This window comes from Streptomyces sp. UC4497, assembly GCF_054871485.1.
The window spans coordinates 55,493-286,178 of the sequence record NZ_JBTYHB010000009.1 but is presented as its reverse complement, the minus strand read 5'-3'; the positions used below and the strand labels follow the sequence as shown (position 1 = coordinate 286,178).

Genomic DNA, 230,686 nt, shown 5'->3' with positions numbered 1-230,686 from the left:
CGGGTCGGGGGTGATCAGAACGATCTCCACGGCACCGCTCTTGAGCTCCGGTTTGAGCTTCTTCTGGAGCCGCAGGGCCGTGTACATCCCGACGTAACCGCCGCCGACTACAACAATGCGCGTACACGTCGGGGGCACGGGGGTCGACCCCCGGAAGATTGCAGTCCTCACCCTCCCATGACGCATCGGGCCCATGCGTTTGTCCACAGTCCCGACCATTTGTATGACGACCAGAAGTACCCCTTGCGGCCCGGCAGTCGACCCGTGTGCGCGGGAGGTTCCCAGGTCAGCGTCCGGAGTGGGGCCCTGGGCCGGGGTGGAGGGCGACGGGGCCGTCATGGCCAAATCCCGTACATGCTCCTTTCGAGGGGCGCCCGGTGCGGAACCTGCCTCTTCTGAATTGCTCCCGGCTCAACTATGTTCGTCTCTTGTCGGGGTGTCTGGGGGGATACGCGGACGGGATCGGGAAGAGGTCCCGGAAATCGCTGTCTGTTCCTCTGGCTCCGACAGACAATGGCGGGGAGTGTCTCCGGGGGGAGACGTCATTACCGGGGGAACACATATGCACATTCAGGACTCTCATTGGACCTCAGCCTCTGCCGTGGCGCCCTCGGGCGCGACCTTGGGGGCCAACGGCCGGGGGGCGGGCGACAGTTCGCGCTCCACGCCGCTGCGGGTGGACGCACAGCGCAATCTTGAGCATGTGCTGCGTGCGGCCAGGGAGGTCTTCGGCGAGCTGGGGTACGGGGCACCCATGGAGGACGTGGCGCGGCGCGCCCGCGTCGGGGTGGGCACGGTGTACCGGCGCTTCCCCAGCAAGGACGTACTGGTGCGGCGGATAGCCGAGGAGGAGACCGCGCGGCTGACCGACCAGGCGCGCACGGCGCTCGGTCAGGAGAACGAGCCGTGGTCGGCGCTCTCGCGCTTCCTGCGGACCTCGGTCGCCTCGGGCGCGGGCCGGCTGCTGCCCCCGCAGGTACTGCGAGTCGGGGTCGCCGACTCCGAGGAGGGCGTGCGCGACGAGCCGCGCGTGCCCGAGCAGCGTGCCGCGACGCCTGAGCTGCGGCTCGTCGAGCAGCACGAGCAGCAGCCGATGGCCGGCGGCGACGGCCTGTCCGCGGACGACACGGGGGCCGCGGCGCTCCTCGAGGTCGTGGGCCGGCTCGTGGACCGCGCCCGGGAGGCCGGTGAGCTGCGCGCCGACGTCACCGTGTCGGACGTGCTGCTGGTCATCGCGACGGCGGCCCCGTCGCTTCCGGACGCGGCGCAGCAGGAGGCGGCCTCCGCCCGGCTGCTCGACATCCTGCTCGAAGGGCTGCGGTCCCGGCCTGCGTGACCGGTCGGATCCTCACCGAACCGAGGGGGTGACCGCGGGTCGACCACATGGTCACTCGCGGTCAACTCTCGTTTACGGGAAGGTGGTTGAGGCTTCCCCGAACGGGTGATCCTTAGGGGTTGCGCACGCCAAATCTCCACGGATGAGTGGTTGCCGTGCAGCAACCACTTCGGGTGCCCTTGCGTGTGGCACTCTTTCCCGGTGATCGGGTCAGAGTGGGCGGTCGGGGGCATTCCGCAATGAGCGTTGACGGGCGGGACGAGCAGCGGCCCGAGGGCGGTGGGACGAGCGCCGGGAGTCCGCCCTCGCGGCAGGTACCGAGCCAGGGCGGTCCGGGGCGCACGCCCACCGAGCAGCCGGACCCGCAGACACCGGACCTACAGGCATCAGTGCCGCCTCAGCGCGAGAGTGGATCGTCCGGCGGCGGCGACGGCGAGGTGCCGCCCTCCGACGCCGATCTGATCGGCCGCATGCGCGCGGGCGACGACAGTGCCTACGAAGAGCTGTACCGCCGCCACTCCGCCGCCGTGCGCCGCTACGCGCGCACCTGCTGCCGCGACGGGCACACCGCCGACGACCTCACGGCCGAGGTGTTCGCCCGCACCCTTCAGGCGGTGCGCAGCGGCAGCGGTCCCGAGCACGCGGTGCGTGCCTATCTGCTGACCACGGTGCGCCGCGTGGCCGCGGGCTGGACGAAGTCGGCGAAGCGCGAGCATCTCGTCGACGACTTCGCCGTGTTCGCCACGCAGGACGCGCGCTCGCGGGAGGCCAGCGACGACGACACGCTCGACCTGGGCGCCGACGTCCTCGCGATGCACGAGGCCGAGCAGTCGATGGCCATGCAGGCCTTCCGCTCGCTGCCCGAGCGCTGGCAGGCCGTGCTGTGGCACACGGAGGTCGAGGAGGAGTCGCCCAGCGAGGTCGCGACGCTCTTCGGGCTCGACGCCAACGGCACGCGCGTGCTCGCCAAGCGCGCCCGCGAGGGCCTGAAGGAGGCCTACCTCCAGGCCCATGTCTCGACCACGCTCACGCAGTCCGAGGAGTGCGCCCGCTACGCGGACCGGCTCGGCGCCTACGCGCGCGGCAGCCTGCGCACGCGGGCGGAGCGCGGCCTGCGCAAGCACATGGAGGAGTGCGCCAAGTGCCGGCTCGCGGCCGGCCAGATCAAGGAAGTCGCCAGCGGCATCCCCGGTGTCGTACCGATCGCGGTCATCGGCTGGTTCGGCGCCGCCGGGTACGCGAAGGCCGCCGCGTTCATCGGCGGTGGCGCCGCGAGTGCGGCGGGCGCGGCCGGGGCCGGTGCGGCCGCGGCGAGCGGCGGCTCCACGAGCGGCGGCGCCGCGGGTGGCGCGGCCTCCGAGGGGCTCGGTGCTCCCGCGAAGGCGGGGATCGCGGCCGGTGTGGTGGCCGCCGGAACCGCGGTCGCGCTGGCGATGGCGCTCACCGGCGGCGACCCGAAGCCGAAGCCGGAGGCCCGCGAGAAGGCGCCGCCGCCCGCCTCGCAGCCGATCGAGCCGAAGAAGCCGAAGCCCGAACCCAAGCCGCCGGCGCCGAAGCCGGAGCCACCGGCTCCCAAGCCGACGCCGAAGCCGAAGCCGCCCAAGGCCTCCCCCAAGCCGGCCCCGAAGCCCACGCCCAAGCCGACGCCACCGAAGCCGAAGCCGAAGCCGCCGGCTCCCAGGCCGACGCCGCCCAAGCCGACCCCGAAGCCGACGCCGCCGCCCGCCCCGGCCGTCTACCAGGTGAACAAGCTGCCGTACGACACCCTCGGGGACGACTCGCAGCCGGAGATCCGGCTCGGCGAGAGCAGCTGGGTGTGGCAGCGCTACGGCATGTCGATCGCCGGCAAGCAGTACGCGAACGGGGTGTCGGTGCACTCCCGGTCCTCCGTCACCATCGACCTCAACCGGAGCTGCACGACGTACGACGCCTATGCCGGTGTCGACGACATGACGCTCGGTCTCGGCGCCGTCCGGTTCTCCGTCTACGTCGACGGGGCGCGGGCCTGGAGCTCGTCCGTGGTCAAGGGGCGTGATCCCGCCGTGCCGGTGCATGTGAACGTGGCCGGGGCGAAGTCGATCCGGCTCGTGACCGAACCGAGGAGCCCGGCCGACTCGGTGGCGGTCGCCGACTGGGCGGAGTCCCGCTTCACCTGCAGCTGATCGGTCGGCGTCAGCCGTCCGTATCGGTGTCGGCGCCGGTATCAGTATCGGTGTCGGCCCCGGTATCGATGTCGGCCCCGGCCTCCAGCTCCGTCAGGAGCCGCTCGTGCGTGAGCGCGGCGCCCGCCGCGCGCTCGGCCTCGTACCGTGCGTCGCCGAGCTCGGCCCGCGCTCGGGACGCCGCGGCCTCGTACTCCTCGCGCTCCGGCATCGACCTCGGCAGACCGGCGCGCATCACGTCGGCCGCCGCGAAGATGCGCACGGCGCGTGCCGTGTCGCCCACGCGCGCGTGCAGTGCGGCTCCGACGTCGACGAGGCCCGCGGTCACCAACTCCGCCGTCTGGCCCAGGACCTCGTCGCGCAGCAGGCGGACCACCTTCCCGAGGCCGGCCCGGGGGCCCGACTCCGCCGCCGTGACGCGCGCGTCGACCACGCCGAGGGCCGCGACGAACTGCGGTGGCGGGGTGCCGCCCTCCGCCACCGAGCGCGAGACCTCCAGGTGCTCGCGCGCAGTGGCCACGTCCCCCTCCGACAGGGCGAGGTAGGCCCGCAGCAGCCGGGCGAAGGCCGCGGTGTCCACCACCCCGTAGCGCTCCGCCTCGGCGGTCGCCATGTCGAGCGTCTTCTGCGCGGCGTCCCGGTCACCCGCGCGGAAGGAGATCTCCGCGAGGCGCGCCATGAGGAACGGCGACTCGGCGTACGCCCCCACTTCGTAGGCGAGCAGCAGCGCCTCCTCGTACTCGCCCTTGGCCTCCTCGTACAGGCCGCGCCCCATGGCGGCCTCGCCCGCCGCGCTGCACACCTGGGCCCGCATCCAGCGGTCGCCCACCCGGCGGCTCAGGACCCGCAGTTCGGCGAGGTCGTCGTCGACGCCGCTCATGTTGCCCGGCATGTCCACCGCCATGTGCGCGCGGAACATCAGGGTGACGGCGAGCTCCCAACCTCCGCCGAAACGGCGGCAGTTGGCGACGGCGGCGTCCAGGTCGGCGCGCACGTCGCGGCCTTCGAGCAGGAACAGCGTGAACGGCCAGATGATGCCGGGGAAGCGGGCCCCCTGCGGGTTGGGCGGTGCGAAGACGGCCTGCACGCGCAGCGCGTACGCGCGCTGTTCCTCGTCGGCGACGGCCCTCTGCGGGTAGATCTCCGAGAGGAGGAACAGGGAGAGCAGCCGCAGGTTCATCTGCGGCCAGTACATCGGGTCCTCGGTGTCCTCTGGGAGCACGCCGTCCGGCAGCAGCCTCATGATGCGCTCGACCCAGTTCGAGCCCTCGTGGCGGTAGTTGCGCAGCCACCAGAACCAGCCCATGTGCAACGCCAGGGCGATCGCCGACTCCAGGTCGACGGGGCCCGGCCCGGAGGTGACGCGGGTCAGCGCCGCGCGGATGTTGTCAAGCTCCGCCTCCAGGCGCTGGATCCAAGGGAGTTGCTCGGCTGAGCGCAACTTGGGGTCGGCCGCCTCGACCAGCGCGCGCAGGTGGGCGATGTGCCGCCGCTCGGCCGCTGCCAGGAGCTCGGGGGCCTGCGCGGCACGCTCCGTGGCGTACTCGTGGATGGTCTCCAGCATCCGGTAGCGCATGCCCGCGCCGTGCTGCTCCTGGTGGGGCGCGGCGACGAGCAGCGACTTGTCCAGGAGGGAGCCGATGACGTCGGCGACCTCGCCGCTGGAGCACACGGCCTCCGCCGCCTCCAGGTCCCAGCCGCCGGCGAAGACCGAGAGCTCGCACAGGGTGCTGCGCTCCCGCTCGTCGAGCAGGTCCCAGGACCAGTCGACGACCGCGCGGAGGGTCTGCTGGCGGGGCAGCACGGTGCGGCTGCCGCCGGTCAGCAGGCGGAAGCGGTCGTCGAGCCGGTCCGCGATCTGGCGGGGCGTGAGCAGTCTGAGGCGGGCCGCGGCCAGCTCGATGGCCAGCGGCAGCCCGTCGAGGCGGCGGCAGATCTCGGCGATGGCCGCACGGTCCTGGCTGGGGTCGAACCCGGGGCGGACCGCGGCGGCCCGTTCGGCGAACAGGCGGTGGGCGGGGTCCGGAGGCAGCGGCTCGACGGGGCGCACGGACTCCCCCGGGACGCCGAGGGGTTCGCGGCTGGTGGCGAGGATCGTGAGGCCGGGGCAGCGCGTGAGGAGGGTCTCGGCGAGCTGGGCCGCTGCGCCGATGACATGTTCGCAGTTGTCAAGGATCAGGAGCAGGCTGCGGTGGGCGCAGTGCTCTACGAGGAGGCTGGTCGGATCGGTCTGCGGTCCCGACAACTCGTTCGTCAACAGGACCGTCTCGCGCAGGTCCAGTGCGCTGACCACCGCGCCCGGCACCGCCAGCGGATCGTCGAGCGGCGCCAGCTCGACCAGCCAGGCGTGCGGGAGCGGCGCTGCGGCTTCCTCCGCGAGGCGGGTCTTGCCGGAGCCGCCCGGGCCCGTGAGGGTGACCAGACGTGCTCCTCGCAAGTGGGAACGGATGGCGGCGAGTTCGGGTTCCCGCCCGACGAACGAATTGAGCCGGGGCCGGAGATTGCCGTTCCGGGGCCGCGGGGCGCGCAGATCCAGCCCCTGCGGCACATCGAGCCCCGCTGTTGGACGAGAGCCGGCGGGGTCCGGGGCAGAGCACCGAGACGCCACCCACGGGTGGGCGGTCGAGTCGGGAGGCGTCAGCAACTCCGCGTACAGGGACGCCAGTTCGGGGCCCGGGTCCGTCCCCAGACCCTCGGCCAACGTACGACGGGCCTCCTCGTAAGCGGCCAGCGCATCCGCTCCGCGGCCCGAATCGCGCAACGCGCGGATCAGCAGGGCGCGCAGCGGCTCGTCGTACGGATACGCGGTGGTCAGCTCCCGCAGCTCCGGTACGAGGTCCAGGGCGCGGCCGAGGCGCAGGTCCGCCTCGACGCGGGCGCGGGTGGCGTCCTGGCGGCGGGCCTCGTGGCGGGTGGCGGCTGCGTGGTCGGGGAGGTCGGCGAGGACCGGTCCGCGCCACAGGGCGAGCGCGTCCCGCAGCGTGCGGGCGGCGGTCTCCGGGGCGTCCGCCGCGAGGGCGTCGGCACCCTCGCGGGCCAGGCGCTCGAAGACGTACAGGTCGATGTCCCCGCGGCTCGCGGCGAGGCGGTAGCCGCCGGCCTCGGAGGTGACGGCCTCCTTGCCGAGTGCGCGGCGGAGCCGTCCGACCAGCGCTTGCAGGGCGGCCGGGGCGTCGGCGGGCGGGTCGTCGGCCCAGACGTCGTCGATCAGCGCGTCGGTGGGGGCGGTGTGCGGGGTGTGCAGGGCCAGGGACGTGAGCAGGGCGCGCAGTCGCGGGCCGCCCACGGGCACGGGTGTGCCCTCGTCGTCGTATGCCTGTGTGGTGCCCAGGATCTTGTACTGCACTGAGGCATTGTCGCCGCTGCGTGGCGCGAGGTCCCAGTCTTTTCCCCGGCGCGGCTGCCGACACGGCTCGCGTCCCCGGCGCGGCTGCCCGCGCTGCCCGTTGCCGTCGGCCGGTTACCTCGGCCCCGCCCCCAGGGCACGCTCCGGGACGACGCTCCCGGTCGGCACCGCACGCGCGCGTGCCGGGGTGCCGGTCCAGCAGGTGCCGCGGCGGGAGAGGAGGCGGCGCAGCCACAGTTCGAGGGCGACCAGGTCCGCGAGGCCGTCGAGCGGCAGCGGTTCGCCGTCGGCCGCGGCGCGCAAGGCCTTGCGGACCACGCGGGCCTCGATCAGGCCCGTCTGTGCGAGCAGGGGCGTGTCGAAGAGCCCGATCAGCTGGTCCGCGGCGAGGCGGAGCCCGGCGCGGGTCGCGGCGGACGACGAGGCGTGGGAGGGGGCGCCCCAGCCGGGCGGCAGTTCGCTGACGCCCGCGCCTTCGAGGACCCGGCGCAGGATGTCGGCGCGGGCCCCCGGCTGGACGCGCAGTGCCTCGGGCAGGGCGCGGCAGGCGCGGACGACCTGGTTGTCGAGGAAGGGGGCGTGCAGGCGCTGGAAGCGGACCTCTGCGGCCTGTTCGAGGATGCGCAGGTCAGCGGCGTGCCGGGCGAGGCTCGCGCGGGCGCGGAACTCTCCGGGGCGCTGGCCGGGTCCCGGCCCCGGACGGGTCTTGCCGTCGTGGAGGCGAACCGATACTTCTGCGAGCGCCTCCCCGGTCAGCCAGCGCGCGGCGGGCCCCGGTCTGGCCCACGCGAGAGCGGCGAGCGAGGCCCCGACGGCGCCGCCCGGCTCCTCGAAGCTGCGCTGAAGAAGTCGGCTGGAGAGACCTTCGAGGCCCGCCTTGTAGGACGTACGGGCGAGCTTTCTGGCCGCTCCGTAGACGCGCGCAGGCACCGCGAGCGAGCCGTCCGCCTTCGTGAGCGCCGCGACGGGGCGCACCATGTGACGCCGGCGCCGGTCCATCAGCAGGTCGGCGAGGCGCGCCGGGTGGGCGTCCAGGACCTGGCGCGCCCCGTAGCCGGTGAAGTGGTCGGCGCTGCCGGAGACGAGGCGGGCGCGGTGGCGGGCGGCCGTGACGAGGGACGAGCTCGGCTCGTCGGTGAGCGGCCCGTCCAACTCGGCGTAAGGAAGCGCCTCTTCGCCTGCCGCCACCACTACGTGGTGGAGGCGTGGGTTCGCGGCGAGCGCGCCGGCTCTCTCCAGCTCCGACTCGTGCTGGTCCGCCCGCGACGAGCGGTCGTTGAAGGTGACCGCCAGGAGGCGCTCGCCCGCGCCCGTGCCGTGCCCGAGGACCGTGCCCGGCATGCCGGGCAGGCCCGCCGCGAGGAGGGCGAGGGTGCCGGATGCCGGTCCGCCGGAGACGTCGGCGCCGATGCCGGGCACGGGCATGCCGCGGGCGGCCCTGCGCTCGGCGGGGCCCATGCCGGGCACGGGTCCGGGGTCCAGGTCGGTGCCGGGCACGTGCCGGGGCGCCGCGAGGCGGGTCCGTACCGCCTCCACGAGGGCGTCCCTGACGTCGTCCACGGCGCTCTCGGGGTCGACGGCGCCCGCGCCCACGGCGAGCGACGCCACGGGCTCGTAGCCGGCGATCTCGCGGGACCCGGCGCGCAGGATCAGCGCGTGGCCCGGTGGGATGCGGTGCACGCCTTGGTAGGGCGTCGAGTCGTGCAGCGCCTCCGGGACGTCGGGCGCCGCGAGGAGCGCGGCCAAGTGCCCCACGTCCAGGTGGGCTTCGATGAGGTCGGCGAGCGGGAGCGCCGCCGTCGCGTACGCGGTGCCGCCCGCCCAGGGGGTGTGGAACACGGGGCGCGCGCCCGCGAGGTCGCCCACCACCGTGACGCGGCGGCCCGCCTGGACGACGGCCGTGTAGCTGCCGGGCCAGGCCGTGAGGTGGCGCAGGGCGCCGCCGCGCGCCGCGAACAGGCCCACCCTCAGCTGCTCGTCGGAGGCACCGCACACGCCGAGGACCGCGATCCGTGTGTGGTCGTCGGCCTTCACGATGCGTACTTCGTCAGGGCGCCAGTCACCGACGGCCCACAGCGGATCCGGGTCGCCCCAAAGGAGTTGGGATCCCACCGGGTGTACCGTTTCGCCCTCTGTTCCCGTGGCACCCGCGGAACCGAGGGCAACGGGCCCGGAGGCGGCACTGCTCCACCCCACCAACCAGCGCATCGCCGCCTCCACAGGCTGTGGACAACCAAGGGTTCCCCATGCTGCCACGAAGGCGGCCCCGAGGAGGGGACACGGCGAAGGGAAGGGGCGAGCGAAAATTGACGTACGCTCCCCCTAATGCGCCCCTTTTGAGCCGTGGTTGAACCGTGGTACGACCCGGTTCAGTTCGGATGTCGGGGGCGAGATTCGGCCAAATCGGCCGTTGATGGCCGGAGCTGAACACCCCGCTTCGGCCACAGCGCGCAACGCACAGTCCGGGAGGCGCAGTTCGCCTCCCGGACCGGTCCGCCGCCCGCGGGGATGTAGGCGGCGGTGTCCCCCAGCCCGCTGGATCCAGTACAGCGGGCCGACCCACGCAGGTCCCATGCAACCGCCGCCCCGTAGCCCGGGTAAGAGCGCACGCACGGGCGCACGGCACCACGCCCGGAGCACACGGTCACACGGCGTGGCCTGCGCCGTACTTCAGTACGGACAACAATCCCGCCATCCGGAATGACGACCCTTAACGCTTGGGATGCGGCGAACTACGCTGGGTGTACGAATGCCGCGCGGTTATGCCAGGCCGAAACAGACGGTGTGGTGCCCGGCGCGGCAGCCGTCTGTGTCGAGGGGTGGCTCATGTCCAGGGAGCAACGCGGGCCGAACGAAAAGCTCGGCGCCGTTCTCGCCCTCGCGGGAATCAGCAACGCAGGGCTCGCCCGCCGCGTCAACGACCTTGGTTCACAACGTGGGTTGACGCTCCGCTACGACAAGACGTCGGTGGCGCGCTGGGTGTCGAAGGGCATGGTGCCGCAGGGCGCCGCCCCGCACCTCATCGCCGCCGCGATAGGCCAGAAACTCGGCCGGCCCGTGCCGCTGCACGAGATCGGCCTGGCCGACGCGGATCCCGCGCCCGAGGTGGGCCTGGCCTTCCCGCGCGACGTGCACGCGGCGGTGAAGTCGGCGACGGAGCTGTACCGGCTCGACCTCGCCGGGCGGCGGGCGGGCAGCGGCGGGATCTGGCAGTCGCTGGCCGGGTCGTTCGCGGTGAGCGCGTACGCGACGCCCGCGTCCCGGTGGCTGATAACCCCGGCCGACACCTCGGTGGCGCGGGAGGCCCACCACGTGGAGGACGGGGCGCCTCAGAAGGTCGGCCACAGCGACGTACAGAAGTTGCGCGAGGCCGCCGAGGACGCGCGGCGCTGGGACTCCAAGTACGGGGGCGGCGACTGGCGTTCGTCGATGGTGCCCGAGTGCCTGCGGGTGGAGGCGGCGCCGCTGCTGCTCGGCTCGTACTCGGACGAGGTGGGGCGCTCCCTGTTCGGCGCCGCGGCCGAACTGACGCGCCTGGCCGGGTGGATGGCGTTCGACACCGGGCAGCAGGAGGCGGCGCAGCGGTACTACATCCAGGCGCTCAGGCTCGCGCGCGCGGCGGCGGACGTGCCGCTCGGCGGCTATGTCCTCGCCTCCATGTCGTTGCAGGCCACCTACCGCGGGTTCGGTGACGAGGGCGTCGACCTCGCGCAGGCCGCCATCGAGCGCAACCGGGGTCTTGCGACGGCCCGGACCATGAGCTTCTTCCGGCTCATCGAGGCACGCGCGCACGCGCGCACCGGTGACGGGCCCGCGGCCGGGGGCGCGCTGCGGGCCGCCGAGGGTTGGCTCGAGCGGGCCAGGGACGGCGACACCGACCCTTCGTGGCTCGGCTTCTACTCGTACGACCGGTTCGCGGCGGACGCGGCCGAGTGCTACCGCGACCTGAAGGCGCCCCGTCAGGTGCGGCGCTTCACGGAGCAGGCGCTGTCGAAGCCCACGGAGGAGTTCGTGCGCTCGCACGGGCTGCGTCTCGTGGTGTCTGCGGTTGCCGAGCTGGAGTCGGGGAACCTGGACGCCGCGTGCGAGCAGGGGACGCGGGCGCTCGAGGTGGCCGGGCGGATCTCGTCCGCGCGGACCACGGAGTACGTGAAGGATCTGCTGCACCGGCTCGAGCCGTACGGGGACGAGCCGCGGGTGGTGGAGCTGCGGGAGCTGGCCCGGCCGTTGCTGATGGCGCCGGCGTAGGCCGGGGCCGGGGGGCTGTGGAACCGTTGCGTCGCACAGGGGGCTGCTTCTCGCTGCCCTCCATCCGCATGAATTGTCAGTGGGGTCGGGCAAGATGCTGGGTGTGTCGGGAGTGGAGGTGAGGCCCGTGGGGGCGGCTGCGTATGACGGGGACGTGCTGGTGGTCGGCGGGGGGATCGTCGGGCTCTCCACCGCGTATGCCGTGTCGCGGGCGGCGCCGGGGACCCGGGTCGTCGTCCTTGAAAAGGAAGAAGGCCCGGCCCGGCACCAGACGGGGCGGAACAGCGGGGTCATCCACAGCGGGATCTACTACCGGCCGGGCTCGCTCAAGGCGCGGTTCGCGGTGCGCGGCGCCGCCGAGATGGTCAAGTTCTGCGCGGAGTACGGGATTCCGCACGAGGTCACCGGGAAGCTGATCGTCGCCACGGAGCGCGAGGAGCTGCCCCGCCTGCACGCGCTCGTGCAGCGCGGCCGGGAGAACGGGATTCCGGTGCGCGAGCTCGGCCCCGCGCAGATCCAGGAGTACGAGCCGGAGGTGCGCGGGCTCGCGGCGATCCACGTGGGGACGACGGGGATCGTCGACTACAGCGCGGTCGCCGAGCGGTTCGCCGAGGCGTCCGGCGCCGAGATCCGGTACGGGGCGGACGTCGTGCAGGTCGACCGGCGCCCGGACCGGGGTGTCGCCGTGCGGACGAGAGCGGGCGACGTGGTGCGCGGGCGGGTGCTCGTCAACTGCGCGGGGCTGCGGTGCGACGAGGTGGCGCGGTTGACCGGGGACGACCCGGAGATGCGGATCGTGCCGTTCCGCGGCGAGTACTTCGAGCTCGGGCGGCCTGACCTGGTGCGTGGGCTCGTCTACCCCGTGCCGGATCCGGCGTTCCCGTTCCTCGGGGTGCATCTGACGCGCGGGATCGACGGCGGCGTGCACGTGGGGCCCAACGCGGTGCCGGCGCTCGCGCGTGAGGGGTACGGGTGGGGGGTCGTGCGGCCTCGCGAGGTGGGCGGGACGTTGGCCTGGCCGGGGGCGTGGCGGATGGCGGGGCGGCACTGGCGTTACGGGGCGGGTGAGATCCACCGGTCGTTGTCGAAGGCGGCGTTCACGAAGGCTGTGCGGAGGCTGGTGCCCGGGGTCGGCGCGGAGGACATGGTGCCGGTGGCGGCGGGGGTGCGGGCGCAGGCGGTGCTGCGGGACGGGACGTTGGTCGACGACTTCCTCATACGGGAGGGGGCGCGGGCGGTTCACGTGTTGAACGCGCCTTCGCCGGCGGCGACGGCGTCTCTGCCGATTGGGCGGGAGATTGCGCGGCGAGTGCTGGCACTGGTGTGACCTCGGCCGGTGCCGGGGTTCTCGGCCGGTGCCGGGGTTGACGTCTCGGGGCTCCGCCTCGGGCCCCGCGCCTCAAACGCCGGCGGGGCTGAAAAGATCGGGGCGCTGCCCCGGACCCCGCTGCTCAATCGCCGCAGGGGCTCTATTTGCCGAGCCGTGCTCGCAGTGCCCGTAAAATTGAGCCCACTGTGTCTGAGTCGTCTGAAACCCCCGCGTCCACCGCCCGCCCCAACGAGCCGCGGTTCCCCGATGGGCCCCGGCCCGACCCCGCGCAGTCGCACTACGAGCACCGCATCCGCAGCTTTCAGCCCCGTCGCGGACGGGTCACCGACGCGCAGGGTGACGCCCTGCACCGGCTGTGGCCCAAGTGGGGCCTGGACATCGACGGGCAGCGCAGGCTCGACCTCGCGGAGCTGTTCCCCGGCGTCGAGCGCGTCGTCCTGGAGATCGGCTTCGGCATGGGCGAGGCCACGGCGCAGATGGCACAGGACGACCCGACGACCGGCATCCTCGCGGTCGACGTGCACACGCCCGGCCAGGGCAATCTGCTGAACCTGGCGGACCGCGCGGGGGTCGACAACGTACGGGTGGCGAACGGCGACGCGATCGTGCTGCTGCGCGACATGCTCCCGGACGACTGCCTCGACGGGCTGCGCGTGTACTTCCCCGACCCCTGGCCCAAGAAGCGCCACAACAAGCGGCGGCTGATCCAGGCCGAATTCCTGTCTCTGGTGGCGGGACCGCTCAAGTCGGGCGCGGTCGTGCACTGCGCGACCGACTGGGAGGACTACGCCGAGCAGATGCTCGAGGTCCTCACCGCCCACCCCGAGTACGAGAACACCATCGAGGGCGGCGGTTACGCGCCCCGCCCCGACTTCCGCCCGCTCACCCGCTTCGAGGGCAAGGGCCTGAACAAGAGCCACGTGGTCCACGACCTGCTGTTCCGACGTCGATAGAACCAGGGGCTGTCCCGGGCCGGATCTCCTCGGCCCCGTCGCGGTCGGCCGCATCCCTCGTTAGGGTCAATTGGTGGCCTCGTATCCCGTCTATCCGCACCGGCAGGACGACGTCCTCGGCGCACACCCGAGCGGCGCGGTCCCGCACGGTGCGGTTCCGCATCCGCGCTGGTGGGAGCGGAAGGGCGTGCGGGCCACCGCGCTCGCGGCGCTGCTCGCGGTCTCCGGGGTCGTGATCCTCGCCATGGTCCGCGAGCAGACCGGCACGGAGGGGTTCCTGGTCGGGCTCGGGCTCGCCGTGCTGCCCGTGCCCCTCCTGATATCCGCGTTCCGCTGGCTGGACCGCGTACAGCCGGGCCCCTGGCGGAACTTGATCTTCTCCTTCGCGTGGGGCGCGTGCGCTGCGGCGCTGATAGCGATCGTCGCCAACAGCTTCGCGACCCGCTGGATAGAGACTGCGACCGCCGACCCGTCCAGTGCCGACACCCTCGGCGCCACCGTCATAGCCCCGATCGTCGAGGAGTCCGCGAAGGCGGCGGCCGTGCTGCTCGTCTTCCTGTTCCGCAGACGGGACTTCACCGGAATCGTCGACGGCGTCGTCATCGCCGGGGTCACCGCCACCGGCTTCGCGTTCACCGAGAACATCCTCTATCTCGGCAACGCCTTCGGCACCGACCAGCTCTCCGGCACCGGAGCCGGCCTGACCTCGGTCACCGCCGCCACCTTCTTCGTGCGCATCGTGATGTCCCCGTTCGCGCACCCGCTGTTCACGGTGCTCACCGGCATCGGCTTCGGCATCGCCGCCGCCATGGCGCCGGGCCGCAGCCGACTGCGCCGGATGCTGCTCCCGCTCGCCGGACTGCTCGCCGCGATGGGCATGCACGCGTTCTGGAACGGCTCGTCCTCGTTCGGCGAGTACGGCTTCTTCGCGGTGTACGCCGCGTTCATGGTGCCGGTGTTCGGCGTGCTCACCTGGCTCGCGGTGTACGTACGCCAGCGCGAGCTGCGCACCATCCGCCAGGAGCTGCCCGCCTACGTCGCCGCGGGCTGGCTCGCCCCGCCCGAGCCGTTCGCGCTCGGTTCGCTCAAGGCGCGGCGCCTGGCCCGCGACTTCGCGACGCACTACGGCGGCCGGCCCGCCGCGACGGCGGTCGCCGAGTACGAGGACTTCGCGACATCCCTCGCGCTCCTTCGCCACCGCGGCCGCAGGGGCAAGGCCGGCGCGGACTACGTCGAACGGGAGCAGGAGCTGCTGGAGGCACTGTGGGCGCGGCGCGACTACGCGCGCCCGGCGCTCGCGTACGGCTCCCAGATCGCGGCGCCGATGTGGCTGCCCCCGGTGTACGCGGGCCCACTCGCGCAGGGCCCCGCGTACACACAGGGCCCCACGTACACGCAGGGCCCCGCGTACATCTACGACAACCCGTACCGCTACTGAGAGGCCGCGGTCAGCCGGTCGAGTTCCGCCTGCGTCAGCTCCACGTCCGCCACCGCGAGCAGCGCCGGGAGCTGCTCGACGATGCGCGCGGACGCGATCGGCGCCGCGACCGTGGGCTGCGCGGCGAGCCAGGCGAGGGCGACCGTGGCGATCTCGGCGTCGTGCGCCTGCGCGATCTCGTCGAGGGCGGTCAGGACCTTCTGGCCGCGCTCCGTCTCCAGGTACGCGCCGGCCTTCGCGGCGCGGGCGCTGTCCACCTGCTGCCCCGGCCGGTACTTGCCGGTCAGGAAGCCGGACGCGAGCGCGTAGTACGGCACGGCCCCGAGGCCCGCGCGGGCGGCGACGTCCTGCAGCTCACCCTCGTACGTGTCGCGCGAGACGAGGTTGTAGTGCGGCTGGAGCGCGACGTACCGGGCGAGGTTCTCGCGGTCGGAGAAGTCGAGGGAGGCCTGAAGGCGCTCGGCGGAGATGTTCGACGCGGCGATGTGCCGCACCTTGCCCGCCTTCACCAGCTCGTCGAGGGCGCCGATGATCTCCTCGACCGGCACCTCGGGCTTGTCGTAGTGCGTGTAGTACAGGTCGATGTGGTCGGTGCCCAGGCGCTTCAGGGAGGCGTCGGCCGCGGCCTTGATGTTGGCGGCGGACAGGCCCTGGAACTCGGGGTGCTGGCTGCCCTTGGTGGCGATGACGACGTCGTCGCGGCGGCCGCGCGAGGCCAGCCACTTGCCGATGACGGTCTCCGACTCACCGCCCCGGTTGCCGTCCACCCACGCCGAGTACACATCGGCGGTGTCGATGAAGTTGCCGCCCGCGGCGACGTACGCGTCGAGCACCTCGAAGGACGTGGCTTCGTCGGCGGTCCAGCCGAACACGTTGCCCCCGAGGGACAGCGGGAAGACCTCGAGGTCGGAGGTGCCGAGCTTGCGCAGAGAGCGAGAGGAAGTCATGCCCCTACTCAACACCCGTACGGAATACGGCATTCCTCGATCACACCGGAAATCGCCCCAAGAGCCCCAAGAATGGGCAAACCGGCAGCCCTGACGTCGGGGGGTGTGCGCCAGGACCGCCGGAGTTCAGTTGCTCAGGGGGTGAGGCCCTTGCCGCGCAGCCAGGACGCCGGGTCGACCCCGGTGGACTGCCCGTCGGGGTGGACCTCCAGGTGGAGGTGCGGCCCGGTGACATTGCCCGTGGCGCCCACACGGCCGATGACGTCACCCGTCGAGACCTTCTGGCCCGCGCTGACATTGAGCGAGGACTGGTGGCAGAACCACAGCTCGGTGCCGTCGTCGAGGGTGAGCACCGTGCGGTAGCCGTACGCGCCCGCCCAGCCGGCCTCGGTGACCGTGCCGGAGTGGATGGCGCGGATCGGGGTACCGGTGGAGGCGGCGAAGTCCAGGCCCGTGTGATAGCCGGAGGACCACATGGAGCCGGGCTGACCGAAGGTGCCGGAGAGCGTGTACGAGGCGACCGGGAGCTTGAAGCTCTTGGCGAGCTTGGCGAGGCGCTCTTCCTCGGCCTTGCGGCGGGCCTCCGCCTCGGCCTCCTTCTTCTCGGCGAGGGCCTTGGCCTTGGCCGCGTCCTGCTTGGCGGCGGCCTCGGCTGCCGCCTGCTTCGCGGCGGCCTCCTCGGCGGCCTGCTTCGCGGTGGCGTCGGCCGCGTCCTGCTGCGTCTCGGCCTGCTGCATGATGCGGGCCCGCAGCGCCTCGCCGGCGCCGGTCTGCCCGTCGGCGGCCTCGGCCTGGGTGACACCGGCGCCGCTCAGCGGGGAGGCCGTGGCGCCGGAGTCGGAATCGGAGTCCGAGCCGTCGGATATCAGCGAGCCCACGCCCGGCAGCGACTTGGCCTCGGGCAGCGAGTCCTTGACCGCCGACAGGTCGGGCATGGAGATGTGGACCGGCGGCTTGCCGCCCTGTGCGGTGGCGATGCCGCCCGCACCGACGGCGGCGACCACGCCGACGCCGAGAACAGTGGAGCTGCGAGCGAATCCACCACGGCGGCGGGCTACGCGATGCCTACCGCGGACGGGAGCGATGGACTCCTCGGTGGGGTTCCACTCCTCCCAGGTCTCCTGCTCGACGCCGAAGTCGTCTTCGGGGCCGTAGAAGAAGTCGGGGGCAGGCCGGTTCGACGCCACGGGGGCGCTCTCCTTTCCTTCCTTCTCGCCTACCGGGTTAGCTGACGGGTTCGGAGCAGGAAGGTCTCCTACGAACGCCTCCTTGGACAGGAAGAGCGTCCGATTCACCCCAAGTTGGTGGTTCCCCGGTTCCCTTGCGGGATTGAGCGTGTGCGCACGGAGCCATCTCTTGTGACGGCTGGGACGACCGCGCTGCGTTATCGAACGTTAATAGACAGCAGACAGTAATTCCAAGCGCTTCCCACTGATCGTTCACGACTCTGGCCAGGACTTATCGGGACATGAGCGGGTGGAATAGGGCGAGTTGATCGCACCTCTCAAACGTCCGCACAGCTGATGGTGCGTCAATTGTTATGCGGAGCGACGCCGTTCGACTACCTCTGGTAACAACGATCAAGGAACTCAGCCGCGCCGCACGGCGAGCAGCGCCATGTCGTCCTTCGTCCCGTCGCCGGTGTGCGCGCGCACCTCCACGGCGAGGGCCGCGAGGAGTTCCTCCGGCCCCGGGAAGACGCGTCCGGAGAGCCGGGCCGCCGGATCGTAGAAGCGGCCGCTCGGGTCGCGCGCCTCGGAGAGCCCGTCGGTGTAGAGCAACAGCGTGGCCGCGGACGGGAACGCCGCCTCGACGGCCCGGTCGGGCCAGCTGCCGAGTTCGCTCATGCCGAGCGGCAGCGCCGCCTGGCACGGATCGAGCGCGCGCACGGCGCCGTCGCCGAGCAGCAACAGCGGGCTGGGGTGGCCGCGGTTGAGGACGCGGACGAGCTCGACGCCGTGCGGGATCTCGACGAGCACCGCGGTGGTGAAGCCCTCGAAGTCGTCGATGCCGCTGCGCCGGGTGCCCTCGCGCGCCAGGGCCCGCTCGAGGCGCTGGGCGACCGCCTCCAGGGAACCCTCCTGCTCGGCCGCCTCCCGGAACGCGCCGATGACGACGGCGACCGCGGCGACCGCGCCCATGCCCTTGCCGCGCACGTCGCCGACGATGATCCGGATGCCGTGCGGGGTGTCCTGGACCGCGTACAGATCACCGCCGATGAACGCGTCGGCCTGCGCCGCCTCGTAGCGCGCCGCGATGACGAAGCCGCCGAGCCGCCCGGGGGGCCTGGGCAGTACGGCCAACTGCGCGGCCTGGGCGATCTCGCGGGCGGAGGCCAGCTCCTCGTAGCTGCGGCGCACGATCCGGTTGAGCAGACAGGCCAGCAGGCAGACGGTGGCCACGGTGACGATCTCGGTGACGAACACCGAGTCGAGGTGCTCCGTGAAGCGCAGGTGCACGGCGGTGATCGCGCCGATCGACACGACGCCGACCAGCATCGTCGCGCCGAGCGAGAAGAACGGGGCGGCCACCAGCGGTGCCGCACTGAATAAGGGGGCGCCCGGGAAGCCGCTGGGAGTGACGTACTCGTAGACCGCGCCGCCGATGACGAGCAGCAGGGGCAGCAGCCGCAGGAAGAGCCGGACCCTCACGTTCTCGGAGCCGTGCCGCTTCCGTCTCGCGCCGGTACCTCCTGTTCGCTTCCCCACCACTCGTCTCCTGCCGTTCCCTGCCAGCTTCCGGCGTCTCACCAAGAGTTCCTGCACGGGGACGCCGGGGCGAGCAGGAGTGGGCCGTACGGGTGGGGAAAGTGACGTGCGCAACACCGGCGGTACAGGGGCCACACGGGGCGCCACAGCGGCATCGCGGCACAAAGAAACCGAGGCCGGAATCTCGATGAGATTCCGGCCTCGGTCTTCAGTAGCGGGGACAGGATTTGAACCTGCGACCTCTGGGTTATGAGCCCAGCGAGCTACCGAGCTGCTCCACCCCGCGCCGTTGTGTTCACAACTCTACGCCATCAGGGGGAGTGAACGCGAATCGCTTCCCACGAGGCCCACGCGGCGGCTCACGCCACGGCTCACGCGGCGGCGTGCGTGAGCGTCTCCCAGGCCACGAACAGGTCGTCCGTCCCCTCAGGCCGCTGCTGGCGGGTGAGCTTCTCGGTCTGCGGGAGGTCCATCTTCAGCCGTCCGTTCAGGTGCTGAAGGCCCACCTCCGTGTCGGGCCCCATGTCCCGCTGCACCTTCCCGCCGCACAGCCAGGTCGGGGCCTTGGCGCCCAGCTGGTACTTGGAGTGCAGTTCGAGCGCGGCGGCGAGCCGGTCCTTCACCTCCCCGTACAGGTCGACGCCCTGGTGCCAGGCGGTCTCCGCCATGTGGGAGGTGGCGGCGAGGGAGTAGCTGGCGTGCTTGAAGTTGCGGCAGGTCTCCTGGGCGAGCCCGTCCTTGAAGGTCTTCTGCCCGAACCAGTACGTCCGCAGTTCCTGCGGGGTGTCGATGCCGCTGCCCTTCGGCTTCACCGGCAGCGGCCCGTCGGAGGACAGATAGAAGTACGCGGGGACCCGGTTGCGGAAGTGCCCGACGGCCTGGTCGAAGGCCTTCCGGTCGTTGAGGTGGACGGCCATGCTCATCGTCGCGTCGGCCATCACCAGGTCCCAGTTGCCGTTGAAGTCGGCGGAGCCGCCCCGCACTTCGGGCAGATAGGCCTCGCGCAGCATCCGCTGGAACTTCAGCTCCTGCCCGTCCGGCCAGTCCTCGTACGTGTACTGCATCAGCTCGCCGGCCTTCGCCCAGGAGGTGCCGGCCCAGGCGGCCTGCAGCCCCGCGTTGTCCGCGGTGTGCCCGGTGATCCTGTCCGCCCAGGCGTTCATGATCTCGACGGCCTTGGCGGCGTGGGCCCTGTCGCGGGTGACGTTCCACAGCAGGGCCTGCGTATAGGCGGCGATGGCGTCCTCGCGCTCCTCGACGCAGCCCTGCCCTGCCTCGGCGTCGAAGGGGCACTCCACGGTCGCGTACGGCTTGGCCTTGTAGTCGAGGTCGGCGTACTTGCTGTCGCTCATCTCCTTGTACGCGGAGATCCACGGCTCCTGCTTACGGGCCACGTGGTCGCGGACCGCGTCCAGTTGGCCCTGGTCGACCAGGACGCCGGGGTGGGCGAAGAGGCCGCCGGAGGGCCGGTGCTCGGGGTGCGCGCCCACGTCGGAGTCGGTCCGTGTGGACCCGCCGCAGGCCGTCGCGGCCACCACCAGCAAGGGGACGAGGCTCCCCAGAAGAACGCGTCGCGTCCGTGCGCCCGCTGCCATGCAACACCTCCGGTCGGATCATTGGCAGCCTGACGCGTGCGGGCGGTGACCGCAGGATCTGTTGCGCCGGTCGGGGGCGGCCACGCGCGGCCTTCCTCACGGGCCACATGTCGCCTTCCTCGCTCCTCTTGCGCACTTCTTGCACCCTTATTGCGGCCTTCGAACTTCTTCTGACTCTTTCGGACTCTTCCGGACTCTTTCGGACTACGGGGGCCGGTGCCGGGCAGCGCCGATTACGGTGCTTCTCTCCCTGCCGACCTGTTCACCGGGAAGAGGCGATCGCAGTGAAAGCTGAGCGGCGCCCAGGTGATCTTCCGATCGAGGTGACGAGCTTCGTCGGCCGGTCCAAGGAGATCGGCGCGGCCACCCAACTCCTCGGCAGGGTCCGCCTGGTGACCCTTCTCGGGCCCGGCGGCGTCGGCAAGACCAGGACCGCGCTGCGCGTCGCCGCCCAGCTGGCCGGAGGACTCGACGACGGCGTCTGCATGGTGCAGCTGTCCTCCCTGAAGGACCCCGATCTGCTGGCGCACTCGGTGTCGGCCGCCCTCGGCCTGCCGGAACAGCCGAACCGCTCGCAGCTCGACGTCCTCGTGGACCACCTGGAGGACCGGGAACTGCTGCTGGTGCTAGACACCTGCGAGCACATCGTGGACGCCTGCGGGATGCTCGCCGACGTCCTGCTGCGCAGCGCGCCCTCGGTGCGGATCCTCGCGACCAGCCGCGAACCCCTCGACGTACCCGGTGAGCACACCTTCCCCCTCATGCCGCTGGCCGTGCCCTCCGCGCAGGACGGGCAGCCCACCACCACCGACGCCATGCAGCTCTTCGCCGACCGCGCCTCGGCCGTGGTGCCCGGGTTCACGCTGAACGACGACAACCGCGGGGCCGTCGCCGCCCTGTGCCGTCGGCTCGACGGGATCCCGCTGGCCATCGAGCTGGCGGCGGTGCGGCTGCGCGCCCTGTCCCTCGAACAGATCGTGGACCGCCTCAGCAGCCGGTTCCGCGTGCTCACCGGCGGCAGCAAGGTGGCCCTGCCGCGGCACAAGACCCTGCGGACGGCCATCGACTGGAGCCACGACCTGTGCTCTCCGCAGGAACGGCTGCTGTGGGCCCGGCTCTCGGTGTTCGCGGGCGACTTCGACCTGCCGTCCGTGGAGGTCGTCTGCGCCGACGACGCGCTGCCCGCCGACGAGGTCGTCGAGCAGCTGATCGGGCTCGTCGACAAGTCGGTGGTGCTGCGGGCCGACGACGCCGGCGAGGTCCGCTACCGGCTGCTCGACACCCTGCGCGAGTACGGGGCGGAGCAGTTGATCGAGTACGCCGACGGGCACGCCGTGCAGGTGCGTCACCGCGACCACTACCTGGAGCTGGCCCGGTGGTTCGAGGCCGAATGGTCCGGCGACGAACAGATGCCGCGCTTCCACCGGCTGCTGCGCGAGCGCGCGAACCTGCGGGTGGCGCTGGAGTTCTCCTACTCCTCACCGGGTCAGGCCCACACCGGCCTGACGCTCGCCACGACGCTGTGGGCGTACTGGTTCTGCGCCTCACGCCTGTCGGAGGGCCGGTACTGGCTGCACAAGGGGCTCGAACTCGTACCCGAACCAGTCGCCGAGCGCTCCATGGCCCTGCGGTACGCGGGCTGGTACGCCGCCATCCAGGGCGACCACTCCCCCGAGCTGCCGCGGATGCTGGAGGAGGCCTGCGACATCGCCGTACAGCTCGGGGACGAGCGGCTGCACGCGCACGCGCGGGCCATCCTGGGCTGCGTCCACATGGCGATGGGCCGACCCGAGGCGGCGGTGGAGCTGTACGAGGCCGCGCACGTCACGCTGCGCGCACTCGACGACCAGGTCGGCATCCTCATGTACGGGTACCACCTGGGCTTCCTGCACATGCTGCTGGGCGACCTGGAGGCCGCCTGCGACAACTACGACGTCACGCTGTCCATGGCCGGTCCGGAGGAGCGCTGGAACCGGGGCTGGGCCGCCTGCCACAAGGCGGTCGCCCTGTGGCTGATGGGCGACCACGAGGAGTCCGCGCGGCTCGCCCGCGTCGGTGCCCGCTGCAAGTACGACCTGGAGGACTACCTCTGCATCGCGCACTGCCTGGAACCCCTGGCCTGGATCGCCGCCGAGGAGCCCGAGCACTGCGTGCGGGCGGCCTGGCTGCTGGGCGCCGTCGCCGGCCTCTACCGCAGGTGCGGTGCCGTGCCGATGTTCGGCGTGAGCATGCTCCAGGAGTTCCAGTACGCGGCCGAGCGGAAGGCCAAGCAGGTGCTCGGCGAGACCGCGTACGAGGCGGCGTTCCGCGGCGGCGCCACCGCGCCGCTGGACCAGGTGATCGCCCGGGCCACCGGCGACGAGCCGCCCGTCACCACCCCCGAACCCGACGAGCAGGTCACACCGCTGGGTGTGCTGACCCGCCGGGAGCGCGAGGTCGCCACGCTGGTCGCCGAGGGCCTGTCGAACCGGCAGATCGCGCAGCGCCTCGTCATCTCCAAGCGCACCGCCGACGCGCACGTCGAGCACATCCTGACCAAACTCGGCTTCTCCTCCCGGGCCCAGATCGCCAGCCTGGTGGGCGAGACCGCCCGCGAGGCCACCAACCCCTGAGCGTTGCCCAACACGCTTTGGCAGGGCCCGAGTTGAGCGTCGAACCGGCTACCGCAGGGGCCCGCGCGTCCACACCTCCCGGCCCGATTCCTCCGCGCCCGCCCCCGAGGCCGGCAGCGCCTTCCAGCCCCACGCCCGGAGCAGCTGCCCGACCCCGGCCGCACGCCTGTCCGCGTCCACACCGGCCACCACGAGGTCCTGGGTGTGGCGGGAGAACAGCAGGTCCCCGAGGCGGGTCGCGACGCCGCGGCGGCGGTGCGCGGGCAGCACCATCAGTTGGGTGAGCACGAACACCCGCCCGGACGCGGTGAGTTCCTCCGTCTGCCGTGTCACCTCGACGGGGAAGTCGGCCCACCACGCCCCGTCGCGCTCCAGGCGGTACCCGTAGGCGCAGCCGACGACGCCGGGCGAGTCGGCGACGATCATGTCGAACCCGTCGTGCCGCACATGCTGTTCGAAGCGGCGCTGGAAGCTCGTCCGGTCCCGGTACTCGGACCCGGCCGCGGCGCGGTACGCCGCGACGTACACGTCGGCAACCTCCTCCCGCTGCTGTTCGGCCTGCCATCGGCTGAGCCTGCGCAGATACACCTCGTCCATCCGGACTCCCCTCCCGGTACCTTCGACGCGGCCCCGCTCAGTGGGCCTGCTTCTGCGTGATGCGGTCGTGGCGGCGGCGCGCCCGGACGGCGATCCTTCCCGCCTGCTGTGCGTTGAGCCGGTGGATCAGGTAGGCGCCGATGGTGATCAGCACCAGAATCGCGGCTGCCGTGAGTGCGGAGTCCATGGCCCTCACCGCCCCACGGCCGTGGGGACGGCGTGGGTGGACGTCGCGCCGCCCTCGTACTCCCACGACTCCTGGGCGCTCTGCGTCCGGTCGAGGACCGCGGCGCCCTGCCGGTGCACGGTCTCGGCGGCCATGAGATCGGTGGCGGTCAGCGGCGGACCGCCCGGGGCGCAGGCTGCGGCCATGAGCCGCTCGGCGCTCGCGTCGTCCGTCTCGGGCGGGATCACCAGCAGGTCGAAGCGGCCGGTCCCGTAGGACAGCAACAGCAGCTTGTGCGGGTCGAGTTCGGGGGTGAACCAGCCGACCTTCAGGACGCGCTCGTGGAGGGTCACCTTCCGCGGGACGACGGGCCACAGCATCGGGTTGACGGCGACGCGCGTGATCCGGCCCCACAACGGATCGAGTACGTCCACCAGGCCGGGGAGTTCGGCGGCCAGGTCGCGTGAACGGGGCCACCAGGCACCATCGAGCAGACCGTGACCGGTGGGGGACTTGAGCGCCACACGTGCGGGGGAGAGCGGAGGCGGTAGGGCGGTGCGGAGGGACGTGGTGCTCGCGGTCATGATGCGAACCCGTCTTCGGAGCGGCACGGCGGCCGTCCCCGATGCCAATGGCTCACCGAGGACGAGACCTGCGTGGATGCCGGAGTGCGAAATGCCCTGGGTACCTTCAACGGTACTCCTACGGCCGGGGCCGCAGACGATTCCGGGCCGCCCGTCATCGACGTCGTCGAAGGTTCCTCAAGCGGAGGAGCAGCCCTCGCTCGCCATCAGCGCGGTCCCGGTGAGGCGGAGGGCGGGGTCGGCGGCCGCGATCATCAGCCGTGCGGCCTCGTCGGGCGTACTGCGCGGTGGGACGACGAGCAGGTCCCAGCGGCCCACACCGTGCGAGAAGAGCCGGATCGTGTGCGGGTCGAGGCCGGACACGCACCACGTGGCCGTGACCGTGTGCCCCGTCACGGGCAGGATGCGCGGCTCCTTCGGCCAGCTTCCCCGGCTGGACGCGATCCGGGTCACCAGCCCGCGCGACACGTCGAACACATCGGTGAGCGCGGCCAGTTCGGCGGACAGATCGTCGCTGCGGGGCCACCAGGCTCCGCACACAGGACCCGGCGGGAAAGTCGGCGGGCGCAGGGCGAGACGGGCGGGCGGGTACGCGTCGAGTCCACCGTGGGTGGCCGAACTGCGGTGAGCGGTGGGTGCGTTCATGACGCACACCCTTCTGCGGGCCGGCATGACGGCAAAGCCCGGTGTCGTGGTGCACCGGAAGCGACGCCGAACGGAGTCGGCATACGAGGAGCACCCGGTGGCCCCAGCGTACGTCCGGCCCGTTTCCCGTAGGGCAGGAGTACGGTGAAGGAGACGAGGACATCCGTACGCCGGTGCCCGATCACCCCGGAACACCCGCTCCCTTCCTCGCCGTTCACTCTGGGGCAGCCCCCGACGCCGCGTGTCCGGCGGGGAGGCGACATGCACCGGCGGGCCCCGGCCCACCCATGACCCACGCACCGCACAGGTCGCCCGCACCTCGCCCGCAACTCCTCGATCCAGAAGGAAAGCAGCCGCATGTCGAGCCTGATGACGGGTAGGTTCCTCTTCTACGTACCCCGCGACCCCGGGTGCGGTCATGAAAACGGCCGGACCCGCGAAGTCGACACCCGCGGCTCCGGCGCCACGTCCCTCCGGACAGCCATCACCGGGGCACTCCCGCGTTCAGGAGTCGCAGGGGACGAGGCAGGCGAGCAGACGCCGAAGGGGGAGGGCGTTCTCTCGCCGGATCGGCCCCTGGCGATGTTCTTCGGATTCCCGCCGGGGGCCGTTCCGCGACCGGTGCGGTACGGAAGGTGCGGGTCCGTCTCATGAGCGGGCGTACGGTGCGGCCCGCCGACGACCGGGCGCCCTCGCGCCACAAGGAGCAGGGCCCCTCGCCCTTGGAGGCCGAGCGGATTCTTCCGCTGGCCCGGGGCCAGGTCGACGACCGGCTCCAGGAACTCGGCGCGCTGTACGCGGCCAATTGCGGTGCGGAAGCCGGGCAGTGGGACCGGGTGACCCACGCCTTCCTGCGCCGCCTGATGAGCGACATCCGGCGCCCCGGCTTCGGCCTGCTGATCGCGGAGAACTCCACGATGACGGCGTACGCCTACGGATTCCCGCTGCACCGCGGGCTCTTCGAGATACGCGAGATCGTGGTGCCGCGTCGGGCGCGGGTGCAGTCACCGCACCAGGACTGGAACCTGGCCCGGCGTCTGCAACGCCGACTCCTCGCCGACCACGGTCACTCCACGGGCATCACCCTGGTCGACAGGTCCGACGTATGGACCCATGCGGCACTGCGGTCCTGGGGCTGGCGGGACGCCCCGGACAGCTCGTACGGGATCCCGGTGCGGCCCCACCGCACGGTCCTGCTCCTCGATCTCTGAGCGACGACCCGGCCCTCACGGGGTGGCGTTGGTGGTGTCCGGGGCCGGGATCACCGCGGTGTCGAACGTGCCGTCGACGACACGCCTGGCCAGCTCCGTGAGCCGCAGATGGTGGGAGCGGGCGTAGGACCGGAACGCGGCGAACGCCTCGTCGACGGAGGTGTCCCAGCGCTCGGCGAGCACGCCCTTGACCTGCTCCACCAGGATGCGGCTGGTCAGCGCGGTGTTCAGCTGCGTGTTCTCGACGTGGGACTGCTCCAGCGTGCGCTGCTGAAGAATCGTGATCGTGGCGACGTCCGCCAGCGCCTGGGCGAGGGCGATCTCGTCCCCTCCCAAGCGGCGCTCGGTCCGCTGGAAGAGGTTCAGGGCACCAACCACCCGGTCGCGCAGCCGCAGCGGAATCGCATGCGTCGCCCGAAAGCCGATCTCGTGGGCGGCCGGTGTGAAGTGCGGCCAGTCCGCGGCCGACTCCGGACGCCTCAGGTCGATGTTCGTCCGGGCCGCGCCGCTGCGGAAGCACTCCACGCACGGCCCCTGGTCGTACTGCCGGGCGAACAGCTCGAGGAGCCGCGTGTGCTCGTCCGACGCGGCGATGACCTGGAGTTCACCCTGTGGGTCGGCGAGCAGAATGCCCGCGGCCGATACGTCGAGGAGTTCCACGCAGCGCGCGGACAGCCGCTGCAAGAGGTCGAGTACGTCGAAGTCGTCGATGAGCGAATCCGCGATCTCGACGAACACTTCGGCGAGCCGCTGTTCCCGGGCCATGCTGATCATCCCTCTCCACTTTCGGGCAAATGAGGCCCGTTGCCATCGTCTTGGGTTCCGTCGTCGAAGCGCAGCCGTCGGGCCACGATGTCCTCCGCGACGTCACCGAGGGAACGCTCGCTGCCGTACGCCGCGGCGCGCAGCCGCACCAGGGCGTCGCCCATCGAGGTGCCCAGCTGGACGCTGAGCATGCCCGTGGCCTGGTGCACCACGGCCCGCTGAAGCCCTTCCGGCGGCCACAGCCGGTCGTCGTCCACGGCGCTCCCGTTGCTCCCGATCCGCTGTCCGGCGGGCCCCCGGTCGCCGAGCAGCGCCGCGATCAGGGCGGCGGTCAGCGTGTTCGTGTCCCTGAGTTGTCTGTCGCTGAGAGCGCCCCCGTCGCACAACAAGGTCAACAGGCCGAGCCGCGCGCCCCCCAGAGCCAGCGGGAAGCAGCACACGCCGTACACCCCGAGCTGTCGCGCGGCGGGCAGCAGCACGGGCCAGCGTTCGGGCCGCACCCGCTGAAGGTCCGGTTCGAGGACCGGGACCCCGGCGCGCGCGGCATCGGGCCCGGGCCCCTCGCCGAGGGTGAACTGCAACTCCTCGAACCGCAGGCTCAGTTCGGGAAAACACCACAACGGCTCGGGCGCCCGCGCGCTGTCCGCCTCCGCCGGGGACCGAGCGAACACGGACACGGCAACGCCCTCGACTCCCAGGGCCTGCGCGCCGGCAGCCGCGGGGTCCTTGTCGCTCCCCGGGCGCAGGCACCGCAGCACCTCGGCCATGCCGTTGCCGGTCACCGCTCGCCGTCGTGCCGAGCCTGGTGCCCTCCCGCCCCGTGCCGGGCGTCCTGAACGCTCGCGTAGCCCGGGAACCGGTCGGCGAGGCCACCGGCCCGGAAGACCAGGGAGGTCGCCGACCGGGTGTAGACGACCCGGGTCCAGCCGTGCCGCTCCCGGCTCTCGGCCCACGCCTCGCACAGCGGTTCAAGGATGCTGCCGTCCGCGAAGGTCACCGCGCTCAGGTCCACGATGAGACGGAGCCGGCCTTGCCCGGTACGGACCTGGCGCAGGGCCCGCTCCAGGCGGGGCACGGTGGTCACGTCCAGCTCACCGTGCGCGCGCACCACACGGCAGTCGTCGAACTGGACGGGGAACGCCGACCGGGCGGTCGATTCGGACAGATCGGAACGAGGGCTCATGCGCCCCATCTCCTCTGGCAAGGATGGTGCTTCACATGCGCAGAGCCTCTGTTGCGCGGAACAAACTGCACGGAGAGGGCCGGGTCCGGGGCGGCCGTCCTTCGAGCGTACTCGTGCACGCGGGGGTCGTTCGGGCCCACATGCCCGATGTTCAGATACCTGAACTCCCGGCTCCGGATGCCCGCCCCGCAAACACAACGGCGCCCGAGCCGACCGAAGCCGACCCGGGCGCCGCCCGGCAGGTCGGAGGGGCTGGCCCCTCCCCCACACTCGTAGACCCTGTGGGACTCGAACCCACAACCAATGGATTAAAAGTCCACTGCTCTGCCAATTGAGCTAAGGGTCCACACGCCGACCTGAGCCGACGCACCCCCGAGCATAGCCCGACGAGGCCGGGAGGCCGATCGGGTATCGGCTTACCGGTCCTCGCGCGCCGGACGGAGCGTCAGCGCAGGAACCAGTGCCGGGCCGACACCGCCCACCAGGTGCCCGCGAAACCGAGGACCACGAGGACCGCGATCGGGGCGTAGTTGAAGGTCTCCCAGGTGACCGGGGAGACCTGCGGCAGCATGAAGAGGATCGTGATGACGACGACCCAGGCCACCGCCACCACACCGATCGGCTTCGACCAGCGGCCCAGGTGCCACGGCCCCCGCTCGAACTCGTCGCCCTTGCGCAGCCGCAGCAGCGTCGGGATCACGTACGCGATGTAGAGGCCGATGACGGCGATCGAGGTCACGGCCGCGTACGCCGTGACGTTGATCAGGTAGGGCAGGCCGAGGACCAGGGCGCCCGCCGCCGCGAGCCAGACCGCCGCGACGGGGGTGCGGGTGCGCGGGCTGACCGTGTGCCACACGCGGGAGAACGGCAGGGCGCCGTCGCGCGAGAAGGCGTAGATCATGCGGCTGTTGGCGGTCACGGACGCCATCCCGCAGAACAGCTGGGCGCCGATCACGACCAGGAGCAGCAGCTTTCCGGCCATCGCGCCGAGGGCGTCCAGGAGGATCTGGGCGGGCGGCGCGCCCGTGGGCGAGTTCAGCGCGCCCTCGTACGACTGGATCGCGAAGGTGAAGCCGAGCAGGAGGACGAAGCCGGCGATCCACGACGTCCAGATCGAGCGGACGATCCCCTTGGGGCCCGCCGTGGACGCGTCGTGCGTCTCCTCCGTCATGTGCGCCGACGCGTCGTAGCCCGTGAAGGTGTACTGCGCCATCAGCAGCCCGATGAGGACGACGTACGCGCTGCTGCCCCAGCCCGTGTTGTTCACGAACTCGCCGAAGACGAAGGACGCCGACTGGTGACTGTCCGGCGCGAAGGCCAGCGCGCCCACGATCAGCGCGACGCCCAGCACGTGCCACCACACGCTGACGCTGTTGAGGAAGGCGACGATGCGTACGCCGAAGGTGTTGAGGAGTCCGTGCAGCAGCAGGATCCCGGCGAAGAGAAGGATCGTGCGGCCCGCTGTCACCTCGAAGCCGAACTGGAGATTCAGGTACGCGCCCAGGAAGGACGCCGCACCGAAGTCGATGCCGGCGGTCACCGCCACCTGACCGAGCACGTTGAACCAACCGGTGAACCAGGCCCACGCCGCCGCGCTGCGCTCCGGAGCGAGCCGGTGCGCCCAGAAGTACAACCCCGCCGACGTCGGATACGCCGAGCAGATCTCGGCCATCGCCAGGCCCACGAAGAGGGTCATCAGGCCGACGGCGACCCAGCCCCAGGTGATGAGCACGGGGCCGCCCGTGTTCATGCCGAACAGATACAGCGTCAGACAGCCCGAGAGGACCGAGATGATCGTGAAGGAGACGGCGTAGTTCGAGAAGCCCGACATGCGGCGGGCGAGGACCTGCGTGTAACCGAGCTGGGCGAGGCGCTCCTCGTCGGAGCCCGCGGCCACGGCCGACTGCTGTCCGTCAGTGGCTCTGCTGGCATCACTTGTCATGCCCCCAGCGATTCCCTCGCCGGGGGCGCCGCATGCGGCCGATCAAGGCCCAACTCCCGTACGCGCGCCGGTGACGCGGTGACCCGGTGACGCGGAAAGGCCGCGGCCCCACCCCCGTGAGGGAGTGGGGCCGCGGCCTTGTCACGTCAGGAACGGTCAGCCGTTGCGCTTCCAGCGCGGCTTGTCGTCGCGGCGGCCGAAGGACGAGCCGGAGCCCGAGCCGGAGCCGGCGCCACGGTGGTCGTCACGACGGCCGTAGGGGCGGTGGCCGCCGGAGGGGCGGTCGCCCTGACGGTCGCGGTTGAACGGACGGTCGCTGCCCCGGTGGCCCGACGGACGGTCGTCGCGGCGGAAGCCACCACGGTCGTTGTCACGGCGCTCGAAGGGGCGGCCGCCACGGTCGTCGCGGTTGAAGCCGCCGCGGTCGTTGTCCCGGCGGAAGCCGCCACGGTCTCCACCACGGTCGCCGCCGCGGTCGTCACGGCGCTCGAAGGAACGGCCGCCACGGTCGTTGTCCCGGCGGTCGTCGCGGCGGAAGCCGCCCTTGTCGCCGCCACGGTCGTCGCGACGGAAGCCGCCACGGTCGCCGCCGCGGTCGTCACGACGCTCGAAAGAACGGCCACCACGGTCGCCGCCACGGTCGTTGCGGTTGAAGCCGCCACGGTCGTTGTCCCGGCGGAAGCCACCCTTGTCGCCACCACGGTCGTCGCGGCGGAAGCCACCACGGTCACCGCCACGGTCGTTGTCGCGACGGAAGCCACCCTTGTCGCCGCCACGGTTGTCACGGCGCTCGAAGTTGCCCCGCTCGTCGCGGCGCTGACGCGGCTGGTCCGAGAACGAACGCTCCTCGCGCTGCGACGCCTCGGCGGCAGCGGCGGCGGCCTGGGCGACCTGCTCGGCCGCGGCCTCCTGCGCGGCGGCGACGGCCGCGGCCACGCCCTCCTCGTCCTCGCCGCGGTCACGGGCGGCGCGGGCGGTGAGGCGGTCGGCCTGCTCGCGCAGCTCGGCGGCGCGACGGGTGGCGCGCTCCAGCTGCTTGGTGAGGTCGGTGACCTCGCGCTCGGCCTGCTGCGCGGCGTTGCCCGCGGACTCGGCCTCGACCTCGGTCATGGAGCGGGCGCCGGTGATCTCGGCGACCTCCGGGTCGAAGGCGGCGCCGCCCTGGATGATGTGGCGGCCGGCGTCGACGCCCGCGTCCTCCATGAGGCGGAAGATCTGGCGGCGCTGGTGCGGCAGCGACAGGGAGACGACCGTGCCGGTACGGCCGGCACGCGCCGTGCGGCCCGCGCGGTGCAGGTAGTCCTTGTGGTCACCGGCCGGGTCCACGTTCAGGACCAGGTCGATGTCGTCGACGTGGATGCCTCGGGCGGCGACGTCGGTGGCGACGAGCGCGTTGACGTAGCCCTTCTTGAAGTCCTCCAGGACGCGGGTACGCGCGCCCTGCGTCATGCCGCCGTGCAGCGCGTCGGCCTCGACACCGGCGTCGCGGAGCTGCTCGGCGATGCGGTCGGCGCCCAGCTGGGTGCGGACGAAGATGATCGTGCGGCCCTTGCGGGAGGCGATGGCCGCGGTGACCGGGGCCTTGTCCTTGGGCTTCACGACGAGGATGTGGTGCGACATCGTCGTGACGTTGCCCTGGGCGCTGTCGACCTCGTGGGAGACCGGGTCCTTCAGGTAGCGGCTGACGAGCGTCTTGATCTCGTTCTCCATGGTGGCGGAGAAGAGCATGCGCTGGCCGCCGGCCGGAACCTGGTCGAGCAGCTCGGTGACCTCGGGCAGGAAGCCCAGGTCGGACATCTGGTCGGCCTCGTCGAGGACGGCGACCTCGACGTTGCTCAGGTCGCAGGCGCCACGGTTGATGATGTCGCGCAGGCGGCCCGGGGTGGCGACGAGGATGTCGACGCCGCGCTCCAGGGCGTAGATCTGGTTGCCCATCGACGTACCGCCGCAGACGACCTTCATCTTGAGGCCGACCTGGTCGCCGTACGGCTGCAGGGCGTCCGCGACCTGCATGGCGAGCTCGCGGGTCGGGGTGAGGATGACGGCGCGCGGCTTGTGCTTCTCGCTGCGGGCGCCGGCCAGGCGGGCCATCGTCGGCAGACCGAACGAGAGGGTCTTGCCGGAGCCGGTGCGGCCACGGCCGAGGATGTCCTTGCCGGCCAGGGCGTCCGGGATGGTCGCGGCCTGGATCGGGAACGGGGTGGTCACACCGTTCTGCGCGAGCTTGCGGACGACGGCCTCGGGGAGACCGAGGTCGGCGAACGTCATGGTGGGCTCGTCGTTCTCGATGATGTCGACGGTGTCGGTGTCGATCGTGTCGGTGTCGATGTCGTTCTCGACGGCCTGGTCGACGGTGTTCTCAGTGGAAATGGACATGCGAAATGCGAAACCTTCCGGAGTCTCGGCACGCGCCCGCAACTCCGTGTATTCGCAATTCAGCAAATCGACCGCCTCAATGCGGTCCAGCCACGGCAAGGGAGAGTACGCGCCACGCGGCGCTCTCTTGACGGCGCCGGGCAAATGGGATCAAACGATCTACCACCATACGCACCCCCCACCCCCCGAGGCAAACCGGATCGTTGAGACCCGGCTCACACACCCTTTTCGGTCAGGCCGGCTCCCCGGCCTGCGGCCGCGGTTCACTGGCCCGCTCCGACGCGGTCTCCTCGTGCGCCGACGACGAGGGCTCGGCGGTCGGCGGTGACGACGAGGGCGCGGGGGACGTCTTCGTGGGCGAAGGAGTGCTGGTCGCGCTGGGGGAGCTCGGCCGCTGCGAGGGCCGCTCCGGGACGCTGCGGGACGGCGAGGTGGGCGCCGAGGGCGGGGTGGACGCCTTCGTGGACTTGGGGGAGACCGACGAGGGCGTGACCGGATCCTTCGGCGAGGCGGGCCGCCCCGAGGGCATCGGCGAGGCGTCCCCGACCCGCGCGCCCACGTCCGCTCCGCCGTCCGGTACCTCGGCGCCGCCGTCGGGCGCGGCGCCCGAGCCGCGCTGCGGCGGGGAGTGGGTGGACGCCCCGCCGCCGTCGGCGCCCACGCTCATGCAGCCGGCGGCCGCGGCGACGGCGACGGTGGTCGCGGCCAACCGGCCCAGACGGAGCGCGGTGAGCGACAGGGCGCGTTGCGATACGGACAGCTGGCGCACGGGCGGGCACCTCCGGTGCACGAGACGGGGTCACCAACGGGATCACCGTGGGGGGTACCGTTCCCAACTCCTGTCGCCGGTACGAGGACACGCGCCGCGCGAGCACCGCACAAAGCCCCCACAATCAGCGCGGGGGTCTCACCCGTGTCTCCCCGCGCACCTCACCCGTATCCGAGCGCGTGCAGCCGCGCGTCGTCGATCCCGAAGTGGTGCGCGATCTCGTGCACCACGGTCACCTCGGTCTCCGTGACCACGTCCTCCGTCGACTCGCACATCCGCAGCGTCGGCCCCCGGTAGATGGTGATCCGGTCCGGCAGCACCCCCGCGTACCACTCGCCCCGCTCGGTCAGCGGGGTCCCTTCGTAGAGCCCGAGCAGCTCGGGGTCCTCTGCGGGCGGCTCGTCCTCCACGAACACGGCCACGTTGTCCATGAGTCGGGTCAGCTCGGGCGGGATCCGGTCCAGCGCTTCGGCGACCAGTTCCTCGAACGTCTCGCGCGTCATCTCCAGCACACGGCCATTGTCCGGTACAACCCGCATATCCACCCGTGCACTTGGGCATACGGGAGCAATGGCCCGCTCGCCAGTCGCCGCCATACGTGGAGTCCGCCGCCGTGTACGAGGCGTTCGAGGGGCGCCCTCGGCGCTCCTGCGCCACTACCGCGACCGCCATCCCCACCCGGTCCTCCAACTGGTCCACCCGCCGCACCCCTACGTACGCGCGCTCGGCCTGGTCGCCGTCGTGCTGCTCGGCGCCTGGCTCGGCCTGCTGATCGTCGGCAGCGTGCGGACGCCGGTGGGGCCCATGGACACGAAGATGACGCTGCGCCCCTCCGTCTCGGGCGGTACGAAGATCAACGTGTCGCCGCTCGGTGCCCTGGAGCTGCACTCGCACACGGCGCCGATCCGCCTCGACGTCGACGTGGACCGCCTCGATCCGGCCCGCGCCCAGGCCCTCGTCGACCACCCCGAGCGCTTCTCCGGGCTCCAGGACGAGGTCGCGCGCGACGTTCAGCACGGCACGGTCGACCTGGCGCTGCGCTCCTGCGTGGCGGTGCTCGCGGGCGCCACGACGCTCGGCCTCGTGGTCTACCGCCGCCCGCGCCGCGCCCTGGCCGCCGGCGGTCTGGCGCTCACCCTGCTCGCGGCCTCGGGCGGTACGGCGTACGCGACGTGGAACCCGGAGTCCGTCCTGGAGCCGAAGTTCTCCGGGCTGCTCTCCTCGGCGCCCTCGGTGGTCGGCAGCGCCCGCTCGATCGTGACCGAATTCGACGCGTACCAGAAGGAGTTGGCGCTCCTGGTCACGAACGTGACCAAGCTGTACGACGCGACGTCCACGCTCCCCACGTACCAGCCGGACCCCTCGACGATCCGCGTCCTGCACGTGTCGGACATCCACCTCAACCCGGCGTCGTGGAAGATCATCGCCTCGCTCGTGGAGCAGTACAGGATCTCCGCGATCGTCGACACCGGCGACACGATGGACCACGGCTCGAAGGCCGAGAACGCGTTCCTGGACCCGATCAAGAACCTCGGCGTGCCCTACGTCTGGATCCGCGGCAACCACGACTCGAAGAACGCGACGCAGAAGTACCTCGCCGACCGGAAGCGCTTCAAGAACGTCCGCGTCCTCGACGACGGGAAGGCCACCACGGTCGCGGGTCTGCGCTTCGCCGGCATGGGCGACCCGCAGTACACCCCGGACCGCGCGGTGAAGGCGCAGGGCGATCCGGCCGAGCGCCTGTCGGGCATCCGGCTCGCCTCGGCGCTGCGCGATCAGCGGGCGGCGGGCACCCCGGTCGACATCGCGCTCGCCCATGAGCCGGCCGCGGCCCGCGAGGTGGACGGCGAGGTGCCGCTGGTCCTTGCGGGGCACATCCACCACCAGGAGATGGAGGTGCTCCCGCTCGGCACCCGGCTGCGCGTCGAGGGCTCGACCGGCGGCAGCGGCCTGCGCGCGGTGGACGACGGCAAGCCGGACCCGGTCGAGGCCTCGGTCCTCTATCTGGACCGCACGAGCAAGCGTCTGCAGGCCTGGGACGAGATCCGGCTGGGTGGTCTGGGCCTGACGAAGGCGGAGGTCAGCCGCCATCTGCCGCAGGAGAACCAGCCCGGCGCGACCCCGTCGCCGAGCCCTGGGGAGAGCTCCCCCTGACCCTTGGGCAGAGCTCCCCGTAAACCGTTTTGGCGATAGCTCCCTGCATCCCATATGCTTCTCACGTCCCCGACGCGCTGCAAAGCGCGCAGGCGGGCCGATAGCCCTCATCGTCTAGCGGCCTAGGACGCCGCCCTTTCAAGGCGGTAGCACGGGTTCGAATCCCGTTGGGGGCACGCACAACCGTGTGAGAGACTTGCTCTTGCTTGTCTCGCACAACAGCTTGGTCCTGTGGAGCAGTTTGGAGTGCTCGCCACCCTGTCAAGGTGGAGGCCGCGGGTTCAAATCCCGTCAGGACCGCTGAAGTTCCTCGTGAACTTCGTGGCTGGGTAGCTCAGTTGGTACGAGCGATCGCCTGAAAAGCGATAGGTCGCCGGTTCGATCCCGGCCCCAGCCACAGGAACTAGGCCCCGTCTCCGGACGGGGCCTATTGCGTTTCCCGGCTTGGGTTTTCCCTGTTCAGACCGGTGCCGCGTGCAGCGGTCCCGTCCCCCGGCCGCCCGGGTGGCGGTGGCGCCAGAACCAGAAGAGGGCGCAGGAGACCAGGGACCAGCCGGCAAGCACCAGGATCGGGAAGGCGTGCTGGTTGCCCTGGAAGTAGACCGCCGTGTGCTGGGCGTTGTACGAGGCGCCCGGTGGCAGCCACTGGCCGAGGCGGCCGATCACCGTGGGCAGCAGCGGGGGTGCGACCGCGCCGCCGGACGCCGGGTTGCCGAGCAGGACCAGCAGGCCCCAGGTCGGGATCATCGCCCAGCGGTGGAAGAACGTGTTGAACATCGTGAAGACCATGCCGCAGGTGAACATCGTCAGCGCGAGGATCAGCCAGGACTCGACGAACGGCAGGTCCACCGCCCCCAGGCCCCAGTCCGCGACCGCCGCCACCGCGAACCCGCCGAGCAGTGAGTAGGCGATCGTGAAGGCGATCCGCTCGGCCGGGTTGAGGCCGCGCGCGTGCACGCTGAGCTGGATCGCGCCGACGAAGCCGATGATCACCGCGGCGAGCGTGATGTAGAAGATCGTGAGGCCGCGCGGGTCCCCGCCCTGCAACGGGTTCACGTCCTTCACCGACACCGGGATGCCGGTCGCCTTGCTGACCGGGGGCGCCGCCTCGGCAAAGACCTGGGCGACGGTGACGCCGGAGGCGCCGGAGACGTCGAGGTGGACGCGCGAGCCGCCGCCGCGTACGTCGAGGACCGCGTAGATCTTCTGGGCGTCGAGGGCGTCGCGGGCATCTGCCCGGGAGGCGTAGGGCTTGAGGTCCAGCTGCGCGTCGAGCGCCTTCTCCATCGCGCCGAGGAACCGCTGGCCCTGGGCCTCCTTGTACGCGCCGGTGACGCCGGTCGGGATGTTGTGCGGCGTCGGGTTCGCCATGGAGTACGTGTACGAGCCGGCGAACAGGGCGGCCGCCGCGGCCAGGATGAGGACGAGCACGCACGCCGGGAAGAACGGTGAGTTCTTGAAGCCGGACCAGCGCTCGGCCCCGCTCAGCGGGCGCCCGTGCTGGCCGTGCGGCGGGTGCTCCTTCTCCGGGGACGGCGGGGGCGCGTCGTCCGGTGCGGGCCCATCGGGCAAGTGCGACATATCCGCACGTTAAGGCAAGCGTCGGCGCTCTACATCCGGACGCGGACCACGGCCGCCCCGTCGCACCGCCCGCAAAACCGGTCGCCACACATTTCCCCGAGGTGAGATCCTTGAGGACGTATGTCTACGCAGCCTGCCCCCGCCGCCGATCAGTTCGCCGCCGTAGCGCGGCGGATCTCCGAGCTGTCCCTGCGCGATGCGCACCGCCTCGGGCGCAGGCTCGAAGGCGCCCGCAAGATCCGTAAGCCGGAGGCGCGCGCCGCCGTCGTCGCGGAGATCGACGCGGAGGCCGAGAAGGCCGCCGTCCGCACGGACACCCGTCGCGAGCGCCGCGAGGCCCTCGACGTCACGTATCCCGAGCAGCTCCCGGTCAGCCAGAAGAAGGACGAGATCGCCGAGGCGATCCGCGACCACCAGGTCGTGATCGTCGCCGGTGAGACCGGTTCCGGAAAGACGACGCAGATCCCGAAGATCTGTCTCGAACTCGGCCGTGGTGTGCGCGGCATGATCGGCCACACCCAGCCCCGCCGTATCGCGGCCCGCACGGTCGCGGAGCGCGTCGCCGACGAGCTGCACACGCCGCTGGGCGAGGCGGTCGGCTGGAAGGTCCGGTTCACCGACCAGGTGGACCAGGACGGCACGTTCGTGAAGCTGATGACGGACGGCATCCTGCTCGCCGAGATCCAGACGGACCGCGAGCTGCGCGCGTACGACACGATCATCATCGACGAGGCCCACGAGCGGTCCCTCAACATCGACTTCCTGCTCGGCTACCTGGCGCAGCTGCTGCCGAGGCGCCCGGACCTCAAGGTCGTCATCACCTCCGCGACCATCGACCCCGAGCGCTTCTCGCGGCACTTCGGGGACGCCCCGATCGTCGAGGTCAGCGGCCGTACGTATCCGGTGGAGGTGCGCTATCGCCCGCTCCTCGAGGAGGACGGCGACGACTCCGACCGCGACCAGATCACCGCGATCACGGACGCGTGCGAGGAGCTGATGCGCGAGGGCGACGGCGACATCCTCGTCTTCCTCTCCGGAGAGCGCGAGATCCGCGACACCGCGGACGCGCTGGAGAAGAAGAGATACAAGTTCACGGAAGTCCTGCCGCTGTACGCGCGGCTCTCGCACGCCGAGCAGCACCGCGTCTTCCAGCGCCACACGGGCCGCCGCATCGTGCTCGCCACGAACGTCGCGGAGACCTCCCTGACGGTCCCCGGCATCAAGTACGTGATCGACCCGGGCACGGCCCGCATCTCCCGCTATTCGCACCGCACGAAGGTGCAGCGGCTGCCCATCGAGCCGGTCAGCCAGGCCAGCGCCAACCAGCGCAAGGGCCGCTGCGGCCGTACGTCCGACGGCATCTGCATCCGCCTGTACTCCGAGGACGACTTCCTGGCCCGCCCGGAGTTCACGGACGCGGAGATCCTCCGTACGAACCTGGCCTCCGTCATCCTCCAGATGACCTCGGCGGGGCTCGGCGACATCGAGAAGTTCCCGTTCATCGACCCGCCGGACCACCGCAACATCCGCGACGGTGTCCAACTCCTCCAGGAACTGGGCGCGTTGGACCCCGCCCAGAAGGACGTACGGAAACGGCTCACGGAGCAGGGCCGCAAGCTCGCCCAGCTGCCCGTGGACCCGCGCCTGGCCCGCATGGTCCTGGAGGCCGACAAGAACGGCTGCGTGCGCGAGGTCATGGTGATCGCCGCGGCGCTCTCCATCCAGGACCCGCGCGAGCGCCCCTCCGACAAGCAGGCGCAGGCCGACCAGCAGCACGCCCGCTTCAAGGACGAGACGAGCGACTTCCTCGCCTTCCTGAACCTGTGGCGTTACGTGCGCGAACAGCAGAAGGAGCTCGGCTCCTCCGCCTTCCGCCGCATGTGCAAGCGCGAGTACCTGAACTTCCTGCGCATCCGCGAGTGGCAGGACATCTACTCGCAGCTGCGGACGGTCGCGAAGCAGATGGGCATCCATCTCAATGACGCCGACACTCCCGCGGCCGACGACTCCGTCCACCTCTCCCTCCTCTCCGGTTTGCTTTCGCACATCGGAATGAAGGACGTGAAGGAGTCCAAGGAGTCCACGCAGAAGGACCCGAAGCAGGCGGGTCGCGACCGCGGGCGCAATGAGTACATCGGCGCCCGCAACGCCAAGTTCGCGATCTTCCCCGGCTCGGCCCTCTTCAAGAAGCCCCCGCGGTTCGTGATGTCGGCGGAGCTGGTGGAGACCAGCCGGCTCTGGGCCCGCGTCAACGCGAAGATCGAGCCCGAGTGGGTCGAGCCGCTCGCCGAGCACCTCCTCAAGCGCACGTACAGCGAGCCGCATTGGGAGAAGGACCAGGCGGCCGTGATGGCGTACGAGAAGGTCACGCTGTACGGCGTCCCGCTCGTCGCGCAGCGCAAGGTGAACTACGGGCGGATCGACGCCGAGGTCAGCCGCGAGCTGTTCATCCGGAACGCGTTGGTCGAGGGCGACTGGCGCACGCACCACAAGTTCTTCGCCGACAACCGCAAACTCCTCACCGAGGTCGAGGAGTTGGAGCACCGGGCGCGCCGCCGCGACATCGTCGTCGACGACGAGACTCTCTTCGACTTCTACGACCAGCGGGTCCCCGAACACGTCGTGTCCGGCGCCCACTTCGACTCCTGGTGGAAGCAGAAGAAGCGCGAGGAGCCCGAACTCCTCGACTTCGAGCGCTCGATGCTGATCCGCGAGTCGGCGGAGGCGGTCACGAAGGCCGACTACCCGGACTCCTGGCGCCAGGGCGGGCTCAAGTTCCGGGTGACGTACCAGTTCGAGCCGGGGGCGGACGCGGACGGCGTGACCGTCCATATCCCGCTCCAGGTGCTCAACCAGGTCACCGACGAGGGCTTCGACTGGCAGATCCCCGGCCTGCGCGAGGACGTCGTGATCGAGCTGATCCGGTCCCTCCCGAAGCCGATCCGCCGCAACTACGTGCCGGCGCCGAACTACGCGAAGGCGTTCCTGGACCGTGCGGTGCCGCTTCAGGAGCCGCTGCCGGTCACTCTCGCGCGCGAGTTGCAGCAGATGGTCGGCGTCCCGGTGAGCCCGGACGACTTCGATCTGGGCCGCGTACCGGACCACTTGAAGATCACCTTCCGGATCGTCGACGAGCGGCGCCGCAAGCTCGCCGAGGACAAGGACCTTGAGTCCCTCAAGCTCCGGCTGAAGCCGAAGGCCCGGCAGGCGATCTCCCAGGCGGCCAAGGCCACCGCAGAGCGCTCCGGCGGCCCGTCCCTGGAGCGCAAGGGCCTCACCGACTGGAGCGTCGGCACGCTGTCGAAGGTCTTCGAGACGCGGCGGGCGGGCCAGCCGGTGAAGGCCTACCCGGCCCTGGTCGACGACGGCGACACCGTCTCCGTACGCCTCTTCGACAGCGAGGCCGAGCAGGCGCAGGCGATGTGGAAGGGCACGCGCCGGCTGATCCTGCGCAACATCCCCGTGAATCCGGGGAAGTTCGCCTCCGACAAGCTGACCAACCCGCAGAAGCTCGCCCTGTCGGCGAACCCGCACGGTTCCGTCCAGGCGCTCTTCGACGACTGCGCGATGGCGGCCGCGGACAAGCTCATCGGCGACTTCGGCGGGCCCGCCTGGGACGAGGAGTCGTACCGGAAGCTCTACGACAAGGTGCGCGCGGAGATCGTCGACACCACGGTGAAGGCGGTCGGCCAGGTGCAGCAGGTCCTCGCGGCCTGGCAGGCCTGCGAGCGGCGCCTGAAGTCCACGAAGAGCGTGGTGCTGCTGCCCAACCTCCAGGACGTGCGCGCCCAGTTGGACGAGCTGGTGAAGCCGGGCTTCGTCACGGCCACCGGTCTGCGGCGGCTGCCCGACCTGATGCGCTATCTCGTCGCGGCCGACCGCCGGCTCCAGCAGATGCCGACCAACGTCCAGCGGGACACCACCCGCATGGAAAAGGTCCACGAGATGCGGGACGAGTACCTGTGGCTGCTCGAGCAGATGCCGCAGGGGCGGCCCGTGCCGCAGGAGGTGCTCGACATCCGCTGGATGATCGAGGAGCTGCGGGTCAGCTATTTCGCCCACGCGCTGGGCACGGCGTACCCCGTCTCGGACAAGCGGATCGTGAAGGCGATCGACGCGCAGGTTCCGTAACCGGTCGACCGCACAGGGTGAGTTCGACCGCACGGCCTGCGCTGCTGTAGAGTCCTGTCTCGCAGCGCAACGCAGAACAAGCGCCGCGAAACCTGGTCCTGTGGAGCAGTTTGGAGTGCTCGCCACCCTGTCAAGGTGGAGGCCGCGGGTTCAAATCCCGTCAGGACCGCAGTAAAGAAGAACCCCCGCACCGTACGGTGCGGGGGTTCTTTCGTTTCCACGGGCAGCACGGGCAGCACGGGCTGACAGGCTCACAGGTTCAAGGGCTCAAGGGCGTACAGACGCGCAGGCTGACTACCCGTCATCCCCGACGGCGCTCCAGGGGCCGCCAGGAAGGCCCCTGGAGCGCCACTGGAGCGCCCGCGAGCCAGGTGGGGACGAAAGACCCTCGAAGGGGTGACCAAAGGCGACCCTGCGCGCCCTCAACTGGTGGCAGCCTAGGGAGAGTCGGCGACGCGAGCGGGAGCGGGCACCGACGCCGGCGCCCAATAGCGCAAGGGCGTCACCTGCAACAAGCGACGAGGCGTGTGACGGGTGTCACCGAAGTTGTTTTGGAAACACCGTTTCTTACCCCCGCCCTACAACGGCTCAATTTAATATGTGCAATTGCACTGCCCCGGGCAGGAGCCCACAGGGATCGATCAAGGTCCGACAAGGGCGCGCACAGACCCCCGCCCGGAACCGGCCCCCGCGCACAAAAAAGATCGCGCTGGACCCGGCGGAGTCCAGCGCGATCGGATGACGCTTGCGCGAGGCAGTTGAGATGACGCCTCGGCGGCCTTCATAAGAAGGAGTCCTGTTGGGGCAGGACCCGCGTCGAGTGGAGCTATGGGTGGGTGTGTGACGGGTTGGGGGACCCGAAAACGCCCGTGTTGCTGCGTTGTGCGGTGCCTCAGGCCTCGCTGCGCTGCTGCGGGATACCCGCAAGCAGAGCGCGGACCTCGGCCTCGCGGTAGCGGCGGTGTCCGCCGAGCGTACGAATCGACGTGAGCTTGCCAGCCTTCGCCCAGCGCGTGACCGTCTTGGGGTCGACGCGGAACATCGTGGCGACCTCAGCCGGGGTCAGCAGCGGCTCGGCATCAGGGGTGCGAGCGGTCATGAGCGGCCTCCTCGGAGAACCGAACCTTCTCGGTTCATTCCTCTAAATTCTGCACCTTGACCCGCGTTGCCCGAAATGGCGGACGCGAGTCGAGTCGGTTATAGGACGAACGGCTTGTCCTCGGCACTACAACTACACCATCCGTCCAGCCACGTCGGCCAAACCGATGGAATTGCCCTCCCAGGTGTTCATCAGCGACGGAAGCCGATGGACCGTGCCATAGCGGACAGTCACGCCACAGTGACGATCAGTCACAGAGCGATCAGGAGCCATCAGACCCCCCAGCGGCAGTGCAATGCTGAGTAATCCGTCCATGGTTGGACTTAGATGGACGGAAGGAGCCCTCCCCGGACTCCTTGTCCTATTTTGGCACGAGGAGGGGTGATGGGCGCAAGGTCCCGGTAAGTGCTGTCCATCACGCTTGAGGCAAACGCCCGGATCAGGACGTAGGTCCCGAAGGTCGGTGTGAGCGCGCTCACTTGGGGATTCAGTTCGCGAACTGCCTGTCCCGCGCCGACCGCCAGCGTTCCACAAGCCTCGCGTACGCCTCTCCCGCACCGTCCTCGTCACCGACGCGCAGCGCCTCGATGCCCTCGGCGACATCCGCCGCCGAGTGGTCCTCCTCGAGGAAGTCCTGAGGAAGGGCGTGCACGAGCCCGCCGTAGTCGAGCTCGACGTACGAACGGGGGTGGAACTCCTCGAGCCAACGCCCCACATCTACCAGGCCGTCGATCAGGGGGCCTTCCTCGATCGTGTCCTTCAGCGCCTTCAGACCCCGCGCGACCCGGCGCCTCGCCTGCACCATCGGCGTCCGGTAGCGCAGCCGCGGGACGCCGACGCCCTCCGCGCCGTCCTCGTCGCTCTTCGCCTCGTACTCGCGCTCGTCGTCCGACACCAGCACGAACCAGTTGATCGGCACCTGCCACGTGGACGTACGGATCCAGGGCCTGGCGTCGGGGTTCCGCTCCAGCCAGCGCTCGTAGTCGGCGGACGACTGTCGGCGCACCACCGGGGGGATCGCCGCGTCCAGGACCGGGGCCGGCAGCTCGCCCGGCAGCTCGTCCAGGGCCTGCCAGCCGCGCAGCCGGGTGCGCCACGGGCAGACGCAGACCACCCCGTCGATCACGATCACGAACGCGTCGTCGCTCTCGTGCACCGGCACGGGCACCGGTGGGGTGGGCAGGAGATCGGCCAAAGAACGGCGCAATTCATCCTGGTAGGAGGGGAGGCTGTCGCGCTTCGCGTAGCGCTCCCAATGGCCGCGTTCGGGCTGCGGGAAGGCTGCGAGGGGTTCGTACACGCGCAGATATGACGCGTACGGGACGGTCACCGAGGACACCTTGGGCACGGCTGCTCCCTCCCCCGCCCACCGGCTGGAAAACACTCCAAATCGTCCCACGTGGCGACGCGACGGGTTTCGGCCGTAATTCCGGCCCCCACGCGCGCGCGAGGGTGATCCTTGGCGCCTCGGCCGTGGCGGGCCCTCGCACGCTCTAATCTCTTGCCCACAAGCACCGACGGAAGGCCCGCCACCCGCACGGGATTCCGCCCAACCGCCGCTATGTACTTGGGAGTCACCACAGTGACCGATGTGACCGGCGACGCTGTCACCACCTCTGACACCTCCGGCGCCTCTGGCGTTCTGCACACGCTCTTCCACTCGGAACAGGGCGGCCACGAGCAGGTCGTCCTCTGCCAGGACCGCGCCAGCGGCCTCAAGGCCGTCATCGCCCTCCACAACACCGCCCTGGGCCCGGCCCTCGGCGGCACGCGCTTCTATCCGTACGCCTCCGAGGAGGAAGCGGTCGCCGACGCGCTGAACCTCGCGCGCGGCATGTCCTACAAGAACGCCATGGCAGGGCTCGACCACGGCGGCGGCAAGGCCGTGATCATCGGCGATCCGCACACCGTGAAGAGCGAGCAGCTGCTCCTCGCTTATGGCCGGTTCGTGGCCTCGCTCGGCGGCCGGTACGTCACCGCGTGCGACGTCGGTACGTATGTCGCCGACATGGACGTCGTGGCGCGCGAGTGCCGCTGGACCACCGGACGCTCCCCCGAGAACGGCGGCGCGGGCGACTCCTCCGTACTCACCGCCTTCGGTGTCTTCCAGGGCATGCGGGCCAGCGCCCAGCACCTGTGGGGCGATCCCACGCTGCGCGGCCGCAAGGTCGGCATCGCCGGTGTGGGCAAGGTGGGGCACCACCTCGTGGAGCACCTCCTGGCGGACGGCGCCGAGGTCGTCGTGACCGATGTCCGCGAGGAGTCCGTGCGGCAGATCACCGACCGGCACCCCGAGGTCACGGTCGCCGCCGACACCGAGGCCCTGATCCGGGTGCCGGGACTCGACATCTACGCCCCCTGCGCCCTGGGCGGCGCGCTGAACGACGACTCCGTGCCGGTACTGACCGCGAAGGTGGTGTGCGGCGCGGCCAACAACCAGCTCGCGCACCCGGGCGTCGAGAAGGACCTCGCGGACCGCGGGATCCTCTACGCGCCGGACTACGTGGTGAACGCGGGCGGCGTCATCCAGGTCGCCGACGAGCTGCACGGCTTCGACTTCGACCGGTGCAGGGCGAAGGCCTCGAAGATCTTCGACACGACGCTTTCCATCTTTGCTCGTGCGAAGGCTGATGGAATTCCGCCGGCCGCGGCGGCCGACCGGATCGCCGAGCAGCGGATGGCCGAGGCCCGCGGACGGCTCTGATGGGGCCCGGCGCGTAACGAGCATCACGCCCCTCGGCGGGTCGCTCGTCCGGAAGAGGTTAAAATCGCACCTGACCAGCGAGGAAAGGGCTCCTGGCTGGTCCTGCGCCCAGGCGCGTCCTGCGGGCGACGTACCGTATGGGCGTGGGCTCAGGTACCGTGGAAGCCCTACGGACCGGTCTCCCTGCGGGGAGTCCGTTCTAGATCATGTACGCGTGTCAAGACTCTGGGGCCATGAAGCCCCATCACCGAGGGGGTCGAGCCATGGGGCGCGGCCGGGCCAAGGCCAAGCAGACGAAGGTCGCCCGCCAGCTGAAGTACAACAGCGGCGGGACCGACCTGTCGCGTCTGGCCAACGAGCTAGGCGCATCCACGTCGGATCCAATCTCGAATCAGCCGCCGAACGGCGAGCCTTTCGAGGATGACGACGAGGAAGACGACCCGTACGCCCGCTACGCGGATACGTACGACGAGGACGAGGACGAGGACGGCCAGTCCGGTCCTTCGTCACAGCGCCGCGGCGCTTGACCTCGTAACACGTCAGCGGCGTCACCGTCGCTGCACTTCACCCGGTCCGGGGTGGTCACCACGCCGGACCGGGTTTTGTGCTGTCCGTGCACGGGGCGCCGGGGGCGCCCCCACGGGGACTACTTGGCGTAGTCCCCGGTGAGCTCGGCGCCCGTGGTGTGCTCGCCGCGGTCGACGATCTCGCCGGCCACCCAGGAGTCCACTCCGCGGTCGGCCAGGGTCGCCAGGGCGACCTCCACCGACTCCTGCGGCACGATCGCCATCATGCCGACGCCCATGTTCAGCGTCTTCTCCAGCTCCAGGCGCTCTACCTGACCCTTCCGGCCGACCAGGTCGAAGATCGGGTCCGGGGTCCACGTGGAGCGGTCGACCGTGGCGTGCAGGCCGTCCGGGATCACGCGGGCCAGGTTCGCCGCGAGGCCGCCGCCCGTGATGTGGCTGAAGGCGTGGACCTCGGTGGTGCTGATGAGCGAGAGGCAGTCCAGGGAGTAGATCTTCGTCGGCTCCAGGAGCTCCTCGCCGAGCGTGCGGCCGAGCTCCTCGACGTAGCTGCCCAGCTCCATCCCCGCGCGCTCCAGGAGGACGTGGCGGACCAGCGAGTACCCGTTCGAGTGAAGACCGGAGGACGCCATGGCGATCACCGCGTCACCCTTGCGGATGCGATCCGGACCCAGCAGGTTGTCGTGCTCGACGACACCCGTACCGGCACCCGCGACGTCGAAGTCGTCCGGGCCCAGCAGGCCCGGGTGCTCGGCCGTCTCGCCGCCGACGAGGGAGCAGCCCGCGAGGACGCAGCCCTCGGCGATGCCCTTCACGATGCCGGCGACCCGCTCCGGGTGGACCTTGCCCACGCAGATGTAGTCGGTCATGAAGAGCGGCTCGGCGCCGCACACCACGATGTCGTCCATGACCATCGCGACGAGGTCATGGCCGATCGTGTCGTACACGCCCAGCTGGCGGGCGATGTCGACCTTCGTGCCGACGCCGTCGGTGGCCGAGGCGAGCAGCGGACGCTCGTACTTCTTCAGGGCGGAGGCGTCGAAGAGGCCGGCGAAGCCGCCGAGGCCGCCGAGGACCTCGGGGCGCTGCGTCTTCTTCACCCACTCCTTCATGAGCTCCACGGCGCGGTCGCCGGCTTCGATGTCGACGCCTGCGGACGCGTAGGAGGCACCGGAGGGCTGGGTCTCAGACATTGCCTGGGATCTTTCGGGTTGGCGAAATCGGGGTCTACGGGCGACGGATCGCGTCGGACGCAGCCGTGGACGCAGGACCTGCGGCCAGTTCCGTCTCCAGGAGCTGCTTGCCGAGGAGCTCCGGGTCGGGGAGGTCCATCGGGTACTCGCCGTCGAAGCAGGCACGGCAGAGGTTCGGCTTGGCGATGGTGGTCGCCTCGATCATGCCGTCGATGGAGATGTACGAGAGCGAGTCGACCCCGAGCGAGGTACCGATCTCCTCGACCGTCATGCCGTTGGCGATCAGCTCCGCGCGGGTCGCGAAGTCGATGCCGAAGAAGCAGGGCCACTTGATGGGCGGGGAGGAGATCCGCACGTGGATCTCGGCCGCGCCGGCCTCGCGGAGCATGCGGACGAGGGCGCGCTGCGTGTTGCCGCGCACGATCGAGTCGTCGACGACGACCAGACGCTTGCCCTTGATGACTTCCTTGAGCGGGTTCAGCTTCAGACGGATGCCGAGCTGGCGGATCGTCTGGGAGGGCTGGATGAAGGTTCGGCCCACATAGGCGTTCTTCACCAGGCCGTTGCCGAACGGGATGCCGGAGGCCTCGGCGTAACCGACCGCGGCCGGAGTTCCGGATTCCGGGGTGGCTATGACGAGGTCCGCGTCGACCGGAGCTTCCTTGGCGAGCTTGCGGCCCATCTCCACACGGGAGAGATACACGTTCCGACCCGCGATGTCCGTGTCCGGGCGGGCCAGGTACACGTACTCGAAGACGCAGCCCTTGGGCTTTGCTTCGGCGAAGCGGGACGTTCGCAGGCCGTTCTCGTCGATGGCGACGAACTCGCCCGGCTCGATCTCGCGGACGAAGCTGGCGCCGCAGATGTCGAGCGCGGCGGACTCCGAGGCGACGACCCAGCCGCGCTCCAGGCGACCGAGGACCAGCGGGCGGATGCCCTGCGGGTCACGGCCTGCGTACAGGGTGTTCTCGTCCATGAAGACGAGCGAGAAGGCGCCCTTGACCTGAGGCAGCACCTTGGCGGCCGCCTCTTCCACGGTCAGCGGCTTGCCGTCCTCGTCGACCTGGCCCGCGAGCAGCGCGGTGATCAGGTCGGTGTCGTTGGTGGCCGCGACCTGGGTCGCGCGGCCACTCTCCTTGGGGAGCTCGGCGACCAGCTCGGCGAGGTGCGCCGTGTTGACCAGGTTGCCGTTGTGCCCGAGGGCGATCGAACCGTGCGCGGTGGCGCGGAACGTCGGCTGGGCGTTCTCCCATACGGAGGCCCCGGTGGTCGAGTAGCGGGCGTGACCGACCGCGATATGACCTTGGAGGGACCCTAGGGATGTCTCGTCGAAGACCTGGGAAACGAGCCCCATGTCCTTGAAGACGAGGATCTGGGAGCCATTGCTGACCGCGATTCCCGCGGATTCCTGACCCCGATGTTGGAGGGCGTAGAGCCCGAAGTAAGTGAGCTTTGCGACCTCTTCACCCGGAGCCCAGACACCGAAGACGCCGCAAGCGTCCTGGGGGCCCTTCTCGCCGGGAAGCAGGTCGTGATTGAGTCGACCGTCACCACGTGGCACGCCACCGAGTGTAGACGTGATCCCTCAGTGGTCCGAATTGGGGACAGTGGCTACGCGGGTTGACCGGGGCGGATGTGACCGAACTCATCGGTTGTCCGGAGTACGGGTGCGTGGGTTGTCCGGAGTACGGGTGCGTGGGTTGTCCGGAGTACGGGTGCGTGGTTGACAGGTGTACGTCAGTGTCGGCAGAGTCCCGGTCCATGCAGCCACTCCGTGATCGTGAGGTCACCCTTGTGGAGCGCCGCCACGTCGACCTGGTCCGTGTCGCGAGCGCGATCTGTCTCTGTGCGTGATTCCTCCCTGCCGCTGACGTCCGTCTGACGTCGCCCGTCGGCTCCTGCCCGTGCGCCGGAGCCGCCCATCACTGCTGCGCCGCGCCCCTGTGGGGCGCGCGCTTCGTGTGCCGCGCCGCGGCCCCATCACCCCGGAGACCCCATGCCCTCGCATGCCTCTCACCTGTCCCGTCGTGCCCTCGGCGGGGCCGCCGTCGCCACCGTCGCCGCTGCCGGAGTGGGCGCCTCCGCCCGCTCCGCCCAGGCGGCCGCGCCCCGTGAGACGCCCTTCCGGGCCGCCACCGGGCGCAGGTCACAGCGGCCCAACATCCTGTTCATCCTGGGCGACGACCTGGGCTGGGCCGACCTGTCCTCGTACGGCGCCCCGCACATCAAGACCCCCCACCTGGACCGGCTCGCCCGCCAGGGCGTCCGCTTCACCGACGCCTACAGCGGCTCCGCGACCTGCTCCCCGACCCGCTTCAGCCTGTACACCGGCCGCTATCCGGGCCGTACGAAGGGCGGCCTCGCGGAGCCGATCGCCGACCGGTCCGTCGGGCTCGACCCGAACCACCCCACGCTCGCCTCGCTGCTGCGCGGCGCCGGCTACGCGACGGCCCTGATCGGCAAGTGGCACTGCGGCTACCTGCCGGACTACTCGCCCACCAAGTCGGGCTGGGACGAGTTCTTCGGGAACTTCGGCGGGGCCCTGGAGTACTACTCGAAGCTCGGCCTCGGCGGCGAGTACGACCTCTACGAGGGCGAGGTCAAGGAGGGCGACGCCGAGTACAAGGACCTGCGGTACTACACGCGGATCCTGACCGAGCGGGCGAGCGAGTACGTGAAGCGGGACCACGGCGACAAGCCGTGGCTGCTCAACCTCAACTTCACGACCCCGCACTGGCCATGGATCGCCGACGGCGACGAGGAGGCGAGCGCCGAGGTCGTACGGCGGATCAAGGCGGGCGACAAGCGGGCCCTCTTCCACGACGACGGCGGGTCGGTCGAGAAGTACACGGAGATGGTGCAGGACCTGGACCGGTCGGTCGGGCAGGTGCTGAAGGCGCTGAAGGAGTCGGGGCAGGAGCAGGACACCCTCGTCTTCTTCGCCTCGGACAACGGCGGTGAGCGCTTCTCCTACAACTGGCCGCTGTCCGGCAACAAGTCGTCCCTCCAGGAGGGCGGCATCCGCGTCCCGACGATCGTGCGCTGGCCCGCCCGGATCGACGGCGGGCAGGTCAGCCACGAGCCGGTGTTCACCCCCGACTGGACGGCGACGCTGCTGGAGATCGGCGGGGCCCGCGCCGACAAGGCGTACCCGCTGGACGGCACCAGCCTCGCGGGCTATCTGCTGCGCGGCGAGGAGTTGACGGAGCGCGAGCTGTTCTGGCGGGTGCGCGGGGAGCGCGCCGTGCGGCGCGGCGACTGGAAGTACTACCGGGGCAAGGGCGGCACGGACCAGCTGTTCGACCTCGCGGCCGACCGGCGCGAGCAGGCGGACCGGGCGGCCGACGAGCCGAAGCTGCTGGCCGAGTTGAAGGCGGCGTGGGAGCGGACGGACGCGGAGCTGCTCCCGTATCCGTCGTCCTGAGGACGCGTCACTCGGCGGCGGTGAGGCCGATTCCGCTGCCGCCGCCGGGTGCCTTCAGAGTGAGGGAGTCACCCTGAATGTCGTACGACACCTTGCCCTTAAGGACATCGAGCATCGTCCGCTCCAGCTTCGCGGCGTCTCCGATACAGCCCATACGCGTGCTGCTCAGCGGGCCGAAGGTGACGTCGTCGCCCTTGACGGTGGCCTTGGCGCGGCCGCTGTTGCAGCCCAGGCGGGCGCTGACGTGGCCGTCCTTGTCGAAGACGAGTCCTGCCCTGCCCTGGGCGGCCTTCGGCACGGAGCGGGTGGTGTCGTCGGCGCTCAGGCTCGTGACGTTCCACTTGGTGCCGACGAGCTTGGCGTCGCGCTGCTTGGCGAGGGTGACGGTGTCGCCGTTCTCGCCGGTGAGGGTCAGGTCGTCGCCCTTGGCCTCGACCGTGTTCTTCTCGGAGAGGGTGCGGGCCAGGGTCTTCTCGAAGGCGGCCACGTCCTTGCCCTCGCAGAGCATCATGGTCCGCTTCGCCTTGCCCAGGTCGACGCTGTCCTCGGTCACCTGTGCCTCGGCGTCGAAGTGGTTGCAGCCGTAGTTGCCGCGCACCCGCTCGTCCGAGACGAACTCGAGGTACGCGCTGCCCGGGGCCTTCGTCGTCTTCCCGTCCACGGTCGCGCTCTGCACGCTCCAGTGGACGCCGGTGATGGGGGCTCCCCCGGCCGCCTTCGAGCCGGGGGCCTTCTGGTCGCCGCAGGCGGTCACGGTGGCCAGCGCGGCGAGCGGCAGGACGGCGGTGCTGATCAGGGCACGTGTACGGGATGTACGTAGCGTCGTGAGCATGGCAATGGGACGTGGCGGGCGGCGTTCCGGTTCCGGCCCGCGGCACGTCCCGTGCGCATCACGCCATGATCGGCAGCAGGTCCGCGAGGTTCGCCCGCTCGCCGCTGGCGCTGACCAGCGCGCCCTCGACCGCCGCCGACCAGGTGGTACGCCCCGTGGCCAGGCGGATCCAGGTGAGCGGGTCGGTCTCCACGACGTTCGGCGGCGTGCCGCGGGTGTGCCGGGGGCCTTCGACGCACTGGACAACGGCAAACGGTGGGATCCGCACCTCGGTGGAGGCGCCCGGGGCCTTGGTCGCGAGGGCGTCGGCGAGGATGCGGGTGCAGGCGGCCAGGGCCTGGCGGTCGTACGGGATGTCGAGGCCCGGCACGGCGTCGTTCAGGTCGTCGGTGTGGACGATCAACTCGACGGTGCGGGTGGGCAGGTAGTCGGCGAGCGTCATGACGCCGGTTCGGTTGGCGACGAGTTGGTCGCCGGGGTGGTCCGCGAGGGCCTGTTCGAGGCTGCTCGTGGCGTCGGCGTACAGCGTGGCGAGGTCGTTGTCCGCGGCGAGGCCCCTCACGTACGCGGCGATGTCCTGCGCGTACGGGGCGGAGGTCATCGGCCAGTCCTGCGGCGCGAGTTCGGCCTTGGCCGCGTCGACCGCGGCGAGCCCGCGGGCCAGGGCACTCACCCCCATCGTGATGTGCGCGGCGAGCTCCCGCACGGTCCAGTCCCCGAGCCGCGTCGGACCGTCGAGCTGTTCGGGGGTGAGGCCCTCGACGGCCTTCCGTACGTTGCCGAACTGAGCCAGTACGGCGGCGCGGGTCTTGTCGAGGTTGTAGACGCGGGACTTCCTCTTGGCCGGTGGCATACGCCGAGCGTACGACTGCGTGGGGCGTGGCCGGGCCGGGGGCGACGTCTTCCGTGGGTGCGGCCTGCGTTGGGGGGGCCGGGGGTGGCGCCTTCCGTGGGTGCGGGCTGCACCGGGGGCCGGGGGTGGCCCCTTCCGTAGGTGCAGCCTGCACCGGGGCGCCGGGGGTGGCCCCTTCCGTAGGCGCGGCCCGCACCGGGGGGCCGGGGTCGGCGCCTTCCGTAGGCGCAGCCTGCACCGGGGGCCGCCTTGCCCACCCTGCCGCCCCAGGCGGCAGATTGCCCAAGTCGGGCACGGTCGACCGCAGGGGGGCGGGAGCCGTGGTTGGCGGAGGTTGCCCGAGGCGGGGTGGCGTCGACCACGACGGTGAGAAGCCGGGGCTGCGAGGGTGCCCGAGGCGGGGCGGTCGACCGTCACGGGTGGGGAGGCGTGGCTGCCGGCGGGTTGCCCAGGGTGTGGTGCGGTGCCCCGTCGGGCCGACGCCCCCGGAGGGGGCGGGTGGGTGGGAGATGGGCGGGGGAACGGGGCGATTGCCTGTGGGCGGGACGACAATACGAGCCCTGCGGCGGGTGGGCATTTCAAGCCCCGCTCTGGGACGAGACTCGCGGGGGCCGGGGCAGAGCCCCGAGTCCGCAACGCCGGTTCGGCACCATCAGCCCCGTCGGTGCTTGAGACGCGAGGTCCGGAGCGGCCCGGCGTCGGCTCCGGCACGTCAAGCCCCGCTCTGGGACGAGACTCGCGGGGTCCGGGGCGGAGCCCCGATCTTTTCAGCCCCGTCGGCGCTTGAGACGCGGGGTCCGGGGCGGAGCCCCGAGGCCGGAACGCCGGTTCGGCGAAGTCAGCCCCGCCGGCGATTGAGGCGCGGGGGCCGGGGCGGAGCCCCGTGGCCGGAGGACGGTGCCGGGCGGCAGGTGCCGCGTGGCGTGGGGGTCGCCCGCCCGTACAGGCAGGCGACCCACACGCCAACCGCGTTACGCCAGCAGCGCCGGAATCGTGCCCTCGTGCGCCTCGCGCAGCTCATCCAGGGTGAGCGCGAACTCGCCCTGGACGTCCACCACGTCACCGTCCACGACACCGATGCGGGTGACGGGCAACCCGCGCGCCCCGCACATGTCGTTGAAGCGAAGCTCCTCGCTGCGCGGAATCGACACGACCGCACGGCCCGCCGACTCCGAGAAGAGGAACGTGAACGCGTCCAGGCCCTCCGGCACGATCAGCCGCGCGCCCTTGCCGCCGAGCAGCGCCGACTCGACCACGGCCTGGATCAGACCACCGTCGGACAGGTCGTGCGCGGCATCGATCATGCCGTCGCGGGAGGCCGAGATGAGGATCTCGCCGAGCAGCCGCTCGCGCTCCAGGTCCACGGCCGGCGGCAGCCCACCGAGGTGCTCGTGGACGACCTGCGACCAGGCCGAACCGCCGAACTCCTCGCGGGTGTCACCCAGCAGGTAGAGGAGCTGGCCCTCTTCCTGGAAGGCGACCGGCGTGCGCCGCGCGACGTCGTCGATGACGCCCAGAACCGCGACGACCGGCGTCGGGTGGATCGCCGCCTCGCCCGTCTGGTTGTAGAGCGAGACGTTGCCCCCGGTCACCGGCGTGCCGAGCTGCTGGCAGCCGTCGGCGAGGCCACGGATGGCCTCGGCGAACTGCCACATGACGGCCGGGTCCTCGGGCGAACCGAAGTTCAGGCAGTCGGAGACGGCGAGCGGCTTGGCACCGGTCGTCGCGACGTTCCGGTACGCCTCCGCGAGCGCGAGCTGCGCACCCGTGTACGGGTCGAGCTTCGCGAAGCGGCCGTTGCCGTCCGTCGCGATGGCGACGCCGAGCCCGGTCTCCTCGTCGATGCGGATCATGCCCGAGTCCTCGGGCTGCGCCAGAACCGTGTTGCCCTGCACGAAGTGGTCGTACTGCTGGGTGATCCACTTCTTCGACGCCTGGTTCGGCGAGGAGACGACCTTGAGGACCTGGTCCTTCAGCTCGTCACCCGAGGACGGCCGCGGCAGCTTGCCCGCGTCGTCGGCCTGCAGCGCGTCCTGCCAGTCGGGGCGGGCGAGCGGGCGCTCGTAGACCGGACCGTCGTGGGCGACCGTGCGCGGGTCGACGTCGACGATCTTCTCGCCGTGCCAGAAGATCTCCAGCCGGTCGCCGTCGGTCACCTCACCGATGACGGTGGCGATGACGTCCCACTTCTCGCAGATCTCCAGGAAGCGGTCGACCTTCGAAGGCTCGACGACCGCGCACATGCGCTCCTGCGACTCGCTCATGAGGATCTCCTCAGGCGAGAGCGTGGAGTCGCGCAGCGGTACGTCGTCCAGCTCGACGCGCATACCGCCCGAGCCGTTGGACGCCAGCTCGGAGGTGGCGCAGGAGATACCGGCAGCGCCGAGGTCCTGGATGCCGACGACGAGCTTCTCGGCGAAGGCCTCCAGGGTGCACTCGATGAGGAGCTTCTCCTGGAACGGGTCGCCGACCTGCACGGCCGGACGCTTCGACGGCTTCGCGTCGTCGAAGGTCTCGGAGGCGAGGATCGAGGCGCCACCGATGCCGTCGCCGCCCGTGCGGGCGCCGTACATGATGACCTTGTTGCCCGCGCCGGACGCCTTCGCGAGGTGGATGTCCTCGTGCCGCATGACGCCGATGGCACCGGCGTTGACCAGCGGGTTGCCCTGGTAGCAGGCGTCGAAGACGAGCTCGCCGCCGATGTTCGGCAGACCCAGGCAGTTGCCGTAGCCGCCGATGCCGGCGACGACGCCGGGCAGCACACGCTTCGTGTCGGGGTGGTCGGCGGCGCCCATGCGCAGCGGGTCCACCACGGCGACCGGGCGGGCACCCATCGCGATGATGTCGCGGACGATGCCGCCGACGCCGGTGGCCGCGCCCTGGTAGGGCTCGACGTACGACGGGTGGTTGTGCGACTCGACCTTGAAGGTGACGGCGTAGCCGTTGCCCACGTCGACGACGCCGGCGTTCTCGCCGATGCCGACGAGCAGCGCGTCGGACTCCGGGGCCTTCTCGCCGAACTGGCGCAGGTGCACCTTGGAGGACTTGTACGAGCAGTGCTCGGACCACATGACCGAGTACATGGCGAGCTCGGCGCCGGTGGGACGGCGGCCGAGGATCTCCACGACCCGCTCGTACTCGTCCTTCTTCAGGCCGAGTTCGGCCCAGGGCAGCTCGACGTCGGGAGTCTTCGCGGCGTTCTCTGTGGTGTCGAGGCTCATGAGGCGGCGACCAGCTTCTTGAGGATCGAGGTGAAGAACGGGAGGCCGTCGGTGCGGCCGGACCCGATGAGGGGCTCGACGGCGTGCTCCGGGTGCGGCATCAGACCGACGACGTTGCCCGCCTCGTTCGTGATGCCGGCGATGTCACGGAGACTGCCGTTGGGGTTGTAGTCCACGTACCGGAAGGCGACGCGACCCTCCGCCTCCAACATGTCGAGCGTGCGCTCGTCGGCCACGTAGCGGCCGTCCATGTTCTTCAGCGGAATGTGGATCTCCTGGCCCGCCTCGTAGTCGGACGTCCAGGCCGTACCGGCGTTCTCCACGCGCAGCTTCTGATCGCGGCAGATGAAGTGCAGGTGGTCGTTGCCGAGCATGGCGCCGGGGAGCAGGTGGGCCTCGGTGAGGACCTGGAATCCGTTGCAGATCCCGAGGACGGGAAGGCCCGCCTTCGCCTGCTCGATCAGCGTCTCCATGACGGGCGAGAAACGCGAAATGGCGCCCGCGCGCAGGTAATCGCCGTAGGAGAAACCACCGGGCAGGACGACCGCGTCGACCTGCTTCAGGTCCTTGTCCTTGTGCCAGAGCGCGACCGGCTCCGCACCGGCAAGCCGGATCGCGCGCTGAGTGTCGCGATCATCGAGGGAACCGGGAAAGGTGACGACGCCAATACGAGCGGTCACTTTTCGGCTCCCACCGCAGGCTCTTCCACCTTGACGGTGAAGTTTTCGATCACGGTGTTGGCGAGGAAGGTTTCCGCCAGCTCATGGATACGGGCAAGAGCGGCGTCATCCACCGGCCCGTCCACTTCGAGCTCGAAACGCTTTCCCTGACGTACGTCGGAGATGCCGTCGAAACCGAGGCGCGGCAGCGCGCGCTGCACCGCCTGGCCCTGGGGGTCGAGGATCTCCGGCTTGAGCATGACGTCGACTACGACGCGTGCCACTGGCACTCCCGGTGTGTGGTTGAGCTGGTCCGTTCAGCGTACCTGCCCAAATTTTCTACTCGCGTAGACAGTAGGAAGCTACGAGATGCGGATCACGTTATGGCAACGACATGAGATCCCCACGGAAAATTAAGGGAAAGACTCCGGATAACCACCACGCGAGACACACCGAGACTTTTAACTGGTCTTCCCACTGCATTGCCGGACAGGGTAAAAAGGAATTGGCAGATACAGGCACTCGGCCTGAACTCGGGGCACCACATTGCCCGGGATTTGCCTGACAACAGCTGGACAGTCTGCATCACCGCACGTCAAAGCGGGGTGCTGGACGAAGGGACCGATATTCGTGGCGCAGCGTGTCGTGGTCACCCTCTTTGACGACATCGACGGCGGGGAAGCGGCGGAAACGGTCGCGTTCGGTCTCGACGGCTCGTCGTACGAGATCGACCTCAATCGAGCCAATGCGCATCAGCTCCGCGAGGCGCTGGCCCCCTACCTGGAGGCGGGCCGCAAGCGTTCGGGGAAGACCGGCAAGGCGTACAAGCGCACCGACCTGAGCCCGGACCCGGCAGCCGTGCGCGCCTGGGCCCGCTCGAACCACTTCGACGTGCCGCCGCGCGGCCGCATCCCGAAGCGGGTCTACGAAGCGTTCTCCGAGGCCAACTGAGCCGCGGGACCCGCCCCATGAGGCCCCTCGGTGACCGGACTTGCGCTGCACCCCGGGCAGTCGGCTAAAGTCTGGAGCACGCCGAGGGGCAAGGCCGCAGGGCCGGACCTCACGGAGTACATGCGGGTGTAGTTCAGTAGTAGAACATCCCCCTTCCAGGGGGAAGGCGCAGTGTGCAATTCCTGTCACCCGCTCTGCATCGCGTACAGACCACCTCGGTGGGTACGGTAGGCTGATGCAAGCAGTGCGAACGTAGCTCAGTTGGTAGAGCGCAACCTTGCCAAGGTTGAGGTCGCGAGTTCGAACCTCGTCGTTCGCTCAGAGAACGAAGGCCCCGGTCCTCTTGGACCGGGGCCTTCGTCGTTCCCGGACGCGTTCTGACATTTGTCATGCGAGGCGATGACAGCGCGCACTGCCGCCCTCCCGCCCCGGGCGGAAGGCTGGACCCATGACCACCAACGAGCGCGTGATCGACGTCACTGATCTGCGCCGCGTGTACGGGGACACGACCAAGGGTTCCTTCGAGGCGGTGCGCGGAGTCGGCTTCTCCGTGGGCCGCGGTGAGCTCTTCGCCCTCCTCGGCACGAACGGCGCCGGAAAGACCTCCACGGTCGAACTCATCGAAGGACTCGCGGCGCCTGCCGGCGGCCGGGTGCGGGTGCTCGGGCACGACCCGTACACCGAGCGGGACCGGGTACGGCCGCGGATCGGCGTGATGCTGCAGGACGGCGGATTTCCCAGCGAGCTGACCGTCACCGAGACCGTACGGATGTGGGCCGGCTGCACGAGTGGGGCCCGGCCGATCGGCGAGGCGCTGGAGGCCGTGGGGCTCGCCAAGCGGGGGAAGGTGCGGGTCAAGCAACTGTCCGGCGGCGAGAAGCGGCGGCTCGACCTGGCGCTCGCGCTGCTCGGGCGGCCCGAGGTGCTCTTCCTCGACGAGCCGACCACCGGGCTCGACGCCGAAGGGCGCCGCGACACCTGGGAGTTGGTGCGCCGGCTGCGCGCCGAGGGCACCACCGTGCTGCTGACCACGCACTACCTCGAAGAGGCCGAGGAGCTCGCCGACCGGCTCGCGATCCTGCACGAGGGCCGGATCGCCGCCGAGGGCCGCGTCGACGAGGTCGTCGCGTCGCAGCCCTCGCACATCTCCTTCGAACTGCCCGACGGGTTCTTCGTGGGCGATCTGCCTCCGCTCGGCTCGCTCGGCGTCGAGGCGCACGAGGTCGAGGGCCGGCTGATCCGGCTGCGTACCGAGGATCTGCAGCGGGCCGCGACCGGGGTGCTCGTGTGGGCCAGGGACGCGGGCGTCGAACTGCGGCGGCTCGACGTACGCGGGGCCTCGCTGGAGGAGGCGTTCCTGCGGATCGCGCAGGACGCCAAGGGCTCCGCGGGGGAGCCGGACCGGAAGAAGGAGATGGCGGTATGAGTACGGGTACGGCTACGGGTACGGCAGTCCTGACGACCTCCGCGGGGCGGCTCGGGGCGCTCGCGCGGGCCGAGTTCACGCTGCTCGGGCGGAGCAAGGGCGTGCTGTTCACGGCGGTGTTCGTGCCGCTCGTGCTGCCCTTCAGCGTCTCCCAGTCGGTGGACAAGAGCGATCTGCGGGGCGTCGGTCTGAACATCGGCACCGTCATGGTCTCCTCGGCGATCGCGTTCTCGCTGCTGTTCGCCGTGTACAGCTCGCTGGTGAGCGTGTACGCGTCGCGGCGCGAGGAGCTCGTCCTCAAGCGGCTGCGCACCGGGGAGCTGCGCGATCTGGAGATCCTCAGCGGGGCGGCGGTGCCGTCCGTCGTGATCGGGCTCGTGCAGTGCACGGCGGTGGCCGTCGTGTGCGCGTTCGCGCTGGACGCGGGGGCGCCGGACGCGCCTCAACTGGTCCTTCTCGGCGTGCTGTTGGGCATCCCGCTGTGTGTCGCGCTGGCCGCCCTCACCACGGTCTTCAGCCGCAGCGTGGAGAGCGCGCAGGTCGCCGCGATGCCGATGCTGCTCGTGTCGATGATCGGCTCGGGCGGCGTCGTGCCGCTGGAGATCTTTCCGGACAGGATGGCGGCCGTGTGCGAGCTGCTGCCGCTGACGTCGGCGCTCACGCTGGTGCGGGGCGGCTGGAGCGGGAGCCTGTCCGGCGGGGAGTCCGTGAAGGCGATCGTCATCGCGGTGGCCTGGATTCTGGTCGCGGTGTTTGCTGTGCAGAAGCGGTTCCGGTGGGAGCCGCGGCGTTGAGACGAGGGGTGTAGCGGTGCGGGCAAGGCAGTGGTGGGCGCGCCACCGGCGGATTCCCGGCTGGCACAACCGGAGCAACATCGCGCAGATCGAGCTGTACACCCGCGTCACTCTGTACGTGGTCGTCTGGACGATGCTGCTCTCGCAGATCGCCCTGTCGGTGACCGGGCCCGTCCGCGCCGCGGCCCCCGGGGCGCTGATCGTCGTGACCGTCGTCCTGGGGGTGGCCCAGGGGGCCTGGAACACCCGGCTGGCGGCGCGCGGCCTCGACGTCTATCTGGGGCGCGCCCCCCTCGACCGGAACGCGTTCGTGGTCGGCGCCGTCCTGATGCTGGGCGCGACGGGCACGCTGCTCGCCCTGGCCACGTTCGTCGCTCCCGACGACTTCCCGCTGTTCGTGCTCGCCCTCGGCGCGGCGCTGCTGCCGTACTTCGGGGCGCTGAGCCTGGTCACCGCGTGGCGGTGGACCGCCCTGCTCGCGGCCCTCGCTCTGACCTGCGCCACGGGCGTGGGGCTCGGGCTGGCCGGCCACTCGGGACTGATCTTCGTCTCGACGGTCGGCGTGCTGTTCGGCGGGCTGTGGGGCGTGTGCACGATGCGCCCTTCGGGGTGGACGCTGCGCGGCATGTGGGACCTGCACGAGGCCCGCGAGACCAAGGCCCGGCTCGCCGTCGCCGAGGAGCGGCTGCGGTTCGGGCGTGACCTGCACGACGTCATGGGCCGCAATCTGTCCGTCGTCGCGCTCAAGAGCGAGCTCGCGGTGCAGCTCGCGCGGCGCGGGCGGACCGAGGACGCCGTGGCGCAGATGACCGAGGTGCAGCGCATCGCGCAGGACTCGCAGAAGGAGGTCCGCGAGGTCGTACGGGGGTACCGCGAGGTCGATCTCGGCGTCGAACTCGCGGGCGCGCAGGGTGTGTTGAGCGCCGCCGGGATCGCCTGCACGGTCACCGGGTCCGCGGCGGGCCTGCCGGGCGAGGCGCAGTCGGCCCTCGGCTGGGTGGTGCGGGAGGCCACGACGAACGTGCTGCGGCACGGCGATGCGAAGGCCTGCCGGGTGGAGCTGGTGACCGGGGCGGAGGAGTTCGTGCTGACGGTGGAGAACGACGGGGCGGGGGCAAGTGCCGGGGGCGGGCAGGGGTCGGGGCTCGCGGGGTTGCGGGAGCGGTTGGCCGCGGTGGACGGGGAGTTGGAGGCGGGAGAAGTGCGGGCGGGAGTGTTCCGGGTGGTGGCGAAGGTACCGGTGACGGGCGCACCAGGGCCGACCGACGTACGAGAGGCGTCCACGGAGGGCGTCCGATGACCGTGCACGTACTGCTGGCCGACGACGAGCACCTCATCCGGGGCGCGCTCGCCGCGCTGCTCGCGCTCGAGGACGATCTCGTCGTCGTCGCCGAGGCCGCCACTGGGCCCGAGGCGCTCGCCATGGCGCGGGCGCACCGGCCGGACGTCGCCGTACTCGATCTGCAGATGCCGGGCGCCGACGGTGTGAGTGTGGCCACATCGATCCGGGACGAACTGCCCGGGTGCCGCACCATGATCGTGACCAGTCACGGGCGTCCGGGGCATCTGAAGCGGGCCCTCGCCGCGGGCGTGCGCGGCTTCGTACCGAAGACGGTGAGCGCGCAGCGGCTCGCCGAGATCATCCGTACCGTGCACGCCGGAAACCGCTATGTGGACCCGGAGTTGGCGGCCGACGCGATCTCGGCTGGGGACACGCCGCTGACCGCGCGCGAGGCCGAGGTCCTGGAACTCGCGGCCGACGGCGCACCCGTGTCGGAGATCGCGGAGCGGGCCGCGCTGTCCCAGGGGACGGTCCGGAACTATCTCTCGTCGGCCGTCTCGAAGCTCGGCGTCGAGAACCGTCACGCGGCGGTGCGTCTCGCGCGCCAGCGAGGTTGGGTATAGTTGGCGTCGCGCCACGGCGCAGCAGCACCGCGAAAGCGGCGCTTGCGAACGTAGCTCAGTTGGTAGAGCGCAACCTTGCCAAGGTTGAGGTCGCGAGTTCGAACCTCGTCGTTCGCTCCACAGAGATAAGGCCCCCGGTCCTCGGACCGGGGGCCTTTCTCTTTGTCATGTCTCTTTGTCCTGCGGTTACGCGTCCCAGGGCGTGCCCGTCAGCAGCTCGTACGCCTCGATGTACTTGGCGCGGGTCGCCGTGACGACCTCGTCCGGGAGCGCCGGCGGCGGCTGCTCGCTCTTGCGGTCCCAGCCGGAGGCCGGCGAGGTCAGCCAGTCCCGCACGAACTGCTTGTCGTAGCTCGGCTGGGCGCGGCCCGGCTGCCACTGGTCGGCGGGCCAGAAGCGGGAGGAGTCCGGGGTCAGCACCTCGTCACCGAGGATCAGGGTGCCGTCCTTGTCGAAGCCGAACTCGAACTTCGTGTCCGCCAGGATGATGCCGCGCTCGCGCGCGATGTCCCGGGCGCGGCTGTAGACGGCGAGCGTGGACTGCCGCAGCTGGGCGGCCGTTTCGGCGCCGATCCGGCGGGCCACCTCCTCGTAGCTCACGTTCTCGTCGTGCTCGCCGACCTCGGCCTTGGTGGCGGGCGTGAAGATCGGGGCGGGCAGCTCGGAGCCGTCCTCCAGGCCCTCGGGGAGGGCGAGGCCGCAGACCGTGCGCGACTCGTTGTACTCGACGAGGCCCGAGCCGGTGAGGTAGCCGCGGGCCACCGCCTCGACCGGGACCATGTCCAGGCTCTTGCAGATGAGCGTGCGGCCCGCCCAGTCGGCCGGGGCGCCCTCGGGGAGCTCCTGCGAGATGACGTGGTTCGGGATCAGGTCCTGGAGCTGGTCGAACCACCACAGGGACAGCTGCGTGAGGACCTTGCCCTTGTCCGGGATCGGCGAGGGCAGCACCCAGTCGTAGGCCGAGATGCGGTCGGTGGCGACCATGACGAGGTCGCCCGCCTCGTTCCGGTACAGGTCCCGCACCTTGCCGGTGTGGAGATGCACCAGGCCCGGCACCTGTACTGGCTCGGGCTTTTCGACGAATCCGGACATGGTTCCTCCCCGTGGGTCTGTACGAGTACCCCGATTCTCCCGTACGTGGGGGCGGGTTTTGGCCATGGGGTGAGGTGGCGCGCTGTGGGCTCGGTCTCGTCAGTCGCGTTTGCAGATGCGGTCGAGGAGATTCGCCGTCGCCCGCTGGATCCGGGGGTCGACGTGGCCGGGGCGGTCCAGGGCCGGGGACCAGGCGAACGTCCCGGACGCGAAGACCAGCGCTCCGGACGGCGAGCGGTACAGGGACGTCTCCTGGTGCCTGCGGGCCTTGTCGCTGTCGCGGTACGGGGAGTGCGCGAGCAGGATGCGGTCCTGGTGCTCCGGCAACGATGTCCGAGGGAAGTAGCGGTCGGCCTCACCGGCGACGAGGTCCGCTATCTCGTCCCCCTCGTGCGCGCCGGTCGCCTCCCACAGCCAGTGATCCGCGTTCCGCACGATCAGCGGGTGCGGGTCGGGGACCCGGCCCGCGTACTGGATGCCCATCAGCTGCTGCTCCGGCTTGTCGATCTCCCGCCACAGCGTCGGCTTTCCGGGGCCCCTGCGCTTGCGGCAGGTGAGCAGCCGGTCCGGGACCCCGGACGCCGACGGGCCCAACTCCACCTGCCAGTACATGGTGTTGGCGGAGAGGAAGACGAGCGATGTCCCGGTGTCCCGGGCCAGCTCGGTCGTGCGGCGCATGTTCGCCGACCAGTACTCGTCGTGCCCGGGGAAGACCAGGCCGCGGTAGCGGGTCGGGTCGATGCGGCCCGCGTGCAGATCGCGGGCGTCCGCGTAGGCCAGGTCGTAGCCGTAGCGCTCCGCCCAGCGGATGAAGTCGTAGGCGTGCCCCACGTGCAGGGGGAGGCCCGCGCCCGCGTACGGGCGGTCGAAGGAGACCGTGATCGCGGCCTCGCTCTCGCCGAGCAGCCGGCCGTCCTCGTCCCACGCGTGGTACAGGCTCGCGCCCGTCCGCCCGTCCTCCGGGTAGAGGTTGTACGCCTGCCAGGTGATGTCCGGGAGCAGGAGCAGCAGATCGGCGGGCTCGTCGTCGCGGACCGTGAAGGGGATGTGCGAGCGGTACCCGTCCAGCGTCGTGAGGACGGCGACGTACGCGCCGACGTTCCAGTACGACGGGATGTGCAGGCGCCACGAGAGCCACCAGTGGTGGCAGGACACCGTGCGGTCCGCGGTCAGCGGGGGCGGCTGGACGATGCCGGACAGGCGCGGGCTCGTGGTGATCTTTCGGGCGCCGTCGCCGCCGTAGTGGCCGATGCGGTAGACGTCCACGGTGAACTGCTGGGGCGGGTCCACCGTGATGTGGAAGTCGATCGCCTCGCCGGGGGCCGCCGCGCCGGTCGAGGTGAAGCCCTTGATCTGGCGGTGCACGTCGTCGGCGGTGCGGGGGCCGCTGGTGCGGGGGGCCGGGATGTCGCGGCTGCCGGGCTGCGACACATGGTCGACGTACCAGGGAACGACATGTCCGGTGTCGTCGAAGTAATGCTCACTTCCGCGCAGCCAGGGGAGCGGTCCCTGTCCGAACGGGTCCGTGACCGCGTGCGCCAGCGCGCCCGATTCCCAGCGGGTCGTATGCGGGCGGGGCGGGGGCATGTCGTTGCTCGCCAGGTCCTTCGGGTGCCCCTCCCTGTCCGGCCCCATGCCCGCTCCCCTCCCTCGCTCCCCCGAGCCCTCACCCGCGGCGTCATGTCCGCGACCGGTCCCAGCACATCACATTACGCACGCACTCCGTCACCGTTCGTCGCGAATTGACGAGAGTGGAACGATTCCCTCCGGATTTCCGGGAGTTGGGGCGGCGCCGGGACTGTGGCTCACACGAGGCGCACCGGCTTCTCCGCGCGGATGCCCCGGCGGGTCAGCCAGTCCTTGAGCGGCTCCACGTCGCCGTCCTCCACGAGGCTCAGCACGCGGGGCGTCAGATCGGCCGTCCGCTCCCCGTCGACCAGCAGCGACGGGCCGTCCAGCCAGTCCAGGCCCGGCGCCGCGCCCGCCGTGTCCACGGCGGCGCAGCAGACCATCGCGGTGACGTGGTCGGCCAGCAACTCCCGCCCACTGCGCGGCGGTTGCAGCGGAAACAGCGGCAACGCCCCTTCGTCCCACAGCGCCCCGTCCGGACTCCCCTGCCCCGCCGGAGGCCCGGCCGCCGCGGGCCGCGCACTCTCCTCACGGGCCACCTCGGCGGCGAGCCCAGCAGAAAGCACCCCAAGCGGACTCTCATCCACGTCACCCTCATCGGCCGCTTCAAGCCGGTCGGCCAAATCAAGCCCCTGCGGCGATTGAGCAGGCTTTTCAAGCCCCGCCGGCGATTGAGGCGCGGGGCCCGGGGCAGAGCCCCGAGACGTGGGCGCGGAGGGCCCGTCCGCTACGGGGTCCCGAGGCGCAGGCGCAGCAAGGTGATCCAGCACCCGCGCCAACGTCGGCCCCTCCGAACCCCCGGAGGGAACCCGTACGCCCAAACTGTCCAGCACCCGATGCAGCCGAGCCGCATCCATCCGCCACTTCCGGTCCACGACCTCGTCCGGATACTCCTGCCAGTCCACCGGCGCCCAGTCCGGGCCACGCTCGGCAGGCCCGCCGTGGAAGAGACGGGCGGCGAGCAGCGACGCCGCCTCGTCGACGGTCCCGGGCTCTTCGAGCAGATCGCACGCCGGACGCTCGCCGAGCCGCGACGCAAAGCTCCCGTCCTGCGCCGCGAGGCGATCGCGCCGGGACAGCTCGGTCAGCGCCGCGACCACGCCCGCGTCCAGCCGCGCGGGCCAGCGGCCCATCCGCCAGGCCGGCAGCGCGACCCGCGTGAGCAGCCGGTCCCAGCCCGCGTACGCGAGGCCGACCTGCTCCTGGGCGACGATCCGCAGTCCGTAGTCCACCGCCTGGGCGCGCTCGGCCGCGGCCGCGGCGACGCCGCGCTCCATCTCGGCGGCGTGCACCCGGCAACCGGTCAGCAGCAGCCGGGCGACCCGGCCGACACCGCCGAGCACGGCGCGGGCCACCGGCCCGCGGCCGTCGCCGGAGGAGACCGCCACCGCCGCGTCGAGGCCGCGGATGAAGCGCCGGGCCGCCGCTATGTCGGGGTGCGCCGAAGGGCCCGTACCGGCGACGACCGGGGCCAGGACCGCGCGCAGCTCGCCCACCCGCATCCACCACAGGAAGGGGGAGCCGATGACGAGGACGGGCGCGGCGGGAGCCTTGGGATCACCGGCCCCGTCCGCACCGCTCCGCCCGGGGGCGGGGCTCTGCCCGCGGCGCGTGGGCGGGCCATGGGCCGGATGCGTACGGTCCTCGAGCCAGCTGTCGCAGTCCGGGGTGAGCGCTATCGCCGAGGGCGCCGGAACGTCGAGCCGGTCGGCCAGGTCGCGCACCAGCCGGTACAGATCGGGGGCGGTGTTCTCGGCGATCGGGACCGTCGGACTGACGGCCGGGCGGGCGCGCGCCACGACGAGGGCTACGGCAGCGGCCGCGATCAGGACGACGAGGGCGATGGCGCTCACGACGCCGCGCGCGACGTCCCACCCCCCGCCCGTCAGATGGCCGGTGGTGCCTCCCGCGAGCAGCACCACGGAGGCGGCTGCGGGAAGCACCGCGACGGCCGTCGCCCTGCTGCGGATGCGCAGCACGGCGAGGGCTCGGGAGCGCGCACTCTGCGCACCCATCTCCACACCCGTACCGGACACGACCGATGTCACCCCCTGCTGCCCTTGCCTGTTGCCCAACCAGGGGCCGAGGCCCGCGGCAGAGCTCTGGTGGCGTTGCTCACTCCCCCACAATGGCACCCGCCACTGACATCGCAATGCCGGTGGTCCGTCTGGTTCTGCGCGGCTCGCACGGGTGCCGTAACTCCGTGCGCCGCACCCTAGTTGGGGGTTCCGGCCTCGTCAGCCGGTTGGGCCAGCGGTCACTCGATGGAATGGCTTTGGGCAGAGGTGGGTGACATCGGGCGCCGGGCAGGCGAGGGTGTGGCCTGCCCGGCGGCGGGTCCGTGCCAGTGGCCGGTATCGGCCTTCGGAGCCGATGTCACCGACCCGAAGCGGCCACCGGGCCCGGTGTCACTGGCCGGTGGCGGCCTTCGCGGCGATGTCCGTGCGGTGCTGCGAGCCGTCGAGGCCGATGCGGTCCACGGCGGCGTACGCGCGCTCGCGGGCCTGCGTCAGATCGCCGCCGACCGCGGTGACGGACAGCACGCGGCCGCCCGCGCTGACGACCGCGCCGCTCTCGCCGTCGCGCTTGGTGCCGGCATGCAGCACGTACGCGTTCGGGGCGTCCTGCGCGGCCACCTCGTCGAGCCCGGTGATCGGGTCGCCGGTGCGCGGGGTGCCGGGGTAGTTGTGCGAGGCGACGACGACGGTGACGGCCGCGTCCTCGCTCCAGCGCAGCGGCTCGAGGTCGGCCAGCGTGCCGTTCGCCGACGCCAGCAGGACACCGGCGAGCGGGGTCCTGAGGCGGGCCAGGACGACCTGGGTCTCCGGGTCGCCGAAGCGGGCGTTGAACTCGATGACGCGGACGCCGCGGCTGGTGATCGCGAGACCGGCGTAGAGCAGGCCCGAGAACGGGGTGCCGCGCCGCGCCATCTCGTCGACCGTCGGCTGCAGCACCGTGTCGAGGACTTCCCTGACCAGCTTCGGGTCGGCCCACGGGAGCGGCGAATAGGCGCCCATGCCACCGGTGTTGGGGCCCTCGTCGTTGTCGAGCGCGCGCTTGAAGTCCTGCGCGGGCTGCAGCGGGACGACGGTGGTGCCGTCGGTGATCGCGAAGAGGGAGACCTCGGGGCCGTCGAGGAACTCCTCGATGACGACGCGCTCACAGGCCTTCGCGTGGGCGCGGGCCTCCTCGATGTCCTCGGTCACGACGACGCCCTTGCCGGCGGCGAGACCGTCGTCCTTCACGACGTACGGGGCGCCGAACGCGTCGAGCGCCTCGTCGATCTCCGCCGCGTTGGTACACACGTACGAGCGGGCGGTGGGCACGCCTGCGCCGGCCATGACGTCCTTGGCGAACGCCTTGGAGCCCTCCAGCTGGGCGGCCTCGCCGGACGGGCCGAAGACGGGGATGCCGGCGGCGCGGACCGCGTCGGCGACACCGGCGACCAGGGGTGCCTCGGGGCCGACGACAACGAGGTCGGCCTCCAGCTCCTGGGCGAGGGCGGTGACCGCCGCGCCGTCGAGGGCGTCGACCGCGTGCAGCTCGGCGACCTCGGCGATGCCTGCGTTGCCGGGAGCACAGTGCAGGGCGGTGACGTCGGGGTCGAGGGACATTGAGCGGCACAGGGCGTGTTCGCGGGCGCCGCTGCCGATGACGAGGACCTTCACGCCGGTCAGCCTATCCGCACGACCGGGGTGGTCTTGTACGGGCTACCCAAGGCGGGAGGAGCGGAGGTTTGTGGATTCCTCCAGCCGTTCCATGAGGCAGGGCCACTCCATGGGGGGCGGGGTGCCGCTGGTCGGTCGTGCTGCCCCGATCCAGCCCGGTGGTGAAGCGGATCCCGTGGCTGCGGTGCGGAGCGTCACGATGTCGTTTCGGTGGTGCCGGGCAGCGCGGTGCCTGGCGAGGGTGATGGGAAGAACGGGTGTTCCCGGTTACGGAGGGTATGGTCCGTTCGTACGATCTTCGCATGCAGCTTCGGTACGCCTTCAGGTTGTACCCGGAGCCTGGTCAACGCGCCGCGTTGGCGCGGGCGTTCGGGTGTGCCCGTGTCGTGTTCAACGACGTGGTGCGTGCCCGTGAGGACGCCCGCAAGGCGGGGCGGCCTTCCCCTACGGCCGGGGAGCTGTCCCGCTCTCTGATCACCGAGGCCAAACGGACGAGCGAGCGGTCCTGGCTGGGGGAAGTGTCCGCAGTCGTGCTCCAGCAGTCCCTGCGGGACGCCGAAGCCGCCTACCGCAACTTCCTCGCCTCCCTCAAAGGCGTCCGCAAAGGCCCGCGACTTGGCCCGCCCCGCTTCAAGTCTCGCAAGGACGCCCGGCAGTCGGTCCGGTTCACCGCCAACGCCCGCTGGAACATCACCGACAGCGGCCGCCTGAACCTGCCGAAGATCGGCGCGGTGAAGGTGAAGTGGTCCCGCGCCCTGCCCACCACCCCCACCTCGGTCACCGTCATCAAGGACGCGGCAGGCCGGTACTTCGCCTCCTTCGTCATCGACACCGACCCTGCCGCCGACCAGGCGCGGATGCCGGCAACCGACCGCACCATCGGTATCGATCTCGGACTCACCCACTTCGCGGTCCTCTCCGACGGCACGAAGATCAACTCGCCCCGCTTCCTGCGGCGCGCGGAGAAGAAGCTGAAGAAGGCCCAGCGGGAGCTGTCCCGCAAACAGAAGGGATCCAAGAACCGGGCCAAGGCCCGCCTCAAGGTTGCCCGCGCCCACGCCAAGGTCGCCGACGCGCGCCGCGAGTTCCACCACCAGCTCTCCACGAAGCTGATCTCCGAGAACCAAGGGATCGCCGTGGAGGACCTGTCGGTGGCGGGACTGGCGCGCACCAAGCTGGCCAAGTCCGTGCACGACGCCGGATGGTCCACCTTCGTCGGCATGCTGGCGTACAAAGCGGCTCGGTACGGCCGCACCCTGGTCAGGATCGGCCGCTTCGAGCCGACCTCCCAGACCTGCTCCACCTGCGGCGTCAAGGACGGACCCAAACCCTTGGGCGTCCGGAAATGGACGTGTACCGCCTGCGGGACCGTCCATGACCGGGACGTCAACGCCGCGATCAACATCAAGACGGCCGCCGGACTGGCGGCATCAGCCTGCGGAGCGCCGGTAAGACCGGGAGCAGTCCCGGCACAGCGCACAGAAACAGGAAGCCACGGGATCCCCACCGAATGCTGTGCCGCGTACGCGGCACAGCAACACGTCGGGAAAAGACCAGAATCCTCGGGCTGGAGCCCGAGGAGCAAGTCAATCGTTCGTGAACTCCTCGACCACCGTCGCGCCCAGTTCGCGGACGATCAGGTCGTGGCCCGAGAGGGATTTCTCGTCGAGGTCCGGGTCGTCGTCCTCCGGGATGTCGTCCTCCACCGACACCGAGCGTCTGGGTGGCTCGGAGGGCGCGGGGGCCGGGGCCGGGGCGGGTGCGGCCGGGGCCGCGCCGGACGCCGAGGACTGAGGGGTGGGCGACGAGGACTGCGCCGGGGGTGCGGGCGCCGGAGCCGGGGCGGGCGCGGGGGCGTACCCGCCGCCGTAGCCACCGCCGCCGTATCCGCCGCCGGGGCCGGGCGGCGGGGGCGAGCCGCCTCCGCCCGAGGTGTCGACGACGGCGTCGATCTTCCAGTTCGCCCCGAACTGCTCGGACAGCGCCGCCTTCAGCACGTCCTCGCTGCCGCTGCTCACGAAGTTGTCACGGGCGCCCGCGTTCACGAAGCCGAGCTGGAGTGTGGTGCCGTCGAAGCCCGTGACCTGCGCGTTCTGACTGAGCAGGATCCAGGTGAAGCGGCGCTTGTTCTTCACCGCCTCCAGGATGTTCGGCCAGAGCGTCCGGGGGTCCGGGCCGCCGGCCGGGGCCGCCGCCATCGGCGCGGGGGCCGGCTGCTGCGGGGTGGGGCTCGGCGCGGGGGCTGCCGCCTGTGGTGCGGCCGGGGCGGGCGGCTGGCCGGAACCCGCGGCCGCGGCCGTGGGCCACCCGCCGGGCCTGCGACCGGCACCGCCGCCTGCCGGGGCGGCGGTGGGCCAGGAGCCGGGGGTGGCGGCCGGAGCGGGCTGGGCCTCCGCGGGCGGGGCGGGAGCCGGGGCCGGGGCGGGTGCCTGGGTCGGAGCCGGAGCAGCGGGGGCCTGGGCCTGCGGAGCCACCGGCGCCGCGGGAGCCGGGGCCTGAGCCGCGCCGGGACCGCCGCCCGGCGCCCCTCCTCGCACCGCGGCCCGAGCCGCCGCGGGCCCGCCACCGGGCTCGACGACGGGCGCGGGCGCCTGAGCGGGGGGAGCGGCATGGGCATCGGGCCCGGGAACGTACGCCATGGAGGGCGCGGGCCCCTGCCCGCCCGGCGTGAAGACTCCGCCGCGCTCGATGCGGTCGAGGCGGGCCATGACCGAACGTTCGTCGTTGTACGCGGCGGGCAGCAGCACGCGCGCGCAGATCAGCTCGAGCTGGAGCCGCGGGGCGTTGGCGCCGCGCAGCTCGGTCAGTCCCTCGTTGACGAGGTCGGCGGCGCGGCTGAGCTCGGCGGCGCCGAACGTGCTCGCCTGCGCCTGCATCCGCTCCACCACATCGGCCGGGGCGTCGATGAGCCCCTTCTCCGCGGCGTCGGGAACGGCGGCCAGGATCACGAGGTCCCGCAGCCGCTCGAGCAGGTCGGCCACGAAGCGCCGCGGGTCGTTGCCGCCCTCGATGACCCGGTCCACGACCTCGAAGGCCGCGGCACCGTCACCGGTGGCGAACGCCTCGACGACGGAGTCGAGCAGCGAACCGTCCGTGTACCCGAGCAGACCGGTCGCCATGGCATACGTCACACCGTCGTCGCCCGCGCCGGCGAGCAGCTGGTCCATGACGGACATGGAGTCACGCACGGAGCCCGCGCCGGCCCGGACGACGAGCGGCAGCACGCCCTCCTCGACCGCCATGGCCTCCTTGCCGCACACCTCGCCCAGGTAGTCGCGCAGCGTCCCCGGCGGCACGAGCCGGAAGGGGTAGTGGTGCGTCCTGGACCGGATCGTCCCGATGACCTTCTCGGGCTCGGTGGTCGCGAAGATGAACTTGAGGTGCTCCGGGGGCTCCTCGACCACCTTCAGCAGCGCGTTGAACCCCGCCGACGTGACCATGTGGGCCTCGTCGATGATGTAGATCTTGTAGCGGCTGGAGGCGGGCCCGAAGAAGGCCTTCTCGCGCAGATCACGGGCGTCGTCCACACCACCGTGCGAAGCGGCGTCGATCTCGATGACGTCGATCGAACCCGGCCCGTTGCGCGCGAGGTCCTGGCAGGACTGGCACTCCCCGCACGGATTCGGGGTGGGACCCTGCTCACAGTTGAGACAGCGGGCCAGGATGCGCGCACTGGTCGTCTTGCCGCAGCCGCGCGGGCCCGAAAACAGGTACGCGTGATTGACCCGGTTGTTCCGCAGCGCCTGCTGCAGCGGGTCGGTTACATGTTCCTGCCCGATGACCTCGGCGAACGACTCCGGGCGGTAACGGCGGTAGAGCGCGAGAGACGACACGCATACGAGGCTATAGGTGCCCACTGACAACCGGACCCGCCCACGGGTATCGGGAGCGCCCCGGAAACGTAAACGCCCCCCACGCACCCGCCAGAGCCGACTTACCCTTGCTGCCTTCCGGCCCTGGGGGAGTTCAGTCAGATAGCGCCACGTGAGGGGCTGACGCCAACAGTACCCGATCCCCCACCGTGGAAAGAACCCGGAGGTCCGACCCCCGGTTCGGTCGACCGATCCGTCGACGACCTTGATCATCAACGTGGTCGCGAGCACCCTTCAGCGTCTTGTATTGTTTGCGGCGGAGGATTCGCCTAGTGGCCTAGGGCGCACGCTTGGAAAGCGTGTTGGGGGCAACCCCTCACGAGTTCGAATCTCGTATCCTCCGCCGGCGGAAGGCCCGGACCGAGCAATCGGTCCGGGCCTTCGTCGTTCCCGTTCGAGTCTTCGTCGTGCCCATGAATCGCTGCCGGGGCGGGCCGACCTGGGGAAAACCCCACCCCCAAGACACCCCGCAGCCCCATGTCCCCCGCGCCGTCGAATCGCGAGGCTGGTGGCATGACCTCGACCACGCTGCCGTACGCGAGCACCACTTCGACCACACCCCGGGCCCCGGGCCGCCCGTACGCGCGCCCCGGGTTCTGGCGCGCTCCGTTCGCCGGTGCCACCTACCGCGAGATCGGCCACACGCTCACGTCGCTGCCCGTCGCGATCGCCGGGTTCGTCTTCGCCGTGACGATGTTCGCCCTGGGCGTGAGCACGCTCGTCGTGTGGATCGGTGTTCCGGTCCTCGCGGCAGCGCTGGGCGGGGCGCGCGGTCTCGGCGCGGCCGAGCGGGGCCGGGCCCGCTCCCTCCTCGGTCTGGACGTGGCGGCGCCCGCGGCTCCCGCATCCGGGCTGCGCGGGCGGCTCGCCGACGCCGCGGGGTGGAAGGCGCTGCTCTTCCACGCGGTGATGTTCCCGTGGCGCGTGCTGTCCTTCGTCCTGTCCGTGACGTTCCTGGTCACCGGGTGGGTCGTCGCGCTCTTCCCCACCTACTCCTGGGTCTTCCACCGCTACCTGGACTGGCCCGGCTACCGGCTCTACGACTTCACGACCGACGCGGGCGTGCACCACGCGTACTACGTGGAGTCGCCCGCGCAGATCGCCGCGGTCTCGGCCATCGGGTTCGTGCTTGTGTTCCTGACGCCGCAGCTGGTGCGCGGCCTGACGAACCTGGACCGCGTCGCGATCCGCTCACTGCTGGGCGCCACCCGCTGACCCCCGCGTGAGGACCGGCCGCAGCGCGTCCAGGACCGATACGTCATCGACCGTCGACGGCACTGGTTCGTCCAGGCCGTCGGCGATTCCGCGCATCGTCCTGCGCAGGATCTTCCCCGAGCGGGTCTTGGGCAGGGCCGCCACCACGGCGACCTCCTTCAGGGACGCGACGGCGCCGATCCGGTCCCGTACGAGCTGGACGAGTTCCGCCTCGACCACCGCGGGGTCCGACGCGACGCCCGCCTTCAACACGACCAGTCCGCGTGGCACTTGGCCCTTGAGCGAGTCCGCGACGCCGATCACGGCGCACTCGGCGACATCCGGGTGGGAGGCGAGCACCTCCTCCATCCCGCCCGTGGACAGGCGGTGCCCCGCGACGTTGATGACGTCGTCCGTCCGCCCCATCACGAACACATAGCCGTCCTCGTCCACGTGCCCGCCGTCGCCGGTCAGGTAGTAGCCGTCGAACGCGGAGAGGTACGAGGAGACGAAGCGCTCGTCGTCGTTCCAGAGGGTCGGCAGGGAGCCGGGCGGCATCGGGAGGCGTACGACGATGGCGCCGTCCTCGCCGGGGGCCATCGGCTTGCCGTCCCCGTCCACGACCCGCACGTCCCAGCCCGGCAGCGGGAACGTCGGGGAGCCCGCCTTGACCGGCGCGGCCTCGATGCCCACCGGGTTCGCGACGATCGGCCAGCCCGTCTCGGTCTGCCACCAGTGGTCGATCACCGGGATGCCGAGCAGCTCGCTCGCCCAGTGGTACGTCTCCGGGTCGAGCCGCTCCCCGGCGAGGAACAGGTACGTCAGCGAACTCAGGTCGTACGCGCGCGTGAACTCGCCTTCCGGGTCGACCTTCTTGATCGCCCGGAACGCCGTCGGCGCCGTGAACAGCGTCTTCACCCCGTACTCCGCCGCCACCCGCCAGAACTGGCCGGCGTCCGGGGTGCCGACCGGTTTCCCCTCGTAGAGGACGGTCGTGGCGCCGGCCAGCAGCGGGGCGTACACGATGTACGAGTGGCCGACGACCCAGCCCACGTCGGACGCGGTGAACATCACCTCGCCGGGCCCCACGTCGTACACGGCCTCCATGGACCAGCGCAGCGCGACCGCGTAGCCGCCGCAGTCGCGGACGACTCCCTTGGGTTTTCCGGTCGTTCCGGACGTGTAGAGGATGTACAGGGGGTTCGTCGCCGCCATCGGGACGCAGGCCGCGGGGTGTGCGTCGCGCATCGCCTCCATCCAGTCCACGTCCCGGTCGGGCGTCAATTCGGCCGGGCCCTCGGGGCGTTGGAGGATCACGCAGGCGTCCGGCTTGTGCTGCGACAGGTCCACGGCCTGGTCGAGGAGCGGCTTGTACGGGACGACGCGCGCCCCCTCGATGCCGCAGGACGCCGAGACGACGACCTTCGGTGCCGCGTCGTCGATCCGTACCGCCAGTTCGTTCGCCGCGAATCCGCCGAAGACGACCGAGTGCACGGCGCCGATCCGCGCGCAGGCGAGCATCGCGACGACGGCCTCCGGGACCATCGGCATATAGAGGACGACCCGGTCGCCGCGGGTCACTCCGAGGCCGGTCAGCACTCCCGCGAAGCCGGCGACCTGGTCGGTCAACTCCTCGTAGGTGTACGTGCGTTTGGTGTCCGTCACCGGGGAGTCGTACACGAGTGCGGGCTGGGCGCCGCGGCCCGCCGCCACATGGCGGTCGAGGGCGTTGTGGCAGACGTTCAGTTCGCCGTCGGGGAACCAGCGGTGGAAGGGCGCCCGCGAGGAGTCCAGCGCCCTGGTCGGGGGCGTGTCCCAGTCGATCGCACCGGCCGCCGTGAGCCAGAAGGCCTCCGGGTCCTCGGTGCTCGCTCGGAAGACTTCCTCGTACGACGGCATGCCCGCACTCCTTTGCGCAGAGCCCGACCTGCGGGCCCGATGGATCCCGTGGCGACGGGAACACGATCAGGTCAGGCGGTGACCGCCGTCAACAGCACGGCAGCGTCCGTCAGCGCGATGAGTCCGTGCTTCTCCTGCGGGATCGGGTGCAGCTGGCCCTGGGTGAGGGTGACGTCGCCGGAGACCGCGGTGAGGCGGACGCGGCCGCGCAGCACCTGGAGGGTGGCCGCGGGCGGGGCGTTGTGCTCCTCCAGGTTGCTGCCCTCGGTCAAGGCGATGACGCTCTGCCGCAGCAGCGGGTCCTCCTTGATCAGGAGTTCCGCGCTGCGGCCGTGTTCGGCCTTGCGGGCCGCGGTCAGATGGTCGTCGGCGAGGGCCGCGAGATCGTACGGGGCGGGGGTCGTGGAAGCCATGACGTCAGGGTTACCTCGGACGGCGGCCCTATGCGACGCGATGGCGCCCGATCGTGGTGGCACCGGGGCACACCCCGGCGTGGCGACCCGGACGGCGCGGCGCGATCATCGACGTATGAGCCGTATGGACGTCACCCTCCACCTCGCCCAGGAGCCCGCCGCCGACGAACTCCTCGGCCGCAGTCCGCTCGCCGCGCTCGTCGGGATGCTGCTCGACCAGCAGGTGCCCATGGAGTGGGCGTTCGCGGGCCCGCGCACCATCGCCACGCGCCTGAACACCGACGACCTCGACGCGTACGAGATCGCCGCCCAGGATCCCGAGGCCTTCGCCGCGCTGCTCTCCGAGAAGCCGGCCGTGCACCGCTATCCCGGCTCCATGGCCAAGCGGGTGCAGCAGCTGTGCCAGTACCTCGTGGACCACTACGACGGGGACGCGGCCGCCGTGTGGGAGGGCGTCGACACCGGCAAGGAGGTGCTGCGGCGCCTCAACGACCTGCCCGGCTTCGGCAAGCAGAAGGCCCAGATCTTCCTGGCCCTGCTCGGCAAGCAGCTCGGCGTGCGGCCCACGGGCTGGCGCGAGGCGGCGGGTGCGTACGGGGAGCCGAAGGCGTACCGCTCGGTCGCCGACATCACCGGACCGGAGTCCCTCACGAAGGTGCGGGCGCACAAGCAGGAGATGAAGGCCGCGGCGAAGGCGGAGAAGGCGGCGAAGGCCGCCAAGTAGCGGAGCCGTGGTGGACGACTCGGGGCTCTGCCCCGGACCCCGCGCCTCAATCTCCCCCAGCTAACGCTGGGAGGTGCCCCCTGCGGGGCTTAATCTCCGTCAGCCGGATGCAGGTCCCCGTAACCCATGAGGGCGGATCTGCCGCTCCGTGGATCACCTCGTGGTCGGTGGTGGGCAGATGACCGGGCATGAGCGTCGTCGCGTCCGCCGCAGGCCCGGGCCACCGTGTCCCGGGCCTGGTGCGCGCGCTCGTGGTGCTGCTCGCCCTGCTGCTCGCGCCGGTCGCCGCCGCGCCCGCGGAGGCCTCCGCGCCGCCGCCCGCCGCCGCCTCCTCCTGCGAGCCGGGCGAGGGGACCAGGGACGCCTCCGAAGAGGCCCTCCGGCTGCCGACGGGCCATCCCGTCCGGCTCCTCACGACCCCGCCCCCGTGCGCCCCGCCGCGCCTCCTCGTCGCCGCGCGCCCCGACACCACGGCGCAGCCCGCACCGCCGTCCCGCCGCGCCCTGCGCACCGTCGTCCTGCGCTGCTGACGGGCCCCGCCCCCGGACCCGTCAGCACACACGCACGACTTCCAGAAGGACGGCAGCACCCATGCCCAAGGACCCCTACGCGCTCCTGCGCGCCCTGATGCGCGCGGAGGCCGCACGCGGCGAACGCGCCACTACGGAGAAGACGGCCCCGCCCACCTCGCGCGACCGGCGGAAGCCGGGCAGGAAGAACGACCGCTGAAGCCGGTTCCCCGCGCCCCCGCGCGGGACGCGGGGAACCACCCGTCAACGAAGCGCGCGCCACTACCCCGGAAGGGCCACGAACACGCCTGCTCTCCACCAACTCACCGACGGCGCCACTCATTTCAGGCCCCTGTGCGTCGCTCGACTGGACCCGGTTGGAACCGGTTAAGGCCGGTATTTACCGGCTGTGTACCGCGTCCCCATGGCTGCGCCCGGAGAGCCCGGCCCGGTAGGCTTTCCGTGTGATCTTCAAGCGCATCGGAAACGGCCGGCCGTACCCCGACCACGGCCGGGAAAGCACCCGGCAGTGGGCGGACGTCGCGCCGCGCCCGGTCCGCCTCGATCAGCTGGTGACGACCAAGGGCCAGCTCGATCTGGAGACCCTGCTCGCCGAGGACTCGACGTTCTACGGCGACCTCTTCGCGCACGTCGTGAAGTGGCAGGGCGATCTCTACCTGGAGGACGGCCTGCACCGCGCCGTGCGCGCCGCGCTCCAGCAGCGCCAGGTGCTGCACGCGCGCGTGCTCGAGCTCGGCTGACCCGGCTCGCACACCCGTCCCACTGACAGCGTCTCAAGTCCGCATTGGCCCTTTTGGGTTGGACTGAGCGACTGACCGTGATCATTTAATAGGCATCGTCGCCGCACAGGATTACGCTGCGCTCATGAGCATGCTCACTCCACCCGGCATGGGCGGCAAGTACCGCATCACAGGGGACAAGTACCCCCGCATGCGGCGCGGGCGTCCGCACAGCAGGATCGTGCTCGCGGTCGTCGCGTCCGTCGCCGCGATCGGACTGATCGGCTGGGGATCGTTCCAACTGGTCGATGTCTTCACGGGCGGCGACAAGGCCAGCGCCGCGGGTGCGAAGTCCGGCGCCTGCGAGCGGAAGCCGAGTGCGTCGGCCTCCCCGGGCAAGGCGGCCCAGAAGCTGCCGAAGCCCTCCCAGATCACGGTGAACGTTCTGAACGCCACGGCCCGCGGCGGCCTGGCCAAGGACACCGCGGACGAGCTGAAGAAGCGCGGCTTCAAGATCGGCGACGTGGGCAACGCGACGAAGGCGTACGACAAGAAGGTCAAGGGCCCCGGCATACTGCTCGGCGCCTCCGCGGCCACCGAAGCGGCGCTCCCGGTCCTCGGCACGCAGCTGACCGGCGCCGAGCTGAAGTCGGACAAGCGCGCGAAGCCGACCGAGGTCGACCTGATCATCGGCTCCGGCTTCAAGAAGCTCACGAAGAAGCCGGCCGCGGACAAGGCGCTGACGGCGCTGAGCCACCCGAAGCCGAAGCCCTCTGCCTCCGGCTCGGGCTGCTGACGGGACCCGTACAGCGAAAAGCCGCGGACGGTTCGTCCGCGGCTTTTCCGTTCCCGTTCCCGTACGGCGTCGGTTACTCGGCGACCCCGTACATGCGGTCCCCGGCGTCGCCGAGGCCCGGGACGATGTACCCGTGCTCGTTGAGCCGCTCGTCGACGGAGGCCGTCACGACGGTGACCGGCGTGCCGGCCAGCTCGCGCTCCATGATCTCGACGCCCTCGGGGGCGGCGAGCAGCACCACGGCCGTGACGTCGTCGGCGCCGCGCTTGATCAGTTCCTGGATCGCCGCGACGAGCGTGCCGCCCGTGGCCAGCATCGGGTCCAGGACGTACACCTGGCGCCCGGAGAGGTCGTCCGGCATCCGCGTCGCGTACGTCGCGGGCTGCAGCGTCTCCTCGTTGCGCACCATGCCGAGGAAGCCCACCTCGGCGGTCGGCAGGAGGCGCACCATGCCGTCGAGCATGCCGAGGCCCGCGCGCAGGATCGGCACCACCAGCGGGCGCGGGTGCGACAGCTTGACGCCGGTCGTCCGCGAGACGGGGGTGTCGATGTCGACCTGCTCGGTGCGCACGTCCCGGGTCGCCTCATAGGCGAGCAGGGTGACCAGCTCGTCGGCCAGGCGCCGGAAGGTCGGGGAGTCGGTGCGCTGGTCGCGCAGCGTGGTGAGCTTGTGCGCCACCAAAGGGTGGTCGACGACGTGGATCCGCATGTCCTCAACAGTAACCGGGCCACAGGGCCGCGGCTCCCCCGCGCGGTGGCATCAACGGCCGGTACGGAGGGAAGGTGGAAGGGACTCGCCGACTGGCTCCGACTGGCGCCGACTGGGCGGACTGGGGTGGTGTGGCCGATGGCGGACGAGAAGCGTCGGGAGCGGCCCGAGCGGGAGTCGGGCGGGACCGGGGCCGGGACCGAGCGGGATCCGGAGACGGAGAACGAGACGGACGCCGAGCGCAGGCGCAGGCGGGCCCTGTTCCTGCGGGAACTGACCGAGGCGCGGGAGCTGCGGGCCAGGGTCCAGCCACGCCGCGCCCGGGCGGCACGGATGCGACAGCAGATGCGTATGCGCACGTTTCGCTGGTGACGGGCCCGGCCGATCCGCCCCGGATTGCCGTCTCGCGGGCCCGCGCGGAGGACGCGCCACGAAGACAGCGCGCGGAAGACCTCTCTTGGAGCCGGACTTTCTGCCACGATTCCGAGTGGGCGGGGCTTGAACTGCACTCCCCGCCTCCCAGGCCCCGCCGGGGGGATTTCCGACCGGCACCCTTAAGACCAGTGGGAGAGTCACGGTGTACTTCGCCGCACTGCTCGCGCGCACCGAAGACGGGTGGGAAGCGAGCGACACAGAGCTCGACGACGTGGAGACCCTGTCGGACCTGTCCGACCTGGCCCGCGAGGCGGCGGCCGAGGCCGGCGCCGAGGACGACACGATCCTCGTCTACATCGAACAAGAGGACGCCTGGTTCGGCGTCGTCCGCATCGACGGCGAGGAGGATCCTCGCATCTATGTCTCCGACGCTGCCGCGGCCGCCCGCAGCAGCTACGGCGAGATCCTGCTCACCGACGAACTGCTCGGCAAGGCTCCGGACGGTTCGGGCGTCGTCGACGATCTGGACGCCCTGGACCTGGACGGTACGGAGGACGGCGAACCGGACGGCGAGAGCGCGTCCGACGACGAGGACGCCGGAGCCGAGGTGGTGCCGCCCGGCCCGCTCGGCGACAGCGGAGTCCTGGTCGACCTCGGCGTCACCGAGAAGGATCTGCTGACCCTCGACGGGACGGACGCGCTGAGCGAGATCGCCGACGCCCTGGGGGCATCGGAGGTCCTCGAGGCGGTGCGCTGACCGCCGCGGCGATAGATTCCTCGCCGTGACACCCTCCGACACCGTTCCCGATCCCGTACGAGACCCCTGGAAGCCGCCGATGCGGCAGGCCCTGGCCGAGGCCGGGCTCGCCGCGGCGGGCGGTGATGTGCCCGTCGGCGCCGTCGTACTGGCGCCGGACGGGACCACCGTGCTCGCGCGGGCGCACAACGAGCGTGAGCTGACCGGGGACCCGACCGCGCACGCCGAGGTGCTGGCGCTGCGCAGGGCGGCGCAAGAAGGAGGAGAGTGGCGGCTCACGGGGTGCACGCTCGTCGTCACCCTGGAGCCGTGCACCATGTGCGCGGGCGCGCTCGTACAGTCCCGTATCGACCGGGTCGTCTATGGCGCCCGCGACGAGAAGGCGGGGGCGGCCGGTTCGCTGTGGGACGTGATCCGCGACCGGCGGCTCAACCACAGGCCCGAAGTGATCTCCGGCGTACTCGCCGAGGAGTGTGCGACACAGCTCACCCGTTTCTTCAGAGATACGGATTTCGGACCACGGCCCACCATGGGCTAGAGTTCCTCTCGGTAGCGTGTCCGAGCGGCCGAAGGAGCTCGCCTCGAAAGCGAGTGAGGGGAAACTCTCCGAGGGTTCAAATCCCTCCGCTACCGCCGTTCGAAGGGGCGGATCCGACAAGGATCCGCCCCTTCGCTTTTGCCCGGCCGCGCTCAGCCGGCCTGCGGACCCGCCGCGGGCGGCCAGGACGGCCGGCCCTGCGGGGGCTGATCGACACCGAAGCGGACCTCGGACAGCGCCTTCTTCACGGGGACCTTGGCCAGATAGCCGGCGCCGAAGCAGATGTTCTGCACCACGTACCAGAACTTCTCGGCGCTGGTCATCTCGCAGAGGCCGTACTCACTGAGGGCCTTCTTCGTGGGGACCTTCGCGAAATAGGCGGCCCCGAACGAGATGCACCCGAGGATGTACCAGAAGCTCTCCGCGCCCGTGGTGCTTCCCCTTCCGAGGTTCTGGGTCTGGTTGGCCATGGGAAGTCCCTCCTTGTACGCGTCCTGTAGGCGAACCCATGGTGTTCCCGGGACACGTTGCGTGAAGCCATGGACACGGAAAAGCCCCGACACCTGCCCAGAGGTGTCGGGGCCTTCACGTTTCGGGTCGGGGGGAGTGGCATCGGGGGGACAAGCCACTCCCCCCGATGAGGACGGACTCCCGTAGCCCGCGCCGCTTCGGGGGGAAGCGCGGCGCGGACCCCGCAGTCGGGGTCACGTCCCTGCCCATCGGATTCCTGCCAGACCCTCCGGGCTCATCACCAATACTGCCCCTTTGTGACGATGCGGGATGTCGGCAAAGGACCCATAACCGGAGGCCGTTGGTCCTTAAAGGTCGCGTCGGTGATCGTCCGCGTTAGACTCGCCGCCGTTCGACAGGGGTCGGACGGGGCCAGGACACGGGTACGGGGAGGCAACGTGGTTCAGTCGAAGAAAATCGGAATCTTCGTCGGAGTGGTCTTCGTGCTCTACGTGATCATCACTGACCCCGCCAAGGCCGCCGATTACGTCCAGATAGGGTTCGAAGGCGTATCGTCCGCCGCCCAGTCCATAGGCGACTTCATGACCTGGGTCGTCAACGGCGGGAAGTAGCCGCAAGCCGGCCGTCAGCACCGCAGGGAGCGCCCCGTGATCCGCCATCTGGTCCTTTTCAAGCTCAACGACGGCGTGAGCCGTGACGAACCGCGCGTGGTCGAGGGCGTCGAGGCCTTCCGCGCGCTGGGCGGGAAGATCCCCGAGCTGACGTTCTGGGAGTGCGACTGGAACATCACCGACCGGCCGATCGCCTACGACTTCGCGATCAACTCGGCCGTCGAGGACACCGACGCACTGAAGCGGTACATCGAGCACCCCGCGCACCAGGAGGGCGTCGCGATGTGGCGCGAGTTCGCCACGTGGGTGATCGCGGACTACGAGTTCTGAGCCCACCCTCCGGACCGTCACACGTTCGAGAAGCCTCTCACCGGAACGGTGAGGGGCTTTCGCGCGTCCTGAACCCCTCCGCGTGGCCCAACTCGGCCTTCAACACGGAGTTATGCGGTGCTTGCACACAGTGCACATGTCTTGTGATGCTATGACCGCTTTTGACCGATGAGTTGACGGGAACAGAGGTGGAGTTGACCGTGCCGGCCAGTACTGCGCCTCAAGAAGCACCGCCCGAGGCACCACCCGAGGTGCCACCGGCGCCCGCGAAGAGCCGCGGCGCCGACGCCCGCGCGCTGACCCAGGTCCTCTTCGCCCAGATCAAGGAGCTCCCGCCGGGCAGCCCCGAGCACTCCCGGGTGCGCGGCGCCCTGATCGAGGCGAACCTGCCGCTGGTGCGCTACGCCGCGGCCCGCTTCCGCAGCCGCAACGAGCCGATGGAGGACGTCGTCCAGGTCGGCACCATCGGCCTGATCAACGCCATCGACCGCTTCGACCCGGACCGCGGCGTCCAGTTCCCGACCTTCGCGATGCCCACGGTCGTCGGCGAGATCAAGCGGTACTTCCGGGACAACGTCCGCACCGTGCACGTGCCGCGCCGCCTCCACGAGCTGTGGGTGCAGGTCAACAGCGCCACCGAGGACCTGACGACGGCCTTCGGGCGCTCCCCGACCACCGCCGAGATCGCCGAGCGGCTGCGGATCGGCGAGGACGAGGTGCTCGCCTGCATCGAGGCGGGACGCTCGTACCACGCGACGTCCCTGGAGGCGGCGCAGGAGGGCGACGGGATGCCGGGCCTGCTCGACCGGCTCGGCTACGAGGACCCGGAGCTGGACGGCGTCGAGCACCGCGATCTCGTACGGCACCTTCTCGTACAGCTGCCCGAGCGGGAGCAGCGGATCCTTTTGCTTCGCTACTACAGCAATCTGACGCAATCTCAGATCAGCGCGGAACTGGGTGTCTCACAGATGCACGTGTCAAGACTCCTCGCCCGCAGCTTCGCTCGACTTCGGTCCGCAAACAGGATCGAAGCCTAGCTCGATCGGGTAGACAAAGCGCGCGGCGCTTTTCCCGCCGGAATCCGCGCCAACTCCCGCCACACCCCTCGCTTCCTGCACCGTTCCATCCCATACATGTCGACATGTCACTACAGCGTGTTGCCGACATGTGACATTCTGCTGGAACGGCGTTTGGCGCAGTCCCCCGTCCGGTATTCAGGTGGAGGCTGCGCTCTTACCTGACGGGAGCGTCCGCCGCGACCGTCCGCGACCTCAAGGGGGTGGCATGTCCGCAGACCAGGGCAGCTCGAAGGTGCTCACGCTCACGCCCGGCGCGCCCGCCGCGACCGATGACATGAGCGAGCAGACGCCTGCCGCGCTGATCGACGCTCCTGTTCCCGCTTCGGTTCCGGCCCAGGCCGCCGAGAGCCCCGAGGTGTCCGTGACGCCTCCGGCGAGCGGGTCCATCGACACCCGTACCCTGTCCCGTTCCCTGTTCCTGCGTCTTGCCACGCTCGACGAGCACAGCCCGGAGCGGGCGTACGTCCGCGACACCCTGATCGAGCTGAACCTGCCGCTGGTGCGCTACGCGGCCGCCCGGTTCCGCAGTCGCAACGAGCCGATGGAGGACATCGTCCAGGTCGGCACGATCGGTCTGATCAAGGCGATCGACCGTTTCGACTGCGAACGGGGCGTGGAGTTCCCGACGTTCGCGATGCCCACGGTCGTCGGTGAGATCAAGCGCTTCTTCCGCGACACCTCGTGGTCGGTGCGCGTGCCGCGCCGCCTCCAGGAGCTGCGCCTCGCGCTGACCAAGGCCAGCGACGAGCTCGCGCAGAAGCTGGACCGCTCGCCGACCGTCCCTGAGCTCGCCGTGGTGCTCGGCGTCTCCGAGGAGGACGTGGTCGACGGTCTTGCCGTGGGCAACGCGTACACCGCGTCCTCCCTGGACTCGCCCGCGCCCGAGGACGACGGCGGCGAGGGCTCCCTCGCGGACCGGCTCGGCTACGAGGACACGGCCCTGGAGGGCGTCGAGTACCGCGAGTCGCTCAAGCCCCTGCTCGCCAAGCTGCCGCCGCGCGAGCGCCAGATCATCATGCTCCGGTTCTTCGCGAACATGACGCAGTCGCAGATCGGCGAGGAGGTCGGCATCTCGCAGATGCACGTGTCCCGACTGCTCACGCGGACGCTGTCGCAGCTGCGCGAGGGTCTCATCGCCGACTGACCCGGTCGCCGTTCGGCCGGGAGTGAAGTGCCCCCTGTTCCTCAAGAGCCAGGGGGGCTTCCGAATTGACGGAGCGTCAGACACACTGGCGCGATGCTGCGGACTTGGTTGCTCGGTCACAGGAAGGCCGCCGTGGGGGCCGCTTCGGTCGCCGTGGTGTGCGTGAGCGCGGGCGCCGTCGTCGCACTCGACGGTGGCGACGGGCGCGATGGATACGTGGCCGTGGGTGCGGCAGGAGCGGCGCCCACGAGCCCGGGCGACCGGGTCGCCCCCACCGGCAAGGTGGAACTCGTCCCGCTGGACTCACCGGCTGCGAAGACCCCGGGAGCCCCGGACCCGTCGGAGAAGGGCGCGGCGGGCAGGGCCGGTGGAGACAGAGCCGGTGCAGACGGCGCCGGTGGGGACAACACCGGCGGAGCCAAGGCCGGCGGGCAGGAAACCGAGGCGGACGCCCCCGACGCGGGCGGCGCCCCACCGGCCGGCGAGACCCCCGGCGAGAGCGGCGCACCGTCCGCCGCCGACAAGCCCTCCGGGAACACCGCCCCCGACAGCGACGCGGCCCCCTCCTCCTCGGGCCCCGCCGTGCTCAAGGTCGCGGGCGACCCGGAGCTCAAGAAGGCGGACAAGCGCTGGTGTCAGGACGTGACGCTGACGCTGCACAACTCCGGTGGCAGCGCGGTGCGTTCGGGCACGGCGACCTTCGAGACGCACGTCATCGGCGCGCTGGGCATCGACTGGGCGACCGTCGATGTCAAGAAGAAGCTCCCCGTGCCCATCGGGGCCGGGGAGAAGAAGCGGAAGACGTGGACCGTGTGCGTCGACGAATGGCGCGTCCCGCTCGGGATGCGCCTGGAGACGAAGGACGTCGACGTCGACTGGAAGTGAGCTCCAGCGGACGCCGACCCGAAGTGACCTCCGGCGGATACAGCCTCAGCTGAGCGCCAGCCAAGCCACGCCCGCCACCACGATGACCGCCAGCACGATGCCGATGATCAGGCCGGCACTCGGGCCGGACTTCGCGGCGGCCGCCTGCCGGCCTGCGGGAGGCTGTTCGTCGACGAAGGCACGGAACATCTGGGTGTTGCCCGCGGGGTCGGGATTGCCCTGGGGGCCGGGGCCTTGGGGGTTGTTAGCCATGGGGCAGGACCCTAGCGAATTGCCGCGAAGGGCGCCACAGTCTGCACGCACACCATCTGATCTGCGACTTTACTGATTTGCACTTGATCTTTGCCGCGATTTTATCCGCGAGCCCCCTGTTTCGTTTGCCTGTGGCAACCAACTGCTTCTATGGTTGCCCTAAGCAACAAATAAAGATCTTTTGGTCAGGAGGTGCCGTGGCCGCACAACGTCACTACGACGAGCTGGCGCGACAGATGAGCGCCTTCGGAGCCGTCAAGAGGGACATGGCGCGGATCCTTCCGCACGACTGCCCGACCGGTTCGGCCGCGGTTCTCACGCTGCTCAAGCGCTACGGCGACATGCGGATGAGCCGCATGGCCGAGCTGCTCGCCGTGGACGTGTCCGTGGCCAGCCGGCACGTGGCACACGTCGCGGACCGCGGTTGGATCGAGCGCCATCCCGACCCCGCTGACAAACGTTCGCGCATTCTCAGCCTCACCGAAAAAGGCTCGAAGCAGATGGACGTGCTCAATGAACGGAGCACCCAACTGCTCGCCGACCGGCTGAGCGACTGGTCCGACGACGAGGTCGATCAGTTGATCGCTCTGATGACGCGACTGCGCGACAGCTTCGGCGACTGCCGAACCACGGGGTCGCGAACGACGGTTCCGCAGGCCGCCACTGAGCCGATCGCCGAGTCGACCGCTCAGACCACCACCCGTACACCCGCGTAACACGTAAGAAAAGGAATCCCATGGCAACAACCACACCGTCCGGTGTGCGGGGCAGCCATCCCAAGCATTCAGGGGCCGCCCCCGAAGCGGGTGCCCCCATGTCGCACCGGCAGGTCATGGAGGCGCTGTCCGGACTGCTGCTCGGCATGTTCGCGGCCATCGTCTCGTCGACGATCGTCACCAACGCCCTGCCGAAGATCATCGGCGATCTGGGCGGTGGCCAGTCCGCATACACCTGGGTCGTCACGGCCTCGCTGCTCGCCATGACCGCCACCACGCCCCTGTGGGGCAAGATGGCGGACCTGTTCAGCAAGAAGGCCCTGGTCCAGATAGCCCTGGTCGTCTACGTGGTGGGCTCGGTCGTCGCCGGCCTCGCGCAGAACCCGGGGATGCTGATCACCGCCCGTGCCATCCAGGGCATCGGCGCCGGTGGTCTCTCCGCCCTGGCACAGATCATCATGGCGGCGATGATCTCGCCGCGTGAGCGTGGTCGTTACTCCGGCTACCTCGGCGCGACGTTCGCCGTCGCCACCGTCGGCGGTCCGCTGCTCGGCGGCGTCATCACCGACACCGACTGGCTCGGCTGGCGCTACTGCCTCTTCGTCGGTGTGCCCTTCGCGCTGATCGCCCTGATCGTGCTGCAGAAGACGCTGCACCTGCCGGTGCTGAAGCGGAAGGTGAAGGTCGACTGGGCCGGCGCCTTCTTCATCACCGCCGCGGTCTGCCTGCTTCTCGTCTGGGTCACCTTCGCCGACGACAAGTACGACTGGCTGTCGTGGCAGACGTACACGATGGTCGGCGGCGCGATCGTGCTGGCGCTGATCTTCGTGCTCGTCGAGTCCAAGGCGAGCGAGCCGATCATCCCGCTGCGCCTCTTCAAGAACCGCACCATCACGCTGGCCTCGATCGCCTCGCTGTTCGTCGGTGTCGCGATGTTCGCGGGCACCGTGTACTTCTCGCAGTACTTCCAGCTGGCGCGCGGCAAGACGCCCACGATGTCGGGTGTCATGACGATCCCGATGATCGGTGGACTCTTCATCTCCTCCACCGTCTCCGGCCAGATCATCACCCGGACCGGCAAGTGGAAGGCCTGGCTCGTCGCCGGCGGTCTGTTCCTGACCGCGGGTCTCGGACTCCTCGGCACCATCGAGTACGACACCCCGTACTGGCGCGTCGCCATCTGGATGGCGCTGCTGGGTCTCGGCGTCGGCATGATGATGCAGAACCTCGTGCTGAGCACGCAGAACCAGGTCGCCCCCCAGGACCTCGGTTCCGCCTCCTCGATGGTGACCTTCTTCCGGTCCCTCGGCGGCACGATCGGCGTCTCGGCGCTCGGCTCCGTGATGACCACCCGCATCAGCCACCACGCCACCGACACCATCGGTTCGCTCAGCCCGCAGGAGCAGCAGGCGGCAGGCAAGGCGATGGCCGGCGGTTCGCTGCCGGACATGTCCGCGCTGCCCGGCCCGATCCGCAACTGGCTGGAGGCCGCGTACGGAAGCGGCATCGCCGACATCTTCCTGTACGCCGCGCCGGTCGCGTTCCTGGCATTCATCTTCACGATCTTCATCAAGGAGGTTCCCCTGCGTACGACCGGAGCCCTCGAACAGGCCGCGTCGGGTGACTCGACCCCCGCCGCCGCCCCGGCCCAGGCCGCTGCTCCCGCCCCCGCGCCGGAGCAGGTGCCGAGCCTCGTCGGTGCGGGTCAGCCCGCGGCCGACACCCAGACCCAGCGTCTGGCGGCCGTCGCCGCCACCGCCGGTGACGCGCCCGTCGGCGGCGGCACCCCGGTCCGCGGCTTCGTCCGCGGCGCCGAGTCCGCCCCGGTGCCCCGCGCCGCGGTCACGCTGATCTCCCTCGGCGGCCGTCAGCTGGGCCGCGCCGTGGCCCAGGGCGACGGCTCGTACGCGGTCGACGCCCCCGGCGCCGGCTCCTACGTCCTGATCGCCTCGGCCGACGGCTACCAGCCGCAGGCCTCCACCGTGCTGGTGGGCGAGGAGTCGGTCACGTACGACATCCTGCTCAGCGGCACCAGCGGCCTCACCGGTGTGGTGCGGGCCAGCGAGACCAAGGCGCCGGTCGCCGGGGCGATGGTCATCGTCACCGACGTCCGCGGCGATGTGCTCGCCACCGGTCAGTCCGGCCAGGGCGGCGAGTTCACCTTCGCCGAGCTGGTTCCGGGCCCGGTCACCGTGGCCGTGAACGCGCCGGGCCACCGCCCGACCGCGCTGCCGGTCGAGGTGGGCGGCACGGGTGTCACCCGCGTCGAGATCGACCTGCACTCCGGCTCCCAGGTCCAGGGCACCATCCGGGCCGCGGGCCGCGCGCTGAACGACGCGCGGGTCACGCTGGTGGACGCCGCGGGCAACGTGGTCGCCACCGCCACCACCGGTGAGGACGGCGCGTACGCCTTCACCGACCTGGACGGCGGCGAGTACACCGTGATCGCGACCGGCTACCCGCCGGTGGCCACGGGCCTCAGCGTGAACGGCAGTGGCATCGACGGCCACGACATCGAACTCGCGCACCCCGGCGAGTAGTTGGACCCCGGGCCACCTGAAGGTGTGGTTCGCGCTTTGAGCGGACGCGGACCGCACAGGCCCGGTTGTGAGAATGGGCCCCGGACCCGGTGGCGTCGCCAACGGCAGGGGACGGCCGTGACGCACGCCGACCGGGGCCCGTCCACGCAGGGGGAGCACGACCACCCCCCTGCGTACGTAAGAACTTGAGCTAGGAGAGCAAAAGCATGGGACTGAGCGCGCGGATCCGCACGCGGGACGGGTGGGCCCTGCCGCACGCCGTCGTCACGGTGACCGACATGACCGGATCGCAGGTGCTGCGGGCCGAGGCCGATGACGAGGGCGCCGTGCACGACCCGGCCGCGCTGTCGCCCGGTCCCTACACGGTGATCGTGACCGCCGTCGGCTACGCCCCCGCCGCCTCCACCGCGATGGTGACGGCGAGCGGCCGGGCCGACGTGGGCAGCATCGTGCTGCACCGGCAGGGCGGGGCCGAGCTGCCGCCGCCCGGGCCGTGGATGGTCGACCCGGCGCACTCCTCGGTCGCCGCGACGGCGCAGCACCTCGGGATCACGTCCGTGCACGGGCGGTTCACCGACTTCACGGCGCGCATCGACATAGCGCAGGACGTCGAGAAGTCGCGGGTCGAGGCCGTCATCAAGTCGGCGTCCATCGACACCGGCAACGGGATGCGCGACGGCCACCTGAAGTCCCCGGACTTCCTGGACGTCGAGACGTACCCGGAGATCACCTACCGGTCGACCGGCATCGACCCCGCGGGCACCGACCGCTGGACCGTGCACGGCCAGCTGAGCCTGCACGGCGTGGCGCGCGAGGTCGACCTCGACCTCAGCTACCTCGGCACCGGCGCCGACCCGTGGGGCGGCACCCGTGCCGCGTTCAAGGCGACGGCCGAGCTGAAGCGCGAGGACTTCGCGATGAACTACAACCAGGTCGTGCAGGCCGGCATCGCCGCGATCGGCGCGACGCTGAAGGTCGAGCTCGACATCCAGGCCGTACAGGGCGACGCGCTGCCGCAGATGTGACACCTGCGGCTGTCGGTGGCCGGGGTTAGGCTGCGAAGCATGGCTCCGAACATCGCGACCAACACCCGTGTCTCACTGGACGAGTTGCTCGACTTCGTACGACCCCGGCACCGCGCCCTCCTCATCACCGCCCGCGCCGACGGCTCCCCGCAGGCCTCACCTCTGACCTGCGGGGTCGACGGCGACGGGCGGATTGTTGTTTCCACGTACCCGGAGCGGGCCAAGACGCGGAACGCGAAGCGGGATCCGCGGGTCAGCCTCGTCGTGCTCAGCGACGAGTGGAACGGGCCGTGGGTGCAGATCGACGGGTCGGCGGAGGTCATCGACTCGCCCGACTCCGTCGAGGCGCTCGTCGAGTACTTCCGGTGCATTTCGGGTGAGCATCCGGACTGGGACGAGTACCGCGAGGCGATGGTCAAGCAGGGCAAGTCCATCATCCGCGTCACCCCGGAGAAGTGGGGTCCCGTGGCCACGGGTGGGTTCCCGGCGAGGTTGGCATAGCCAGATCAAGCCCCGCCGGCGATTGAGGCGCGGGGTCCGGGGCAGAGCCCCGCGGCGTCAACCACGGTTGGCCACCAGCGTCTCAGTCGCCGGCGGGGCTTGAAGTAGCCACCAGCGTCTCAATGCCCGCGATCTGGAGATCCAGCGCCACCTGGAAGTCCATGTCGCGCATCGCATCCACCGTGCCCCCCTCCTCCACCGCCTCCATCATCCGCTCCGCGTGCGAGAAGTCCTCCGCCATCTCCTCCGGCACGGAGAACGCGGCCATCGCCTTGTGGAAGTACTCGTCCTGCGTCAGCCCGACCTCGGCACACCGCTGGCGGAAGTGGCCCTCGATCGTGCCGTAGCCGTACACGAACTGGAAGACGGACTGGACGGCGCCGCGCTGGCGGGCCAGCGAAAGGCCGGTGCGGGCGATGACCTGCTGCACCGCGCGCGAGAACAGCAGCGAGTTCGGGCCGACGTTGAGGTAGTTGCCGACCAGCGGCGAGATCCACGGGTGACGGACGAGCAACTCCCGGTACATGGCGGCCAGTTCACGCAACTGCGTCTGCCAGTCCGTGCCGTCGGCGGCGTCCGTGTCCGGGATCTCCAGCGCTCCGTAGACGTGGTCCAGGGCGAGTTCGAGGAGGTCGTCCTTGGTGTCGACGTACCAGTAGACGGACATCGCGGTGACGCCGAGCTCGCCCGCGAGGCGCCGCATGGAGAACTTCGCGAGCCCCTCCGCGTCCAGCAGCCGCACCGTCGCCTCGGTGATCCGCTCCCGGTCGAGTCCGCTGGGCTGCTCGGCGCGACGGCCGCGTGACGCTCTGACCTTGGGCTCCGCGGCGCCATCCGTGTCGTCGAGCCAGACGCTCATCCGCGCTGCCTTCGCCATGGCGTTCCTTCCCAGGGGTTCCTCGTACGCGGGCGGGTCGGGCCTGCGCACAGGACCGCTCCCCGCCCGCTCCGATGCTAAGCGGAAGTCACCGCTGCGGATTCTGTCCGTTCGGCCCTGCGCAGCAACACCGCCGCGAGCAGGCCGCCCGCGAGGACGGCGACCGCGCCCACCAGTTGACTGGTCTCGAGACCGGAGGAGAAGGCTTCACTGATACGGGCCTTCTCCCCGGCCGAGTCCGCCGCCGCGAGCGCCGCCGGGAACGAGGCCGCGGAGACCGACACGAGGGCGGCGAAGCGGGCGTTGAGGACCGCGCCGAGGACGGCGACACCCAGACCGTTGCCGAACTCCGCGAGGGTGCCGTTGACCCCGGCGCCCACGCCCGCCTTCTCCGGCGGGATGGCGCTCATGATGGCGTTGGCCATGGCAGGCATGGCGAGGGCGATGCCCGCGCCCATGACGATCAGGCCGATCAGCATGCCGCCGTACGCATCCCCGCCGAGCAGCGCGATCGCCGCGAGCCCCGCCGCCATGCACGTCATGCCGAACGCGATGGTCAGCGGCGTGCCCATCCTGGGCAGCAGCCTGGCGCCGACGCCGGTGAGGTTGAGCGCGACCACGGTCAGGGCCATCGGCGCGGTACGCAGTCCCGCCTCCAACGGACCGTAACCGAGCAGGAATTGGAGGTGCTGGGTGAGCAGGAACAGCGAGCCGCCCATGCCGAAGGCGACGAGGATCGCGCCCGCCACCGCGCCCGTGAACTTCTGGTTGCGGAAGAAGTGCATGTCGAGCATCGGGTACGGGATGCGCAGCTCCCACGTCACGAAGGCGGCCATGACGAGGACGCCGATCGCGGCCGAGGTGAGCGTCGTCGTGGACGTCCAGCCGTCGTCGGGGCCCGAGATGATCGCGTAGACGATGCCGGTCATACCGATCGTGGAGAGCAGCGCGCCGAGCAGGTCGGGGCGGTCGCCCTGCGGGTTCTTCGACTCGGGGACCAGGGCGAGCACCGCGACGAGGCCGACGAGCGCGACGGGGATGTTGACCAGGAAGATCGAGCCCCACCAGAAGTGGTCGAGCAGCACACCACCGACCAGCGGGCCGACGGCGAAGCCGAGCGTGCTGACCGTGGACCACAGGGCGATCGCCTTGACGCGCTCGGCCTCGCTGAAGATCTGCACGACCACCGCGAGCGTCGAGGTCATCATGAGCGCGCCGCCGACGCCCATGCCGGCGCGGGCGGCGATCAACTGCCCGGTCGAGCCCGCGAACGCGGCGGTCAGCGAGCCGAGGCCGAAGATCGCGAGCCCCGACGCGAGCATCTTCTTGCGGCCGTAGCGATCCGATGCGCTGCCCGCGGTGAGCAGCAGACCGGACTGGACGAGCGAGTAGGCGCTGATCATCCACTGGATGTCGGACGTCGAGGCGTCCAGCTCGCGGGTGAGGGAGGGGATCGCGACGTTCAGGACGGTGTTGTCGAGCAGCACGGTCAGCTGAGCGAGGCAGATGACGCCGAGGATCAGCCAGCGCTGGGGGTGACCTGCGGTGACCGGGGGTGCCTGGGTGGCCGGGTCGGCCGTGGGGGCCATGGACACTCCTCTACGGTGTACGGGGCTGATGCTTCACGTACACCGTAGAGGATGTGTTGTACGCCGTACAAGCGGCTTTTTTCGCTTGAAGTGGGCGGTTCTACTTGGACTGCGTCAGGTCGTAGAACGTGCTGCTGCCGACCGTCACCTTCTTGAAGTTGGCCTCCACCCACTTCGTGATCTTCGAAGCCGAGCCGGAGCTGGAGCCGCCCATGCCGCCGCCCGAACCGCTGCCGATGAAGTAGTGGATCTTGCCGTCCTCGACGTACCGCTTGAACTGGGCGAGCGTCGGGGACGGGTCCGTGCCGTTGAAGCCGCCGATCGCCATCACCGGGTCGCCGGTGGCCAGCTGGTAGCTCGACTGGTTCTGCGAGCCGATCGTGGCCGCGGCCCAGGTGTAGTCATCGGCGTTCTTCTGGAGCAGCTTCTTGGCCTTGGTGCTGACCTGGGCGCCGTTGAGGAGGCCACCCATGCCGCCGCCTCCGCCGCCCTTGGCGCCAGTCTTGGCGCCGGGCTTGCCACCGGCCTTGCCACCGCCGGGCATACCGCCGCCGGTCGGGGGCTGGCCCATCCGGCCGTTCTGGCCGCCGGTCTTGCCGTTCTGGCCCGGCATGCCGCCGCCCGGGAAGCCGCCCTTGCCGCCACCAGGGCCCCCGCCCTTGCCGCCGCCACCGGGCCCGCCCATCATGCTCGCCCCGGAGGGACCCGCCGTCACGATCGACCCGGTGTGCCCGGTGTTCAGCGTCGAGACGGTGTACGCGGTCGGCGCCGCCAGCGAGGCCACGAGACCCAACCCGGCCGCACCGAGCGCCAGTTGCCGGTTGAACCGGCCCGCGAACGCGAGGCCGAGGCCCGCCACGAGTCCGCCGACGAGCACGACCCACCGCAGCCACGGCAGGTAGTCCGAGGTCCGGCCGAGCAGCACGTACCCCCACACCGCCGTCGCCACGACCGAGGCGCCCAGCGTCACCGACCACGCGAGCCGCGTCCGCCGCTCCCACAGCGTCGTGGCGCCCATGCCGATGACGGCCGCGAGGTACGGGGCCAGGGCCACCGTGTAGTACTGGTGGAAGATGCCCGCCATGAAGCTGAAGACCAGGCCGGTCATCAGCAGGGAGCCGCCCCACGCGAGGAACGCGGCGCGCGCCGTGTCGGTGCGCCTGGCCTTCCAGGTCAGGACCACGCCCGCGATGAAGAGGATCAGCGCCGCCGGGATCAGCCACGAGATCTGGCTGCCGATCTCGGAGTTGAACATCCGGGTGAGGCCGGTCTCGCCCCACTGCCCGGAGCCGCCGGCTCCCCCGCCGCCGCCGACCGAACCGGCCTCCTCGCCGTTGATACGACCGAGCCCGTTGTAGCCGAAGGTCAGTTCAAGGAACGAGTTGTTCTGGGAGCCGCCGATGTACGGGCGCGAGGACGCGGGCCACAGTTCCACGATGGCCACCCACCAGCCGCCCGCCACGATCATCGCGACGGCGGACAGGGCGAGTTGACCGAACCGCTTGCGCACCCGTACCGGCGCGAACACCGCGTAGAGGACCGCGAGCGGCGGCAGGATCAGGAAGGCCTGCAGCGTCTTGGTGAGGAAGGCGAGGCCGACGGCGACGCCCGCCCAGATCAGCCACTTGGTCCGGCCGTGCTCCATGGCGCGCAGCACGCAGTAGACCGTGACGGTCATCAGGAGCGCGAGCAGCGCGTCCGGGTTGTTGAAGCGGAACATCAGCGCGGCGACCGGGGTCGTCGCGAGGACCACCATGGCGATCAGGCCCGCGGCGGCGCTGAACCGGCGGCGTACTGCCCCGTACAGCACACCCGCCGTGGCCAGGGCCATCAGGACCTGCGGGGCGAGGATGGCCCACGAGTTGAGACCGAAGATCCGCACCGACAGGCCCATCGGCCACAGCGCGGCCGGCGGCTTGTCGACGGTGATGGCGTTCGCCGCGTCGGACGAGCCGAAGAAGAACGCCTTCCAGCTCTCGCTGCCCGCCTGGGCGGCCGCCGAGTAGAAGGAGTTGGCGTAGCCGGAGGCGGACAGGTTCCAGAAGTAGGCGGCCGCGATCACGAGCAGCAGGCCGAGGAAGGCCGGGCGGGCCCAGCGCGGGTCCTCGGGCCTGCCGCGCCACACGCGGGTGAGGAAGGAGGCGCGCGGAGGGGACTCGGCGGGCGCCGCGGGAGGCGCGTCGTACGAGGGTCGGATGTCTGTGGTCATCGCTGGGTCCTTGCCTGCGGAACCTCGGAGTTCCTTACGGGAACGGGGGCGGGGGTGGGGGTGGGCTCGGGGGCGCTCCGGTCGGTCCGGTCGCTCCCGTCGCTGCGGTCACTCCCGTCGCTGCGGTCGCTTCGGTCGTTGAACACCCACGCCCTGAAGAGCAGGAAGCGCAGGATCGTCGCCGCGAGGTTGGCCGCGATCAGGACGATCAGCTCGGTGGAGTGCGCCGGGTTGCCGGAGGCCGTGTTGAGGGCGGCGAGCGAGCCGCTGGTCAGGGCCCACCCGATGCCGAAGACGACGATGCCCTGGGCCTGGTGGCGCACGGCGTTGTCCCTGCCGCGCACCCCGAAGGTGAGGCGCCGGTTGACGGCCGTGTTGACGAGCGCGGAGAGGAACAGGGCGACCGCGTTGGCGACCTGCGCCCCCGAGAACGTACGGAAGCCCGTGTACAGCAGGAGGAAGAGCAGCGTCGACATGGCGCCGACGACGCAGAAGCCGAGCAGCTGGCGGGCCAGGCCCTTGGGTACGTCGGTCAGTTGACGGTCGCGCGGGTCGTCGCCGAAGGGGCGCGCGAGCCGGTCGAGGGACAGCGAGCCGGTCGCGAGCGCCTTGCCCACGCGCCAGACGCCCTTGAGGTCCTCGGTCGCCGTCTTGACGATGTGGACGGTCGAGTTCGGATCGTCGACCCAGTCGACGGGCACCTCGTGGATCCGCAGCCCGGCCCGCTCCGCGAGCACCAGCATCTCCGTGTCGAAGAACCAGCCGGTGTCCTCGACCAGCGGGAGCAGCACCTGCGCGACATCGCGCCGGATCGCCTTGAACCCGCACTGGGCGTCGGAGAAGCGGGCCTGGAGGGAGCCGCGCAGGATGAGGTTGTACGTACGCGAGATGAACTCGCGCTTCGAGCCGCGCACCACCCGCGAGCTGCGGGCGAGCCGCGAGCCGATCGCGAGGTCGGAGTGCCCGGAGATCAGGGGCGCCACCAGCGGAAGAAGCGCGTTCAGGTCGGTGGACAGGTCCACGTCCATGTACGCGAGGACCGGTGCGTCGGATGCCGACCACACGGCGTTCAGGGCGCGCCCGCGCCCCTTCTGCTCGAGCCGGAAGTGCTCGACCTCGCGAAACTCGTTCGTCAGGTCGTACGCCACCTGGGGCGTGCTGTCGGTTGAGGCGTTGTCCGCCACGGTGATGCGGAAGCGGTAGGGGAAGGTGCGGACCAGGTGGGCGTGCAGATTGCGCACGCACTCACCGAGGTCCTTCTCCTCGTTGTAGACGGGGATGACAACGTCCAGGACCGGCACATCGCCGCTGCCGACCGGGAGGTGCTCCCGCGCCGGCAGCGCCCCGAACCTCGCGGAGACGGAGGTGGAGTCGATGCCCGGAGAAGAGTCGGTTCGCATGCCACCGACATTCGCCAACTGCCCTGTTAGGGCTGTGTGGTGAAGCTTTGCTCCGGCTGTGAGTGCGGGGCGGCCACATCAAGCCCCGCCGGCGATTGAGGTGCGGGGACCGGGGCAGAGCCCCGCGACGTCGGCACGGGTGGCGCCTCGGCCGCGTAAGCCGGCAGATGCACGGTAAAAACGGTGCGGCCGGCCACGCTCTCGACCGTCACAGCCCCACCGTGCGCCGCCGCGACGGCCTGCACGATGGCGAGGCCGAGGCCGGTCGAGCCCGCCTTCCTGGACCGCGAGGAGTCGCCGCGCGCGAACCGCTCGAAGACGTGCGGCAGCAGCTCGGCGGGGATGCCGGGGCCGTCGTCCTGGATGTCGAGGCAGACCCAGGGGCCGTGCCGGTGCACGCGGGCGGTGACGGTGGTGCCGGGCGGTGTATGCGTACGGGCGTTGGCGAGCAGGTTGACGAGGACCTGGTGCAGGCGCGCGGAGTCGGCGAGCACGGTGGCCGGTTCGTCGGGGAGTTCCAGGCGCCACGCGTGGTCCTGGTCGGCGGCGCGTGCATCGCTGAGCGCGTCGACGACCAGCGGGGACAGGTCCGTCGGCTCGTACGAGAGCGGGCGGCCCGCGTCGAGCCGGGCGAGCAGCAGCAGGTCCTCGACGAGCCCGGTCATCCGGTCCGCCTCGGACTCGATGCGACCGAGCGCGTGCCGGGTGTCGGGCCCCGTCTCCTCGCGGCCGCGCCTGGTCAGCTCGGCGTAGCCGCGGATGGAGGCCAGCGGCGTACGCAGCTCATGGCTGGCGTCCGCGACGAACTGGCGCACCCGCGTCTCGCTCTGCTGGCGCGACTCGAGGGCGCCGTGCACATGGTCGAGCATCCGGTTGAGCGCGGCGCCGACCTGTCCGACCTCGGTCCTGGGGTCGGCCTCGGACTCGGGGACGCGCTCGTGGAGCATCACCTCGCCGCTGTGCAGCGGGAGTTCGGAGACACGGGACGCGGTCGCGGCGACGCGGCGCAGCGGCCGCAGATTCACGCCGACCATGATCGCCCCGGCCGCGCCCGCGGCGACGAGGGCCGCGGCGGCGACGAGCAGCTCGGTGACGATGAGCTTGTTGACGGTGGAGTCGACCTGGTCGGTGGGGCGGGCCACGTAGAAATCGCCGTTGGTTCCGGAGACGTACTGGACGCGGTAGCTGCCGAGGCCCGGCAGGTCGACGGTGTGCGCGGAGTTGTCGTCGGCCCGGGGGACGCTCTCCAAGGCGTCGAGCACGGACTGGGACAGCCCGTCGGTGCGCAGTTGCCTGCCGCCCTCGTCGTTCGTCGCCTCGACGCTGACCTTGCCGTCGGTGGCCTGTCCGTCGTCGACCTCGGCGCCGAGGGTGCCCTCGGGGGATCCCAGGGTCACGAACGCCAGGTCGCCGATGCCCTTTTGTCCCATGGGGCCGGCCCCGGGGAAGTCCCCCTTCGGCCCACCGGCCCGCATCGCTATGCCGTGCACCTGCTTGTCGAGCTCGTCGTACAGGTACGAGTGCAGCGAGACGGCCGACACGACCCCGATCACGGACGCCACCACGGCCATCAGCGCGACGGCCGTGACGACGAGCCGGGTCCGCAGCGTCTGGGGCCGCCCCCTGCGCTTCACGACGAGGTGGAGGCGGCCATGGCGGGCTTGATCAGGTAACCGGCACCGCGCCGCGTGTGGATCATCGGCTCACGCCCGGCGTCGATCTTCCGCCGCAGGTACGAGATGTAGAGCTCGACGACGTTGGCCTGCCCGCCGAAGTCGTACGACCACACGCGGTCCAGGATCTGCGCCTTGCTGAGCACGCGCCGCGGATTGCGCATGAGGAAGCGCAGCAGCTCGAACTCGGTGGCGGTGAGATGGATGTTGTCCCCACCCCTGGACACCTCGTGGCTGTCCTCGTCGAGCATCAGATCGCCGACGACGAGCACGGACTCGCTGCGCCGGTCCGCTGCGCCGGTCCGCCGGATCAGCCCACGCAGCCGCGCGACGACCTCTTCGAGGCTGAACGGCTTGGTCACATAGTCGTCGCCGCCCGCCGTCAGGCCGGCGATCCGGTCCTCGACGGCGTCCTTGGCGGTCAGGAAGAGCACGGGCACTTCCGGCAGCTCGCGGCGCATCCGCCCGAGCACGCTGAGCCCGTCCATGTCCGGCAGCATCATGTCGAGCACGACGGCGTCGGGCCGGAACTCACGCGCGGTCTGCACGGCTCCCGCACCGTCGCTGGCGGTGCGGATCTGCCAGCCCTCGTAGCGCAGGGCCATGGACAACAGCTCGGTGATGGACTGCTCGTCGTCCACGACAAGCACGCGGACGGGACTCCCGTCCGGCCTCAGCAGTTCGGTACGCCCCTGGGGCGAGGTCGCGGTCATGGTGCAACCATGCGACGCGCCTCTGAGAGCCCCCTTTCCCGAACCTGTGAAAACTCTGAGAAATCCACAGGGGCCACTCAGGAAACAGGCGTGCCAGGTAGTTGCTCAGCCGAGCCCGAACAGCGCGACCGCGTTCTCCCGGCAGACGGCCCGCACCCAGTCGTCCCCGAGCCCCAGCCGCTCGATGGCCTCCAGCTGATGCACGTACGGATACGGGATGTTCGGAAAGTCACTGCCGAGCAGCACCCGGTCCCCGAGATCGGCGAGCCGCCCCAACTCGTCCCGGGGGAACGGCGTGTGCCGCTCGACGAAGTCGGTGAACGCCATGGTCGTATCGAGCCGCACCTGCGCATACCGCTCGGCGAGCGCGAGGAAGTCGGTGTACTCGGGCATCCCCATGTGCGCGACCACCAGCGGCAGCCGCGGATGCCGGGCGAGCAGCCGCGCGATCGGCTCGGGCCCGGTGTGCTTTCCGGGCGCGGGGCCGGACCCGCAGTGCGTCACGATCGGCACGCCTGCCTCGGCGAGCAGCCCCCACACGGGGTCGAGCAGCGGATCGTTCGGCTCGTAGGCCCCCACCTGCACATGCGCCTTGAACACCCGCGCCCCCGCCTCCAGGGCCTGGCGCACATACGCCTCGACGCCCGGCTCGGGGAAGAAGGTGGCGGTGTGCAGACAGTCGGGCGTCCGGGCGGCGAAATCAGCGGCCCATTCGTTCAGCCACGGCGCCATCCCGGCCTTGTGCGGATACAGCATCGAGGTGAAGGCCTCGACCTTGAACTCCCGCAGCCTGGCGAGCCGTTGCCCCTCCTCCTCGCGGTACGTGATCGGCCACTCGGTCCCGACGAGCGGCCCGGCGGAGTCGAAGTACGCCCACACCTTGCGCAGCACACGCTCGGGCATGAAGTGCGTGTGCACGTCGACGAGGCCGGGCAGCCGGTACCGGTCGAGGAACGCGGCGACCTGCTGGGCCTCGGGCACGGTGTCGGGCTCAGTCACGCTGGAACTCCTGACTGCGCTCGACCTTGGCGACGTGCACGGTGTATCGCTCGTACCACTCGGCGCGGCCCTGCTTCTGCACGGCGCGGTGCTCGCCGAAGGACCGCCACTGCTCGATGGCGGCGGAGTCGCGGAAGTACGAGACGGTGATCCCGAGCCCACCGGGATTGCGCGCGGACTCGTGCCCCAGGTACCCCGGTATCTCCTTGACCAGCTCGTCCATCCGGTCCGATGCCTCCCCGTAGCCACGGTCCCCCGGGGTCCGTACGGAGCTGAACACCACGACGTAGTAAGGCGTTTCAAAGGCGGGCAAGGGCCGCAGCGCAGACCCGTCAGCCGCATCGACGTGATCACTCATGTCCATACGATCCCCCGTTCCCGGGCGCCGGGGAACGGGAAATGGCCGATTGACCGGAACCCGCTAGAAGAGCCCACCCTGCACCCCCGGCACCTCCCGCACCACGAGCCTCGACCCACTCGCCCCCTCCGGCACCCGCTCCAACGGCCACCCGGCGAGCACCCTCGTATCCACAACAAGCCGCCGCTCACCGCCGGCCTCCACGAGATGCAAATCGGGCCCGGCAGCAGCAACCACCCGCCCCGCGACGACATCCCCCACACCGAGCCCACTCACCACACCGTCAACCCGGTCGATCCCCGCCAGCCCAAAAACCTCCCCGTGATCCACCACCTGGCACGGCAGCCGCTCCAGCGACTCGGGCCACCCGTCGAGCCCCGCCGCGACGTCATGCGCCCGCACCAACTCGGCGCCCCGCTCACCGACCCCCGCCAGCCCGCCCCGCACGGCCCGCTTCCTCTCGTACGGAATCCGGTCCGGCACCCCGAGCGCCACCCGCAGCAGCTCCTCGGCCCGCCGCGCCGCCATCAAGGGCCCCCGCCCCAGCCACGTGAAGGCAACGGCCCCCTGCTCCAACAGCCGCGCGCCGCCTCTCGCCACACCCGTGATCCCCACCTTCACGAGCCCATCCCCGAACCACGCCAAATACACGTGGTACGGCCTCGGGTCATCGGCGATGGTGTCCGCGGCCACGGACCGCGCCCGGTCGATCGCGGCACACTCCGCGCACTGCGCCCGCGTCCCCCGCACCGGCACGGCATCCCGCCCCGAACAGACGGTCCACCGACCTCCCCGCCACACCCCGAGACACCGCCGCTCCCCACCGACCCGGAACGCGACCCCCTCCCCGAATCGCACCCCACTCTCACGCTCGCCCCCGCCGTCCCCCACCCACCCGAAGACCGGCCCGCCCCCACGCCACCGCATCCCGGTGCACCACCACGTCATACGAGCCAGGATGACGCACACCACTGACAACACCCGCACAACGCAAGAGGCCCCGGATTGCTCCGGGGCCTCTTGTCTGTGTGCACTCGGCAGGATTCGAACCTGCAACCTTCTGATCCGTAGTCAGATGCTCTATCCGTTAAGCTACGAGTGCTTGTCTTTTCTTTTTTTGTTGTCTCCGTTCCCGGCCTTTCGGCCCGTCCCGGCGACAAGAAGAACATTACATGACTGCCGCCGCCATGTGAAATCCGATTGCCCCACCCCGCCTGACCTGCGGAAACGCACTACGGGCAGTCGACGGCCGCACCCGGGAAGCACCGAAGCCCCGGTCCTGATGGACCGGGGCTTCGGATCTTGCTGCGGAGGCGGAGGGATTTGAACCCTCGATGGGGGGTAAACCCCAAACCGCATTAGCAGTGCGGCGCCATAGACCGGACTAGGCGACGCCTCCAGCGCAGCTCCCTCTCGCGGATGCGCGAGTGGGTGCGTGCAGATGATGACACAGTTGAACGCCGCGTCACCAATCGCCCCCCACGGTACTAGGAGGGCAGGCCACAGGGCAAAGCCAGGGGTGTCGGGCCGCAACGTCGGGGTGGGTACGGGCGTTGAACACGGCATGTTCATGCGCGTTTCTTCTCGACTCCTCGGCTCCGTCGCGACCGTCGTCGGTCCGCTCGCCCTCCTCGCGGCCACCCCCGTCGCCGCACACGCGGGCGCCGGGCCCGACCACCTGACCATCACCGTCACCGACTCGGACAACGGCAGCGACGGGACGTACGAGCTGGAGTGTTCGCCCGCGGGCGGGACGCACTCGGACCCCGGCGCGGCCTGCGGGCGGCTCGACGAGCTGGAGGCGCAGGGCGTCGACCCGTTCGCTCCCGTCGCAGGCGACGCGCGCTGCACCATGCAGTACGGGGGCCCGGCCACCGCCCGCGTCACCGGGAATTGGCACGGCCGCGCCGTCGACTCCTCCTACGCGTTGAGCAACGGATGCGAGATCTCTCGGTGGCAGCAGATCGAGCCCGTGCTGCCTGCGACCGGGCCGTGACCCTCGGTCCCATGGTCACAGGGTCGTGACTCGGCCCGCTCGGGATCCCCACATCCTCTACGTGGGCTCCGTCGCATCCGGCGCCTCCAGTCCAACCTCTGCCCGTAGACTCCCTCCCGTGATACGCCGCGGACCACGAGGCAGGATGGTCCGCGCGGTCGGCAAGTCGCAGTAATCAGGGAGGAACCGTCGTCGTGAGCAGCAGGCCATCCCGAGGCGCTGCTCGCCTCGCAGCCATACTTGACGCGCTTCCGGACGGGCTGTTGCTCGTCAACACCAACGGAACCGTGGTCAACGCCAACTCCATCGCCCTGGAGTCCTTCGAGGCTCCGGGCACGGCACTTGTGGGGCGCGGCCTGCTCGACCTGCTGCCCGAGTTCGACTCACGGCTGATCCCCGGCTCCATGCGCCGGCCCGACACCGTGACCGACGAACGCGGGCGGACCAAGCCGACGCGGATGACCGCGCGGCGCACCGACGCCAGCGAGTTCCCCGTCGAGGTGACCTCCGCGAACCTCTCCGACGGCGCGCGGGACGCGGTGGATCCGTACGGCTCCAGTGGCGGCCAGAGCTACAGCGGCTCCGAGCTGCTCATGCTCGTCGTGCGGGACCTGTCGGGGGCCGTCGACACCGAGGCCGAACTGGCCCGTTCGCAGCGGCAGACCGAGATGATTCTGCGTGCCGCGTCCGAGGGTGTCGTGGGCACCGACACCGATGGGCGGATTGTTCTCGTCAACCCTGCCGCCGCGCAGATCCTCGGCTTCCGGGCCAGCGACCTCGGCGGTCAGGAGCTGCACCCGCTCATCCTGCACTCGCGTCCGGACGGCGAACCGTTCCCGTACGCGGAGTCCCCCCTCGCCGACACGCTGCGCTCCGGGCGCAAGCACCGGGTGCGCGGCCAGGTGCTGTGGGCGAAGGACGGCTCCAAGGTGCCGGTCGACATGACGACGGCGCCGGTGCGCGACGGGGATCAACTGGTCGGCGCCGTCATGACGTTCGCCGACCGCAGCTCCGTCGAGAAGCTGTCCGTCGAGCACGCCGAGGAGATCGCCCGGCGCGACGAGGCCGCCGAGCGGGAGCGCGAGGAGCACGCCGCAGAGCTGCGACGGATCACCGAGGAGAGCGCTGCCGAGCTGGCGCGGGTGACCGAAGAGGGCGCCGCCGAGCTGGCGCGGGTGCGCGAGGAGCTGACCTCGGAGCTCACCTCCGTACGCGAGGAGCTGACCGGCGAACTCGCCGCCGTCCGCGAGCAGCACGCCGAGGAGCTGTCCGCCGAGAAGGAGCGGGGCGCCGCGCTCGCGGAGCGCGAGAAGGACCGTTACGAGGCCCTGGCAGCACGGCACTCGCAGCTGCTCGCCGTGCTCGGGCAGTCGCTGCGCGGGCCGTTGGACGAGCTGCGGCACGAGCTGAGCCAGCTCGCCGCCGACGACGCGGGCCAGTTGTGGCCCGAGGCCAACCAGGTGCTCCACCACCTGGCCGCCGGCTACTCACGGATGACGACGCTCGTCGACAACGTGCTGGCCTATCAGACCTTGGACGAGGGCGGTTCGCTGCTCTCCCGTACGAACGTCATGTTCGACGCCGTCGTGGCCGCCGGTGTCGACGGGGCCGTCGAGCTGATCGGGCCCGGCCGGGTGCAGTTCGCCGTGCACGCGCCGCCGATCGAGGCCGAGGTGGACGCGGGACGGCTCGCGACCGCGCTCGCGCACCTGATCGCCGACGTCGCCGGAATCGACGCGACCGGCAACGCCAGGACACCCGCCACGCCCGGATACGTCGACTCGACCGTCGTCGTGGCCGCCGCGCAGCGCGGTGCGAACGTACGCATCGAGGTGCGCGGTCCCTACTCGGGCGGTGACCCGGTGCACGAGCCGATCGTGCACGGCATCGTGCGGGCGCACGGCGGCGTGCTGCAGACGCACGAGATGCCGGGGATGAGCGGCAGCGCGTACGTCCTCGAAGTGCCGATCGGCACGGGAGCCGGGGTTGTTCCGGCGGGCGGGGCCGTTCCCGAGGCCGGAGTCGTCCCCGACGTTCCCGGTGCCGACGGTGTTCCCGACCAGGAGGCGGGGCCCGCCGCGGCTCCCGACGGCGTGCCCGCCAGCGTCTCCGTGGAGGGCTCCGAGGCCACCGGGTCCCAGGAGGCCTCCGCCGAGGCGAGCGCGAACCTTCCCGCGCAGGCCACCGGTGGAGGCAGCAGGCGCCGCAGGGCGCGGCGGGCCGCCGGTCCCTCGACGGACGCGTTCCTGGAGAGCAGCGTGTCGGGCGCCGGACAGCCGGCGGCGACGCCCTCCTCCGGTACGGGCCGCAGGCGCGGACGCCCCGCACCGGAGGAGGCTGCCGCCCAGGGCTCCGTGGTGACCTCGACCGAACACGAGACGGCTTCCCCGGCGTTGGGCGAGACGGTGCCGCCGCAGGGCGTGCCCGCGCCGACCGGGCGCAGGGCCCGCCGCGCCGGAGGCCAGGAGCAGGCCGCCCTGCCCGCGCTGCCGTCCGGGTCCACCCCCGACGGTGAGCAGGGTGGCGAACCGGCTCAGGGCGAGCTGGAGTTGGCCGGAGCCGGTGCCGGGCAGCCGTCCGGGCGTCGGGCGCGGCGTGCGCTCGGCAGCGCGCAGCCGGCTCAGGGCGCGCAGGACGCGCAGGCTCCGCAGAACGGGCAGAACGCACAGGCTGCTCCCGCGCGTGGGCAGCAGCAGGCGAGGTCCCAGCAGGCGGGTCCGCGCGAGGTGTTCGCGCTGCCGCCCGCCGAGGCGGACCGCACGCCGGAGGCCCCTGCCGAGGCCGTGGCCGACGTGCGGGCCGAGACGCAGCCCGAGATGCAGGCTGGTGCGCAGGCCGATGTGCAGGCCGCCCCCGGTGACGTACCGCAGGGCGTGCAGGACGCGAAGGACGCCCCGCAGGAAAGCGGTGTGCAACCGCAGCCGCAGCCCCTCCCGTTGCCGGACGAGGCGCACCAGCACGACACCGCCAAGGCGCACCCGACCCAGGACCACACGCCGCCGCAGCCGCACCCGGCGCAGCCCACGCCCGCCCTGGGCACGCCCACGGCAGGTGGCGCGGGCACCGCGCTGCCGCCGGAGAACCAGCCGGGCAGCAACCCGGGCAGCACGCCAGTCAACAAGCCGGAGGTACTGGCGGCGGACCAGGAGCAGGGTCAGGGACGGGGCCAGGCACAGGACCAGGTCCAAGCCCAGGCGCAGGTGCAGGCCCAGGCGGCCTCGAATCCGGCACAGCCCCAGCCGGCGACGCAGCCGGCCCCCCAGCCGGAGCCCGAGTCGGCGACTCAGCCGGCGACTCAGCCGGTGGCCCAGCCAGAACCGCAGCCCCAGCCGCAGCCGGCACCGGAGCCGAAGAGCACCCCGGCCGACGAGCCGGAAAGCGCCCCGACGGCCCCCGCCGAGAGCGCCCCGGCCCCCGCCGCGGCCCAGCCGCTGCCCGCCGAGGCCCCGAAGCCCCAGGCTCAGGACCAGGCCCCCTCCGGTGACACGAACTCGACGCAGGGGCGCGCCTTCAGCGTGCGCACGCTCGGGCAGGGCGTGCCGTTCGGACGCCAGGTCTCGCAGCAGCGTCGTCCGCAGCCGCCGACTCCCCAGCCGCTTCCGCCGCAGGCCCCGCCGCGACCGAACACCGCGCCGCAGCAGAGCCCCGCGCAGGGACAGGCACCGGGCCAGACGCAGGGCGGTTCGGGAACGTCCGGCGGCACGCTCGGCGGCTCCGGGCGGCGGCGCAAGCTGTCCAACCGCCAGGAGAACCGTCAGGACGGCGGCAAGGACGGCCGCAAGGAGCAGCCGGACGCCGACAGCACCACGCAGCCCCCGGCGCAGAGCACCCCGCAGCCGCACACCCCGCCGCAGGGCACCGCTCCCGGCACGCCCCCGCAGGGCACGCAGGCCCGGCCGCACCCGCAGCCCCCGCTCCTCTCGCCGAACGCCTCCGAGGGCGGTGGCCGCGCGTACGCGATCGGCGCGCCCGACCAGGACGGCGTCGAGGGCCCGGAGCCGCTGGACGGCCCCGGTGGTGCCGTGGAGGTCGCGAACCGGCCGCAGCCGATGCCGATGGACGACGAGTTGCCGCCCGAGCCGCTCGACAACCCGCGCCGGCTCCTCGTCTGGCCCGCGCCGGACGTGTCGACGCAGCAGGCGCTGAGCGACCGCGGCTACCGCCCGGTGACCGTGCACTCCCGCGAGGAGGTCGACGCGCAGATCGCGGCGTTCCCCGCCGCGCTGTTCGTGGACCCGCTGACCGGTCCGATCACGCGGACCGCGCTGCAGTCGCTGCGCCAGGCGGCCGTCGCGGCCGAGGTGCCGGTCCTGGTGACCGCGGGCCTCGGTCAGGCGACGCGCGAGGCCGCGTACGGCGCCGACCCCGCCGTGCTGCTCAAGGCGCTCGCCCCTCGGGACAGCGAGCAGCACCCGCCGCGGGTGCTGCTGATCGAGGAGCACGAGGAGATCGCGCTCGCCCTGACCGCGACGCTGGAGCGGCGCGGGATGCAGGTCGAGCGGGCCGCGAACGACGCGGACGCGGTGGCCATCGCGTCCGAACTGCGGCCGAACCTCGTGGTCATGGATCTGCTGCAGGTACGTCGCCGCCAGGCCGGCATCATCGACTGGCTGCGCGCGAACGGGCAGTTGAACCGCACTCCGCTGGTCGTCTACACGGCCGCCGTGGAACCCGCCGACCTGCCGCGGCTCGCGGCGGGGGAGACGGTGCTGTTCCTGGCGGAGCGTTCGACGAGCACCGAGGTGCAGGGCCGGATCGTGGACGTACTGGCGAAGATCGGCACGAACTGAGCCTCAACACACGTACGGGGGCGGCCCTTTCGGGCCGCCCCCGTTTCACGTGAAACAGGACCTCACAGCCTGGTGACGTCCAGGTCCCCCTCCGCGTACTGCTTGCGCAGCACCTTCTTGTCGAACTTGCCGACGCTGGTCTTCGGGACCGCGGGGATGATCGTCCAGCGCTCCGGCAGCTGCCACTTGGCCACCTTCTCGGCGAGGAAGGCACGCAGCGACTCGAAGTCGGCGCTCGATCCCTCCTTCAACACCACTGTGGCGAGCGGCCGTTCGCCCCACTTGTCGTCCGGCACGGCGACGACCGCGGCCTCGGCGACGTCCGGGTGGGACATCAGCGCGTTCTCCAGGTCGACGCTGGAGATCCACTCACCGCCGGACTTGATGACGTCCTTGGCGCGGTCGGTGAGCGTGAGGAAGCCGTCGGGGCTGATGGTGCCGACGTCGCCGGTCTTCAGCCAGCCGTCCTCGCTGAACTTGTCCTCGGGGCGCAGCACTTCATTGCCGTAGCCGCCGTAGTAGGCGCCCGCGATCCAGGGGCCGCGCACCTCCAGCTCGCCCGCGGACTCGCCGTCCCAGGGCAGCTGCTCGCCGCCGGGGCCGGTGAGCCGCCCCTCGACGCCGGCCGGGAAGCGGCCCTGCGTGAGCCGGTACGCGAACTCCTCCTCGCTGCCCGGCTCGGCGCTGGCCGGGGGACGGGCGACGGTGCCGAGCGGGGAGGTCTCCGTCATGCCCCAGGCGTGACAGACGCGCATGCCCAGGTCGTCGAAGGCCTTCATCAGCGAGGGCGGACAGGCCGCTCCGCCGATGGTGACCTGCGTGAGCGTGGAGACGTCGCGCGGCTTGGCGGTGAGTTCGGCGAGCAGGCCCTGCCAGATGGTGGGGACGGCCGCGGCGTGCGTGGGGCGCTCGGACTCGATCATCTCGGCGAGCGGCGCGGGCTGCAGGAAGCGGTCCGGCATCAGCATGTTCACGCCGGTCATGAACGTGGCGTGCGGCAGTCCCCAGGCGTTGACGTGGAACTGGGGGACGACGACGAGCGAGGTGTCGGCGTCCGTGAGGCCCATCGACTGCGTCATGTTGACCTGCATGGAGTGCAGGTAGATGGAGCGGTGCGAGTAGACGACGCCCTTCGGGTCGCCCGTGGTGCCGGAGGTGTAGCACATGGCGGCGGCCCGGCGTTCGTCCAGCTCGGGCCAGTCGTACGTGGTCGGCCGGTCCGCGATCAGCTCCTCGTACTCGTGCACCTGCGCGGAGGCACCGTCGAGTACGGAGCGGTCGCCGGGCCCGGACACCACGATGTGCTCGACCGTCGGCAGCTTCGAGAGCAGCGGGGCGATCATCGGGAGCAGCGAGCCGTTGACGAGGACGACCTTGTCGGCGGCGTGGTTCACGATCCACGCCAACTGCTCGGCGGGCAGCCGAAGGTTGAGCGTGTGCAGGATCGCGCCCATGCACGGCACGGCGAAGTACGCCTCGACGTGCTCCGCGTTGTTCCACATCAGCGTGGCGACCCGGTCGTCCTCGCGCACGCCGAGCTCGTCGCGCAGCGCGTTCGCGAGTCGGTGCGCGCGCTCGGCGGCCTCGCGGAAGCTGCGGCGGTGCGGCTCCGCCTCGCCGGTCCACGTGGTGATCTGGGACGATCCGTGCACCCGCGCGCCGTGTTGCAGAATGCGGGTCACGGTCAGCGGTACGTCCTGCATCGTGCTCAGCACGGCGTCCTCCCGGTGGGCGCTACGGAGCAGTAAGGTTCCGCCGATTCTCACTGCATACCACGCGGTATGTCACTACTTCCGGGAATGATCGATCACCGAATCACTCGGGAAGCGCCGCTGGTCACGCCGTGTGCCGGAGTTCCGGATCCTCGCGGAGCTTGCCGAGCGCCCGCGACACCGCGCTCTTCACGGTGCCGATGGAGACGCCGAGCACCTGGGCCGTCTGGGCCTCGCTCAGGTCCTCGTAGTAGCGCAGGACGACCATCGCCCGCTGCCGCGCGGGCAGTTTGGTGATGGCGCGCCACATCGCGTCGTGCAGCGCCTGCTGCTCGGCGGGGTCCCCGGTCGGCGTCTCCCGGTGCTCCGGCAGCTCGTCGCAGACGAACTCGTCGACCTTGCGCTTGCGCCACTGCGAGGTCCGGGTGTTCAGCAGGGCCCTGCGCACATAGCCGTCGAGCGCCCGGTGGTCCTCGATCCGGTCCCATGCGACGTATGTCTTCGCGAGCGCGGTCTGCAGCAGGTCCTCGGCGTCGCACGGGTTCGACGTCAGCGACCGGGCGGTGCGCAGCAGCACCGGCTGACGTGCCCGGACGTACGACGCGAACGACGGGTACGTCGTAGGTGCCGAGCGCGTCACGGACGCGGGTGCCGGACGCGTCACTGAGTGGGTGCGCGGCGCGGCCTCGGCTGCGCTGGTGCGGACAGGCGCCAGAGTTGCGGTCATGGCTCCACGCTATGAGCGCCCCCTACTTCCGGGGATCGGCCGGAGGTCCCGAAGCGGCGTCCGCCTCAGGTTGTACGAGGGGTGCTGGCCCCACCTCCTGAAGGTGGAGTCGGGGGTGACGTCCCCTGGGGGACGGCCCTGACTCCCCTTCGCGCGAGCGAGCCCCGGCTCCTCGCGGGCGGAAGCGGGTGCACGCACCCCGTTCAGCCGTCCGCCCCGAGGACAAGACCCGACGTGGGAACCCCGGTGCCCGCCGTGACCAGCGCCGTAGCCGCGCCGGGTATCTGGTTCACGGCCGTGCCGCGCACCTGTCGCACGCCCTCCGCTATCCCGTTCATACCGTGCAGATACGCCTCGCCCAACTGCCCGCCATGGGTATTGAGCGGCAGCCTCTCCTCCGCCACGAACCCGGCCGCCTCGCCCGGAGCGCAGAAGCCGAACTCCTCCAGCTGCATGAGCACGAACGGCGTGAAATGGTCGTAGAGGATACCCACGTCGATCCCGTCGGGGCCGAGCCCGGCCGTGCGCCACAACTGCCGCGCCACGACGCTCATCTCGGGCAGGCCCGTCAGCTCGTCCCGGTAGAAGCTCGTCATCTGCTCCTGCGCGCGGCCCGCGCCCTGCGCCGCCGCCCGGATCACCGCGGGCGGGTTCGGCAGATCGCGGGCCCGCTCCACACTGGTGACGACGATCGCCTGCCCGCCGTCCGTCTCCTGGCAGCAGTCGAGCAGCCGCAGCGGGTCGACGATCCAGCGGGACTCCGCGTGGTCGGCGAGCGTGATCGGCTTCTCGTAGAAGTACGCCGCCGGGTTCGTCGCCGCGTACTTGCGGTCGGTGACCGCGACATGACCGAAGGCCTCGGGCGTCAGCCCGTACGTGTGCAGGTAGCGCTGCGCCGTCATCGCCACCCAGGACGCCGGGGTGAGCAGCCCGAACGGCAGGTTCCAGCCGAGTGCCGCGCCCTCCGCCGACGGCTCCCTGTGCTGCACGCCGGAGCCGAAGCGTCTGCCCGAGCGCTCGTTGAAGGCCCGGTAGCAGACCACCACGTCGGCCACGCCGCTCGCCACCGCGAGGGCCGCCTGCTGCACGGTGCCGCAGGCCGCGCCGCCTCCGTAGTGCACCCGCGAGAAGAAGGAGAGCTCCCCCATGCCCGCGGCCTGCGCCACGGTGATCTCCGGGTTGGTGTCCATGGTGAACGTGACGAGACCGTCGACATCGGACGGGGTCAGGCCCGCGTCGTCGAGCGCCGCGTGCACCGCCTCCACCGCGAGCTTCAGCTCGCTGCGTCCCGAGTCCTTGGAGAACTCCGTGGCGCCGATGCCGACGATCGCGGCCTGCCCGCCGAGCCGGTCCTTGCCGCGCACGCTCATGCCGCGCTCCCCTCGGGGACGGTGACCGTGACCGTGCCGGTGACGTGGTTGCCGATGCCGTTCCTGCCGACGACCTTCACCTGTGCCGTGTCGCCTTTCACCTCGGCGATCGTGCCGCTCAACACCATGTTGTCGCCCGGATAGTTGGGCGCCCCGAGCCGTATCGCGACCTTACGAAGGACGGCGTCGGGCCCGAAGTGGTCGGTGATGTAGCGCCCCACCAGGCCGTTCGTCGTGAGGATGTTCATGAAGATGTCGGGGGAGCCCTTCTGCTGCGCCAACTCCGCGTCGTGGTGCACATCTTGGTAGTCGCGGGACGCGATCGCCCCGGAGACGATCAGCGTCCGGGTGATCGGGATCGTCAAGGGCTCCAGCTCGTCCCCCGCCTTCATCTCCACCCGTGCTCCAGCCTTCATCTCGACCCGTGCTCCGGCCTTCGTCCCGAACCGTGCTCCGGCCTTCATGCGGCCTCCCCTCCATCGGCCGCGCCCGCTCCCGACGCGATCACTTCGCCCAGCTCCTCCAGGAGTTCGGCGCCGCACCCCAGATATCCGTCCAGCTGCCGGCCCCACAGGAAGTGCCGGTGCACCGGGTGGTCCAGGTCGGCGCCCATGCCGCCGTGCAGATGCTGGCCCGTGTGCACGACGCGCTTGCCCGCCTCCGAGGCCCACCAGGCCGCGGTCAGCGCATGGCTCTCGTGGTCGAGCCCGGCGTCGCGCCGCCAGGCCGCCTCGTACGCGGTGACCCGGATCGCCTCGATGTCCATGTACGCCTCCGCCGCGCGGAGTTGGACGCCCTGCTTGGCGGCGAGCGGCCTGCCGAACTGCTCCCGTTCGTTCGTGTACTCCACGGCCCGGTCGAGCGATCCCGCGCAGACCCCGGCCTGCAGCCCCGCGAAGGCGGTCCGCGCGGCCGCGAGCACGTCCCCGTACGCCTCGGGTCCGCCGATCCGCTCGGCCTCCACCCCGTCGAGCACGAGCCGCCCAGCGGACCAGGGCGCCGTCAGCTCGACCGGCTCGCCCCCGGCGTCCTGCGCCCGCACTATCCACAGGCTGTGGACATCTTTTTCGGTTTCACCCCGCACTGCCACCAGCACGTGCGTCGCGTCCCGCAGCCACGGCACCCACGGCACGGCCCCGCTCAGCCGCGCCCGCCCGCCCGGCAGGGCGTCCACCACGATCCCACCGCGCGCGGGAAACGCCCCCGCCGCCACGGCCGAACCGTCCCGAAGCCCCGGCAGCAGCCGCTCCCGCTGCTCGTCCGTACCGTGCGCCGCCACCGCAAGGAGGCCGTACACACAGCTCGCGGCGAACGGCACCTGCGCCGTCGTCCTGCCCTGCTCCTCCAGCATCAGGACGAGCCCGAGCAGCCCGGTCTCCTCCACCGCGCCCGCGAGGCCCGCCGCGCCCAGCTCCTTCCAGAGCTCGCCGTCCGTGCCGCCGCCGAGGCCCGCGAGCCGCTCCGGCGTGGACAGATCCCCGAAGATCCGCGCGGCGAGCTCCCGCGCCGCCTCCTGCTCGGGGGTAGGGGTGAAGTCCATGTCAGACCTCACCGCCCTCGGCCTCGTCGACCACCCGGAAGACGGGCAGCTCCAACTCGTCGTCCACAGCGAGGTATTCGAGCCGTACGGGCATCCCGATCCGCACCTTGTCGCTCGGCACGCCCACGACGTTGCTCACCATGCGCACGCCCTCGGCCAGCTCGATGAGCCCCACCGCGTAGGGACCCGGTGCGTCAGCACCATGATCAGACACAGTGAAGGCGGGGAAGGGCGGGTGGTGCATGACCACGTAGCTGTAGACGGTGCCCTCGCCGCTCGCCTCGACGGTGTCCCACTCCTGCCCGCCGCACGTGTTGCACCCCGGCAGCCAGGGGAAGCGCAGCGTCTCGCACGCGCGGCAGCGCTGGATGAGCAGCCGGTGGTCCGCGACGCCCTCCCAGAAGCCGGCGTTGTCCCTGTTGATCACAGGGCGCGGCCGCCGGAGCTTGTCCTTCTTCGTGGCCGCGTCTTTCGAATTCGAACTCCGCTTGGCCGGCGTGTACTTCAGGATCCGGAACAGATGCGTCCCGGCGATCTCCCCACCCACCCGTACGTTCATCCGCGTCGTGATGAAGTGCCCCGTGCCCAGCTTCGTCGTCTTCAGCGGCGAGACCGACTCGATCACCGAGTCGTACGTGATCACGTCACCGGGTCGCAGCGGCCGCAGATACTCCTGCTCGCAGTCGGTGGCGACGACCGAGGTGTACCCGGCCCCCTCCAGGAGCGCGAACAGCTCGTCGTGGGCCGGCGAGCGCCCCTCGTAGCTGCTCAGACCCGCCATCGTCCAGGCCTGCAGCATGGTCGGCGGCGCGATCGCGTCCGGCCCCTGGTAGGCGGGGTTCGTATCGCCCATGACCTCGCACCAGTGCCGGATCATCGGCGCGTTCACCGGGTCGAGGCCCTCGGCCTCGGTGGCCGCGACCCGCCCCTCGAAGGTCCTCAACTTCTCGTACGCCAAGGGCTCGTGCCCCATGAACTCCTGACCCGCAACTCCCGCGCTCACCGCTTCCCCCTCCGCATCCCGAGCCGCATCGTCGCCACGATCTCGCGCTGCACCTCGCTCACCCCGCCACCGAAGGTGTTGATCTGCGCCGCGCGGTTCATCCGCTCCAACTCGCCCTCACCCACACCCGCCGCACCGCCCCCCGTATCGCCGAACGCACCGGGCGAACCGGCCCTCACCCACCCGGCTTCGCCCGCGATCTGCTGACATATTCGATACGTCTCGACCGCGGATTCCGTTCCCGCGAACTTCACGCCGCTGGCGTCTCCGGGGGCCAGCCGGCCCGCCCCGACATCCCCCACCAAACGCCAGTTGAGCAGGCGCGTTGCCGCCAGCCGGGCATGCGCTTCGGCCAGTTGGGACCGGACCCAGGACGAGTCAACGCGGCGCTCGCCGGTCACCGGATCGGGGGTACGGGCGGCCTCGACCACCCGCTCGTAGAAGTCCTCGGCCTGCATCCCGATCGCGGCGAGGGCGACCCGCTCGTGATTGAGCTGGTTGGTGATCAGACCCCACCCCTCGTTCTCCTCGCCGACGAGGCTCGAGCCGGGGACGCGGATCCCGTCGTAGTACGTGGCCGTCGTGGTCAGGCCGCCGACGGTGCCGATCGGGGTCCACGAGAAACCGGGCGCGTCGGTCGGCACGAGGATGATCGAGATGCCCTTGTGCTTGGGCGCCTCGGGGTCGGTCCGGCAGGCGAGCCAGATCCAGTCGGCGTTCTGCGCGTTCGACGTGAACACCTTCTGCCCGTCGATCACCCAGTCGCCGCTCGTTTCGTCGCGCATCGCGCGCGTGCGCAGGGACGCGAGGTCCGTGCCCGCCGACGGTTCGCTGTAGCCGATCGCGAAGACCAGGTCGCCCTTGAGGATCCGGGGCAGGAAGTAGGCCTTCTGCTCCTCGGTCCCGTACTTCATGAGCGTCGGGCCGACCGTGTTGAGCGTGACCATGGAGACCGGCGCTCCGGCGCGGTACGCCTCGTCGAAGAACACGAACTGCTCGTCCGCGCCCCGCCCCTGCCCGCCGTACTCGACGGGCCAGCCGAGGCCAAGGAGGCCCTCGTCACCGATGCGGCGCAGCAGCCGGCGCTGGCCGCTCGGATCGTCGGCCGCCGGTGGCCCGCTGGGCATCAACGTACGGAATCTCTCTCGCAGTTGGGCGCGCAGCTCGCGCTGGCGCTCGGTGGGGGCGAGGTGCACGGCGGCTGCCCTCCAGGACTGGCCTCGTACCGACAAGGGTTTCTGACTGTCCGTCAGATACCGGTGGGTGTCAAGAGATCGACCGCACCACCCCCACGTCCACGTAGTCGCGAAAAACGCCTGCGCGGCGGCGCCGAAGCACCGCCGCGCAGACTGTCACGCACCCCACGAATGACCCCCGCCGCGCAGGAGCCGGCGGGTTACCAGAGCTCGGTGAAGTTGACGTTCACGTTCGACTGGTCGATCGCCGTGAAGCCCGAGCCGTTCACCTGGGCCTGGTTGTTCTGGTTCGAGGCGCCGTTGCCGACGGCCTGCTGCTGCGTCGTGGACGAGTTGCCGAAGTTGTCGTCACCGACACCGCTGCCGCTGACCGTCGCCACCCCCGCGTTCGATCCGCTGTCCGCGAAGGAGCCGTTGTCGGCCATGGCCACTCCGGAGAAGAGTGCTGCCGCGAGGGGCAGAGCGGCGACGGCGGCGATGGCGCGGGCGGTACGGATGGAAGCCATGTCTATTCCTCCAGGAACAGGAAGTACGCTCCGGGCGCTCGGACGGGGTCCGGCCACCCGTTAAGTACGGGATGTACCAAGGCAGTTGGCCGACCGCCTCGGCGATGTTCACGACGTCGCGAGATCAGAATTGCCCACCGAATCCCCGGCGAACCACCCCGGAAGCCGCTATTCGCTCGCAAGCGTGAGGACATGTCGATAAACCCTCTTCACGCCCGGAAAACCCCAGCTCAGGCCGGAGTGTGCCGCCTCGGGAGCAGTCCGACCCAAGCGGCACAAACGACGAAGCGTTTCAGCACATTCTTGGTAAATGCTTCCCTCGGATGACCGGCCCCGCTTCCCTTCTTCGAACGTCTGTACGAAAATGGGGGCATGGCCACCATGGACCGGCACCCGCCCCACTGCCCACCACACCCGTCCCTCGCGACCCTGGCCCTCGCGCACGCCCTGTCCGCCGCCGAACGCGGGCTCGCCGTCATCCCCCTGGCCAGGACCAAGCTCCCCGCGCTGCCCTCGCCGCACCGCAGCGACCCGCCCACGGCCCCGCGCTGCCACGGCGAATGCGGCCTGCCAGGGCACGGCGTGTACGACGCCTCGACCGATCCGCGCCGTATCCGCGCGCTCTTCGCGGCCGCGCCCCGGGCGACCGGCTACGGCATCGCGTGCGGCCTGGCCCCGCACCACCTGATCGGCGTCGACCTGGACACCAAATCCGGTACGGACTCCTCCGCTTCCCTGCGTGAGCTGGCCTTACGGCATCTCTTCACGATCCCCGAGACGGTGGTCGTGGCCACACCGAGCGGCGGCCGGCACCTGTGGCTCTCCGGGCCGCCGGACGCCGTGGTGCCCAATTCCGCGGGCCGCCTCGCCCCCGGCATCGACATCCGGGGCGCCGGCGGCTACCTCGTGGGGCCCGGCTCGCGCACCGAGCACGGCGTCTACGGCACGGTGCCGGGCACCGGGCACCTGCCGCCCGCGCCCTGCCCACCGGCGCTTCTGCGCCTGCTCACGCCCCCGCCGCGCGCGCACCACCCCATGACGGGCCGCCCCGGTCAACACGGTCTGGGCCTCGTCCAGTTCGTTCTGAGCGCCCATGAGGGCCAGCGCAACACGCGCCTCTTCTGGGCTGCCTGCCGCGCGTACGAGAACGGCGTCGGTGAGACCCTCTCGGACGCCCTGACGGACGCGGCGGTGCGCACCGGCCTGCCGGAGCGCGAGGCCCGCTCCACGATCGCCTCCGCGGCGCGCCTGACGGCGGGGCCCTAGCGAGGCCGACCGGTCCGAACCGCGGCAGCCCCGAACGCGGGCGAGCCCCCGACCCTGATCCCGGGTCGGGGGCTCGCTCAACTACGCGGTGGGTGTGGGATTTGAACCCACGGAGACTCTCGCCTCGACGGTTTTCAAGACCGTTCCCTTAGGCCGCTCGGGCAACCCACCCCGCGCCGCTACCGGTTCCGAAAACCGTCGAGGCGCGGGACCAGGGTAGCGGGTCGGGTCGCGGGACCGGTCAGCTGTCGCCCTTGCGCTCGCCAAGGGTCACGTCGACCGTGTGCTCCTTGCCGTCGCGCGTGTAGGTGAGCTTCACGGAGTCGCCCGGCTTGTGCGTCCAGATCTGGCCGATCAAGGTCGGTCCCGAGTCGATGGGCTGCTCGTCGAGCTTCGTGATGACGTCGCCGGGCTTGAGGCCCGCCTTGTCCGCGGGACCGTTCGCCGTGACGGCCGCGGAGCCGCCAGCGCCCTGCTCGGTGATCTTCGCGCCGCCGGTGCCCTCCTCCAGGGAGACGGAGGCACCGATCACCGGGTAGACCGGCTCCCCGGTCTTGATGAGCTGCTGGGCGACCATCTTCGCCTGGTTGATCGGGATGGCGAAGCCGAGACCGATCGAGCCGGACTGGCCCGAGCCGCCCATGCCGCCGCCGCTGGAGGCGGACTGGATGGCGGAGTTGATGCCGATCACGTTCCCGTTGCCGTCGAGCAGGGGGCCGCCGGAGTTGCCCGGGTTGATCGAGGCGTCGGTCTGCAGGGCGCTCATGTAGGAGGCCTTGCTGGTGCCGGAGCCGTCGCTGGAGGCCACCGGGCGGTCCTTCGCGGAGACGATGCCCGTGGTCACCGTGTTCGACAGGCCGAAGGGCGCGCCGATCGCGATGGTCGAGTCACCGACCGCGACCTGGTCGGAATTGCCGAGGGTGAGCGGCTTCAGTCCGTCCGGCGCGTCCTTGAGCTTGATGACCGCCACGTCGTAGCCCTGCGCCTTGCCGATCACCTCGGCGTCGTACTTCTTGCCGTTCGAGAACGTCGCCGACAGCTTGCCGCCGTCGGCGGCCTCCGCCACCACGTGGTTGTTGGTGAGGATGTGGCCCTGCTTGTCGTACACGAAGCCGGTGCCGGTGCCGCCCTCGCCGCTGTTGCCCTCGGCCTCGATGGTGACCGTGCTGGGCAGCGCCTTGGCGGCGATGCCCGCGACGGTGCCCTTGTCGCGCTTGAGGTCGGCCGGGTTGGAGGCGGAGACGGTGGTCGAACCGGTGCTCGACCCGTCGCCCCGCTCGGCCGCCCAGTAGCCCACGCCGCCGCCGACCGCGCCCGCGACCAGTGCCGCCACGATGATCCCGGCGACCAGGCCGCCGCGCCGGCCGCCCGGCTTGGGCGCCGGCTGCTGGTACGAGGCGCCCCAGCCTCCGCCGCCACCGCCCGACGCGTAGGCCGGCATGGCGGGCGGCGGGGGCGGCCAGTCGCCGCCGTGGGCCGGTCCTGCCGCACCCGGCGCGGTGCCCATGGAGGACGCCGCGGGCGCTCCGGGCGCTCCGGGCGCCCCGTGGTGCTCGGCGGGCCTCGGCTCCTGGCTCGCAGGGTCAGGTCCGGCCCCCTGGGGAGCCGGCGCGGGAGCAGCGGGAGCGTCCACCGGCACAGGAGGTGCGGACGGGGCCGGTGGAACCTCAGTGCCCTCGTTCTCGGTGCTCACAGCTTTCTCTCCTCGATCCACGGCTGTCGTCGCCGGTCCGTCCTGTCTGGATGCTCAGGGACGCCGACTGTCTCGCGCGCCGTCGTCCCGGCATGGTCCTGTCACGGTCCACTTGTGCTGTTGTACGTCGTCAGCCTTTCCCACGGGACGTCAGGCCACCGTAAGACGAGCCTGTGCGTCCCCTGACATCCTTTACGTCCGGCAAAACGGACGCATCCGCTGGGCCGAACTTTTCCTGGTCGCCCGCCGCGCGGTGGCACCATGACGCGGTGACCCTCGCACAACAGCAGCGCATTCAGGTCGTCGCCCACCGCGGTGCCTCTCAGGACGCCCCCGAGCACACATTGGCCGCCTACAAGAAGGCGATCGAGGACGGCGCGGACGCCCTCGAATGCGATGTTCGGCTGACGGCCGACGGTCATCTCGTATGCGTGCACGACCGCCGCATCAACCGTACGTCGAACGGCCGTGGAGCCGTCTCCACCCTGGAGCTCTCGGACCTCGCCGCGCTCGACTTCGGCTCCTGGAAGGACCGCGATGAGCGCCCCGACTGGGCGGGCAGCGCGGCCGACACCTCGGTCCTGACCCTGGAGCGCCTGCTGGAGCTGGTGACCGACGCGGGACGCCGGGTGGAGCTGGCGATCGAGACCAAGCACCCCACGCGGTGGGCGGGGCAGGTGGAGGAGCGTCTGCTGCTCCTGCTCAAGCGGTTCGGTCTGGACGCCCCTGCGCCCGACGAGCCCTCGCGCGTCCGCGTGATGAGCTTTTCCGCGCGCTCCTTGACGCGCGTCCAGGAGGCCTCGCCGACGCTGCCGACGGTCTACCTGATGCAGTTCGTCTCGCCCCTCCACCGCGAAGGGCGCCTCCCCAGGGGCGTGCACATCGCGGCCCCCGGCATCCGGATCGTGCGGGGCCACCCCGGGTACGTCGAGAAGCTCGCGCGCGCGGGTCACCAGGTTCACGTCTGGACGGTGGACGAACTCGAGGACGTCGACCTCTGCGCGAGCCTGGGCGTCGACGCGATCATCACCAATCGCCCGGCGGCGGTGCTGCGCCGACTCGGCAGGGCCTGAGCAGCGACGGCGGCGCGCTCCGCGGCAGGGATTGAATCCGGCCACCTTTCCCCAACGCCGTCACAGGGTGTGCCCCGGCGCGTTCGGACCGTATTCGATCGTCACGAGTGCGTCACCGGAAGCGGGATGGCCGGTTTCCGGTCCAGTCCATTGGGGCATTCACACCGTGGCGTGGGGCAAAGGAGGTCTCGGGGGTGGCGTTGGTGGTGGCACAGGAGGTGCCCGCGTCGTCGAGCATGGCCGTACCCCATGGCCCTGCGGGCGTGGGCGCGGCAAGACGTCGCATGCGTGAACAGCTGCGCATGAGCGGCGTACCGGAAACGGTCATCGACGATGCGGTTCTCATCCTTTCCGAACTGCTGAGCAATGCGTGCCGGCACGGCCGGCCGCTCGGCGACGATCTGGCCGGCGACGGTGACGTGCGCGCCGCATGGCGCGTGGACGACCGTGGCTGCCTCGCGGTCGAGGTGACGGACGGCGGCGGGCCCACCCGCCCGATTCCGGCCACACCCTCGATCACGGCGCACGGCGGCCGCGGGCTCAACATCATCTCGGCGCTCGCCGACGACTGGGGCGTACGTGACGGCATGCGCGGCGAGGTCACCGTCTGGGTGATCGTCCACAAGGACGTCCACGCGGAGGCCATGGCCGGTCGCCGGGACGACTTCGCCTCGCGGGTGGCCTCGCCACCTGTCGCGGACCTGGCCGACCTGGGCTTCCAGGACGCTTTCGACGACCTGGGCTGAAAGCCGCTCGGGCACGGCCAGTTGGGCGCATCCCCCTCTTGTCGGTACGAGCGGCTAGGCTCGCGCCGTACGTATGAGAGCCGTATCCGGGAGACACCCAAGATGGCCAAGAAGCGCCCGCAGACCAAGGGCAAGCCGCACGTCACCGCTGGTGCCCGCGCCGGAGGCGCTGACGGGAACCTCCCGGTCGTCGGTGCCCGCGAACCCTGCCCGTGCGGCAGCGGTCGCCGCTACAAGGCGTGCCACGGCCGGGCCGCCGCGCACGCCGTGACCGAGCTGGTGCAGCGCCCCTTCGAGGGCCTGCCGGGCGAGGGCGACTGGGTCGCGCTGCGCGAGCTGGTGCCCGCCGCGACGGCCGAGCTGACGCTGAAGGACGGCCTCCCGGAGGGCGTCCCCTCGGTCACGCTCGCCACGGTGCTGCCGATGGCCTGGCCGGCGCTGCGCCGCGACGACGGCTCGGTCCTGCTCGGCCTGCAGAACGACACGCCTTCCGGTGACATCAGCCGCGACCTGGCGGACACGCTGCTGCGCGCGCTGGCCGCCGAGCCGGGCAACCCGGTGCAGACCCGCCGCGCTCCGGCCGACGGACCGCGCCTTCAGGACGTGCTCGCCCCGGAGGGCACTTTCGAGCCCATCGTCCACACCGGTTTCGAATTCTGGGTCCCGGACTCGGAGAACGCGTCGGGCGAGGTCGCCGCTTCCCTGGAGCGGGCCAACGCCGCGGCGATCCCCACGGTGAAGCTCTCCGGCGTGGACAGCGCCTACTGGTGCGAGACTCCGGAGAAGAACCACCTCCGGTGGGTCATGCCGCACGCGGAGGAGAAGCTGCTCGACGCGCTGGCGCGGCTGCACGCGGCGGGCTCGTCCTCGCTCGGCGAGGGCACGCGTCTGGTGGGCTCCTTCAGGGCGCACGGCCTGACCGTTCCTGTCTGGGACCTGCCCAGCTCGATGCAGGCGGAGGACATCGAGAAGCCGGCCGCCGAGTTCGCCGAGCGGCTCGCCGCCGCGCTGGCCACGGACGCACCGCTGACCCCGGACGAGCGCCGGGCCCGCGGCGGACTCACCAACCGACAGGTGACGCTCAGCTGATTCACAGCTTCGGTGGCTGACCGACCAGTCAGCCCATCGGGACGGGAACACCTCTCCGAACCGCAAGGTGAGCCGGGTCACAACTCCCGGTAGTTGCAGGTAAATCCATGTCCGAATAGAAGAGATCGAATTTGCTAACCGGCGATCTCTTGTTACCGTTCAAGTAGCCCGGTTGCTGGTGCATCCCCCGTCGCCAGCAACCGGGCGCTTCCATGTGCGCCCAGCGCCCATCGGGTCTCAACCCCCGTGCGGTGGCGCCGAGTTGCTTCCGGAGCGCAGCAGCAGCGGTCCTTCCGCGCCCCTCGCGTACTCCGCCACCGCCGTGTACTCGCCGGGCTCTCCCCGCGTACGCCCCCGCGGTGTCTCGCACATCCCCGGTTCGTCCTCCGCACCCACGGCACAGTGCAGCTGCACCGTGCGTCCGCCGGGTGCCATCAGGGTCAGTACGGCGGCAAGATCCGAGCCCGTCGCGTTGCGGTAATAGGTACGCGCCCAGGTTTCGTGCCCCTGGACGAGCACGCAGGTCTGCGCCTCGATGCCGTCAGGGGCGGACAGTTGGGGACCGCAGTGGGCCTCGGTGGTCAGGCCGAGACCGGTCAGCAGGGCGGGCTTGCCGGTGTCCTGCTCGGCCGGTTTGGCGTCGCCGTTCCCGCCCCTGCGTTCGGCCCCGCTGTCGCTCGCCTTGGGGTCCGCCTTGTCGTTCGGCTCGGCGTTCGTCTTGTCGGCGCCCTCGGGAACGTCCGCCTCGGTGGCGTTGGCCTCGGAGGCGCCGGCCTCGGTGGCCGTCTGTCGCGTGGGCTCGTCGTCCACCGGCCCCGCGGACGCGCCCGCCAGCGGCAGTGCCGCTGTGAGAACCACCACGGCGAGCAGACCGAACAGTCGAAGTCGCGCGCGCGGCCGCTCCCGCTCGATCTCGTCCGGGAGCTGGGGGAGGCGTGGCGCGGCAGGCATGCGCCGAAGATATCGGCGCACACGCCGCCCACCGGCCCGCCGCGCGCCGGATTCCGCTACAACTCGGGCGCGCTCACACCCGTACGGGTGAGGGCGTCGACCAACGTGCCGACCACGGCCTCCACATCCGGCACCCACGGGGCCGCCGAGCCGGGCAGCGGCGCGCGCTCCCAACGCACTTGCCCCGCGCCCGAGACCGACGGCGGCAGGGCGAGATATCCGCCGTCCCCGTGGAACCGCAGCGAACCGGGTACAAAGTCCTGCGCGTACAGGAGTTCGCCGAGCTGCTCCAGTGAGTACGGCGCCACGAGGATCGCGAGCCGCTCCGGCGTCGCGATCACCGGGCCGAGCCGGACGTCCCTGCGGTCGAGCGCGGCAAGCGCGCGGGCACCCGCGACGGCCGGGAGGCTCACGGCACAAGGTGCGCGCCCCCCGGAAGCCCCGGACGGGGCACCGGTGGCAAGCACGATCGGCGCGTCGGGACGGTTGGTCCACCACCAGCGGACCATGCGCTCATCGGTCGTCGCGGCGAGCAGCCCCGGGTCGAAGGGGTGCGCGCCCGGCACTGTGCACTCCGGGTCGGGGCACGCGCAGCGGACGCCGTCACGACGGCCTCCCGCTTCGAGCCCTATGCCCGGCAGGACCGGCCACTGCCACGCTGTCGCGAACGTGAGGGCCGCGCTGATCAGGTCAGACTTCCCGTTGTCACGCCTGGACAGGAGCCTGCGTCGCCTTCCGAGGATCTCGCGCATGAGCGCTCGTTCCTTTCCGTAGACCGAAGAGAACGCTATGGGCCACATCACACCATGTGTCGATCAGTCACTGCGTGTACGTGTTGCAGCGCCGCACCCCAGCCCGATCCGCCGGCCTGAGGCAGGGAGAACCCCTATAGTCCGAGCGCGTGCTGTGTGCTTGAAAAGCCTGGCGTGGGGTGGCGGCGCCTGGCGTTTGCCGTCCCGCGTATTTCTCGCCGCTTCCGCCACGGGAGGATGGGACACGGTCGCCGATGGTTATGACGCCCGGTTCCGTCACCAGGTTCCGGGCGGATCCCAACTACCCCTGGTCTTCACCGAGTACGTACCCATCACGGCCGCTATGACGCTCTGTCGACCACAGCTGAACAATGCCAGTCGACCGCAATAGACGCTTCCCCCAGGCGGTTTTTGGCCATCTTCGAACGATCGGGATCGGCTTGAGATCGGCCCGGTTTCGGAAGTGGATCACATGTGAGAACAGAGATCGTTTTTAGCGCGAACGGCACTTGACCACGGCAGACACCCAGAATCCCAACGGGACAATGCTGGACATCCCCTTACGAGTCCGTGTACATGTGGAGGCATTGCTGGCGGCGCAGAATGACATGGGGGTTTGCGATGCTAATGAGCAATATGCACCGGCCGGAAAGCCGGAAGCCATGACAACCCCACGCCTGCCGAAAGTGGCTGGAATCGATTCCTCTCCTGGACAGGTTCCCCCTCCCGCCCCCAGCGTCACGCCCGCTCCCGCCGTGTCGCAGATCACTCCCTCCGCCGTGGCACCCGGAGCCGTGATCCAGGACCGGCTCGCGGGCTGGGTCTCCGATCTCACGACGCTGCACGAACTCACGGAACGGCTGGCCCGCACGGCCGCACTCGAGGACGCACTGCACGAACTGCTGCGCGCCGGAGCCGCCCTGGTGGGTGCCCGGCGCGGACTTGTCGTCCTGGAACCGGGCGACGGGCGCGGCCCCGACACCACCGTGGGCCTCGGCCTGTCCAGGCCCGACCTCGGGCACATCGAGACGGTGCCGCGCGGCGCGACCTCGTACGGACGGATCCTCGACGGGCTGTGCACCGAGCCCGAGGCGCACGCCGATCTGCTCGCCGAGGACGGACTCGACCCGCGCCACCGCGAGGTCGCCGCACGCCTGGGCTACGCCGCGAGTTACGCGATGCCGCTCGCCACCGAGGCGGCCGGCCAACTGGGCGCCGCCGTCTGGCTCTACGACGAGCCGGCCGAGCCCGGCGAGCGCCAGCGCCACCTCATCGGGCTCTACACGCGCTACGCCACCGAGCACCTCGCCCGCCTCCTGGAACTGGAGCGCACGCGCGCGTGGTCACGCACCGTCGCCGACGAGCTGCTGCCGCCGCGGCTGCCCCGGGTCGCCGGTGTGCAGCTCGCCGCGCGGCACCGCACGGGGCCGCGCGGCGGCGGCGACTGGTACGACGCGCTGCCGCTGCCCGAGGGGGCGCTCGGGCTCGCGGTCGGCTCGGTCAGCGGCTCCGGCGCGAGCGCGGTCGCCGCGATGGGTCGGCTGCGCGCCTCCCTGCGGGCGTACGCGGTGATGGAGGGGGAGGACCCGGTGGCGGTCCTGTCCGACCTGGAGCTCCTGTTGCGCCTGACCGAACCGGCGCGCAGCGCGACCGCCCTGTTCGCGTACTGCGAGCCCGCGCAGCGCAAGATCGTCCTCGCCGGAGCCGGGCACAGCCCGCCCCTGGTGATCGGCGAGCGGCGCACCGAGTACGCCGAGACGACGCTGTCCGCGCCGCTCGGGATGCTCGCCTGCTGGGAGGCGCCGAGCGTGGAGATCACGCCGGAGCCGGGCGAGACCGTGCTGCTCTACACGGACGGCCTGCTGCGCCGCACCGGCGACCCCATGGACCGCGCGTTCGCCCGGCTGCACGCGGCCGCCGCCGGGGTGCCCAAGGCGATCCGTGACGACCCCGGGGCGATCGCCGACCACGTACTGCGCTCGGTGCTCCCCGACGGCCTCGACACGGCCGAGAGCGAGGAGGACGTGGTGCTGCTCGCGGCGCGCTTCGAGTGACCTCCGAGACGCTGTGTGTAACAGGCCCTCCGGCCCTGGACCCCCTTCCTCACGCTCGTACGATGGAGGGGGTCCACTGCCGTATCCAGGGCATTTCACCGGGCCGCCGTGTCGAGGAGGAACCGTGTCGGAGGAGCTCAACCATCCGGAGACCCCGGAGGCCGAAGAGCCCATCAAGCAGCGCAAGAACGGCCTCTACCCGGGCGTGTCCGACGAGCTCGCCGAGAACATGAAGTCCGGCTGGGCCGACACCGAGCTGCACGACCTGCAGCCGATCGCACAGGCCGCCGAGACCGCCGCCCGCCGTGCCGCCCTGTCCGCCCGCTTCCCCGGCGAGCGCCTCGTGGTGCCCGCGGGCAACCTCAAGACCCGCTCGAACGACACGGAGTACGCCTTCCGTGCCTCGGTCGAGTACGCCTACCTGACCGGCAACCAGACGGAGGACGGCGTCCTCGTCATGGAGCCGAAGGCCGGTGGGCACGACGCCACGCTCTACCTGCTGCCGCGCTCCGACCGCGAGAACGGCGAGTTCTGGCTCGACGGCCAGGGCGAGCTGTGGGTGGGCCGCCGGCACTCCCTCACCGAGGCCGAGAAGCACTACGGCATCCCCGCATCCGACGTGCGCGAGCTGACCGACAAGCTGGCCGAGGCCACAGGACCGGTGCGCGTCGTGCGCGGCTACGACGCCGGCGTCGAGGCCGCCCTGACCGACAAGGTCACCGCCGAGCGCGACGACGAGCTGAAGGTCTTCCTCTCCGAGGCGCGCGTCGTGAAGGACGCGTTCGAGATCGGCGAGCTGCAGAAGGCCGTCGACTCGACCGTGCGCGGCTTCGAGGACGTCGTGAAGGTGCTCGACAAGGCCGAGGCCACGTCCGAGCGCTACATCGAGGGCACGTTCTTCCTTCGCGCGCGCGTGGAGGGCAACGACATCGGCTACGGCTCCATCTGCGCCGCGGGCCCGCACGCCTGCACGCTGCACTGGGTGCGCAACGACGGCGCGGTCCGCTCCGGCGACCTGCTGCTGCTCGACGCGGGCGTGGAGACGCACACGTACTACACCGCCGACGTCACGCGCACGCTGCCGATCAACGGCACGTACAACGAGCTGCAGCGCAAGATCTACGACGCCGTGTACGAGGCCCAGGAGGCCGGTATCGCGGCCGTCAAGCCGGGCGGCAAGTTCCGGGACTTCCACGACGCCGCGCAGCGGGTGCTCGCCACGAAGCTCGTCGAGTGGGGCCTGGTCGAGGGCCCGGTCGAGCGCGTCCTCGAGCTGGGGCTGCAGCGCCGCTGGACCCTGCACGGCACCGGTCACATGCTCGGCATGGACGTCCACGACTGCGCGGTCGCGCGCACCGAGGCGTACGTGAACGGCACGCTGGAGCCCGGCATGGTGCTCACGGTCGAGCCCGGTCTGTACTTCCAGGCCGACGACCTGACCGTGCCCGAGGAGTACCGCGGCATCGGCGTCCGGATCGAGGACGACATCCTCGTGACCGAGGACGGCAACAAGAACCTGTCGGCCGGTCTGCCGCGCAAGGCCGACGAGGTCGAGGCGTGGATGGCCCGCCTGAAGGGCTGACACCTCGCATGAAGGAAAGGCCGCGCCTACGTAGGCGCGGTCTTTTCGCTACGTAGGCGCGGTCTTTCTCTACGTAGGCGCGATTTTTTCGCGTTCACACCGCCATCAGCGGTGCGTCCTCCCGCCACTTGAGGATCTTGTCGAAGCTGACCACGGCGCCACCCTTGCCGGGTCTGTTCACGAAGTGCACGTGGTCGGCGAGTTCCTGGATCAGACACAGGCCGCGGCCGTGCTCCGCGTAGTCGGGCGCCGGGCGGACGGACACCGCCGCGCGGCCACCGGCGGCGGTGAAGCCGGGCCCGGTGTCGGCCACTTCGATGCGGCACATCTCGCCGTCCAGATACGCGGTGACCCGGAACGCGTCCGTCGTCTCGCTCGCCGCCGCGCCGCCGTGCTCCACGGCGTTCGCACACGCCTCGCTGAGCGCGACCGACAGGTCGTAGGAGATGTCGGGGTCGACGCCCGCGGTCTCCATGGTGCCCATGAGGAGCCGCCGGGCGAGCGGCACGCTCGCGGCATTGCGCCGTAGTTGGAAGGACCACCAGATGCTCATGCTCCCGCCTCCCGGCAACGACTCGACATACCGATACGTATTGCCACCACCGGCCCCGCGCAATCGCGCAGTTGACGTGATGACGCCCATACGGCGGACGCGCATACGGGGGTCGGCGGTGTACGGGAGATTTGGGATCTTGCGGACCTGCCGTATGGAGCGTGTGAAGCCAGTGCGATGATGAGCCCGCCATGTCTGCCCCCCACGAGCGCCAGGCGCGCAGCGCAGCCGATCTCCGGCTGCTCAGGGCCGCGGTGTTCGCCGCGGTCTGCGTCATGCTGTCCGCGGCGGGGCACGTCCTCGGTTCGACGGCCACCGTCCCGCTGTGGACGCTGTCGCTCGGCTTCCTCGCCGTCTTCTGTGTGGCCCTGCCGCTGGCGGGCCGCGAGCGGTCGCTGCCGGGCATCGCCGCCACGCTGGGGGCCGGGCAGATCGCGCTGCACAGCCTCTTCGGCCTCGGTCAGCAGCACACCATGACCATGACCGGCGCGTCGGGCGAGCCCTCGGCGGTCGAGCGGGCCGCGCGGCTCATGTGCGGGGCGGGCGCGTCGACGCTCAGCCCGGCGCAGGCCCAGCGGATCCTCGACAACGCGCGCGTGCCGTCCGGCGACGCGCACCACATGGCGGGCGCGGCCGGCTCCGCGATGTCGCTGCTGCCGTCGCTGCCGATGCTTCTCGGGCACCTGCTCGCCGCGGCCGGCGCGGGCTGGCTGCTGCGCCACGGAGACCTCGCCCTGAGCCGCGTCGTGCGGCTCTCGCGGCTCTCCGCGCAGGGCGTCGCCCATGCGGCGCCCATCCGTTCGCTGCGGGCCGCCCTCGGCCTCGTACGCGTCCTCAGGGCCGGACTCCGGAGTGCGCCCGCCCTGGCGCCCGCCGCTCGTGCCGGGTTCCCCGAACCACCGGCCCTGCGGGCGGCGGCACTTCAGCACTCCGTGAGCCGGCGCGGACCACCCGCGGCCAACACGTTCCTTCTCGCTGCCTGAACGGCACGCATGCTCCGCCGCGTACTGCGTGGGGATGAGTCGTGCCGTGGGCACGCGCGCGTACCTGCTTTTTCGCCGCATACGTAGTGCGGTGTTTCGCGGTCGCGCAGCTTCCCTTCCGAAGTACGGATCCCGCTGAACGTGGAGTTCTCCCTGTCATGAAGAAGATGTCCCGCGCCGCTCTCGTCGGTGCCGCCGCCGTCTCCTCCGTCGTCCTCGTGTCCGCCCCCGCCTTCGCGCACGTGAGCGTGCAGCCGGAGGGCGAGGCCGCCAAGGGCGGCTACGCCACGGTCGACTTCAAGGTGCCGAACGAGCGCGACGACGCCGCGACCACCAAGCTCGAGATCAACTTCCCGACCGAGCACCCGCTCGCCTCCGTGATGCCCGAGCCGGTGCCGGGCTGGAAGGCCGACGTCACCAAGTCGAAGCTCGACAAGCCGATGGAGATGCACGGCGAGAAGATCACCGAGGCCGTCTCCAAGGTCACCTGGACCGCGACCGGTTCCGGCAAGGACAAGGGCGTGCAGCCCGGCTACTTCCAGAAGTTCCCGGTCTCCATCGGCCAGCTGCCGACCGACTCCGACCAGCTCGTCTTCAAGGCGATCCAGACGTACGACAACAAGGAGGTCGTGCGCTGGATCGAGCCGCAGCAGAAGGGCCAGGAGGAGCCGGAGAACCCGGCGCCCACCCTTGAGCTCTCGGCCGCCGAGGACGACGGGCACGGTGCCTCGGGCGCCTCCGACGACAGTGCCAAGCAGGAGGCCGCCGCCGCGACCACGGACTCCGGCGGTTCCGGCAGCGACACCACCGCCCGCGCCCTCGGCATCGTCGGCATCGTCGTCGGCGCCGCCGGTGTGGCGTTCGGCGTCATGGCGGGCCGTCGGCGTACCAACAGCTGAGCCACCCTCGGTGGGTGCCGGGGTCGCGGTGGGCGACCCCGGCACCCGCCGGCCACCTCACATCTGGGACATTTTTCTATGCGCAACCCCCGCAAGAACACGACGTTCAACAGGAAGAGCCTGCTGGCCGCGGTCGGACTCGTCACCGTCGCCACCTTCGCCCTGTCGGCCTGCGGCAGCAGCGACGACAGCGGAAAGCCGGTCGCCGAGGTGTCCTCCGACACCGGCACGAAGAAGGCCGCGACGGTCCTCGACAAGCCGTTCAAGAAGCCGGATCTGGTCCTCACCGACACCCACGGCAAGAAGTTCGACCTGCGTGAGCAGACCAAGAACAAGCCGACGCTGATCTACTTCGGCTACACGCACTGCCCCGACGTCTGCCCGCTGACGATGAGCAACATCGCCGTCGCCAAGAAGTCGCTGCCCAAGTCCGAGCAGGACAAGCTCCAGGTCGTCTTCGTCACCACCGACCCGGACCGCGACACCCCGTCCGTGCTCGGCAAGTGGCTCAAGGCGCAGGACCCCGACTTCATCGGCCTGACCGGCGACTTCGCCACCATCCAGGGCAGCGCCCGCACCCTCGGCATCTCCATCGAGCCGACGCAGAAGGACAAGAAGGGCAAGCTCGTGTCGATGCACGGCACGCAGGTCATCGCCTTCTCGCCGAAGAACGACGCCGGTTACGTGCTGTACGGCGAGGACGCCACCGTCGACGACTACACCAAGGACCTCCCCAAGATCGTCAAGGGGGAGAAGCCGTGAGGCGCACGCCCCTCGCCCTCGGCGCCGTCACGCTCGCGGCGGGGCTCGCCCTGACCGCCTGTGGCTCCGGCTCCGAGGCCGACTCCGACTCCGCCGACAAGCCCGACGTGAAGGTCGAGGGCGCGTTCATCCCCGCGCCCGCCTCCGGCGACATGGCGGCCGGGTTCTTCACCGTGCACAACAAGGGCGCCGCCGACACCCTCACGTCCGTGAGCAGCGGTATCTCCCAGAAGGTCACCCTGCACAGCACCAAGGGCGGTGTGATGAAGGAGCAGAAGTCCTTCGCCGTGCCCGCGAACGGCGAGCTCGACTTCGAACGCGGCGGCAACCACCTCATGTTCGAGAACCTGAAGCGCAAGCCCGCGGAGGGCGACAAGGTGTCGGTGCAGCTGCACTTCACCAAGTCCGGGACCGTCACGGTCTCCTTCCCGGTGAAGGTCGCCACCTACAACCCGTCGCACGCTTCGCACTGAAGGGGCTGACTCGTACGTGAAGACCATCGCTCCCCGCACCTGGCAGCTGGTGCTGCTCTTCCTCGCCGTCACCGGCGCACTCCTGGCCGGCGCCGCCCCCGCGTCCGCGCACGCCGCGCTGACCGGGAGCGACCCCAAGCAGGGAGCGGTGGTCGACACGGCTCCGAAGAAGGTGTCGCTCACCTTCTCCGAGAGCGTCGCGATCTCCGACGGCGCGGTCCGTGTCCTCGACCCCGCGGGCAAGCGCGTCGACGACGGCAAGATCGCCCACTCCGGCGGCACGACCTACACGGTGGGAGTGCACTCGGGCCTGCCCGACGGCACGTTCACCGTCGCCTACCAGGTCGTCTCCGCCGACAGCCATCCCGTCGCCGGCGCCTACACCTTCTCCATCGGGGCGCCCTCCAAGACGACCGCGGTGGTGGCCGACCAGAACGCCGGCGGCGGAGTCGTCGGCGTGATCTACGGCATCGCGCGCTACGTCTCGTACGCGGGCTTCGCGCTGCTCGTGGGCGGCGCCGCGTTCGTGCTCGGCTGCTGGCGGCGCGGCGCGAGCAGCAAGCCGGTGCAGCGCGTCGTGGTCGGCGCCTGGACCGCGCTCACCGCCGCCACCCTGGTCATGCTGCTGATGCGGGGCTCGTACACCGGGTCGGGGAAGCTCGGCGACGTCTTCGACATGTCGCTGCTCGGCCAGGTCCTGCAGACGAAGACCGGCGCCGCGCTCACTTCCCGGCTGCTGCTGCTCGCGGCGGCGGCCCTCTTCATCGCGGTGCTCTTCGGGGCGTACGCGAAGAAGAACGAGGACGAGGAAGACGGAGAGAGGGAAGAGGACGGGCAGGACGCCAAGGCCAAGGAGCGGAACGATCTCACCTTCGGGCTCTCCGTCGGCGGCGCCGTCGTCGCGGCCGGACTCGCCGCCACCTGGGCCATGGCCGAGCACGCCTCGACCGGCATCCAGGCGGCCCTGGCGATGCCCGTCGACGTGCTGCACCTGCTGGCCGTCGCCGCCTGGCTCGGCGGGCTGACCACGCTGCTCGTCGCCCTGTACCGGGTGCCGACGATCGAGGGCTCGGCCGTACGCCGCTTCTCGCGGGTCGCCTTCTGCAGCGTCCTCGTCCTCGTCGCGACCGGGATCTACCAGTCGTGGCGTCAGGTCGGCTCCTGGTCGGCGCTGACCGGGACGGCGTACGGGCAGCTGCTGATGGTGAAGGTCGGGCTCGTCGCCGTGCTCGTCGGCGTCGCCTGGATCTCCCGGAAGTGGACGGCGCGGCTCGCCGAGACCGTGGCCGCCGCCCCGGTGGCACAGAAGCAGGCGTCCGAGGTGTCCGAAATCTCCGAGGTCTCCGAGGAGAAGGAGCCGGTCTCCGTGGCCGCCGGCGGGAAGGGCGCGAACCCCGAGCGGGCCGCCCAACTCGCCCGCCAGCGCGCCGCGATGGCGAGCGCACGCGAGAAGCGGGTGCGCGACGCCGATCCGCACCGCTTCGGCCTGCGCCGCTCGGTGCTCGTCGAGGCGGGCATCGCGGTCGTCCTGCTCGCGGTCACCACCGTGCTGACGTCCACCGAGCCGGGGCGTACGGAGGAGGAGGCCAAGTCCGCCACCTCGGCCGCGCAGGCGCAGACCGGGCCGCTCTCCCTGAAGATCCCGTTCGACACCGGAGGCGCGGACGGCAAGGGCACCGCCCTCCTGGAGATGGACCCCGGACGCACCGGCAACAACGAAATGCACCTCTACATAGAGCGGCCGAACGGCAAGGCCTTCGACGTCCCCGAGGTGAAGCTCGCCCTCACTCAGGAGGCGAAGAAGATCGGGCCGCTGCCCGTCGTGCCCGATCACATCGCCACGGGACACTGGACGGCGAGCGGTGTGCAGATCCCCGTGGCGGGCGACTGGAAGGTCGCGCTGACCGTGCGTACGTCGGACATCGACCAGATCACCATCAACAAGAACGCGAAGATCGGCTGACCTGCCCCATGGCTGACACGACTGACACGGCTGGCACCGCTGGTACCAAGAGCAGCACCGAGTCCTCCCCCGGGGCCGCGGGCATCTCGCGGCGTCGCCTGATCGGGACGGCGGGTGCCACCGGCGTCGCCCTCGGTGCCGTCGGTGCGGGCGCGGGGTACGCCGTGGCGTCCTCGAACTCCCCCGAGCAGCAGGCCACGTTGACCTCGATCGGGGCGGACGAGGTGATGTTTCACGGGAAACATCAGCCCGGCATCACCACCGCGATGCAGTCCCGCGGCCATCTCGTCGCGTTCGACCTGGCGGCGGGCACGGGGCGCAAGGAGGCCGCCGCCCTGCTGCGCCGCTGGTCGGCGACGGCCGAGCGGTTGATGGCGGGCGAGCCCTCGGCCTCGGACGACACGGATGTCGCCCGGGACGCGGGCCCCTCCTCGCTGACGGTCACCTTCGGCTTCGGCCACAGCTTCTTCTCCCGTACGGGGCTGGAGAAGCAGCGCCCCGCCGCCCTCGACCCGCTGCCGGACTTCTACTCCGACCACCTCGACAAGGCGCGCAGCAACGGCGACCTGTGGGTGCAGATCGGCGCGAACGACCCGCTCGTCGCCTTCCACGCGCTGCGTGCGATCCAGAAGGACGCGGGCGGCGTGGCCAGACTGCGCTGGCAGATGAACGGCTTCAACCGCTCGCCGGGGGCCACCGCCCACCCGATGACGGTCCGCAATCTGATGGGCCAGGTCGACGGGACCAACAACCCCAAGCCGTCCGAGGCCGACTTCAACAAGCGGATCTTCGTGCCGGATTCGGGCTCCGCGCAGTCCCCCGCGTGGATGGGAGGCGGCTCGTACGTCGTCGTCCGCCGGATCCGGATGCTGCTCGACGACTGGGAGAAGCTGTCGACGGCGGCGCAGGAGCACGTCATCGGGCGCAAGAAGTCGAGCGGCGCCCCGCTGACCGGCGGCAAGGAGACCACCGAGCCGGACCTGGAGAAGACGGACGCGAACGGCGACCTCGTCATCCCGCTCAACGCGCACGCCCGCATCACACGCCCCGACCAGAACGGCGGATCCGCGCTGCTGCGCCGCCCGTTCTCGTACCACGACGGCTACGACGAGGACGGCACTCCGGACGCCGGCCTGCTCTTCATCTGCTGGCAGGCGGACCCGCTGCGCGGCTTCGTCCCGGTGCAGCGCAAGCTCGACCGGGGCGACGCCCTGTCGAAGTTCATCCGGCACGAGGCGAGCGGGCTCTTCGCGGTGCCGGGCGGCGCCGAGAAGGGCGGCTATGTGGGGCAGGCGTTGCTGGAGGGGTGAGCGGGTCCGGGGGTGGGGCCATCGCGCCGGGTGGGGCCGTCGCCGGATGGGGCCGTCGCCGGGTGGGGTGGCCCGTGACGCATCCGTGAGCCCGGCTTCGTACGGCCCATTAGGGTGAGCCCATGCCAGCCAGCTACGCGTATCTCGGCCCCGAGGGCACCTTCACCGAAGTCGCCCTGCGCACGCTCCCGGAGACGGCCACCCGGGAACTCGTCCCCGTCGTGTCCGTGCCCGCCGCGCTCGACGCCGTCCGCAGCGGCGAGGCCGAGGCCGCGTTCGTGCCGATCGAGAACTCCGTCGAGGGCGGCATCACCACGACGCTCGACGAGCTGGTCGCCGGCGAGCCGCTGATGATCTACCGCGAGGTGCTGCTCGACATCACCTTCGCGCTGCTCGTCCGCCCCGGCACCGCGATCTCCGACATCAAGACGGTCACCGCGCACCCGGCCGCCCAGCCGCAGGTGCGCAACTGGATGAAGGCCCACCTGGCGGAGGACGTGACCTGGGAGTCCGCGGCGTCGAACGCCGACGGCGCGCGCCTCGTGCAGGAGGGGCGCTACGACGCCGCGTTCGCCGGCGAGTTCGCTGCCGAGAAATACGGGCTCGTGCCGCTGGTCACCGAGATCCACGACGCGGAGAACGCGCAGACGCGTTTCGTCCTGGTCGGCAAGCCGGCCCGGCCCGCGGCGCCCACCGGCGCGGACAAGACCTCGGTCGTCATCTGGCAGCGCGAGGACCACCCCGGTGGGCTGATGGAGCTGCTCCAGGAGTTCGCCATCCGCGGGGTCAACCTGGTGCTGCTGCAGTCCCGGCCCACCGGCACGGGCATCGGCGACTACTGCTTCGCGATCGACGCGGAGGGGCACATCGCGGACCGCCGGGTGGCCGAGGCGCTGATGGGGCTGAAGCGGGCCTGCCCGGAGGTGCGCTTCCTCGGCTCGTACCCGCGCGCCGGAGTCGCCGTCGAGGACGTGCGCCCGCCGCGCTCGGGGACCTCGGACGGCGAGTTCGTGGCGGCGTCGGACTGGCTGGCGCGCTGCCAGGACGGCCGGTTCTAGCGCATCGGCCCCAGCTGGCCGTAATCCCCCGCCGGATCCGGGTTGTCCACCGCCGGATCCGGCTACTTTTTGTCTGGACACCCGGTCCTACCAGCGGATTTTCTTCATCCACAGAAGTTATCCACAGGGCGCCTTCTCGACCTGGGGACAAGTCGACAGGAAGGTGCCGGTTGGTCGACAAATCGGCCCACAGCCCCCAGATGCGTCCACAGCCCGGCAGGTCACCCTTCGTCCATGCATTTGGCATGATCAGCTCTTTGGAGTGAAGCATTTCCACCCGAAAGTGAGCTTGCACGCGGTTTGAGAGGGGAATTCTTCGTTACGCATGCGGCTTTCGGAATGATCCCTTCCGGCATCCACAGATCATTTTCACAGCCTGTGGATAACTTTTCCGGCCTGTGCATCACTGTGGACAGCGGGCCCCAAGTCCCGCTCACAGCAAGGGGATCGGGTCAAGGCGAAGTGCCGCGTCTGCCCCTTTCAAGGGAAAGTGGCGGTTTTCCTTGACACGCCCCGCGGGGGCTCGTGTGGATCTTTTCCGGCCGCGCTCCACCCTAAATTCACATTCCGGCAAATAGGGCATAAGGGAGTGCATCGGTTATCGGGTCGTGGGCCGGAAGCGGGCAACGGTAGCCTTGAGGGGTGATTGACCTTCGCCTGCTCCGTGAGGACCCCGACCGTGTTCGCGCCTCCCAGCGCGCCCGTGGAGAGGACGTCGCACTCGTCGACTCCGTCCTGTCCGCCGATGAGCGGCGCAGGTCGTCCGGGCTCCGCTTCGACGAACTCCGTTCCGAGCAGAAGTCGCTCGGCAAGCTGATCCCCAAGGCCTCCCCCGAGGAGCGCCAGGAGCTGCTGAAGAAGACGGGCGAGCTCTCCGCCGCCGTCAAGGCCGCGGAGGCCGAGCAGCGCGAGGCCGAGGAAGAGACGCAGCGGCTCGCGCTCCAGCTGGGCAACATCGTGCACCCCGACGTCCCGCGCGGCGGCGAGGAGGACTTCGTCGTCCTGGAGACGCACGGCACGATCCGCGACTTCGGCGCCGAGGGCTTCGAGCCCAAGGACCACCTGGAGCTCGGCGAGGCGCTCGGCGCCATCGACGTCGAGCGCGGCGCGAAGGTCTCCGGCTCGCGCTTCTACTACATGACCGGCATCGGCGCGCTGCTCGAGCTCGCCCTGGTCAACGCGGCGATCGCGCAGGCCACCGAGGCCGGCTTCACGCCGATGCTGACCCCGTCCCTGGTGCGCCCGCGCGCCATGGAGGGCACCGGCTTCCTCGGCCAGGCCGCGGAGAACGTGTACCACCTGGAGAAGGACGACTACTACCTGGTCGGCACCTCCGAGGTCCCGCTCGCCGCGTACCACATGGACGAGATCGTCGACGGCGCCCAGCTGCCGCTGCGCTACGCCGGCTTCTCGCCGTCCTACCGCCGCGAGGCCGGGACGTACGGCAAGGACACCCGCGGCATCTTCCGCGTCCACCAGTTCAACAAGGTCGAGATGTTCTCGTACGTCGCCCCGGAGGACGCGGAGAACGAGCACCAGCGCCTCCTGGAGTGGGAGAAGCAGTGGCTGACCGGTCTCGAGCTGCCCTTCCAGGTGATCGACGTCGCCACGGGTGACCTCGGCGCCTCGGCCTCGCGCAAGTTCGACTGCGAGGCGTGGATCCCGACGCAGGGCAAGTACCGCGAGCTGACCTCGGCGTCGAACTGCGACGGGTTCCAGGCGCGCCGCCTGTCGATCCGGATGCGCGACGGCAAGAAGGTGCAGCCGCTCGCGACGCTGAACGGCACGCTGTGCGCCGTCCCGCGCACGATCGTCGCGATCCTGGAGAATCACCAGCAGGCCGACGGCTCGGTGCGGGTTCCGGAGATGCTGCGGCCCTACCTTGGGGGACGCACCACTCTGGACCCCAAGTAAGCGCAGCCCGAATGGCCCGCAGGGCCCGCACGGCCTGAACACCTGGAGCCGAACGCCAAGTGAGCCACCCCGCTCCCCTCGCCCCTGCCTTTCCGTACAAGCTCGTGGCGACCGATCTCGACGGAACGCTGCTGCGGTCCGACGACACGGTCTCCGAGCGCACGCGTGACGCGCTCACCGCGGCCACCGCGGTGGGCGCCGCGCACATCATCGTGACCGGCAGGGCCGTGCCCTGGACCCGCCACATCCTCGACGACCTCGGCTACGAGGGGCTCGCGGTGTGCGGCCAGGGCGCGCAGGTCTACCACGCGGGGGAGCACCGGCTGCTCACCTCGGTGACGCTCGACCGGCAGCTGGCGGGGCTCGCGCTCGCCAAGATCGAGGCCGAGCTCGGTCCGCTGGCGCTCGCCGCGAGCCGCGACGGCCTCGAGGGCGAGGTCATCGTCGGCCCCGGCTACGAGGTGCAGGAGGGCCCGCTCCCGGTCGTCCCGTTCACCGAGCTCGCGGAGCTGTGGGCGCAGCCGCTGAACAAGGTGTACGTCCAGCATCCGGGCCTGACCGACGACCAGCTGGCGGAGGTCGCGCGTACCGTCGCCGGCGGTCTGGTGGGGGTCACGATGGCGGGCGAGGGCATCGTGGAGCTGCTCCCGCTCGGCCTCTCCAAGGCCACGGGGCTCTCCCTTGCGGCCCGGCGCCTGGGCGCGAAGGCCGTCGACACGATCGCCTTCGGCGACATGCCCAACGACATCCCGATGTTCGGCTGGGCGTCCTACGGCGTGGCCATGTCGAACGCCCACGAGGAACTCAAGACGGTGGCCAACGAGGTGACGTCGTCGAACGAGGACGACGGCATCGCGGTGGTGCTGGAGCGGTTGCTCGGCTGAGCGGTTTGTGAGGTCGCATCGAGGGCCGGCCCCGGCTGTACCGGGGTCGGCCCTCGATGCAAAGGGTGGGCGGCCCGCGTGTCACGGAAGAAGGACACGCGCTCGAAGCGGCCGCCCCGGGCGACACCCTGGGCGGGGCTCGACGGAGTGCAATGACTACTCCGGAGCCTGCCTCGGGCCGCCCTGCCGGGAGCTCGACGGACTGTTGAAGGACATCGCCGCGCTCCTCTCCCGGTCCTTGGACGCCACAGTCGGCGCACTGACACAACTACTGTGCCGCGCCCGGGAGTTCGACGCCACCGAATTAATCGCCGGTTCCCACCGGCTCACCGGCGGCGCCACCTGCGCCGCCGCGCCTTGCTGAAGAACCACCCCGCGGGCGGCTCGTCCGAACGCCACGGCTGGGGCTCGGGCCCACCCTTTCGCCACCGCTCGGCGAGCATGCGGGCCCGCGCGGACGGTTCGGTCGTCTCGGCGGCACGGATGAATTCGGTGTCCAGGACCACGTCGTCCCAGGTGTCGTCGCCCTGACCGGGCCGGTCCCCCTCGCGGTTCGGTTCGTGTGCCATCGCGGGTCCTCCGGGTACTCCGGGTCTTCATCGGGGCGCCTGTCGAACGGCGCACCCTCCCACCAGTGTCCTGGTGGGAGGGTGAAATCGGCGTCAGGAAACGACCCGGAGCCCGTGCGACGACCGGGTCCTACTCCTCCCCGGCCAGCTTCAGAGTCCGCAGCTTCTGCCCGGCGTACCAGGTCGCCAGGACCGTCACCACCACCAGGAGCACCGTCGCGAGCGGCAGCCCCACGTCCGAGGTGACGAGGTCGCCGCCGGCCACCTTCTGGGCGACCGCGAGCGACCACTGCTGCACGCTGAGCGTGCGCGCCCCGGAGACCAGGGATCCGAACAGGGCCTCCCATACGAGGGCGTAGACGAGGCCGAAGACGACCGCGTGCCGGGTAACCGTGCCGAGCAGCAGGAAGATCGCCGCGTACGCGATGGACGCGACGAGAGCCGCGATCGTGTAGGCGACGGCGATCTGCTGCCCGTTCCCGTTCAGGATGAAGCCCGCGATGAGCGTCGGAACGGCGGAGAACACCATGGTCACGCCGATCGCCACGATGAGCTTGGTGAAGATGATCGTGGGGCGCTTGAGCGGCTTCGAGAGCAGATAGACGACGGAACCGTCGTCGATCTCCGGGCCGATGGCTCCGGTCCCCGCGATGACTCCGATCAGCGGCACCATCGTGGCGAGCGCGAAACCGCCGAGGAGGTCGGACGCGGTCTGGTCGTCGGCCCCCGTGAGCCCGCGCACGAGCGCGGCGATCACGACCAGCAGCACGGGCAGCGCGAAGAGGATGAGGGCCCGGCGCCTGCCGAGCAGGGCCCGGTAGGTGAGTCGGGCGACAGTGGGGTCGTACATCAGGGCCTCCTACGCCGCGACCAGATACGAGAAGACGGACTCGAGGGACTCGTCGGACGGCGAGACCGTGAGCAGCCGGATGCCGTGCGCCTGCGCGACCTTCGGGAGCAGCGTCGTGAACCGGCCGAAGTCGACGGCCTGGACATGCAGCGCGCCCTCCTTCAGGTCGACCTCGATGCCCGCCGTCGACGGGTCCGCGATCAGCACGGCGGCCAGCGCCCGGTCGTCGCTGGAGCGGATCAGGTAGCGGTGCGGGCGGTCGGTCATCAGGCGGCGGATCTTGCGGAAGTCGCCGCTCGCGGCGTGCCGGCCCGCGACGATCACCTCGATGTGGGAGGCCAGTTGCTCGACCTCTTCGAGGATGTGCGAGGAGAACAGGACGGTGCGGCCCTCGTCCCCCATGCGCCGCAGCAGCTCCATGAGCTGCATGCGCTGGCGCGGGTCCATGCCGTTGAACGGCTCGTCGAGCAGCAGCACCGACGGCGTGTGGACGAGCGCGGAGGCCATCTTCACGCGCTGCCGCATGCCCTTGGAGTACGTCGAGATCTTGCGGTCCTGCGCGTACTCCATCTCGACCGTGGCCAGCGCCTCCTGGGCGGCCTTCTTGCCGAGGCCGTGCAACTCCGCGTTGGCGACGACGAATTCGCGTCCCGTGAGGAAGTCGTACATCCCCTCGCGCTCGGGGACGATGCCGATGTGCCGGTAGATCTGTTCGTTGCGCCAGATCGGCTGTCCGTCGAGGGTCACCGATCCGTTCGAGGGGGCGAGGAAGCCGCCCATCATGTTGATGAGCGTGGACTTGCCCGCGCCGTTCGGCCCCAGCAGGCCGGTCACTCCGGGGGCGATGTTCATCGTGACGTCGTTGACCGCGACGACATTGCCGAACCAGCGCGAGACGTGGTCGATGTTGATCGTGGTCACAGTCCGACCTTCCGGTAGCGGCGCATCAGCAGCCCGTAGGAGCCGGCGATGAGCCCGAGGACGACGAGCAGGAAGACGAGGCCCTGGCCGGTCGAGGGTCCGTGTGCCCCCGGGAAGGACGAGCTCGCTCCGAGGAACGCGGTCCCCACTCCGTCGATGAGCGTGATCGGTGAGAAGAGGCCGAGCCAGGTCACCGCCCCGCCGTTGTCCTGGGCGTCGGCGATCGCCTGGACCGTGGACACCGCTCCGTAGGAGATGGTCAGGACGGCGATGACGGCGGCGATGCCGAACCCGCGGCGCGGGGTGACGGCGGAGACGACGAGTCCGATCCCGGCGAAGAGCAGCGACAACAGCGCCACGGATACCAGTCCTTGGGCGAATCCCTTGGTCTGCTCCGTGAAGTCCAGCTTGGCGAGCAGAGAGCCTACGTAGAGCACGATCAGCGGCGCGGCCGTGAGGATGAACAGCGCCGATGTCATGGCGGCGAATTTCGCCACTACGTAGTCGACGCGCTCGATGGGACGGGAGAAGTAGAGCGGGATCGACTTGAAGCGCAGGTCAAGGGAGACGGCGTTCGGCGCGGCGGACGCCACGTAGAGGCCGATCACCGCCTGGAGGATGACCGCGTAACGCGTGTAGTCGACGGGCAGGTCGTTCGCCTTCGTGGCGACGGCCACCGCGACCATGATCAGCGCCGGGACGCACATCACGATGAAGAGCAGCATCGGCAGCACCTTGGACTTGGCCGAGCGGCCGAGTCCGTAGGCACCGCGCAGGCTCTGCGAGAAGAGCGAGCGGCGGGAGTACGCGCGACCCAGGCGCGGGCCGTCGTAGTGGCGGTAGCCGATGTTGTGGATCTGGGTGGACGCGCGGTCCGTCGGCATGGGCTCGGTGGTCATCGCTCCGCGCCTCCCGTCTGTTGCGATGCGGCGGTGGCCGCCCAGGCCGCCGCGCGCTCGGAGCCCTGCTCCTGCCGCGCCTCGGCCTCGGGGCGGAAGACCTCCGCGATCTGGTGCCTGCGCTGCTCCATGCGGATCAGGCCGAGGCCGAGGTCCGCGACGATGTCGCGCACGACGTCGTACGTCTCCTCGCCCTGCGCCGTGATGAGGACCGTGTGCCCGGCGCCGGGCAGCTCGCCGCCGGCGCTGGTCTCGATGCCGCGCTGCGCGAACGCCTCGCGGAGCGCCTTTGTCCCGTCCGGGTGTTCGTCGCTGTCGGTGACCTCGATCGCCAGTGTCGCCGTGGCCTGCGTGAAGTCCGTGGTGGAGCTGGAGCGCAGCAGCTTGCCGCCGTCGATGATGACGACGTGGTCGCAGGTGCGCTCGAGCTCGCCGAGCAGGTGCGAGGTGACGAGGACCGAGATGCCGAAGTCGGTGTGCACGCGCCGGATCAGGCCGAGCATGTCGTCACGGCCGACCGGGTCCAGGCCGTTCGTCGGCTCGTCCAGGAACACCAGCTGCGGGTCGTGCACCAGCGCCTGGGCCAGCTTCACGCGCTGCTTCATGCCCGTCGAGTAGCCGCCGATGGGGCGGTAGCGCTCCTCGTACAGGCCGACGTGCCGCAGAGTGTCGGCGGTGCGCTCGCGGGCCGCCGTGGGCGGCAGGCCGGACATGCGCGCCATGTGGACGACGAACTCGGTCGCCGAGACGTCCGGCGGCAGGCAGTCGTGCTCCGGCATGTAGCCGACGCGCTCACGGATCTTGGGACCCGATGACGGGTCCGCGACGTCGAGCCCGAGCACTTCGGCTCGGCCCTCCGTCGCGGGGGACAGACCAAGGAGAATCTTGATCATGGTGGACTTGCCGGCTCCATTGGATCCGACGAGTCCGGTCACACCGGGCCCGATGTCCATGGTCAGCCGGTCAAGCGCGGTCACCTTGGGGAACCGCTTGCTCAGGCTTTCGGTCGCGATCACAGTCACGGTTCGACCGTAGTGGCGCAGGCCACACCAATTCGTCAGACCGTGGGGTCGACCTCGTATAAGACCTGAGTATTACGGGTCCCTAGGGGTCCGCCCTGAGTAGCCCCTGCACGCCCCTTGACGTCGCCGCCAGGCATTGTCACATTCATCAGTGTCAAGTTACGAGCGCGTACGGCGACGACCCGGTCACGGCATCGGGGCGGCCGCGACCGGGACGGACGGTGGCATGACCTCAGCGGTGGTACGTGAACTCTCGGCGGAACTGCGGGGGTTCAGAGAAGTACAGAGGCTCGCGTACGCATGCGCGGAATCGGTCGCGGCGCAGCTCAAACCGGGGGTGACGGAGCGCGAGGCGGCGCGGATGCAGCGGGAGTGGCTGCGCGAGCGCGGGGTGCGGGACTGGTTCCATCTGCCCTTCGCCTGGTTCGGGGACCGTACGGCGTTCGTGAACTTCCGCGTACCGCTGCAGTTCTTCCCGACGAACCGGAAGCTGGAGGCGGGGATGCCCTTCATCCTCGACATGGCGCCGGTCCACCAGGGCTACACCGCGGACATCGGCTACTCGGGCTGCCTCGGCCTCAACCCCGTGCACGACAAGCTGCTTTCGGACCTTGAGGCGCACCGCGAGCTGATCCTGCGGGAGGTGCGCGAGCGGCGCTCGCTACGGGAGATCTACGAGGACGTGGAGCGGTTGATGGTCCGCCAGGGCTATGCGAACCGGCACCGGGCGTATCCCTTCGGCGTGATCGCGCACAAGGTCGACCGGGTCAAGGAACGGCGGATCAACGCCACGCTGTTCGGCTTCGGCACCCAGTCCCTGAAGGGCCTGGCGAGCGACGCGCTGCACGGGCACAGGGACGGCTGGTCGCCGCTGTGGTCGCCGTACAAGTTCTCCGATCACCCGCCGCAGCCGGGGCTGTGGGCGGTCGAGCCCCACCTCGGATTCCGGGGCACGGGCGCCAAGTTCGAGGAGCTTCTCGTGGTCACCGACTCCAAGGACCCGCAGGAGAGCGCCTTTTGGCTGGACGACGATCTGCCGCACGTGCGGCGCTGGGCGGAGGGCATCTGATGACGGACCTGATGAAGATCGACGGCGCGCGCGAGCGCCGGGTGCGCACGGGCGGTATCGAGCTGTGCGTCGTCGAGCTGGGCGAGCCCGGCGGGGCCGAGCGGCCGACAGTGGTGCTCGTGCACGGCTACCCGGACTCCAAGGAGGTGTGGTCGGAGGTCGCCGCGCGCCTCGCGGACCACTTCCATGTGGTGCTCTACGACGTGCGCGGACACGGCGGGTCGACGGCGCCGCAGCCGCTGCGCGGCGGCTTCACCCTGGAGAAGCTGACCGACGACTTCCTGGCGGTCGTCGACGCGGTGAGCCCGGACCGGCCCGTGCACCTGGTGGGGCACGACTGGGGTTCGGTGCAGTCGTGGGAGTTCGTCACGGTCAAGCGCACGCAGGGCCGCATCGCGTCCTTCACGTCGATGTCGGGCCCGTCCCTCGACCACTTCGGGCACTGGATCAAGCAGCGCATGAAGAAGCCCACGCCCGCCAAGGTGGGCCAGCTGCTCGGCCAGGGCGCCAAGTCCTGGTACGTGTACATGCTGCACACGCCGGTGCTTCCCGAGCTCGCCTGGCGCGGTCCGCTCGGCAAGCGCTGGCCGAAGATCCTGGAGCGCGTCGAGCGGGTCCCGGCGGGCGACTACCCGACGTCGTCGCTGCCCTCGGACGCCGCCCACGGGGCCTGGCTGTACCGGGACAACATTCGGTCGCGGCTGCGCCGCCCGCGCGAGGACGCGTACGCGCACGCGCCCGTGCAGCTCATCACGCCGCTCGGGGACGCCTTCCTGTCGCCGAAGCTGTACGACCAGCTGGAGCTGTGGGCACCGCAGTTGACGCGCCGCGTGCTGCCCGCCAAGCACTGGGTTCCGCGCACCCGCCCCGATCAACTCGCGGCCTGGATCACCGAGTTCGTCACCACGCACGAGGGACAAGCGGCGGGTGTGCCCGCGCAGCGCCCGGCGGCCGACGGGAAGCACGCGGACCGGTTCGCCGGTCAGCTGGTCCTGGTGACCGGCGCGGGCAGCGGCATCGGGCGGGCCACCGCGTTCGCCTTCGCGGAGGCCGGCGCGCGCGTGGTCGCCGTCGACAGGGACGCCGAGAGCGCCGCGCGGACCGCCGAGCTGGCCCAGCTCATAGGCGCCCCCGAGGCGTGGGGCGAGACCGTGGACGTCACCGACGAGCAGGCCATGGAGAAGCTCGCAGGGAAGGTCGCCGCCGAGTACGGCGTGGTCGACGTCCTGGTGAACAACGCGGGGATCGGTCTGTCCGGCTCGTTCTTCGACACCACCCCGGAGGACTGGAAGAAGGTCCTCGACGTCAATCTGTGGGGCGTCATCCACGGCTGTCGCCTGTTCGGCAAGCAGATGGCCGAGCGCGGGCAGGGCGGCCACATCGTGAACACCGCGTCCGCGGCGGCGTACCAGCCCTCGAAGGCGCTCCCCGCGTACTCGACCTCCAAGGCCGCCGTCCTGATGCTCAGCGAGTGCCTGCGCGCCGAGCTGGCCGGGCAGGGCATCGGGGTCTCCGCGATCTGCCCCGGCCTGGTGAACACGAACATCACGGCGACGGCCCGCTTCGCCGGGGTGGACGCCGAGGAGGAGCGGCGCCGCCAGAAGAAGTCCTCCCGCCTGTACGGCCTGCGCAACTACCCGCCGGAGAAGGTCGCGGAGGCGATCCTGGGCGCCGTCGTGCACAACAAGGCGGTCGTCCCGGTCACGCCTGAGGCCCGCGGCGCCCACCTCATGTCCCGCTTCACGCCCAAGGCCCTGCGCGCGGTCGCACGGATGGAGCCGCCACTGTGAGCAGCGAGGCCCCGGGGCCACAGGAGAGGGCAGAGCAGTCGGCCGCCGAGTACCGGATCGAGGACCTGGCCCACCACAGTGGCGCCACGGTCCGTACGATCCGCGCCTACCAGGACCGCGGGCTGCTGCCGCGGCCCGAGCGCCGCGGGCGGGCCAATGTGTACACGGACACGCATCTGTCCAGGCTGCGCCAGATCGCCGACCTGCTGGACCGCGGCTACACCCTGGCGTCCATCAAGGAGCTGCTGGAGGCCTGGGACGCGGGGCGTGGCCTCGGCGGCGTGCTCGGTCTGGTCGCAGAGGTGGACGGCCCGTGGACGGACGAGCGGGCGGGGCGCATCACGCGCGCGGAGCTGGACGAGAGGTTCGGCGGCGAACCCGACGAGGCCGCTGTGCGGGACGCGCTCGACCTCGGGGTGCTCGAGCGCGTGCCGGGGAAGGACGACGAGTTCCTCGTACCGAGCCCTCAAGAGCTCGCGGTCGCCGCCGAGTTGCACGCGGCGGGTGTCCCGCTGTCCGCAATTTCCACTCACCTCAGGGAGTTGAGGGGGCACGTCGAACATATAGCGGCGCGCTTCCTGGAGTTCACCACCGAGCACGTCTTCGCGCGCTATCTCGGTCCGCAACCGCCGACGGACACGGAAGCGGCCGAAGCGGCCTCGCTCGTGCGACGACTTCGGCCGCTCGCGCAGCAGTCCGTGGACGCCGAACTTGCCCGTGCGATGCGGATGTTCGCCACCCGACACCTCCATCGCCACCTTGCGGACGGACCGGCGGTCGAAGTGGCGGACGAACAGCAGTCCGTCGCCATACCCGTGGAGACAATGCGGGCCGTACGCAGGCTTGTTGGCCCGGAGAACGTCTCCGCCTTCATCGCGGCGGCAGCCGAACGCGAGGTACAGACAAGGACATTGGACGCATTGACCTCAAAACCCAGCAATACTCCCACTGTTGACCAAAAGGGCGATCCGAATTGAGAGTTGTCCACAGAATCGCCAACTAGCCTGTGGATAACTGGACTTGGCTGTGGATCAAACATCCGAACCGATATTTGCGAAAGCAATCTAAAGGGATCCGTGAGGACATCCACAAGCCGCGCGGAGACACACGGTGGAACCGCCCGGACGACCCTCGCGTCCACTGCGCATACGCTCACAGGCATGACCGACAACGCTCCCGCCACACCCCCTCGCCCGCTGCGCCTGAGCACCGTGATCCTGCCGTACCGCCGCTGGCACGAGGGCGCACGCGAGACCTGGGTGCGCGCGGAGGAGCTGGGCTTCCACACCGCGTACACGTACGACCACCTGTCCTGGCGCGTGCCGTTCCGGGACGGGCCGTGGTTCGGGGCGGTCCCGACGCTGACGGCCGCGGCGACCGCCACCGAGCGGATCCGCCTGGGCACCCTCGTGACCTCGCCGAACTTCCGGCACCCCGTCACCCTCGCCAAGGAACTGCTCTCGCTCGACGACATCTCCGGTGGCCGGATCACGCTGGGGATCGGCGCGGGCGGCACGGGCTTCGACGCGAGCGCCCTCGCACACAGCGGGCAGGAGCCGTGGACGCCGCGGGAGCGGGCCGACCGTTTCGCCGAGTTCGTCCCGCTGCTCGACCGGCTGCTCACCGAGGACACGGTCTCGTACGACGGGACCTTCTACTCGGCAGGCGGCGACGTCGGCGCGCAGAACATCCCCGGCTGCGTACAGCGCCCCCGGCTGCCGTTCGCGGTGGCCGCGACGGGCCCGCGCGGCCTGAAGCTCGCCGCGCGGCACGGGCAGGCGTGGGTGACCACCGGCGACCCGAAGCTGTACGCGACGGGCACCCCGGAGGAGTCGATTCAGGCCATTCGCGGGCAGGTCGCGAAGCTGACCGCCGCGTGCGAGGCCATCGGCCGTGACGCGGACGAACCGGACAAGATCCTGCTCACCGGATTCACCCCGGACCGCGCCCGCCCCCTCACCTCCGTCGACGCCTTCGTGGACTTCGCGGGCAGGCACCGGGAGCTGGGATTCACCGAGCTCGTCCTGCACTGGCCGATCCCCGACACCGACTTCGCGGCCGACCAGAAGGTCTTCGAGGCGATCGCCACGGAGGCCCTGGCCCAACTCGACTGAATCGGACTCCGTCACACCGGGACCCGGGCGGGGCGCATGAGCCAGGTGCGCACTCATATGTGCGCCCCGCAGCACGCCCGTGCACGCATATACGCGAACATGGTTCGGTGACCTCACCGACTCCCGGGCCCCGGACTCCGGCCCCCTCCGCCCCCACGCCCCGGCTGATCGCCACCGACCTCGACGGAACGTTGCTGCACGACGACAAGACCGTTTCGCCGCGTACGGTCGCCGCGCTCGCCGCCGCGGAAGAGGCCGGCATCGAGGTTTTCTTCGTGACGGGCCGCCCGGCCCGCTGGATGGATGTCGTCAGCGATCATGTGCACGGCCACGGCCTGGCGATCTGCGGCAACGGCGCCGCCGTCGTGGACCTGCACGGCGGCGCGGGCGAGCACCGCTTCGTCAAGATCCGCGAGCTGACGGTCCCGGACGCGCTCGACGTCGTCCGCATCTTGCGCGACGTCGCCCCCGGCACCACCTTCGCCGTCGAGCGCACCTGCGGCCTGCACCACGAGCCGGCGTACCCGCCGCTGCACCTGGATCCCGGGGAGACCGTCGCTCCCGCGGAGAAGCTGCTGGCCGCGGACTTCGAGGGCGCGGCCGTCGCGGACCAGCCGGTGCTCAAGCTCCTCGCGTTCCACCCCGAGCTCGACCCCGACGCGTTCCTCGCTCTGGCCCGCGCGGGCGTGGGCGACCGGGCGGCGATCACCCGGTCGAGCCCGACGGCGCTCCTGGAGATCAGCGGACCCGGCGTCTCCAAGGCGAGCACGCTCGCCATGTGCTGTGCGGAGCGGGGCATCGCGCCCACCGAGGTGGTCGCCGTCGGGGACATGCCCAACGACATGGAGATGCTCGCCTGGGCGGGCACGTCCTACGCGATGGGGAACGCGCACCCCGAGGTCCTGGCCTCCGCGACCGCCCGTACGGCGACCAACAACGAGGACGGCGTGGCCCGCGTCATCGAGGACATCCTGGCCGCGCACGCGCCTGCCCGGTAGCGGCGCCGACTCGTCTCGCGTATCCGGATTACCCGGCTTGCTCATTCGCGCCTACAGCTTCACGTGGCGCTCGGCGAACCACTTCACCGGGTCCACCCCGGACCCCAGATACGGCGTGAGCCGCACCTCGAAGTGGAGGTGCGGCCCCGTCGAGTTGCCGGTGGTGCCCGACTGGCCGACCCACTGCCCCGCGCGGAGCTTCTGCCCCTGGTCGACGGTGACCGCGGCGAGGTGCGCGTACTGCGTGTAGTAGCCGCCGGGGTGCCGCACGACGACCTCGATGCCGAAGCCGCCGCCGCAGGACACGCTCACCACGCGGCCCGCGCCCACCGCCCGCACCGGCGTGCCGATGTCGACCGCGAAGTCCTGTCCGGTGTGCCGGTGCGACCAGCGCTCGCCGGCGCTGTCGAAGCCCGCGGACAGCTCGTACTTCTCCACAGGAGGCAGCCACGCGCGCGTAGTTGAGTTTTTCGGCTCCTTGAGGCGTACGGCGCCCCGGCACTTCCCCGCGGCGACCGACGTGTCGGCCTGCCCCTGGAGCTGCCAGCGGGCCGCTTCGAGCTTGCTCGCGATGCTCTTCTTAAGGATGACGAGCCGTGCGTTGCGTTCCTTCAGGGCGCGCAGCGCGTCCGTCGCCCTGCGCTGTCCGTCCGCGAGCCTGCGCTCGGCGCGCCTGCTCTTGTCCACGGCGTTGTTGAGGGCCAGATCGGCCTGCCAGACCGCCCGCTGACCGTGCATCAGCTTCTCGGGGTCCCCGGCCAGCAGCATCTGCGCCGCGACGGGGATGTCGCCGCCGCTGCGGTACTGGGCGCGGGCGATCCGGCCGAGGTCCCCGTGGAGCACGGAGATCTGCCGCCGCTCCCGCACGAGCAGCCGCTTCATCGTCCGTACCTCCGCCTTCTGTACGGAGGCGGCCTTTCGGCCCGCTTCGTAGCGCTGCGTCGCCGTGGACGCCTCCTCGAAGAGGCGCGCGACGTCCACGCTCGCCTCGGGGCCCTCCGCGCCCTGGGAGACCGTGGGCGGGCCACCGAGGGCCACGAGGGCGCAGAGCAGCACCGGGAGGACGAGCGAGATGCGGGGCCTGCGGGGTCCTTGACGCATGCATCGGATCGTCGACCGCCGCACGCCGGGCTTCCTGTGGGGCTGGTACGGGCGGGGGAACAGGTGCCCCGTACGGCGCAGCAACGTACCGCCAAACCGGGGCGGACCTCAGCAGCCGCACACCCCTCAGTACGGCGCCTGCCACACCACCGTCGTACCGTCCCCGTCGAGCCCTGCCCCGTGCCAACTGGCGCCGCCGAGCGACTCGGCCCGCTTCTGAAGGTTCTTCAGGCCGCTGCGCCGCCCGCCCTCCTTGATGCCCACGCCGTCGTCCGCGACCGTCAGACGGACGCCCTGCCGCCCGTCGGGGAGGAGCACGGTGGCGTCCACGACGACGTCGATGCGGTCGGCCTCCGCGTGCCGGAACGCGTTCGACAGCGCCTCGCGCAGCGCCGCGATGAGGTGCTTGCCGGTGAGCTCGCCGACGACCGTGTCGACGGGCCCGAGGAAGCGGTGCGAGGGCTTGAACCCGAGCGGCACGGCGGCCATGTTGATCTCGCGGAGCACCTTGGTGCGCAGGCTCGACGGCGCCTCGGCCGGCCCCTGCTGGAGCGCGAAGATCGCGGTGCGGATCTCCTGGATCGTGGTGTCCAACTCGTCGACCGCCTTGCCGACGCCGTCCTGGACCTCGGGCACCACGGAGCGGCGCTGGGCGGTCTCCAGCATCATCCCGGTGGCGAAGAGGCGCTGGATGACGAGGTCGTGCAGATCGCGCGCGATCCGGTCGCGGTCCTCCAGGACGGCGAGACGCTCCCGGTCACGCTGCGCGTCGGCCGAGACCAGGGCGAGCGCGGCCTGGGAAGCGAACTGGGTGGCCAGGGTGCGCTCCGCCTCGGAGAAGGGACGCCCCCCGCGCGCGCGGGTCATCACCAACGTCCCCAGGACCCGACCGCCGCTCTGCAGGGGCAGCATCATGGACGGCCCGTAGTCCTGCGCGAGGCCGGTCAGCATGCGGGGGTCGGTGGCCGCGTCGTCGACGAACACGGCCTGTCCTTCGAGCAGTTCGGAGATGATCTCGCTCTCCGGCGGCACGATCACGCCGAGCGCGGTGGAGGGCCCGTCCGAGTCGACGGCGACGATCTCCATGCCGTCCTCCTCCGCGGGCAGCATCACTATGCCGGCCGCCGAGTCCGAGAGGTGCCGGGCCTGTTCGGCGACCACCTGGAGCGCGTCGTCGGCGTCGCCGCCCGAAAGAAGCGCGGTGGTCACCGCGACCGAGCCGTCGATCCACCGCTCGCGCTGCTTGGCCGCTTCGTAGAGGCGCGCGTTGCCGATGGCGATGCCCGCCTCCGTGGCGAGCACGCGGACCATGTTCAGATCGTCGTCGTTGAACTCGCCGCCGCCGTGCTTCTCCGTGAGGTAGAGATTTCCGAAGATCTCGCCCTGTACGCGGATGGGGAGCCCGAGAAACGTGTGCATCGGCGGATGGTTCGCGGGAAAGCCGCAGGAGCGAGGGTCGTCCGCGAGGTTCGCGAGGCGCACCGTCACGGGGTCGTGGATGAGCGCGCCGAGCAGCCCCCTGTGCCCGTCGGGCAGCCGCCCGATGAGCCGCGCGGTCTCCTCGTCGACTCCGGAGTAGACGAAGTCCGAGAGCCCCTCGCCGTCCTCGTCGACGACGCCGATCGCGGCGTACTTGGCGTCGGTCAGTTCGGCGGCCGTCTCGCAGATCCGGTCGAGCGTGGTGTGCAGCTCCAGGCCCGTGCCCACGGAACGCATCGCTTCCAGGAGCTGCGGCAGCCGGGCGGTCAGCTCGGCCGACAGCCCGTGCAGGCTGCGTGTCGCCTCGGTCGCCGCCTCCAGGGAAGCCGCGGCGGGCTCGGCGGGAGGCGGGGCGCCGGGGTCCGTGGGTGCTGCCATGTGACGAGCCTAATTAGTGCCAATTGGCGAGGAAAGTCGGGATCCGGGTGGGCAGGAGGGACGAGGCGGGTCCTCAGCTCTCCGCGCCGACCAACGCTTCCGCCGCGCCCTCCCGACGCCGAAGCTCCCGGAGCGGCCCGTCGACCGCGACGAGCTCGGCGTACGCGCCGCGCTGGGCGACCCGGCCCCCGTCGAGCACGAGCACCTCGTCCACGGCCTCCAGACCGGCGAGCCGGTGCGTGATCAGCACGGTCGTCCGCCCCCGCGTGGCGTCCAGGAGGTCCGCGGTGAGCGCGTCCGCCGTCTCCAGATCCAGGTGCTCGGCGGGCTCGTCGAGCACGAGGACGGGGAAGTCGGCGAGCAGCGCGCGGGCGAGCGCGAGCCGCTGCCGCTGGCCGCCGGAGAGACGTGCGGCGTGCTCACCCACCAGGGTGTCGAGCCCGTCCGGCAGCGCCTGCGCCCACTCCCGAAGACGTACGCGGCCGAGCACCGCCCACAGGTCGTCCTCGGTGGCGTCCTTCTTGGCGAGCAGCAGGTTCTCGCGGAGGCTGCTGTCGAAGAGGTGCGCGTCCTGGGCGCACAGCCCGACGATGCGCCGGACCGCGTCGCCGTCGAGGGCCGACGCGTCGACACCGCCGAGCGTGTACGTCCCGGCGTCCGCGTCGAGGAAGCGCAGCAGCACCTGCGCGAGGGTCGTCTTGCCGGACCCCGACGGGCCGACGACGGCGACGCGGCGGCCGCGCTCCAGCGTCAGATCGAGGCCGGCGAGCGCGTCCCGCTCCTGTCCCTCGTAGCGGGCGGTGAGGCCGTGCACGGCGAGCGGGAAGGGGTCCTGCGGCGCCTGTGCGGGCCGCTCGGGCTCGCGTACGGGTTCCGGCGCGTCCAGGACCTCGTAGACCCGCTCGGCGCTCTTGTGGACGCGCTGGCGGTGCTGCACGGCGAGCGGCATGCCGAGCACCGCCTCGAACGCGGCGAGCGGCGTCAGGACGACGACCGCGAGCGACACCCCGTGGAGCTGCCCGGTGCGCACGCCCTGGATGCCGACGAACGCGGCGGCCGCCACGGTCAGGCCGGTGATCAGCGCGCTGAGCCCGTCGCCGAGCGCGGTCGCGGTGGCGGCGCGAGAGGCGATCCGCGTCAGCACGGAGTCGGCTTCCGCGGCCTCCTTCGTACGTCGCGGCAGGGCGCCCGAGACCGTCAGTTCGGCGGTTCCGGTGAGCAGTTCGGCCGCCTTCGTGGCGAGCACCCCGCGCGCGGGGGCCAGCCTCCGCTCGGCTCGCCGGGACACCGCTCCCGACAGCAGCGGCACCCCGACGCCGGCGAGCAGCAGCCCGACCGCGAGCACGGCGCCCGCGGCGGGCAGCATCCACGCGGTGAACGCCACCGACCCCACGCCCACGAGCGCGGCGACCGACGCGGGCAACAGCCAGCGCAGCCAGTAGTCCTGCAAGGCGTCCACATCGGCGACGAGCCGGGAGAGCAGGTCACCGCGCCGCTGGGTCCGCAGCCCGGCGGGCGCGAGCCGCTCCAGGCGCCGGTAGACGGCGACCCGCGTGTCGGCCAGCATCCGCAGCACCGCGTCGTGCGACACGAGCCGCTCCAGGTACCGGAAGATCGCCCGTCCGATGCCGAACGCGCGCGTGGCCGTCACCGCGACCATCAGGTACAGCACCGGCGGCATCTGCGAGGCCCGCGAGATCAGCCATCCGGACGTCGCCATCAGGCCGACCGCGCTGCCGAGCGCGAGCGCGCCGAGCAGCAGGGCGAGGGTGAGCCGCGAGCGGCGCGGCCTGGCGGCGTCACGCAGCCGCGCGAGCACATGGCGCCGGTCCACAGGCCCGTCGCCGGGCACTTCCACCGGGGCGGCTTCGACGGCGTCGGCGAGGGCCTGCGCGGACGGGCTCCCCTGCGCGGCGCCACGCACCTGCGCCGGCACCGCGCCAGGCGCCTCGATCCGTACGACCCGGTCCGCGACGGCGAGCAGCGCGGGACGGTGCACGACGAGCAGCACGGTCCGCCCCACAGCGAGCTTGCGCACCGCGTCGACGATGCCCGCCTCGGTCCCGCCGTCCAGCGCGGCCGTGGGCTCGTCGAGCAGCACGACCGGCCGGTCCGCGAGGAACGCCCGCGCCAGCGCGAGCCGCTGCCGCTGCCCGGCCGAGAGCCCGGCACCGTCCTCCCCGAGCACGGTCGCCACGCCTTCGGGCAGCGCCTCGACGAACTCCAGCGCCCCGGCCTCCCGCAGCGCGGCGAGCACCGCGGCGTCATCGGCGTCCGGTCGCGCGAGCCGTACGTTGTCCGCGATCGACCCGGCGTACAGCTGCGGCCGCTGCGGAACCCACGCCACGCGCGCGTGCCACGCCTCGCGCGACACCTCGGCGAGGTCGACGCCGCCGACGGAGATCCGTCCACTACAAGGGCGTACGAAACCCAACAGGGCGCTGACCAGCGTCGACTTGCCCGCTCCGCTCGGCCCTACGAGGGCCACGGTCTCGCCCTCGGCCACCTTGAAGGAGACATCCGAGACGGCGTCCGATGACCGCCCTTTGTAGCGAACAGAAACGCTTTCAAACCCGATTCCGCCGACCGAGGGGACCTCCCTCGTACCGGTCTCGGGCAGCGGCGACTCCAGCACCGCGAAGATCTCCTCCGCCGCGGCGAGCCCCTCGGCCGCCGCGTGGTACTGCGCGCCCACCTGTCGCAGCGGCAGATACGCCTCGGGCGCGAGCACCAGGATCACGAGCCCGATGTACAGATCCATCTCGCCGTGCACGAGCCGCATGCCGATGGTCACGGCGACGAGCGCGACCGACAGCGTGGCCAGCAGCTCCAGCGCGAACGACGAGAGGAAGGCGATCCGCAGGGTGCGCATCGTCGCCCTGCGGTACTCATCGGTGATCTTGCGGATGGACTCGGCCTGCGCCTTGGCGCGGCCGAACACCTTCAGCGTCGGCAGGCCCGCGACGACGTCCAGGAAGTGGCCCGAAAGCCGGGAGAGCAGCCGCCACTGACGGTCCATCCGGGACTGGGTCGCCCAGCCGATCAGCATCATGAAGATCGGGATGAGGGGCAGCGTGCCGACGATGATCGCCGCCGACACCCAGTCCTCGGTGACGACGCGGGCGAGCACCGCCACCGGGACCACCACCGCGAGCCCCAACTGCGGCAGATAGCGGGAGAAGTAGTCGTCGAGGGCGTCCACGCCACGCGTCGCGAGCGCCACGAGGGAACCGGTGCGCTGCCCGCTCAACCACCCGGGACCGAGCAGCGTGGCCCGCTCCAACAACCGCCTGCGCAGCTCCGACTTGACCGCCGCACTCGCCCGGTGCGCGGCCAGCTCGGTCAGCCAGGCCACGAGCCCGCGCCCGACCGCGACCGCCGCCAACAACAGCAGCGGCGACCGCAGTTCGGCCACGTCGAGGCCGTGCTGGAACGCGCCCACCACGACCTCGGCGATGAGCATCGCCTGCGCGATGACCAGGCCCGCCCCGGCGGCGCCTAGCACCACCACCGCGATCAGGAAGAGGCGCGAGGCCCGGCCGTACCGGAACAGACGCTGGTCGATCGGTTTCACGTGAAACACACCCTCACGTAGACGAACGCAGACGGGGCGAGGACGGAGCGAAGGCGCTCAGTGCGCCCTATAGCAGGCGCTCAGTGCGCCCCGGCAGGAATGCTCTTCGTGCTGAGCCGCTTGCGGAACACCCAGTAGGTCCAGCCCTGGTAGAGCAGGACCAGCGGCGTCATGATCCCCGCGACCCAGGTCATGACCTTCAGCGTGTACGCACCCGAGGACGTGTTGTCGATCGTCAGGTTCCACGCATCGTTGAGCGAGGAGGGCATGACGTTCGGCACCAGGGCCAGGAAGATCGCCGCCACCACGGCCGCGATCGCGACCCCGTTGAAGGAGAACGCCCAGCCTTCGCGTCCCTTGGCGTTCATCACGAGCGTCCCGAGCAGCCCGACGACCGCCACGGCGAACGCCACCGCGGTCCACGCCGTCCCGCGCTCGACCTGGATCCAAGCGAGGAACCCGCCGCCCAGGAGCACGGTGGCCACACCCGACTTCGTCGCGAGCGCACGCGCCCGCACCCGGATGTCGCCGTCCGTCTTCAGCGCGGTGAACACCGCCCCGTGCAGCGTGCACACGGCCGTGAAGGCGAGCCCGCCGAGCAGCCCCCACCAGGTCAGCAGGTCACCGAACGAACCGGCGAAGTCCTGCTTGGAGTTGATCGGAACGCCGTGCACCATGTTCGCGAACATCACGCCCCACAGGAACGGCAGCAGCAGCGAGCTGACGAAGAGCACCAGCTCCCAGTTGCGCTGCCAGCTCTCCTCGGGCCGCTGGTGCCGGTACTCGAAGGACAGCACGCGCACGATCAGCAGCAGCAGCGCGATCACGAGCAGCAGATAGAAGGCGCTGAAGAACGTCGCGTACCAGATGGGGAACGCGGCAAACATCGCGCCGGCCGCGGTGAGCAGCCAGACCTCGTTGCCGTCCCACACCGGCCCGATGATGTTGATCAGCACGCGCCGCTCGGTCCTGTCGCGCGCGAGCAGCCGCGTCAGGATGCCCACCCCGAAGTCGAAGCCTTCGAGGAAGAAGTAGCCGGTCCACAGAACGGCGATCAGAAGGAACCAGAAGTCGTTGAGGCCCATGGCGTTTCTCCTCTCAGTACGCGAAGGTCAGTGGCTTGTCGGCGTCGTCGTCATCGGAGTCGTCCCCCGAAGGACCACGCAGCTTCGGGTCCTTGGTCGGCGGTTCCTCGTCCGTGTCGGGACCCTTGACGGCGTACTTCTTCATCAGCCGTACGTTGATCCAGAACAGCACCGCGTACAGCAGGGTCAGCGCGGTCAGCGAGATCGCCATCTCGGTCTGGCTGACACCGGGGGAGACCGAGTCCGCGGTCCGGAACAGTCCGAAGACGGCCCAGGGCTGACGGCCCATCTCGGTGAAGATCCAGCCGATGGAGTTGGCGATGAAGGGGAAGATCAACGAGGCCATGCCGACCCGCCAGCCCCACTTCGTGACGGTCGGGCCGAGTTCCTTCTTGTTGGTGAGCATCAGCTTGGGGATTTCGTCCTCACCCCTTCGATGCTCGGGCAACAGCCATCGCTTCTTCCGCGTCAGCCAGAATCCGGCGCCCGCGGCGACGGCGGCGGTGAGCCCGATGCCGATCATCAGGCGGAAGCCCCAGAAGGTGACGAAGATGTTGGGGACGTAGTCCTCGGGCTGACCGCCGTACTTCTCGGCCTCGGCCTTGGCGGTCTCGTGGATGCCGGGGACACAGCTGGAGAAGTTGTCGTCGGCCAGGAAGGAGAGCAGGCCCGGAAGCTCTATCTCGACGGAGTTGTGGCCCTTGCTCACGTCGCCGACGGCGAAGATGGAGAACGGTGCGGGGCATTCGGTGTCCCACAGGGCCTCGGCCGCCGCCATCTTCATCGGCTGCTGCTTGAACATCACCTTGGCCAGCTGGTCGCCGGAGAGGGCGACCAGGACGCCCGCGATCATCGCGGTGACCAGACCGAGCCGGAGCGAGCTGCGCAGCGTGATGGTCCGCTTGCGGTCCACCTTCTCGCCGGCTTCCTTCTGCTTCTTGATCTTCCAGAGCAGGAAGCTGGAGACGCCGATCATGAAGGCTCCGCCGGTCAGGAAGGCGGAGGAGATGGTGTGCGCGAACTGGACGACCGCGGTGTTCTGGAAGAGGACGTGCCAGATGTCGTTGAGCCGGGCCACGCCGGTCTTCGGGTCGATCTCGTAGCCCACCGGGTGCTGCATCCAGGAGTTGGCCGCCAGGATGAAGTAGCCCGAGGCCAGTGTGCCGATCGACACCATCCACATGCAGGCGCAGTGGAGCTTCTTCGGCAGCTTGTCCCAGCCGAAGATCCACAGTCCGATGAAGGTGGACTCGAAGAAGAAGGCGATCAGCGCCTCCATCGCGAGCGGGGCGCCGAAGACGTCACCGACGAACTTCGAGTAGTCCGACCAGTTCATGCCGAACTGGAACTCCTGCACGAGACCGGTGGCCACACCGATCGCGATATTGATCAGGAAAAGCTTCCCCCAGAACTTCGTGGCGTGGAAGTACTTCTCCTTGCCCGTGCGCACCCATGCGGTCTCCAGGCCTGCCGTGAGCGCGGCCAGGGAGATCGTCAGCGGGACGAACAGGAAGTGGTAGACGGTGGTGATGCCGAACTGCCATCGCGCCAGGGTCTCCGGCGCGAGGGCGACCGTTGTCGGGTCCACTGCGTCTTCTCCTTACATCGCCGTGGTCACAGCGGCAGTTTGCCCCTTTAATCCCACAAATCCTGGGAGGAACCAGGACACGCTTGTGAACGCGTTCACATTCACAAGCATTATGTCGTACTGGTGGTCGGCATACGAGAGGGGGTCCCCCTTAACTTCGGGGGACCCCCTTCGTCTACGATCTCCGCCCAACGCGGGGCAGGTCAGAGCTCCTTGCGGAACTCCGCGGCCGTCTGCAGGAAGATGTCGTTGGCCTCGGTCTCCGCGATCGTGGTGCGCACACCCTCGCCCGCGAAGGGCCGCACGACCACGCCCGCCTGCTCACAGGCCGCCGCGAAGTCCACCGTCTTCTCCCCCAGACGCAGCCACACGAAGTTGGCCTGCGTCTCGGGCACCGTCCAGCCCTGCGCCCGCAGCCCCTCGACGACCCGCGTGCGCTCGGCCACCAACGAGCCGACCCGGCCGAGCAGCTCGTCCTCCGCGCGCAGCGAGGCCACCGCCGCGTCCTGTGCGAGCTGGCTCACACCGAAGGGGACCGCCGTCTTGCGCAGCGCCGCGGCGACCGGCTCGTGCGCGATGGCGAAGCCCACGCGGAGCCCCGCGAGCCCGTACGCCTTCGAGAAGGTCCGCAGCACCGCCACGTTCGGCCGGTCCCGGTAGATCTCGACGCCGTCCGGCACCTCGGTGTCGCGGATGAACTCCCGGTACGCCTCGTCGAGGACCACCAGGACATCGGAGGGCACCCGGTCGAGGAACCGTTCCAGCTCGGCCCGGCGGATGGCATTGCCCGTGGGGTTGTTGGGGTTGCAGACAAAGATGAGGCGCGTGCGGTCGGTGATCGCGTCGATCATCGCGTCGAGGTCGTGGTCCTCGCTCGGCGTGAGCGGCACCTGCACCGACTTCGCGCCGCTGATCTGCGTGATGATCGGGTACGCCTCGAAGGACCGCCACGCGTAGATGACCTCGTCGCCAGGACCCGAGGTCGCCTGGAGCAGCTGCTGCGCGACGCCGACCGAGCCGGTGCCGGTGGCGAGGTGCGAGACGGGCACACCGAAACGGTCGGACAGCTCGTTCATCAGGCCGGTGCACGCCATGTCCGGGTAGCGGTTGAAGGTGCCGGCGGCCGCGATCGCCTGCTCCATCACCCCGGGCAGCGGAGGATAGGGATTCTCGTTGGAGGACAGCTTGTACGCCACCGGCCCCCCGGCGGCGGCCGGCTTGCCGGGCTTGTAGGCAGGGATCCCCGCCAGCTCCGCACGCAGCTTGGGGTTGATCTCGCTCACCGCAGTCCTCCTTGTGGGCACCGTTCCAATACTGCTCACCTTAAGAGGATTCGCCGCGCTCCCCAATGGCCCGGGTCCCGGCCCCTCCGCAAGGCGTGCGGAGAGGGGGGAGCGCCCTTCGCCCTGGCGCGCGCCGGTGGCTCGCGCCGTGGCGCGCATCACCCGTGAAGGTGAGTTGAGACCTACTCGCAACATCGCCGACTTGGCAGGCCCCTGGGTGACGACGAACGAAGTGCCATACCCTGAACCTTCAACTCCCTTTTATTTAAAGGTTGATGATGGGTCATCACCTTGCAGAAACGTGCCTGTCAACGCCTGCATATGCGCCCCCACCATGCAGCCGAATGAGCCCTACTATCGGCTCGCCATGACAGCAGCAGGGAAGCACCAGGTGAGCCGGGCAGAGACGACCCGCAGGGGCACCCGGCCGAGCCGGGCAGGCATCAGAGACGTTGCCGCAGCCGCCGGGGTCTCGATCACGACCGTGTCCGATGCGCTCAACGGTAAGGGCCGGCTCCCGGACGCCACCCGACGCCACGTCCGCGAAGTCGCCGATCGGTTGGGCTATCGCCCCTCCGCGGCCGCTCGCACGCTCCGTACCGGGAAATCGGGCCTCATCGGCCTGACCGTGACGACGTACGGGGATGAACCTTTCACCTTCACAGAATTCGCGTACTTCGCCGAGATGGCGCGCGCCGCCACCTCCGCCGCGCTCGCCCGCGGGTACGCCCTCGTCATCCTGCCCGCCACCTCACGCCATGACGTGTGGTCGAACGTCGCCCTCGACGGCACCGTCGTCATCGACCCCTCCGACCATGATCCGGTCGTCACCGAGCTGGTCCGTCAGGGCCTGCCCGTCGTCTCCGACGGACGTCCCGCGGGCACCCTGCCCGTGACCGCCTGGGTCGACAACGACCACGAGGCCGCCGTGCTCGGCATCCTCGACCATCTCGCCGAGTCCGGCGCCCGCCGTATCGGCCTGCTGACCGGCACCACCACCGACACGTACACACACCTCTCCACCTCGGCGTATCTGCGCTGGTGCGAGCGGATCGGACAGGAACCGGTCTACGAGTCGTACCCCGCGCACGACCCGTGCGCGGGCGCCGTCGCCGCCGACCGGCTGCTCGCCCGGCCCGACCGCCCCGACGCGGTCTACGGCCTCTTCGATCCCAACGGCACCGATCTGCTCGCCGCCGCCCGCCGCTACGGGCTGCGGGTCCCGGACGACCTGCTGCTGGTGTGCTGCAGCGAGTCGATGGTCTACGCGAACACGGAACCGCCCATCACCACCCTCTCGCTCAAACCGCGGCGGATCGGGACGTCCGTCGTGCAGCTCCTCATCGACGCCATCGAAGGGGTCGATTCCGACCAGCCGGTCGAGCAGGTGATGCCGACCGAACTCATCGTGCGGACCTCGTCCCAGCGACGCCCGCACCGCACCACGGTCAGCCCTCCCCGGTCTCCGGGACAGGGCTGACCGCCCCCGCCCGCCCCCTCCACCGACTCCTCCGAAGAGAAAAGTCCACACCAATTCGGGAGAAATGCACGGCGATCAGCCGCCCGTCACCGATTCACCACCCCTGGTGCATCACACAGCGCGAGCCGCATTCCTATGATGGGCGCACGACACCGCGGGCCGCTGCGACCAGGCAGTCCGATACGGTGCACAGGCGGCGCAATGGTGGTGGAGGGGTCGATGACTCAGGGGGCCGGTCCGGGATCCGCAGCGGAGACGGAGACGCTGCGCGACTTCCGTGTTCCCGCGTACGTCCATGACGTACCGGCGAACGTGCAGCCGACGGACCCCGACGTCCCCGCGCCCGGCGCAGAGAATCCCGAGGTCCTTCCCGAGGGGTACACGCCGACCGAGCGCGACCTGCCGGTCATCAACCGGGGCGACACCGTCCAGGTCGAGGTGGCGCAGCCCGCGCCCACGGGGGACGAGGGCCTCGGCCCGCTGTTCGTCGTCGGCGATGTGCACGGCTACCTCGACGAGCTGCTCGCCGCGCTCCGTGAGAAGGGCCTGATCGACGCGGAGGGCAACTGGGCGGCGGGCACCGCGCGCCTGTGGTTCCTCGGCGACTTCACCGATCGCGGGCCCGACGGGATCGGCGTCATCGACCTCGTCATGCGGCTGTCCGCCGAGGCGGCGGCCGCGGGCGGCTACTGCAAGGCGCTCATGGGCAACCACGAGCTGCTGCTGCTCGGCGCGAAGCGGTTCGGCGACACGCCCGTGAACTCCGGGGCGGGCACCGCCACGTTCCAGGCGGCCTGGTTGCTCAACGGCGGGCAGAAGGCCGACATGGACCGCCTCCAGGACGTACATCTGCAGTGGATGTCCCGGCTCGACGCGATCGAGATCGAGGACGACCATCTGCTCACGCACTCCGACACCACCGCGTATCTCGACTACGGCGACTCCATCGAGGCCGTCAACGACACGGTGCGCGAGACCCTCACGCGCAATGACGCGGACGAGTGCTGGGACCTGTTCCGCAAGTTCACCAAGCGGTTCGCGTTCAAGGACGAGGAATCGGGGCCCAGCGCCGCGCGGCAGCTCCTCGACGCCTTCGGCGGCTCGCGCATCGTGCACGGCCACAGCCCGATCCCGTACCTGCTCGGCGAGGTCGGTGGTGAGGACGGGGACAGCGAGGACAGCAGGCCCCCCGTCGAGGGCCCGCACGTGTACGCGAACGGGCTGGCCATCGCCATGGACGGCGGCGTCACCATGGCCGGAAAGCTGCTCGTCCAGCAACTCCCCATGGATGTCTGAGACTTCGCGGGGCAGGCGCGAAAGCGGAGGATCCGACCGGCCGCAGGGCCAATTTCCGGAAACCCCCTGTCACCGCGTGCCGTGACAGCTCTACCATCGGCTTATCCGTAGCAGGCTCCCCTCCGTTTCTGCCCGACGGCTCGCACCCATGCGGGCCACCAAGCCCTACGGAGCATCGGGGGATGCACATGAACAGCGCTCCGCATTTGCTGAACGAGGACCGCCCCGAGTTCGAGCGGATCCTCGATGACGCGCTGCGTACCGCACCGAATAGGCCTGAACTCGCCGCTGTGGGCCAGCGGCTCAACCCCGAGCAGCTGCGCACCATGGCGCTCGGCGCCGCCGCACTGATCAACACGGCGGCCGCCGACGAGTACCAGCGCTACGTCAAGGTCCGCGAGGAACTGCGCTCCACGCCGCGGCTCCTGCGTCCGCTACGAGAAGGAGGCAAATCCAGCGGGGAGAGCACGGGACCCGGCGTCGCCGTGGTCGCCGTCGTGCTCGCCCCTGTCCTCGCCGGGACCGCAGCCGTGATCTTTCTGCTCGTCGGCTACATCCTGAGCATGCTCAACCCGGTGCCGGGCCTCGCCAGGACCCTGCGCACCTTCGGCTGGGTATTCGGCGTGATCGCCGCGGCAAGCATTTTCGTCGCGGCCGTCTGCCTGCTGCTCGCGGCCTTGCGCAATGGATCGACATCGCTCCAGGCGAGCGCGCACGGCGAGGCGAGCGAGGAAGTGAAGCAGGCCAGGGAAGCCTGGCGCGTCGCGCTCCTGGACCGGGGCATCCTGCCGTTCCTGCGGGACGCCCTTGCGGATCCCTCGGCGGGCGGCGGCTCGCCCCTCGGGGGCCGCGGCGGCTCCGGCGGGCGCATGCCACAACTCGGCTACAACAGGCCGGGGTTCAGCAGCCCCGACGGCGGCGGCACGGCCACGGGCCAGCGTGCAGGCTATTCGAGCCCGGACTTCTCCAGCCCGGACTTCGGCGGCCCGGACCACCAGCCGGACTGATCCTCCGGCGGCACCGGACCGTGACCGACGACGAGGCCCCTCGCGCACGAGGGGCCCCACCGTCATGCCGTCAGTCGGCGATCGGCAGATACACGCGGTTGCCGGCCTGTGCGAACTCCTTGGACTTCTGCTCCATGCCCTCCGCGATCTCCGAGGATGTGGTGCCGTGTTCCCGCCGGATGTCCTGCGAGATCTTCATCGAGCAGAACTTCGGCCCGCACATCGAGCAGAAGTGTGCCGTCTTCGCGGGCTCCGCAGGCAGCGTCTCGTCGTGGAACTCCCGTGCCGTGTCCGGGTCGAGGGCCAGGTTGAACTGGTCCTCCCAGCGGAACTCGAAGCGGGCGTCGGAGAGCGCGTCGTCCCAGGCCTGCGCGTCCGGATGCCCCTTGGCGAGGTCCGCCGCGTGCGCCGCGATCTTGTACGTGATGACGCCGGTCTTCACGTCGTCGCGGTTGGGCAGGCCCAGGTGCTCCTTCGGCGTGACGTAGCAGAGCATCGCCGTGCCCCACCAGGCGATCATCGCGGCGCCGATCCCGGACGTGATGTGGTCGTACGCCGGGGCGACATCGGTGGTCAGCGGGCCGAGCGTGTAGAACGGCGCCTCCTCGCAGATCTCCTGCTGGAGGTCGATGTTCTCCTTGATCTTGTGCATCGGGACGTGCCCCGGGCCCTCGATCATGGTCTGCACGTTGTGCCGCTTGGCGATCGAGTTCAGCTCGCCGAGCGTCCGGAGCTCCGCGAACTGCGCCTCGTCGTTGGCGTCCGCGATGGAGCCGGGGCGCAGGCCGTCGCCGAGCGAGTACGTGACGTCGTACGCCGCGAGGATCTCGCAGAGCTCCTCGAAGTGCTCATAGAGGAAGCTCTCCTTGTGGTGCGCGAGGCACCACGCGGCCATGATCGAGCCTCCGCGGGAGACGATGCCGGTCTTGCGGTCTGCGGTCATCGGGACGAACGGGAGGCGGACGCCCGCGTGGACCGTCATGTAGTCCACGCCCTGCTCGGCCTGCTCGATGACCGTGTCCTTGTAGATCTCCCAGGTCAGTTCCTCGGCCTTGCCGTCGACCTTTTCGAGCGCCTGGTAGAGCGGCACGGTGCCGATCGGGACGGGGGAGTTGCGCAGCACCCATTCACGCGTGGTGTGAATGTTGCGGCCGGTGGAGAGGTCCATGACCGTGTCGGCGCCCCACTTGGTCGCCCAGGTCATCTTGTCCACCTCCTCCTCGATGGAGCTCGTCACGGCCGAGTTGCCGATATTGGCGTTGACCTTCACCAGGAACCGCTTGCCGATGATCATCGGCTCGATCTCCGGGTGGTTGACGTTCGCGGGCAGCACGGCCCGGCCCGCCGCGATCTCCTCGCGCACGACCTCCGGCGCGACGTTCTCCCGGATGGCCACGTACTCCATCTCCGGGGTGATCTCCCCCCGGCGTGCGTACGCGAGTTGGGTCACGGCCTGTCCGTCCCGGCCGCGGCGCGGCTGGCGCGGGCGGCCGGGGAAGACCGCGTCGAGGTTGCGGAGGCCGCCGCGCGGCGAGGTGTGCTTGACGCCGTCGTCCTCGGGGCGGACGGGGCGGCCCGCGTACTCCTCGGTGTCGCCGCGAGCGATGATCCAGTTCTCCCGCAGCGGCGCGAGACCGCGGCGGACATCGGTGTCGACGGTCGGGTCGGTGTACGGACCTGAGGTGTCGTACAGCGTCACCGACTGCCCATTGGTGAGGTGCACTTGACGGACCGGCACCTGGAGGTCGGGGCGCGAGCCCCTGATGTACCCCTTGTGCCAGCCGATGGACCGGCCGGCCTCCTCGGTCGAGCTGGAGGCAGGCGTGTGCGCGTCCGTTGTGGTCATGAGACCTACTCCCTACGCCGGCATTACCCGGTAACAGGTTCAGCGGTCGACGCAGCCGTATCCGTCCCTGGTCGCGCAGCTCCACGCTGTTTCACGTGAAACGCGCTGGGACGAAGGTCAGCGCCCTCTCAGCCCGGTGCTCCGAGCTCCCGCGATGGCAAAAGCGCCTCCACGCTAACGTGACGTACGCCGCGTTGACCAGAGGGCCCCCTCCGTTCTTGCGATGATCTGGCGGTGACCACCAGACAGCAGCCCCCAGCTCCGCCGTCCCACCCGCCGCACGGGCACTCCCACAGCCACGGCCCAGCGGCTCCTGTCTCGCGACACCTGCGCAAGGTGATCGCGGCCGTCCTGATCCCGTTCTCGGTCGCGGTCGTCGTGGGCCTCGCGGTGCTCTGGCCGGGCGGCGCACCGCCGCACGAGCGCAGCGGTGTCGGCTTCGACCGCCAGACGCAGCAGGCCACGGTCACCCGGGTCGAGAAGGTCGACTGCTCGTCCGTGCACGCCCAGGGCCAGAGCCCGACCGGGGACCCCACGGCGCAGCAGGGCACCACAGGCGAACAGAAGACCAGTGGCACCTGCGAGAACGCGACGATCCGGATCGACGGCGGCAAGGACAAGGGCCGCACGTTCACCGAGGTCGTCCAGCCGGATTCACCCCGGCAGCTGCACGAGGGCCAGAAGGTGATCGCCGCCTACGCGCCGGACGCACCGAAGGAGCTGCAGTACTCGGTCACCGACGTGAACCGCAAGGTTCCGATGGTGCTGCTGGCCGGAATCTTCGCCCTGGCCGTGGTCGTGGTGGGCCGGATGCGCGGCGTCATGGCACTGGTCGCGCTCGCGATCAGCTTTCTGGTGCTGACGTTCTTCATCCTGCCCGCGATTCTGCAGGGGTCGAACCCCCTGGTCGTCGCGGTGGTCGGAGCCAGCGCGATCATGCTGATCGCGCTCTACATGTGTCACGGCCTGACGGCCAGAACCTCCGTCGCCGTGCTCGGCACCCTCGTATCGCTGCTGCTGATCGGCCTGTTGGGCTCGCTGTTCATCGGCTGGGCGGCCCTGACGGGCAACACCGACGACAACACGGGACTGATCCACGGCCTGTACCCGGACATCGACATGAGCGGTCTGCTGCTCGCCGGCGTCATCATCGGCTCGCTCGGTGTGCTCGACGACGTGACGGTCACGCAGACCTCCGCCGTGTGGGAGCTGCACGAGGCGAACCCGACGCTGGGCCGGCGCGCCCTGTACCGGGCGGCGATCCGCATCGGCCGCGACCACATCGCGTCCGTCGTCAACACGCTCGTCCTGGCCTATGCGGGCGCCGCGCTGCCGCTGCTGCTGCTCTTCTCGATCGCGCAGAGCAGCGTCGCCGACGTGGCCAACAGCGAGCTGGTGGCCGAGGAGATCGTGCGTACGCTGGTCGGCTCGATCGGCCTCGTCGCCTCGGTGCCGGTGACCACCGTCCTGGCCGCGCTCGTGGTCTCCGCCGACCGCCCGGACACACGGGACGACCGTCCGGAGACACGGGAGCCCGCGAAGGCCGCTCCCGCTCCTGGACGCGGTGGCGGAGGTCGGCGGCGTAAACGCTGAAGGGCGCGGAACTGCTCGGGTGCACCGCGCTGCTGAAGCGTTACGTCGTTGTACGGGTGATGGGGAGTCAGCCCGCGCTCTGCTCCTCGGCGAGGATCCGGTCGAGAGCCTCGTCGAGATCGGACTCGAAGTCCGCGCCCGTCTCCTCCTGGCCCAGCGGGACGAGCTTGTCCGTCCGGTCGAGGAACGCGACGAGCGGTGCGACCCCGGCCCGGAACAGGGCCTGGTCCGCCCCGACCTGGAGCCTGATGTGCACCTCTCCCGGCATCTCGCCGACGGCGCCACCCACCCGCTCCACCGGTGTGACCTGTACATCCCCTTCGCCACTGGCCCCGTTGACCCCGTCGACGAGGAGCTCCCTACCGAACGCCCAGGTCACAGGCGCGTCTCCGGGGAGATGGAAGGTCAGCCGCACGGCGTACGGATCGGTGGACTCGTACCGGAGCTCCACCGGAATGCGGAACGAGAGCTCCTCGGAGACGAGGAAGCTCATCATGACCTCTGCTTGGACTGCCTGTACGGACTCGCGCATCGCCTACCCCGTCAACTTGCCGTCGATTGGCCAGGAATCATCTCCCTGACACTGCTGGCATCTTGCTCAACGTACACACAGGATCACAAGGAGTGAGTTTTCAAATGCTGATAGAGAAGGCGAGTGTTCCTACCAGCCTGCCGATCTCGTGCTGCAACCGACGGGCTGTGGGCAGCAGTTTCTCCGCCTGATGGGTAGGGAGAGAAATGGCCAAGGTTGCCGCGGTCGAGCCGATCGTCACGGGGAACGCGGCACAGGCAGTGCCCAGCGCGTACTCCTGACGCTCGACGACCGGTTCCATGCGGCCCAACCGGCTCAGCTTCCGTAGCAGAGCGCGGTCGTCACGGACCGAATACGGAGTGATCGACTGCGCGGGGTAGCGGTCGAGGTGGTCCTTGCGGGCCTCCTCGTCGAGCTGGGAGAGCAGACACTGGCCGATGGCGTGGGCATGGCCGGTCTCCCGGAAGTCGGCCCACTCCTCGACGGCCGGATTGGCCGGGGTGTCGGCGACGGCGACGAGCTCGATCTCGCCGTCCCGGTAGACCGCGAAATAGACCGGGACGCCGATGGTGTCGCGCCAGTGCCGCAGCGCATCGGTGATCATGCTGCGACGATTCTGCTGTGCTCCGCTGCTGCTCAAACGCTCGGCGGCGTCACCGAAAACAAAGACGCCGTTCTCCCGGCGGAGATATCCCTCGTGAGCCAGCGTGCGCAACAAGTGGTACGCGGTGGGAAGGGCGAGGCCGGCTTCCCGCGCGAGCTGCTTGGCCGGCGCCCCGTCGTCATGGGAAGCGACCGCCTCGAGCAGTCGCATGGCCCGCTGTACGGAGCCGATGAGCGTCTGCGGGGCGGCGGCGGGTGCGGTATCGACCGTGGCCAAGGTTCACTCCCGATGCGCGTGGGGAACCCCCGCGTGTTCGAGGCTCGCAGGGGGCTAAAGCCATCGAATTCCGGACTCTAACCCTTGGCCACCGATTGGCGCCTGCCGCGCAAGGAAACTTCCCCCGGTCGTGCGAAAGGTCGCGCGTCGCAACGACCGGGATCCGCACACAAGTGCGTGCCCGGCATCACCAGTCGCGGCTCCGCGACGACGAACCGACCATGAACTTCCGCACTACGTAGATGAGTCCACCCACCAGAGCGGCGAACACGAGCACCTTGAACAGCAGGCCGATCACAAAACCGACCACGCTCGCGATCAGACCACCGAACACGACGATGGCGATGACCGGCACCGCGACCCACTTCACCCACCACGGCATGTCCGCGAATATTTCTCGCACTGCCATCGCTCTCCTCCGTTGTCTCTTCGATGCTTCTGCTTGGATGTCGATGCTTCTGCTCGGATGCTTCTGCTTCGAATGTTCCGGTTCGACGTTCCACTTCGACGTTCTGCTTCGATGCTGGCACGTCGAAGGCCCGTGCGGGCCCTTCCGATCCCTTGTCCTCCCCTGACCCGCCCCCTAGGGAACCCCGAGGTGGGGCCCGTCCCACGGGCCGACCCGTCAGCCCTCCGGAGGCGAGAAGACGACGAGAACGCGCAGGTCCTCACTGATGTGGTGGAACTTGTGCGCGACACCGGCCGGCACGTACACGACGCTGCCCCGGCCGACCTGAGTGGTCTCCATGCCGACCGTGATCGAACCGCGGCCGCTGACCACGAGGTAGACCTCGTCCTGCTGGTGCGGCTGCTGCGGGTCCTGTGTGCCCGCGTCGAGCGCGTACAGCCCGACGGACACATTGCGCTCCCGAAGGAACTGCAGATACGCCCCGTCGTTGGCGGCTCTCTCCGCCTCCAGCTCGTCCAACCGGAACGCCTTCATCAGCCTCGCCCACCCCTGTCACCGATCATGTCTGCAACGATCAGACACATGATGAATTTCCTCGTCAAGACGATCGCCAACGCGGGCGCCCTGGCCGTCGCCGTCTGGGTGCTCGACAAGATCACCCTCACCGGCGACAGCACCGGCAAGAAGATCGGCACGCTGATCCTCGTCGCCCTCATCTTCGGCCTGGTCAACGTGATCGTGAAGCCGATCGTAAAGCTGCTGACCTTCCCGCTGTTCATCCTCACGCTCGGCCTGATCACGCTGATCGTGAACGCCCTGATGCTGCTGCTGACCTCGTGGCTGGCCGACCAGGTGGACCTGAGCTTCCACGTCGACGGCCTCTGGACCGCGATCCTCGGTGGCCTGATCGTGTCGATCGTCTCCTGGGCGCTGAACGTCGTGCTGCCCGACGGCAAGGACTGAGAGCGGCCGAGGATGACCTACCGCGTCTGTTTCGTCTGCACCGGCAACATCTGCCGCTCTCCCATGGCCGAGCACGTCTTCCGCGCCCGCGTCGAGGAGGCGGGGCTCGACGGCCTCGTCGAGGTCGACAGCGCGGGCACGGACGGCTGGCACGAGGGCGACGGCGCCGACCCGCGCACCGTCCTCGTCCTCACCGAGAACGGCTACGACTCCGAGCACACGGCCCGCCGGTTCCACCAAGACTGGTTCGCCCGCCTCGACCTGGTCGTCGCCCTCGACCACGGCCATCTGCGCACCCTGCGCCGCCTCGCGTCGACGCCCGAGGACGCCGAGAAGGTGCGCCTGCTGCGTTCCTACGATGCCGGGGCCGACGCCTCGGACCTGGACGTCCCCGATCCGTACTACGGCGGTCTGGGCGGCTTCGAGGAGTGCCTGAAGATGGTCGAGGCGGCCTCGGACGGCCTTCTCGTATCCGTGCGCGAAGCAGTGGGAGGACGGGACGCATGACGGAGCCCTCGGCACAGGAGCCGGGAACGGAGCCCTCGGCGCAGAAGCCGTCGGCTCAGGAGCCCGGAGACGGCACGCGGGCGGTCCGGGCGGGTCTGCCCGAGCCGGTCAAGAACGAACCGACCCTGCCGGGGCCGGTGTTCGCCGCACACTTCCATCTGCCCGGCGATGTGTCGGGGCCCTATGCGTACGGCCGCGACGAGAATCCGACCTGGACGCATCTCGAGCGCGCCATCAGCGAGTTGGAGGCTCCGGGGCGCTCCGGCGTGGAGACGCTGGCCTTCGCCTCCGGCATGGCGGCGATCTCCGCGGTTCTCTTCTCGCAGCTGCGCGCCGGCGACGCGGTGGTCCTGCCGGCCGACGGCTACCAGGTCTTCCCGCTCGTCCGCGAGCAGCTCACGGCGTACGGGATCGAGGTGCGCACCGCGCCGACCGGTGGTGACGCGCAGCTCGACGTGCTCGACGGGGCACGCCTGTTGTGGCTGGAGACGCCGTCCAACCCGGGCCTCGACGTCTGTGACATCCGGCGCCTCGCCGACGCCGCCCACGCGCGCGGGGCGCTCGTCGCCGTGGACAACACGCTCGCGACGCCGCTCGGGCAGCGCCCGCTGGAGCTCGGCGCGGACTTCGCGGTGGCCAGCGGCACCAAGCAGCTCACGGGCCACGGCGACCTTCTGCTCGGCTACGTCGCGTGCGCCGACGCCGAGTTGATCGCCTCGGTGAAGCGGTGGCGCAAGATCGTCGGAGCGATTCCGGGGCCGATGGAGGCCTGGCTCGCGCACCGGTCCCTCGCCACGCTCGAGCTGCGCGCCGAGCGGCAGAGCGCCAACGCACTGGCCGTGGCGCAGGCGCTGCTGGGACGCGAGGACGTCGCCGGGGTGCGTCATCCTGGTCTGCCCGGTGACCCGTCCCATGACGTCGCCGCAGGTCAGATGCGGCGGTTCGGCTGTGTGGTCGCCTTCGAGCTGTCCTCGCGCGCCCGGGCCGAGCGGTTCCTGGAAGCCTTGACCCTGGTGGACGACGCGACGAGTTTCGGCGGCGTACGGTCCACTGCCGAGCGGCGCGGGCGCTGGGGCGGGGACGCCGTCACCGAGGGCTTCATCCGCTTCTCGGCGGGCGCCGAGAACACCGAGGACCTGGTGGCGGACGTGCTGCGGGCGCTGGACGAGGCCTGATACCGGTACTGAAGCCGGGCGGTTGCTAGTACCGCGCTACGTACAACGGACGGTCCGAGCCTCCCCCCTCGTGGCTCGGACCGTCCCGGTTCTCACGCGCGAAGAACCGCGCGAACAAGGCTAGTTGACTCTGTGTCAGTGTCCAATCACGGTAGCGACAGAGACCTATCGACTTATTTATAGTTGGGCGCGCCCGGAGGTTGGGGAGGGAGGCGTGCCGCGATGGATCTCGCGTTGCTGCGCACCTTTGTGACGGTGCATCGCGCCGGTTCGTTCACGCGAGCCGCCGCGCTGCTCGGCCTGTCCCAGCCGGCGGTCACCTCCCAGATACGCACGCTGGAGCGGCAGTTGGGGCGCCCGCTCTTCCTGCGCCAGGCGCGCGGCGTGACGGCCACGACGATCGCCGACGAGCTGGCCCACAAGGCGGCTCCGCATCTCGACGCCCTCGTGGAGATCGCCGAGGCCGGGCTCGGCGAGGAGTCCGCCGTGCGCACCCTGCACCTGGCGGGGCCTCCGGAGTTCACCGCGGAGCGCGCCCTGCCCGCGCTGACGGCCCTGACCCGGGACGACGGGCAGAGCATCGCGTTACGGACGAGCTTCGGCACGGCCGAGGAAACCCTGGAGGGGCTCGCCGCGGGACATCACGATCTGGCCATCGCGACGGCCCGTCCGCGCGGCGCCCTGCACACGGCGACTCCGCTCTGCGACGAGGAGCATGTGCTGGCCGCCGCTCCGCGCCTGGCCGCCCGGATCGGGCGCGGCATGCTGCACCGCGACGCGGCGCCATCCCTGGAGAAGTTCCCGGTGGTCGAGGTGCACGAGTCGTTGCCCCTGGTCAGCCGCTACTGGGCCGCCGTCTTCGACTCCCGGCCCGCTGTTTCCGCCACGGTCGTCGTGCCCGATCTGCGCGCGGTACTCGCCTGTGTGATCGCGGGAGCCGGCCTCGCCGTCCTGCCGCGCTATCTCTGCGAGGAGAACCTGGAGCGCGGGGAGATCGTCGCCCTGCTCGACCCGCCCGTACCGCCGCTGCGTACGTATTTCCTGGTGGTTCGCACCGGCACACTAGCCATGCCGCACATCGCGCGGGCGCATGAGTGGCTGCTGCGCGCTGCCGTCGACTGGTCATGATCGGGACGCCGAGCGATACGGGATGTTTCACGTGGAACCAGCCGGGCCACATTTCTCCCATGACCGTCCGACCCGTGGTCAAGCGCACCGCACGCGCCGTCCTGCTGGATGGCGACAACCTGATCCTGATCAAGCGGACCAAGCCCGGCGTCGATCCGTACTGGGTGACTCCCGGTGGCGGGGTCGAGCCGGAGGACACGACCGTCGTGGACGCCCTCCACCGCGAGGTGCACGAGGAACTCGGCGCCAAGATCGTCGACGTGGTGCCCTGCTTCGTGGACACCGTCGAGCACATCGGCGAGGACGGCGGCGCGACCGGCGTGAAGGTCCAGCACTTCTTCGTCTGCCGACTGGAGTCGATGGACACCGCCGAGCGGCACGGGCCCGAGGTCGAGGACCCGTGCGGCAGCTACGAGATCGTGCGGGTGCCGTTCACCCGCGTCGGCATCGCCTCGGTCCATCTGGTGCCGCTCTCGCTGCGTCACTACCTGGACGGCAACATCGAGGGTGTACGAGCGATGCACGCGCCCGATCTGGGCTGACGCCTGGCTGTAACGGGCTTTGGCGGCGGGCGGGGCTCAGTCCGCCGCCGCGACCAGGTCCTCGACCGAGTCGTGCCGGATGCGGCTGCCGGGGATGCCGATGCGCCTCAGGGTGTCGATGCTGCTGCGGATCATGCCGGGCGGCCCCGAGAGATACGCGTCGTACTCGTTCCAGGGGCCGTACTCCCGTACCGCGTCCGGCAGCTGGAGGTGGGCCTGCTGGTCGACGATGGGGCGCACCGAGAGCCACGGGTGGCTCTGTGAGAGGCGCAGCATCGTGTCGATGTCGTACAGATCGTGGTTGGTGCGGGCGCCGTAGAACACCTCGACCGAGCGCTGGTGCCCATGCTCGGCCACGTCCTCGACGAGCGCCTTGATGGGCGCGATGCCGGTGCCGCCGCCCAGGCAGAGCAGCCCGCTGTCGGTGGTGTGGTCGACGGTCATGGAGCCGGCGGGCGGGCCGAGGCGCAGCACGTCTCCGGGACGGGCCCGGTGCACCAGGGCGTTGGAGACCCAGCCCGCCGGGACCGCCTTCACGTGGAACGAGAGCAGTCCGTCGGAGCGGGGCGCGGACGCGAACGAGTAGTGCCGCCAGATCCGCGGCCACCAGGGCGTCTCCAGCGTCGTGTACTGCCCGGCCAGGAACGGGTAGGGCTGATCGGGCCGCACGGTCACCACGGCGATGTCGGGCGTGCGCAGATCGTGCGAGACGACCTCGACCATCCACCAGGCCGGGGACTTCAGTTCGTCCTCGGCCGCCGCGTCGATCATGACCTGGGAGATCGTCGTGTACGTGCGGACCCAGGCGGCCTCGGTCTCCGCGTTCCACGTGGTCGTGGCGTACTGGGTGAGCGCGGCGATCAGGCACTCGCCGACAGCCGGGTAGTGGTCGGCCTGCGTGCCGTACTTGCGGTGACCGCGCCCCAGGTTCTTCAGGTACGCCACCAGGACGTCCTTGTTGTCGATGTGCTCGGCGGCGGTCAGCAGCGCCTTGAGGAGCCGGTCGCGCTGGGTGTCCATCGCCGCGGGGAAGAGCGGGCGCAGTTCGGGATGGCGCACGAAGAGCAGCGCGTAGAAGTACGAGGTGACCCTGTCCGCGACGGGACCGATCTCGTCCATCGTGCGGCGGACCAGGATCGCGTCGGGGGAAGCCTGCGCGGGAGCGGGGCGCGCGGGGGCCGCCAGGGGGCCGGGCGTCTCGGCGGCGCGCGGCGGGGCGGGCTGCTGTGCCTGCTGCGCGGGCGGCGCCTGACGCGGCTCCGGTATTCGGTGCTCCTCCTGCGTCGCCTCCTGGCCGGAACCGGTGGTGGGCGGCTGCGGGGCCGGGGCCGTGCGCGGCGTGAACCAGCCGCCCCCACCGTCCGAACCGTCAGAACCGGAACCGGCCGACGGCGTAGTGGTCGGAGCGTCCATGCTGTGCCTCGCCTCGAACATATTTCGGTCGGTCAACGTACTCCCGAGCTGTTCCCCGCCCGGAAACTGTGGGCTTTCCCCCGCGCCTCGACAACAATGCAGTCCACATTGAACACTGCATTCCGGACGGCTACTGACAAGTAAGGCAAGAGTGTGACATTGTCCGCAGTCCCCTCATCGCAGCATGCCACCCGGTGTCATTGCCCAGAACGCAAAGCGGAAAGTGCAGGTCTTCGATCTCTCCGTCCCGTTAGGCTGCGTGGGCCTGCGCGCACCACGGGCTTCCCCTCGGCCTTCTTCGGCCACCCGGTGCGATCCGGACCCGACGATACCGGCCGCCGCGAAGTCGACAACCCCCTACCGGCATAACTGCGGATTAAGCGAACCTCGGCCACTTCGTAAATTCGTCAATTACCGGTCTCGGTGCGCCAATTCGCGCGTCCGGCGCCGTCGAGCGCGGGCGAGAGCCGCCGCCGGCGCCATGTTTCACGTGAAACTCCCGCGTGACCGAAAGCCTCGGGGCACTCTCCACAAAGCGGTGGACGCCACGGGGCGAAGTCCGACAGCCTGACCTGCGTGCCGACACCTTCCCTCTCCGACCTGCCCATCCGTCGCCTCACCCCGCGCGATGTCCTCGCGTGCGCCGACCTGTCCGAGAACCGGGGCTGGCCCCGTGAGGAACACAAGTGGCGGCTCCTGCTCTCCGCCGGTACCGGCTACGGCATCGACGACCCCGACGGCGGTCTCGTCAGCGCCTGCGTAGTGACCGATTACGGCCCCCGGGAGCAACCCGAACTCAGCGCGATCGGCATGGTCCTGGTCGCCGAACAGCACGCACGACAGGGCATCGGCAGGCGCCTGATGCGCCACATCGTCGAGCGGGCGGGCACGACACCGCTCACCCTCCACGCGACGCCGTACGGGCGCCCGCTCTACGAGGAGTTGGGCTTCAAGGTGACCGGGCGGGCCGAGATGGTGCGCGGCCGATTCGCCGCGGGCGGGCCCCTGCCCGATGTCACCACCCGCGCGGCCACGGCGGAGGACCTCACGGCGATCCTCCGCCTGGACGCGGAGGTCTTCGGCCCGGACCGCACGCATGTCATCACGCGACTTCCGGCTTTCGCGGACCAGTTGCGAGTGGCGGTGGACGGTGAGGGCGGTGGGCGCGGTGGCGGGCTCATCGGCTTCGCGGCCGCCTGGCCCAACGAGCACACCCACGTCGTCGGCCCCCTCGTCGCCCGTGACACGACGACGGCGCAGGCCCTCGTGGCCTCGCTCGCGGCGGGCACGGACCGGCCGCTGCGCACCGACGTCGACGTGCGCCATGAGGAGCTGCTGGTGTGGCTCAAGGACCGCGGGCTCGAGGCCGTCGGCCTCAACGCGGTGATGAACTACGGGGCTTCGGACCTGCCCGGCGACTGGACCCGCCGTTTCGCACCGCTGACCGTGGCCGCGGGCTGACACACGTCCGCCCCAAGTACCGCAGTGCTGCGGCGACTTGGGGCGGACGAGTGGTGTTTCTCTGCGACTACGCGAGGGCCTCGACGGCCGCGGTGGCGAAGCCGTGGTCCTGCTCGGGCGCGCCGCCACCGACACCGATGGCACCGATGAGCCGGCCGTCGCGGTGGACCGGCAGGCCGCCGGCGATGAACAGCAGCGGTCGGTCCAGCGCGGTGGGCAGGGTGTGGAAGGGTCCCTCGGGCTTGACCAGGTCCACGAGGTCGGCGGTGGGGGCGTTCAGCTGGAGCGCGGTGTACGCCTTGCGCGTGCTGGTCTCGCCGGAGATGAGGACGGCGCGGTCGTCGCGACGGAAGGCCAGGAGGTGCCCGCCGGCGTCGAGGACGGTGACGCTGACGGTGACTCCGGCCGCCTCGGCGGCGAGACGAGCGGCGGAGACCAGGGTCTCGGCGTCCTGCGTGCTGAGCGGGGTGACAGCGGTGGTGCTCATGAGGTGGTGCTCCTTGCGGGGTGGTGCTGAGAGGGGCTGTGGGGCGGGGGCGTCGTCGGCCCCGTCGACCGGGGTGCTGGTCAGTGGTGGGCCGGCTCGGTGCACGGCTGCTCGGCGGCCGCGACGATCGGGCTCGGAGCGGACGAGCGGCGCTCGAGGGTCGCGGACAGCACGGCCAGGACGAGGGCTCCCGCGGCGAGCACGGCGCCGACCCAGTTCGGGGAGGTGTAGCCGAGGCCCGCGGCGATCACCATGCCGCCGAGCCAGGCAGAGAGGGCGTTGCCGAGGTTGAAGGCGCCGATGTTGACGGCCGAGGCGAGCGTCGGGGCGCCGGAGGCCTGGTCGAGGACGCGCTTCTGCAGCGGCGGCACTGTCGCGAAGCCGAACGCGCCGATCAGCACGATGGAGATCGCGGACAGCACCTGGTTGTGCGCGGTGACCGTGAACAGGGCGAGCACGAGGGCGAGCGCGCCCAGCGACACGTACAGCATGGGCATCAGGGCGCGGTCGGCGAACTTTCCACCGATGAGGTTGCCGGCGACCATGCCGAGGCCGAAGAGGACCATGAGCCAGGTGACGGAGCCGTCCGCGAAGCCGGCGACGTGCGTCATCATCGGCGCGATGTAGGTGATGGCCGCGAAGACGCCGCCGAAGCCGAGCACGGTCATCGCCATGGCGAGCACGACCTGCACGTTCTTGAACGCGGCCAGCTCGTGACGCAGCCGTACGCCCTCCGGCTTGGGCAGGTCGGGCACGAGCTTGGCGATACCGGCGAGACCGATGACGCCGAGCGCCGCGACGACCGTGAACGTCACGCGCCAGCCGACCGACTGGCCGATGAACGTGCCGAGCGGGACACCGACCACGTTGGCGACGGTCAGGCCCGTGAACATCATGGCGATCGCTCCGGCCTTCTTCTCCGGTGCCACCAGCTCGGCCGCGACGACCGAGCCGATGCCGAAGAACGCGCCGTGGGCGAGCGAGGCGACCACGCGGCCGATCAGCATGACGGCGAAGACGGGCGCGACGGCGGACAGCAGGTTGCCGACGATGAAGAAGCCGAGCAGCAGCATCAGCATGCGCTTGCGCGGGATGCGCGTGCCCAGGGCGGTCATCAGCGGGGCGCCGAACATCACTCCGAGCGCGTAGCCGGTCACCAGATAGCCGGCCGTGGGGATGGAGACGCCGAAGTCACCCGCGACCTCCGGGAGCAATCCCATGATCACGAATTCCGTGGTTCCGATACCGAACGCCCCGATCGCGAGGGCGAGAAGCGCGAGAGGCATGGAGGGACCCCTTCCAGACTGTTGCGGGTGCGCTTTACGAGACCTCACAATAATTGCAGACGCTGGTTAATTGCAAACGCGGGCAACCCCGAACATCGACTACCCTGGGCTGAGCCGCTCCGGGACGGAGGAACCACGAGCCATGACCGCTACAGACCCCGCACTGACCGCCCTCTCGCAGGGCTGGTGCGCGCTTTCGCTGTTGCACGGGAAGATCGAGTCCCACATCGAGCGCGCGCTGCAGACCCACCACGGGCTGAGCGTGCGCGAGTATTCGCTGCTTGACGTCCTCAGCCGCCAGCACGACGGGGAGGGCGGCCACCTCCAGATGAAGCAGGTGGCCGACGCCGTCGTCCTGAGCCAGAGCGCGACCACGCGCCTGGTCACGCGGCTCGAGGAGCGCGGCCTGCTCTCCCGCTACCTGTGCCCGACCGACCGTCGGGGCATCTACACAAACGTCTCCGAAGCCGGGTTCACCCTGCTCGAAGAGGCCCGCCCCACGAACTCCGCGGCGCTGCGGGAAGCCCTCGACACCGCGGCCGAGAACCCGGATCTGGCCCCTCTGGTCAAGGCGGTCGAGGGGCTGCACACCGTCGCCTGACCGGGCCGAGCACGGTCGGCGGGGGCCCACATAGGCTGCGGCCCATGGGAGACCTTGAGATCAGGCCGGCCGCGGCCGAGGACATTCCGGAGATTGTCGCCATGCTGGCGGACGACCCGCTGGGCGCCCAGCGGGAGTCACCGGAGGACCTCACGCCGTATCTTGCCGCGCACGCACGCCTGACGGCCGACGCGAATCAGCACCTCGTCGTCGCCGTGCGCGAGGGCCGCGTCGTCGGCACGCTGCAACTCAGCATCATCCCCGGGCTCTCCCGGAAGGGCTCCACCCGCTCGATCATCGAGGCCGTCCGCATCCACGCGGACGAGCGTGGCAGTGGCCTCGGCACGCAGCTCATCGAGTGGGCCATCGACGAGTCCCGGCGCCAACAGTGCCAGTTGGTGCAGCTGACCTCCGATGCCACGCGCACCGACGCCCACCGCTTCTACGAGCGGCTCGGCTTCGTGGGCTCACACATGGGATTCAAGCTGCAGCTGTGATCGGGGCCAGGATCGGGACCGGGGTGTCGATCGGTCGGCTGTTTCACGTGAAACAGCCGGTTCGTGAAACAGCCGGTTCGTGAAACAACCGATTCACGTGAAACAGCCGACCGACAGAGCCGCGCATCACCGCGGAATGCCCCGCCACCCCTCCGGATCCACCCCGCCAGGAACCGGCCCGTCCGCCGGGTACGGCTCCCGCGTGAAGACGAAGGAACCGAGGTCGAGGTGGCTCACCGCCCCGTCGTCCCGCCGGACGGCCCGGAGCAGTTCTCCCGCGTAGTAGCCGTCGAGCCCGGTCCAGGTGCCGTCCCCGTTCGACCGGAACCGGGAGCGTCGCCCGCCCTCGGCCGCCGGCCCCATCTCCACTGCGCCGTCGGCCGCCAGGCGCAGCACCACGGCCTGTGTCCCCCAGTACCAGGGCCCCACCAGCTCCAGTTCGGACGCCTTCACCTCGGGGAGCGGCCGCCACGGCTCGGGCAACCTCGGCTCGGCCTCGGCGACGGTCGCCAACAGCTCGGCGGCCAGCGTCGCCACGGGCAGCCCCGTCGTGCAGTTGGCGAGAGCGACCGCCACGAGGCCCTCTTCCTCGCACAGCCACAGCCCCGCCACGAACCCCGGCAGCGAGCCGGTGTGTCCGGCCAAGGTGAGGCCGCCACCCCGCACCACCTGCATGCCGAGCCCGTACGAGGTCTCCCAGTCGCCGGGCAGCGTCGGCGCGGCGGGGGTCCGCAGCTCCCGGACGGAGTCCGCACTCAGCACCCGGTCGTCTCCGACCGTGAGGAAGGACGCGAAGACGGCCAAGTCCCGTGTGGTGGACCACAGTTGACCGGCAGGGGCCATCAGGCCCAGGTCCTCGCTCGGCTCCGGAAGCAGCACATCTGCGTACGGGTGCACGGCCCAGCCTCCGGCGGCCGGGTGCTGCGGTTGGACGCTGGTGCGGGTCAGCCCCAGCGGTTCGAGGATCTCCTCGCGCAGGGCCTCCTCCCAGGACACCCCGCGCACCGCCTCGACCAGGGCGCCCAGGAGCGTATAGCCGGGGTTGGAGTAGTGGTGGCGACGGCCGACGGGGTGCCGGAAGGGCTGCTCGCCGAGGACGTCTTCCAAGGTCGGACGCCGGCTCGCGGGGCTCCGCTCCCACCATTCCCCCGGAGTCTCGGCCGCCAACCCGCCGGTGTGGGCGAGCAGTTCGGCGATGGTGACCGTGCCGGCGGCGGTGCCGGACAGATGCTTCTCCAGCGGGTCCGTCAGGTCGATCAGCCCTTCGTCGCGCAGCCGTAGCACCAGCACGGCCGTGAACGTCTTGGTGATCGAGCCGATCCGGTACTGCACGTGCTCGTCCGGCCCGTGCCCGTCCACCGAGGTACGCGATCCGGTCCACACCAGCTCACCGTCCCGCGCGACCGCGGCCACGAGTGAGGGCGCCCGCCCCTCGCTCTGGGCCACGGCGAGGCGGTGGAGGAGGGCGCGACGCGTGGTGGGCAACAGCTCTTCCGGGGATGTCGTCATGGGCCCAGTCCATCCCGGCCGACGATCGCCGTCGAGCGGTTTTCACCGGAGGCTGATCTTCTCCGGACCGGCCGGGGTGCTCGCCCTGCCCGTCTCCCGATCAGGTCTGTGCCATGTCCACGAAGCGCGAGTAGTGGCCCTGGAAGGCGACGGTGATCGTGGCCGTCGGACCGTTACGGTGCTTGCCGACGATGATGTCCGCCTCGCCCGCGCGCGGGGACTCCTTCTCGTACGCGTCCTCACGGTGCAGAAGGATGACCATGTCGGCGTCCTGCTCGATGGAGCCGGACTCACGCAGGTCGGAGACCATCGGCTTCTTGTCCGTGCGCTGCTCGGGGCCACGGTTCAGCTGGGAGAGCGCGATCACCGGCAGCTCCAGCTCCTTGGCCAGCAGCTTCAGGTTTCGGGACATGTCCGAGACCTCCTGCTGACGGCTCTCGGAACGCTTCGAGCCACCGGCCTGCATCAGCTGCAGATAGTCGATGATCACGAGCTTGATGTCGTTGCGCTGCTTGAGCCGGCGGCACTTCGCGCGGATCTCCATCATCGACAGGTTCGGGGAGTCGTCGATGTACAGCGGCGCGGCCGAGACCTCGGGCATCCGGCGCGCGAGCCGCGTCCAGTCCTCGTCCGTCATCGTGCCGGAGCGCATGTGGTGCAGGGCCACGCGCGCCTCGGCCGACAGCAGACGCATCGCGATCTCGTTGCGCCCCATTTCGAGGGAGAAGATGACGCTGGGCAGGTTGTTCTTGATCGACGCGGCGCGCGCGAAGTCCAGTGCCAGCGTGGACTTACCCATGGCGGGGCGGGCCGCGATGACGATCATCTGGCCCGGGTGCAGACCGTTGGTGAGCGAGTCGAAGTCGGTGAAGCCGGTCGGCACACCGGTCATCTCGCCGCTGCGCGAACCGATCGCCTCGATCTCGTCGAGCGCGCCCTCCATGATGTCGCCGAGCGGGAGGTAGTCCTCGCTGGTGCGCTGCTCGGTGACCGCGTAGACCTCGGCCTGCGCCCTGTTGACGATCTCGTCGACGTCGTCGTCGCCCGCGTATCCCATCTGCGTGATCCGCGTGCCCGCCTCGACGAGACGGCGCAGCACGGCGCGCTCGTGGACGATCTCCGCGTAGTACTCGGCGTTCGCCGCCGTCGGGACCGTCTGCACGAGGGTGTGCAGATACGATGCGCCACCGACCTTGTTGATCTCGCCGCGCTTGGTCAGCTCCGCGGCGATGGTGATCGGGTCGGCGGGCTCACCCTTGGCGTAGACGTCGAGGACCGCCTGGAAGATCGTTTCGTGGGCCGGCTTGTAGAAGTCGGCCCCCTTGATGACCTCCACGACGTCGGCGATCGCGTCCTTCGACAGGAGCATGCCACCGAGCACGGACTGCTCGGCCTCCAGATCCTGCGGCGGGACGCGCTCGAAGGTGGCAGGACCCTCGTCCCAGCCGCCGCCCTCGCTGCCCCGCTCGTGCTGATCGCCCTGGCCTCGGCCACCGCCCCGGAACGGCCGGGAAGCGGGAAGGCGATCACTGGGACCGTCGTCGGCCCAGGGGTCGTCCAATGGCTCGGAGATACTCACCGGGCCGCCTCCTCCCGTCCGCCGAGCGGACCTCGCCGTACCCCTCATTCCTACGGCACGACACTGACAAATAAGCGGCCCAACTCCGCTTCTGACGCGTCGGATTTGTGAGGTTTCCGAGGTCGCGGGACACGGTGGGCGCCGCACCACGGTAGGCCTGTCTGCACCGTCAGCCAATCTGGTTATCCACAGGCGGTGTGGATGACGGGCCCCTCGCTGTGGAGAACCGGGGAAAACCTGTGCACGAGGCGGTGGACAGGCCTGTGAACAAGCCCTCAGGCTATTCCATACACAGGCTCTGACCTGCTGTTTTCCCGTCCACCGGCTGTGCAGAAGAAAAACTTTCCCAGTCGGCCCAAGATCTTCATCACCCCCGCCGCGCGACACGCGGAAGACCTCCACAAGTAAGGGTCACTCTCGCATTGCATCTCTTACCTGTGGAAGATTAGATTGGTGCCCATGACACAGGCTCCCGCGACACCCAAGGCTGCCCGACGCCGGCACGACCGAGAGATCGTCGCCCTCGCCGTTCCCGCCTTTGGCGCACTCGTCGCCGAGCCCCTTTTCCTCATGGCCGACAGCGCCATCGTCGGCCATCTCGGCACCTCACAGCTCGCCGGACTTGCCGTCGCCTCGGCCCTGCTGCAGACCGCGGTCAGCATCTTCGTCTTCCTCGCCTACGCGACCACCGCCGCGGTTGCCCGCCGCGTCGGCTCCGGCGATCTGAAGTCCGCCATCCAACAGGGCATGGACGGCATCTGGCTCGCCCTGTTCCTCGGAGCCGTGGTGGTCGCGGTCGCCCTGCCCACGGCCCCGGCGCTGGTCGAGCTCTTCGGCGCTTCCGACACGGCGACGCCCTACGCGATCACCTACCTGCGCATCTCCTCGCTCGGCATTCCCCCGATGCTCATCGTCCTCGCGGCCACCGGTGTCCTGCGCGGGCTGCAGAACACCAAGACCCCTCTCTATGTGGCGGTCGCCGGCTTCGTCGCCAACGCCGGACTGAACGTCGCGCTCGTCTACGGCGCCGGTCTGGGCATCGCGGGTTCGGCCTGGGGCACCGTCATCGCCCAGGTCGGCATGGCCGCCGTCTACCTCGTCGTCGTGGTCCGCGGCGCCCGCCGTCACGGGGCTTCACTGCGTCCGGACGCCGCCGGCATCAGGGCCTGCGCTCAGGCAGGCGCGCCTCTCCTCGTCCGTACGATCTCGCTCCGGGCGATCCTGATGATCGCGACGGCCGTCGCCGCCCGGCTCGGTGACGCCGATGTGGCCGCGCACCAGATCATCCTGTCGCTGTGGAGCCTGACGGCCTTCGCCCTCGACGCCATCGCCATCGCCGGTCAGGCGATCATCGGCCGCTACCTCGGAGCGGACGACGCTCCGGGCGCGCGGGCCGTCTGCCGACGGATGGTGGAGTGGGGGATCGCCGCGGGAGTCGTCCTCGGCGTACTGATCGTCGTCGCCAGGCCACTGTTCGTCCCGCTGTTCACGAGCGACCAGCTCGTGCAGGACGCCGCCCTGCCCGCCCTCATCGTCGTGGCCCTGGCCCAGCCCATTTGCGGGATCGTCTATGTCCTGGATGGTGTCCTCATGGGCGCGGGCGACGGGCCGTATCTGGCCTGGGCCATGCTGGTCACCTTCGCCATCTTCACGCCAGTGGCGCTCCTGGTCCCCGTCCTCGGCGGTGGCCTCACCGCGGTATGGGGCGCGATGGCGCTGATGATGGCGGTGCGCATGATCACGCTCTGGATCCGCTACCGCTCGGGACGCTGGGCCGTGACGGGCGCGACGCGCTGACTCCAAGCAACTCCTGTTTCACGTGAAACCGTGCAGCAGCGGCTGCGCTGTTTCACGTGAAACGCGGAGAGCAAGCATGTGGGGCCGCCCCCCGAAGGGTGCGGCCCCACATGTGCTTCAGCGCTGCTCAGGGCAGTGCTCAGGCAGAGACGACCTCGATGTTGACCTTGGCGGCAACCTCGGGGTGCAGACGCACGGAGGCCTCGTGGCCACCGAGCGACTTGATCGGCGAGCCCAGCTCGACACGGCGCTTGTCGACCTTCGGGCCACCGGCAGCCTCGATCGCCGAAGCGACGTCGGCCGGGGTGACGGAACCGAAGAGACGACCGGCGTCGCCGGAGCGGACGGCCAGACGGACCGCGGTGCCCTCGAGCTTGGCCTTGATCTCGTTGGCCTGCTCGATGGTGGCGATCTCGTGGATCTTGCGGGCGCGGCGGATCTGCGCCACGTCCTGCTCGCCACCCTTGGTCCAGCGGATCGCGAACTTCCGCGGGATCAGGTAGTTACGGGCGTACCCGTCCTTGACGTCGACGACCTCGCCGGCGGTGCCGAGGCCGGAGACCTCGTGGGTCAGGATGATCTTCATGTTTCGGTCACCCTTTCCTTATCGCGCGGTGGACGTGTAGGGCAGCAGCGCCATCTCACGGCTGTTCTTCACGGCCGTGGCGACGTCACGCTGGTGCTGCGTGCAGTTGCCGGTCACGCGGCGGGCACGGATCTTGCCGCGGTCGGAAATGAACTTCCGCAGCATGTTCGTGTCCTTGTAGTCCACGTACGTGACCTTGTCCTTGCAGAAAGCGCAGACCTTCTTCTTAGGCTTGCGCACAGGCGGCTTCGCCATGGTGTTTCTCCTGTGTGATCAAGAAGTGTGGGGTGCGAACCCAGCCCTGAAAGGGAGTGATCCCTAGAAGGGGGGTTCGTCCGAGTAGCCGCCGCCGGAGCCGCCGGAGCTTCCGCCCCAGCCGCCACCGCCGCCGCCCTGCTGGCCGCCGCCGGCCGGCGCACCGGTCGCCCAGGGGTCGTTGGCCGGGGCTCCGCCCTGGCCACCTCCCTGACCGCCCTGCTGGCCGCCGGGGCCGCCGCCCCAGCCGCCACCGCCGCCGCCCTGCTGGCCGCCGCCGAATCCGCCGCCGCCACCCTGGCCACCACGACCGGGGGTCTTGGTGACCTTGGCGGTGGCGTAGCGCAGCGAGGGGCCGATCTCGTCGACCTCGAGCTCCACGACCGTCCGCTTCTCGCCCTGCTGGGTCTCGTACGAACGCTGCCGCAGACGTCCCTGAGCGACGACGCGCATACCGCGCGTCAGCGACTCGGCGACGTTCTCCGCGGCCTGACGCCAGATCGACGCGCGGAGGAACAGCGCATCGCCGTCCTTCCACTCATTGGTCTGGCGGTCGAACGTCCGGGGCGTCGACGCGATCGTGAAGTTCGCGACGGCCGCACCGGACGGGGTGAAGCGCAGCTCGGGGTCGTCGGTCAGGTTTCCGACGACGGTGATAACGGTCTCGCCTGCCATGGGGGAACCTCTCGGCGGGTTTGCTGCTGGCTGCTTGCTGCTACTCGAATCCCGAGTACCGCTGAACTAAGAAGTTCAGTGGGTCTCGGGACGGAGGACCTTGGTCCGGAGGACCGACTCGTTCAGGTTCATCTGGCGGTCGAGCTCCTTGACGACCGCAGGCTCGGCCTGCAGGTCGATGACCGAGTAGATGCCCTCAGGCTTCTTCTTGATCTCGTACGAGAGACGACGACGGCCCCAGGTGTCGACCTTCTCCACCTTGCCGTTGCCCTCACGGACGACAGACATGAAGTTCTCGATCAGGGGGGCGACAGCGCGCTCCTCCAGATCGGGGTCGAGGATGACCATCACCTCGTAGTGACGCATGTGGAACCCACCTCCTTTGGACTCAGCGGCCACGGTCGTTCCGTGGCAGGAGGGTTGTTATGCGTGAGCAACGGTATCGGCCACCACTGACAATCGGTCCCGCCGAGCGGATCCGCGCTGGTCAGTGGAGTGAGCCCCTGGTCGGGGGCGTGAACAGACACCGGTGCAGACCGTACAGACTACCCGCACCTCTGCTTCCGGTTGAAATCCGGCAGCCCGTGCCCGCAATCTGTACACATCGGGTGTGTACGGCGCTACGATGCGCCGCTTCCGCAGGAGGTGCCCCATGGCACAAGTAATGCGTCCCAACAGCACCGCTTCCTCCTCCCTTTTCGCCACGGACGGCAAGCCCCATCCGCTGCCGGACTCCCTGCTCGGGGTGACCGTGGTGCTCGGAGCGATCGCGATCATCTCCTCGCTCTGGCCCGGGCTCCATCTCCTCAGCTCCTGGGCAGGGCTCGTCGGCATCCTGACCGGGGCCTACGGCCAGTTCGTCTCCGAGACGACCCGTGAACGATTCGGCCTGATCCTGGGCCTGGGAGCGTCGGCCATCGGCTTCTTCATCGGCATGGCCCACGGCGGTCTCTTCGGCGGGGTCATCGGCTGAGGCTGCTTGCCTCGGAGGCTGCCACGGGGCCGCCTCCACCACCGACCTCCCATACGGCCGGTCGGGGCGCTCACAGGGCGCAGTAGGCTTCGGCGCGAGAGCCGGAGCCCCTGTACCCATGGGGACACACCAGCCCGAGGAGCGCCCCGAATGAGCCTGACCCTGAGGACCATCAGCCGAGAGCAGCATCTGGCATACATCCAGAGCCTGCCCTCGGCGAGCCACATGCAGGTTCCCGCATGGGCAGATGTGAAGGCGGAGTGGCGCTCCGAGCACCTGGGCTGGTTCGACGAGCGCAACGGCGAGATGGTCGGTGCGGGCCTCGTGCTGTACCGCCAGCTGCCCAAGATCAAGCGCTACCTCGCGTACCTGCCCGAGGGCCCGGTCATCAACTGGTTCGCCCCGAACCTCGAAGAGTGGCTGCGCCCGATGCTCGCGCATCTGAAGCAGCAGGGCGCCTTCTCCGTGAAGATGGGCCCGCCGGTCATCATCCGCCGCTGGGACGCGCCCTCCATCAAGAAGGGCATCCAGGACGCGGATGTGAAGCGCCTGCGCGACATCGAGGCGGACCACATCGAGCCGCGCGTCTTTGAAGTCGCCGACAAGCTCCGCCGCATGGGCTGGCAGCAGGGCGAGGACGGCGGCGCCGGCTTCGGCGACGTACAGCCGCGCTATGTCTTCCAGGTGCCGCTCGCGAACCGCTCCCTGGAAGAAGTGCACAAGCAGTTCAACCAGCTGTGGCGACGCAACATCAAGAAGGCCGAGAAGGCCGGCGTCGAGGTCGTCCAGGGCAGCTACCAGGACCTCGCCGAGTGGCAGCGCCTGTACGAGATCACGGCCGTGCGCGACCACTTCCGGCCGCGCCCGCTGTCGTACTTCCAGCGCATGTGGACGGCCCTCAACACCGAGGACCCGAACCGGATGCGGCTCTACTTCGCGCGGCACAACGGCGTGAACCTCGCGGCGGCCACGATGCTCGTCGTCGGCGGGCACGTCTGGTACTCCTACGGCGCCTCCGACAACATCGGCCGCGAGGTGCGCCCGTCCAACGCCATGCAGTGGCGGATGCTGCGCGACGCCTACGCGCTCGGCGCCACCGTCTACGACCTGCGCGGCATCTCCGACTCGCTGGACGAGACCGATCACCTCTTCGGCCTGATCCAGTTCAAGGTCGGTACGGGCGGCCAGGCGGCCGAATACCTGGGCGAGTGGGACTTCCCGCTCAACAAGCTGCTGCACAAGGCGCTCGACATCTACATGTCGCGTCGCTGAGCACCCGGCACAATCTGATCTAGCTCCGTACTCTCCACGAAAGGTTCCGGGACCGGCCATGGCGCTCACGCTCTACGTCGACACCGCGCGCTGGCGGGCACACCACAAGCAGGTGCTCGAGCAGTTTCCGGGGCTCGTCCCCGTCTGCAAGGGCAACGGCTACGGATTCGGCCACGAACGGCTCGCGGAAGAGGCGACCCGCTTCGGCACCGACGTCCTCGCCGTCGGCACCACGTACGAGGCCGCCCGGATCAAGGACTGGTTCAGCGGTGACCTGCTGGTCCTGACGCCGTTCCGGCGCGGCGAGGAGCCGGTTCCGCTGCCCGACCGCGTCATCCGCTCCGTCTCCTCCGTCGACGGCGTGCACGGCCTCGTCGGCGCCCGCGTGGTCATCGAGGTCATGTCCTCGATGAAGCGGCACGGCGTCACGGAGCAGGACCTGCCGCAGCTCGCGCACGCCATACAGGACGTGCGTCTCGAGGGCTTCGCGATCCACCTGCCGCTCGACCGCACCGACGGCACGGACGCCGTCGAGGAGGTCATCGGCTGGATGGACCGGCTGCGCGCGGCCCGCCTTCCGCTGCACACCATGTTCGTCAGCCACCTGAAGGCCGACGAACTGGCGCGCCTGCAGCAGCAGTTCCCGCAGACCCGTTTCCGCGCGCGGATCGGTACGCGGCTGTGGCTGGGCGACCACGAGGCGACCGAGTACCGCGGCGCCGTCCTGGACGTCACGCGCGTCGCGAAGGGCGACCGGTTCGGCTACCGCCAGCAGAAGGCCCCCTCCGACGGCTGGCTGGTGGTCGTGGCGGGCGGTACGTCACACGGCGTGGGCCTGGAGGCCCCGAAGGCCGTCCACGGCGTCATGCCGCGCGCCAAGGGCGTCGCACGGGCCGGCCTGGCGACGGTGAACCGCAACCTGGCGCCGTTCGTCTGGGCGGGCAAGCAGCGCTGGTTCGCCGAGCCGCCGCACATGCAGGTGTCGATCCTGTTCGTGCCGTCCGACGCCCCCGAGCCGCAGGTCGGCGAGGAACTGGTGGCCCATCTCCGGCACACCACCACGCAGTTCGACCGGCTCGTGGATCGCTGACCACTGAGCGCGCCTCTACGTAGGAGCGCGCTGGTCTACGTAGGACATACGAAAGCGGGTCGGGCGCCCATGAGGTGCCCGACCCGCCTTTCGTTTCCTTCAATGAGCGCGTTCGCTCACAGTGAACTCCCCGGGGCCCGGCCCCAGTCGACCGCCGCCGACCCTTCCGCCGCGGTACGAGCTGCGTGCCGGTGCCGCCGCGGGTGAGCAGCCTGCCCCAGTACGAAGACGTCCTTGGCACCGTCCAGAACACCGCCCGTGGGGTCGTCCTCGCCGGAGCGGCGCACCACGTCCCGGTCGGGCAGCCAGATGTCCCGCACGATGACCGCGCAGATGTAGAGCGTGCCCAACAGGTGCGCCGCGATGACCAGTTGGTATCCGTCCTCGGGCAGTCCCTGGTGCTTGTCCCCGCTCGTCGTGTACGCGAGGTACAGCCAGATCCCCAGGAAGTACGCGACCTCGCACGCCTGCCAGATCAGGAAGTCCCGCCACTTGGGGCGCGCGAGCGCGGCGAGCGGGATCAGCCACAGGACGTACTGCGGCGAGTAGACCTTGTTGGTGAGGATGAAGGCCGCGACCACCAGGAACGCGAGCTGTGAGAAGCGCGGCCTGCGGGGTGCGGTGAGCGTCAGCGCCGCGACGCCCAGGCAGGCGAGCACCATCAGCGTCGTGGCCAGGGTGTTGACGACGTTGGTGTCGAGGGGCGTGTCCCGGTGCTGGGAGATGATCAGCCAGAAGGAGCCGAAGTCGACTCCGCGCTCCTGGCTGAACGTGTAGAACTTCGACCAGCCCTCGGGCGCCAGCATCATCACCGGCAGGTTCACGGCCAGCCACGAGACGGCGGCGCCCAGGCCCGCCCTGCCGAACTCCCGCCACTTTCCGGCCCGCCAGCACAGCACGAAGAGCGGTCCGAGCAGCAGCACCGGATACAGCTTGGCGGCCGTCGCCAGCCCGAGCAGCACCCCGAAGGCGAAGGCCCTGCCCCGCGACCACATCAGCATCGCGGCCGCCGTGAGAGCCACCGCGAAGAGGTCCCAGTTGATGGTGGCGGTCAGCGCGAAGGCGGGCGCCAGAGCGACCAGCAGAGCGTCCCAGGGGCGCCTGCGGTGGGTGCGGGTGACGCACACGGCGATCACCACCGCGCAGATCATCAGTATCCCGGCGTTGACCATCCAGTACACCTGCTCCTGGTGCTGGATGGAGCCGCTGCCCGGCGTCAGCCACGCGGCGACCTCCATGAACACGCCGGTGAGCACCGGGTATTCGAGGTAGTCCATGTCGCCGGAGAGCTTGTCGAAGTACGGCACGAGGCCATCGGCGAAGCCGCGTCCCTGGTAGAGGTGCGGGATGTCCGAGTAACAGGCGTGTGTGTACTGGGAGCTGGCGCCGTAGAACCAGGCGCCGTCGTAGCAGGGGAACTTCTGGACCATGCCGAGCGCGAACATGCCGAGCATGACCAGTGCGATCACCCGTGCGGGCGTCCACCTCGAGACCCCGAGCAGGGCGCGTCGCCCGATGGGCCCGCCGATGAACTCGGCTCCGGCGGCCGCGACCTCGTCCTCTCTGGTCGGCCGTACCTGCTCCGGCTCCGGCTGCTGCGGATTCGTGCTCGTCGTCTCTGCACTGGGCATGCGGCACATCCTGCCGTACGAGGCTGAGAACGGGGCGAGGGCCGCCACACCCGGTGGGTGTGACGGCCCTCGACTGCCGTGGAACACTCAGCGTTTCACGTGAAACACGGTGCGTTGAGGTCAGGCCGGCTACTTGTCCGGGCCTCCGAAGAGGCCACCGCCGTTTCCATTGCCCGGGCCTCCGGTGTCGTCGGTACTCCCGTCGCTCGGCGACGACGACACACCGCCGTCGCCCGGGCCTCCGGTGTCCTCACCCCCGGTGGCCCCGCCGTCTTCGTTCTTGCAGGCCCAGTCCCAGTCGCTGCACGTCTCCGAGGGCGACGGGGACGGCGACGAGCTCTCGCTGGTCGACGGCGACGGCGAGGCCGTCTCCGACGGGGTCGCCGTGACCGACGGGGTCGGCGTGGGACTCGGGGTCGCGCCCACGAGCGTTCCGATGGGCTCCGGCGTCGGGAACGGCTCGTTCGGCTGGCCCTTCAGAGCCTGCGCCATGTAGTCGTGCCAGATCTCGGACGGGAACGACGCACCGTGGATCTTCTCCTGACCACCGGTTCCGTACATCTCGAGGAACTTGCGGTCCTTGGACTTCTCGTTGTCGTCCATCCGGTACATCGTGATCGCGGTGGACAGCTGCTTGGTGTAGCCCACGAACCAGGCGGACTTGTTGCCGTCGGTGGTACCGGTCTTGCCGGCCACGTCGCGGCCCGGCAGCCGCGCCGCCGTACCCGTGCCCTTGTCGACGACGGTCTTGAGGACGTCGGTCACGTTGTCCGCGACCTTCGCGTCGAAGGCGCGCACCGGCTTGGGATCGTGCCGGTAGATGGTCTCGCCCTCGCGGTCGACGGACTTCACCGAGTACGGGTCGTTCTGCTGACCGCTGGTCGCGAACGTGCCGTACGCGCCCGCCATGCGGATCGCGCTCGGGTCGGACGTACCGAGGGAGAACGAGGGGTAGTTGGAGTCGGCGAAGCTGTCGTCCAGGATGCCGGCCCGCTTCGCGGCGGCCCGCACCTTGTCCAGACCCACGTCCATGCCCAGCTGCACATAGGCCGAGTTCACGGACTCGCGCATGGCCTCGCGCAGATCGATCTGATAGCTGGGCCTGTTGTACGACTGCTTACCGTCGTTGGTCTGGTTCCACTGCTTGCCCTTCTCGTTCGTCCAGATGTCCCCCTTCCAGTCCTTGATCTTGAGCCCGTTCTTGCCGCTGTACAGGCTCTTGGGGGAGACGATCGTGCGCTGGCTCGCGTCCTGGATCTCGGGGCCCTGCGGGTCCCTGACGCCGTACTTGAAGGCAGCCGCGAGAACGAAGGGCTTGAAGGTCGAGCCGACCTGGGCGCCGGTGACGTCGGCGTTGTTGGTGAAGTGCTTGGTCGCGTCCTCACCGCCGTAGATCGCCTCGATCGCGCCGGTCTTGGGGCTGACGGAGGCACCACCGAACTGGACGTGCCGGTCCACGTACTTCCCGTTGACCTTGCGGTTCTTCTGAAGGTTCTCCTTGCGGACCTTCTTCACGGCGTTCTCGAGCTTCTTCACCTTGTTCTTGTTGAACGTGGTGTGGATCTCGTAGCCGCCCTTCTGCAGGTCGTCCTCGGTGATCTCGCCGTTGCTGTTCTTGACGGCGTTCGCCTTGGCGAGGTCGACGAGATAGCCGGTCTGGCCGCCGAGCTGCGCGTTGGCGCGCGGGCTCTCCAGCTTGGGGAAGCTCTTGAACTGGGCTCGCTGGCTCTGGCTCAGCCGCCCGTCCTTGACCTCTTCGCCGAGGATCCACGACCAGCGCTTCGTGGCACGCTCACGGTTCTTCTGCGGGGTCGCGTTGACCGGGTCGATGCCGGGCGAGCCCGCCGGGTCGTAGTACGTGGAGCCCTTGAGCACAGCCGCGAGGAAGGCGGTCTGGCTCGCGTTGAGCTTCGTGGCGTCCTCGTCGAAGTAGGTGCGCGCCGCGGCCTGGATGCCGTAGGCGCCCCGCCCGTAGTACGCCGAGTTCAGATAGCCAGCCATGACGTCGTCCTTGTCGACCGTCCGACCGACCTTTATGGAGACGAACAGCTCCTTGAGCTTTCGGGCCACCGTCTGGGACTGGTCGTCCAGCATCGCGTTCTTCACGTACTGCTGGGTGATGGTCGAGCCGCCCTGCGTCTCGCCGCCCTTGGCCATGTTGAACACGGCACGGGCGATACCCATCGGGTCGACGCCCTTGTCCGTCTCGAACGTCTTGTTCTCCGCCGACATGACGGCGTAGCGCATGGACTTCGGGATGTCCTCGTACTTGATGATCTGCCGGTTGGTCTCGCCACCGGTGGCGACCATCTGCGATCCGTCGGACCAGTAGTAGACGTTGTTCTGCGCCGTCGCCGTCTTGGCCGGGTCGGGCACACCCACCAGCGCGTACGCGATGCCGGCAGCGACCATCATGCTGCCGAACAGACCGACGCACATGCCGGTCACCAGACGCCAGGAGGGCACCCAGCGGCGCCAGCCGTACTTGTACGCGCGCGGGTAGTCGACGAACCTCTTCTTCTCCGGGCCGCCGCGCCCCGCGCCGTACGGTCCGCCGGGACCGCCACCACCGGGTCCGCCGCCACCTCGGCGGCCACCACCGCCGCCTCCGGCGCCATCGGCCGACCTGCGCCGACCGCCGCGCTGGGCCGCCTTACGGGCTTCTGCGCGACCGCCCCAGGGGCGTTCCGCCTCCGGGCTCCCGTGCGCGCCCGGTGAACTCGGGGGGTCATAGGAAGCGGAGGACGAGGCAGAACCTCCACGCGGTGCCGCGCGGCGGCCCGATGGTGATCCGAATGCTCCGCGACGGGCCGCGGCGCGCCCACCGCCCTGCGGCTGCGGCGGTTTGCGACGGTGCTCGCTCATCGAACGACTACTCCTCGGGCAGGCGCGGGGTCACGCGCCTGGAAACGGCGTCTGGTTTCCGGTCCCCCCGGAGTACGGATGCGCCCCTCCCGGCACTCACCCGCACTACACCGGGGACGACGACGCCCACAGGCGTCACTTGGTTCCCGGTGGTCTGCATGGCGGACAGACTACGCACCGTCAAAACCCTCCTAGGGCCGAACTTCACCCCAAAACAGGCAACTCGATTCCTACGAATCAGTGATGTGACGCCGTTCACCGTGCTCGCACTTGCCGCAGCCGAAGAGCAGTTCTATCGTCTGGATGTATCGAGTCGATACATCAGCTCGACATAAAGAGTCGATACAAGGGACTGCGGCAGAGAGGAGGCGACGATGAGTCGACGCTCAGGCATCCTCGAGTTCGCCGTACTCGGACTGCTCCGCGAGTCCCCGATGCACGGCTACGAGCTGCGCAAGCGACTCAACACTTCACTCGGAATCTTCCGCGCCTTCAGCTACGGGACGCTGTACCCCTGCCTCAAGACGCTGGTCGCCAATGGCTGGTTGATCGAGGAATCGGGTTCAGGACCCGACGACACCCCTGCGGCTCCACTCGCAGGGCGTCGCGCCAAGATCGTCTATCGGTTGACGGCGGAAGGTAAGGAGCACTTCGAGGACCTGCTCTCGCAGACCGGCCCCGATGCATACGAGGACGAGCACTTCGCCGCGCGCTTCGCCTTCTTCGGGCAGACGTCGCGGGACGTGCGCATGCGCGTCCTCGAGGGCCGTCGCAGCCGTCTGGAGGAGCGCCTCGAGAAGATGCGCATCTCCTTCGCCCGCACCCGCGAGCGCTTGGACGACTACACGCTCGAACTGCAGCGGCACGGCATGGAGTCCGTGGAGCGCGAAGTGCGCTGGCTGAACGAGCTCATCGAGAGCGAGCGCGCGGGCCGCGATCAACGAGGCTCCGGCCCGGGGAGCGCGGCTCAGCAGGACACATCTGGAGAGACGGGCGGCCTGCCCCGGCACCGGGACAGCACCCGGCCGGATCCGTCCGACGACACCGCCACGTGAAGCCCGGTCAGGGCTTCACCGAGTACACACAGGGAGCAACCGGAATGGGTTCGGTTCGCGTAGCCATCGTTGGCGTGGGCAACTGCGCCGCCTCGCTGGTGCAGGGCGTCGAGTTCTACAAGGACGCCGACCCGGAGACCAAGGTCCCGGGCCTGATGCACGTACAGTTCGGCGACTACCACGTCGGTGACGTCGAGTTCGTCGCCGCGTTCGACGTCGACGCGAAGAAGGTCGGCCTGGACCTCTCGGACGCCATCGGCGCGTCCGAGAACAACACCATCAAGATCGCCGACGTGCCGAACAAGGGCGTCGAGGTCCAGCGTGGCCACACGCTCGACGGCCTGGGCCGCTACTACCGCGAGACGATCGAGGAGTCCTCCGAGGCCCCGGTCGACATCGTCCAGATCCTCAAGGACAAGCAGGTCGACGTTCTCGTCTGCTACCTGCCCGTCGGCTCCGACGACGCGGCGAAGTTCTACGCCCAGTGCGCCATCGACGCCAAGGTCGCGTTCGTCAACGCTCTCCCGGTCTTCATCGCCGGCACCAAGGAGTGGGCGGACAAGTTCACCGAGGCCGGCGTCCCGATCGTCGGCGACGACATCAAGTCGCAGGTCGGCGCGACCATCACGCACCGCGTGATGGCGAAGCTGTTCGAGGACCGCGGTGTCCGTCTTGAGCGCACCATGCAGCTCAACGTCGGCGGCAACATGGACTTCAAGAACATGCTGGAGCGCGACCGCCTCGAGTCGAAGAAGATCTCGAAGACGCAGGCCGTCACCTCGCAGATCCGTGACCGCGAGCTGGGCGAGAACAACGTCCACATCGGCCCGTCCGACTACGTCGCGTGGCTCGACGACCGCAAGTGGGCGTACGTCCGCCTCGAGGGCCGTGCCTTCGGCGAGGTCCCGCTGAACCTGGAGTACAAGCTCGAGGTCTGGGACTCCCCGAACTCGGCGGGTGTCATCATCGACGCCCTGCGCGCCGCGAAGATCGCCAAGGACCGCGGCATCGGCGGCCCGATCCTCTCCGCGTCCTCGTACTTCATGAAGTCCCCGCCGGTGCAGTACTTCGACGACGAGGCCTACGACAACGTCGAGAAGTTCATCAAGGGCGAGGTCGAGCGCTGACCTTGTCCTGAAGGACGGTCCGGGTGTTCCACGTGAAACACCCACCTCCTGAAGGCTGTTGGGGCCCCCGGCTCGCACGCATTGTGCGCGCCGGGGGCCCGCCTCGTATGTGAGGCTGTGCCCCATGTCTGTCGTCCGTGACCTGCGCGTACTGCTGCGCCTGCACGATTTCCGGCGTCTGTTGACGTTGCGGCTGCTCTCCCAGAGCGCGGACGGCGTGTATCAGGTGGCGCTCGCCACCTACGTGGTGTTCTCGCCGGAGAAGCAGACCTCGCCCGCCGCGATCGCGTCGGCCATGGCCGTGCTGCTGCTCCCGTACTCCCTTGTGGGCCCGTTCGCGGGCGTCCTCCTCGACCGTTGGCGACGCCGTCAGGTCTTCCTCTACGGCAATCTGCTGCGGGTGCTGCTCGCCTCTGTGACGGCCGCTCTCATGCTGAGCCACGCCCCGGACTGGCTCTTCTACGCGTCCGCGCTCTGCGTCACCGCGGTCAACCGCTTCGTTCTGTCCGGGCTCTCGGCCGCACTGCCCCGTGTCGTGGACGCGGAGCGCCTCGTCATGGCCAACTCCATCTCACCGACCGCGGGGACACTCGCGGCAACGCTCGGCGGCGGTCTCGCCTTCGGTGTGCGCCTGATCGCGGACGACTCGGATGCCGCGGTGGTGCTCATCGGGGCATTGCTCTACCTGTGTGCCGCACTCGCTTCCCTGCGCATGGACGCACAACTCCTCGGCCCCGATCCGGAGTTGATCCAGCCACGCCTCGGGGCCGCACTGACCGGCACCGCCCGGGATCTCTCGGCCGGCGTTCGGCACCTTGTCTCGCGCCCGTCCGCCGCGCGCGCCCTTGCCGCGATGACGGTGATGCGGTTCTGCTACGGCGCCCTACTCGTCATGGTTCTCATGCTGTGCCGGTACGCATGGTCGTCCACGGAGTCCGAAGGCCTGGCCCTGCTCGGCCTCGCCATGGGCGTCTCGGGGGCCGGCTTCTTCGTCGCGGCGGCCATCACCCCGGCAGCCGTGGGGCGGTTCGGGGCGGCCGGGTGGATCGTCCTCTGTGCCGGCACCGCATCCGTACTGGAACTCGCCCTGGGTCTCACCTTCGAACCCGCGCCGATCGTGGTGGCCGCGTTCGTCCTGGGCCTGACCACGCAGGCCGCGAAGATCGCCACCGACACGGTCGTGCAGTCCTCCATCGACGACGGCTTCCGCGGCCGGATCTTCTCCGTCTACGACGTGCTGGTCAACGTGTCCTTCGTCGGCGCGGCCGGAGTGGCGGCGCTGATGCTGCCGCCTGACGGCCGCTCGGTCCCTCTCGTGGTCCTGGTGTCGGTCCTCTACGGAGCGACCGCTCTGACGCTGGGCGGGCGGCGGCGTTTCACGTGAAACATCGCTCAGAAACGCGTGGAACTCCCCAGATACGCGTAGGGCTCTGTTTCACGTGAAACAGAGCCCTACGCGTTCCGCACGTCTCAGTCCTGAGAGCGGTCGGCCCACCATTCCTTGAGCGCCGATACTGCCGCGTCGTACTCCATCGGACCGTTCTCGAGGCGCAGCTCCAGCAGGAACTTGTACGCCTGCCCGATCACCGGCCCCGGGCTGACGCCGAGGATCTCCATGATCTGGTTTCCGTCGAGGTCGGGCCGGATCGAGTCCAGCTCCTCCTGCTCCTGAAGCCGCTCGATGCGCTCCTCAAGGCCGTCGTACGCACGCGAGAGCGCGTTGGCCTTCCGCTTGTTGCGCGTCGTGCAGTCGGAACGGGTCAGCTTGTGCAGCCGACCGAGGAGCGGCCCCGCGTCGCGTACGTAACGACGTACGGCGGAATCCGTCCACTCGCCGGTGCCATAGCCATGGAAGCGCAGGTGCAGCTCGACGAGGCGCAAGACGTCCTTCACCAAGTCATTGGAGTACTTGAGCGCGGTCATGCGCTTCTTCGTCATCTTGGCACCGACCACCTCGTGGTGGTGGAAGGAGACGCGGCCGTCCTTCTCGAAGCGGCGGGTGCGCGGCTTCCCGATGTCGTGGAGCAGTGCGGCGAGGCGCAGCGTCAGATCGGGGCCCTCGGTCTCCAACGCCATCGCCTGCTCGAGGACGATCAGCGTGTGGTCGTAGACATCCTTGTGCCTGTGGTGCTCGTCACGCTCCAGGCGCAGAGCGGGCAGTTCGGGCAGTACGGAATCGGCCAGACCGGTCTCGACGAGCAGCGTCAGACCCTTGCGCGGGTGCGCGGAGAGAATCAGCTTGTTGAGCTCGTCACGTACTCGCTCCGCGGAGACGATCTCGATGCGGCCTGCCATGGCCTTCATGGCGGCGACGACCTCAGGGGCGACCTCGAAGTCGAGCTGAGCGGCGAACCGGGCGGCCCGCATCATGCGCAGCGGATCGTCGGAGAAGGAGTCCTCCGGCGTGCCGGGCGTGCGCAGCACCCGCTCGGACAGGTCATTGATGCCGCCGTGCGGATCGATGAATTCCTTCTCGGGGAGCGCCACGGCCATCGCGTTGACGGTGAAGTCCCGGCGGACCAGGTCCTCTTCGATGGAGTCGCCGTACGACACCTCGGGCTTGCGGGAGGTGCGGTCGTACGCCTCCGAGCGGTACGTCGTGACCTCGACCTGGTAGCCGTCCCTCTGGCAACCGACGGTGCCGAACGCGATCCCGACCTCCCACACCGCGTCGGCCCAGGGACGGACGATCTTCAATACGTCCTCGGGGCGGGCGTCAGTGGTGAAGTCCAGGTCGTTGCCGAGCCGGCCGAGCAGTGCGTCCCGCACCGAACCACCGACCAGGGCGAGGGAGAACCCGGCCTCCTGGAATCGGCGGGCGAGATCGTCTGCGACGGGCGAGACCCGCAGCAGTTCAGTGACCGCGCGGTGCTGCACCTGGCTCAGGGTGCTGGGGGTGTCTTCATTGGCGTTCGGCACAACAGGACAGGGTACGTGGCCCGGGCGGCCCGGACCGAACTTGTTTGCCGGGCCCGCGACAGAAGCACATCGGCGGCCCCCTACTCTTGCCCCACGATCAAGCCGGGCAGACCGTGGCACTCAGCCACAGTGCTCCTCGTTACCATGCGTGGACACATCTGCGACCACCGACGACGACGAGGGACGGACGACCACGTGGCCGAGGCGGCAGACTTCCCAACGGTGAGTCCCTCACCTGCACGGCGACTGCTGCGGCGCACCGGGGCCCTGCTCGCGGCTGCGCCGCTCCTGGCGTCGCTGCCGCTCCTGCCTGCCGCGGCCCCTGCCGGTGCCGCCACCCCGGCCACCGCCGCCTCGAGCGCGACAGGGACCAGCACGGTCGACGTGGCCGTGAACTCCCTCTCGCCCAGCGCGCCGACGGACGGCGACACCGTGACGGTCAGCGGCACGGTGACGAACAAGGGCAAGCAGACGGTCACCGGCGCCCACGTGGGCCTGCGGGTCGGCACGTCCTACAGCGGCCGCACGGCCGTCGACGAGGCCGCGAAGAACGGCACGGGCGGCGCCGCGGACGGCAACGAGATCTCCCGCAAGTACGGTAAGAAGTTCGCCAAGCTGGCGCCCGGTGTCGCGCAGAACTTCACGCTGTCCGTCCCCGTCAAGGCACTGCACCTCGGCGCCGACGGCGTCTACCAGCTCAGCGTCGCCCTGATGGGACAGACCGCCGCGCAGCCGTACCAGCAGACGCTCGGCATCCAGCGCACCTTCCTGCCCTGGCAGCCGAGCAACGCCGATACGAGCACGAAGACGACTGCCCTGTGGCCGCTGATCTCCGACTCCCATCTCACCGCGGAGACGGGCGCGAACGAACAGCAGACGCCGGTCTTTGACGACAACGACCTGGCGAAGCAGATCGGCCCGGGCGGCCGCCTCCAGCAGATGCTGGCCCTCGGCAGCGAACTCGACGTGACCTGGGTGATCGACCCCGACCTGCTGGCTTCGGTCGACGCCATGACGGAGCCGTACAAGGTGAAGGGCCCCGGCGGAAAGCTCAGGGCAGGCAGGAACCAGGCGGACGCCAAGCAGTGGCTGAGCGACCTGGAGACCGCGGTGCAGAACCAGAAGGTGGTCACGCTTCCGTTCGCCGACCCGGATCTCGCGTCCCTCGCGCACACGGGCACGAAGGTCACCGGCTCCCTCAGCCACCTGAAGGACGCCACGGACGCCGCCAACCTGACCGTGCAGACGATCCTGCACACCAAGCCGGACACGTCGTACGCATGGCCCGCTGAAGGCGCCGTCGACCGGGACATCGTCAAGGTCGCCACGTCCGCGGGCGCCGACAAGATCATCGCGCGCAGCGACCACTTCCCGGAGACCGGTGGGCTGACGTACACGCCGTCCGCCGCCCGCCCGATCGGCGGCGGCGCCTCGGCCGTGGTCGCCGACGGCCGGCTGTCGACCGCTTTCCAGGGCGACATGACGGGCGCCGAGAACTCCACGCTCGCCGTGCAGAAGTTCCTCGCGCAGTCCCTGATGCTGAACAAGCAGACCCAGAAGCAGCGGAGCGTCGTCGTGGCCCCGCAGCGCATGCCCACCACGAGCCAGGCGCAGACCATGGCCAAGGCGCTGCACGCACTGCAGGACGGCACCTGGTCGCAGCCCCAGACCTTGTCGGCCGCCGCGAAGGCGAAGCCCGACTCCGCAGCCACCACGCGTGTCCCGCATGCGTACCCCTCGTCGCTGCGCAAGCAGGAGCTGCCACAGTCGGCCTTCGAGCAGATCCAGGCGACCCAGCGCGACCTCGAGAACTTCAAGGTCGTTCTCACCGACCAGTCCCGCGTGGTGACGCCGTTCGGCCGCGCGATGGACCGGGAGATGTCCACGTCGTGGCGTACGGAGTCGGACACGTCGGGGAACTTCCGCGACGGCGTCTCCTCGTATCTGTCGGGCCTCACCGAACAGGTGGCGCTGATCGACAAGTCCGAGGTGAAGCTCTCCGGGCGCAGCGCGACGATCCCGGTGTCGGTGCAGAACAACCTGTGGCAGGACGTCGACCACCTGACGCTGCGCCTCACCTCGGGCAACGGCACCCGCCTCAAGATCGGCGACGCCGCCTTCCAGGACCAGGAAGTGAAGATCGCCAGTGGGCACAGCCAGTCCGTGAAGTTCACGACCACGGCCAAGGCGACGGGCCCGATCACGGTGCATGCCCAGCTGTACACGCAGGACGGCGCGCCCTATGGCAAGCCGCTCGCCTTCAAGGTCGACGTCACCGAGGTCACCCCGACCGTGATGCTCGTCATCGCCGGTGGTGTCCTGCTGCTCGTCCTGGCCGGTTACCGGATGTACCAGCAGCGCAAGCGTGCCGTCGCCTCCGGGCCCAACGAGGACGCCCCTGAGGGCGACTCCGGGGCCGCGGACGACGACAAGAGCGACGAGCCGGACGGCGCCCCGACCGACCCCGCCCGGGCAGACGTTCCGCAGCAGCCGAGTGACCCGACGGCTGACACCGCTCCGGAAAGCACGGAGGCGTCGGGCACGGGTGAGAGAGTGGACCGTTGAGCGATGTCGGGGCCGCTGGGCCGGGGACGATGAGGTGGGGTAACCATGAACGCGCCGTACGACGGTGAGCGTGGCCACGGCTCGGGCGGCTCTGCCTCGGGCGATGGCCGGCCGTACGCCGGTTCACCACAGCCCGAGGGGCAGGTGCCGCCGCCGCAGCCTGCCCCCGACGCGTATCCGCAGGACGCGTACCTTCAGGACGCGTACGAGCAGGATCCGTACCGGGCGCACGACCTGACCGCCCAGGACCCGGTGACCGAGGCGTTGTACGACCGCGCCGCGCATCCTCCGCCGCCCCCGGGCACGCAGCAGGCGCAGCAGCCCCTGTACGCGCCGCCGCCCGCGCAGCAGTACCAGCCCGACCCTCGCGTGTGGGCGCAGACGCCCGCGCCGGAGCCGGCGGGCCCCACACAGCATCTGCCGTACGGCGACGACGCCCGTACGACACAGTTCGTGGGTGTCGACGACCTGGTGACGCACTCCGCGGAGGAGAGCCACGAGCCGGACGCCTTCGCGCACCTTTACCGCGACCAGCAGCCCGGCCACAGCGGTGGCCGCCCGCCGGCCGAGCCCGTCGACAACCCGACGACGCAGCTCGGTCCTCCGCAGCCCCCACCGCCGCCGGCCGCCACTCCCGCACCTGCGCCCGCGGCGAAGAAGGGCGGTCGCGCCTCCAGCATCATGAAGTCGAGCGCGGTGATGGCGGCGGGCACGCTGGTCTCCCGCCTCACCGGCTTCGTGCGCACCATGGTGATCACCGCGGCGCTGGGCGCCGGACTGCTCGGTGACACCTGGTCCGTCGCGTACACACTGCCGACGATGATCTACATCCTCACCGTCGGCGGCGGCCTGAACTCGGTGTTCGTGCCGCAGCTGGTGCGCGCGATGAAGGAGGACGAGGACGGCGGCGAGGCCTTCGCCAACCGCCTGCTCACGCTGGTCATGGTGGCGCTCGCCACCATCACGGCAGTCGTCGTCTTCGCGGCACCCCTGCTGATCCACCTGATGTCGAACACGGTCGCCAACAACTCGGACGCCAACAGCGTCGGCGTCGCCTTCGCCCGCTACTGCCTGCCCACGATCTTCTTCATGGGCATCCACGTGGTGATGGGCCAGATCCTGAACGCACGCGGGAAGTTCGGCGCGATGATGTGGACCCCGGTCCTCAACAACATCGTGATGATCTTTACGTTCGGCACGTTCATCTGGGTCTACGGGACCGCTGCCGAATCGCAGATGGGCGTCACCACCATCCCGGACGAGGGCATCCGCCTCCTCGGCATCGGCACCCTGCTGGGCCTTGTCGTGCAGTCCCTCGCGATGATCCCGTACCTGCGCGAGACCGGCTTCCGCTTCCGGCTGCGCTTCGACTGGAAGGGCCACGGCCTCGGCAAGGCCGTGAAGCTCGCCAAGTGGACCGTCCTGTTCGTCCTCGCCAACCAGGCGGGCGTACTGGTCGTCACCCAGCTCGCCACCGCGGCGGGCGAGGCGTCCCCGGTCGACGGCACCGGCATCATGGGCTACTCGAACGCCCAGCTGATCTGGGGCATGCCGCAGGCGATCATCACCGTCTCGGTCATGGCCGCCCTGCTGCCGCGCATCTCGCGCTCCGCCCACGACGGCGACCCCGGCGCGGTCCGCGACGACATCTCCTCCGGCCTGCGCACCTCGGCCGTGGCGATCGTGCCGATCTCGTTCATGTTCGTGGCGCTCGGCGTTCCGATGTGCACCCTGCTCTTCGGCTCCAGCGGCGTCGAGTCCGCCCAGTCCATGGGCTACATCCTCATGGCGTTCGGTATCGGCCTCATTCCGTACTCCGTGCAGTACGTCGTGCTGCGTGGCTTCTACGCGTACGAGGACACTCGGACGCCCTTCTACAACACGGTCATCGTCGCCGCGGTCAACGCCGCCGCCTCGGGCATCTGCTACCTGATCCTGCCCGCCCAGTGGGCCGTGGTCGGCATGGCACTCTCGTACGGCATCGCGTACGCGATCGGCGTCGGTGTGGCCTGGCGGCGGCTGCGCAACCGGCTCGGCGGCGACCTGGACGGCGCACACGTCGTCCGTACCTACGCCCGGCTCTGCCTCGCGTCGCTGCCGGCGACGGTCGTGGGTGGCGGAATCGGGTACGCGGTCACGCAGGCACTGGGCCACGGTGTGCTCGGCTCGATCGCGGCGCTGGTCGTGGGCAGTGCGGCACTGCTCGGAGTCTTCTACGTGGCAGCCCGCAAGATGAGGATCGAAGAACTGAATTCGCTGGTCGGCATGGTCCGCGGTCGTCTCGGCCGCTGACCCGGCCGGAAGCGTGTGCAACCATCGGCGGCCATCGCGTGTCGTGCATAGCGCCGGACTGTGGGCACAATTGGCTTTGGCGTCGGAGTGAGTGCAACGGATGGGGAGGCAGGAACGACGGTGGCGGAACGGAGCACGGCTGCCGTCGACGTGGCCGACAACAGTGGTGATGAACCGCTGACCGCCAAGGCGGACAAGGCCACGGCCGACGGGGTGGCCGATACCGGGGAGCAGGACGCGCCTGAGCGCGAGGAGGCGGTGGACACCGCGGAGACGGGGACTCACATGAGCCCCGGCGCCGCGTCGCCACCCGAGCTGCACAGCGGCCACAAGCTCGCCAGACGCTACCGGCTCGAGGAGTGCGTCACCCGTCTGGACGGTTTCAGCAGCTGGCGTGCGATGGACGAGAAGCTCCGCCGTGCCGTCGGTGTGCACATCCTCCCCGCCGATCACCCCAGGGGCCGTTCGGTGCTCGCCGCCGCCCGCTCGTCGGCCCTTCTGGGCGACCCCCGCTTCGTGCAGGTGCTGGACGCGGTCGAGGAGAACGATCTCGTCTATGTCGTCCACGAGTGGCTCCCCGACGCCACGGAACTGACCGCCCTGCTCGCCCTCGGCCCCCTCGAGGCGCACGACGCGTACCAGATGGTCAGCCAGGTCTCCCACGCCATGGCGGCCGCCCACCGTGAGGGCCTCGCCCATCTGCGCCTCACGCCGAGCGCCGTGCTGCGCACCTCCACCGGTCAGTGGCGCATCCGCGGCCTCGCCGTGAACGCGGCGCTGCGCGGGATCACCTGCGACACCCCGCAGCGTGCGGACACCGAGGCGATCGGGGCGCTCCTGTACGCCTCCCTGACCCAGCGCTGGCCGTACGAGGACGACGCCTACGGCCTCTCCGGGCTGCCCAAGGGCGTCGGCCTCATCGCCCCCGACCAGGTGCGCGCCGGCGTCCACCGCGGTCTGGCGGAGCTCTCCATGCGCGCGCTCGCGAACGACGGAGCGACCGCGTCCCGCCAGGAGCCGCCGTGCACCACGCCGGAGGACCTGGTGAAGGCCATCGGCGAGATGCCCAAGATCCGGCCGCCGGAGCCCGCCTTCACGGCACCCCCGGAGTACCAGCGGACCACGTACCAGCAGGGCAGCTACGGCCGCACGTCCGCGCGCGCCACCCAGCCCGTCCCCACGCCGCCGCCCCCGCTGCACAGCCGTACCGGCAAGGCCCTCAAGTGGGGCGTCTCGGCGCTGCTCATCGCGGCCCTCGGCCTGGGCAGCTGGCAGCTCGCCGACGCCCTCATGGACCGTGGCAACGCGGGCAGCTCCGGGTCCACGGACACCTCGGACGACAACGACAAGGGCGGCAAGCAGGACGCGAAGCCGATCTCCATCGAGAGCGCCAAGGAGTTCGTCGCCGAAGGCGACGCCCAGGCTCCGGGCGACGTCGGCAAGACGTACGACGCCAGCACGTCGACGTACTGGCGGACCAAGTCCTTCGTCGACGGCCCGAAGATGGTCATCAAGCCCGGCGTCGGCATCGTCTACGACCTCGGCTCCGACAAGGAAGTGTCGGCCGCCTCGATAGGGCTCCGATACGGCGGCGACCACACCACGGTCTCCCTGTACGCCTCGCCGTCCCTCGACCCGGGCTCGGTGTCCGGCCTGAAGCAGATCGGGTCCAAGACGGATTCGCGGACCACCTCCGCCAAGATCACGGCCGATGACCCGGTCAAGACGCGCTATCTGCTCGTCTGGCTGACCGCCCTGCCCCACGCAGGCCAGGATGGCTACAGCAGCGCGGGCTTCAAGCAGGGCATCACCGATGTGGAGTTCACCGGCTGACGGGCACGGCTGACCACGGGGAGGGGGTTCGACAGTGGACGACGCCTACGGCGAAGCAAACGATCAGGACCTCCTCTCCCGTCATGTCGCCGGCGACAAGGACGCCTTCGGTGAACTCGTCCGACGCCACCGCGACCGGCTCTGGGCCGTCGCCCTGCGGACCCTGGGGGACCGGGAGGAAGCCGCGGACGCGGTGCAGGACGCCCTGGTCTCGGCCTATCGCGCCGCACACACCTTCCGCGGCCAGTCCGCGGTAACGACCTGGCTGCACCGCATCACCGTCAACGCGTGCCTGGACCGGGCCCGCAAAATGGCCTCGCGCAAGACCGCGCCCGTGGACGACGCCGACCGTCTGGACCAGCTCCTGGAACCGCACGAGTCCGCCGACGCCCCCGTCGAGCGGAGCGATCTGCACCGCCAGCTCCTGGAGGCGCTCTCGGTCCTGCCCAGCGACCAGCGCGCGGCCCTCGTCCTCGTCGATATGCAGGGTTATCCGGTCGCCGAGGCCGCGCGGATCCTCGACGTGCCCACCGGCACGGTCAAGAGCCGCTGCGCGCGCGGCCGGGCGAAGCTGCTCCCGCTGCTGAAGCATCTCCGCACGGAGGACGGGAGCCAGGAAGGTGGCGAGAACCCGCCCCCCAAAAGGAACCGGGCGCAGGGGACATCCGTCCCACCCGCAGCGGGACCTCGTGACGAGACAGGACCTGGCGATTCGGCTGCGGTGAAGGGCGGAGGTGGGCGAGCGTGACATCCACGACCGACACTGCAGAGCACCCGGAGGTCACCGAGATCTCCGAACTTGCCGAGGGTCTGTTGCCTCCCACGCGTACGACCGCCGTCCAGCAGCACCTCGACGGCTGCGCACTCTGCGCCGATGTCCTCGCGTCCCTGGAAGAGATCCGCAGCACGCTCGGTGCCGTGTCGACCCCGCCGCGCATGCCGGACGAGATCGCGAGCCGGATCGATGCCGCCCTGGCCTTCGAAGGGGACCGTGAAACGGGGCCCGTTTCACGTGAAACAACGACCACGGTCGACCGCCCTGCCGGGCACGCACACGGAGCCACCGGCCCGGGACGCAAGGCACGCGGCAGCCGGAGGCGCACCGGCGCCGTGCTCGGGGCCGTTCTGACGGTCACCGCGATCGGTGTGGGGGCCCTGCTCATCCAGAACGACGAGGGCGGCTCACCGGTCGCGAAGAAGAGCTCAAGCGCTTCGACCTTCGCCAAGGACACGCTGGAGACGAAGGTCACGTCGCTGCTCGGCTCCTCGACACTCAGCACCGAACAAGAGGGACCCAGCGCGCAGGGTACGAAGGCGCCGATGCAGAAACGCGCCGTCTCGGTGCCCCCGTGCATCCAGCTCGGGACCCACCGGAACGAGGACCCACTCGCCGCGGAGACAGGCACGTACGAAGGGAAGAAGGCCTACCTCGTCGTGCTGCCCCACAAGACCGACCCGGCCCACCGGGTCACGGCCTTCGTCGTCGATTCCTCCTGTGTCGACTCGTCCTCCTCAGTCGGCACGCTGCTGTACAAGCACGATTACGACCACGGCTCCGGGGCCCTCAAGAGCACTCGCTAGGTGTGGCCGGGCACGTCGGGAATGCATGCCCCGTAGGATCCGTTGGGTGGGGTGAGAGTCCTCCGAATGGCCTCCCCTGGCAGTACGCAGCAGTCCCGCAGAGACGAGGAATCAAGCCGTGAGCGACGTCCGTAACGTGATCATCATCGGCTCCGGGCCCGCCGGCTACACGGCGGCGCTCTACACCGCGCGCGCGTCGCTGAAGCCGCTCGTGTTCGAGGGTGCCGTCACCGCTGGTGGCGCGCTGATGAACACGACCGAGGTGGAGAACTTCCCCGGTTTCCAGGACGGCATCATGGGCCCCGAGCTCATGGACAACATGCGCGGCCAGGCCGAGCGCTTCGGCGCCGAGCTCGTCCCCGACGATGTCGTGGCCGTCGACCTGAGCGGCGAGATCAAGACCGTGACGGACACCGCGGGCACCGTGCACCGTGCGAAGGCCGTCATCGTCACCACCGGCTCCCAGCACCGCAAGCTCGGCCTCCCGAACGAGGACGCGCTCTCCGGCCGCGGCGTCTCCTGGTGCGCGACCTGTGACGGCTTCTTCTTCAAGGACCAGGACATCGCCGTGATCGGCGGCGGCGACACCGCGATGGAGGAGGCCACCTTCCTTTCGCGCTTCGCCAAGTCGGTGACGATCGTCCACCGCCGCGACACCCTGCGCGCCTCGAAGGCAATGCAGGAGCGCGCCTTCGCCGACCCGAAGATCAAGTTCGTCTGGGACAGCGAGATCGCCGAGGTCAAGGGCGAGCAGAAGCTCTCCGGTCTGACGCTGCGCAACCTCAAGACGGGCGAGACGTCCGAGCTGCCGGTCACCGGTCTGTTCATCGCGATCGGCCACGACCCGCGCACGGAGCTGTTCAAGGGGCAGCTCGAGCTCGACGACGAGGGCTACCTGAAGGTCGAGGCGCCCTCGACGCGCACGAACCTCACCGGTGTCTTCGGCGCGGGAGACGTCGTGGACCACACGTACCGGCAGGCGATCACGGCGGCCGGCACCGGCTGCTCCGCCGCTCTCGACGCCGAGCGTTTCCTGGCCTCGCTCTCCGACGGCGAGTCCGCCGAGCCCGAGAAGACCCAGACCGCCAGCGTCTGAACCGAACTCCTACTCACGTATCCCCCAAGAAATGAGGAGCCTGCTGTGGCCGGCAACCTGAAGAACGTCACGGACGCCACCTTCGAAGAGGACGTCCTGAAGAACGACAAGCCCGTCCTGGTCGACTTCTGGGCCGCTTGGTGCGGCCCGTGCCGCCAGATCGCGCCGTCGCTCGAGGCCATCGCCGCCGAGCACGGTGACAAGATCGAGATCGTCAAGCTCAACATCGACGAGAACCCGGGCACGGCCGCCAAGTACGGCGTCATGTCGATCCCGACCCTGAACGTGTACCAGGGTGGCGAGGTCGCCAAGACCATCGTCGGTGCCAAGCCCAAGGCCGCCATCGTGCGCGACCTCGAGGACTTCATCTCCGAGTAATCAGGCGACGCCGTTTCACAGACGGCGGCCGTTGTTTCACGTGAAACACGAACGGGCCGACCCTTCCGAGGGTCGGCCCGTTTCCGTTGTGAGGGCCCACCGGCTGTCACAGCGGCCGGAAGAACCGTCACAGCGGCCGGAGTGCCGGTTCCTTCTGTACGGCTCCCAGAAGCCTGTCCAGGGCCATCTCGACGTCTTCCTTCCAGGAGAGCGTCGTCCGCAGTTCCAGACGCAGCCGCGGATGGGTGGGGTGGGGCCGCACGGTCTTGAACCCGACCGCCAACAAATGGTCTGCAGGAAGCAGACAGGCGGGGCCCTTCCACTGCGCGTCTCCGAAAGCCTCGATCGCCTTGAAGCCCCGGCGCAGCAGATCCTTCGCGACGGTCTGCACGATGACACGGCCAAGGCCCTGCCCCTGATAGTCGGGCGAGATCCAGGCCGTCATGAGCTGAACGGCATCGGGGGACACCGGACTCGTCGGGAAGGCAGTGGACCGTGGCACGTACGCGGGAGGCGCGTAGAGCACGAAGCCGACCGGAACGTCATCCACGTAGACGACGCGTCCGCAGGAGCCCCACTCCAGCAGGACGGCGGAGATCCACGCCTCCTTCTCCAGTTCGGGCGTGCCCGCCTTTACCGCGGCCTCGCCGCTGACCGGGTCCAGCTCCCAGAAGACACATGAGCGGCAACGCTTGGGGAGGTCCGGGAGGTTGTCCAGCGTGAGCGGTACGAGCCGACGCCCCATGAAGGCAGTTCCTCGCTTCCTTCGCCCGCCGCTGCGCGGGCGGCCGTCAGAGCGCTCCGTTCCCTGAGCAGGCTGCCGACGAATCCGCCGACCGCTCCCAGGCCGAGACCTGCGGTCATCAGTCCGGTGCGACTCACCGATCGCATGACCCGCCTCCTGTATGAGGTGCCGCCGGGTGGATGCGCTCTTCCCGTCGCATCGTAACCACGATGGGATTCGCCCGATACCGTAGACAAGCAAAGAGCGGGCCGTGTTCCGGTACATCCCGGAACACGGCCCGCTCTCAGGTCTCGACCAGGGCGGAACTCAGTCCTGTTCGTCGCCGTCGGTCTCCTCCGGGAGACCGTTCTGGAGCACAGGCCCCTCACCGGGAGCGAGGGAGCCGAGGATGCGCGACAGGTCGTCCATCGAGGCGAATTCGACGACGATCTTGCCCTTCTTCTGACCCAGGTCGACCTTCACCCGCGTCTCGAAGCGGTCCGAGAGCCGCGTGGCGAGATCGGTCAGCGCCGGGGAGACCCGGGCGCCGGCCCGCGGCCCCTTGGCCCGTGCGTTGCTCTTGGGCCCCGACCCCATGAGGGTCACGATCTCCTCGACGGCCCGCACCGAGAGCCCTTCGGCGACGATGCGGTGGGCCAGCCGGTCCTGCTCCTCGGAGTCCTCGACGGAGAGCAGGGCACGCGCATGACCCGCCGACAGCACGCCTGCGGCCACCCGGCGCTGGACGGCCGGCGAAAGCTTCAGCAGTCGCAGCGTGTTGGACACCTGCGGGCGGGACCGGCCGATCCGGTCGGCCAGCTGATCGTGCGTGCAGTTGAAGTCCTTGAGCAACTGGTCGTAGGCGGCAGCCTCTTCCAGCGGGTTCAGCTGCGCACGGTGCAGGTTCTCGAGGAGCGCGTCGAGGAGGAGCTTCTCGTCGTCCGTGGCACGCACGATGGCCGGGATGCGCTCGAGCCCCGCCTCTCGGCAGGCCCTCCAGCGCCGCTCGCCCATGATGAGCTCGTAGCTGCCGGCCCCCACCTGTCGTACGACGACAGGCTGCAGCAGGCCGACTTCCTTGATGGATGTGACCAGCTCGGCGAGAGCGTCCTCGTCGAACACCTCACGCGGCTGGCGCGGGTTGGGCGTGATGTCGTCGATCGGCAGCTCGGCGAAATGCGCTCCCGCAGGACGCTCGAAGTCATCGGCTGTCGTGGCCGCCGGCTCCTCGGTTTCCCGTGAAACAGGCTGCTGCGACAGTGCGGCCACCTTCGCGGCCGCCACTCCACGCTCGGTCGTCAACACCGGCACCGAGGCGGGAGACGTCGACCCTCCGCCCGCCTGGGTGGCCGGGCCCGTCTTCTCAGGGGTGGGGGCAGCCGGGATCAGCGCGCCGAGTCCTCGGCCAAGTCCCCTCCGTCGATCGCTCACTGAATCCCCTCCGACGTACTCTGCTGGTCAAGTTGAGTGCCCGTGTGGGCGTTCTGGGCGTCGTAGTGAATCCCGACTCCGCGCAGCGCCATCTCTCGTGCTGCTTCGAGGTAGGAGAGCGCCCCACTCGACCCTGGATCGTAGGTCAACACGGTCTGCCCATAACTAGGGGCCTCCGAAATACGCACCGAGCGCGGAATGCTCGTCCGAAGGACCTCGCCGGCGAAGTGGTTACGGACTTCATCCGCGACCTGCGACGCCAGCCGAGTCCGGCCGTCGTACATCGTGAGCAGGATCGTGGAAACGTGCAGGGTGGGGTTGAGGTGCCCACGCACGAGATCCACATTTCGCAGAAGCTGACCGAGGCCCTCCAGCGCGTAGTACTCGCACTGGATCGGGATCAGCACTTCCGCCCCGGCGACCATGGCGTTGATCGTCAGAAGGCCGAGCGACGGCGGACAGTCGATGAGGATGTAGTCCAGCGGCTGCTCGTACGCCTGGAGGGCGCGCTGCAGTCGGCTCTCCCGCGCGACCAGAGAGACCAGCTCGATCTCCGCACCGGCGAGATCGATGGTGGCCGGGGCGCAGAAGAGGCCTTCCACATCAGGTACGGGCTGGACGACTTCGGAGAGCGGCTTGCTGTCGACCAACACGTCATAGACGGAGGGCACTTCGGAGTGATGGTCGACACCCAGAGCCGTGGAGGCGTTGCCCTGTGGGTCCAGGTCCACCACCAGGACACGTGCGCCGTGCAGCGCAAGTGAGGCGGCAAGATTGACCGTTGTCGTGGTCTTACCGACCCCGCCCTTCTGGTTGGCCACCACCATGACGCGGGTCTGCTCGGGTCGTGGCAGGCCCTCGCCCGCACGACCGAGAGCTTCTACTGCCAGTTGGGCAGCGCGTCCAATGGGTGTGTCGTCCATCGGGGGCGGCGTTTCACGTGAAACATCCTCCCCCGCCGATTCGGTACGGGGACCGGGGACCGGGTCGGTCATCGGTCCCGCGATGTTGGCGTCGGACCGCAAGGATTCACTCTCCTCGACTTCAGGCTCGCAATGAACAGAGCCTCCCATGCCTTCGGGGTCAAGAACCAGCGAGGCCCGTGCTTCTGTGGACGAATCCCCCTCTGTGGACAACTCCGTGTCCTGATCGAGGGATCCAAGAGGTTTTCGGTCGCGGGGAGCGGCCGCCGCGCGGCCGCGACTGATGATGCCCTGCAGCAGTGAGCGACGTTTCACGTGAAACACGATGCACCGCAGCGGGATGCCGTCCCGCGCGACACCCCGAGATGCGTACGTTTGACAGCTTTTGTGGAGTACTGCTGGTCGTCAGCGCCTGCGTCGGGCACGTCCCGTGCGGGCCGCCTTGGCGCGCTTCGCCGCGAAACGCACACCGCCGGGGCTCTCCCCGACCTCTACACGCACGACGGTGGACAGGGGGTCCACGATGCCCTCGCCAACGTGCAGGACCGACGTCTCCACCGCGCCGAGCTTGCTCAGGGCGGTGCCCGCACTCTTGAGCTCTTCCTCGGCGGTGTCGCCCTTGAGCGCGAGCATCTCCCCGTACGGCCGGAGCAACGGGACGCCCCACGCGGCCAGCCGGTCCAGCGGAGCCACGGCGCGAGCGGTGACGACATGGACGGGCGGCAACTTGCCGAGGACCTCCTCGGCCCGTCCCCGCACCACGGTCACATGGTCAAGACCGAGCAGTTCGACGACCTCGGTCAGGAAAGTCGTACGACGGAGCAACGGCTCCAGCAGGGTGATCTTGAGGTCCGGGCGGACCAGGGCGAGCGGAATGCCCGGCAGGCCCGCGCCCGAACCGACGTCGCACACCGTGACGCCCTCGGGGACCACCTCGGAGAGCACGGCGCAGTTCAGGATGTGCCGCTCCCACAGACGCGGCACCTCGCGGGGGCCGATGAGGCCGCGCTGCACTCCCGCGTCAGCGAGAAGCTCCGCGTACCGGACCGCGTCCGGGAAGCGCTCGCCGAATACCACCCGGGCCTGCTCCGGGGCCGGGGGGAGTTCTGCTGCCTCCGTCACGGGGACCGTCCTTCCGTACCGCTCTACCGCAGTAAGTGGCTGACTAACAGGCTGACAAAGATCGGCCCCGCCTGCGAAACAGACGGGGCCGGAAGGCGACGTGCTGCCGATCAGGCAGGAAGCACGACGACGAAGCGCTGCGGCTCCTCGCCCTCGGACTCACTGCGCAGGCCGGCCGCCTTGATGGCGTCGTGCACGACCTTGCGCTCGAAGGGCGTCATCGGGTTCATCTTGACCGGCTCACCGGTGTTCTTCACCTCGGCCGCGGCCTTGGCGCCCTGCTCGGTGAGCTCGGCGCGCTTCTTCGCGCGGTAGCCGGCGATGTCCAGCATCAGGCGGCTGCGGTCCCCGGTCTCCCGGTGCACCGCGAGGCGGGTCAACTCCTGGAGCGCCTCGAGGACCTCTCCGTCGCGACCGACCAGCTTCTGCAGATCGCGGCTGCTCACATCGCTGACGATGGACACGGCGGCGCGGTCGGCCTCGACGTCCATGTCGATGTCGCCGTCGAGGTCGGCGATGTCCAGCAGACCCTCGAGGTAGTCCGCGGCGATCTCACCCTCCTGCTCGAGGCGGGTCAGGGTGTCGCCAGCCTCAGCAGCGGCGGTGGTGCCTTCCGTCACGGGATGGGCTCCTTCTTGCGTCAAGGCTTGCGCCAACGTCTTACGACGCGTAGGTCGGGGTCTTACTTCTTGGACGGGGACTTCGGCCGCTGCGGGCCGCCCTTGCGCTGCCCGGACTTGGCCTTGCTGCGCTGCTGTGAACCGCCCGCGGGCTTGGCGCCACCGGACTGCTTGGACTGCGGCTTCGCGTCCTGCGGCTCGTCCTTCTTCTCCAGCGAGGTCTTCTCGGAGGGGGAGTCGTCCTTCTCCGAACCCTGGGCCGTCGAGCCGCCGGACTGGCGCTGCGACTTGGACTGGCGCTTGGGCTGCTGGCGCTTCGGGGTGCCCTTCGGCATGCCGTCCTCGTCCAGCTCCTCCGCCGCGGAGCCCTTGGCCACCGTGCCGTCGGTCTGAGCCGCGAGACCGGCCTTGCTCAGCCCGTTGATGAACTTGCGCTCGTACTCGTTGCGGTCACGGCCCTTGGCGACGATCGCCTTGACGATGTTCCGCTCGCGCTTGTTCTTCGTGGCGCCGTGCTCGACGACGTGCTTCTGCAGACCCTCGAGCATCTTGGCCTGAGCCTTGGAGCCCGGAGTGGGGTTGCGGTTGATCACGTACATCTGCTGGCACATGGTCCACACGTTGGTGGTCAGCCAGTAGACGAGAACACCGACGGGGAAGTTGATGCCCATGAAGAGGAAGATCAGCGGGAAGACGTACATCAGCATCTTCTGCTGCTGCATGAACGGCGTCTTCACCGTCAGGTCGACGTTCTTCGTCATCAGCTGGCGCTGCGTGTAGAACTGCGACGCCGACATCATGATGATCATGATCGCGGTGACCACGCGGACATCGGTCAGCGAGGCGCCCATGGCCTGGACCTCGGCGGCGCTGTCCGTGAACTTGGCGGCCAGCGGGGCACCGAAGATGTGCGCCTTCTGGGCGCTGTCCAGGAGCGACTGGTTGATGACGCCGATGGTCTTGCCCTCGGCGATGGCCGCGAGCACGTGGTACAGGGCGAAGAAGAACGGCGACTGCACGAGAATCGGAAGGCACGAGGAGAGCGGGTTGGTACCCGTCTCCTTGTACAGCTTCATCATCTCTTCGGACTGACGCTGCTTGTCGTTCTTGTAGCGCTCCTGGATCGCCTTCATCTGAGGCTGGAGCAGCTGCATGTTCCGGGTCGACTTGATCTGCTTCACGAAGAGCGGGATCAGGCAGATCCGGATCAGGACCACCAGGGACACGATCGACAGGCCCCAGGCCCAGCCGGTATCAGGGCCGAAGATCGCCCCGTAGACCGTGTGGAACTGGACGATGACCCACGACACCGGGGTCGTGAGGAACGCGAAAACGCCTGATACAGCGTTGACGATATCGGAAATCATGTCCCTGATCAGGCTCCTTGGGCGTTGGGCGAAGTCGCTCCGGACTTATTGTCCTGTGCAGAGGGGCTGTCGCCCTCAACGGCGGGGGCCGTTTTTTTGTCCCCGCGCCATGCCTCGCGCAGCATCTCGTGCCAGCGCGGACGCTTGCGTGGCGGAACATAGTCGACGCCGCCCAGGGACCACGGATTGCACCGGAGGATCCGCCAGGCGGTGAGTGCTGTTCCCTTGACTGCCCCGTGCCGGTCGATGGCGGTGAAGCCATAGTGGGAGCACGACGGGTAGTACTTGCACACCGGACCCAGCAGTGGACTGATGGTCCACTGATAGATCTTGATCAAGGCGAGCAGTGGGTACTTCATCGCGCGCCCCCTCCCAGCAGCCGCTGCAGGGCGGCATCCAGGTCTCGGGCCAGCTGTGCGTGGGTAGCGTCGCCCGCTCCGGGCAACGCGCGTACGACTACCAGGCTACCTGGGGGCAACGCAGCAACCCGGTCGCGCATGAGGTGGCGAAGCCTGCGCTTCACCGCGTTCCGTACGACGGCGCCACCCACGGCCTTGCTCACGACGAAACCCGCACGCGGCGGGGAGAGAGTCTCCCTGGTCGCGTGCGGGTCCGTTGAACCGCTACGTAGGTGAACGACGAGAAGCGGGCGTCCGGCCCGACGTCCCCGGCGTACCGCGGTCGCGAAGTCTTCGCGCCGCCTCAGCCGATATTCGGTAGGCAGCACGTCATGACCTGATTACGAGATCAGGCGGACAGGCTGGCGCGACCCTTGCCACGACGGTTGGCGAGAATCGCACGACCGGCGCGGGTCCGCATGCGAAGGCGGAAGCCGTGGGTCTTGGCACGACGACGGTTGTTCGGCTGGAAGGTGCGCTTGCTCACTCGGGGGCTCCTGAAAAACGTGTGGTGGCGGGACATCGCCTGGCTGTCACCGTGCGCCCACGAGTAGCTCGCGAATACGCCCGAGTGCACCGCTACACGGCCCGCAAGAACTGTGGATCGTGACCTTGCCCATCGGAGGCAGGCGGCAGCAGCCATCGACAACTCGACCTGGTCACGGTACGCGCGGCTACGCCATCCGGTCAAACCGGCGTCATGCGGGGGACACTGTCCACAGGCTGGGGACAACAACTTGAACCGCAGCGGTCGCGCTGACTACCGTGGCTGAACTCCGATTCGTTCCCTTCTCACCGCACCACCCGATTTTCTTCCCGATCCGTCCCAGGGATCACACGTTCGTGGGACCAGCGAGAGAGCGTGCCCTGTGGCTGACGTACCTGCCGATCTTGCCGCAGTGTGGCCACGAGTTCTGGAGCAACTCCTCGGGGAAGGCCGCGGGCAGGGCGTCGAGACGAAGGACGAGCACTGGATCCGGCGCTGTCAGCCGTTGGCGCTCGTCGCCGACACCGCGCTGCTCGCCGTTCCCAACGAATTCGCCAAGGGCGTACTCGAGGGCCGGCTGGCCCCGGTCGTCAGCGAGACCCTCAGCCGCGAGTGCGGCCGCCCCATCCGGATCGCGATCACCGTCGACGACTCCGTGGGCGAGCCGCCCGCCCCCACTCCTCCGCCGGCCCCGCAGCACCGCTACGAGGCCCCCGAGCCGCAGCAGTCTCCCGGCCAGCCGCGTGACGCGTTCGACAACCGGGAGACGCACGAGAGCCGGGAGCGGGAGACCTACGAGGGCTTCGAGCGCCGCGGCGCCGACGAGCACGGCCAGGGCCCGCGGGCCGAGCAGCCCCCGGCGCCCCGGCCCGACCAGCTCCCGACCGCCCGCCCCGCCTACCCGGACTACCAGCGCCCCGAGCCGGGCGCCTGGCCGCGTCCGCAGCAGGACGAGTACAACTGGCAGCAGCCCCGGCTCGGCTTCCCGGAGCGGGACCCGTACGCGTCGCCGCCCTCACAGCAGCCGCAGCACGACTACCGGCAGCAGGAACGGTCGCCCTACGAGCAGCAGCAGCCGTACGAGCAGGAGCGCGGTCGCTACGACCAGCAGCAGGAGCGCTCCCCGTACGAGCAGAAGGGGGACGGCCGCCCCTCTTATGAGGACCGCTCCTCCTACGAGGACCGCTCCTCTTACGAAGAGCGACCTTACGAAGACCGTTCCTACGAGGGCCGCTCTTCTTATGAAGAGCGGTCGTCCTATGAGGAGCGCGGTTCCTACGAGCCTTCGCGCGAGCGGCCGCAGCGGCGTGATCCCGGCAAGCCCACGATGGGCGGCCGTCCGAACCAGGACGGCGGACACGGCCCCGGCGGACACGGCACTCGTGGCGTGCCCAGTGGAGCGCCCGGCCCCCTGGCGGCCCAGCCCGCGCCGGCGACCGGCCCCGGTGAGCCGACGGCGCGCCTGAACCCCAAGTACCTCTTCGACACGTTCGTCATCGGCGCGTCGAACCGCTTCGCGCACGCGGCCGCGGTCGCCGTCGCCGAAGCGCCGGCCAAGGCGTACAACCCCCTGTTCATCTATGGGGAGTCGGGCCTCGGCAAGACCCACCTGCTGCACGCCATCGGGCACTACGCCCGCAGCCTCTATCCGGGCACGCGCGTGCGGTACGTGAGCTCCGAGGAGTTCACCAACGAGTTCATCAACTCGATCCGTGACGGCAAGGGCGACTCCTTCCGTAAGCGGTACCGCGAGATGGACATCCTTCTGGTCGACGACATCCAGTTCCTCGCGGACAAGGAGTCGACGCAGGAGGAGTTCTTCCACACCTTCAACACGCTCCACAACGCGAACAAGCAGATCGTGCTGTCCAGTGACCGGCCGCCCAAGCAGCTGGTGACGCTGGAGGACCGGCTGCGCAACCGGTTCGAGTGGGGCCTGATCACGGACGTCCAGCCGCCGGAGCTGGAGACCCGTATCGCCATCCTTCGTAAGAAGGCGGTGCAGGAGCAGCTCAACGCGCCTCCGGAAGTGCTCGAGTTCATCGCGTCCCGCATCTCGCGCAACATCCGTGAGCTGGAAGGGGCGTTGATCCGCGTCACGGCGTTCGCGTCGCTCAATCGACAGCCTGTGGACCTGGGGCTGACGGAGATCGTCCTCAAGGACCTGATCCCGGGTGGCGAGGACGCGGCTCCCGAGATCACGGCCTCGGCCATCATGGCGGCGACCGCGGACTACTTCGGGCTCACCGTGGAGGACCTCTGCGGGTCCTCGCGCAGCCGCGTCCTGGTGACGGCCCGGCAGATCGCGATGTACCTGTGCCGTGAGCTGACCGACCTCTCGCTGCCGAAGATCGGCGCTCAGTTCGGCGGCCGCGACCACACGACCGTGATGCACGCGGACCGCAAGATCCGCGCGCTGATGGCCGAGCGGCGCTCCATCTACAACCAGGTCACCGAGCTCACCAACCGCATCAAGAACGGCTGACAGCAGACCGGTTACGACCCGCAGGGCGCTTCGGGAACGACTCCCGGAGCGCCCTTTTCGTGCCTCTGGAGCGCTCCTCCCGTGCCTCTGATCGTGCCCCTGAAGCGCCCTTCTCGTGCCTGCGGACGGGCTCGAAGCCCAGTCGGCCACCGATTCAAGGACACCGCGCGCTCGCCCGGTGTTCGATTCGAAGCCGCGTTACGGGTGTTCTCCACAGATCTGCCGGGTTTTTGCGATCCACACCCTGGGGACCGGGAAGTTGTCCAGACTGTGTCCACAGCACCCCCGAGTGACAGGGCATCAAACCAGGTCAGACGGCTGTGGATTCGTGGAAAAGTGATCTCCACAGCCTGTGGAGAGATTTTTTGTCCACAGGCTGTGCATGACGTTGTCCACCGGCAACCCACAGGCTCGCGGCCGTTGTGCACAGCGATCAAGAGCTTCTCCACACGGCTGTCCACTGTTCGGCAACGCAACGCGCCATCTCACCTCCGCGAGTGAAAGGCGTCACACCAAGGTGGTCGGTTGGGCTGGGGAGAACCTGGGTAAAGCTGGGGACAGCGCTGGGGAGAAGTGGCCCAAGGCTGTGCATCGAGTGTGCAGAACTTTTCGCCGTCCACAGCGAAGGCCGGTTGTCCACCGCCTCGGCCCACAGCCGCGGTGGACAAAAAACCGCCTCTGACCTGCGATTTCGCGGTTATCCACGGTTTCCACAGCCCCTACTACTACGTCCAACTAGTAAGAGCTGGGAATTCGTTTCGAAGACGGGGCTGTGCACAACTCGCTCCCGGCACCTCGACCTCGGTTCGGCGCGACTTGACCGAGGCAGGCAACGACTGTCAGTGCCGTGCGTCAGACTGTTCCCCGGTGCTCTTCCCCTCAGCGGGCTGAGCGACACCACGTCTGCCGATGCAGACGGCAGACCGAAGACCAAGCAGGGCGAGAGCAGCCAGCAACAGCAGGAGGCGGCTTACGGTGAAGATCCGGGTGGAACGCGACGTACTCGCGGAGGCGGTGGCCTGGGCGGCACGCAGCCTCCCGGCACGACCGCCTGCGCCCGTCCTCGCGGGCCTTCTGCTGAAGGCCGAGGAGGGCGCACTCAGCCTGTCGAGCTTCGACTACGAGGTCTCGGCACGCGTATCGGTGGACGCGGAGATCGACGAGGAAGGCACGGTGCTCGTCTCCGGTCGCCTGCTCGCCGACATCTGCCGCGCTCTGCCCAACCGTCCGGTGGAGATCTCCACAGACGGTGTACGAGCGACCGTTGTCTGCGGTTCCTCGCGATTCACACTCCACACGCTTCCTGTGGAGGAGTACCCGGCGCTGCCGCAGATGCCGACCGCCACGGGCACCGTCCCGGGTGAGGTCTTCGCGGCTGCCGCCTCTCAGGTGGCCATCGCGGCCGGCCGTGACGACACGCTGCCCGTCCTCACCGGTGTGCGCATCGAGATCGAGGGCGACACGGTGACGCTGGCGTCCACCGACCGCTACCGCTTCGCCGTCCGCGAGTTCCTGTGGAAGCCGGAGGACCCGGAGGCCTCCGCGGTTGCCCTGGTGCCCGCCAAGACGCTCCTGGACACCGCCAAGGCGCTCACGAGCGGTGACACGGTGACGCTGGCGCTCGCCGGTTCCGGTGCGGGCGAGGGCCTCATCGGCTTCGAGGGTGCGGGCCGCCGCACCACTACCCGCCTTCTCGAGGGCGACCTGCCGAAGTACCGCACGCTGTTCCCGACGGAGTTCAACTCCGTGGCCGTCATCGAGACCGCCCCCTTCGTGGAGGCCGTCAAGCGTGTGGCCCTCGTCGCCGAGCGCAACACCCCGGTGCGGCTCAGCTTCGAGCAGGGCGTGCTCATCCTGGAGGCCGGCTCCAGCGACGACGCACAGGCTGTGGAAAGGGTCGACGCCAACCTGGAGGGCGACGACATCTCGATCGCCTTCAACCCGACCTTCCTGCTCGACGGTCTGAGCGCGATCGACTCCCCGGTCGCCCAGCTGTCGTTCACGACGTCCACCAAGCCGGCGCTGCTCTCCGGCAAGCCGGCCGTGGACGCCGAGGCGGACGACGCGTACAAGTACCTGATCATGCCGGTGCGGCTCTCCGGCTGAGGACCTTGAGGGGCAGGCCGCTCGGGTTCCCCTGAGCGGCTATGCCCACAGGTGTGCGGGAGCGTCCGGGTTTAGGCTCGGACGCAGGTACGGGACGCCACGCGCGCGTGCTCTCGTACCGCCCCCGCACCACCTCACGCCTCGTCGCAACGTAAGGAACCACTGATGGAGCTCGGTCTCGTCGGCCTCGGCAAGATGGGCGGCAACATGCGCGAGCGCATTCGCCGCGCGGGCCACACCGTCTTCGGTTACGACCGCAACCCCGACCTCGCGGATGTCCACAGCCTCGAGGAGCTTGTGGGCAAGCTCAAGGGCCCGCGCGTGGTGTGGGTGATGGTCCCGGCCGGCGCCGCGACCCAGTCCACGATCGACGAGCTCAAGGAACTGCTCGAGCCCGGCGACGTCGTCGTCGACGGCGGCAATTCGCGCTGGACGGACGACGAGAAGCACGCGGCCGAGCTCGGGGTCAAGGAGATCGGCTTCGTCGACTGCGGCGTCTCAGGCGGCGTCTGGGGCCTGGAGAACGGCTACGCGCTGATGTACGGCGGCGCTCCCGAAAACGTGGCGAAGGTTCAGCCGGTCTTCGACGCCCTGAAGCCGGAGGGCGACTTCGGCTCCGTGCACGCGGGCAAGGTCGGCGCCGGCCACTTCGCGAAGATGGTTCACAACGGCATCGAGTACGCCATGATGCAGGCCTACGCCGAGGGCTGGGAGCTCTTGGAGAAGGTCGACTCCGTGGACAACGTCCGCGAGGTCTTCCGCTCCTGGCAGGAGGGCACGGTCATCCGTTCCTGGCTGCTCGACCTCGCGGTCAACGCCCTCGACGACGACCAGCACCTGGACAAGCTGCGCGGTTACGCCGCCGACTCGGGCGAGGGCCGCTGGACCGTGGAAGCGGCCATCGACAACTCCGTGCCGCTGCCGGCGATCACCGCGTCGCTCTTCGCGCGCTTCTCCTCCCGCCAGGAGGACTCGCCGCAGATGAAGATGATCGCGGCGCTGCGCAACCAGTTCGGCGGCCACGCCGTCGAGAAGAAGTAATCCACACCTGTAGAAAACCGCTGTTCAGAACTCTGGGGGAGGTCGGCCCACGACCATGCACGTCACGCATCTGTCGCTGGCCGACTTCCGCTCGTACGCCCGGGCCGAGGTCTCTCTCGACCCGGGCGTCACCGCGTTCGTGGGCCCGAACGGGCAGGGCAAGACGAACATCGTCGAGGCCGTCGGCTACCTCGCCACGCTCGGCAGCCACCGCGTCTCCTCGGACGCTCCGCTGGTGCGCATGGGCGCCGAGCGCGCCGTGATCCGGGCGCAGGTACGGCAGGGCGAGCGCCAGCAGCTCGTCGAGCTGGAGCTGAACCCGGGCAAGGCGAACCGCGCCAGGATCAACAGGTCCTCGCAGGTCAAGCCGCGTGACGTGCTGGGGATCGTACGGACGGTGCTGTTCGCGCCCGAGGACCTGGCCCTCGTGAAGGGCGACCCCGGTGAGCGCCGGCGCTTCCTCGACGAGCTGGTCACCGCGCGCTCGCCCCGGATGGCGGGTGTGCGCTCCGATTACGACCGTGTCCTGAAGCAGCGCAACACGCTTCTGAAGACCGCGGCGCTCGCGCGGCGGCACGGCGGGCGCTCCATGGACCTGTCCACGCTCGACGTGTGGGACCAGCACATCGCGCGCGCGGGCGCGGAACTCCTCGCGCAGCGGCTCGATCTGATCGCGACCCTGCAGCCGCTGGCCGACAAGGCGTACGAGCAGCTGGCGCCCGGCGGCGGGCCGATCGCCCTGGAGTACAAGCCCTCGTCCCCCGACATCGTCGGGCACGCGCGCGAGGAGCTCTACGAGCAACTTCTCGCCGCCCTCGAAGCGGCGCGCAAGCAGGAGATCGAGCGGGGCGTCACGCTGGTCGGCCCGCACCGCGACGAACTGGTCCTCAAGCTCGGCCAGCTGCCCGCCAAGGGCTACGCGAGCCACGGCGAGTCCTGGTCGTACGCGCTGGCGCTGCGCCTGGCCTCGTACGACCTGCTGCGGGCCGAGGGGAACGAGCCGGTGCTCGTCCTCGACGACGTCTTCGCCGAGCTGGACGCGCGCCGCAGGGAGCGCCTGGCGGAGCTCGTGGCGCCCGGTGAGCAGGTTCTCGTCACGGCCGCCGTCGACGACGACGTACCGGGCGTGCTGGCGGGCACCCGCTACGCGGTGTCGGACGGAACGGTGGAGCGACTGTGAGCGCCGGCGAATCCCCCGAAGGTGCGAAGGGCCCGCGGGAACCAAAAGGCGATCCCGAGCCTTCTGGAGTCGACCTGGCCCGCGTCGCCCTGCGTGCGGCGAAAGAGGCGGCACGCGCGCGTGGTGACTCCGCGCAGCAGAAGAAGCAGGCGCGGCGCGGCGGCGGACTGAGGTCCGGGGCGCGCTCCGACGGGCGGGACCCGATGGGGCTCGGCTCCGCCATCAACCGGCTGATCACCGAGCGCGGCTGGGAGACACCGGCCGCGGTCGGCGGCGTCATGGGGCGCTGGCCGCAGATCGTCGGCGAGGACCTCGCCAAGCACTGTGTTCCGCAGACGTACGACGAGGACGAGCGGGTCCTGGTGGTGCAGTGCGATTCGACGGCCTGGGCGACGCAGGTGCGGATGCTGGCTCCGCAGCTGGTCAGAAGGTTGAACGAGGATCTCGGCCACGGCGCCGTGCGGCGCATCGACATCAAGAATCCCGGTGGCGGCCCGCGCCGCTACGGCCCCTTGCGAGCCCCCGGAAGCACGGGTCCCGGCGACACCTACGGGTGAGTGACAGGCCGCCGTAGCTGGTGGTTCACACCCCGAAGCGCTGAGTGCCGCTGTGAGCCTCTTGGAGCCCCGCTCCGCATAGGGGGAGTCGGCCGAGTCCGGTTGAGGGCGGCACATGAGGACTCAGGCACCGCCAAACCCCCATCTATGTCCGAGCTACCGGTACACTGGGAGACAATCCCGCCCCACTTGTGGGACGCACCGAGCAACGCTGATCAGGGCTTACCGAACAAACACGCCGCAGCCGCTCCGGCCACCAACCGGGAGCTTGGCTTGTGCTGTGCCAGAAAGGGCGCTTCGTGGCCGATTCCGGCAACCCCAACGAGAACATCCCGTCCACCGACGCCGAAGAGCACGTCGAGGCCACAGAGGCCTCGTACGACGCCAGTGCGATCACCGTCCTCGAAGGGCTGGACGCGGTCCGCAAGCGACCCGGCATGTACATCGGCTCGACCGGTGAGCGTGGCCTTCACCACATGGTGCAGGAGGTCGTGGACAACTCCGTCGACGAGGCCCTGGCCGGTCACGCGGACACGATCGACGTCACGATCCTGCCCGACGGCGGCGTCCGCGTCGTCGACAACGGCCGTGGCATCCCCGTGGGCATCATCCCCTCCGAGGGCAAGCCCGCCGTCGAGGTCGTCCTCACCGTCCTGCACGCGGGCGGCAAGTTCGGAGGCGGCGGTTACGCCGTCTCCGGTGGTCTGCACGGCGTGGGCGTCTCCGTCGTGAACGCGCTGTCCACGAAGGTCTCCGTCGAAATCAAGACCGAGGGCCACCGCTGGACGCAGGAGTACAAGGCCGGCGTTCCGACGGCGCCACTGGCGAAGCACGAGGCCACCGAGGAGACCGGCACCGCGGTCACCTTCTGGGCCGACGGCGACATCTTCGAGACCACCGAGTACTCCTTCGAGACGCTGTCGCGGCGCTTCCAGGAGATGGCCTTCCTCAACAAGGGCCTGCGGATCAACCTCACGGACGAGCGCGACACCGCGAAGGCCACGGCCGGAGCGGACACGAACGAGGCGGGCGACGACACCGCCTTCGAGCCGCGTTCGGTGTCGTACCACTACGAAGGCGGCATCGTCGACTTCGTGAAGTACCTCAACTCCCGCAAGGGAGAGGCCGTTCACCCCTCCGTGATCGACATCGAGGCCGAGGACAAGGAGAAGCTCCTTTCCATCGAGGTCGCGATGCAGTGGAACACCAGCTACAGCGAGGGCGTCTACTCCTTCGCCAACGTGATCCACACGCACGAGGGCGGCACCCACGAAGAGGGCTTCCGCGCCGCGCTGACCGGTCTCATCAACCGGTACGCGCGCGACAAGAAGCTGCTGCGCGAGAAGGACGACAACCTCACGGGCGACGACATCCGCGAGGGCCTGACCGCGATCATCTCGGTCAAGCTGAGCGAGCCGCAGTTCGAGGGCCAGACCAAGACCAAGCTGGGCAACACCGAGGCGAAGACCTTCGTCCAGAAGGTCGTCTACGAGCACCTCCAGGACTGGCTCGACCGGAACCCCGTCGAGGCCACGGACATCATCCGTAAGTCCATCCAGGCGGCCACCGCGCGCGTGGCGGCCCGTAAGGCCCGTGACCTGACCCGTCGCAAGGGCCTCCTGGAGACCGCGTCCCTGCCGGGCAAGCTCTCCGACTGCCAGTCGAACGACCCCACCAAGTGCGAGATCTTCATCGTCGAGGGTGACTCCGCCGGCGGCTCGGCCAAGTCCGGCCGTGACCCGCAGTACCAGGCGATCCTCCCGATCCGAGGCAAGATCCTCAACGTCGAGAAGGCGCGGATCGACAAGATCCTGCACAACCAGGAGATCCAGGCGCTGATCTCGGCCTTCGGCACCGGAGTCCACGAGGACTTCGACATCGAGAAGCTCCGCTATCACAAGATCATCCTGATGGCGGACGCCGACGTCGACGGCCAGCACATCAACACCCTGCTGCTGACCTTCCTGTTCCGCTTCATGCGGCCGCTCGTCGAAGCAGGACACGTCTTCCTGTCGCGTCCGCCGCTCTACAAGATCAAGTGGGGTCGTGACGACTTCGAGTACGCGTACTCGGACCGCGAGCGCGACGCCCTGATCGAGATGGGCAGGCAGGCCGGCAAGCGCATCAAGGACGACTCGGTCCAGCGCTTCAAGGGTCTCGGTGAGATGAACGCCGAGGAGCTGCGCATCACGACCATGGACCAGGAGCACCGCGTGCTCGGTCAGGTCACCCTGGACGACGCCGCCCAGGCCGACGACCTGTTCTCGGTCCTCATGGGCGAGGACGTCGAGGCCCGGCGCTCGTTCATCCAGCGCAACGCCAAGGACGTCCGCTTCCTCGACATCTGAGTCGGTCTCAGCTGACCGCGCAGAAAGGATCTTGACCAGCAATGGCCGACGAGAACACCCCCACGCCGCCGCCCGAAGAGAACGTGGACGGCAGCGCCATCGCGATGCGCATCGAGCCCGTCGGGCTCGAGACGGAGATGCAGCGCTCCTACCTGGACTACGCGATGTCCGTCATCGTGTCCCGCGCGCTGCCCGACGTACGCGACGGTCTCAAGCCCGTCCACCGCCGCGTCCTGTACGCCATGTACGACGGCGGCTACCGGCCCGAGAAGGGCTTCTACAAGTGCGCCCGCGTCGTCGGTGACGTCATGGGTAACTACCACCCGCACGGCGACTCCTCGATCTACGACGCCCTGGTGCGCCTCGCCCAGCCGTGGTCGATGCGCATGCCGCTGGTGGACTCCAACGGAAACTTCGGCTCTCCGGGCAACGACCCCGCGGCCGCCATGCGCTACACCGAGTGCAAGATGGCGCCGCTGTCCATGGAGATGGTCCGTGACATCGACGAGGAGACCGTCGACTTCACGGACAACTACGACGGCCGCTCCCAGGAGCCCACCGTCCTGCCGGCCCGCTTCCCGAACCTGCTGGTCAACGGTTCGGCGGGCATCGCGGTCGGCATGGCCACCAACATCCCGCCGCACAACCTGCGCGAGGTCGCCGCCGGCGCCCAGTGGTGCCTGGAGAACCCGGAGGCCTCGCACGAGGAGCTCCTGGACGCCCTCATCGAGCGCATCAAGGGCCCCGACTTCCCGAGCGGTGCCCTCGTCGTGGGCCGCAAGGGCATCGAGGAGGCGTACCGCACCGGCCGTGGCTCCATCACGATGCGCGCGGTCGTCGCGGTCGAGGAGATCCAGAACCGCCAGTGCCTGGTCGTCACGGAACTGCCCTACCAGGTCAACCCGGACAACCTCGCCCAGAAGATCGCCGACCTCGTGAAGGACGGCAAGGTCGGCGGCATCGCGGACGTCCGCGACGAGACGTCGTCCCGTACGGGCCAGCGCCTGGTGATCGTCCTGAAGCGGGACGCGGTCGCCAAGGTCGTGCTGAACAACCTGTACAAGCACACCGACCTGCAGACGAACTTCGGCGCCAACATGCTGGCGCTGGTCGACGGCGTGCCGCGCACGCTGGCGCTCGACGCGTTCATCCGGCACTGGGTGGCGCACCAGATCGAGGTCATCGTCCGCCGGACCAAGTTCCGCCTTCGTAAGGCGGAGGAGCGCGCCCACATCCTGCGTGGCCTCCTGAAGGCCCTGGACGCCATCGACGAGGTCATCGCGCTCATCCGGCGCAGTGACACCGTCGACGTCGCGCGCGGGGGCCTCATGGAGCTCCTGGAGATCGACGAGATCCAGGCGAACGCCATCCTCGAGATGCAGCTGCGCCGACTGGCCGCCCTGGAGCGCCAGAAGATCGTCCAGGAGCACGACGAGCTCCAGCAGAAGATCAACGAGTACAACGCGATCCTGGCCTCGCCCGAGCGGCAGCGGCAGATCGTCAGCTCGGAGCTGCAGCAGATCGTCGACAAGTTCGGCGACGACCGCCGCACCAAGCTGGTGCCCTTCGAAGGCGACATGTCCGTCGAGGACCTCATCGCCGAAGAGGACATCGTCGTCACCATTTCGCGTGGCGGTTACGTCAAGCGCACCAAGACCGACGACTACCGCTCCCAGAAGCGCGGCGGCAAGGGCGTGCGCGGCACGAAGCTCAAGGAAGACGACATCGTCGACCACTTCTTCGTGTCGACGACGCACCACTGGTTGCTCTTCTTCACCAACAAGGGACGCGTCTACCGCGCGAAGGCGTACGAGCTCCCGGACGCCGGGCGGGACGCGCGCGGCCAGCACGTCGCGAACCTGCTCGCCTTCCAGCCGGACGAGGCGATCGCCGAGATCCTCGCGATCCGCGACTACGAAGCGGTGCCCTACCTGGTCCTCGCCACGAAGGCGGGCCTCGTAAAGAAGACGCCTCTGAAGGACTACGACTCGCCGCGCTCCGGCGGTGTCATCGCCATCAACCTCCGTGAGGCGCCGGACGGTTCGGACGACGAGCTGATCGGTGCCGAGCTGGTCTCCTCCGAGGACGATCTGCTGCTCATCAGTAAGAAGGCGCAGTCCATCCGGTTCACCGCCACGGACGACGCGCTGCGTCCGATGGGGCGTGCCACGTCGGGCGTCAAGGGCATGAGCTTCCGCGAGGGAGACGAGCTGCTCTCGATGAATGTCGTGCGGGCCGGTACTTTCGTCTTCACCGCCACCGACGGTGGGTACGCGAAGCGGACCAACGTCGACGAGTACCGCGTCCAGGGTCGCGGTGGCCTCGGTATCAAGGCCGCCAGGATCGTGGAGGACCGTGGAGAGCTCGTCGGCGCCCTGGTGGTCGAGGAGACCGATGAGATCCTCGCCATCACGCTGTCCGGCGGTGTGATTCGTACGCGAGTCAACGAGGTCAGGGAGACGGGCCGTGACACCATGGGCGTCCAACTGATCAACCTGGGCAAGCGCGATGCCGTCGTCGGCATCGCTCGTAACGCCGAGGCCGGCCGTGAGGCGGAGGAAGTCGACGGTGACGTCGCGCAGGACGCGGACGGTGCCGAGATCGACGAAACCACCACGGGCGAGACGGCCGTCGAAACGGACGAGGGCGGACAGTCCTCGGCCGAGTAGCGCGAGGAGTGAGTCATCGTGAGCGGAGCCACGGGCGCAGGCTCTACCGGGACATCCACCGGTACGGATACTGAGAGCGGCCGTGGCTCCGCTCACGACGTCGATGACGTCAAAGGCTCAACCGACTCGACCGACTCGAACGAGTCTCATGGATCCCAGGGGGGAACTGTGACGGACACCCGAGGTCCGCAGACCCAGCAGTACGCGGCCGGTGGCAGCGATGGCGGCGGTGCCGGCGGCGCCCTGCCGGGCGAGAGGCCGCAGCAGCCGGCCCAGCCGTATCACCCGCCGCAGGCGTACCAGAACGCCCCGGACGCGGTCCGCAGGCCGCGCACGGGGGCGCGCACCACCCCGCGTACGCGCAAGGCCCGTCTGCGGGTCGCCAAGGCGGATCCGTGGTCCGTGATGAAGGTCAGCTTCCTGCTCTCCATCGCGCTCGGCATCTGCACGATCATCGCGGCCGCCGTGCTGTGGATGGTCATGGACGCCATGGGGGTCTTCTCCACGGTCGGCGGCACGATCTCCGAGGCCACGGGCTCGAACGAGTCCAACGGCTTCGACCTGCAGTCGTTCCTGTCGCTGCCGCGCGTCCTGATGTTCACGACGGTCATCGCCGTCATCGACGTCGTCCTGGCCACCGCCCTGGCGACGCTCGGCGCGTTCATCTACAACCTCTCCGCGGGCTTCGTCGGCGGCGTCGAGCTCACGCTCGCCGAGGACGAGTGACCGTTCCCCGGCTTGCTGAGGCCTGAAAGACCCGCTGGTGGGCGGGCCAGGACTATCGATTTTGGGACTGGCCCCCCAGTGCGCTAATCTTCAGGAGTCAGCGCGCGGGACACACACCGCAGAGCGCGGCGGGGCTATAGCTCAGTTGGTTAGAGCGCATCCCTGATAAGGATGAGGCCACAGGTTCAAATCCTGTTAGCCCCACCAGCACAAAGACCCCTCACCGATCATGGTGGGGGGTCTTTGACATCTACGGCTGACATCAGCCGATGAGTGGATCTTCGAGCAGCTCCGCGAGCATCGCGACCGCTTCCCGTTCGTCCGAGCCGACCACGTGCGTATAGACGTCCATGGTCATGCTGATCTGGCTATGCCTCAGGATCGCTTGGGCCACCTTCGGATGGACCTTGAGGAACGCCAGCAGGGTCCCGCAGGTGTGCCGAGCGAGCCGGACCGTGATCCGCCGGACGCCAGCCCGCGTGACGAGGCGGCCGAAGCTCCGCGAGAAGCCCACCGGATCGAGCAGCCCGCCATGCTCGGACGAGAAGATCAGGTCTTGGCCAGCGGCTTGCTCCCACCGACCACCAGCGATCTTCCGTTCCAGCTCCTGGAGCTCCCGACGTTCTTCGAGTGCACGCGCGCAGAACTCCGGCAGAGGCAGCACCGCTTGTGACGACTCCGTCTTGAGGTCCTTAAGGATCAGCCCCTTGCCCTTCTCGCGCTGCACCTGCTTCACCGGCTCGAACTGCCGGGCCTCGAAGTCGATGTCCTGCCAGCGCAGGCCCAGCACCTCACTCCGGCGCAGGCCGAGGACGAGGACCAGGACGCAGGCCGCGTACAGCCGGTGAGCCCGAGCCGTCCGCAGGAACGTGATCGCTTCCCGTGCGCTCCAGGCCCGGCCCTTGTCCTTGCTGACCTTCGGCATGTCGACGAGTAGAGCGACGTTCCGAGTCAGCAGCTCCTCACGAACAGCGCGGTTGAGCGCGTTCCGGAGCGTCCGCAGCACCTCGAAGCGGGTAGCCGCGCCGACCTTCTCTCGGGTGAGCGCGGCCATGAACGCCCGGATCTGTGCCGGGGTCAGCTTGGTCAAGGGCTTCTTGCCGAGGTGCGGCACGAGGTACATCCGGACCTTGGACTCGTACTTCACGTACGTGTTGTGCTCGCGCTCCGGCTTCACGATGTGCTCAAGCCAGTAGGTCAGCCACTCGCCCAGGTTCCAGGTCTTGGCGGGCACGGGCACGCCGTTGCGCTCCTGCTCCTGGAGCTTGGCCAGCTTCTCTGACGTCTCGTCATACGTGGCGCCGTAGACGTACTTCCGGACGCGGTTGCCGTCCGTGTCGGTCACGTAGGCGGCCCCGTGATAACGGCCGTCCTTCCGCTTGGTGATCGTTCCCCCACCATTGGGACGACGCTTGGCCATCAGGCAGCCCTCTCGTATTCGAGTCGCGAAGCCAGGTACGCGCGCACGCTGTCAGCCGGGATGCGACGGTTCCGGCCGATCGTGAGCGAGGACAGGCGGTGCGTACGGATCAGGTCGTAGACGGTCGTTCGGCCGACCTTGAGCCAGGTCATGACCTCGGGGACGGTCAGGAGCTCGTCAGTCATTCCAGTCCTCCGTGTCGTCGAGGTCGGGCAGGTCTGCGAGTGCTTCGCGGGCGGTCTCGCGGTTCGCGCGGATCTCGCGGGCGATGGTCTGGGCGAGCCAGGATTCGCCGGGCGTGTGGCCGTGTCCGGCGTAGGTCCAGTGGGCGAGCACCAACGTGGAGCCCTCCGAGTCGTCGAGGTCCTCGGAGTAGCCGCGCTCCTGGCGCTCCTGGCGGGCCCGGTAGTCGGCGCGGACCTGGCGCAGGGCGCCGAGGGTGGTCGAGTAGCGGCGGGACTTGGTGGAGAAGTGCCCGCGGAAGCCGAGCATGTGAGCCCAGCGCGCCAGCAGCCGATCCGGGTATGCGTCGTCGAGGTCCCAACAGGCCTCGATCAGGCGCCGGGTATGAGCAGGCAGGCCGGGCAGCCTATCTAGCTCGGAGAGCTCCCCGATGCGACGGTCCACGGTGCCCGTGGTCTCAGCCGCCTTGGTGGCGTACTTGGCCACGTAGGAGGCCACCGCCTGTTCGGTCAGTTCCTCGTGCCCGAGCGCCCCGATGGGCTGCACGTCGATCTGCGTTCCCCACCGCAGAGTCCGGCCGGGAAAAGCGCCGGCGGGGGCGACGGGAACCGCGACCCGAGCGGCGGCCGAGCGGATCGCATCGTCCAGGAGCGCGAGCGTGGCCCACGCGGGCGGGGCCGAGTCGGGACCGTCCGGGCCGTCGAAGCGGATCACGGCGTGGAAGTGGATGGCGCCGCGCTTTTGGAACTCAGCGACCTTGCCGAAGGAGACCCGGCATGCGTCGCGCAGGGCAGCTTGGGTCAGGCCCGCGCGGGTGGCGATCTCGCGGCGCAGGTAGATCGTGAACCGGCGCCACAGGTCGCCCGCGTGGTTGTTCCACAGGACCGCGCCCGCGTAGTCGTACGAGGCGGGATCGAGCGCCGTGCCGAGCACGGGGTCACCCTCGAGGTGGGAGCTCCCGCAGCGGCAGCGGCCGGAGTCGGGCCGGTTGTGGACCGGGCCGAAGGAAGGCGCGGTCAGGGTCGCGAAGACGCGGGGGTGATCGCGCACCGTGCCGGGCACCGTCTTGCCGCCCGTGATCCCGGAGCGGATCAGGTGGTAGGTGTCCCCCGCGTACGTCCAGGCGCACGAAGGGCACTGCGAGGCCCGCCGGTTGCCGCAGGCCACCCGCAGCCGTCCACCCGGTTCACCGTCGGTGCTGTAGGCGTAGAGGACCTGGCCGGACTTGGCGTCACGGGTGACGGTGGAGCCGACGAGGTGGATCGGATGGGAGCAGCCGCCGGTACGGCGTACCTGGTCTTGCCAGCGGTCGAAGCCCGGAGTGTTGGCCACCCGCAGGAGGTCCGCCAGGGTCAGGGGGTCGGTGCCCATGGAGGCCGCAGCACCGGCCACGGCCTCCGGAGCGACAGCGAACACCGTCACGCGGCAACCTCCGCAGGCAGCGGAGCGCCAGTGGCCCAGTCGAAGGGGCGGGCGGCCGGGCACACGGTGTCGTCACCGTGGATCAGCAGGCCACGGCCGCCAACGTTCTCCCAGCGCCAGCCGTCAACATCAGCCGGGGCACCGCACGCCATGCACGGCGAGGGGATCACCGTGGCGTCATCAGTGCGGGAGAGCGGGGCACCCAGCGGCTTGGATACCGGAACGACAGAGGGGACCAGGGACAGCGAGTGCGAGGCGGTCGTCGTGGCAGGCATCATGAAGGCACCCCTTCACGGGTTAGGGGAGCGGCTGACTGCTTGGCGGTAGGGAGCCGCTCCCTGCTCATTAGTCCCCCAGAGGGGACTAATCCGTCCCCCTCATGGTGGGGACGAATCTGTCCGCTTGTCAAGGACTAAGTCGTCCCCGACAATGGGGGGCATGGAGCTGGACGAGGTACTTCGCAAGCGACGCGGCGAACTGGGCATGTCCCAAGCCGAACTTGCGGCAGCGGCAGGCGTCGATAGGCGCCAGATCCGGCGATACGAGGCAGGCGAACAGCAGCCGGTACTCCCCGTCGCTGTAGCCATCGCGCGTGCCCTAGGGATCACTGTCAATGAACTAGCAGGTCAGCCCCGGCATCGAATCGACCTGTCGGGCACCTGGTGGATGACGTGGCAGACCTCTAGAGACGGTGAGCTGAAGGTCGCCGCACAGCAGGTCAACTTCGCCCAGCAAGAGGAGTTGATCCACCTCGACACTGTTGCCCGAGGCCTCAGCGTCGAAGCAGGCGGGTTCCACTGGCGCGGAGAGCTCCGCCTGTGGGACCAAGAGGTCCTTATGGGGTGGTACGTAGCCACCGACGGGCCCGTGCGCTCCAAGGGGACGTTGTACTTCGTGCTGCATCCCCACGGGATCAGCATGACCGGCCGATGGGTTGGACTCGGCTACGACGGCAAGATCATGACGGGGTGGGGTACCGCCGCGCGGACCGAGGACGAAGCGGTGGAGCTGAATGAGAGGCTCCAGGCAGAGCATGGGACGACACCGTGACGGATGTGTGCGCCGTACTGATCACGGCACCGGATGCTGAGTGGTTGACCTCATTCGTACGTGGGCTGGTGTCCGACCGGCTGTGCGCTGTGGCGCATGTTTCCCCGATCCAGTCCATCTACAGATGGAACGGCGAAGTGCACGACACCAGCGAGGCCCTTGCCACCCTGCGTACGGTGAAGGATCGCGTCCCCGAGATCGCCGCCCGAACGCGAAGCGAGCACCCGTATGAAGTGCCCAGCATCATCGCCATTCCGATCTCCGACGCGACCGACGCCTATCGTGCATGGATCATCGAGCAGGTAGGCCCGGAGTAGGGAGCCGTTACAGGTTTCTCTACCTCATCAAGCCCGGCTGCGCTCCGCTCCGCCGGGCGGGCTCCCGGCTCCGCTGCCCTTCGCGCTCATGCCTTCGGCCCGCGCTACGGGCGCTGCGCCGACGCCCGCCCACGCGTGGATAGGCCGAGGCGATGAGTCGAGCACCGCGACGCACTTACGCGGGCCACGGGCAAAGACGATGCCTCCGGCGGGGGATCGGCCGGCACCGGGGGCCGGGGGCAGCGCTGCCGGGTGCGGATCCGAGGGTGGTTGCGAGGAGCTCCCATCCCGTCCACCGTCGACCCAGGCAAAGCCGAGCAGACATGGCCCCTGGTGTCCAGGTCGTTCGTACAGTGGCGCGCTCCACCTGGACACCAGGGGCCATGCCCGCTCCACTGCGTGTGGGTCGACGGCGGACGGGATGGGAGCTGGGCTTGGGTAGTGGGTTGAGTCGGTATGAGGAGTAACGTCGTAGACGTGACCCTTCAAGGGCAAGTAGGTAAGAGGCTCGAAGCGATGCAACGAGCTATTGCCGCCGAGCAGTACGCGGACCGCTGCCTGGCTCAATCCGCCGATCACCTAGCCGCCGCAGAAGTCGGCAACTTCGACTTCAATTCACGCATGAGCGTCGTGTATCTCGGCATGGCCGGGGTGCATCAATCTGCCGCCATCAAGCAGCGTCACGCAGCAACCATCCTCTAAGCGGCTCTGTCAAGAGCGCCTGCACCGGCTGACATCAGCGGCTGACACCAACAAGCGCGAACGACGCCGATCAACGCCGAACCTCAGCGGCAGGCGAACCGGGGTGCAGGGGACGTTCGTTGAGGTCGAGAGGGCCCCTCGATCGACCTGATAAGGATGAGGCCACAGGTTCAAATCCTGTTAGCCCCACATCATGAGGACCCTCAAGCGGAAACGCTTGGGGGTCTTCTGCTGTGTGCGGTGCGGGGCGGTTGGACGTGCCGCGGACATGCCGATGGGCCCGCGCAGCCGTAGGGGATGGCTGGGGCCTCGTTCGACAGTCCTGCTCTTCTGTTGTGCGTCGTTGTTGTGTCTCGCTGTTGTGCGTTGCTGCTGTTCGTAACTGCTGTGTGGCACAACTGCGTGGCATGACTGCGTGGCTCGACTGTGCGTCTCTGCAGGGTTTTTCTGCAGGGCGGCTCTACAGGGCGTATCTGCGGCGTGGCTGTGCAGCGTGGCTCTGTTGTGCGGTCTTGCCTTGTCCGGGCGTTGTGGGCCCGGCTGTTCCGTCTTTGGTGCGGTCGTGCGGTCGTGCGGTCGTGCGGTCCTGCGGTCCTGCTGTTCTGGCTGTCCTGCTGTTACGGCTTCTTCGTCTGGTGCGTGGTGCGGTCTACAGCTGCGAGGCCAGGGTCTCGGCCGCCAGGTGGCTGTCGGCGTTGCGCTGCTCGGTGTCGGCCGGCGGGCGGTGGCGGACGCTCGGGGAGGAACCGTGGGCCTCGGCGCGGATGCGCTGCTTCATCGTCGGTGGCAGGGACCGCTTGAGCGACCAGTACGGGCGGGCCGCCACAGGGGCGGGGGCGCTGACCGCCGCCGCGGGCTGGGTCTTCTCCGTCTGCTGAGCCGGAGTGGCCGCGGTGGCCGGGGAGGTGAGTCCGAGCGCCGAGAAGAGCGCGATGAATGCGGAGATGATGACGGTCCACAGCGTCATGACCTTGTGCTTGGTCATGGCCCCTCGCTTTCAGGTTGGGC

General features: G+C 70.0%; 196 protein-coding genes, 15 tRNA genes, 1 other RNA gene, 1 pseudogene and 1 riboswitch (1 of these 214 only partly in view). Of the genes and pseudogenes, 107 read left to right on the top strand and 106 right to left on the bottom strand.

The genetic code is table 11. From position 1 onward, the window contains the following. Positions 1–186: the beginning of an NAD(P)/FAD-dependent oxidoreductase gene (locus ACYSUO_RS15870; RefSeq protein ID WP_461776737.1), read on the bottom strand. It extends 1,272 nt beyond the left edge of the window; the window shows 186 of its 1,458 coding nt (coding positions 1–186); the start codon lies at positions 184–186; its stop codon lies off the left edge, out of view. Positions 187–562: 376 nt separating this feature from the next. On the opposite strand from ACYSUO_RS15870, the gene ACYSUO_RS15865 reads away from it, so the two are divergent. Continuing rightward, complete coding sequence (locus ACYSUO_RS15865) at positions 563–1,336, top strand: TetR/AcrR family transcriptional regulator (RefSeq protein ID WP_461776715.1); 774 nt, start codon at positions 563–565, stop codon at positions 1,334–1,336. Positions 1,337–1,575: 239 nt separating this feature from the next. Next, positions 1,576–3,498, top strand: coding sequence for a sigma-70 family RNA polymerase sigma factor (locus ACYSUO_RS15860; protein WP_461776714.1), 1,923 nt, complete (start codon positions 1,576–1,578; stop codon positions 3,496–3,498). Between the two features lie 10 nt (positions 3,499–3,508). Here ACYSUO_RS15860 and ACYSUO_RS15855 read toward each other — a convergent pair whose 3' ends face one another. Together ACYSUO_RS15855 and ACYSUO_RS15850 are read right to left on the bottom strand one after the other, a co-directional pair. Then, positions 3,509–6,844 (bottom strand): ATP-binding protein, encoded by a 3,336-nt coding sequence (locus ACYSUO_RS15855; protein ID WP_461776713.1) that lies wholly within the window; start codon positions 6,842–6,844, stop codon positions 3,509–3,511. 114 nt (positions 6,845–6,958) lie between these two features. Then, positions 6,959–9,052 carry an asparagine synthase-related protein gene (locus ACYSUO_RS15850; RefSeq protein ID WP_461776712.1) on the bottom strand — a complete coding sequence of 698 codons (2,094 nt, stop codon included), beginning with the start codon at positions 9,050–9,052 and terminating at the stop codon, positions 6,959–6,961. A 618-nt stretch (positions 9,053–9,670) separates the two neighbouring features. On the opposite strand from ACYSUO_RS15850, the gene ACYSUO_RS15845 reads away from it, so the two are divergent. From ACYSUO_RS15845 to ACYSUO_RS15830, 4 genes are all read left to right on the top strand, one after another. Beyond that, positions 9,671–11,092: an MFS transporter gene (locus ACYSUO_RS15845; protein WP_461776711.1), complete on the top strand. Its 1,422-nt coding sequence runs from the start codon at positions 9,671–9,673 to the stop codon at positions 11,090–11,092. 94 nt (positions 11,093–11,186) lie between these two features. Then, positions 11,187–12,419, top strand: a complete 1,233-nt coding sequence (lhgO, locus tag ACYSUO_RS15840; RefSeq protein WP_461776736.1) for an L-2-hydroxyglutarate oxidase — start codon at positions 11,187–11,189, stop codon at positions 12,417–12,419. A gap of 188 nt (positions 12,420–12,607) precedes the next feature. Beyond that, complete coding sequence (gene trmB / locus ACYSUO_RS15835; protein WP_461776710.1) at positions 12,608–13,375, top strand: tRNA (guanosine(46)-N7)-methyltransferase TrmB; 768 nt, start codon at positions 12,608–12,610, stop codon at positions 13,373–13,375. 73 nt (positions 13,376–13,448) lie between these two features. Further along, positions 13,449–14,813 (top strand): PrsW family intramembrane metalloprotease, encoded by a 1,365-nt coding sequence (locus ACYSUO_RS15830; protein WP_461776709.1) that lies wholly within the window; start codon positions 13,449–13,451, stop codon positions 14,811–14,813. Here the strand turns inward: ACYSUO_RS15830 and ACYSUO_RS15825 are convergent. The 5 genes from ACYSUO_RS15825 to ACYSUO_RS15805 form a co-directional block, all read right to left on the bottom strand. Continuing rightward, entirely contained in the window at positions 14,807–15,760 is a 954-nt protein-coding gene (locus ACYSUO_RS15825) for an aldo/keto reductase (RefSeq protein WP_461776708.1), read from the bottom strand. The two genes, ACYSUO_RS15830 and ACYSUO_RS15825, sit on opposite strands and share 7 nt — an antisense overlap. A gap of 134 nt (positions 15,761–15,894) precedes the next feature. Next, positions 15,895–16,947, bottom strand: coding sequence for a M23 family metallopeptidase (locus tag ACYSUO_RS15820; RefSeq protein ID WP_461776707.1), 1,053 nt, complete (start codon positions 16,945–16,947; stop codon positions 15,895–15,897). A gap of 11 nt (positions 16,948–16,958) precedes the next feature. Further along, a riboswitch (cyclic di-AMP (ydaO/yuaA leader) is annotated at positions 16,959–17,106 on the bottom strand. A gap of 243 nt (positions 17,107–17,349) precedes the next feature. Then, entirely contained in the window at positions 17,350–18,468 is a 1,119-nt protein-coding gene (locus ACYSUO_RS15815; RefSeq protein ID WP_461776706.1) for a PP2C family protein-serine/threonine phosphatase, read from the bottom strand. A gap of 212 nt (positions 18,469–18,680) precedes the next feature. Next, positions 18,681–18,754: transfer RNA gene (locus ACYSUO_RS15810), tRNA-Met, on the bottom strand. Between the two features lie 85 nt (positions 18,755–18,839). Then, positions 18,840–20,063: an alginate lyase family protein gene (locus ACYSUO_RS15805; RefSeq protein ID WP_461776705.1), complete on the bottom strand. Its 1,224-nt coding sequence runs from the start codon at positions 20,061–20,063 to the stop codon at positions 18,840–18,842. Between the two features lie 323 nt (positions 20,064–20,386). Between ACYSUO_RS15805 and ACYSUO_RS15800 the strand changes: the two genes are divergently transcribed. Continuing rightward, positions 20,387–22,675 carry an ATP-binding protein gene (locus ACYSUO_RS15800; protein ID WP_461776704.1) on the top strand — a complete coding sequence of 763 codons (2,289 nt, stop codon included), beginning with the start codon at positions 20,387–20,389 and terminating at the stop codon, positions 22,673–22,675. Between the two features lie 48 nt (positions 22,676–22,723). Here the strand turns inward: ACYSUO_RS15800 and ACYSUO_RS15795 are convergent, their stop codons facing one another. From ACYSUO_RS15795 to ACYSUO_RS15780, 4 genes are all read right to left on the bottom strand, one after another. Then, positions 22,724–23,272 carry a GNAT family N-acetyltransferase gene (locus ACYSUO_RS15795; protein ID WP_461776703.1) on the bottom strand — a complete coding sequence of 183 codons (549 nt, stop codon included), beginning with the start codon at positions 23,270–23,272 and terminating at the stop codon, positions 22,724–22,726. 37 nt (positions 23,273–23,309) lie between these two features. After that, on the bottom strand, positions 23,310–23,459 hold the full coding sequence (locus ACYSUO_RS15790) for a hypothetical protein (protein ID WP_461776702.1): 150 nt from the start codon (positions 23,457–23,459) through the stop codon (positions 23,310–23,312). A gap of 5 nt (positions 23,460–23,464) precedes the next feature. Continuing rightward, a complete protein-coding gene (locus ACYSUO_RS15785; RefSeq protein WP_461776701.1) occupies positions 23,465–24,022 on the bottom strand; it encodes a DUF5994 family protein in 558 nt (185 codons plus the stop codon). 177 nt (positions 24,023–24,199) lie between these two features. Beyond that, positions 24,200–24,667 carry a DUF5994 family protein gene (locus tag ACYSUO_RS15780; RefSeq protein WP_461776700.1) on the bottom strand — a complete coding sequence of 156 codons (468 nt, stop codon included), beginning with the start codon at positions 24,665–24,667 and terminating at the stop codon, positions 24,200–24,202. A gap of 650 nt (positions 24,668–25,317) precedes the next feature. Here ACYSUO_RS15780 and ACYSUO_RS15775 point away from each other — a divergent pair. Then, entirely contained in the window at positions 25,318–25,878 is a 561-nt protein-coding gene (locus ACYSUO_RS15775; protein WP_461776699.1) for a hypothetical protein, read from the top strand. Between the two features lie 15 nt (positions 25,879–25,893). Here the strand turns inward: ACYSUO_RS15775 and ACYSUO_RS15770 are convergent, their stop codons facing one another. From ACYSUO_RS15770 to ACYSUO_RS15735, 8 genes are all read right to left on the bottom strand, one after another. Then, a complete protein-coding gene (locus ACYSUO_RS15770) occupies positions 25,894–26,652 on the bottom strand; it encodes a GAF domain-containing protein (RefSeq protein WP_461776698.1) in 759 nt (252 codons plus the stop codon). After that, positions 26,649–27,425 (bottom strand): ANTAR domain-containing protein, encoded by a 777-nt coding sequence (locus tag ACYSUO_RS15765; RefSeq protein WP_461776697.1) that lies wholly within the window; start codon positions 27,423–27,425, stop codon positions 26,649–26,651. The genes ACYSUO_RS15770 and ACYSUO_RS15765 overlap by 4 nt, the downstream gene beginning before the upstream one ends. Beyond that, positions 27,422–27,826 carry an STAS domain-containing protein gene (locus ACYSUO_RS15760; protein WP_461776696.1) on the bottom strand — a complete coding sequence of 135 codons (405 nt, stop codon included), beginning with the start codon at positions 27,824–27,826 and terminating at the stop codon, positions 27,422–27,424. The genes ACYSUO_RS15765 and ACYSUO_RS15760 overlap by 4 nt, the downstream gene beginning before the upstream one ends. A 273-nt stretch (positions 27,827–28,099) precedes the next feature. Beyond that, positions 28,100–28,172, bottom strand: a tRNA-Lys gene (locus ACYSUO_RS15755). Positions 28,173–28,271: 99 nt separating this feature from the next. Further along, positions 28,272–29,768, bottom strand: coding sequence for an amino acid permease (locus ACYSUO_RS15750; protein ID WP_461776695.1), 1,497 nt, complete (start codon positions 29,766–29,768; stop codon positions 28,272–28,274). A gap of 156 nt (positions 29,769–29,924) precedes the next feature. Continuing rightward, positions 29,925–32,144: a DEAD/DEAH box helicase gene (locus ACYSUO_RS15745; RefSeq protein ID WP_461776694.1), complete on the bottom strand. Its 2,220-nt coding sequence runs from the start codon at positions 32,142–32,144 to the stop codon at positions 29,925–29,927. Positions 32,145–32,376: 232 nt separating this feature from the next. After that, positions 32,377–32,913 carry a hypothetical protein gene (locus ACYSUO_RS15740; protein WP_461776693.1) on the bottom strand — a complete coding sequence of 179 codons (537 nt, stop codon included), beginning with the start codon at positions 32,911–32,913 and terminating at the stop codon, positions 32,377–32,379. A gap of 161 nt (positions 32,914–33,074) precedes the next feature. Next, positions 33,075–33,425: a metallopeptidase family protein gene (locus tag ACYSUO_RS15735; protein ID WP_266712316.1), complete on the bottom strand. Its 351-nt coding sequence runs from the start codon at positions 33,423–33,425 to the stop codon at positions 33,075–33,077. Positions 33,426–33,483: 58 nt separating this feature from the next. Here ACYSUO_RS15735 and ACYSUO_RS15730 point away from each other — a divergent pair, with 58 nt between their 5' ends. The 4 genes from ACYSUO_RS15730 to ACYSUO_RS15715 all read left to right on the top strand — a co-directional run bounded on the left by ACYSUO_RS15730 (position 33,484) and on the right by ACYSUO_RS15715 (position 35,464). Further along, the gene (locus ACYSUO_RS15730) at positions 33,484–35,067 is read left to right on the top strand and encodes a metallophosphoesterase family protein (RefSeq protein WP_461776692.1); all 1,584 of its coding nucleotides are present in this window, start codon (positions 33,484–33,486) and stop codon (positions 35,065–35,067) included. Between the two features lie 103 nt (positions 35,068–35,170). Next, a tRNA-Glu gene (locus ACYSUO_RS15725) sits at positions 35,171–35,243 on the top strand. A 49-nt stretch (positions 35,244–35,292) separates the two neighbouring features. Further along, positions 35,293–35,367, top strand: a tRNA-Asp gene (locus ACYSUO_RS15720). Between the two features lie 23 nt (positions 35,368–35,390). Further along, positions 35,391–35,464 (top strand) — tRNA-Phe (locus ACYSUO_RS15715). Between the two features lie 62 nt (positions 35,465–35,526). Here the strand turns inward: ACYSUO_RS15715 and ACYSUO_RS15710 are convergent. Continuing rightward, a complete protein-coding gene (locus ACYSUO_RS15710) occupies positions 35,527–36,648 on the bottom strand; it encodes an ABC transporter permease (RefSeq protein WP_461776691.1) in 1,122 nt (373 codons plus the stop codon). A 120-nt stretch (positions 36,649–36,768) separates the two neighbouring features. Here ACYSUO_RS15710 and hrpA point away from each other — a divergent pair, with 120 nt between their 5' ends. Both hrpA and ACYSUO_RS15700 read left to right on the top strand, forming a co-directional pair. Continuing rightward, on the top strand, positions 36,769–40,779 hold the full coding sequence (gene hrpA / locus ACYSUO_RS15705) for an ATP-dependent RNA helicase HrpA (protein WP_461776690.1): 4,011 nt from the start codon (positions 36,769–36,771) through the stop codon (positions 40,777–40,779). Positions 40,780–40,873: 94 nt separating this feature from the next. After that, positions 40,874–40,948, top strand: a tRNA-Asp gene (locus ACYSUO_RS15700). Positions 40,949–41,671: 723 nt separating this feature from the next. On the opposite strand, the gene bldC is transcribed toward ACYSUO_RS15700, so the two are convergent. Both bldC and ACYSUO_RS15690 read right to left on the bottom strand, forming a co-directional pair. After that, complete coding sequence (gene bldC / locus ACYSUO_RS15695; protein WP_003949541.1) at positions 41,672–41,878, bottom strand: developmental transcriptional regulator BldC; 207 nt, start codon at positions 41,876–41,878, stop codon at positions 41,672–41,674. A gap of 487 nt (positions 41,879–42,365) precedes the next feature. Then, on the bottom strand, positions 42,366–43,226 hold the full coding sequence (locus ACYSUO_RS15690) for a hypothetical protein (protein ID WP_461776689.1): 861 nt from the start codon (positions 43,224–43,226) through the stop codon (positions 42,366–42,368). A gap of 234 nt (positions 43,227–43,460) precedes the next feature. On the opposite strand from ACYSUO_RS15690, the gene ACYSUO_RS15685 reads away from it, so the two are divergent. Beyond that, positions 43,461–44,582 (top strand): Leu/Phe/Val dehydrogenase, encoded by a 1,122-nt coding sequence (locus tag ACYSUO_RS15685; protein ID WP_461776688.1) that lies wholly within the window; start codon positions 43,461–43,463, stop codon positions 44,580–44,582. 263 nt (positions 44,583–44,845) lie between these two features. Then, complete coding sequence (locus ACYSUO_RS15680; RefSeq protein ID WP_426902586.1) at positions 44,846–45,109, top strand: DUF3073 domain-containing protein; 264 nt, start codon at positions 44,846–44,848, stop codon at positions 45,107–45,109. A 119-nt stretch (positions 45,110–45,228) separates the two neighbouring features. On the opposite strand, the gene purM is transcribed toward ACYSUO_RS15680, so the two are convergent. Next, positions 45,229–46,302 carry a phosphoribosylformylglycinamidine cyclo-ligase gene (purM, locus tag ACYSUO_RS15675; RefSeq protein WP_461776687.1) on the bottom strand — a complete coding sequence of 358 codons (1,074 nt, stop codon included), beginning with the start codon at positions 46,300–46,302 and terminating at the stop codon, positions 45,229–45,231. Between the two features lie 34 nt (positions 46,303–46,336). Then, positions 46,337–47,863, bottom strand: a complete 1,527-nt coding sequence (gene purF, locus ACYSUO_RS15670) for an amidophosphoribosyltransferase (protein WP_461776686.1) — start codon at positions 47,861–47,863, stop codon at positions 46,337–46,339. Positions 47,864–48,063: 200 nt separating this feature from the next. On the opposite strand from purF, the gene ACYSUO_RS15665 reads away from it, so the two are divergent. Then, positions 48,064–48,156 (top strand): putative leader peptide, encoded by a 93-nt coding sequence (locus tag ACYSUO_RS15665; RefSeq protein ID WP_353962549.1) that lies wholly within the window; start codon positions 48,064–48,066, stop codon positions 48,154–48,156. 142 nt (positions 48,157–48,298) lie between these two features. After that, positions 48,299–49,726 (top strand): sulfatase family protein, encoded by a 1,428-nt coding sequence (locus ACYSUO_RS15660; RefSeq protein ID WP_461776685.1) that lies wholly within the window; start codon positions 48,299–48,301, stop codon positions 49,724–49,726. A 7-nt stretch (positions 49,727–49,733) separates the two neighbouring features. Here the strand turns inward: ACYSUO_RS15660 and ACYSUO_RS15655 are convergent, their stop codons facing one another. The 5 genes from ACYSUO_RS15655 to purS form a co-directional block, all read right to left on the bottom strand. After that, entirely contained in the window at positions 49,734–50,558 is an 825-nt protein-coding gene (locus tag ACYSUO_RS15655) for an META domain-containing protein (RefSeq protein ID WP_461776684.1), read from the bottom strand. A gap of 58 nt (positions 50,559–50,616) precedes the next feature. Next, on the bottom strand, positions 50,617–51,411 hold the full coding sequence (locus ACYSUO_RS15650; RefSeq protein ID WP_461776683.1) for a maleylpyruvate isomerase family mycothiol-dependent enzyme: 795 nt from the start codon (positions 51,409–51,411) through the stop codon (positions 50,617–50,619). A 971-nt stretch (positions 51,412–52,382) separates the two neighbouring features. After that, on the bottom strand, positions 52,383–54,632 hold the full coding sequence (gene purL, locus ACYSUO_RS15645; RefSeq protein WP_461776682.1) for a phosphoribosylformylglycinamidine synthase subunit PurL: 2,250 nt from the start codon (positions 54,630–54,632) through the stop codon (positions 52,383–52,385). After that, positions 54,629–55,312, bottom strand: a complete 684-nt coding sequence (purQ, locus tag ACYSUO_RS15640) for a phosphoribosylformylglycinamidine synthase subunit PurQ (RefSeq protein WP_266712290.1) — start codon at positions 55,310–55,312, stop codon at positions 54,629–54,631. The genes purL and purQ overlap by 4 nt, the downstream gene beginning before the upstream one ends. Further along, positions 55,309–55,581 carry a phosphoribosylformylglycinamidine synthase subunit PurS gene (purS, locus tag ACYSUO_RS15635; RefSeq protein WP_266712288.1) on the bottom strand — a complete coding sequence of 91 codons (273 nt, stop codon included), beginning with the start codon at positions 55,579–55,581 and terminating at the stop codon, positions 55,309–55,311. The genes purQ and purS overlap by 4 nt, the downstream gene beginning before the upstream one ends. Before the next feature lie 340 nt (positions 55,582–55,921). On the opposite strand from purS, the gene ACYSUO_RS15630 reads away from it, so the two are divergent. From ACYSUO_RS15630 to ACYSUO_RS15595, 8 genes are all read left to right on the top strand, one after another. Then, positions 55,922–56,242, top strand: a complete 321-nt coding sequence (locus tag ACYSUO_RS15630; protein ID WP_461776681.1) for a histone-like nucleoid-structuring protein Lsr2 — start codon at positions 55,922–55,924, stop codon at positions 56,240–56,242. Positions 56,243–56,364: 122 nt separating this feature from the next. Beyond that, positions 56,365–56,436, top strand: a tRNA-Gly gene (locus ACYSUO_RS15625). 52 nt (positions 56,437–56,488) lie between these two features. Further along, positions 56,489–56,561, top strand: a tRNA-Gly gene (locus ACYSUO_RS15620). Positions 56,562–56,690: 129 nt separating this feature from the next. Further along, positions 56,691–57,668 (top strand): ABC transporter ATP-binding protein, encoded by a 978-nt coding sequence (locus ACYSUO_RS15615; protein WP_461776680.1) that lies wholly within the window; start codon positions 56,691–56,693, stop codon positions 57,666–57,668. After that, the gene (locus ACYSUO_RS15610; protein ID WP_461776679.1) at positions 57,665–58,462 is read left to right on the top strand and encodes an ABC transporter permease; all 798 of its coding nucleotides are present in this window, start codon (positions 57,665–57,667) and stop codon (positions 58,460–58,462) included. The genes ACYSUO_RS15615 and ACYSUO_RS15610 overlap by 4 nt, the downstream gene beginning before the upstream one ends. A 16-nt stretch (positions 58,463–58,478) precedes the next feature. Next, positions 58,479–59,762 (top strand): sensor histidine kinase, encoded by a 1,284-nt coding sequence (locus tag ACYSUO_RS15605; RefSeq protein ID WP_461776678.1) that lies wholly within the window; start codon positions 58,479–58,481, stop codon positions 59,760–59,762. Beyond that, the gene (locus ACYSUO_RS15600; RefSeq protein ID WP_461776677.1) at positions 59,759–60,367 is read left to right on the top strand and encodes a response regulator; all 609 of its coding nucleotides are present in this window, start codon (positions 59,759–59,761) and stop codon (positions 60,365–60,367) included. Before ACYSUO_RS15605 ends, ACYSUO_RS15600 begins: the two co-directional genes overlap by 4 nt. Positions 60,368–60,411: 44 nt before the next feature. Then, positions 60,412–60,487 (top strand) — tRNA-Gly (locus ACYSUO_RS15595). Positions 60,488–60,553: 66 nt separating this feature from the next. Here ACYSUO_RS15595 and ACYSUO_RS15590 read toward each other — a convergent pair. The 4 genes from ACYSUO_RS15590 to purD form a co-directional block, all read right to left on the bottom strand. Next, positions 60,554–61,459 carry a phosphoribosylaminoimidazolesuccinocarboxamide synthase gene (locus ACYSUO_RS15590; RefSeq protein ID WP_461776676.1) on the bottom strand — a complete coding sequence of 302 codons (906 nt, stop codon included), beginning with the start codon at positions 61,457–61,459 and terminating at the stop codon, positions 60,554–60,556. A 99-nt stretch (positions 61,460–61,558) separates the two neighbouring features. Beyond that, positions 61,559–63,046 carry a N,N-dimethylformamidase beta subunit family domain-containing protein gene (locus ACYSUO_RS15585; RefSeq protein ID WP_461776735.1) on the bottom strand — a complete coding sequence of 496 codons (1,488 nt, stop codon included), beginning with the start codon at positions 63,044–63,046 and terminating at the stop codon, positions 61,559–61,561. Between the two features lie 218 nt (positions 63,047–63,264). Further along, positions 63,265–65,103: a hypothetical protein gene (locus ACYSUO_RS15580; protein WP_461776734.1), complete on the bottom strand. Its 1,839-nt coding sequence runs from the start codon at positions 65,101–65,103 to the stop codon at positions 63,265–63,267. Between the two features lie 393 nt (positions 65,104–65,496). Continuing rightward, positions 65,497–66,756 carry a phosphoribosylamine--glycine ligase gene (gene purD, locus ACYSUO_RS15575; protein ID WP_426902617.1) on the bottom strand — a complete coding sequence of 420 codons (1,260 nt, stop codon included), beginning with the start codon at positions 66,754–66,756 and terminating at the stop codon, positions 65,497–65,499. A gap of 302 nt (positions 66,757–67,058) precedes the next feature. Between purD and ACYSUO_RS15570 the strand changes: the two are divergent. Beyond that, positions 67,059–68,264 (top strand): annotated as a pseudogene (locus ACYSUO_RS15570) (RNA-guided endonuclease InsQ/TnpB family protein); the annotation flags it as partial. A gap of 78 nt (positions 68,265–68,342) precedes the next feature. On the opposite strand, the gene ACYSUO_RS15565 reads toward ACYSUO_RS15570, so the two are convergent. Then, entirely contained in the window at positions 68,343–70,589 is a 2,247-nt protein-coding gene (locus ACYSUO_RS15565) for a DNA polymerase III subunit gamma and tau (RefSeq protein WP_461776675.1), read from the bottom strand. Positions 70,590–70,657: 68 nt separating this feature from the next. Next, an RNA gene (gene ffs / locus ACYSUO_RS15560) (signal recognition particle sRNA small type) lies at positions 70,658–70,752 on the bottom strand. Positions 70,753–70,886: 134 nt separating this feature from the next. Here ffs and ACYSUO_RS15555 point away from each other — a divergent pair. Continuing rightward, positions 70,887–70,971 (top strand) — tRNA-Ser (locus ACYSUO_RS15555). Between the two features lie 170 nt (positions 70,972–71,141). After that, entirely contained in the window at positions 71,142–71,843 is a 702-nt protein-coding gene (locus ACYSUO_RS15550; RefSeq protein ID WP_461776674.1) for a sensor domain-containing protein, read from the top strand. Here ACYSUO_RS15550 and ACYSUO_RS15545 read toward each other — a convergent pair. Both ACYSUO_RS15545 and ACYSUO_RS15540 read right to left on the bottom strand, forming a co-directional pair. After that, a complete protein-coding gene (locus tag ACYSUO_RS15545; RefSeq protein WP_461776733.1) occupies positions 71,820–73,766 on the bottom strand; it encodes a propionyl-CoA synthetase in 1,947 nt (648 codons plus the stop codon). The genes ACYSUO_RS15550 and ACYSUO_RS15545 overlap by 24 nt on opposite strands. A gap of 26 nt (positions 73,767–73,792) precedes the next feature. Beyond that, positions 73,793–74,134, bottom strand: a complete 342-nt coding sequence (locus tag ACYSUO_RS15540) for a cupin domain-containing protein (protein ID WP_461776673.1) — start codon at positions 74,132–74,134, stop codon at positions 73,793–73,795. Positions 74,135–74,258: 124 nt separating this feature from the next. On the opposite strand from ACYSUO_RS15540, the gene ACYSUO_RS15535 reads away from it, so the two are divergent. From ACYSUO_RS15535 to ACYSUO_RS15515, 5 genes are all read left to right on the top strand, one after another. Beyond that, positions 74,259–74,858 (top strand): HhH-GPD-type base excision DNA repair protein, encoded by a 600-nt coding sequence (locus ACYSUO_RS15535; protein WP_461776732.1) that lies wholly within the window; start codon positions 74,259–74,261, stop codon positions 74,856–74,858. A 188-nt stretch (positions 74,859–75,046) separates the two neighbouring features. Next, a complete protein-coding gene (locus ACYSUO_RS15530) occupies positions 75,047–75,388 on the top strand; it encodes a hypothetical protein (protein ID WP_461776672.1) in 342 nt (113 codons plus the stop codon). A gap of 61 nt (positions 75,389–75,449) precedes the next feature. Next, positions 75,450–75,587: a hypothetical protein gene (locus ACYSUO_RS15525; RefSeq protein WP_461776671.1), complete on the top strand. Its 138-nt coding sequence runs from the start codon at positions 75,450–75,452 to the stop codon at positions 75,585–75,587. A gap of 244 nt (positions 75,588–75,831) precedes the next feature. Continuing rightward, positions 75,832–76,128 carry a type II toxin-antitoxin system VapB family antitoxin gene (locus tag ACYSUO_RS15520; RefSeq protein WP_003955420.1) on the top strand — a complete coding sequence of 99 codons (297 nt, stop codon included), beginning with the start codon at positions 75,832–75,834 and terminating at the stop codon, positions 76,126–76,128. A gap of 124 nt (positions 76,129–76,252) precedes the next feature. Then, positions 76,253–76,903, top strand: coding sequence for a LytR C-terminal domain-containing protein (locus ACYSUO_RS15515; RefSeq protein WP_461776670.1), 651 nt, complete (start codon positions 76,253–76,255; stop codon positions 76,901–76,903). A gap of 73 nt (positions 76,904–76,976) precedes the next feature. On the opposite strand, the gene upp is transcribed toward ACYSUO_RS15515, so the two are convergent. Further along, complete coding sequence (gene upp / locus ACYSUO_RS15510; protein ID WP_399228682.1) at positions 76,977–77,612, bottom strand: uracil phosphoribosyltransferase; 636 nt, start codon at positions 77,610–77,612, stop codon at positions 76,977–76,979. 138 nt (positions 77,613–77,750) lie between these two features. On the opposite strand from upp, the gene ACYSUO_RS15505 reads away from it, so the two are divergent. From ACYSUO_RS15505 to ACYSUO_RS15490, 4 genes are all read left to right on the top strand, one after another. Then, positions 77,751–77,984 (top strand): hypothetical protein, encoded by a 234-nt coding sequence (locus ACYSUO_RS15505; RefSeq protein ID WP_461776669.1) that lies wholly within the window; start codon positions 77,751–77,753, stop codon positions 77,982–77,984. Between the two features lie 205 nt (positions 77,985–78,189). Beyond that, positions 78,190–78,744 carry a tRNA adenosine deaminase-associated protein gene (locus ACYSUO_RS15500; RefSeq protein ID WP_461776668.1) on the top strand — a complete coding sequence of 185 codons (555 nt, stop codon included), beginning with the start codon at positions 78,190–78,192 and terminating at the stop codon, positions 78,742–78,744. A gap of 79 nt (positions 78,745–78,823) precedes the next feature. Further along, complete coding sequence (tadA, locus tag ACYSUO_RS15495; RefSeq protein WP_461776731.1) at positions 78,824–79,282, top strand: tRNA adenosine(34) deaminase TadA; 459 nt, start codon at positions 78,824–78,826, stop codon at positions 79,280–79,282. A 10-nt stretch (positions 79,283–79,292) separates the two neighbouring features. Then, positions 79,293–79,377: transfer RNA gene (locus tag ACYSUO_RS15490), tRNA-Ser, on the top strand. A gap of 57 nt (positions 79,378–79,434) precedes the next feature. Here the strand turns inward: ACYSUO_RS15490 and ACYSUO_RS15485 are convergent. Then, a complete protein-coding gene (locus ACYSUO_RS15485) occupies positions 79,435–79,752 on the bottom strand; it encodes a hypothetical protein (RefSeq protein WP_461776667.1) in 318 nt (105 codons plus the stop codon). Between the two features lie 438 nt (positions 79,753–80,190). Between ACYSUO_RS15485 and ACYSUO_RS15480 the strand changes: the two genes are divergently transcribed. From ACYSUO_RS15480 to ACYSUO_RS15460, 5 genes are all read left to right on the top strand, one after another. Further along, positions 80,191–80,364 carry a hypothetical protein gene (locus tag ACYSUO_RS15480; protein WP_461776666.1) on the top strand — a complete coding sequence of 58 codons (174 nt, stop codon included), beginning with the start codon at positions 80,191–80,193 and terminating at the stop codon, positions 80,362–80,364. Positions 80,365–80,400: 36 nt separating this feature from the next. Then, positions 80,401–80,694 carry a Dabb family protein gene (locus ACYSUO_RS15475; protein ID WP_426902634.1) on the top strand — a complete coding sequence of 98 codons (294 nt, stop codon included), beginning with the start codon at positions 80,401–80,403 and terminating at the stop codon, positions 80,692–80,694. A gap of 161 nt (positions 80,695–80,855) precedes the next feature. After that, positions 80,856–81,731, top strand: a complete 876-nt coding sequence (locus ACYSUO_RS15470; RefSeq protein WP_461776665.1) for an RNA polymerase sigma factor SigF — start codon at positions 80,856–80,858, stop codon at positions 81,729–81,731. 247 nt (positions 81,732–81,978) lie between these two features. Then, positions 81,979–82,917: an RNA polymerase sigma factor SigF gene (locus ACYSUO_RS15465; protein WP_461776664.1), complete on the top strand. Its 939-nt coding sequence runs from the start codon at positions 81,979–81,981 to the stop codon at positions 82,915–82,917. A 132-nt stretch (positions 82,918–83,049) separates the two neighbouring features. Beyond that, the gene (locus ACYSUO_RS15460) at positions 83,050–83,802 is read left to right on the top strand and encodes a hypothetical protein (protein ID WP_461776663.1); all 753 of its coding nucleotides are present in this window, start codon (positions 83,050–83,052) and stop codon (positions 83,800–83,802) included. A 45-nt stretch (positions 83,803–83,847) separates the two neighbouring features. Here ACYSUO_RS15460 and ACYSUO_RS15455 read toward each other — a convergent pair whose 3' ends face one another. After that, positions 83,848–84,054, bottom strand: coding sequence for a hypothetical protein (locus tag ACYSUO_RS15455; RefSeq protein WP_461776662.1), 207 nt, complete (start codon positions 84,052–84,054; stop codon positions 83,848–83,850). Between the two features lie 197 nt (positions 84,055–84,251). Between ACYSUO_RS15455 and ACYSUO_RS15450 the strand changes: the two genes are divergently transcribed. The 4 genes from ACYSUO_RS15450 to ACYSUO_RS15435 all read left to right on the top strand — a co-directional run bounded on the left by ACYSUO_RS15450 (position 84,252) and on the right by ACYSUO_RS15435 (position 88,836). Beyond that, positions 84,252–84,770: a MarR family winged helix-turn-helix transcriptional regulator gene (locus ACYSUO_RS15450; protein ID WP_426902643.1), complete on the top strand. Its 519-nt coding sequence runs from the start codon at positions 84,252–84,254 to the stop codon at positions 84,768–84,770. 98 nt (positions 84,771–84,868) lie between these two features. Beyond that, complete coding sequence (locus ACYSUO_RS15445) at positions 84,869–87,310, top strand: MFS transporter (RefSeq protein ID WP_461776661.1); 2,442 nt, start codon at positions 84,869–84,871, stop codon at positions 87,308–87,310. Between the two features lie 206 nt (positions 87,311–87,516). Further along, on the top strand, positions 87,517–88,335 hold the full coding sequence (locus ACYSUO_RS15440; protein ID WP_461776660.1) for a YceI family protein: 819 nt from the start codon (positions 87,517–87,519) through the stop codon (positions 88,333–88,335). Between the two features lie 39 nt (positions 88,336–88,374). Then, complete coding sequence (locus ACYSUO_RS15435; RefSeq protein ID WP_461776659.1) at positions 88,375–88,836, top strand: PPOX class F420-dependent oxidoreductase; 462 nt, start codon at positions 88,375–88,377, stop codon at positions 88,834–88,836. An 82-nt stretch (positions 88,837–88,918) separates the two neighbouring features. On the opposite strand, the gene ACYSUO_RS15430 is transcribed toward ACYSUO_RS15435, so the two are convergent. The 11 genes from ACYSUO_RS15430 to ACYSUO_RS15380 form a co-directional block, all read right to left on the bottom strand. Continuing rightward, on the bottom strand, positions 88,919–89,713 hold the full coding sequence (locus tag ACYSUO_RS15430; RefSeq protein ID WP_461776658.1) for a TetR/AcrR family transcriptional regulator: 795 nt from the start codon (positions 89,711–89,713) through the stop codon (positions 88,919–88,921). 77 nt (positions 89,714–89,790) lie between these two features. After that, a complete protein-coding gene (locus tag ACYSUO_RS15425; RefSeq protein ID WP_461776657.1) occupies positions 89,791–91,302 on the bottom strand; it encodes an MFS transporter in 1,512 nt (503 codons plus the stop codon). 100 nt (positions 91,303–91,402) lie between these two features. Beyond that, positions 91,403–93,511: an ArnT family glycosyltransferase gene (locus tag ACYSUO_RS15420; RefSeq protein WP_461776656.1), complete on the bottom strand. Its 2,109-nt coding sequence runs from the start codon at positions 93,509–93,511 to the stop codon at positions 91,403–91,405. Further along, positions 93,508–94,911, bottom strand: a complete 1,404-nt coding sequence (locus ACYSUO_RS15415) for a bifunctional glycosyltransferase family 2/GtrA family protein (RefSeq protein WP_461776655.1) — start codon at positions 94,909–94,911, stop codon at positions 93,508–93,510. Before ACYSUO_RS15415 ends, ACYSUO_RS15420 begins: the two co-directional genes overlap by 4 nt. Positions 94,912–94,937: 26 nt before the next feature. Further along, positions 94,938–96,482: a sensor histidine kinase gene (locus ACYSUO_RS15410; RefSeq protein WP_461776730.1), complete on the bottom strand. Its 1,545-nt coding sequence runs from the start codon at positions 96,480–96,482 to the stop codon at positions 94,938–94,940. Positions 96,483–96,541: 59 nt separating this feature from the next. After that, a complete protein-coding gene (locus ACYSUO_RS15405) occupies positions 96,542–97,297 on the bottom strand; it encodes a response regulator transcription factor (RefSeq protein WP_323179550.1) in 756 nt (251 codons plus the stop codon). Positions 97,298–97,402: 105 nt separating this feature from the next. Beyond that, positions 97,403–98,296: an amidohydrolase family protein gene (locus ACYSUO_RS15400; protein WP_461776654.1), complete on the bottom strand. Its 894-nt coding sequence runs from the start codon at positions 98,294–98,296 to the stop codon at positions 97,403–97,405. After that, positions 98,289–98,654 carry an antibiotic biosynthesis monooxygenase family protein gene (locus ACYSUO_RS15395; protein WP_461776653.1) on the bottom strand — a complete coding sequence of 122 codons (366 nt, stop codon included), beginning with the start codon at positions 98,652–98,654 and terminating at the stop codon, positions 98,289–98,291. Before ACYSUO_RS15395 ends, ACYSUO_RS15400 begins: the two co-directional genes overlap by 8 nt. 63 nt (positions 98,655–98,717) lie before the next feature. After that, complete coding sequence (locus ACYSUO_RS15390) at positions 98,718–99,581, bottom strand: DUF2797 domain-containing protein (protein WP_461776729.1); 864 nt, start codon at positions 99,579–99,581, stop codon at positions 98,718–98,720. 102 nt (positions 99,582–99,683) lie between these two features. Beyond that, positions 99,684–99,756, bottom strand: a tRNA-Arg gene (locus ACYSUO_RS15385). 206 nt (positions 99,757–99,962) lie between these two features. Beyond that, positions 99,963–100,053: transfer RNA gene (locus ACYSUO_RS15380), tRNA-Ser, on the bottom strand. 171 nt (positions 100,054–100,224) lie between these two features. On the opposite strand from ACYSUO_RS15380, the gene ACYSUO_RS15375 reads away from it, so the two are divergent. Continuing rightward, the gene (locus ACYSUO_RS15375) at positions 100,225–100,650 is read left to right on the top strand and encodes an SSI family serine proteinase inhibitor (protein ID WP_461776652.1); all 426 of its coding nucleotides are present in this window, start codon (positions 100,225–100,227) and stop codon (positions 100,648–100,650) included. Between the two features lie 194 nt (positions 100,651–100,844). Further along, a complete protein-coding gene (locus tag ACYSUO_RS15370) occupies positions 100,845–105,440 on the top strand; it encodes a PAS domain-containing protein (RefSeq protein ID WP_461776651.1) in 4,596 nt (1,531 codons plus the stop codon). A gap of 62 nt (positions 105,441–105,502) precedes the next feature. On the opposite strand, the gene ACYSUO_RS15365 is transcribed toward ACYSUO_RS15370, so the two are convergent. The 8 genes from ACYSUO_RS15365 to ACYSUO_RS15330 all read right to left on the bottom strand — a co-directional run bounded on the left by ACYSUO_RS15365 (position 105,503) and on the right by ACYSUO_RS15330 (position 113,494). Further along, positions 105,503–107,155, bottom strand: coding sequence for a long-chain fatty acid--CoA ligase (locus ACYSUO_RS15365; RefSeq protein WP_461776650.1), 1,653 nt, complete (start codon positions 107,153–107,155; stop codon positions 105,503–105,505). A 121-nt stretch (positions 107,156–107,276) separates the two neighbouring features. After that, on the bottom strand, positions 107,277–107,879 hold the full coding sequence (locus ACYSUO_RS15360) for a SigE family RNA polymerase sigma factor (RefSeq protein ID WP_461776649.1): 603 nt from the start codon (positions 107,877–107,879) through the stop codon (positions 107,277–107,279). Between the two features lie 203 nt (positions 107,880–108,082). Continuing rightward, positions 108,083–109,249, bottom strand: coding sequence for a lipid-transfer protein (locus ACYSUO_RS15355; protein WP_461776648.1), 1,167 nt, complete (start codon positions 109,247–109,249; stop codon positions 108,083–108,085). Beyond that, positions 109,246–109,641 (bottom strand): MaoC family dehydratase, encoded by a 396-nt coding sequence (locus ACYSUO_RS15350; RefSeq protein WP_461776728.1) that lies wholly within the window; start codon positions 109,639–109,641, stop codon positions 109,246–109,248. The genes ACYSUO_RS15355 and ACYSUO_RS15350 overlap by 4 nt, the downstream gene beginning before the upstream one ends. Positions 109,642–109,709: 68 nt before the next feature. Next, positions 109,710–110,789: an acyl-CoA dehydrogenase family protein gene (locus tag ACYSUO_RS15345; RefSeq protein WP_461776647.1), complete on the bottom strand. Its 1,080-nt coding sequence runs from the start codon at positions 110,787–110,789 to the stop codon at positions 109,710–109,712. Between the two features lies 1 nt (position 110,790). Next, positions 110,791–111,762 carry a bifunctional MaoC family dehydratase N-terminal/OB-fold nucleic acid binding domain-containing protein gene (locus ACYSUO_RS15340; protein WP_461776646.1) on the bottom strand — a complete coding sequence of 324 codons (972 nt, stop codon included), beginning with the start codon at positions 111,760–111,762 and terminating at the stop codon, positions 110,791–110,793. A 26-nt stretch (positions 111,763–111,788) separates the two neighbouring features. Continuing rightward, positions 111,789–112,988, bottom strand: a complete 1,200-nt coding sequence (locus ACYSUO_RS15335; protein WP_461776645.1) for an acyl-CoA dehydrogenase family protein — start codon at positions 112,986–112,988, stop codon at positions 111,789–111,791. A gap of 200 nt (positions 112,989–113,188) precedes the next feature. Further along, positions 113,189–113,494 carry a hypothetical protein gene (locus ACYSUO_RS15330; protein WP_461776644.1) on the bottom strand — a complete coding sequence of 102 codons (306 nt, stop codon included), beginning with the start codon at positions 113,492–113,494 and terminating at the stop codon, positions 113,189–113,191. A 372-nt stretch (positions 113,495–113,866) separates the two neighbouring features. On the opposite strand from ACYSUO_RS15330, the gene ACYSUO_RS15325 reads away from it, so the two are divergent. Continuing rightward, positions 113,867–114,760, top strand: a complete 894-nt coding sequence (locus ACYSUO_RS15325) for a bifunctional DNA primase/polymerase (protein WP_461776643.1) — start codon at positions 113,867–113,869, stop codon at positions 114,758–114,760. Positions 114,761–114,846: 86 nt separating this feature from the next. Here ACYSUO_RS15325 and ACYSUO_RS15320 read toward each other — a convergent pair. After that, positions 114,847–114,931 (bottom strand) — tRNA-Ser (locus ACYSUO_RS15320). Between the two features lie 70 nt (positions 114,932–115,001). Beyond that, positions 115,002–116,453 (bottom strand): S1C family serine protease, encoded by a 1,452-nt coding sequence (locus ACYSUO_RS15315; protein ID WP_461776642.1) that lies wholly within the window; start codon positions 116,451–116,453, stop codon positions 115,002–115,004. 269 nt (positions 116,454–116,722) lie between these two features. On the opposite strand from ACYSUO_RS15315, the gene ACYSUO_RS15310 reads away from it, so the two are divergent. The 3 genes from ACYSUO_RS15310 to ACYSUO_RS15300 all read left to right on the top strand — a co-directional run bounded on the left by ACYSUO_RS15310 (position 116,723) and on the right by ACYSUO_RS15300 (position 119,361). Then, the gene (locus ACYSUO_RS15310) at positions 116,723–117,526 is read left to right on the top strand and encodes a glycerophosphodiester phosphodiesterase (RefSeq protein WP_461776641.1); all 804 of its coding nucleotides are present in this window, start codon (positions 116,723–116,725) and stop codon (positions 117,524–117,526) included. Positions 117,527–117,633: 107 nt separating this feature from the next. Further along, positions 117,634–118,272, top strand: a complete 639-nt coding sequence (locus ACYSUO_RS15305) for an ATP-binding protein (protein WP_461776640.1) — start codon at positions 117,634–117,636, stop codon at positions 118,270–118,272. Between the two features lie 102 nt (positions 118,273–118,374). Next, positions 118,375–119,361: a DUF5926 family protein gene (locus ACYSUO_RS15300; protein WP_461776639.1), complete on the top strand. Its 987-nt coding sequence runs from the start codon at positions 118,375–118,377 to the stop codon at positions 119,359–119,361. A 237-nt stretch (positions 119,362–119,598) separates the two neighbouring features. Here the strand turns inward: ACYSUO_RS15300 and ACYSUO_RS15295 are convergent, their stop codons facing one another. After that, positions 119,599–120,312: a hypothetical protein gene (locus ACYSUO_RS15295; protein ID WP_461776638.1), complete on the bottom strand. Its 714-nt coding sequence runs from the start codon at positions 120,310–120,312 to the stop codon at positions 119,599–119,601. 56 nt (positions 120,313–120,368) lie between these two features. Beyond that, positions 120,369–121,064, bottom strand: coding sequence for a bifunctional DNA primase/polymerase (locus ACYSUO_RS15290; RefSeq protein ID WP_461776637.1), 696 nt, complete (start codon positions 121,062–121,064; stop codon positions 120,369–120,371). A 545-nt stretch (positions 121,065–121,609) separates the two neighbouring features. Here ACYSUO_RS15290 and ACYSUO_RS15285 point away from each other — a divergent pair. Both ACYSUO_RS15285 and ACYSUO_RS15280 read left to right on the top strand, forming a co-directional pair. Continuing rightward, on the top strand, positions 121,610–123,118 hold the full coding sequence (locus ACYSUO_RS15285) for a PP2C family protein-serine/threonine phosphatase (RefSeq protein WP_461776636.1): 1,509 nt from the start codon (positions 121,610–121,612) through the stop codon (positions 123,116–123,118). Between the two features lie 124 nt (positions 123,119–123,242). Then, complete coding sequence (locus ACYSUO_RS15280; RefSeq protein WP_461776635.1) at positions 123,243–124,700, top strand: aminopeptidase P family protein; 1,458 nt, start codon at positions 123,243–123,245, stop codon at positions 124,698–124,700. Positions 124,701–124,794: 94 nt separating this feature from the next. On the opposite strand, the gene ACYSUO_RS15275 is transcribed toward ACYSUO_RS15280, so the two are convergent. Beyond that, positions 124,795–125,253, bottom strand: a complete 459-nt coding sequence (locus ACYSUO_RS15275; protein ID WP_461776634.1) for an ATP-binding protein — start codon at positions 125,251–125,253, stop codon at positions 124,795–124,797. Positions 125,254–125,444: 191 nt separating this feature from the next. On the opposite strand from ACYSUO_RS15275, the gene ACYSUO_RS15270 reads away from it, so the two are divergent. The 9 genes from ACYSUO_RS15270 to ACYSUO_RS15230 all read left to right on the top strand — a co-directional run bounded on the left by ACYSUO_RS15270 (position 125,445) and on the right by ACYSUO_RS15230 (position 135,499). Next, positions 125,445–126,236, top strand: coding sequence for a hypothetical protein (locus ACYSUO_RS15270; protein WP_461776633.1), 792 nt, complete (start codon positions 125,445–125,447; stop codon positions 126,234–126,236). A 158-nt stretch (positions 126,237–126,394) separates the two neighbouring features. Continuing rightward, positions 126,395–127,135: a YcnI family copper-binding membrane protein gene (locus ACYSUO_RS15265; RefSeq protein WP_461776632.1), complete on the top strand. Its 741-nt coding sequence runs from the start codon at positions 126,395–126,397 to the stop codon at positions 127,133–127,135. Between the two features lie 78 nt (positions 127,136–127,213). Beyond that, positions 127,214–127,897, top strand: coding sequence for an SCO family protein (locus tag ACYSUO_RS15260; RefSeq protein ID WP_461776631.1), 684 nt, complete (start codon positions 127,214–127,216; stop codon positions 127,895–127,897). Next, a complete protein-coding gene (locus tag ACYSUO_RS15255; RefSeq protein WP_461776630.1) occupies positions 127,894–128,370 on the top strand; it encodes a copper chaperone PCu(A)C in 477 nt (158 codons plus the stop codon). Before ACYSUO_RS15260 ends, ACYSUO_RS15255 begins: the two co-directional genes overlap by 4 nt. Positions 128,371–128,386: 16 nt before the next feature. Further along, a complete protein-coding gene (locus tag ACYSUO_RS15250; protein ID WP_461776629.1) occupies positions 128,387–130,333 on the top strand; it encodes a copper resistance CopC/CopD family protein in 1,947 nt (648 codons plus the stop codon). Positions 130,334–130,341: 8 nt separating this feature from the next. Continuing rightward, complete coding sequence (gene efeB, locus ACYSUO_RS15245) at positions 130,342–131,643, top strand: iron uptake transporter deferrochelatase/peroxidase subunit (protein ID WP_461776627.1); 1,302 nt, start codon at positions 130,342–130,344, stop codon at positions 131,641–131,643. Positions 131,644–131,765: 122 nt separating this feature from the next. Further along, positions 131,766–132,701, top strand: coding sequence for a prephenate dehydratase (gene pheA, locus ACYSUO_RS15240; protein ID WP_461776625.1), 936 nt, complete (start codon positions 131,766–131,768; stop codon positions 132,699–132,701). 642 nt (positions 132,702–133,343) lie between these two features. Then, on the top strand, positions 133,344–134,615 hold the full coding sequence (gene serS, locus ACYSUO_RS15235; protein ID WP_426902684.1) for a serine--tRNA ligase: 1,272 nt from the start codon (positions 133,344–133,346) through the stop codon (positions 134,613–134,615). A gap of 59 nt (positions 134,616–134,674) precedes the next feature. Continuing rightward, the gene (locus ACYSUO_RS15230) at positions 134,675–135,499 is read left to right on the top strand and encodes an HAD family hydrolase (protein WP_461776624.1); all 825 of its coding nucleotides are present in this window, start codon (positions 134,675–134,677) and stop codon (positions 135,497–135,499) included. Positions 135,500–135,825: 326 nt separating this feature from the next. Here ACYSUO_RS15230 and ACYSUO_RS15225 read toward each other — a convergent pair whose 3' ends face one another. From ACYSUO_RS15225 to ACYSUO_RS15205, 5 genes are all read right to left on the bottom strand, one after another. Continuing rightward, complete coding sequence (locus ACYSUO_RS15225; protein WP_461776623.1) at positions 135,826–136,068, bottom strand: SGM_3592 family protein; 243 nt, start codon at positions 136,066–136,068, stop codon at positions 135,826–135,828. 130 nt (positions 136,069–136,198) lie between these two features. Beyond that, positions 136,199–136,918, bottom strand: coding sequence for an ABC transporter permease (locus ACYSUO_RS15220; protein ID WP_426902687.1), 720 nt, complete (start codon positions 136,916–136,918; stop codon positions 136,199–136,201). A 9-nt stretch (positions 136,919–136,927) separates the two neighbouring features. Continuing rightward, positions 136,928–137,839, bottom strand: coding sequence for an ABC transporter ATP-binding protein (locus ACYSUO_RS15215; protein ID WP_461776622.1), 912 nt, complete (start codon positions 137,837–137,839; stop codon positions 136,928–136,930). Continuing rightward, positions 137,836–138,738: an ABC transporter permease gene (locus tag ACYSUO_RS15210; RefSeq protein ID WP_461776621.1), complete on the bottom strand. Its 903-nt coding sequence runs from the start codon at positions 138,736–138,738 to the stop codon at positions 137,836–137,838. Before ACYSUO_RS15210 ends, ACYSUO_RS15215 begins: the two co-directional genes overlap by 4 nt. Next, complete coding sequence (locus tag ACYSUO_RS15205) at positions 138,735–139,754, bottom strand: ABC transporter ATP-binding protein (RefSeq protein WP_461776727.1); 1,020 nt, start codon at positions 139,752–139,754, stop codon at positions 138,735–138,737. Before ACYSUO_RS15205 ends, ACYSUO_RS15210 begins: the two co-directional genes overlap by 4 nt. Before the next feature lie 232 nt (positions 139,755–139,986). On the opposite strand from ACYSUO_RS15205, the gene ACYSUO_RS15200 reads away from it, so the two are divergent. The 5 genes from ACYSUO_RS15200 to ACYSUO_RS15180 all read left to right on the top strand — a co-directional run bounded on the left by ACYSUO_RS15200 (position 139,987) and on the right by ACYSUO_RS15180 (position 145,731). Beyond that, the gene (locus ACYSUO_RS15200; protein WP_461776620.1) at positions 139,987–140,829 is read left to right on the top strand and encodes a M24 family metallopeptidase; all 843 of its coding nucleotides are present in this window, start codon (positions 139,987–139,989) and stop codon (positions 140,827–140,829) included. An 11-nt stretch (positions 140,830–140,840) separates the two neighbouring features. Continuing rightward, positions 140,841–142,619, top strand: coding sequence for an SDR family oxidoreductase (locus tag ACYSUO_RS15195; RefSeq protein ID WP_461776726.1), 1,779 nt, complete (start codon positions 140,841–140,843; stop codon positions 142,617–142,619). Then, complete coding sequence (locus ACYSUO_RS15190; RefSeq protein ID WP_461776619.1) at positions 142,616–143,596, top strand: MerR family transcriptional regulator; 981 nt, start codon at positions 142,616–142,618, stop codon at positions 143,594–143,596. The genes ACYSUO_RS15195 and ACYSUO_RS15190 overlap by 4 nt, the downstream gene beginning before the upstream one ends. Positions 143,597–143,779: 183 nt before the next feature. Beyond that, the gene (locus ACYSUO_RS15185) at positions 143,780–144,733 is read left to right on the top strand and encodes an LLM class flavin-dependent oxidoreductase (RefSeq protein WP_461776618.1); all 954 of its coding nucleotides are present in this window, start codon (positions 143,780–143,782) and stop codon (positions 144,731–144,733) included. A 107-nt stretch (positions 144,734–144,840) separates the two neighbouring features. Then, the gene (locus ACYSUO_RS15180) at positions 144,841–145,731 is read left to right on the top strand and encodes an HAD hydrolase family protein (RefSeq protein ID WP_461776617.1); all 891 of its coding nucleotides are present in this window, start codon (positions 144,841–144,843) and stop codon (positions 145,729–145,731) included. 51 nt (positions 145,732–145,782) lie between these two features. On the opposite strand, the gene ACYSUO_RS15175 is transcribed toward ACYSUO_RS15180, so the two are convergent. The 6 genes from ACYSUO_RS15175 to hisC all read right to left on the bottom strand — a co-directional run bounded on the left by ACYSUO_RS15175 (position 145,783) and on the right by hisC (position 156,219). After that, positions 145,783–146,832 (bottom strand): M23 family metallopeptidase, encoded by a 1,050-nt coding sequence (locus tag ACYSUO_RS15175; RefSeq protein WP_461776615.1) that lies wholly within the window; start codon positions 146,830–146,832, stop codon positions 145,783–145,785. Positions 146,833–146,958: 126 nt separating this feature from the next. Then, a complete protein-coding gene (locus tag ACYSUO_RS15170; RefSeq protein WP_461776614.1) occupies positions 146,959–148,689 on the bottom strand; it encodes a GAF domain-containing sensor histidine kinase in 1,731 nt (576 codons plus the stop codon). Positions 148,690–148,762: 73 nt separating this feature from the next. Beyond that, complete coding sequence (gene cydD, locus ACYSUO_RS15165) at positions 148,763–152,263, bottom strand: thiol reductant ABC exporter subunit CydD (protein WP_461776613.1); 3,501 nt, start codon at positions 152,261–152,263, stop codon at positions 148,763–148,765. Between the two features lie 80 nt (positions 152,264–152,343). Further along, positions 152,344–153,348, bottom strand: a complete 1,005-nt coding sequence (gene cydB, locus ACYSUO_RS15160; protein WP_461776612.1) for a cytochrome d ubiquinol oxidase subunit II — start codon at positions 153,346–153,348, stop codon at positions 152,344–152,346. A 13-nt stretch (positions 153,349–153,361) separates the two neighbouring features. Next, positions 153,362–154,936, bottom strand: a complete 1,575-nt coding sequence (locus ACYSUO_RS15155) for a cytochrome ubiquinol oxidase subunit I (protein ID WP_461776611.1) — start codon at positions 154,934–154,936, stop codon at positions 153,362–153,364. Between the two features lie 203 nt (positions 154,937–155,139). Further along, positions 155,140–156,219, bottom strand: coding sequence for a histidinol-phosphate transaminase (gene hisC, locus ACYSUO_RS15150; RefSeq protein ID WP_461776610.1), 1,080 nt, complete (start codon positions 156,217–156,219; stop codon positions 155,140–155,142). A gap of 367 nt (positions 156,220–156,586) precedes the next feature. On the opposite strand from hisC, the gene ACYSUO_RS15145 reads away from it, so the two are divergent. From ACYSUO_RS15145 to ACYSUO_RS15135, 3 genes are all read left to right on the top strand, one after another. Continuing rightward, a complete protein-coding gene (locus ACYSUO_RS15145; protein ID WP_461776609.1) occupies positions 156,587–157,699 on the top strand; it encodes a LacI family DNA-binding transcriptional regulator in 1,113 nt (370 codons plus the stop codon). Between the two features lie 219 nt (positions 157,700–157,918). Beyond that, positions 157,919–158,995 carry a metallophosphoesterase gene (locus ACYSUO_RS15140; protein ID WP_461776608.1) on the top strand — a complete coding sequence of 359 codons (1,077 nt, stop codon included), beginning with the start codon at positions 157,919–157,921 and terminating at the stop codon, positions 158,993–158,995. Between the two features lie 182 nt (positions 158,996–159,177). Continuing rightward, entirely contained in the window at positions 159,178–160,002 is an 825-nt protein-coding gene (locus ACYSUO_RS15135) for a hypothetical protein (RefSeq protein ID WP_461776607.1), read from the top strand. Between the two features lie 70 nt (positions 160,003–160,072). On the opposite strand, the gene thiC is transcribed toward ACYSUO_RS15135, so the two are convergent. Further along, positions 160,073–161,848 (bottom strand): phosphomethylpyrimidine synthase ThiC, encoded by a 1,776-nt coding sequence (gene thiC / locus ACYSUO_RS15130; protein ID WP_461776606.1) that lies wholly within the window; start codon positions 161,846–161,848, stop codon positions 160,073–160,075. A gap of 234 nt (positions 161,849–162,082) precedes the next feature. Here thiC and ACYSUO_RS15125 point away from each other — a divergent pair, with 234 nt between their 5' ends. Further along, complete coding sequence (locus tag ACYSUO_RS15125) at positions 162,083–163,441, top strand: YibE/F family protein (RefSeq protein WP_461776605.1); 1,359 nt, start codon at positions 162,083–162,085, stop codon at positions 163,439–163,441. Positions 163,442–163,508: 67 nt separating this feature from the next. On the opposite strand, the gene ACYSUO_RS15120 is transcribed toward ACYSUO_RS15125, so the two are convergent. The 4 genes from ACYSUO_RS15120 to ACYSUO_RS15105 all read right to left on the bottom strand — a co-directional run bounded on the left by ACYSUO_RS15120 (position 163,509) and on the right by ACYSUO_RS15105 (position 165,796). Then, complete coding sequence (locus ACYSUO_RS15120) at positions 163,509–163,973, bottom strand: SsgA family sporulation/cell division regulator (RefSeq protein WP_385758954.1); 465 nt, start codon at positions 163,971–163,973, stop codon at positions 163,509–163,511. Between the two features lie 100 nt (positions 163,974–164,073). Then, positions 164,074–164,853, bottom strand: coding sequence for an IclR family transcriptional regulator (locus ACYSUO_RS15115; RefSeq protein ID WP_461776604.1), 780 nt, complete (start codon positions 164,851–164,853; stop codon positions 164,074–164,076). A 187-nt stretch (positions 164,854–165,040) separates the two neighbouring features. Beyond that, entirely contained in the window at positions 165,041–165,256 is a 216-nt protein-coding gene (locus tag ACYSUO_RS15110; RefSeq protein WP_266718729.1) for a DUF5326 family protein, read from the bottom strand. A 222-nt stretch (positions 165,257–165,478) separates the two neighbouring features. Continuing rightward, positions 165,479–165,796: a cupin domain-containing protein gene (locus ACYSUO_RS15105; protein ID WP_461776603.1), complete on the bottom strand. Its 318-nt coding sequence runs from the start codon at positions 165,794–165,796 to the stop codon at positions 165,479–165,481. Between the two features lie 48 nt (positions 165,797–165,844). Here ACYSUO_RS15105 and ACYSUO_RS15100 point away from each other — a divergent pair, with 48 nt between their 5' ends. The 5 genes from ACYSUO_RS15100 (at position 165,845) to ACYSUO_RS15080 (ending at position 169,577) form a co-directional block, all read left to right on the top strand. Further along, positions 165,845–166,225 carry a phage holin family protein gene (locus ACYSUO_RS15100; RefSeq protein WP_426902706.1) on the top strand — a complete coding sequence of 127 codons (381 nt, stop codon included), beginning with the start codon at positions 165,845–165,847 and terminating at the stop codon, positions 166,223–166,225. Between the two features lie 12 nt (positions 166,226–166,237). Next, entirely contained in the window at positions 166,238–166,732 is a 495-nt protein-coding gene (locus tag ACYSUO_RS15095) for a low molecular weight protein-tyrosine-phosphatase (protein ID WP_461776602.1), read from the top strand. Continuing rightward, complete coding sequence (locus tag ACYSUO_RS15090) at positions 166,729–167,907, top strand: cystathionine gamma-lyase (protein WP_461776601.1); 1,179 nt, start codon at positions 166,729–166,731, stop codon at positions 167,905–167,907. The genes ACYSUO_RS15095 and ACYSUO_RS15090 overlap by 4 nt, the downstream gene beginning before the upstream one ends. Before the next feature lie 222 nt (positions 167,908–168,129). Beyond that, a complete protein-coding gene (locus tag ACYSUO_RS15085) occupies positions 168,130–169,035 on the top strand; it encodes a LysR family transcriptional regulator (RefSeq protein ID WP_266712042.1) in 906 nt (301 codons plus the stop codon). Positions 169,036–169,094: 59 nt separating this feature from the next. Then, complete coding sequence (locus tag ACYSUO_RS15080; protein ID WP_426902710.1) at positions 169,095–169,577, top strand: NUDIX domain-containing protein; 483 nt, start codon at positions 169,095–169,097, stop codon at positions 169,575–169,577. Between the two features lie 36 nt (positions 169,578–169,613). On the opposite strand, the gene ACYSUO_RS15075 is transcribed toward ACYSUO_RS15080, so the two are convergent. After that, positions 169,614–170,990, bottom strand: coding sequence for a globin domain-containing protein (locus ACYSUO_RS15075; protein WP_461776600.1), 1,377 nt, complete (start codon positions 170,988–170,990; stop codon positions 169,614–169,616). A gap of 576 nt (positions 170,991–171,566) precedes the next feature. Here ACYSUO_RS15075 and ACYSUO_RS15070 point away from each other — a divergent pair. Then, positions 171,567–172,451 carry a GNAT family N-acetyltransferase gene (locus tag ACYSUO_RS15070; protein ID WP_461776598.1) on the top strand — a complete coding sequence of 295 codons (885 nt, stop codon included), beginning with the start codon at positions 171,567–171,569 and terminating at the stop codon, positions 172,449–172,451. Between the two features lie 67 nt (positions 172,452–172,518). Here the strand turns inward: ACYSUO_RS15070 and ACYSUO_RS15065 are convergent, their stop codons facing one another. Together ACYSUO_RS15065 and ACYSUO_RS15060 are read right to left on the bottom strand one after the other, a co-directional pair. Then, the gene (locus ACYSUO_RS15065) at positions 172,519–172,938 is read right to left on the bottom strand and encodes a GlcG/HbpS family heme-binding protein (protein ID WP_385758982.1); all 420 of its coding nucleotides are present in this window, start codon (positions 172,936–172,938) and stop codon (positions 172,519–172,521) included. A gap of 80 nt (positions 172,939–173,018) precedes the next feature. Beyond that, positions 173,019–174,224, bottom strand: a complete 1,206-nt coding sequence (locus ACYSUO_RS15060; RefSeq protein WP_461776597.1) for an MFS transporter — start codon at positions 174,222–174,224, stop codon at positions 173,019–173,021. 142 nt (positions 174,225–174,366) lie between these two features. Here ACYSUO_RS15060 and ACYSUO_RS15055 point away from each other — a divergent pair, with 142 nt between their 5' ends. After that, positions 174,367–174,825 (top strand): MarR family winged helix-turn-helix transcriptional regulator, encoded by a 459-nt coding sequence (locus tag ACYSUO_RS15055; RefSeq protein ID WP_461776596.1) that lies wholly within the window; start codon positions 174,367–174,369, stop codon positions 174,823–174,825. A gap of 44 nt (positions 174,826–174,869) precedes the next feature. Then, a complete protein-coding gene (locus ACYSUO_RS15050) occupies positions 174,870–175,322 on the top strand; it encodes a GNAT family N-acetyltransferase (RefSeq protein ID WP_461776595.1) in 453 nt (150 codons plus the stop codon). Between the two features lie 126 nt (positions 175,323–175,448). Here ACYSUO_RS15050 and ACYSUO_RS15045 read toward each other — a convergent pair whose 3' ends face one another. Both ACYSUO_RS15045 and dnaB read right to left on the bottom strand, forming a co-directional pair. Then, positions 175,449–176,831 carry a serine hydrolase domain-containing protein gene (locus ACYSUO_RS15045; RefSeq protein WP_461776594.1) on the bottom strand — a complete coding sequence of 461 codons (1,383 nt, stop codon included), beginning with the start codon at positions 176,829–176,831 and terminating at the stop codon, positions 175,449–175,451. Positions 176,832–176,931: 100 nt separating this feature from the next. Continuing rightward, a complete protein-coding gene (gene dnaB / locus ACYSUO_RS15040; RefSeq protein WP_461776593.1) occupies positions 176,932–178,410 on the bottom strand; it encodes a replicative DNA helicase in 1,479 nt (492 codons plus the stop codon). 459 nt (positions 178,411–178,869) lie between these two features. Here dnaB and ACYSUO_RS15035 point away from each other — a divergent pair, with 459 nt between their 5' ends. Further along, a complete protein-coding gene (locus ACYSUO_RS15035) occupies positions 178,870–180,207 on the top strand; it encodes an MATE family efflux transporter (RefSeq protein ID WP_461776592.1) in 1,338 nt (445 codons plus the stop codon). Between the two features lie 139 nt (positions 180,208–180,346). Here ACYSUO_RS15035 and rplI read toward each other — a convergent pair whose 3' ends face one another. The 4 genes from rplI to rpsF all read right to left on the bottom strand — a co-directional run bounded on the left by rplI (position 180,347) and on the right by rpsF (position 182,089). Continuing rightward, complete coding sequence (rplI, locus tag ACYSUO_RS15030) at positions 180,347–180,793, bottom strand: 50S ribosomal protein L9 (RefSeq protein ID WP_426902717.1); 447 nt, start codon at positions 180,791–180,793, stop codon at positions 180,347–180,349. Positions 180,794–180,811: 18 nt separating this feature from the next. After that, positions 180,812–181,048 carry a 30S ribosomal protein S18 gene (rpsR, locus tag ACYSUO_RS15025; RefSeq protein ID WP_003949403.1) on the bottom strand — a complete coding sequence of 79 codons (237 nt, stop codon included), beginning with the start codon at positions 181,046–181,048 and terminating at the stop codon, positions 180,812–180,814. A gap of 63 nt (positions 181,049–181,111) precedes the next feature. Next, on the bottom strand, positions 181,112–181,723 hold the full coding sequence (locus ACYSUO_RS15020) for a single-stranded DNA-binding protein (protein WP_266712018.1): 612 nt from the start codon (positions 181,721–181,723) through the stop codon (positions 181,112–181,114). A gap of 75 nt (positions 181,724–181,798) precedes the next feature. Next, positions 181,799–182,089, bottom strand: coding sequence for a 30S ribosomal protein S6 (gene rpsF / locus ACYSUO_RS15015; protein WP_164559357.1), 291 nt, complete (start codon positions 182,087–182,089; stop codon positions 181,799–181,801). Positions 182,090–182,375: 286 nt separating this feature from the next. Here rpsF and ACYSUO_RS15010 point away from each other — a divergent pair, with 286 nt between their 5' ends. From ACYSUO_RS15010 to ACYSUO_RS15000, 3 genes are all read left to right on the top strand, one after another. After that, on the top strand, positions 182,376–182,696 hold the full coding sequence (locus ACYSUO_RS15010) for a hypothetical protein (RefSeq protein ID WP_461776591.1): 321 nt from the start codon (positions 182,376–182,378) through the stop codon (positions 182,694–182,696). Between the two features lie 150 nt (positions 182,697–182,846). After that, entirely contained in the window at positions 182,847–183,968 is a 1,122-nt protein-coding gene (gene femX / locus ACYSUO_RS15005; protein WP_461776590.1) for a peptidoglycan bridge formation glycyltransferase FemX, read from the top strand. 58 nt (positions 183,969–184,026) lie between these two features. After that, positions 184,027–185,058 (top strand): alanine racemase, encoded by a 1,032-nt coding sequence (locus ACYSUO_RS15000; protein WP_461776589.1) that lies wholly within the window; start codon positions 184,027–184,029, stop codon positions 185,056–185,058. A 116-nt stretch (positions 185,059–185,174) separates the two neighbouring features. On the opposite strand, the gene ACYSUO_RS14995 is transcribed toward ACYSUO_RS15000, so the two are convergent. Continuing rightward, a complete protein-coding gene (locus ACYSUO_RS14995; RefSeq protein WP_461776588.1) occupies positions 185,175–186,689 on the bottom strand; it encodes a glycosyltransferase family 87 protein in 1,515 nt (504 codons plus the stop codon). A 129-nt stretch (positions 186,690–186,818) separates the two neighbouring features. Next, positions 186,819–189,554 carry a transglycosylase domain-containing protein gene (locus ACYSUO_RS14990; protein WP_461776587.1) on the bottom strand — a complete coding sequence of 912 codons (2,736 nt, stop codon included), beginning with the start codon at positions 189,552–189,554 and terminating at the stop codon, positions 186,819–186,821. Positions 189,555–189,928: 374 nt separating this feature from the next. Here ACYSUO_RS14990 and ACYSUO_RS14985 point away from each other — a divergent pair, with 374 nt between their 5' ends. The 3 genes from ACYSUO_RS14985 to ACYSUO_RS14975 all read left to right on the top strand — a co-directional run bounded on the left by ACYSUO_RS14985 (position 189,929) and on the right by ACYSUO_RS14975 (position 193,120). Continuing rightward, the gene (locus ACYSUO_RS14985; protein ID WP_461776586.1) at positions 189,929–190,609 is read left to right on the top strand and encodes a PadR family transcriptional regulator; all 681 of its coding nucleotides are present in this window, start codon (positions 189,929–189,931) and stop codon (positions 190,607–190,609) included. Between the two features lie 44 nt (positions 190,610–190,653). After that, entirely contained in the window at positions 190,654–191,736 is a 1,083-nt protein-coding gene (locus ACYSUO_RS14980) for an inositol-3-phosphate synthase (RefSeq protein WP_461776585.1), read from the top strand. Between the two features lie 124 nt (positions 191,737–191,860). After that, on the top strand, positions 191,861–193,120 hold the full coding sequence (locus ACYSUO_RS14975) for an MFS transporter (RefSeq protein ID WP_461776584.1): 1,260 nt from the start codon (positions 191,861–191,863) through the stop codon (positions 193,118–193,120). An 86-nt stretch (positions 193,121–193,206) separates the two neighbouring features. On the opposite strand, the gene ACYSUO_RS14970 is transcribed toward ACYSUO_RS14975, so the two are convergent. Continuing rightward, on the bottom strand, positions 193,207–194,655 hold the full coding sequence (locus tag ACYSUO_RS14970) for a CCA tRNA nucleotidyltransferase (protein ID WP_461776583.1): 1,449 nt from the start codon (positions 194,653–194,655) through the stop codon (positions 193,207–193,209). A gap of 195 nt (positions 194,656–194,850) precedes the next feature. On the opposite strand from ACYSUO_RS14970, the gene ACYSUO_RS14965 reads away from it, so the two are divergent. The 7 genes from ACYSUO_RS14965 to trxA all read left to right on the top strand — a co-directional run bounded on the left by ACYSUO_RS14965 (position 194,851) and on the right by trxA (position 204,400). Beyond that, positions 194,851–197,220, top strand: coding sequence for a DUF6049 family protein (locus ACYSUO_RS14965; protein WP_461776582.1), 2,370 nt, complete (start codon positions 194,851–194,853; stop codon positions 197,218–197,220). 45 nt (positions 197,221–197,265) lie between these two features. Further along, positions 197,266–199,512 carry a murein biosynthesis integral membrane protein MurJ gene (gene murJ, locus ACYSUO_RS14960; protein ID WP_461776581.1) on the top strand — a complete coding sequence of 749 codons (2,247 nt, stop codon included), beginning with the start codon at positions 197,266–197,268 and terminating at the stop codon, positions 199,510–199,512. A gap of 120 nt (positions 199,513–199,632) precedes the next feature. Beyond that, positions 199,633–201,345, top strand: a complete 1,713-nt coding sequence (locus ACYSUO_RS14955; protein WP_461776580.1) for a protein kinase family protein — start codon at positions 199,633–199,635, stop codon at positions 201,343–201,345. A 34-nt stretch (positions 201,346–201,379) separates the two neighbouring features. Further along, positions 201,380–202,093, top strand: coding sequence for an RNA polymerase sigma factor SigM (gene sigM, locus ACYSUO_RS14950; protein WP_461776579.1), 714 nt, complete (start codon positions 201,380–201,382; stop codon positions 202,091–202,093). Further along, positions 202,090–202,926 carry an anti-sigma factor family protein gene (locus ACYSUO_RS14945; RefSeq protein ID WP_461776578.1) on the top strand — a complete coding sequence of 279 codons (837 nt, stop codon included), beginning with the start codon at positions 202,090–202,092 and terminating at the stop codon, positions 202,924–202,926. Before sigM ends, ACYSUO_RS14945 begins: the two co-directional genes overlap by 4 nt. A gap of 118 nt (positions 202,927–203,044) precedes the next feature. Continuing rightward, a complete protein-coding gene (gene trxB, locus ACYSUO_RS14940) occupies positions 203,045–204,022 on the top strand; it encodes a thioredoxin-disulfide reductase (protein ID WP_426902728.1) in 978 nt (325 codons plus the stop codon). 45 nt (positions 204,023–204,067) lie between these two features. Then, a complete protein-coding gene (trxA, locus tag ACYSUO_RS14935; protein WP_461776577.1) occupies positions 204,068–204,400 on the top strand; it encodes a thioredoxin in 333 nt (110 codons plus the stop codon). A gap of 127 nt (positions 204,401–204,527) precedes the next feature. On the opposite strand, the gene ACYSUO_RS14930 is transcribed toward trxA, so the two are convergent. From ACYSUO_RS14930 to rpmH, 9 genes are all read right to left on the bottom strand, one after another. Beyond that, the gene (locus ACYSUO_RS14930) at positions 204,528–205,145 is read right to left on the bottom strand and encodes a GNAT family N-acetyltransferase (protein WP_461776576.1); all 618 of its coding nucleotides are present in this window, start codon (positions 205,143–205,145) and stop codon (positions 204,528–204,530) included. 306 nt (positions 205,146–205,451) lie between these two features. Next, on the bottom strand, positions 205,452–206,555 hold the full coding sequence (locus ACYSUO_RS14925) for a ParB/RepB/Spo0J family partition protein (protein ID WP_461776575.1): 1,104 nt from the start codon (positions 206,553–206,555) through the stop codon (positions 205,452–205,454). Next, a complete protein-coding gene (locus ACYSUO_RS14920; RefSeq protein WP_461776725.1) occupies positions 206,552–207,628 on the bottom strand; it encodes a ParA family protein in 1,077 nt (358 codons plus the stop codon). The genes ACYSUO_RS14925 and ACYSUO_RS14920 overlap by 4 nt, the downstream gene beginning before the upstream one ends. A gap of 255 nt (positions 207,629–207,883) precedes the next feature. Then, complete coding sequence (rsmG, locus tag ACYSUO_RS14915; RefSeq protein WP_461776574.1) at positions 207,884–208,600, bottom strand: 16S rRNA (guanine(527)-N(7))-methyltransferase RsmG; 717 nt, start codon at positions 208,598–208,600, stop codon at positions 207,884–207,886. A gap of 110 nt (positions 208,601–208,710) precedes the next feature. Next, on the bottom strand, positions 208,711–209,220 hold the full coding sequence (locus ACYSUO_RS14910) for a Jag family protein (protein ID WP_266711977.1): 510 nt from the start codon (positions 209,218–209,220) through the stop codon (positions 208,711–208,713). Between the two features lie 62 nt (positions 209,221–209,282). Then, positions 209,283–210,587, bottom strand: a complete 1,305-nt coding sequence (gene yidC, locus ACYSUO_RS14905) for a membrane protein insertase YidC (RefSeq protein ID WP_461776573.1) — start codon at positions 210,585–210,587, stop codon at positions 209,283–209,285. A gap of 8 nt (positions 210,588–210,595) precedes the next feature. Continuing rightward, positions 210,596–210,946: a membrane protein insertion efficiency factor YidD gene (gene yidD, locus ACYSUO_RS14900; protein WP_266711973.1), complete on the bottom strand. Its 351-nt coding sequence runs from the start codon at positions 210,944–210,946 to the stop codon at positions 210,596–210,598. Further along, a complete protein-coding gene (gene rnpA / locus ACYSUO_RS14895; protein WP_426902734.1) occupies positions 210,943–211,314 on the bottom strand; it encodes a ribonuclease P protein component in 372 nt (123 codons plus the stop codon). The genes yidD and rnpA overlap by 4 nt, the downstream gene beginning before the upstream one ends. 20 nt (positions 211,315–211,334) lie before the next feature. Next, positions 211,335–211,472, bottom strand: a complete 138-nt coding sequence (gene rpmH / locus ACYSUO_RS14890; protein WP_006381191.1) for a 50S ribosomal protein L34 — start codon at positions 211,470–211,472, stop codon at positions 211,335–211,337. A gap of 382 nt (positions 211,473–211,854) precedes the next feature. On the opposite strand from rpmH, the gene dnaA reads away from it, so the two are divergent. From dnaA to ACYSUO_RS14845, 9 genes are all read left to right on the top strand, one after another. Beyond that, a complete protein-coding gene (dnaA, locus tag ACYSUO_RS14885) occupies positions 211,855–213,957 on the top strand; it encodes a chromosomal replication initiator protein DnaA (RefSeq protein WP_461776572.1) in 2,103 nt (700 codons plus the stop codon). 975 nt (positions 213,958–214,932) lie between these two features. Then, on the top strand, positions 214,933–216,063 hold the full coding sequence (gene dnaN, locus ACYSUO_RS14880; RefSeq protein ID WP_266711965.1) for a DNA polymerase III subunit beta: 1,131 nt from the start codon (positions 214,933–214,935) through the stop codon (positions 216,061–216,063). A 165-nt stretch (positions 216,064–216,228) separates the two neighbouring features. Next, positions 216,229–217,104: a phosphogluconate dehydrogenase (NAD(+)-dependent, decarboxylating) gene (gene gnd, locus ACYSUO_RS14875; RefSeq protein ID WP_461776571.1), complete on the top strand. Its 876-nt coding sequence runs from the start codon at positions 216,229–216,231 to the stop codon at positions 217,102–217,104. Between the two features lie 55 nt (positions 217,105–217,159). Next, entirely contained in the window at positions 217,160–218,284 is a 1,125-nt protein-coding gene (recF, locus tag ACYSUO_RS14870) for a DNA replication/repair protein RecF (protein ID WP_461776569.1), read from the top strand. Beyond that, complete coding sequence (locus tag ACYSUO_RS14865) at positions 218,281–218,841, top strand: DciA family protein (RefSeq protein WP_425831732.1); 561 nt, start codon at positions 218,281–218,283, stop codon at positions 218,839–218,841. Before recF ends, ACYSUO_RS14865 begins: the two co-directional genes overlap by 4 nt. A gap of 299 nt (positions 218,842–219,140) precedes the next feature. Continuing rightward, a complete protein-coding gene (gyrB, locus tag ACYSUO_RS14860) occupies positions 219,141–221,189 on the top strand; it encodes a DNA topoisomerase (ATP-hydrolyzing) subunit B (RefSeq protein WP_461776568.1) in 2,049 nt (682 codons plus the stop codon). Between the two features lie 41 nt (positions 221,190–221,230). Next, positions 221,231–223,858 carry a DNA gyrase subunit A gene (gyrA, locus tag ACYSUO_RS14855; protein ID WP_461776567.1) on the top strand — a complete coding sequence of 876 codons (2,628 nt, stop codon included), beginning with the start codon at positions 221,231–221,233 and terminating at the stop codon, positions 223,856–223,858. 18 nt (positions 223,859–223,876) lie between these two features. After that, positions 223,877–224,584: a DUF3566 domain-containing protein gene (locus ACYSUO_RS14850; RefSeq protein ID WP_461776566.1), complete on the top strand. Its 708-nt coding sequence runs from the start codon at positions 223,877–223,879 to the stop codon at positions 224,582–224,584. A gap of 130 nt (positions 224,585–224,714) precedes the next feature. Beyond that, positions 224,715–224,791, top strand: a tRNA-Ile gene (locus ACYSUO_RS14845). 55 nt (positions 224,792–224,846) lie between these two features. Here ACYSUO_RS14845 and ACYSUO_RS14840 read toward each other — a convergent pair. From ACYSUO_RS14840 to repSA, 3 genes are read right to left on the bottom strand one after another with little or no spacing between them, the layout of a single operon-like run. Continuing rightward, positions 224,847–226,004: a tyrosine-type recombinase/integrase gene (locus tag ACYSUO_RS14840; RefSeq protein WP_461776565.1), complete on the bottom strand. Its 1,158-nt coding sequence runs from the start codon at positions 226,002–226,004 to the stop codon at positions 224,847–224,849. Continuing rightward, a complete protein-coding gene (locus ACYSUO_RS14835; RefSeq protein WP_461776564.1) occupies positions 226,004–226,189 on the bottom strand; it encodes a helix-turn-helix domain-containing protein in 186 nt (61 codons plus the stop codon). The genes ACYSUO_RS14840 and ACYSUO_RS14835 overlap by 1 nt, the downstream gene beginning before the upstream one ends. Next, positions 226,182–227,558, bottom strand: a complete 1,377-nt coding sequence (repSA, locus tag ACYSUO_RS14830) for a replication initiator protein RepSA (RefSeq protein WP_461776724.1) — start codon at positions 227,556–227,558, stop codon at positions 226,182–226,184. The genes ACYSUO_RS14835 and repSA overlap by 8 nt, the downstream gene beginning before the upstream one ends. A 489-nt stretch (positions 227,559–228,047) precedes the next feature. On the opposite strand from repSA, the gene ACYSUO_RS14825 reads away from it, so the two are divergent. The 3 genes from ACYSUO_RS14825 to ACYSUO_RS14815 all read left to right on the top strand — a co-directional run bounded on the left by ACYSUO_RS14825 (position 228,048) and on the right by ACYSUO_RS14815 (position 229,678). Then, on the top strand, positions 228,048–228,659 hold the full coding sequence (locus ACYSUO_RS14825) for a helix-turn-helix transcriptional regulator (protein ID WP_461776563.1): 612 nt from the start codon (positions 228,048–228,050) through the stop codon (positions 228,657–228,659). Then, the gene (gene cutA, locus ACYSUO_RS14820; protein ID WP_461776562.1) at positions 228,656–228,976 is read left to right on the top strand and encodes a divalent-cation tolerance protein CutA; all 321 of its coding nucleotides are present in this window, start codon (positions 228,656–228,658) and stop codon (positions 228,974–228,976) included. Before ACYSUO_RS14825 ends, cutA begins: the two co-directional genes overlap by 4 nt. A gap of 477 nt (positions 228,977–229,453) precedes the next feature. Beyond that, positions 229,454–229,678: a hypothetical protein gene (locus ACYSUO_RS14815; protein WP_426900405.1), complete on the top strand. Its 225-nt coding sequence runs from the start codon at positions 229,454–229,456 to the stop codon at positions 229,676–229,678. 649 nt (positions 229,679–230,327) lie between these two features. Here the strand turns inward: ACYSUO_RS14815 and ACYSUO_RS14810 are convergent. Beyond that, on the bottom strand, positions 230,328–230,663 hold the full coding sequence (locus tag ACYSUO_RS14810) for a DUF6344 domain-containing protein (protein WP_461776561.1): 336 nt from the start codon (positions 230,661–230,663) through the stop codon (positions 230,328–230,330). Between the last annotated feature and the right edge of the window lie 23 nt (positions 230,664–230,686).

Coding starts and splice junctions, on each gene's coding strand:
- ACYSUO_RS15135 (WP_461776607.1), top strand. CDS start 159,178: ATGCACATGAACAGCGCTCCGCATTTGCTGAACGAGGACCGCCCCGAG.
- ACYSUO_RS14980 (WP_461776585.1), top strand. CDS start 190,654: ATGGGTTCGGTTCGCGTAGCCATCGTTGGCGTGGGCAACTGCGCCGCC.
- ACYSUO_RS15100 (WP_426902706.1), top strand. CDS start 165,845: ATGATGAATTTCCTCGTCAAGACGATCGCCAACGCGGGCGCCCTGGCC.
- ACYSUO_RS15515 (WP_461776670.1), top strand. CDS start 76,253: ATGAGCATGCTCACTCCACCCGGCATGGGCGGCAAGTACCGCATCACA.
- efeB (WP_461776627.1), top strand. CDS start 130,342: ATGGCTGACACGACTGACACGGCTGGCACCGCTGGTACCAAGAGCAGC.
- repSA (WP_461776724.1), bottom strand. CDS start 227,558: ATGGGCACCGACCCCCTGACCCTGGCGGACCTCCTGCGGGTGGCCAAC.
- ACYSUO_RS15225 (WP_461776623.1), bottom strand. CDS start 136,068: ATGGCACACGAACCGAACCGCGAGGGGGACCGGCCCGGTCAGGGCGAC.
- ACYSUO_RS15655 (WP_461776684.1), bottom strand. CDS start 50,558: ATGCTCACGACGCTACGTACATCCCGTACACGTGCCCTGATCAGCACC.
- ACYSUO_RS15080 (WP_426902710.1), top strand. CDS start 169,095: ATGACCGTCCGACCCGTGGTCAAGCGCACCGCACGCGCCGTCCTGCTG.
- ACYSUO_RS15660 (WP_461776685.1), top strand. CDS start 48,299: ATGCCCTCGCATGCCTCTCACCTGTCCCGTCGTGCCCTCGGCGGGGCC.
- ACYSUO_RS15120 (WP_385758954.1), bottom strand. CDS start 163,973: ATGCGCGAGTCCGTACAGGCAGTCCAAGCAGAGGTCATGATGAGCTTC.
- ACYSUO_RS15175 (WP_461776615.1), bottom strand. CDS start 146,832: ATGCGTCAAGGACCCCGCAGGCCCCGCATCTCGCTCGTCCTCCCGGTG.
- ACYSUO_RS15170 (WP_461776614.1), bottom strand. CDS start 148,689: ATGGCAGCACCCACGGACCCCGGCGCCCCGCCTCCCGCCGAGCCCGCC.
- ACYSUO_RS15790 (WP_461776702.1), bottom strand. CDS start 23,459: ATGGACTCCGCACTCACGGCAGCCGCGATTCTGGTGCTGATCACCATC.
- ACYSUO_RS15610 (WP_461776679.1), top strand. CDS start 57,665: ATGAGTACGGGTACGGCTACGGGTACGGCAGTCCTGACGACCTCCGCG.
- ACYSUO_RS15455 (WP_461776662.1), bottom strand. CDS start 84,054: ATGGCTAACAACCCCCAAGGCCCCGGCCCCCAGGGCAATCCCGACCCC.
- ACYSUO_RS15445 (WP_461776661.1), top strand. CDS start 84,869: ATGTCGCACCGGCAGGTCATGGAGGCGCTGTCCGGACTGCTGCTCGGC.
- ACYSUO_RS15105 (WP_461776603.1), bottom strand. CDS start 165,796: ATGAAGGCGTTCCGGTTGGACGAGCTGGAGGCGGAGAGAGCCGCCAAC.
- ACYSUO_RS15340 (WP_461776646.1), bottom strand. CDS start 111,762: ATGGGGCACGAGCCCTTGGCGTACGAGAAGTTGAGGACCTTCGAGGGG.
- ACYSUO_RS14920 (WP_461776725.1), bottom strand. CDS start 207,628: ATGGGAGGCTCTGTTCATTGCGAGCCTGAAGTCGAGGAGAGTGAATCC.
- femX (WP_461776590.1), top strand. CDS start 182,847: ATGAGCCTGACCCTGAGGACCATCAGCCGAGAGCAGCATCTGGCATAC.
- gyrA (WP_461776567.1), top strand. CDS start 221,231: ATGGCCGACGAGAACACCCCCACGCCGCCGCCCGAAGAGAACGTGGAC.
- ACYSUO_RS15535 (WP_461776732.1), top strand. CDS start 74,259: ATGGACGTCACCCTCCACCTCGCCCAGGAGCCCGCCGCCGACGAACTC.
- ACYSUO_RS15275 (WP_461776634.1), bottom strand. CDS start 125,253: ATGAGCATCTGGTGGTCCTTCCAACTACGGCGCAATGCCGCGAGCGTG.
- rpsF (WP_164559357.1), bottom strand. CDS start 182,089: ATGCGTCACTACGAGGTGATGGTCATCCTCGACCCCGATCTGGAGGAG.
- ACYSUO_RS15860 (WP_461776714.1), top strand. CDS start 1,576: ATGAGCGTTGACGGGCGGGACGAGCAGCGGCCCGAGGGCGGTGGGACG.
- ACYSUO_RS15345 (WP_461776647.1), bottom strand. CDS start 110,789: ATGGACTTCACCCCTACCCCCGAGCAGGAGGCGGCGCGGGAGCTCGCC.
- pheA (WP_461776625.1), top strand. CDS start 131,766: ATGCCAGCCAGCTACGCGTATCTCGGCCCCGAGGGCACCTTCACCGAA.
- ACYSUO_RS15360 (WP_461776649.1), bottom strand. CDS start 107,879: ATGACCGCAACTCTGGCGCCTGTCCGCACCAGCGCAGCCGAGGCCGCG.
- ACYSUO_RS15265 (WP_461776632.1), top strand. CDS start 126,395: ATGAAGAAGATGTCCCGCGCCGCTCTCGTCGGTGCCGCCGCCGTCTCC.
- ACYSUO_RS14810 (WP_461776561.1), bottom strand. CDS start 230,663: ATGACCAAGCACAAGGTCATGACGCTGTGGACCGTCATCATCTCCGCA.
- ACYSUO_RS15395 (WP_461776653.1), bottom strand. CDS start 98,654: ATGAGTGATCACGTCGATGCGGCTGACGGGTCTGCGCTGCGGCCCTTG.
- cydB (WP_461776612.1), bottom strand. CDS start 153,348: ATGGGCCTCAACGACTTCTGGTTCCTTCTGATCGCCGTTCTGTGGACC.
- ACYSUO_RS15770 (WP_461776698.1), bottom strand. CDS start 26,652: ATGATCAGCATGGCCCGGGAACAGCGGCTCGCCGAAGTGTTCGTCGAG.
- ACYSUO_RS14975 (WP_461776584.1), top strand. CDS start 191,861: ATGTCTGTCGTCCGTGACCTGCGCGTACTGCTGCGCCTGCACGATTTC.
- ACYSUO_RS15615 (WP_461776680.1), top strand. CDS start 56,691: ATGACCACCAACGAGCGCGTGATCGACGTCACTGATCTGCGCCGCGTG.
- ACYSUO_RS15050 (WP_461776595.1), top strand. CDS start 174,870: ATGGGAGACCTTGAGATCAGGCCGGCCGCGGCCGAGGACATTCCGGAG.
- gnd (WP_461776571.1), top strand. CDS start 216,229: ATGGAGCTCGGTCTCGTCGGCCTCGGCAAGATGGGCGGCAACATGCGC.
- ACYSUO_RS15435 (WP_461776659.1), top strand. CDS start 88,375: ATGGCTCCGAACATCGCGACCAACACCCGTGTCTCACTGGACGAGTTG.
- ACYSUO_RS15000 (WP_461776589.1), top strand. CDS start 184,027: ATGGCGCTCACGCTCTACGTCGACACCGCGCGCTGGCGGGCACACCAC.
- ACYSUO_RS15055 (WP_461776596.1), top strand. CDS start 174,367: ATGACCGCTACAGACCCCGCACTGACCGCCCTCTCGCAGGGCTGGTGC.
- ACYSUO_RS14990 (WP_461776587.1), bottom strand. CDS start 189,554: ATGAGCGAGCACCGTCGCAAACCGCCGCAGCCGCAGGGCGGTGGGCGC.
- ACYSUO_RS15730 (WP_461776692.1), top strand. CDS start 33,484: ATGGCCCGCTCGCCAGTCGCCGCCATACGTGGAGTCCGCCGCCGTGTA.
- ACYSUO_RS15075 (WP_461776600.1), bottom strand. CDS start 170,990: ATGGACGCTCCGACCACTACGCCGTCGGCCGGTTCCGGTTCTGACGGT.
- ACYSUO_RS15260 (WP_461776631.1), top strand. CDS start 127,214: ATGCGCAACCCCCGCAAGAACACGACGTTCAACAGGAAGAGCCTGCTG.
- ACYSUO_RS15650 (WP_461776683.1), bottom strand. CDS start 51,411: ATGCCACCGGCCAAGAGGAAGTCCCGCGTCTACAACCTCGACAAGACC.
- ACYSUO_RS15020 (WP_266712018.1), bottom strand. CDS start 181,723: ATGGCAGGCGAGACCGTTATCACCGTCGTCGGAAACCTGACCGACGAC.
- ACYSUO_RS15220 (WP_426902687.1), bottom strand. CDS start 136,918: ATGTACGACCCCACTGTCGCCCGACTCACCTACCGGGCCCTGCTCGGC.
- ACYSUO_RS15270 (WP_461776633.1), top strand. CDS start 125,445: ATGTCTGCCCCCCACGAGCGCCAGGCGCGCAGCGCAGCCGATCTCCGG.
- purM (WP_461776687.1), bottom strand. CDS start 46,302: ATGTCTGAGACCCAGCCCTCCGGTGCCTCCTACGCGTCCGCAGGCGTC.
- ACYSUO_RS15290 (WP_461776637.1), bottom strand. CDS start 121,064: ATGCGCGAGATCCTCGGAAGGCGACGCAGGCTCCTGTCCAGGCGTGAC.
- ACYSUO_RS15525 (WP_461776671.1), top strand. CDS start 75,450: ATGCCCAAGGACCCCTACGCGCTCCTGCGCGCCCTGATGCGCGCGGAG.
- ACYSUO_RS15375 (WP_461776652.1), top strand. CDS start 100,225: ATGCGCGTTTCTTCTCGACTCCTCGGCTCCGTCGCGACCGTCGTCGGT.
- ACYSUO_RS15410 (WP_461776730.1), bottom strand. CDS start 96,482: ATGGCCGTGGTGGCGTCCGTGATCGGGGTCGTGTCGGCCGTCTCGCTG.
- ACYSUO_RS15590 (WP_461776676.1), bottom strand. CDS start 61,459: ATGTCCGGATTCGTCGAAAAGCCCGAGCCAGTACAGGTGCCGGGCCTG.
- ACYSUO_RS15600 (WP_461776677.1), top strand. CDS start 59,759: ATGACCGTGCACGTACTGCTGGCCGACGACGAGCACCTCATCCGGGGC.
- ACYSUO_RS15825 (WP_461776708.1), bottom strand. CDS start 15,760: ATGACTTCCTCTCGCTCTCTGCGCAAGCTCGGCACCTCCGACCTCGAG.
- ACYSUO_RS15760 (WP_461776696.1), bottom strand. CDS start 27,826: ATGAGCCCTCGTTCCGATCTGTCCGAATCGACCGCCCGGTCGGCGTTC.
- ACYSUO_RS15680 (WP_426902586.1), top strand. CDS start 44,846: ATGGGGCGCGGCCGGGCCAAGGCCAAGCAGACGAAGGTCGCCCGCCAG.
- ACYSUO_RS15485 (WP_461776667.1), bottom strand. CDS start 79,752: ATGGCCAACCAGACCCAGAACCTCGGAAGGGGAAGCACCACGGGCGCG.
- ACYSUO_RS15200 (WP_461776620.1), top strand. CDS start 139,987: ATGACCTCAGCGGTGGTACGTGAACTCTCGGCGGAACTGCGGGGGTTC.
- thiC (WP_461776606.1), bottom strand. CDS start 161,848: ATGACCACAACGGACGCGCACACGCCTGCCTCCAGCTCGACCGAGGAG.
- hrpA (WP_461776690.1), top strand. CDS start 36,769: ATGTCTACGCAGCCTGCCCCCGCCGCCGATCAGTTCGCCGCCGTAGCG.
- ACYSUO_RS15585 (WP_461776735.1), bottom strand. CDS start 63,046: ATGCCCCCGCCCCGCCCGCATACGACCCGCTGGGAATCGGGCGCGCTG.
- ACYSUO_RS15095 (WP_461776602.1), top strand. CDS start 166,238: ATGACCTACCGCGTCTGTTTCGTCTGCACCGGCAACATCTGCCGCTCT.
- ACYSUO_RS15090 (WP_461776601.1), top strand. CDS start 166,729: ATGACGGAGCCCTCGGCACAGGAGCCGGGAACGGAGCCCTCGGCGCAG.
- ACYSUO_RS15805 (WP_461776705.1), bottom strand. CDS start 20,063: ATGGCAGCGGGCGCACGGACGCGACGCGTTCTTCTGGGGAGCCTCGTC.
- ACYSUO_RS15195 (WP_461776726.1), top strand. CDS start 140,841: ATGAAGATCGACGGCGCGCGCGAGCGCCGGGTGCGCACGGGCGGTATC.
- ACYSUO_RS15285 (WP_461776636.1), top strand. CDS start 121,610: ATGCTGGACATCCCCTTACGAGTCCGTGTACATGTGGAGGCATTGCTG.
- ACYSUO_RS14840 (WP_461776565.1), bottom strand. CDS start 226,004: ATGGCCAAGCGTCGTCCCAATGGTGGGGGAACGATCACCAAGCGGAAG.
- ACYSUO_RS14835 (WP_461776564.1), bottom strand. CDS start 226,189: ATGACTGACGAGCTCCTGACCGTCCCCGAGGTCATGACCTGGCTCAAG.
- ACYSUO_RS15325 (WP_461776643.1), top strand. CDS start 113,867: ATGGCCACCATGGACCGGCACCCGCCCCACTGCCCACCACACCCGTCC.
- ACYSUO_RS15750 (WP_461776695.1), bottom strand. CDS start 29,768: ATGACAAGTGATGCCAGCAGAGCCACTGACGGACAGCAGTCGGCCGTG.
- ACYSUO_RS15465 (WP_461776664.1), top strand. CDS start 81,979: ATGTCCGCAGACCAGGGCAGCTCGAAGGTGCTCACGCTCACGCCCGGC.
- ACYSUO_RS15865 (WP_461776715.1), top strand. CDS start 563: ATGCACATTCAGGACTCTCATTGGACCTCAGCCTCTGCCGTGGCGCCC.
- ACYSUO_RS15780 (WP_461776700.1), bottom strand. CDS start 24,667: ATGAACGCACCCACCGCTCACCGCAGTTCGGCCACCCACGGTGGACTC.
- ACYSUO_RS15850 (WP_461776712.1), bottom strand. CDS start 9,052: ATGCGCTGGTTGGTGGGGTGGAGCAGTGCCGCCTCCGGGCCCGTTGCC.
- ACYSUO_RS15785 (WP_461776701.1), bottom strand. CDS start 24,022: ATGACCGCGAGCACCACGTCCCTCCGCACCGCCCTACCGCCTCCGCTC.
- upp (WP_399228682.1), bottom strand. CDS start 77,612: ATGCGGATCCACGTCGTCGACCACCCTTTGGTGGCGCACAAGCTCACC.
- ACYSUO_RS15085 (WP_266712042.1), top strand. CDS start 168,130: ATGGATCTCGCGTTGCTGCGCACCTTTGTGACGGTGCATCGCGCCGGT.
- ACYSUO_RS15405 (WP_323179550.1), bottom strand. CDS start 97,297: ATGACCGCGACCTCGCCCCAGGGGCGTACCGAACTGCTGAGGCCGGAC.
- ACYSUO_RS15530 (WP_461776672.1), top strand. CDS start 75,047: ATGAGCGTCGTCGCGTCCGCCGCAGGCCCGGGCCACCGTGTCCCGGGC.
- ACYSUO_RS15550 (WP_461776674.1), top strand. CDS start 71,142: ATGACCTCGACCACGCTGCCGTACGCGAGCACCACTTCGACCACACCC.
- ACYSUO_RS15035 (WP_461776592.1), top strand. CDS start 178,870: ATGACACAGGCTCCCGCGACACCCAAGGCTGCCCGACGCCGGCACGAC.
- ACYSUO_RS15795 (WP_461776703.1), bottom strand. CDS start 23,272: ATGGACGAGGTGTATCTGCGCAGGCTCAGCCGATGGCAGGCCGAACAG.
- ACYSUO_RS15010 (WP_461776591.1), top strand. CDS start 182,376: ATGGCACAAGTAATGCGTCCCAACAGCACCGCTTCCTCCTCCCTTTTC.
- ACYSUO_RS15145 (WP_461776609.1), top strand. CDS start 156,587: ATGACAGCAGCAGGGAAGCACCAGGTGAGCCGGGCAGAGACGACCCGC.
- ACYSUO_RS15415 (WP_461776655.1), bottom strand. CDS start 94,911: ATGCGAACCGACTCTTCTCCGGGCATCGACTCCACCTCCGTCTCCGCG.
- ACYSUO_RS15430 (WP_461776658.1), bottom strand. CDS start 89,713: ATGGCGAAGGCAGCGCGGATGAGCGTCTGGCTCGACGACACGGATGGC.
- ACYSUO_RS15300 (WP_461776639.1), top strand. CDS start 118,375: ATGGCCAAGAAGCGCCCGCAGACCAAGGGCAAGCCGCACGTCACCGCT.
- murJ (WP_461776581.1), top strand. CDS start 197,266: ATGAACGCGCCGTACGACGGTGAGCGTGGCCACGGCTCGGGCGGCTCT.
- ACYSUO_RS14930 (WP_461776576.1), bottom strand. CDS start 205,145: ATGGGGCGTCGGCTCGTACCGCTCACGCTGGACAACCTCCCGGACCTC.
- ACYSUO_RS15350 (WP_461776728.1), bottom strand. CDS start 109,641: ATGAAGGCGGGGGACGAGCTGGAGCCCTTGACGATCCCGATCACCCGG.
- ACYSUO_RS15425 (WP_461776657.1), bottom strand. CDS start 91,302: ATGGCCCCCACGGCCGACCCGGCCACCCAGGCACCCCCGGTCACCGCA.
- ACYSUO_RS15355 (WP_461776648.1), bottom strand. CDS start 109,249: ATGAGCGTGCGCGGCAAGGACCGGCTCGGCGGGCAGGCCGCGATCGTC.
- ACYSUO_RS15775 (WP_461776699.1), top strand. CDS start 25,318: ATGAGCGGGCGTACGGTGCGGCCCGCCGACGACCGGGCGCCCTCGCGC.
- recF (WP_461776569.1), top strand. CDS start 217,160: ATGCACGTCACGCATCTGTCGCTGGCCGACTTCCGCTCGTACGCCCGG.
- ACYSUO_RS15140 (WP_461776608.1), top strand. CDS start 157,919: ATGACTCAGGGGGCCGGTCCGGGATCCGCAGCGGAGACGGAGACGCTG.
- yidD (WP_266711973.1), bottom strand. CDS start 210,946: ATGAAGTACCCACTGCTCGCCTTGATCAAGATCTATCAGTGGACCATC.
- ACYSUO_RS14985 (WP_461776586.1), top strand. CDS start 189,929: ATGAGTCGACGCTCAGGCATCCTCGAGTTCGCCGTACTCGGACTGCTC.
- rplI (WP_426902717.1), bottom strand. CDS start 180,793: ATGAAGATCATCCTGACCCACGAGGTCTCCGGCCTCGGCACCGCCGGC.
- lhgO (WP_461776736.1), top strand. CDS start 11,187: ATGCTGGGTGTGTCGGGAGTGGAGGTGAGGCCCGTGGGGGCGGCTGCG.
- ACYSUO_RS15045 (WP_461776594.1), bottom strand. CDS start 176,831: ATGACGACATCCCCGGAAGAGCTGTTGCCCACCACGCGTCGCGCCCTC.
- rpsR (WP_003949403.1), bottom strand. CDS start 181,048: ATGGCGAAGCCGCCTGTGCGCAAGCCTAAGAAGAAGGTCTGCGCTTTC.
- ACYSUO_RS14995 (WP_461776588.1), bottom strand. CDS start 186,689: ATGCCCAGTGCAGAGACGACGAGCACGAATCCGCAGCAGCCGGAGCCG.
- yidC (WP_461776573.1), bottom strand. CDS start 210,587: ATGATTTCCGATATCGTCAACGCTGTATCAGGCGTTTTCGCGTTCCTC.
- ACYSUO_RS15210 (WP_461776621.1), bottom strand. CDS start 138,738: ATGACCACCGAGCCCATGCCGACGGACCGCGCGTCCACCCAGATCCAC.
- ACYSUO_RS15065 (WP_385758982.1), bottom strand. CDS start 172,938: ATGAGCACCACCGCTGTCACCCCGCTCAGCACGCAGGACGCCGAGACC.
- ACYSUO_RS15295 (WP_461776638.1), bottom strand. CDS start 120,312: ATGCCTGCCGCGCCACGCCTCCCCCAGCTCCCGGACGAGATCGAGCGG.
- ACYSUO_RS15505 (WP_461776669.1), top strand. CDS start 77,751: ATGGCGGACGAGAAGCGTCGGGAGCGGCCCGAGCGGGAGTCGGGCGGG.
- ACYSUO_RS15440 (WP_461776660.1), top strand. CDS start 87,517: ATGGGACTGAGCGCGCGGATCCGCACGCGGGACGGGTGGGCCCTGCCG.
- ACYSUO_RS15845 (WP_461776711.1), top strand. CDS start 9,671: ATGTCCAGGGAGCAACGCGGGCCGAACGAAAAGCTCGGCGCCGTTCTC.
- ACYSUO_RS15390 (WP_461776729.1), bottom strand. CDS start 99,581: ATGCGGTGGCGTGGGGGCGGGCCGGTCTTCGGGTGGGTGGGGGACGGC.
- purL (WP_461776682.1), bottom strand. CDS start 54,632: ATGAGCCTCGACACCACAGAGAACGCCGCGAAGACTCCCGACGTCGAG.
- ACYSUO_RS15665 (WP_353962549.1), top strand. CDS start 48,064: ATGCAGCCACTCCGTGATCGTGAGGTCACCCTTGTGGAGCGCCGCCAC.
- ACYSUO_RS15185 (WP_461776618.1), top strand. CDS start 143,780: ATGACCGACAACGCTCCCGCCACACCCCCTCGCCCGCTGCGCCTGAGC.
- tadA (WP_461776731.1), top strand. CDS start 78,824: ATGCGGCAGGCCCTGGCCGAGGCCGGGCTCGCCGCGGCGGGCGGTGAT.
- ACYSUO_RS15745 (WP_461776694.1), bottom strand. CDS start 32,144: ATGTCCATTTCCACTGAGAACACCGTCGACCAGGCCGTCGAGAACGAC.
- ACYSUO_RS15710 (WP_461776691.1), bottom strand. CDS start 36,648: ATGTCGCACTTGCCCGATGGGCCCGCACCGGACGACGCGCCCCCGCCG.
- ACYSUO_RS15540 (WP_461776673.1), bottom strand. CDS start 74,134: ATGGCTTCCACGACCCCCGCCCCGTACGATCTCGCGGCCCTCGCCGAC.
- ACYSUO_RS15580 (WP_461776734.1), bottom strand. CDS start 65,103: ATGGGTGCGCAGAGTGCGCGCTCCCGAGCCCTCGCCGTGCTGCGCATC.
- ACYSUO_RS15330 (WP_461776644.1), bottom strand. CDS start 113,494: ATGGCTTCCATCCGTACCGCCCGCGCCATCGCCGCCGTCGCCGCTCTG.
- ACYSUO_RS15060 (WP_461776597.1), bottom strand. CDS start 174,224: ATGCCTCTCGCGCTTCTCGCCCTCGCGATCGGGGCGTTCGGTATCGGA.
- bldC (WP_003949541.1), bottom strand. CDS start 41,878: ATGACCGCTCGCACCCCTGATGCCGAGCCGCTGCTGACCCCGGCTGAG.
- ACYSUO_RS14825 (WP_461776563.1), top strand. CDS start 228,048: ATGGAGCTGGACGAGGTACTTCGCAAGCGACGCGGCGAACTGGGCATG.
- ACYSUO_RS15420 (WP_461776656.1), bottom strand. CDS start 93,511: ATGACCACAGACATCCGACCCTCGTACGACGCGCCTCCCGCGGCGCCC.